This is a genomic window from Streptomyces crystallinus (assembly GCF_039521265.1).
In the GTDB taxonomy this organism is placed as follows: domain Bacteria; phylum Actinomycetota; class Actinomycetes; order Streptomycetales; family Streptomycetaceae; genus Streptomyces; species Streptomyces crystallinus.
On record NZ_BAAACA010000021.1, the window covers coordinates 1 to 185,641 of the forward strand.

Consider the following 185,641-nt stretch of genomic DNA (forward strand, 5'->3'; position numbering starts at 1 on the left):
GTAGGTGTTCATGTAGTACGGGAAGCGGCTGGAGCAGCCGATGCCGGAGACGAAGACGATGTTTTCTTTGGCGAGGCCGAGTTCGGGCATGAAGCCCTGGACGGCGGCGAGGACGGCGTAGTCGCCGCAGCCGGGGCACCAGCGCACTTCCTGGTCCGACTTGAAGTCCTTCATGGACTGGGCGGCCTCGGCCTTCGGGACCAGCTTGAGCGCCTCAGACATGGATGGCCTCCTTGAGGACCGTGGCGAGCTGCTCGGCTTTGAACGGCATGCCGTTGACCTGGGTGAACGACCGGGCGTCCACCAGGTACTTCGCCCGGATCAGGGTGGCGAGCTGGCCGAGGTTCATCTCGGGGACGACGACGGTCTCGTAACTCCGCAGGGCGTCACCGAGGTTGCGCGGGAAGGGGTTGAGGTGGCGCAGATGGGCTTGCGCGATGGGTACGCCCTCGGCGCGCAGCCGGCGCACGGCGGCGGTGATGGGCCCGTACGTGGAGCCCCACCCGATCACCAGTGTGCGGGCGCCGTCGGGGTCGTCCACGTCCAGGTCGGGGACCTCGATGCCGTCGATTTTCGCCTGGCGGGTGCGGACCATGAGGTCGTGGTTGGCGGGGTCGTACGAGATGTTGCCGGTGCCGTCCTGCTTCTCGATGCCGCCGATACGGTGTTCCAGGCCCGGGGTGCCGGGCACGGCCCAGGGCCGGGCGAGGGTCTGTGGGTCGCGCTTGTACGGCCAGAACACCTCGGTGCCGTCGGCGAGGGTGTGGTTGGGCACGGTGGCGAACTGGACGCGCAGGTCGGGCAGTTCGTCGAGGTCGGGGATGCGCCAGGGCTCGGATCCGTTGGCGAGGTAGCCGTCGGAGAGCAGGAACACCGGGGTGCGGTAGGTCAGGGCGATACGGGCCGCGTCGATCGCCGCGTCGAAGCAGTCCGCCGGGGTCTTCGGCGCCACGATCGGCACCGGGGCCTCACCGTTGCGCCCGTACATCGCTTGCAGCAGGTCGGCTTGTTCGGTTTTGGTGGGCAGGCCGGTGGAGGGTCCGCCGCGCTGGATGTCGACGATGAGCAGCGGCAGCTCCAGGGACACCGCGAGCCCGATGGTCTCGGACTTGAGGGCCACGCCCGGGCCCGAGGTCGTCGTCACGGCGAGGGAGCCGCCGAAGGCCGCGCCGAGCGCGGCGCCGATTCCGGCGATCTCGTCCTCGGCCTGGAAGGTGCGCACGCCGAAGTTCTTGTGTTTGGACAGCTCGTGCAGGATGTCCGAGGCCGGGGTGATCGGGTACGAGCCGAGGTAGAGCGGCAGATCCGCCTGCTGGCCTGCCGCGATCAGTCCGTAGGAGAGGGCCAGGTTGCCGGAGATGTTGCGGTAGGTGCCGGTGGGGAAGGCGCGGGTGGCGGGGGCGACCTCGTAGGAGACGGCGAAGTCCTCGGTCGTCTCGCCGAAGTTCCAGCCCGCCCGGAAGGCCGCCACGTTGGCCTCGGCGATCTCCGGCTTCTTGGCGAACTTCTGCCGCAGGAAGGCCTCGGTGGCCTCGGTGGGCCGGTGGTACATCCAGCTCAGCAGCCCCAGCGCGAACATGTTCTTGCTGCGCTCGGCCTCTTTGCGGGGAAGCCCGAACTCCTTGAGCGCTTCGACGGTGAGGGTGGTCAGCGGCACGGGGTGGACGTTGTAGGCCTCCAGCGTCCCGTCTTCGAGCGGCGAGGTCTCGTATCCGACCTTGGCCATGGGCCGTTTGGTGAACTCGTCGGTGTTGACGATGATGTCCGCGCCGCGGGGGACGTCGGCCAGGTTGGCTTTGAGGGCGGCGGGGTTCATGGCGACGAGGACGTTGGGTGCGTCGCCGGGGGTGAGGATGTCGTGGTCGGCGAAGTGGAGCTGGAAGCTGGAGACGCCGGGCAGGGTGCCTGCGGGGGCGCGGATCTCGGCGGGGAAGTTCGGCAGGGTGGACAGATCGTTGCCGAACGAGGCGGTCTCCGAAGTGAACCGGTCACCCGTGAGCTGCATACCGTCACCCGAATCACCCGCGAACCGGATGATCACCCGGTCGAGGCGCCTGACCTCTTTGTGGCCCACGGGTTTGCGCTGCTCGCCGACGACGGCCTCTTCGGCCCCGTCTGCCTGCTCGGCTGACGTACTGACCTGGCTGGTCACTGAACTGGACCTCCCTGGGACGGGCTGCTCGGGCGCGCCCGGAGAACCGGTCGCTCCAAAGTCCACCCTACGTCTGTAAGGGTCGCCTTCCTTGGATGGATCGCATCCCGGACACCCTTTTGAGATGGTCCAATGCCCCGGTTTGTCATATTTCAGTCGCCCCCCGGCTCCTTCTGGTAAGACGCCCCTCGCTCGTTCTTCGGTTCTGGTCCCCTGCCCCCGCCCGACGCACCTGACAGGGTGTCAGGTGTTCAGGAATTGAGATAGGTCAGTACCGCGAGTACCCGTCGGTGGTCCCCGTCACTTGGGGAGAGACCGAGCTTCAGAAAGATGTTGCTCACGTGCTTCTCGACGGCGCCGTCGCTCACGACCAGCTGTTTCGCGATCGCGTTGTTGGTCCGCCCCTCGGCCATCAGACCGAGGACCTCGCGCTCGCGCGGTGTGAGCCCGGCCAGTACGTCCTGCTTGCGGCTGCGGCCGAGCAGCTGGGCGACGACCTCGGGATCCAGGGCGGTACCGCCCTGCGCGACCCTGACGACCGCGTCCACGAACTCCCTGACCTCGGCGACGCGGTCCTTGAGCAGATAGCCCACGCCGCGGCTGGAACCGGCCAGCAGTTCGGTGGCGTACTGCTCCTCCACGTACTGCGACAGCACGAGTACCCCGATTCCGGGGTGGAGCTTGCGCAGCAGCACCGCGGCCCGTACGCCCTCGTCCGTGTGGGTGGGCGGCATCCGTACGTCCGCGACCACCACGTCCGGCAGCGCGTTCTGGTCGGCGAGCTCGCCGACGGTCTTGACCAGCGCGTCTCCGTCGCCGACCCCGGCGACGACGTCGTGCCCCCGGTCGGTCAGCAGGCGGGTCAGTCCCTCCCGAAGCAGCACTGAATCCTCGGCGATGACGACCCGCACCCTGTCCTCCACGATCTGCAGCCCCCCGGCTAGGTAATGCTCGACTGAGCCCCCGCCCGACGACGGTGCCCACACCAAGCATCCCAGCATCCGGACCGCGCTGCGGGAAATCTGGGCCCGGACTTTGTCTGCGGCTGGGGGGGGCGGGCTGCTCGCGCGGTTCCCCGCGCCCCGTGACTACCTGGGGGCGCGGGGAACGGCGCGGGAGGCGGCCACCGGCCCGCGGCCGACGAACTACCTGGGGGCGCGGGGATCGGCGCGAGAGGCGGCCACCGACCCGCGGCCGACGAACCACCTAGGGGCGCGGGGAACTGCGCGACCAGCCCCCCACTCACCCGCAGACAAAGACCGGGCCAAAAAGGGCGCGCGGGGAACGGCGCGACCAGCCGACCACTCACCCGCAGACGAAAGGGGGTGTGGGGGGCCGAAGGCCCCGCTCGACCCCCTCGTTCCGCGGGCTACGCCCGCCACGGCAGCTCCGCCGTAACCGTCGTAGGCCCGCCCGGAGGCGAATCCACCACCAGAATCCCGTCCACCGCGTCCAGCCGCTCCGCCAACCCCGCGAGCCCGGACCCGCCGGCCGCCGAGGCCCCGCCCCGCCCGTTGTCCGTGACCTGCAACATCAGCCGGTCCTGAGCCCGCCACACATCGACCCCGGCCCGGCTCGCCCCGCTGTGCTTGCTCACGTTCTGGAGGAGCTCGGAGACGGTGAAGTACGCGATTCCCTCGATGGCCGGCACCGGCCGCCCCGGCAGATCCACCTCCACCTGCACCGGCACCGTGCAGCGCGAGGCGACCGAGGACAGGGCGGCGTCGAGGCCGCGGTCGGTGAGGACCGCCGGATGGATGCCGCGCGCCAGGTCGCGCAGCTCCTGAAGCGCCACCTTCACCTCGCCGTGCGCCGAGTCCACCATCCGCGCCGCCGCGTGCGGATCCTCGGTCAGCTTCTCCTTCGCCAGCCCCAGATCCATCGCGAGGGCGACCAGCCGCGCCTGCGCCCCGTCGTGCAGATCCCGCTCGATGCGCCGCAGGTCCGCCGCCGAGGTGTCGACGACCACGCCCCGGTCGGACTCCAGCTCCACCACCCGCTCCTCCAGCCGCGACGGCCCGAGCAGCCCGAAGAGCAGCCCCCGGTCGACGTACGTCAGCGCCCGGATGACCCACGGCACGGCGAGCGTGATGACCAGTCCGACCAGCGTGGTCACGGTGAGCTCGAACGGCGAGTCCAAGTAGAAGTTGTGCGTCCCGTCCCCGTACAGCTGCATGCCGTCCTGGCCGGCGTACGTGGGGAAGACCCAGTACCACAGCGGATACGTCAGCAGCCCCCACCCGTTCACCCACAGCGTCAGCGAGACGACGAAGGAGAAGACCGCCCACGGGAAGTGCAGCACCGAGTAGAGCAGGTGGCGCCAGGACACCCCGCTCTTCAGGACCGCCCCGATCCAGGCCATCCCGCTCTTGCCGCGTACGGGCTGCGGCGCCGGCACGTCCACGCCGAGCAGCGCCCGCGCCCGGCCGCGCTCCAGCGCGCCGAGGGCGCGGCAGCCGACGAGCCCGAGCGCGAGCACTGGGATGCCGAGGAAGGTGATCAGCAGTCCGGCGCTGAGCGACACCATGACGATGGCCCAGGTGAAGGCGACGATGCTGATCGGCAGGCTGAGCAGCAGATAGCCGAACTCACGGAACGTCCGGGCCTCCAGCGGCGCGCGCAGCGCCGGCGGAAGGAAGTGCTGCCGCGCCGGCCGCCGCCGCCCGTACTCCGTCTCCATGATCATCGGTCCGTCCGTTCCGTTTCCCCAGATGTACGCGTGGCCGCGTTCTCGTACGTACGAGTCTGCTTGACCCGCTCGCCCCCGACCATGGAGCCGGTCACCGTCTCCAACGGGGGGTTTTCCCTACCCTGGGCCGGGGTCGGCCCTTTGTCTGCGGCTCGGTGGACGGCCGGCCGCGCAGTTTCCCGCGCCCCTTCTTGCGCCTGGCCTTCATCTGCGGGTGCCTGGTGGGCTGGTCGCGCAGTTCCCCGCGCCCCTGGGTAGTCCGGTCCCTCGGGCGGGTCCCCGTGCCCCCTTTTGCGCCCGGCCTTCGTCTGCGGGCCGGTGGCCGGTTGCTCGCGCAGTTCCCCGCGCCCCTAAAAGCCGGTGGCTGAGCAGGTCCCGAAGGCTGAGACCCCCACCGAGCCCCCCATGGCCGAGCTGACATCTCCGGCTAGGCCCGACCCCTCAGGGGCGCGGGGAACGGCGCGAGAAGCGGCCACCGACCCGCGGCCGACGAACTACCCAAGGGCCGCGAGAAGCGGCCACGGACCCGCAGCTGACGAACCACCTAGGGGCGCGGGGAACTGCGCGACCAGCCCACCACACACCCGCAGACAAAGTCCGGGCACATCAGGGGCGCGGGGAACTGCGCGATCAGCCACAGACGGCCCCGCAGGCGAATACCGGGCTACGCCCGCCACGGAAGCTCCGCCGTCACGACCGTCGGCCCCCCGACCGGCGAGTCGAGGACGAACAACCCGTCCACCGCCCCCAGCCGCTCGGCCAGCCCCGCCATCCCCGTACCCCCGTCGAGCCGCGCCCCACCGCGCCCGTCGTCCTCGACCTGGATGAGCAGCCGGTCGCCCGTCCGCCACACCTCCACCGAGGCAGCCCGCGCACCGCTGTGCTTGCTGATGTTCTGGAGGAGCTCGGAGACGGTGAAGTACGCGATGCCCTCGATGGCCGGCACCGGCCGCCCCGGCAGATCCACCTCCACCTTCACCGGCACCGTGCAGCGAGAGGCGACCGACGACAGGGCGGCGTCCAGACCGCGGTCGGTGAGGACCGCCGGATGGATGCCGCGCGCCAGGTCACGCAGCTCCTGGAGCGCCAGCTTGACCTCGCCGTGCGCCTCGTCGACCATCGCCGCCGCCGCGTCCGGGTCCTCCAGGAGCTTCTCCTTGGCGAGGCCGAGGCCCATGGCGAGGGCGACGAGCCGGGCCTGGGCGCCGTCGTGCAGATCGCGTTCGATCCGGCGCAGATCGGCCGCCGCCGTGTCCACGACCACCCCCCGGTCCGACTCCAGCTCGGCGATCCGCCGCTCCAGGTCGTCCGATGGCGAGAGCAGCGCGCGCACCATCATCCGGTCCACGTTGGTGAGCGCCCGCGCGACGAACCCGAGCACCGGCCACGCCACGAACAGGCTGACCGTGGTGACGGCGAAGGTCAGCACGCCCCAGGGCAGCCGGATGAACTCGTACAGCACGTTCCGCCAGCCCACCGGGTCCTTCAGGCTCGTCCAGAGCCAGCGCATGGCCCCACCGCGCGCCCCCGGCCGCAGCGCGCGCGCCGGGATCGGCGTGGGCTCCTCGATCCGTACGCCGAGCAGCGCGCGCGCCCGCGCGCGTTCCAGCTTGCCCAGCTGGCGGGCGCCGACCAGGCCGACCGCCAGCAGCGGCAGACCGATCACCGTGACCGAGAGCCCCACGCCGGTGAAGACCAGCACGGCCACGTAGACGAAGCCGATGAGCCCCATCGGCAGATTGGCGAGGAGATGCGTGATCTCCTTCCAGGTCCGCCGGTCATAGGCGAACCGCGCGGGCGGCGGCCTGTCGACATCGTCGTACGACTGCTCGTACGGCTGTTCGTACGACTGTCCATGCGGTTGGTCGTACGGCTGGTCCGACGGCCCGTCGTACGGCCGCCCGTGCGGCCCGTCGTACGGCCTGCTCTTCGGCCGTCCCGGCCGTCCCGGCCGTCGGCCGGAGCGGCGGCCAGGCTGCGGCTCGTCGCGGAAGGTGCTGGTCATGTAGGCAAGCCTGCCGGGCCGCGCGGCCGGGCGCCATGGGGTAGCTATGCCGGTTCGGGCGGGGGAAAACCCCACCCCCGCCACTCACCACACCCTCCCGGGCCCGCGCACCCCGCTGCGACCAGGTCGCGCCCGGGGTCCAGTTCCGGACACGGCGGCGGTGCCCGCTGGGACGCCGCCGCCCAGGTGTCAGGTGTGCAACCTGCGTGAGACACCTGCTTACGCCGTCCTTAGCAGGGCCTAGACTCCCGTGCGTACAGATCGTCGAACAGACCGCAACGAACGCAACGAGGTCAGGGAGCGAGGGGCGGACGTGCCGGAACCGACCGTACGCCAGCTGTCGGCGGACTACTTCCACAGCTATTCGGTCGTCGGACTGCTCGCCGTCGTCGGCGTGCTCTTCGTCGCGGTGGCCTTCGGGGCCGGACGGCTGCTGCGGCCAGTGGTCCCGACGCCGGAGAAGCTGCTCACGTACGAGTGCGGAGTGGACCCCGTCGGCGAGGGCTGGGCGCACACGCAAGTGCGCTACTACGTCTATGCCTTCCTGTACGTGATCTTCGCCGTCGACTCGATCTTCCTCTTCCCGTGGGCGACGGTCTTCGCCGCTCCCGGATTCGGCGCGGCCACGCTGGTCGAGATGTTCATCTTCCTCGGCTTCCTGGCCGTGGGACTGCTCTACGCATGGAAGAAGGGCGTCCTGGAATGGACGTGACGACTCCGGATCCCCGGTTCCTGCCCACGCCGACCGTGGCCGAAAACGGCGCCCCGGCGCCCGCCGGGGCCTCGGCCGTGCAGGGCCAGCGCCTGGGCGTGCTCTCGCGCCTGGCACCCGAGCCGATGAAGGTGGTCCTCAACTGGGGCCGCCGCTACAGCCTCTGGGTGTTCAACTTCGGACTCGCCTGCTGCGCCATCGAGTTCATCGCGGCCTCGATGGCCCGCCACGACTTCATCCGCCTCGGCGTGATCCCCTTCGCGCCCGGCCCGCGCCAGGCGGACCTCATGATCGTCTCCGGCACGGTGACGGACAAGATGGCCCCGGCGGTGAAGCGGCTGTACGAGCAGATGCCCGAGCCGAAGTACGTCATCTCCTTCGGCGCTTGCTCCAACTGCGGCGGCCCGTACTGGGACTCGTACTCGGTGACCAAGGGCGTCGACCAGATCATCCCCGTCGACGTCTACGTCCCCGGCTGCCCGCCCCGCCCCGAGGCCCTCCTCCAGGGCATCCTCAAACTCCAGGAGAAGATCGCCCGCGAGTCCCTGAGCGAGCGCTACGCGACGCGGGCGACGACGGCCCAGCTCACGAGCGGGTTGGTGACGGCGCCTCCGACGACGGCCGCTCCTGTGAACGGGGCGGCGGAGGGCGCCGGGTCCATCGGGTCCACCGAAACAACCGGCTCCACCGAAACAGCCGGTTCCACCGAGGCAACCGGTTCCACCGGTTCCACCGAGGCAACCGGTTCCACCGGTTCCACCGAGGGCGACACGCCGACCCCGGGGGCCGCGCAGTGACCGCGTACGACCGTCTGCCCGACGCCGTCACGGAGATCTTCGGCGAGGAGGCCACCGCCGAGGAGGCGTACGGCCTCCTCACCGTCGACGTCCCCGCCGGCTCGTGGATTCCTGCCCTGGAGATCGCCCGGGACAAGGTGGGCTGCACGTACTTCGACTGGCTCAGCGCGGTCGACGAGCCGGGCACCGGCTTCCGGGTCTGCGCGCACGTCGTCTCCCTGGAAGGCCGCCGCGTCCGCCGCCTCCTCGTCCGTACCACCGTGCCGCACACCGCTCCCGTCCTGCCCTCGGCCGTGGACGTGTACGCGGGCGCCGCCTGGCACGAGCGCGAGACGCACGAGATGTTCGGCGTCACGTTCGAGGGCCACCCGAACCTGGTCCCGCTCCTCCTTCCCGAGGGCTTCGAGGGCCACCCGCTGCGCAAGGACTTCGTCCTCGCGGCGCGGGTCGCCAAGGCGTGGCCGGGCGCGAAGGAGCCGGGGGAGTCGGAGCACGGCGGCCCGAAGCGTCGCCAGATGCTCCCGCCCGGCGTCCCGGACCCGAACGAGTGGGGCCCTCTGAAGGGCCAGCTTCCGCCCGCCCCGGCCCGCACCCCGCGCGCGGCCGGAGACCGCCCGGCCCGCCGCACCCGTACGGTCACGGAGGGCTCCGCGTCCCAGACGGCGGCCGAGGGCGCAGCCCCGACCCCGCGCCGCGCCCGCAGCGCATCGCAGGGCTCGGCATCCCAGGCGCCGGAAGCCCCCCAGGCGGCAGAGACCATGTCGGCGACCGAGGCCCCGGCCCCGGAGACCCCCACTCCGCGCCCGCGCCGCACCCGCACCGCCTCGGAGGGCTCGGCGTCCCAGACACCGGAGACCACACCGGCTCCGGAGCCCAAACCGGCCCCGGAGGGCACACGCGCCCCGGGCGGCACACCGGCCCCGGAGGGAACACCGGCTCCGGAGACCACACCGGCTCCGGAGGGCACACGAGCCCTGGGCGGCACACCCGCCCCGGAGGCCGCACCCCGAACCGCGCCCACCGCCGGTCCGGCGCCGCGCCGCACCCGCAGCGCCTCCGAGGGCTCGGCCTCCCAGGCCCAGCCTTCGGCCCGCCCCGAGCCCACCGCCCCGCCGCGCACCCGCAGCACGGACGCGCCCTGGAACAACCCGCGCCCGGCGTTCGACGACGCCCCGCCGTCCCCGGCCGCGCCGGCCCGTACGGAACCGCCGACCCCGGCCGCGCCGACGCCGGCCGAACCGACCCCGGCCGCCCCGACCCCGAAGCCCGAGGTCGACCCCGAGGCCCGGAGCGGGGCCGGTGCCAGGCCCGGAACCCCGGCGCCCACCGAAGCCGGGCCCCCCGCACCCGAAGCCGCACCCGAGGCCGAGGCCGAGGGCGAACCCGGTGCCGAGGCCGGAACCCCGGCGCCCGCCGAAGCCCGGCCCTCCGCACCGGAAGCCGCAGCCGACCCGGCCGGGCCCGCCACGCGCGACCGTGACACCGGCACCCACACCGACACCCACACCGACCCCGACACCCCCGCCGGAGGCGAACCCGCGTGAACGACGCACTCGACGTCGCCCTCCGGCTCCTCGTCGTCTTCGCCGTGTTCCTCGTCCTGCCGCTGGTCATCGGGCAGACCGAGCACAAGGTCATGGCCCATATGCAGGGCCGCCTCGGCCCGATGTACGCCGGCGGCTTCCACGGCTGGGCCCAGCTCGTCGCCGACGGTGTGAAGTTCGCGCAGAAGGAGGACGTGGTCCCGGCCGACGCCGACCGTCGCGTCTTCCAGCTCGCCCCCGCCGTCGCCCTGCTCCCGTACCTCCTCGTCCTGGTCGCGATCCCCGTCGGCCCGAGCGAGGGCGCCGTCGGCCAGGTGGTCGACGCGGGCATCTTCTTCGTACTCGCCGTCATGGGCGTCGGCGTACTCGGCTCGCTCATGGCCGGCTGGGCCTCCGCCAACAAGTTCTCCCTCCTCGGCGGACTGCGCACCGCCGCCCAGCTCCTCGCGTACGAGCTGCCGATGCTGCTCGCCGCCGCCTCCGTGGCGATGGCGGCGGGCACCGTCTCCCTCCCCGGCATCCTCAACGCCTTCGAGTGGTGGTGGCTGCCCTGGCAGATCGTCGGCGCCCTGGTCTTCTTCACCGCCGGGCTCGCCGAACTGCAGCGCCCGCCCTTCGACATGCCCGTCGCCGACTCCGAGATCATCTTCGGCGCGTACACCGAGTACACGGGCCTGCGCTTCGCCCTCTTCCTCCTCGCCGAGTACGCCGGGATCGTCGTCCTGTGCGGCCTCACCACCGTCCTGTTCCTGGGCGGCTGGCACGGCCCCTTCGGCGCCGACGGGCTCGGCTGGGTCTGGACGCTCCTCAAGACCGCGCTCCTCGCCTTCGTCGTCATCTGGCTCCGCGTCAGCTATCCCCGGCTGCGCGAGGACCAGCTCCAGAAGCTCGCCTGGACCACACTCATCCCGCTCGCTCTCGCGCAGATCGCGCTCACCGGCATCGTGAAGGTGGCGATCAACTGATGGCTGCGTCGCTCCCGCCCGCCCGGTCCCGCTTCCCCGGGTCCGGCCTGGCCAAGGGACTCGCCGTGACGCTGCGCACGATGACCAAGAAGACGGTCACCGCGCAGTACCCGGACGTCCAGCCCGAACTCCCGCCGCGCAGCCGCGGAGTGATCGGCCTGTTCGAGGAGAACTGCACGGTCTGCATGCTCTGCGCCCGCGAGTGCCCCGACTGGTGCATCTACATCGACTCCCACAAGGAGACGATCCCGGCCGCCGCCCCCGGCGGCCGCGAGCGCAGCCGCAACGTCCTCGACCGCTTCGCCATCGACTTCTCCCTCTGTATGTACTGCGGTATCTGCATCGAGGTGTGTCCTTTCGACGCGCTGTTCTGGTCGCCCGAGTTCGAGTACGCGGAGACGGACATCCACGAGCTCACCCACGAGCGCGACAAGCTCCGCGACTGGATGTGGACCGTCCCGGCCCCGCCCGCACTGGACCCGGGCGCCGAGGAGCCCAAGGAGATCGCCGCGGCCCGCAAGGCAGCCGAGAAGCTCGCCGCGGCCGAGGCCGCGGAGGCTGCCGAGGCGGCGCAGGCCGCGTCGGCCGACCCGGCCGCCGAGTCCGCCCCCGAGGCCGAGGAGGGCCCGGCATGATGCACCTCCTCGCCGCCGGGCACCACCCGGTGCACCACGGCTTCCTCTCCCCGACCGGCGTGGAGATCGCGTTCCTCCTCGTCGGCGCGGTCACCTTCGGCGCGGCCGTCCTCACGGTCACGACCAAGCAGCTGGTGCACGCCGCCCTCTGGCTGGTCGTGGCGCTCGGCGGCATCGCCGTCGAGTACCTCCTGCTCACCGCCGAGTTCATCGCCTGGGTGCAGGTACTGATCTACGTCGGTTCCGTCGTCGTCCTCCTCCTGTTCGGACTGATGCTCACCAAGGCGCCGATCGGCCGCTCCCCGGACGCCGACTCCGGCAACCGGTGGGCCGCCCTCCTCGTCGCCCTGGCCGCCGCCGGCTCCCTCTTCTGGGTCGTGGTGGACGCCTTCCGTACGACCTGGATCAACCTCGACGGCCCCGGCCAGGGCTCGACCAAGGTCTCCGGCTCGATCCTGTTCCGCCACTGGGTGCTGCCGTTCGAAGCGCTCTCCGTCCTCCTTCTCGCCGCCCTCGTCGGCGCGATCGTCATGTCCCGCAAGGGCGGCGACCCGAGCGGCACCCTGGGCGACGCCCCCAGAGACAAGGAGCAGCGCTGATGCACCTGATCTATCCGGCCGGGCTCGCCGTCCTCCTCTTCTGCACCGGTGTGTACGGAGTGCTCGCGCGCCGCAACGCGATCCTCGTCCTGATGTCCGTCGAGCTGATGCTCAACGCCGTCAACCTCAACCTCGTCGCCTTCGACGTCTGGCTGCGCGACACCCTGCACGCCGGACAGGCGCTCACCCTGTTCACCATCGCCATCGCCGCCGCCGAGATCGGCATCGGCTTGGCGATCGTCCTGGCGGTGTACCGCAACCGGGGCACCGCGGACATCGACAAGCTCCGCGACACCGCCGAGGGCTCCGGCCCCGACGACCCCGCCGCCCCGGCACAGAAGGCTGAGGCAGCCGCGTGACCACCACCACCCTCGCCGTCCTCGTCCCCCTCCTTCCGTTCCTGGGCGCGGCCGCCGGACTGCTGCTGGGCCGCACCGCCCCCGGTTATGTGCGTCCGCTGGCCGTGCTGCCGACGCTGGCCGCGTTCGTCCTCGCCGTCGTCGTCGCCGTGGACCAGGGCGGCGGCAAGTCGATCGACGCCTCCCACCGGCTCACCCCGACCGGGTCCGTCCCCATCGACCTCGCCCTGCACCTCGACGGCTTCGCCGCCCTCGTCGCCGTCCTGGTCGGCCTGGTGGCGACCTGTGTGCAGCTGTATTCGACCGGGTACCTGCGCGACGACCCGCGCTACCCCTCGTACGCCGCTCTCGTCTCCCTCTTCACCTCCGCGATGCTGCTCGTCGTCTACTCCGGCGACCTGATGGTGCTGCTGGTCGGCTGGGAGATCATGGGCATCTGCTCGTACTTCCTGGTCGGCCACTACTGGGAGACCCCCGAGGCCCGAGCCGCCTCCCTGAAGGCCTTCCTGGTCACCAAGCTCGGTGACGTCCCCTTCCTGATCGGTCTGTTCGCGCTGGCCACCGACGCCGGTACGTTCCGGATCACCGGGGTCGTCCAGGCCGCCCTCACCGGCGGCATCGACCACCCCACGCTGATCGCCCTGCTGCTGCTGGCCGGCGTGGCGGGCAAGTCCGCGCAGTTCCCGCTGCACACCTGGCTGCCCGACGCGATGGCGGGCCCGACCCCCGTCTCCGCCCTGATCCACGCCGCGACGATGGTCGCGGCCGGCGTCTACTTCGTCGCCCGACTCCTCCCCGTCTTCGCGGCCTCGGCGGCCGCGCTGACCGTGCTCGCCGTGATGGCCGCCGTCACGATGGTCGGCTCGGCGCTGGCCGCCCTCGCCCAGGACGACATCAAGCGCGTCCTCGCCTACTCGACGATCGGTCAGCTCGGCTACATGTCCGGCGCCCTGGCCGTCGGCGACCGCGGCGCGGCCGTCTTCCACCTCCTGTCGCACGGCGCCTTCAAGGCGCTGCTGTTCCTCGCGGCCGGCGTGATCATCCACGCGGCCGGCACCAACTCGCTGTCCGCCATGTCCCGCATGGACGGCCTGGCCCAGCGCATCCCCGACGCGTACTGGACGATGACCGTCGCCCTGCTCGCGCTCTCCGCGATCCCTCCCTTCGCCGGCTTCTTCTCCAAGGAAGCCGTCCTGTCGGCCGCCGAGCACACCGCCCTCGGCGACAGCACCGTCGCCCCGCAGGGCAGCGGCTGGATCGTGCTGATCGCCGGGCTGCTCACGGCCCTGCTCACCGCCGCGTACGCCACCCGCCTGTGGCTGATGGCCTTCCGCGGCAAGGGCACCCCGGCCCCCGACCACGGCCGCCAGCCGATCGCCATGAACACCGTCCTGTGGGTGCTCGCGGTTCCCTCGCTCGCCTTCGGCCTCACCACCGGCTACCTCGACGACTGGTTCGACGGCCACGCGCTCACCCCGGCCCTGACCACCTCGGTGCTCTCCACCGGTGTCGCCCTGGTCGGCGGCCTCGTCACATACGCGACCTGGCGGCACACCAGCGCCCTGGCCGCGCGCACCCCGATCGGCGCGGTCGCCGCCCACCCGGAGGCGGACGGGGGCCTGGTCGAGGAGGAGGCCATCGCCAGCCACGAACCGGCCTACGGCGACATCGCCTCCGCGCACGACCCGGCCGACCCGGGCCGACTGCTGCTCGGCCCGCTGCACCGCCACGCGGCCACCGGCTTCCACCTCGACGCGGTCTACCGGGCCCTGTTCATCCGACCCGTGCTCGCCGCCGCCTCCCTGGTCCGCTTCCTGGACCGCGAGGTCGTCGACACGTACGTCCAAGGCGCGGGAGCCCTGCCGCGCTGGATGGGCTGGGCCGTCCGCAAGGCCCAGACCGGCAATGTGCAGACCTATCTCAGCGCGCTGCTCGCGGGCTCCGCCGTCCTGGCGCTCGTCGCCGTCGTCCTTGCCAACGCCAACGCCGGATCGTGAGCCGTGATTGATATCAGCGCGTCCGTGATGCAGTTCCTCCTCGCGTTCATCGTGGTCGGCCCGCTCGTCGGCGCGGTGGCGGCGCTGCTGCCCGCCCCGCCCGGACTGAAGGGGAAGTCGCCCGGCCAGGCCGTGCTCCGCCACGGCGTGACGGTCACCGGCGTGATCCTGCTCGCGGCGATCGTCCTGGCGCTCGGCTTCGACCGGGACCACCCGTCGAAGATGCAGGCCACGACGGACATCAAGTGGATCCCCACGCTGAACGTGCGCATCCACCTCGGCATCGACGGCATCTCGCTCCCCCTTCTCGTCCTGACCGCGCTGCTGACCTTCCTCTGCGCGCTGTACAGCTATTTCAAGATGCCCGCGGGCCCGTCCCCGCAGGCTTTCGTCGCCCTGCTGCTCGTCCTGGAGTCCGGCACCCTCGCCACCTTCGCCGTCCTCGACCTGCTGCTGTTCTTCCTCGCGTTCGAGATGGTCCTCATCCCGATGTACTTCCTGATCGCCCGCTGGGGCGGCGACCAACGGCAGGCGGCCGCCTGGAAGTTCATCCTCTACACCCTGCTCGGCTCCGTCGTGATGCTGCTCGGCCTGCTGCTGATCGGGCTGAAGACCGGCACCTTCGACATGGTGGCACTCGCCACTGACAACGGCCGGGGGATGACCACATCGGTGCAGGTCATCGCCGTTTTGGCGATCGGGATCGGGCTCGCCGTGAAGACCCCGATGTGGCCGCTGCACAGCTGGCTGCCGGACGCCCACACCGCCGCGCCGACGGTCGGCTCGGTGCTGCTGGCCGGCGTGCTGCTGAAGATGGGTACGTACGGTTTCGTCCGGATCGTGCTCCCCATCGCCCCCGAGGGAATGCACCGGTTCGCCCCGTATCTCGCCGCTTTCGCGGTCGCCGGGATCATCTACGGTTCGCTGGCCTGCCTGGCCCTGGCCAAGCGGGGCAACAAGGGCGATCTGAAGCGCCTCATCGCGTACTCCTCCGTCGGCCACATGGGCTTCGTGCTCCTCGGCATCGCGAGCATGACCCCGACCGGCGTCAACGGCGCGCTCTTCGCCAACATCGCCCACGGCCTCATCACCGGCCTGCTCTTCTTCCTCGTCGGCGCCCTGAAGGACCGGTACGGCACGGCCGACCTGGACACCCTCGCCGGCGCGACCGGGGCCGCGCTCTACGGCCGGGCCCCGCGCCTGGGCGGCCTGCTGGCCTTCGCGGCGGTCGCCTCGCTCGGACTGCCGGGACTGGCCGGGTTCTGGGGCGAGATGCTGGCCATGTTCGGCGCGTTCGACCCGGCCGACGGCCTCAGCCGCCCCGCCTTCCTCACCTTCGTGTCCATCGCGGCCGTCGGCACGCTGCTCACCGCCGCGTATCTGCTGGTCGTCGTGCGCCGCGTCTGCATGGGCGCGCCGGACGACCGGCAGGAGCCGCGGCTCATGGACGTCCAGGGGTACGAAGTCGCCTCGTGGAGCCCGCTCGTCGCCCTCACCGTCCTCGCCGGCCTTTGGCCCGCGGTCCTTCTCGGCCTCACCGATCCGGCCGTCCACAAGCTCCTCGCAGGAGGCAAGTCGTGACCGTGGCCGCCGCAAGTGCCGTGGGTACCGCCAGCGCCGCAGCCGTCCCGGGCGCCGCAAGCTTCGTCCAGTCCGTCGACTGGCTCGCGATCGCCCCACCGGTGATCACCGCGTCCGTCGCACTGATCGTGCTGGTCGCCGACCTCTTCCTGCCGAAGGAGCGCAAGCCGCTGCTCGGCGGGCTCACGGTCGCCGGGCTCGTCGCCGCGCTGCTCTTCCTCATTCCGCTCCACAAGTCGACGCGCTCGACCTTCTGCCTCACCACCAACCCCGAGGCGTGCAGCTACACGGTCGACCGCTTCACGCTGGTGCTCCAGTTCCTGGTGCTCGGCGGCGCCCTGCTCACCGCGCTGCTGTCGATGACGGACACCAAGGAGAAGCTGCCCGCGGGCGAGTTCTGGTTCCTGCTGCTCTCGTCGGCCGCGGGCGCCGCACTGCTGCCCGCCTCCCGTGACCTGGCCACTCTGATCGTCGCCCTGGAGGTCGCCTCGCTGCCGGCCTTCGCGCTCGTCGGCCTCAAGCGCGGCGACCGGCTCTCCTCGGAGTCGGCACTCAAGTTCTTCCTCTCCTCGGTGACCGCCACCGCGGTGATGCTGCTCGGCGTCAGCTTCGTGTACGCGGCGACCGGCACCCTGCACCTCACCGAGATCGCCAACCGCCTGGCCGACGTGCCCTACCAGCTGGACACCGTCGCCCAGACCGGCGTCGCCCTGACCCTGGTGGGCTTCGCCTTCAAGACGGCCGCCGTCCCCTTCCACTTCTGGGTACCCGACACCTACGTGGGCGCGCCCCTGCCGGTCGCCGCCTATCTGTCGGTCGTCGGCAAGGCCGTCGGCTTCTCCGGCCTCATCCTGGTGACCGTCATCGCCTTCCCGGCGTACGCGGACGTGTGGGGCCCGGCGATCGCGGTCGTGGCCGCGCTGACCATGACCATCGGCAACGTGGGCGCACTGCGGCAGTCGGCCACGCGCGCGTACAGCGCGATCCGGCTGCTCGCCTGGTCCTCGGTCGGCCAGGCCGGCTATCTGCTGGTGCCGATCGCGGCGGCGGGCTACTCCAGCGACGCCCAGGTCGGCGCGACCGTCGCGTACGCCCTGATGTACGCCGTGGTGAACCTCGGCGCCTTCGCGGTGGCCGCGCTGGTCGCCCGTACGAGGCCGCTGAACCGTATCGCCGACTACCGCGGCCTGTACGCCGAGCGTCCGCTCGCGGCGCTCGCGCTGGGCTTCTTCCTGCTGTGCCTGGCGGGCCTGCCGCCGGGCATCATCGGCCTGTTCGCCAAGGTGACGGTCTTCTCGGCGGCGGTCGACGCGGGCCTGGGCTGGCTGGCGGTCGTCATGGCGCTCAACGTCGTGATCGCCCTGTACTACTACCTGCGGTGGACGGCCGTACTGTTCCGCGCGCCCGAGGAGGCACAGGCCCCCGTGGAGGCCGTCGCGGCCGGTACGGCGGCGAGCAGTGCGGCGGGCGCCGAACCGGTCGGAGCCATGGGTTCCGGCACGGGAGCAGGTGCCGGTGACGCGGGCGTGACCGTGGTGCGCCCGCGCGTCCCGGCCCCGCTCGCCCTCGCCATCGCGCTCACCGCGCTCGCCGGCATCGGCCTGTCGGGCATGCCCCAGGCGGCCCTGCACTTCGCGTCCATCAGCCTCTTCTGACAGCCTCGTCCGGGCCCGTCGGCTACCGCCCGTTCGGCCATCGGGAGCACCGGTTCGCGCAGCCGGTTTGAATTCCGCTGCCCGGGCAGGGCACTGTCGTACGCGCGTACGCGTACGCACGCATGCCCGTACGGCGAACGGTCGGCCGGGCAGCCGAAGACCACTAGGAGCGAGAGCAGTGCTGAGCGGGTTCAAGGACTTCATCCTTCGCGGGAACATAGTGACGATGGCCGTCGGTCTGGCCGTCGGATCGGCGTTCACCGCTGTCGTCACCGGCTTCAGCACCGCCTTCATCACCCCGCTCATCGGCCTCGCCACCCGCTCGACGGGCGACTTCACGGCGGCGAAGTTCAAGGTCGAGGGCGTCGAGTTCCCCTACGGGAAGTTCATCAGCGCGGCGATCGCCTTCCTGATCACCGCCGCGGTGCTCTACTTCCTGGTCGTCGTCCCGATGATGAAGGTGCAGGCACGGTTCGACCGCGACAAGCCGGTCGACATCAAGGCCGCCCTGCGCGACTGCCCGCGCTGCTACACCCAGGTCCCGGGCATCGCCTCCCGGTGCGCGCACTGCACCAGCGAGCTGGAGCCCGACCCGAAGGCCCTGGAGCTCGCCGGACTGCCCGCCCCGCGCTGACCCACCCGTACGGAGTAGGGCGCCCTCCAGCGCGCACAAGGGAACCAGCGGTCCTCGTCTGGCGTTGACCAGTACGGGAGCGTCCACTGGAAAGTGGAAGGACCATCAGGCAATGGGTTCCCCTGCCGCACCATTTGGAGGGCGTACCGTGCACCGCCGGCACAACGGGTTGAGGACAGCCGTCCTTCTCGGAGGACTGTCCGCGCTCATCATCGTCATCGGCAGCTTCTTCGGGCGCATGGGGCTGATCGTCGCGCTGCTCGTGGCGCTGGGCACCAATGCCTACGCGTACTGGAACAGCGACAAGCTGGCCCTGCGGGCCATGCGCGCCCGCCCGGTCAGCGAGTTCGAGGCCCCGGCGCTTTATCGGATGGTCCGCGAGCTGTCGACGGCCGCGCGCCAGCCCATGCCGCGTCTGTACATCTCACCGACCCAGGCGCCGAACGCCTTCGCGACCGGCCGCAACCCCCGCAACGCGGCGGTGTGCTGCACGGAGGGGATCCTGCAGATCCTCGACGAGCGCGAGCTGCGCGGGGTGATCGGCCATGAGCTCAGCCATGTCTACAACCGGGACATCCTGATCTCGTCGGTCGCCGGAGCCCTCGCCTCCGTGATCATGTTCCTGGTGAACTTCGCCTGGCTGATCCCGGTGGGCCGGTCCAACGACGACGAGGGCCCGGGCATCGTCGGCATGCTGCTGATCATGATCCTCGGGCCGCTCGCGGCGTCCGTCATCCAGCTGGCGATCAGCCGCTCGCGCGAGTACGAGGCGGACGCCTCCGGCGCGCAGCTGACCGGCGACCCACTGGCCCTGGCCAGCGCCCTGCGCAAGCTCGACGCGGGCACCAAACAGCTGCCGCTGCCGCCGGAGCCGCGGATCGAGACCGCGAGCCACATGATGATCGCCAACCCCTTCCGCCCGGGCCAGGGTGTCTCCAAGATGTTCTCGACACATCCGCCGATGGCGGAGCGCATCGCCCGACTCGAACAGATGGCAGGTCGCCGCCCGTGAAGACAATTCTGAACGTCATTTGGCTGGTCCTGTGCGGCTTCTGGATGTTCCTGGGCTATCTGGTCGCGGGTGTCCTGCTCTGTATCACGATCATCGGCATCCCCTTCGGCCTGGCGGCCTTCCGCATCGGCCTGTACGCGCTCTGGCCGTTCGGGTACACGGTCGTGGAACGGCGGGACGCGGGCGCCGCCTCCTGCATCGGCAATGTGCTGTGGCTGATCCTGGCGGGCTGGTGGCTGGCGCTGGGCCACATCGTCACGGGCTTCCTGCTCTGCATCACGATCATCGGGATCCCGCTGGGCATCGCGAACTTCAAGCTGATCCCGGTCTCGCTGCTGCCCCTGGGCAAGCAGATCGTGCCGACGGACCAGCCGTTCTATCGGTAGCCGGTAGCCGGTAGCCGGTAGCCGGTGGCCCACAGCCGGGAGCCCGGAAATTTCCCTGCCGGGAGCCACCCGGCAAAAAGTTATCCACAGGGAAAAGGGCAGGTCAGGGTAGCTGCGGCCCGATTGTCAGCGGTGTGGTCCACCATGGAGCCATGACCGAGAACGAGAAGGTTTCCCAGACTTTCCCGGCGGGGTTCCACGGCCGAATATGAGGCCGGGCGCGGCGGGGCAGTGGCTCAGCGTGCGAGGCACGGGACGGGACGGGTCGCGGGTGTCGGCGCCACTCCCACGACCTCTCGCTTCTGCTCACTCCCGCCGGGCCCGCACGGCGTACGCGACCGCCCCCACGGCCAGCACCGCGCTGCCCGCCAGTACTGACGACGGCGGCAGGGCGAAGGCGAGCAGCAGGCAACCGGCCAGTCCGCAGGCCGCGAGCGGCCGCCCGCCTCGGCCCGGCCCGAGCGTCCACGCCGACGCGTTGGCGATCGCGTAATAGACGAGTACGCCGAACGACGAGAAGCCGATCGCCCCGCGCAGATCGGCCGTGGCCGCCAGCACCGCCACCACGGCACCCACCGCGACCTCGGCCCGGTGCGGCACCTGGAACCGGGGGTGCACGGCGGCCAGCGTGCCCGGCAGATGGCCGTCCCTGGCCATCGCGAGGACCGTGCGCGAGACCCCGAGCACCAGCGCGACCAGTGACCCGAGCGCGGCCACCGTCGCCCCGGCCCGCACCACCGGCACCAGCCCCGGCGCGCCCGCCGCCCGCACCGCGTCGGCGAGCGGGGCCGTAGCCCGCCCCAGACCGTCCGCGCCCAGTACGGAAAGGACAGCCACCGCGACACACACATAGACGACCAGCGCGATGCCCAGCGCCAGGGGAACAGCGCGAGGGATCGTCCGGGCCGGATCACGCACCTCCTCACCGAGGGTGGCGATCCGGGCGTACCCGGCGAACGCGAAGAAGAGCAGCCCCGCCGCCTGGAGCAGCCCCGCCCCGCCCTCGGACAGCCCGACGTCCGGGCGCCCGGCGGCGGACGACCCCAGGCAGGTCGCCACGACGGCCGCGAGGACCGCGAGCACCAGCGCCACGATCGCCCGCGTCAGCCACGCCGACTTCTGCACACCCCCGTAGTTCACGGCGGTCAGCGCCACCACCGCCACGACCGCCACCAAGTGGGCCTGCCCCGGCCAGACATAGGTGCCCACGGTCAGCGCCATCGCCGCACACGAGGAGGTCTTGCCGACGACGAACCCCCAGCCCGCCAGATACCCCCAGAACGGCCCGAGCCGCTCCCGCCCGTACACATAGGTGCCACCGGACGCGGGATAGCGGGCGGCGAGGCGTGCCGAGGCCATGGCGTTGCAGTACGCGACGGCTGCGGCCAGTGCCAGAGCGGCCAGCAGCCCGGTCCCGGCGGCGTTCGCCGCGGGGGCGAGCGCGGCGAAGATCCCGGCGCCGACCATCGAGCCGAGCCCGATGACCACGGCGTCGAAGACGCCGAGGCTGCGGCGCAGTTCCTGTGTCATGCGCCGCACCCTAGCCACCGGCGCAACCACGCCCGGAACGGAGTACGTCTTCCGGAACAACACGACATGAGACGCGACCTCACACGGGTCGCCACCGAACGAAAGGCAGGTTCAGGACATGGGCATCGTCAGCTGGATCATCCTCGGCCTGCTCGCCGGAGCGATAGCCAAGATCCTGCTCCCCGGGCGGGACCCGGGCGGTCTGATCGGCACGACGGTCATCGGGATAGCGGGTGCGTTCGTCGGCGGCTGGATCTCGGCGCGCTGGCTGGACCGCCCGGTCGCCAACCACTTCTACGACGGCGCCACTTGGGCGGCGGCGATAGGCGGCTCGCTGGTGCTGCTGATCGCCTACCGCATAGTCTTCGGCAACTCGCGCGACCGCCGCTGAGACGAGGCCCGGCCTGCCACAGGCCGCCTCCTCCAGGCTGACTTTCCGCCGGCCGACTTCCATCGGCCAGCCCTCTACCGGCCAGCCCTCCACCAGTCCGCCCTCTACCGGTCCGCCGCCCGGCGGTCAGCATTTGAGACCCGTCCTTCTTTGAGGCCCGTCTCGCGGAGGGTCAGGTTGAGGCGGCCGCCGGCCAGGCCGGTGGTGGTCGGGTCGCCGGTGCCGGGCAGGACCTTGGGCACGCCGTGGAAGGCGAAGCGCGAGGCGCCGCCGAAGACGAAGAGGTCGCCCGAGGCCAGCTCGACGTCGGTGTAGGGGCGGCCCCGGTCCTCGGTGTTGCCGAAGCGGAAGAGGCAGCTGTCGCCGATGCTCAGGGAGACCACGGGCGCGCCGGAGCGCTCGTCCTTGTCCTGGTGCATCCCCATGCGCGCGTCGCCGTCGTAGAAGTTGATCAGGGCGGTGTCGGGGGAGTAGCGGCCCCCGGCGGCGGGGTCGCCGTACGCGTCGGCCACCGCGGCGCGCCCGAGCGCGGCGAGCCAGTCGGGGAAGGGAGCGACGGGGCGGCCGTTCACGTCGTCGGCGGTTCGGGTGTACCGGTAGGGCTGCCAGTGCCAGCCGATGCAGACGGTTTGCACGGACATGACACCGCCGCCCGGCAGCACGGTGTGCCGGATGGGAACGGGCCCGCGCGCCCATTCCCGGCAGGCCGCCACCAGTTCCCGCTGCCGTTCGGGCGACAGCCACCCCGGCACGTGCACGGCGCCGGGGGCGACGACGGCGCGTGGCCGGGGGAACAGGGCGTCACTCATCGGGCCGGGCCGGGCTAGTGAGGGCCGACGAGAGCGTCAGCGCTCCCGGAGGCCGCCACCAGCGCCCCTTCCAGCCCCAGCAGGTGCTCCTTGCGCTCCAGGCCGCCCGCGTAGCCCTTCAGGGTGCCGTCGGAGCCGATGACGCGGTGGCAGGGGCGTACGACCAGCGCGGGATTGCGGCCGATGGCGGTGCCGACCGCGCGCACCTTCACCGAGGAGGCGCCGATACGGCGGGCGATCTCCCCGTACGAGAGGGTGGTCCCGTACGGGATGGCGTCCAGTTCGGCCCAGACCTGCCGCTGGAAGGCGGTGCCCGTGCCGGGCGCGTACTCGATCTCGAAGCGGGTCAGCTCGCCGCCGAAGTACGACCGCAGCTGACGGGTGATCTCCTCGAAGGCCTCCGGCGCCCGCCGCCAGCCGTCGCGGACGGCGGCGGCGCCCTTCTGGCCGGGCATGGAGAGCGAGACCAGCGCGGTCCCGCCCTTCGCGGTGGCAGACTCCTCGCCGACCAGAAGCAGTTCGCCCAGCGGGCTGTCGAGGGTCGCGTAGACCGTCATCGCGCGTTCCTTTCCTCGCGTACGAGTGCTGCGTACGAGACCGAGTCTGCGACCCCCGTCCGGCCCGCGCTGGCGGGATTCGGACAGTGCGTCCGAGGGTCAGCGGTAGTTCACGAACTGCAGCGCGAAGTCGAAGTCCTTGCCCTTGAGCAAGGCCTGAACGGCCTGGAGGTCGTCCCGGCTCTTGGAGGAGACCCGCAGCTCTTCGCCCTGGACCTGCGCCTTGACGCCCTTGGGGCCCTCGTCGCGGATGACCTTGGCGACCTTCTTGGCGTTCTCCTGCGAGATGCCCTCCTCGATGGAGGCGAAGATCTTGTACTCCTTGCCGGAGAGCTGCGGCTCGCCGGCGTCCAGCGCCTTGAGCGAGATCCCGCGCTTGACCAGCTTGGTCTGGAAGACGTCGAGGATGGCGTTGACGCGGTCCTCGGAGTTGGCCTCCATCAGGATCTTCTCGCCGGACCAAGAGATCGACGCGCCCACGTTCTTGAAGTCGTAGCGCTGCGAGATCTCCTTCGCCGCCTGGTTGAGGGCGTTGTCGACCTCCTGCCGCTCGACCTTCGAGACGATGTCGAAACTGGAGTCGGCCATGTCCTGTGGCTCCTTGTATCGGGTGCGTGGGGGTACGGCCTGGCTGCCGAACCGCTGCCCCAAAGCCTAGCCACCCGGACCCGGCCGAAGCGCTGATCAACCGGGTGGCGAAGCACCCCCGGTCATCAGGTATCGTTTACGTCGTTGCCAGGGAGCACCGCGGAAAGCGGGTCTTCCACCGGCGACATCCCATGGCGGTGTGCCCGAGTGGCCAATGGGAGCGGACTGTAAATCCGTCGGCTTAGCCTACCCAGGTTCGAATCCTGGCGCCGCCACGCGATGTGAGACCCCCGTTGATCTGCGGAAACGTAGATCGGCGGGGGTCTTCTCGTTGTTCGGGGCTGGGTTCTTCGCCGAGTTCGGCCGGGAGTGACCTGCCTCACTGGGGCTGTGGGTCTCCGGGCGAAGAGAGGTCGCCCCCGTCCGGCTTCGGCTTCGCCGCCCCCACCCCTGGTTACAGGGGAGTAGGGCGGCCCCGATGCGTTGCTCCGCCTCTCCCGGACGACATTTCGATGGGGCTTCTTGCGTCTTGTATTAGGGAAATGTGCCTTATGTGGCCATGGTGAAGGGTGGCGATTGGAGAGGTGAGTCCTGTGGCGGCGGTCCGCGTGATTCCGGGGCGGCAGACTTTCTCCCGACGTCGGGCTGTAACCGCAATCTGACGTTCCGTGCCGCGAGGAGCCCGTATGGACCTGGCCTATGCCATCGATGCGTCGACCCGGCGTGGCGAGTTACTGCTCCGCTCACACCGTGAGGAGGCGAGTGCGCGTCTGTGACGTGCGCTGATTCAGTCATGTTGAGTTCTGTCATCAAGGATGCCGGTGCCCACTACATAGCCGAGGTGATGTTCGCGATCACCGCATTGGCTGTCGGGGTGCTGCGGTCCATGTGGCGTCGACGGCCGCGTATGGTCCCGCACGCGGAAGGCCCGGCGTCCGAAGGGGCAATCGAAGGGCCGTCGGACACCTCGCGACTGTGCGCGACGGAACACGACTCTCTGCCGAATACGTCGTCCAAAAGACGACGGGGGGAGTCGTCATGAAGATGACACGTGCCGCGCGTCGTGCGCAGTATCCGGAAGCGGAATACAACCGGGACCGGGCATGGGGGCGGCTGCTGGAGTCCCCGGGCGGGGTCAGGCGGCATTCCCGGCCCGGGAGTTCGGGATCCGAGCCGACGCTGCTGGAGGTCGCCCGCGCCTACGACCGGATCTGCCAGCGGGCCCGCGGGATCATCCAGCCCGATGTCGAGGAGACCGACGTCCTGGCGACGCTCATGGTCATCCGTATGCTCCGGGACAAACTGGAAAGCGACGAGCTTCAGTTGATCTCCCTGGCGCGTACGAAAAGGATCACCTGGGAACGCATTGCCGACGCACTGGAGCTGAGCGGCCGTCAGTCGGCGGAGCGCCGCCATCTCCAACTCACGCGCGCCCTGCGTGTCGACGGCACTCTTCCTCGTACGCAGAGCGAACGGGTGGAATCCGTACGCGAGCAGCGCAGTCGGCGCGCGGAGCGGGATTGGGCGCTTCGCCATGGGAAGTTGATCCGCGATCTGGCCGCCCGGCTCGCTTCCGTCGAAGGGCTTCAGGCGCGCGTCGACCGGTCGCACGAGGCGCGCATACTCAACGCGCTGGAAGGCTCACGGGAGCGGGGGCCGCAGGACCACGGAAAACCCATGCGGCTCGTATGGCCACAGGCATTGCGGGACTGTCTCGCCGCCGACGAGGGATTTCGCGCCGCTCCGCACAAGGGCGGGAAGTCGGCCGCCGATCCCGCCTGGGAGCGCCAGCAGCAAGAAGCCGACAACCTGCACCGACTGCTTGGCTTGATCAGTTATGCCACCAACCCCAGGAATATCGATCTCTCCGATCTCCCGGAGCTGTTCCAGGAAATCGTCAGGGTCAATGGTGAGTACCAGCAGCAGACCAGGATCCGTCGTTAGCCCGTCCGGCTTGCCTGGCCCGTCCCGCCCGCCCCGCCCGCCCCGCCCGGGCGGGAGCGTGGGAGCCAGGTGAACCCGCCCTCCTCAGTTCCCCGCAACCCCCTTGACCGCCACCATCACCGGCACCGACCCGCTGATCGCCTCCAGCGTCAGGCCCGCCGTCGCGGGGGTGTCGAGTAGTTCGGCCAGCAGCGCAGCCACGTCGTCCCGGGGGATCGGGCCGCGGCCCGTCGACGCGGCCAGGGTGACCAGGCCCGTGCCGGCGTCGTTCGTGAGCATTCCGGGGCGCAGGATCGTCCAGTCCAGGCCCGGGCGGGCCCGTACCGCCTCGTCGGCCGAGCCCTTGGCCCGCAGATACGCGTCGAAGACCTCGTCGCCCTCGTGGCGCGGGTCCGCGCCCATCGAGGAGACGACCAGATAGCGGCGTACGCCCGCCCGCTCCGCCGCGTCGGCGAAGAGCACCGCGGCCGCCCGGTCCACCGTCTCCTTGCGGGACGCGTCGCTGCCCGGGCCCGCGCCCGCCGCGAAGACCGCCGCGTCGGCGCCCTCCAGGACCGCCGCGACCTCCTCGACGGACGCCGACTCCAGGTCGAGTACGACCGGCTCGGCACCCGCCTTCCGCAGGTCGTCCGCCTGCTCCGGCTTGCGGATGACTCCCGCGACCTCGTCCCCGCGCGCCGACAGCAGCCGTTCGAGCCGCAGCGCGATCTGACCATGGCCTCCTGCGATGACAATGCGCATGCTCACGACCGTACGCCGGTGCGCCGCCGGGCGCGTCCCCGCGGGCCCCTTCGGGTGCTCCGGGGAAACCCCGCCCGCCCGACCCCGCCTACGCCCCGTCCATCCGCGACTGCCGAGGCAGATCCAGCGCGACCGCCGCCGCCGAGTCGCAGTACTCCCGTACCGCGCTCGTCCGGGCCACCACCCGGCCCCGGTGGATCGCGATACGGCTGTACGCCAGGGACAGCACGCCCGCGATGCGTTCGCCGCGGACCGCCAGGAGCTCCGCCGGGAAGCCCGCCTCCACCCGGACCTCGGGCAGGCCCATCGCCTCCCGGGCGGCCGTGCTCACCGCGCCGTACGCGTCCTCGGGGCGCAGGCCCGCCTGGGAGGCCAGCAGGTACGCGGCCTCCAACGGGTCGCCCCGGCCCACCGGGTTGGCGAGGTCGCGCAGCGCGCCGCTGCCCGCCGCCACCCGTACCCCGGCGGCCTTCAGCGTCCGTACGGGAGCCATGCCCTGACGGGCCGTTCCCTGACGTTCGGTCATGCCGCAGCCGCCCTGCGGCAGACAGACCACCGCGACGCCCGCCGCCGCGAGCTGGTCCGCCGCCCGCGCCGCCGCCTCCCGGGGCAGCCGGGACAGCCCCGCGCACGGGCCGATCGCCACCCCGGGGCGCAGCCCCGCCGCCATCGCCGCGAGCCGGGCGAGGCGCGCCGGGTCGTCGCCGTCCGTGTGGAGGTCGACCGCGCAGCCGTGCTCGGCGGCGATCTCCAGGACGGCCTCCGTGTAGCCGGCCGGGTCCGGGTCGAGGTCCGGACACCCGCCGACCACCGACGCGCCCATCTTCACCGCGTCCCGCAGCATCGCCAGCCCGTCCGCGCCCGCGACACCGGTCAGCAGCCGGGGCACCGCCACCACGTTCAGCTCGGCGAGTCCGCGCAGCGAGCGGCGGGTCTGGAGGGCGGCCTCCAGCGGCTCCAGCCCCCGTACGTCGTCGATCCGCACATGCGAGCGCAGCGCCGTCGCGCCGTGGCCCAGCTGGAGCAGGGCGGCCTCGGTGGCACGGCGCTGGACGTCCTCGGCCGCGTACGAGACCGGGCCCTCGGGGCCGAACGCGGTGAGCGCCGTGTCGCTGTGGGCGTGCGGCTCGGCGGGCGCCGGGAGCAGCAGGAAGCCGGCCAGGTCGACCTTGGAGAAGTGCGCGGCGAGGCTGCCCGCGGTCCCGACGGCCTCGATGCGGCCGCCGCCGAGCCGGACGTCCACGGTCCGGCCGTCGGCGAGCCGGGCGCCGGACAGCAGGAGCGTGGCGGCGGCCTCGGTGGGGCCGTCCCCGGCGCCGGGTGAGTGGGCCGGCTGCGACTGGCTGTCGGACATCGCGCTCCAGGTGGTCCTCGGGGCCCGCAGGGCCTTCAGGGCAAGATCACGCAGCGTGACCCGAGCCTAGGGCCTGCCCGGCGGATCTCGTCGGCACGCGGGCCCGAGACCGACCAGATCCACCGGACAGACCCTAGGGGCGCACCCGGCGCGCATCGAGGAGGAGCGCAATAGTCGTACCGGTGTGGTCACGAGTGGCGTACGGGACGGGTGGGGCGGGGTGTGCGGGTGCGGTCCGGGATCGCGTCCCACCTGCCCCGGGACCCTCACGCGCCCCCTGGGGAAGCCGCCCCACGACCGGCGCCGGACGGCTCCGGGACGGCCGGGTGGCGGGCCGGCGAAACGGATTTGGGCGATCGGCGGCCGACCGTGTAATGTCTTCATCGCTCGCCCCAATAGCTCAGTCGGTAGAGCGTCTCCATGGTAAGGAGAAGGTCTACGGTTCGATTCCGTATTGGGGCTCTGGTGAGAGGGTCCCCGCCCACAAGCGGGGACCGGATCATCAAAGCGGTGTAGCTCAGTCGGTAGAGCAAGCGGCTCATAATCGCTGTGTCACCGGTTCAAGTCCGGTCACCGCTACTCCAAGTAGCACCAGTAGCCGATTGTGGGGTCGGTCTCCCGATCGGCTACTCTTTTATGCGTTCATCCGTCTATCCGTCCGTCAAGGAGCACTCACGTGGCTGCCACCGACGTCCGCCCGAAGATCACGCTGGCCTGCGTGGAGTGCAAGGAGCGGAACTACATCACCAAGAAGAACCGGCGTAACAACCCGGACCGTCTTGAGATGAAGAAGCACTGCCCGCGCTGCAACTCGCACACCGCGCACCGCGAGACCCGCTAACCACGGGTTTAGCACTCAGGCTCGTACGAGAGGCCGTTCCCTTCCGGGGAGCGGCCTCTCGTCGTACGCCGCCGTACGCGCGCGTGTCGCCGTGTCCCGTTCTTGTTCCGCAGATCAACCAGCAGATCACCAAGCAGGAGGTTGTGAGCCCATGGCGCTCGACCAGTCCTTCGTGGGGCGGACCTACCCGCCCACCGCGCCGTACGAGGTCGGCCGGGAGAAGATCCGCGAATTCGCCGAGGCCGTGGGGGACGAGAACCCCGCGTACACCGACCCGGAGGCCGCCAAGGCGCTCGGGCACCCCGATGTGATCGCGCCGCCGACCTTCGTGTTCGCCATCACCTTCAAGGCGGCGGGCGTGGTGATCCAGGACCCGCAGCTGGGCCTGGACTACAGCCGGGTCGTGCACGGCGACCAGAAGTTCGCGTACCGGCGCCCGGTGCGCGCGGGGGACCGGCTCACCGTGACCTCCACCATCGAGGCGATCAAGTCCCTCGCGGGCAACGACATCCTGGACATCCGCGGTGAGGTCCACGACGAGGCGGGCGAGCACGTCGTGACCGCCTTCACCAAGCTGGTGGCCCGCGCGGCCGAGGGGGAGTGACGATGAGCGCCAAGATCCGTTACGAGGACGTCGAGACCGGCACCGAGCTGCCGGCGCAGTCGTTCCCCGTGAGTCGCGCCACACTCGTGCAGTACGCGGGCGCCTCGGGCGACTTCAACCCGATCCACTGGAACGAGAAGTTCGCCAAGGAGGTCGGGCTGCCCGACGTCATCGCGCACGGCATGTTCACCATGGCCGCGGCGATCCGGGTGGTCACCGACTGGGTGGGCGACCCGGCGGCGGTCGTCGAGTACGGGGTGCGCTTCACCAAGCCGGTCGTGGTGCCGAACGACGAGACGGGCGCGCTCGTCGAGGTCAGCGCCAAGGTCGCGGCCAAGCTGGACGACGAGGCCAGGACGGTCCGGGTCGATCTGACGGCGATGAGCGCGGGCCAGAAGGTGCTGGGGATGTCGCGCGCGGTGGTCGCGCTGGCGTGAGCCCGCCGTGGGACGGCCGCCGGGGCGGAAACCGGCGGCCGTCCCGTAGGGGTTGCGAAGTTAGTTATTGGCCACTAACTTTGTCTCCATGGTCAGGATGAGCGCGGAGGAGAGGCGCGAGAGCGTCGTACGGGCGGCGATGAGTGAGTTCGCTCACCGCGGCTACTACGGGACGTCCACGGAGGCGATCGCCAAGCGTGTGGGCGTGTCGCAGCCGTATCTGTTCCGGCTCTTCCCCAACAAGCCGGCCATCTTCCTCGCGGCGATGCACCGCTGCATGGAGGACACCGTCCGGATGTTCGTCGAGGCCTCGGAAGGGCTGCGCGGCGAGGAGGCGGTGCACGCGATGGCGAACGCGTACACGAAGGTCATAGCGGAGGAGCCGGAGCGGCTGCTCATGCAGATGCAGGTGTACGTGGCGGTCGCCGCGGCCGAGGCGGCGGGCGACCACACCTTCGGCGAGGCCGTGCGGCGGGAGTGGATGGAGCTCTGGGACGCGGTCAGCATCCCGCTGGAGGGCTACAAGGACACCACGACGTTCCTGGCGTACGGGATGCTGATCAACACGCTGGTGGCGATCGGGTTCCCTCCCGAGCATCGCGTGTGGGAGGAGATCTATCCCTCCGCGCGGGTCAAGGGGCGGCTGGAGAAGTAGCCGCCGGGGCCCTGCCGGACGCGGTGCGGCGCATACGTATGGGCTCGAAAGTTAGTAACTGATAACTAACAACCGGAACCGAGCTCCGGGCGAACCGGAGTGGGAAGCGGGAAGCGATGTCCGAGCAGACACCTGAACAGATACCTGAGCAGACGGCGGGGAAGACGGCCGGGAAGACGGCCGGGAAGACGGGGCAGTCGGCCGAGCGGCTGTCGGGGCAGTCGTTCGAGCGGCTGTCGGAGCGGCCGGAGCGCGGGCCCGGCCGGGACGGCGGGGACGAGGGCGGCCGGCGCGGGGGCGCGGTGTGGGCCCTGGTGATCACCAGCATCGCCGGATTCATGGCGGCGCTGGACAACCTCGTCGTCACCACCGCACTGCCGTCGATCCGCGAGGACCTGGGCGGGGCGCTGGACGACCTGGAGTGGACGGTGAGCGCGTACACCCTCACCTTCGCCGTGCTGCTGATGTTCGGGGCGGCGCTGGGGGACCGGTTCGGGCGCCGCAAGCTCTTCCTCACCGGCCTGACGATCTTCACCGGCGCCTCCGCCGCCGCCGCGCTCGCGCCCGGGATCGACGGGCTGGTCGCGGCGCGGGCGGTGCAGGGCGTCGGGGCGGCGATCATGATGCCGCTGACGCTCACGCTGCTCACGGCGGCCGTGCCGGCGGCCAGGCGGGGTCTGGCGTACGGGATCTGGGGCGCGGTCAACGGCCTCGCCGTGGCCAGTGGGCCGCTGATCGGCGGGGCGCTGACCGAGCACTTCTCCTGGCAGTGGATCTTCTGGCTGAACGTTCCGCTCGGGGTGGCCGTGCTGCCGCTGGCGCGGCTGCGGCTGGCGGAGTCGTACGGGAGCGGGGCGCGGCTCGACATCCGTGGCACGGTGCTGGCCAGCCTGGGGCTCTTCGGGATCGTGTACAGCCTGATCCGGGGCAACATCGACGGCTGGAGCAGCCCGGTCGTGCTGACGGGGCTGGTGGCCGGGGCGGCTCTGCTGGGGGCGTTCGTGTGGCACGGGACCGTCAGCTCGGCGCCGGTGCTGCCGATGCGGCTGTTCCGGAGCCGGGCGTTCGCGGCGATCAACTTGGCCAGTCTGCTGATGTTCGTGGGGATGTTCGGCTCGATCTTCCTGCTCAGCCAGTTCCTCCAGGGCGTGCTCGGCTACTCGCCCACCGAGGCGGGGCTGCGGATGCTGCCGTGGACGGCGATGCCGCTGCTGGTCGCGCCGGTCGCGGGCATCCTGTCCGACCGGATCGGGGGCCGGCCGGTGGTGACGGCGGGGCTGGCGCTCCAGGCGATCGGGCTGGCGTGGTTCGCCGTCATCCTGGCGCCGGACGTGTCGTACGCGGCGCAGCTGCCGGCGCTGGCGGTCAGCGGGGTCGGGATGGCGCTGTACTTCGCGCCGGCGGCGAACCTGGTGATGTCGAGCGTGCGGGCGTCGGAGCAGGGGATCGCGTCCGGGGCGAACAACGCGCTGCGGGAGGTCGGCGGGGCGCTGGGGGTCGCCGTGCTGGCGGCGGTGTTCTCCGCGCAGGGCGGGTACGGGTCGGCCGCCGCGTTTGTGGACGGGTTGCGGCCGGCGCTGTGGGTGGGGGCGGGGGTGGTGGCGCTGGCGGCCGTCAGCGCCGTGTGCTTGCCGCGGGTGTCTGTGGCGGCGGCTTCTCCCGAGCCCGTGGCGGCTCGGGAGGATGCGCTGGTCGGGTAGGAGGGTTTCCCGGGGGCTTCGCCCCGGACCCCGCTCGTCCGCGGACCGTGGGTGGCTGGTCGCGCAGTTCCCCGCGCCCCTTCTTGTGCCCGGTCTTCGTCTGCGGGTGGTGGCCTCTTCTCGCGCAGTTCCCCGCGCCCCTTCTTGTGCCCGGTCCTCGTCTGCGGGTCGTGGTGGGTTGCTCGCGCAGTTCCCCGCGCCCCTAGGGGGTACGGCTCCTCCGGGGTACGAGGAGCGGGAGGGACAGGGGCCGCAGGCCCCGTCCCTGTAGGGGCGCGGGGAACTGCGCGAGCAACCCGCCACCGGTCCGCAGACAAGGGCCGGGCGGATCAGGGGCGCGGGGAACTGCGCGAGCAACCCACCACCGGCCCGCGGACAAGGGCCGGGCGGATCAGGGGCGCGGGGAACTGCGCGAGCAACCCACCACCGGCCCGCAGGCAAGGGCCGGGCGGATCAGGGGCGCGGGGAACTGCGCGAGCAACCCACCACATAGCCGCGGACAAAGGCCGGGCATCACTCCGGCCCGGTGGGGACCGTAGGCTGGACCCCGTGTATGTAGAACTCGACGCCCCCCTCGCCCCCCTCACCACCTTCCGGCTCGGTGGGGCCGCCCAGCGGCTCGTTGTCGCGGAGAGTGATGACGAGGTCGTCGACGTCGTGCGGGAGGCCGACGCGGCGCGGACGCCGCTGCTGGTCATCGGGGGCGGGAGCAACCTCGTCATCGGGGACAAGGGGTTCGCCGGAACCGCCCTGCGGATCGCCACCAAGGGGTTCCGGCTCGACGGGACCCGGCTCGACGTCGCCGCCGGGGAGGTCTGGAGCGACGTCGTCGCCCGGACCGTGGAGGCCGGGCTCGCCGGGATCGAGTGTCTGGCCGGGATCCCCGGGTCCGCCGGAGCCACCCCGATCCAGAACGTCGGCGCGTACGGCCAGGAGGTCTCCTCCACCATCCGCGAGGTCGTCGCGTACGACCGGGCCGAGGGCGCCACCGTCGTCCTCACCGCCGACGAGTGCGACTTCTCGTACCGCCACAGCCGGTTCAAGGCCCACCCCGACCGCTATGTCGTCCTGCGGGTCCGCTTCGAGCTGGAGGACGCCGGCGGGCTCTCCGCGCCCATCAAGTACGCCGAGACCGCCCGCGCCCTCGGCGTCGAGCCCGGCGACCGCGTCCCCGCCGCCACCGCCTGCGAGACCGTGCTGCGGCTGCGCGCCGGCAAGGGCATGGTCCTGGACGCCGAGGACCACGACACCTGGTCCGCCGGGTCCTTCTTCACCAACCCGATCCTGGGGGAGCGGGAGTACGAGGCGTTCCTCGGCAAGGTCGCCGCGCGGCTCGGCGCCGACGTCGTCCCGCCCGCCTGGCAGCTCGGTGGCGGGCTCACCAAGACCTCCGCCGCCTGGCTCATCGACAAGGCCGGGTTCACCAAGGGGTACGGGTCCGGGCCCGCCCGGATCTCCACCAAGCACACCCTCGCCCTGACCAACCGCGGCGGCGCCACCACCGAGGACCTGCTCGCGCTCGCCCGCGAGGTCGTCGCCGGAGTGGAGCAGGCCTTCGGGGTGACCCTCGTCAACGAGCCGGTGACCGTCAACGCCGAGATCTGAGCGGGGCGGGCAGGGGTCAGTACGCCACGCAGACCCCCTGTTTCACCGTTGCCTGGTTCGTGATCATTCCCAGCATCGCGTCCGCCACGTCCGCCCGCCCGATCGTGCGCGCCGCGCGCGGGGTCGCCCCCACGGCCGTGCGGTAGACGCCGGTCCTCGGCTTGTTGACCAGGCGGACCGGGCGTACCGCCGTCCAGTCCAGGGCCGAGGCGGCCAGCTCGGCCTCCGTACGGCGCAGGTCCTCGTAGACGTCCTTGAGGACACGCGTGACGATCGTCAGCGTGAGGCGGTCGAAGAACGGGTCGTCGGGCGCCTCCGGGCCCACCGGGCCCGCGCTGACCACCAGCAGACGGCGGGTGCCCTCCGCGTCCATCGCCTTCACGATCGAGCCGGTCAGCCGCTGGGTGATGCCCGCCGCCGCGTCCGCCCGCCGGTTCGCGCCGAGCCCGGAGAGCACCGCGTCCCGGCCCGCCACCGCCGGGCGCAGCGACTCCGGGTCGTGGAGATCACCCCGGACCACGTCCAGGCCCGGGCCCGTCACCGCGAACCGTCCCGGGTCCCGTACCACCGCCGTCACCCGGTGTCCGGCGGCCAGCGCCTGGCGGACCACCTCGGAGCCGATCCGGCCCGTCGCACCGAAAACCGTGAGCTTCATCTGCGTCACCCTCCCCTGGCGGATAGGTCATTGCTCCGCCCAGGGTGCCCGAGGAGTCAGGAGGCCAGCCAGGAATCCACTCCGGTGAGCAACTGCGACTTCACCGGCTCCGGAGCCGCCGAGCCCCTGATCGACTGCCGGGCCAGCTCTGCCAGTTCGGCGTCGGTGAAGCCGTGGTGGCGGCGGGCGATCTCGTACTGCGCGGCCAGCCGGGAGCCGAACAGGAGCGGGTCGTCGGCGCCCAGCGCCAGCGGCACCCCGGCCTCGTACAGGGTGCGCAGCGGCACGTCCTCGGGCTTCTCGTAGACGCCCAGGGCGACGTTGGAGGCGGGGCAGACCTCGCAGGTGATGCCGCGCTCGGCGAGCCGTTTGAGCAGCCGCGGATCCTCGGCGGCGCGCACCCCGTGGCCGATCCGGGTGGCGTGCAGGTCGTCCAGGCAGTCGCGCACCGACGAGGGGCCGGTCAGCTCGCCGCCGTGCGGCGCGGCCAGCAGTCCGCCCTCCCGGGCGATCGCGAAGGCGCGGTCGAAGTCCCGGGCCATGCCCCGGCGCTCGTCGTTGGAGAGGCCGAAGCCGACCACGCCCCGGTCCGCGTACCGCACGGCGAGCCGGGCGAGAGTGCGGGCGTCCAGCGGGTGCTTCATCCGGTTCGCCGCGACCAGCACCCGCATCCCGAGCCCGGTCTCGCGCGCGGCCGACTCCACCGCGTCCAGGATGATCTCCAGGGCCGGGATGAGCCCGCCCAGCATCGGCGCGTACGAGGTGGGGTCGACCTGGATCTCCAGCCAGCCCGAGCCGTCCCGTACGTCCTCCTCGGCGGCCTCGCGCACCAGCCGCTGGATGTCCTCGGGGGCGCGCAGACAGGAGCGCGCGATGTCGTACAGGCGCTGGAAGCGGAACCAGCCGCGCTCGTCGGTGGCCCGCAGCTTCGGCGGCTCACCGCCGGTCAGCGCGTCCGGCAGGTGCACGCCGTACTTGTCGGCGAGCTCCAGCAGGGTCGTGGGGCGCATCGACCCCGTGAAGTGCAGGTGCAGATGGGCCTTCGGCAGGTCGGTTACATCGCGAACGTGCTCCATTGAAGGATCTTGCCGCACGCCCACGGCATCCGACAGCCCCTTTCCCCGATCGGGACCTTGCCCGAACGCAGGAACGGGCCACCGGCTCAGGTGAGCCGGTGGCCCGTCCACAGGGGGAGCGCCTCAGTCGCGCGCTTCCGCCAGCAGCTTCTGGATCCGCGAGACGCCCTCGACCAGGTCCTCGTCGCCCAGGGCGTAGGAAAGGCGCAGATAGCCCGGGGTGCCGAAGGCCTCGCCCGGGACGACCGCGACCTCGGCCTCCTCCAGGATCAGCTCGGCGAGCTCGACCGAGCTCTGCGGGCGCTTGCCGCGGATCTCCTTGCCGAGCAGGCCCTTCACCGACGGGTACGCGTAGAACGCGCCCTCGGGGGTCGGGCAGACGACCCCGTCGATCTCGCTGAGCATCTTCACCATGGTCTGGCGGCGGCGGTCGAAGGCCCTGCGCATCTCGGCGACCGCGTCGAGGTCGCCGGAGACCGCGGCGAGCGCCGCCACCTGGGAGACGTTGGCCACATTGGACGTGGCGTGCGACTGGAGGTTGGTCGCGGCCTTGATGACGTCCTTGGGGCCGACGATCCACCCGACGCGCCAGCCGGTCATCGCGTACGTCTTGGCGACGCCGTTGACCACGATGCACTTCTCGCGCAGCTCGGGCAGGAGCGCCGGCAGCGACACGGAGACCGCGTCCCCGTAGACCAGGTGCTCGTAGATCTCGTCGGTCAGCACCCACAGGCCGTGCTCGACGGCCCAGCGGCCGATCGCCTCGGTCTCGGCCTCGGTGTAGACCGAGCCGGTGGGGTTGGACGGGGAGACGAAGAGGACGACCTTGGTCTTCTCCGTACGAGCGGCCTCCAGCTGCTCGACCGAGACCCGGTAGCCGGTGGTCTCGTCGGCGACGACCTCGACCGGGACACCGCCCGCCAGGCGGATCGACTCCGGGTACGTCGTCCAGTACGGCGCCGGGACGATGACCTCGTCGCCCGGGTCCAGGATCGCCGCGAACGCCTCGTAGATCGCCTGCTTGCCGCCGTTGGTGACCAGGATCTGCGAGGGGTCGACCTCGTAGCCGGAGTCGCGCAGGGTCTTCTCGGCGATGGCCTTCTTCAGCTCGGGCAGGCCGCCGGCCGGCGTGTAGCGGTGGTACTTCGGGTCGCGGCAGGCGGCGGCCGCCGCGTCGACGATGTAGTCCGGGGTCGGGAAGTCGGGCTCACCGGCGCCGAAGCCGATCACCGGGCGCCCGGCGGCCTTGAGGGCCTTGGCCTTGGCGTCGACGGCGAGGGTCGCGGACTCGGAGATCGCGCCGATGCGCGCGGACACCCGGCGCTCGGTCGGAGAAGTTGCAGCGCTCATACGGCCCATCGTCCCAGACCCGCCGCGCCCCGGGCACACCGGTTTCATGGACCGGACGGGGCAGTTGCACAGGCCGTTCGGCGCATCCGGGCGGGGGCGCCGGGAGGTATCTGTTCGACGCCGGGCGTGGAACCACGTACACTCACCTGTCGTTGGCCTCCACCAACCGGACCACTGCGGGCACTCGGTGCACTCGGGCGGATGCGGTAGGTTGGGGGAACCACAAAGGGTCGTAGCTCAATTGGTAGAGCACTGGTCTCCAAAACCAGCGGTTGGGGGTTCAAGTCCCTCCGGCCCTGCTACACACACCTTCGCCAGGGTGTGTGCGCATGTACGTACTTCTATGCACCGCCGTGCGGCTCCACCGGGCGCGGCACGGCCACGACCCGGAATCAGGTGAGAAGCGTGACGGACGCCGTGGGCTCCATCGACATGCCTGATGCCCAGGACGAGGCGGCTGCGTCTTCGGACGACAAGAAGAAGGCCCGCAAGGGCGGCAAGCGCGGCAAGAAGGGCCCCCTGGGCCGTCTCGCGCTCTTCTACCGCCAGGTCGTCGCCGAGCTCCGCAAGGTGGTCTGGCCGACCCGCAACCAGCTGTCGACGTACACCACCGTGGTGATCGTGTTCGTCGTCATCATGATCGGCATCGTGACCGTCATCGACTCCGGATTCCAGCACGTCGTCAAGTACGTCTTCGGCTGATCCGCTGCGTAACAGGGCGCCCACCCGGCGCCTTTTTCGCATTTGTTCCACCCATCTGTAGCCAGGAAGAAGCAGCCACGTGTCTGACCCGAACCTGAACGACGCCATCGAGTCGGCGGAGTCCGTGGAGGACCAGCTCGACATCGTCGAGGCGGCGGACGCCGTGGACCCGGACGAGGTCGAGGCTGCCGACGCCGAGGCGGGCGAGGCGGCCGAGCAGGCGGCGCTCCACGTCGAGACCGACGAGACCGTCGAGGACGACGACGAGCTGGACGCCGAGTCCGAGACCTCCGAGGACGAGGACGCCGAAGCCGACGAGTCCGCTGCGGCGGAAGAGGCCGCGGAGGCTCCCGAGGAGCCCGCCGCGCCCGTCGACCCGATCGAGGCGCTCCGCCAGGAGCTGCGCGGGCTGCCCGGCGAGTGGTACGTGATCCACACCTACGCGGGCTACGAGAAGCGCGTGAAGGCCAACCTGGAGCAGCGCGCCGTCTCGCTGAACGTCGAGGAGTTCATCTACCAGGCCGAGGTGCCCGAGGAAGAGATCGTCCAGATCAAGAACGGCGAGCGCAAGAACGTCCGGCAGAACAAGCTGCCCGGTTACGTTCTGGTCCGCATGGATCTGACGAACGAGTCCTGGGGCGTCGTCCGCAACACCCCGGGCGTCACCGGCTTCGTGGGCAACGCCTACGACCCGTACCCGCTGACCCTGGACGAGATCGTCAAGATGCTCGCCCCGGAGGCCGAGGAGAAGGCCGCCCGCGAGGCCGCCGAGGCCGAGGGCAAGCCGGCTCCGGCCCGCAAGGTCGAGGTCCAGGTGCTGGACTTCGAGGTCGGCGACTCGGTCACCGTCACCGACGGCCCGTTCGCCACGCTCCAGGCCACGATCAACGAGATCAACGCCGACTCGAAGAAGGTCAAGGGCCTCGTCGAGATCTTCGGCCGCGAGACCCCGGTCGAGCTGAGCTTCGACCAGATCCAGAAGAACTAGTTCTTCCGGACCACACGTCTTCCGAACAGGTCAGACGGGCTCTTCAAAGCCTGTCTGACCTGCTCGGTTTTTAGCCGCACAGGGATACCCGTTATCGTTGTGCGGTATGCCTCCATCCGGATGACCGGATGCCAGGCGGTTCACTCTCACTAGGACCCGGAGAGAGCAATGCCTCCCAAGAAGAAGAAGGTCACGGGGCTTATCAAGCTCCAGATCAACGCCGGTGCGGCGAACCCGGCCCCGCCGGTCGGCCCCGCGCTCGGCCAGCACGGCGTCAACATCATGGAGTTCTGCAAGGCCTACAACGCGGCGACCGAGTCGCAGCGTGGCTGGGTGATCCCGGTGGAGATCACGGTCTACGAGGACCGCTCCTTCACCTTCATCACCAAGACTCCGCCGGCCGCGAAGATGATCCTCAAGGCCGCGGGTGTGGAGAAGGGCTCCGGCGAGCCGCACAAGACCAAGGTCGCGAAGATCACCGAGGCCCAGGTCCGCGAGATCGCCACGACGAAGCTCGCCGACCTGAACGCCAACGACCTGGACGCCGCGTCCAAGATCATCGCTGGCACCGCCCGTTCCATGGGCATCACGGTCGAGGGCTGATCAGCCTTCTCCCGTAGTACCCAGTGGTAGGACCAAGCGCTGGTCCGCACCACGACTCCATGCCTGAACCACATACAGGAGCAGAAGTGAAGCGCAGCAAGACTCTCCGCGCTGCGGACGCCAAGGTCGACGCGGACAAGCTCTACGCCCCGCTCGAGGCCGTCCGTCTCGCCAAGGAGACCTCCGCGACCAAGTTCGACGGCACCGTCGAGGTCGCCTTCCGCCTGGGTGTCGACCCGCGCAAGGCCGACCAGATGGTCCGTGGCACCGTGAACCTCCCGCACGGCACCGGTAAGACCGCCCGGGTCCTGGTCTTCGCGACCGGTGACCGTGCCGAGGCCGCGCGTGCCGCGGGAGCCGACATCGTCGGCTCCGACGAGCTCATCGACGAGGTCGCCAAGGGCCGTCTGGACTTCGACGCCGTCGTCTCCACCCCGGACCTCATGGGCAAGGTCGGCCGCCTCGGCCGCGTGCTCGGTCCGCGTGGTCTGATGCCGAACCCGAAGACCGGCACGGTCACCCCCGACGTCGCCAAGGCGGTCGAGGAGATCAAGGGCGGCAAGATCGAGTTCCGCGTCGACAAGCACTCGAACCTGCACTTCATCATCGGCAAGGTGTCCTTCGACGACGCCAAGCTGGTGGAGAACTACGGCGCCGCTCTGGAGGAGATCCTCCGTCTGAAGCCGTCCGCCGCCAAGGGCCGGTACATCAAGAAGGCCACCATCACCACCACGATGGGCCCCGGCATCCCGGTCGACCAGAACCGCACCCGCAACCTCCTCGTCGAGGAGGACCCGGCCGCGGTCTGAGCCTGACGGCTCGCGGCTAGTCCAGAGCCGGGCCCCGCACCTCTTCGGAGGTGCGGGGCCCGGCTTTTTTGTCGCAACCGCGTCCCAACAGCCCTCAACAGCCCCCGGCGGGCCGGGTGTTGTCGTACCCCTGCGCTACCGTCGAGTGGCAAGGGAATGAGCATTCGAGGGGGAACGCATGAGCACCAGCTCCGTCCGGCGTACGGGAATCACACTGGTCGCGGTCGCCGCGGCGCTCGCGGGCCTGGCCGCCTGCGGTGGCTCGGACGGCGACAGCAAGGGCGCGCCCGCCAAGGAGCAGCACAAGGCCGGCTCGGACTTCAGCCCGGTCGCGGCCCTCCAGGCGGTCCAGAAGAAGACCGACGGGGCGGGCTCCGCCAAGGTCGAGATGACGATGTCGATGGGCGCCGTCATGGGCATGTCCGGCAACGGCAGCCTGGCCTGGGGCGACGGCACGACCGGCACCATGCGGATGAAGTACACCCAGGGCAGCCAGGCGCAGATGATGAAGCAGCTGGGCAGCGACAGCATCGACGCCCGCTATCTGCGCGACGCGTACTACGCGGACATGGGCCCCAACTTCGCCAAGACCCTCGGCGGCAAGCACTGGATCCGGTACGGGTACGACGACATGGCCAAGCTGATGGGCCCGGCCGGCGCCGTCATGAAGGACCAGATGCAGAACGCGACGCCCCAGCAGGGCGTGAAGACGCTGCTGGCCTCGGGCGACGTCAAGAAGGTCGGCACCGAGGACGTCCGAGGCGTCCGGACCACGCACTACTCGGGCACGGTCGACGTGGCCAAGATGGTGGACCGCAGCTCGGGCCTGGACGCGAAGACGCTGGACGCCTTCAAGACCCAGATGAACCAGAGCGGCATCACCACCGACACGGTCGACATCTGGGTGGACAAGGACGACCTGCTGGTGAAGAAGACCGAGCGCGCCGCGACGAAGAACGGCGAGATGAACACGACCGTCTTCTACGGGGACTACGGCGTCAAGGTCTCCGTCCAGGCCCCGGCCGCCTCCGACACGGTGGACTTCTCGACCCTGATCAAGTCCAAGTCGAACGCTCAGCCGTCGTAACCCGCACAACAGCAGACATAATCCGTCCCACCTGTCACAGCCTTGGGTTACGGTGCAGATGATCGGCCCTCCCGGCGGGCTTCGGCGGGGTTCAGGGCACAGGGTGGCAAGGGGTGGGGAACATGAGCAGGTCCGGATGGACGCGGGCGGCGCTGTCGATGGCGACGGCCGCCGTGGTGGTGGCCGGCGCCGCGGGCTGCGGCGGTGACGACGACAAGAAGGCCGACGGCGCCGCGGGCGCCAAGAAGGCCGTTGCCGCGCCGCAGTCCCGCGACGCCGCCTCCCAGGTGCTGGCGGCCGCGTACAAGAAGACCGCCGCGGCCAAGTCGGCGAAGGTCCGGATGACCATGACGGCCCCGGCCGCCCTGGGGAAGGACGCGGGCACCACCGAGACCAGCGGCGTCATGGCCTGGAACCCCACCGCCATGGACCTGACGGTGACGTCCTCGGTGACCAAGGGCCTCGGCGGCGCCGCCGAGAAGACCCGCATGCTCTGGGTCAACAACGTCATGTACATGGACATGAGCGCCATGGGCGAGTCCGCCAAGCAGCTCGGCGGCAAGCGCTGGGTCAAGTTCGACCTGACGGCGCTGGCCAAGCAGGCCGGCCAGGGCCAGCTGGTCAAGCAGATGACCGCCGGCATGGAGAACATGAACCAGGACCCGGCCCAGCAGCTCGCCCTGCTGCTCGACTCGCCGAACCTGAAGCACCTGGGCGCCGAGAAGGTCGACGGGGTCGCGTCCGAGCACTACAAGGGCACGCTCACCATCGACGAGATGATGAAGAACAACAAGATGCTCGACACCCTGACCCCCAAGGAGCGCGCGCAGCTCCTGGAGAACATGAAGAAGACCGGGGTCCAGGGCTACGACACCGAGGTCTGGGTGAACGCGGACGGCTACCCGGTCCGGATGGACGTCGGTATGAACAGCCCCCAGGGCAAGGTCACCACCTCCGCGCACTACTCGGACTACGGCACCAAGGCCCAGGTCACCGCGCCGCCCGCGAGCGAGACCACGGACCTGCTGGAGATGCTGAAGGGCCTGGGCGACCTGGCCAAGGAGGGCGGCACGGGCGGCCTCGGCGGCGCCTGAGAGCCGGTCTCCACGCGCCCTGACGGTCCCGTACGACCGGATTTGCTCGATCCGCCACCCGTCACGTACTCTTCCACAGAAGCCAAAGACCGCTGGTCGTTGCCGTGCCTTCGTAAGAAGGGGCGGTGGCCGAAGGTTCCGCTCCATGCGGACGACCCGCGCAGGTGACTGTGGAAAGTTCCCGGATTCCTTCCGGTCGAGCTACGCCCCGTGCACTTGCGCCGGGGCGTTTTTCATGTCGCGGCCCCTTTTGAGCGGTCCTCATCACCCGGAAGGAGGCTGACGCACTATGCCGACGCCCAACAAGGCTGCCGACGTAGCCGAGCTCGAGGACAAGTTCCGCAGCTCGAACGCCGTCGTGCTGACCGAGTACCGGGGTCTCACCGTGGCCCAGCTCAAGACGCTGCGCCGTTCGCTCGGTGAGAACGCCCAGTACGCCGTGGTGAAGAACACGCTGACCAAGATTGCGGCCAACAACGCCGGGATCACCTCGCTCGACGACCAGTTCACTGGTCCGACGGGTGCCGCCTTCATCACCGGTGACCCGGTGGAGTCGGCCAAGGGTCTTCGTGACTTCGCCAAGGAGAACCCCAACCTGATCATCAAGGGCGGTGTCCTTGATGGCAAGGCGCTGTCCGCCGATGAGATCAAGAAGCTTGCGGACCTCGAGTCCCGCGAGGTTCTGCTCAGCAAGCTGGCCGGCGCGTTCAAGGGCAAGCAGTCCCAGACTGCCTCGCTCCTCCAGGCGCTGCCGTCGAAGCTCGTCCGCACCGTGGACGCTCTTCGCGCCAAGCAGGCCGAGCAGGGCGGTGCCGAGTAATTCGGCTCGCGCATTGATCCGCGCCGCCTAGTGCGCGGGTCGTAGCGGGCCGTTACGCCCGCCATTCGATACATCTCGGCATTGCCGAATTAGTGGAAGGATCGCCCATCATGGCGAAGCTCTCTCAGGACGACCTCCTCGCCCAGTTCGAGGAGATGACCCTCATCGAGCTCTCCGAGTTCGTGAAGGCCTTCGAGGAGAAGTTCGACGTCACCGCCGCCGCGGCCGTCGCCGTTGCCGCCCCCGCCGGTGGTGCCGGTGGCGCCGCCGAGGCCGTCGAGGAGAAGGACGAGTTCGACGTCATCCTCACCGGCGCCGGCGACAAGAAGATCCAGGTCATCAAGGTCGTGCGTGAGCTCACCTCCCTGGGCCTCAAGGAGGCCAAGGACCTCGTCGACGGCACCCCGAAGCCGGTCCTCGAGAAGGTCAACAAGGAGGCCGCTGACAAGGCTGCCGAGTCCCTCAAGGCTGCCGGTGCGGCCGTCGAGGTCAAGTGACCTTGTGAGTCTTCTGACTCTTTGCGCGTGACGTCCACGGACGTGTAACGCGCACACACCAAAGGGCGATCACCCATCCGGGTGGTCGCCCTTCGGCGTACCCGGCGTCGCCGTGACGGCTGCCTTGCGCGGAGGGCGACAGGGAGTATGGTGATCATCGCCGTACGCCCCGTGTACGCCCCGTGGCCGTGGCAGCCGTAACGGAGCGATCTCCGCGGAGCTGAGGGGTCTTGACGAACCGCACGCAGCGCGCAATTCTCAGGACGCGTCGTCACAACGATCCGGATCCGAGGCATGGATCGACGGCGAAGAGGGCAGTATCGATGTGCGCCGTCACGGCGCGTGGCTTGCCGAGGTACTGAGAAGAACAATGAGGGTCGCGAAAAATCCGCCCTGGACATCAGTGGGCCGAGTGGCTACACTGTCCCTTTGCGCTGCCTGTTAGCTGCCCCCTGCCCGTCACCAGGGGCATGCCCTCGCTTGAGCATCGTTGATTGAACTGCCCTGACCTGGCCTTTCGGCCTCAATCAGGAAACGTCTCTCTCTGTGCCCTCGTGGGACCGGTACGCGCGTAGTGAGTCCGAGCCCTCGGAAGGACCCCCTCTTGGCCGCCTCGCGCAACGCCTCGACCGCCAATACGAACAACGGCGCCAGCACCGCCCCGCTGCGCATCTCCTTTGCAAAGATCAAGGAGCCCCTCGAGGTTCCGAACCTCCTTGCGCTGCAAACCGAGAGCTTTGACTGGCTGCTCGGCAATGCCGCTTGGAAGGCTCGCGTCGAGGCCGCTCTCGAGAACGGGCAGGACGTCCCCACGAAGTCCGGTCTGGAGGAGATCTTCGAGGAGATCTCCCCGATCGAGGACTTCAGCGGGTCGATGTCGCTGACCTTCCGCGACCACCGTTTCGAGCCCCCGAAGAACTCGATCGACGAGTGCAAGGAGCGCGACTTCACGTTCGCGGCCCCGCTCTTCGTCACCGCCGAGTTCACCAACAACGAGACCGGCGAGATCAAGTCCCAGACGGTCTTCATGGGCGACTTCCCGCTCATGACCAACAAGGGCACCTTCGTCATCAACGGCACCGAGCGTGTCGTGGTGTCGCAGCTGGTGCGCTCGCCGGGTGTCTACTTCGACTCCAACATCGACAAGACGTCCGACAAGGACATCTACACGGCCAAGATCATCCCGTCCCGGGGTGCCTGGCTCGAGATGGAGATCGACAAGCGCGACATGGTCGGTGTCCGCATCGACCGCAAGCGCAAGCAGTCCGTCACCGTCCTCCTGAAGGCTCTCGGCTGGACCACCGAGCAGATCCTCGAGGAGTTCGGCGAGTACGAGTCGATGCGCGCCACCCTGGAGAAGGACCACACCCAGGGCCAGGACGACGCGCTGCTCGACATCTACCGCAAGCTGCGCCCGGGCGAGCCGCCGACCCGCGAGGCCGCTCAGACGCTGCTCGAGAACCTCTACTTCAACCCCAAGCGCTACGACCTCGCGAAGGTCGGCCGCTACAAGGTGAACAAGAAGCTCGGCGCCGACGAGCCGCTGGACGCCGGCGTGCTCACCACCGACGACGTCATCGCGACCATCAAGTACCTGGTCAAGCTGCACGCCGGGGAGACCGAGACGGTCGGCGAGTCGGGTCGGAACATCGTCGTCGAGACCGACGACATCGACCACTTCGGCAACCGTCGTCTGCGCAACGTCGGCGAGCTCATCCAGAACCAGGTCCGTACGGGTCTGGCGCGTATGGAGCGGGTCGTCCGCGAGCGGATGACGACTCAGGACGTCGAGGCGATCACGCCGCAGACCCTGATCAACATCCGGCCGGTCGTCGCCTCCATCAAGGAGTTCTTCGGCACCAGCCAGCTGTCGCAGTTCATGGACCAGAACAACCCGCTGTCGGGTCTCACCCACAAGCGCCGTCTGTCGGCGCTTGGCCCGGGTGGTCTCTCCCGTGAGCGGGCCGGCTTCGAGGTCCGTGACGTGCACCCGTCTCACTACGGCCGTATGTGCCCCATTGAGACCCCCGAAGGCCCGAACATCGGTCTGATCGGTTCGCTCGCCTCGTACGGCCGCGTCAACGCGTTCGGCTTCATCGAGACGCCGTACCGCAAGGTCGTCGACGGCCAGGTCACCGACGAGGTCGACTACATCACGGCCGACGAGGAAGACCGCTTCGTCATCGCGCAGGCCAACGCCGCGCTCAACGACGAGCTCCAGCTCACCGAGGCCCGCGTCCTGGTCCGCCGCCGTGGCGGCGAGGTCGACTACGTGCCGCCGGCCGAGGTGGACTACATCGACGTCTCGCCGCGCCAGATGGTGTCGGTCGCGACCGCGATGATCCCCTTCCTCGAGCACGACGACGCCAACCGTGCCCTCATGGGCGCGAACATGATGCGTCAGGCCGTGCCGCTGATTAAGTCCGAGGCGCCGCTCGTCGGCACCGGCATGGAGTACCGCTGCGCCACCGACGCCGGCGACGTGCTCAAGGCCGAGAAGGACGGTGTGGTCCAGGAGGTCTCCGCGGACTACATCACCATCGCCAACGACGACGGCACGTACACCACGTACCGCCTGCACAAGTTCTCCCGCTCGAACCAGGGCACCTCGGTCAACCAGAAGGTTGTCGTGGACGAGGGCGCCCGCGTGATCGAGGGCCAGGTCCTGGCCGACGGTCCCGCGACCGAGAACGGCGAGATGGCGCTGGGCAAGAACCTGCTCGTGGCGTTCATGCCGTGGGAGGGTCACAACTACGAGGACGCGATCATCCTGTCGCAGCGCCTCGTGCAGGACGACGTCCTCTCCTCGATCCACATCGAGGAGCACGAGGTCGACGCCCGTGACACCAAGCTCGGCCCCGAGGAGATCACCCGGGACATCCCGAACGTTTCCGAGGAGGTCCTCGCCGACCTCGACGAGCGCGGCATCATCCGTATCGGTGCCGAGGTCGTGGCCGGCGACATCCTCGTCGGCAAGGTCACGCCCAAGGGTGAGACCGAGCTGACGCCGGAGGAGCGCCTGCTCCGCGCGATCTTCGGTGAGAAGGCCCGTGAGGTCCGTGACACCTCGCTGAAGGTGCCGCACGGCGAGACCGGCAAGGTCATCGGCGTCCGCGTCTTCGACCGCGAGGAGGGCGACGAGCTTCCCCCCGGTGTGAACCAGCTGGTGCGCGTGTACGTGGCGCAGAAGCGCAAGATCACCGACGGTGACAAGCTCGCCGGCCGTCACGGCAACAAGGGCGTCATCTCGAAGATCCTGCCGATCGAGGACATGCCGTTCCTGGAGGACGGCACCCCGGTCGACATCATCCTCAACCCCCTGGGTGTCCCGTCCCGAATGAACCCGGGACAGGTTCTGGAGATCCACCTCGGCTGGCTCGCCAGCCGCGGCTGGGACGTCTCTGGCCTCGCCGACGAGTGGGCCCAGCGCCTGCAGTCGATCGGCGCGGACCAGGTCGCCCCCGGCACCAACGTCGCCACCCCGGTCTTCGACGGTGCCCGTGAGGACGAGATCGCCGGTCTCTTCGAGGCCACGATCCCCAACCGCGACGGCGACCGTCTGGTCCAGCCGTCCGGCAAGGCGCAGCTCTTCGACGGCCGCTCCGGCGAGCCGTTCCCGGACCCGATCTCGGTCGGGTACATGTACATCCTGAAGCTGCACCACCTGGTCGACGACAAGCTGCACGCCCGCTCGACCGGTCCGTACTCGATGATCACCCAGCAGCCGCTGGGTGGTAAGGCCCAGTTCGGTGGCCAGCGCTTCGGTGAGATGGAGGTGTGGGCGCTGGAGGCTTACGGCGCCGCGTACGCCCTCCAGGAGCTGCTGACCATCAAGTCCGACGACGTCACCGGCCGTGTGAAGGTCTACGAGGCCATCGTCAAGGGCGAGAACATCCCCGAGCCCGGCATTCCCGAGTCCTTCAAGGTGCTCATCAAGGAAATGCAGTCGCTCTGCCTCAACGTGGAGGTGCTGTCCTCGGACGGTATGTCCATCGAGATGCGCGACACGGACGAGGACGTCTTCCGCGCTGCGGAGGAGCTCGGTATCGACCTGTCCCGGCGCGAGCCGAGCAGCGTCGAAGAGGTCTGACGGGTCTGGTGGGGGGCTCTCCCTGAGAGCCCCCCACCGTCCCCGGACCCCCCTCAGACCATCTTGAAGAATCGACCCCGAAAGAGGGATTGACGACAAGTGCTCGACGTCAACTTCTTCGACGAGCTGCGGATCGGCCTCGCCACTGCTGACGACATCCGTCAGTGGTCCCACGGTGAGGTCAAGAAGCCGGAGACCATCAACTACCGCACCCTCAAGCCCGAAAAGGACGGACTCTTCTGCGAGAAGATCTTCGGTCCGACCCGGGACTGGGAGTGCTACTGCGGCAAGTACAAGCGTGTCCGCTTCAAGGGCATCATCTGTGAGCGCTGTGGCGTCGAGGTCACGCGCGCCAAGGTGCGCCGTGAGCGGATGGGCCACATCGAGCTTGCCGCTCCCGTGACCCACATCTGGTACTTCAAGGGCGTCCCGTCGCGCCTTGGCTACCTGCTCGACCTCGCGCCGAAGGACCTCGAGAAGGTCATCTACTTCGCCGCGTACATGATCACGTTCGTGGACGAGGAGCGCCGTACGCGCGACCTGCCGTCGCTGGAGGCGCACGTCTCCGTCGAGCGCCAGCAGATCGAGAACCGCCGCGACGCGGACCTCGAAGCCCGCGCCAAGAAGCTCGAGACGGACCTCGCCGAGCTCGAGGCCGAGGGTGCCAAGGCCGATGTGCGCCGCAAGGTGCGCGAGGGCGCCGAGCGCGAGATGAAGCAGCTGCGCGACCGCGCGCAGCGCGAGATCGACCGTCTGGACGAGGTCTGGTCGCGCTTCAAGAACCTCAAGGTCCAGGACCTCGAGGGCGACGAGCTGCTCTACCGCGAGCTGCGTGACCGCTTCGGCACGTACTTCGACGGCTCGATGGGTGCCGCTGCCCTGCAGAAGCGCCTGGAGACCTTCGACCTCGACGAGGAGGCCGAGCGCCTCCGCGAGATCATCCGCACCGGCAAGGGCCAGAAGAAGACCCGTGCGCTCAAGCGCCTCAAGGTCGTCTCCGCGTTCCTCCAGACCAGCAACAGCCCCAAGGGCATGGTGCTGGACTGCGTGCCGGTCATCCCGCCGGACCTGCGTCCGATGGTGCAGCTGGACGGTGGCCGCTTCGCGACCTCCGACCTGAACGACCTGTACCGCCGTGTGATCAACCGCAACAACCGTCTGAAGCGTCTGCTCGACCTCGGTGCCCCCGAGATCATCGTGAACAACGAGAAGCGGATGCTCCAGGAGGCGGTCGACGCCCTCTTCGACAACGGCCGTCGTGGTCGCCCGGTCACGGGCCCCGGCAACCGTCCGCTGAAGTCCCTCAGCGACATGCTGAAGGGCAAGCAGGGTCGATTCCGTCAGAACCTGCTCGGCAAGCGTGTGGACTACTCCGCGCGTTCCGTGATCGTCGTCGGTCCGCAGCTGAAGCTGCACCAGTGCGGTCTGCCCAAGGCCATGGCGCTGGAGCTCTTCAAGCCGTTCGTGATGAAGCGCCTGGTCGACCTGAACCACGCGCAGAACATCAAGAGCGCCAAGCGGATGGTCGAGCGCGGCCGCACGGTCGTCTACGACGTCCTCGAAGAGGTCATCGCCGAGCACCCGGTTCTGCTGAACCGTGCGCCCACGCTGCACCGCCTCGGCATCCAAGCCTTCGAGCCCCAGCTGGTCGAGGGCAAGGCCATCCAGATCCACCCGCTCGTCTGCACCGCGTTCAACGCGGACTTCGACGGTGACCAGATGGCCGTCCACCTGCCGCTCTCCGCGGAGGCGCAGGCCGAGGCCCGCATCCTGATGCTGTCCTCGAACAACATCCTCAAGCCCGCCGACGGCCGTCCGGTGACGATGCCGACGCAGGACATGGTCCTGGGTCTGTTCTTCCTCACCACCGACGGTGAACTGCGTGACACCAAGGGCGAGGGCCGCGCGTTCGGCTCCACGGCCGAGGCGATCATGGCGTTCGACGCCGGCGAGCTGGCGCTCCAGTCGCCGATCGACATCCGCTTCCCGATCGGCACCGTCCCGCCCCGGGACTGGACCCCGCCGGTCGAGGAGGAGGGCGAGACGACCTGGCAGCAGGGCGACTCGTTCCGTCTGCGCACCTCGCTGGGCCGCGCGCTCTTCAACGAGCTGCTGCCCGAGGACTACCCGTTCGTCGACTACTCGGTGGGCAAGAAGCAGCTCTCCGAGATCGTCAACGACCTGGCCGAGCGCTACCCCAAGGTCATCGTGGCGGCGACGCTCGACAACCTGAAGGCGGCGGGCTTCTACTGGGCGACCCGTTCCGGTGTCACCGTGGCCATCTCCGACGTCGTGGTCCCCGAGGCCAAGAAGGCGATCGTCGCGGGCTACGAGGCGCAGGACGAGAAGGTCCAGAAGCAGTACGAGCGCGGTCTGATCACGAAGGACGAGCGCACGCAGGAGCTCATCGCGATCTGGACCAAGGCGACCAACGAGGTCGCCGAGGCGATGAACGCGAACTTCCCGAAGACGAACCCCATCTTCATGATGGTTGACTCGGGTGCCCGAGGAAACATGATGCAGATGCGTCAGATCGCGGGTATGCGTGGTCTGGTGTCGAACGCGAAGAACGAGACCATCCCGCGTCCGATCAAGGCGTCCTTCCGTGAGGGCCTCACCGTTCTGGAGTACTTCATCTCCACGCACGGTGCCCGTAAGGGTCTGGCGGACACTGCCCTGCGTACCGCCGACTCGGGTTACCTGACCCGTCGTCTGGTGGACGTCTCGCAGGACGTGATCATCCGCGAGGAGGACTGCGGCACCGACCGCGGCCTGAAGCTGAAGATCGCGGTCAAGGGCGAGGACGGTGTGCTCCGCAAGACGGAGGACGTCGAGACCTCGGTCTACGCCCGGATGCTCGCCGAGGACGTCGTCGTCGACGGCAAGGTCATCGCGCCGGCCAACGTCGACCTCGGTGACGTGCTCATCGACGCGCTGGTGGGCGCGGGCGTCGAGGAGGTCAAGACCCGCTCGGTCCTGACCTGTGAGTCGGCCGTCGGCACCTGTGCCTTCTGCTACGGCCGCTCGCTGGCCACCGGCAAGCTGGTCGACATCGGTGAGGCGGTCGGCATCATCGCCGCCCAGTCCATCGGTGAGCCCGGTACCCAGCTGACGATGCGTACCTTCCACACCGGTGGTGTGGCCGGTGACGACATCACCCAGGGTCTGCCCCGTGTCGTCGAGCTCTTCGAGGCCCGTACGCCCAAGGGTGTCGCCCCGATCTCCGAGGCCGCGGGCCGTATCCGCATCGAGGAGACCGAGAAGACCAAGAAGATCGTCGTCACCCCGGACGACGGCAGCGACGAGACGGCCTTCCCGATCTCGAAGCGTGCCCGTCTGCTGGTGGGCGAGGGCGACCACGTCGAGGTGGGCCAGAAGCTCACCGTGGGTGCCACCAACCCGCACGACGTGCTGCGGATCCTCGGTCAGCGCGCGGTCCAGGTCCACCTGGTCGGCGAGGTCCAGAAGGTCTACAACTCGCAGGGCGTGTCGATCCACGACAAGCACATCGAGATCATCATCCGGCAGATGCTCCGCCGGGTGACGATCATCGAGTCCGGCGACGCGGAGCTGCTGCCGGGCGAGCTCGTCGAGCGCTCGAAGTTCGAGACCGAGAACCGTCGTGTGGTCACCGAGGGCGGTCACCCCGCCTCCGGCCGTCCGCAGCTGATGGGTATCACCAAGGCCTCGCTGGCGACGGAGTCCTGGCTGTCGGCCGCCTCCTTCCAGGAGACGACCCGAGTCCTGACGGATGCGGCGATCAACGCCAAGTCCGACAGCCTCATCGGCCTCAAGGAGAACGTCATCATCGGTAAGCTCATCCCGGCCGGTACGGGTCTGTCCCGCTACCGCAACATCCGGGTGGAGCCGACCGAGGAGGCCAAGGCCGCGATGTACTCGGCCGTCGGCTACGACGACATCGACTACTCGCCGTTCGGCACCGGCTCCGGCCAGGCCGTTCCGCTGGAGGACTACGACTACGGTCCGTACAACCAGTAAGGCGTACGTCTAGCACCGAAGGGCGCCCACTCCGTTTCACACGGGGTGGGCGCCCTTCGGCGTATCGTGGGTGGCGCTTGTCGAACGCATATTCGAAAGGCGGTGCGGCCGATGGGGATGAGCGCCCAGGAGCGGCTGGTGGACGTGGTGGTGGCCGCGGTGGAGGTGGCGGCCGAGGCGGGCGAGTCCGGTACGTACACCGCCGATGTCGGACGCACGCTCGGGGCGGTGGTGGCCAAGGTGGGGGCGCGGATCGCCGTCGACGGGGAGGCGCGGGGGTTCTCCAGCGGCTGGCGGGAGGCGATGGCGTTCGTGTCCGGGGGTGGCGGGGAGGGCGGGGGCCGGGTCGTACGGATGCCGGTGCGTGGGGGAGACGGGGAGGTTACTCCGGGGTAAGGTGGCCGGGCCCCTGGAGTTGCGGGGGCGCACCTTGGGATCTTGCGAGCGTGCACGCAAATAGGGATGAGAGCGGCAAGGCCCGGAATCCCGCCACAGAATCCTTACACCGGTGGCCGGGTGTGCCATTAATTCCTTGCGCGCAAGCGCGATAGTCTGGTCCTTGCTTCGGAGGGAGGCGATCACCATGACCACCAGCGAGCTGGACCGGTTCGCTGCCTGGATCGAGGACCTGATCCGCAGGCGCGGCTTCGACATCGACAGCCCGCGCGGTGGCGGCAGGTCGCGCCTCGCCGACGAGGCCGGGGTGCACCGGGCCGCCGTCACCCGTCTGCTCCAGCGCCAGAGCATGCCGGACCTGGAGACGACCCGGCGGCTCGCGCATGTGCTCTCGGTGCCGGTGCGGGAGATGTTGATCCGGTCGGGGCGGCTCACGGAGGAGGACCTCCCGCTGCCGGCCCTGCGGGCGGGGGTGCCCGTCTCTTCGCCTCCGCTGACGCTGGAGGAGGCGGCGGTGGGGCTCGGCGTGCCGCCGGAGCAGCGGGCGATGTTCATCAAGGTGGCGGGGCAGTTCCTGCCGGACGCGGGGGCGCGGGGGTCTGTGGGGTCCCGTTAAGTGGCTCGGGCTGCGCCCGGCCTTCGTCTGCGGCTCGGTGGCCTCTTCCCGCGCAGTTCCCCGCGCCCCTGAAAAACGTCGTTCGTCTGCGGGTTGGTGGCCTCTTCTCGCGCAGTTCCCCGCGCCCCTGTTGTGCCCGGCCTTCGTCTGCGGCTCGGTGGCCTCTTCCCGCGCAGTTCCCCGCGCCCCTGAAAAACGTCGTTCGTCTGCGGGTTGGTGGCCTCTTCTCGCGCAGTTCCCCGCGCCCCTAAAAGCCCGTGGCTGAGCCCAGTCCCCTAGGGGCGCGGGGAACTGCGCGACCAGCCCGCCACACAGCCGCAGACAAAGCCCGGGTACGCACTAAGCTGGCACGGCCTGTCCTACTTCCCATGGACGCGAGAGAGAGCCGTGCATGGCTGAGAGCGACGGGATACCCCGGCCCAGCGATGGCGCAGGCCGCGAGTCCGAGGGCCCCGTGGGCCTGCCCGTGGCGCCGCACGACCTGCCGGGGCTGCTCGCCGCCCTCGGGGCCCAGCTCGAACGCCACACGGCCGAGGAGCTCGTCGTCCTGCTGCGCACCGACGTCGAGGAGCGCGAGCTGCGCGCGTACGCGGCCGGCTGGCGCGACGCGGCGGCCCAGTACCAGCGCGCCCTGGACGAGACCGCCTCGGCCGCCCGGGCCCGCTCCTTACGCAGGGCCGGCCGCCGCCAGGGCCAGGGCGAGGTCATCCCGCTCCGGCGCGACCTGCCGCAGCACCCCGACGACGCCGCGCCCGAACCGGAACCCCCGCGCCCCGGCCTCGTACGCAAGAGTCCGCGCTCCAAGGCGCCCACCATCCCGCCGCTGGCCGCGCCCAGGCGGGAGCGGGGCAAGGGGGGTGCGGAGCCGACGGGGGAGGAGCCGGGGTGAGACGCGTCTCAGCGGGTCCCCGGGGTGTCCCGCGTGTGGGTATTTGTTTTGACCCAAGTCGATGAGGTAGGTACGCTCAGACCTTGTGCCTGGGGTGTGCCTGGGCTCCCCTGCGTGCCTACGTCCGCAGGACGAGCCAGATACGGCCACCGCGATCTGCGCTTTCTCCGTGCCCACGGCGAGAGCCTGCAGCATTCGACACACCCGACCGCGTGGGTCGGCGACGTTCCAGGTTAGTTTCACCAACGGCACACAGAAACCGGAGAAGTAGTGCCTACGATCCAGCAGCTGGTCCGGAAGGGCCGGCAGGACAAGGTCGAGAAGACGAAGACGCCCGCGCTTGAGGCTTCGCCCCAGCGTCGTGGTGTCTGCACGCGTGTGTTCACCACCACCCCGAAGAAGCCGAACTCGGCGCTGCGGAAGGTCGCGCGTGTGCGTCTGACCTCCGGCATCGAGGTCACCGCTTACATTCCGGGTGAGGGACACAACCTGCAGGAGCACTCGATCGTGCTCGTGCGTGGTGGCCGTGTGAAGGACCTGCCGGGTGTTCGTTACAAGATCATCCGCGGTGCGCTTGACACCCAGGCTGTCAAGAACCGCAAGCAGGCCCGCAGCCGCTACGGCGCCAAGAAGGAGAAGTAAGAATGCCTCGTAAGGGCCCCGCCCCGAAGCGCCCGGTCATCATCGACCCGGTCTACCAGTCTCCTCTTGTCACGTCGCTGATCAACAAGATCCTGCTGGACGGCAAGCGCTCCACCGCCGAGCGCATCGTCTACGGCGCCATGGAAGGCCTCCGCGAGAAGACGGGCAACGACCCGGTCATCACGCTGAAGCGCGCGCTGGAGAACGTCAAGCCGTCCCTCGAGGTCAAGTCCCGCCGTGTCGGTGGCGCGACCTACCAGGTTCCCGTCGAGGTCAAGCCGGGTCGCCAGTCGACCCTGGCTCTCCGCTGGCTCGTGGGCTACTCCCGCGCCCGCCGCGAGAAGACCATGACCGAGCGCCTGATGAACGAGCTTCTCGACGCCTCGAACGGCCTCGGTGCGGCCGTCAAGAAGCGCGAGGACACGCACAAGATGGCCGAGTCCAACAAGGCCTTCGCGCACTACCGCTGGTAGTCGCAACCCACATCGAGACCGAGAGAAGACTGAGCCGATATGGCTACCACTTCGCTTGACCTGGCCAAGGTGCGCAACATCGGCATCATGGCCCACATCGACGCGGGCAAGACGACCACCACTGAGCGGATCCTGTTCTACACCGGCGTCTCGTACAAGATCGGTGAAGTCCACGACGGCGCTGCCACGATGGACTGGATGGAGCAGGAGCAGGAGCGCGGCATCACCATCACGTCCGCCGCGACGACCTGCCACTGGCCGCTCGAGGACGTCGACCACACCATCAACATCATCGACACCCCGGGTCACGTGGACTTCACGGTCGAGGTGGAGCGTTCGCTCCGCGTCCTCGACGGTGCCGTCACCGTGTTCGACGGTGTCGCCGGTGTGGAGCCGCAGTCCGAGACGGTCTGGCGCCAGGCCGACCGTTACGGCGTTCCGCGTATCTGCTTCGTGAACAAGCTCGACCGCACCGGCGCCGAGTTCCACCGCTGCGTCGACATGATCGTGGACCGCCTCGGCGCGACCCCGATCGTCATGCAGCTGCCGATCGGTGCCGAGGCCGACTTCAAGGGCGTTGTGGACCTGGTCCGCATGAAGGCCCTGGTCTGGTCCGCGGAAGCGACCAAGGGCGAGATGTACGACGTCGTCGACATCCCGGCCACGCACACCGAGGCCGCTGAAGAGTGGCGCGGCAAGCTGGTCGAGACCGTCGCGGAGAACGACGAAGAGATCATGGAGCTCTTCCTCGAGGGCGTCGAGCCCACCGAGGAGCAGCTGTACGCCGCGGTCCGTCGTATCACCATCGCGTCCGGCAAGGGCGGGGACACCACGGTGACCCCCGTCTTCTGCGGCACCGCGTTCAAGAACAAGGGCGTCCAGCCCCTGCTCGACGCGGTCGTGCGCTACCTGCCTTCGCCCCTGGACGTCGAGGCCATCGAGGGCCACGACGTCAAGGACGCCGAGGTTGTCGTCAAGCGCAAGCCGTCGGACGACGAGCCGCTGTCGGCCCTCGCGTTCAAGATCGCGAGCGACCCGCACCTCGGCAAGCTCACCTTCATCCGGATCTACTCCGGTCGCCTGGAGGCCGGCACCTCGGTGCTGAACTCCGTCAAGGGCAAGAAGGAGCGCATCGGCAAGATCTACCGTATGCACGCGAACAAGCGTGAGGAGATCGACGCGGTGGGCGCCGGCGACATCGTCGCCGTCATGGGCCTGAAGCAGACCACCACCGGTGAGACGCTGTGCGACGAGAAGAACCCGGTGATCCTGGAGTCCATGGACTTCCCGGCGCCGGTCATCCAGGTCGCGATCGAGCCCAAGTCCAAGGGTGACCAGGAGAAGCTGGGTGTCGCCATCCAGCGTCTCGCGGAGGAGGACCCCTCCTTCCAGGTGCACTCGGACGAGGAGACCGGCCAGACCATCATCGGTGGTATGGGCGAGCTCCACCTCGACGTCCTCGTCGACCGTATGCGTCGCGAGTTCAAGGTCGAGGCGAACGTCGGCAAGCCGCAGGTCGCGTACCGCGAGACGATCCGCAAGGCCGTCGAGCGTCACGACTACACCCACAAGAAGCAGACCGGTGGTACCGGTCAGTTCGCGAAGGTGCAGATCGCGATCGAGCCCATCGAGGGCGGCGAGGCGTCGTACGAGTTCGTGAACAAGGTCACCGGTGGCCGCATCCCCCGGGAGTACATCCCGTCGGTGGACGCGGGTGCGCAGGAGGCCATGCAGTTCGGCATCCTGGCCGGCTACGAGATGACTGGCGTCCGCGTCATCCTTCTCGACGGTGGCTACCACGAGGTCGACTCCTCCGAGCTCGCGTTCAAGATCGCCGGCTCGCAGGCCTTCAAGGAGGCCGCGCGCAAGGCTTCCCCGGTGCTCCTTGAGCCGATGATGTCCGTCGAGGTCACCACGCCCGAGGACTACATGGGTGAAGTCATCGGTGACATCAACTCCCGCCGTGGCCAGATCCAGGCCATGGAGGAGCGCAGCGGCGCCCGCGTCGTGAAGGGCCTCGTGCCCCTCTCGGAGATGTTCGGCTACGTCGGAGACCTCCGCAGCAAGACCTCGGGTCGCGCAAGCTACTCGATGCAGTTCGACTCCTACGCCGAGGTTCCGCGGAACGTCGCCGAGGAGATCATCGCGAAGGCCAAGGGCGAGTAACTCTTCGGAGTTCCCCCGCTTTAGGCTTGTCACCGGAGTCCGGTGGGGCATTCGCTGCTATGCGAGAGTATTGCGGCGAATGCCCCCGGACCCGGCATCCCAGCAAAGATCACCTGGCGCCGATGAAGCAAGGCGTACAGAACCACTCCACAGGAGGACCCAGTGGCGAAGGCGAAGTTCGAGCGGACTAAGCCGCACGTCAACATCGGCACCATCGGTCACATCGACCACGGTAAGACGACCCTCACGGCCGCCATTACCAAGGTGCTGCACGACGCGTACCCGGACCTGAACGAGGCCTCGGCCTTCGACCAGATCGACAAGGCTCCTGAGGAGCGCCAGCGCGGTATCACCATCTCGATCGCGCACGTCGAGTACCAGACGGAGTCGCGTCACTACGCGCACGTCGACTGCCCGGGTCACGCTGACTACATCAAGAACATGATCACGGGTGCGGCGCAGATGGACGGCGCCATCCTCGTGGTCGCCGCCACCGACGGCCCGATGCCGCAGACCAAGGAGCACGTGCTCCTGGCCCGCCAGGTCGGCGTTCCGTACATCGTCGTCGCCCTGAACAAGGCCGACATGGTGGACGACGAGGAGATCCTGGAGCTCGTCGAGCTCGAGGTCCGTGAGCTCCTCTCCGAGTACGAGTTCCCGGGCGACGACCTGCCGGTCGTCAAGGTCTCGGCGCTCAAGGCCCTCGAGGGCGACGCCGAGTGGGGCAAGACCGTCCTCGACCTGATGAAGGCCGTCGACGAGTCCATCCCGCAGCCCGAGCGTGACGTCGACAAGCCGTTCCTGATGCCGATCGAGGACGTCTTCACGATCACCGGTCGTGGCACCGTCGTCACCGGTCGTATCGAGCGTGGTGTCCTCAAGGTCAACGAGACCGTCGACATCATCGGCATCAAGACCGAGAAGACCACCACCACGGTCACCGGCATCGAGATGTTCCGCAAGCTGCTCGACGAGGGCCAGGCCGGTGAGAACGTCGGTCTGCTCCTCCGTGGCATCAAGCGCGAGGACGTCGAGCGCGGCCAGGTCATCATCAAGCCGGGTTCGGTTACCCCGCACACCGAGTTCGAGGCGCAGGCGTACATCCTGTCCAAGGACGAGGGTGGCCGTCACACGCCGTTCTTCAACAACTACCGCCCGCAGTTCTACTTCCGTACCACGGACGTGACCGGCGTCGTGACCCTCCCCGAGGGCACCGAGATGGTCATGCCGGGCGACAACACCGCCATGACGGTCGCGCTGATCCAGCCGGTCGCCATGGAGGAGGGCCTCAAGTTCGCCATCCGTGAGGGTGGCCGGACCGTGGGCGCCGGCCAGGTCGTCAAGATCACGAAGTAATTCGTGGTTGACCTGGTAGCTCTCATCTGAGCACCGAGAGAGGGCCCCGCACCGTAAGGTGCGGGGCCCTTTCTGTGTTTTCGGCTGCGGGCCGGTGGCCTCTTCTCGCGCCCACGCGGCGGAGCCGCACAATGTCACAGCCCCGCGCCCCTAGGGGGTACCCGCTCAGCCCGCCGCTCGGACCGGCGGGACCGTGGAGCCCGGGGACCACACCCAAGGCGCCCCGTCCACGCCCAACCCGACCGCGACCGGGCCCCGCGCGGTGAGGTGCAGGGTCGGGGCATCGACCGGGACGACTCCCTGCGTACGGGTGCGGTGCTCGGCGCCGACCAGGGCCTGCACCCGGCCCTTGACGTCCTTGCCGAGCACCACCAGGCCGTCCCTGGGGGAGTGCAGCGCGCCGACCGGGCCGTACCCGTCGAAGGGCTGCGGGGGAGCGGTGCGGCCGGTGCCGTCGGCGCGGGCCGAGACGAGCCGGGGGTCGGCCGGGGCGAGCCCCTTGCCCTTGGTCTTCCTCGGGTCGGTGAGGGTCCGGTAGAGCAGCTGGACGCCGCCGTCGGGCAGGCCCACGGGAGTGGGCGCGTCCACGGCGAGCGGCAGCCTCGGGCCCTTGACGTACGCGAGGGGCTCGCCGGGCGCGCTCTGCGTCCAGTGGTGGACGAAGTCGTACCCCGGCGCGAAGACGTGGACGCGCCCCTGGCCGTCCACGGTCACCCCCAGCCCGTCCTGCACGGTCTCGCCGCCCAGCGCCCGCCAGGGCCCCCAGGACCCGTCCGCCTCCCGCACGCGCGTGCTCACCGCCTTGTCGGCGTTGCGGACGAAGAGGTGGACGCGGCCGTCGGGGGCGGTGACGGCGACGGGGGAGCCGATCCTGCGCCCCCGGTCGTCGCCCAGCTCCGGGTTGCCGAGGCCCCGCCAGGCCCGGAAGGCCCCGCCGGGCGCGGACTGCTCCAGGAGCACGATCTCGCGGGTGTTGGCGCCGGCCCGCCCGGCTATCGCGGCGAAGCGCAGCCCGAACAGCAGCTGGCGTCCGTCCTTGAGCGCGGCCCCGCCGAGCACCGGCGCCAGCGGCCCGCCGCCGAGGTCGTCGGCCGCGCCGAAGCGGCCGCTGCCGGGCGCGGTCTCGCGCCACCGTACGGCGCGCAGCCCCAGCACCCCGTAGGCGGCGAGCCGCCCGTCGGGCTCCTCGCCGACGACGGGCCGGGGCCCGGGGAAGCGGTAGTGGGTGGAGCGCACCCACCCCTTCCAGTTGGTCAGCGGCCGCTTGCCGCCGACGTTGTAGTCCCCGCAGCCGCCGGGGTTGCCGCACTGCCAGTCGGGGGCGCCGCCGTACGGCTTGAGGTGGGCGGCCTTCTCGGCGAGGACGGCGGGCGGCAGGTTCTTGGGCCAGTGCCGGTTGTAGTACGCGCGGTAGGAGGTGACGGCGAAACCCGGCACGCCCTTCCCGGCGCGGGTGGCCTGGGCGACGTACCGCACCATCCCCGCCCAGGCGAAGGAGGCGGCGGCGGTGTGGTCGGCGTGGTCGGCGTACCCCGGCTGCTCGCTGTCGTGCTGCCGCGCCCGCTCGGTGCTGTGCTGGATGTCGGGATCCGGGTCGAGGGTCTGGACGAGCGTGGGCGCGTACGTGTCGAGCAGCCCGGCGATGGCCTCGACGAGTTCGTCGTACGTGTACGGGGCGGCGGCGGTCAGGGGCGACCCCTCGGCGATGACGACGGGCAGCGACAGCGCCCGGTCCTCCCACAGGCTCGGCAGCCCCATCCGCCCGCCGCGCAGGGTGTGCATGGCGGTGTTCACGAACACGAGCTCGACGTGGCGCCCGTTGTGGACCAGCGTGTCGACCTCGGCGCGGTGCCCGCCGCGCAGGTCGCGTACCGACCTCTGCCAGGGGGTGAAGAGGGGCAGCCCGAGGAGCGAGGCGTAGGCCTGCCGCAGGCCCTGGTGGCGGGCGGAGGAATAGGCGGCCTTGTCGTACACGCGGTCGGAGGGGTCGCTGACCACCCGGTTGTCCCCGTTGGCCTCACCTCCGGTGAGATACACGCTGACGACCTCGGCCCCGCCGTCGAGGGCGTGCTGGGTGTCCGGGTTCATGAAGTACAGGTCGTCGTCGGGGTGCGCCACGATCTGCATGAGCACGGCACGGCGGCCGGTGGAGACGGGCTGACCCGGGGCGGCGGTGGGATTGTCACCGCGGTGGCGGGGGCTGTCCGGCACGGAGCACGCCCCCACCACGCCGGCCGCCCCCACGACCCCGGCGGCGCCGAGCACGGCACGTCTGCTGGGCCGCCGATCCCTGAATGCTCCGAACACGTGCGTTCCCCGTTCCCTCCGCCGCGCGCCGCGTGCGCCGTCCCCGCTGTTCCGATCGCTTTCCCGGTCGCCGGACTAGACGGAGGCGGAACGGGCTCGGTTGCTCGGGGGAATTCGATTATCGAGTGAGGCGAATTCAGGGGAGGAATTGTTTGAACGGAGTTTTCCGAGGCGTCGTCCCTCGTTTGCGCCGGGGAGGTCGGAGGAGTCAACAGGTGCGTACGCGACCGCAGTTGAGGCAGGGTGGGGGGCGCGGTGAGGGTTGCTCGGAGGGAAACGGAGGCGCATTTCGGCCGGGTGTGCGCGGGGCGCCGGTGAATGGCTCGTCGAGCGGGTCCGGGCGGCCGGGGTCGGGTATCGCGGTGGGCGGTCGCGGCGCGCCGCACCCCCGGCCCGTGCGTACACCCGTGTGACGTGGGGTACGATCCTCGGCTCGATTGGCCAGGCCATGCCCCCGTATGGCAGACTGTCGGGGTTGCTCGGTTGAGTGCCGATGCTGCGCGCCTCCCGCCGGGAGGACCGGAAGCGAGTCCCACAGTACTCGTCGCCCCATCTGTCGCCTGCGGCAGCGCTGGGGCGGACGTACGGGAATCTTCCGGGAAGTGTCAGCGGGGCTCCAGCCAGGCGCCCGGTGGGTGTTCTGCCCCCCGTTCGCGAGGTCCTCGGCCCGCATCCCCTTGGTTGGGAAATCCCTATGGGATTTCTGCGTAGAGGGAGTGCGACACGCCCGACCGCGTGGGTCGGAGGCAGAGGACATCAGAACCCCCGGGTTCCAGAGCGTTACGAGACAAAGGACTACTAGGTAGCCATGGCGGGACAGAAGATCCGCATCCGGCTCAAGGCCTACGACCACGAGGTCATCGACTCCTCGGCGAAGAAGATCGTCGAGACGGTGACCCGCACTGGTGCGTCGGTCGCGGGCCCGGTGCCGCTGCCCACTGAGAAGAACGTGTACTGCGTCATCAAGTCGCCGCACAAGTACAAGGACTCTCGCGAGCACTTCGAGATGCGCACGCACAAGCGCCTCATCGACATCCTCGACCCCACGCCGAAGACGGTTGACTCGCTGATGCGCCTCGACCTCCCGGCCGGTGTCGACATCGAGATCAAGCTCTGAAGGGACGGGCCGAGATGAGCAAGAACATCAAGGGCGTCCTGGGCGAGAAGCTCGGCATGACGCAGGTGTGGGACGAGAACAACCGCGTTGTTCCGGTCACCGTCGTCAAGGCCGGGCCGTGCGTCGTGACGCAGGTTCGCACCAACGACGTCGACGGCTACGAGTCGGTCCAGATCGCCTTCGGCGAGATCGACCCGCGCAAGGTGAACAAGCCCCTCAAGGGCCACTTCGCCAAGGCCGACGTGACCCCGCGCCGCCACCTGGTGGAGCTCCGCACCCCTGACGCCAGCGAGTACACGCTGGGCCAGGAGATCACTGCCGAGGTGTTCGAGTCCGGCGTCAAGGTCGACGTCACGGGCAAGAGCAAGGGCAAGGGCTTCGCCGGTGTCATGAAGCGTCACAACTTCAAGGGCCTGGGCGCCGGTCACGGTACCCAGCGCAAGCACCGCTCGCCCGGTTCCATCGGTGGCTGCGCCACCCCTGGCCGTGTGTTCAAGGGCCTCCGCATGGCGGGTCGCATGGGCAACGAGCGTGTGACCACCCAGAACCTGACCGTCCACGCCGTTGACGCCGAGAAGGGTCTGCTGCTCATCAAGGGCGCCGTCCCCGGCCCCAACGGTGGCCTCGTCCTGGTCCGCACCGCGGCCAAGGGGGTTTGAGGAACCGATGAGCACCATTGACATCCTTTCGCCGGCCGGCGACAAGGCCGGGACCGTCGAGCTCCCCGCGGAGATCTTCGACGCCAAGACCAGCGTTCCGCTGATCCACCAGGTCGTCGTCGCTCAGCTCGCGGCTGCCCGCCAGGGCACGCACAAGACGAAGACCCGTGGCGAGGTCCGTGGTGGTGGCAAGAAGCCTTACCGCCAGAAGGGCACCGGCCGCGCCCGTCAGGGCTCGACCCGCGCGCCGCAGTTCGCCGGTGGTGGCGTCGTGCACGGTCCCGTGCCGCGCGACTACTCGCAGCGCACCCCGAAGAAGATGAAGGCCGCCGCCCTGCGCGGTGCCCTCTCGGACCGGGCGCGCCACAGCCGTATCCACGTCGTCACCGGCGTGGTCGACGGTGCGGTTTCCACCAAGGCCGCCAAGACGCTGTTCGGCAAGATCTCGGAGCGCAAGAACCTGCTCCTGGTCGTCGAGCGTGCCGACGAGGCCGCGTGGCTGTCCGCCCGCAACCTGCCCCAGGTGCACATCCTGGAGCCGGGCCAGCTGAACACGTACGACGTGATCGTCTCCGACGACGTGGTCTTCACTCAGGCCGCTTTCGAGTCCTTCGTGTCTGGCCCCCAGACCGCTGAGACCGAAGGGAGCGACGCCTGATGTCTGAGGCGACCGTTACCAGCAAGACCTTCACGGACCCGCGCGACCTGCTGATCAAGCCGGTCGTCTCCGAGAAGAGCTACGCGCTGCTGGACGAGAACAAGTACACGTTCATCGTCGCGCCCGGCGCCAACAAGACCCAGATCAAGCAGGCCGTCGAGGCGGTCTTCTCGGTCAAGGTCACCGGGGTCAACACGATCAACCGTCAGGGTAAGCGCAAGCGCACCAAGACCGGTTTCGGCAAGCGCGCCAACACGAAGCGCGCCATCGTGACCCTCGCTGAGGGCGACCGTATCGACATCTTCGGCCAGGCCTCCTAACGGAGCGCCCTGGTCCGAATATCGGACGAGGACTGAGAAATGGGTATCCGCAAGTACAAGCCGACGACTCCGGGCCGTCGTGGCTCCAGCGTCGCCGACTTTGTCGAGATCACGCGGTCCACGCCGGAGAAGTCGCTGGTCCGCCCCCTGCACAGCAAGGGCGGCCGTAACAACACCGGTCGTGTGACCGTCCGCCACCAGGGCGGTGGCCACAAGCGCGCCTACCGAGTGATCGACTTCCGTCGTCACGACAAGGACGGCGTGCCGGCGAAGGTCGCTCACATCGAGTACGACCCCAACCGCACCGCGCGCATCGCGCTCCTGCACTACGCGGACGGCGAGAAGCGCTACATCATCGCCCCCCGTGGCCTGAGCCAGGGCGACCGTGTCGAGAACGGCCCGGCCGCCGACATCAAGCCCGGTAACAACCTGGCCCTTCGCAACATCCCGGTCGGTACCACGATCCACGCGATCGAGCTCCGTCCCGGTGGTGGCGCCAAGTTCGCCCGCTCCGCCGGTGCCTCCGTGCAGCTGCTGGCGAAGGAGGGCACGATGGCCCACCTTCGTATGCCGTCCGGCGAGATCCGTCTGGTCGACGTCCGCTGCCGCGCCACGATCGGCGAGGTCGGCAACGCCGAGCAGTCGAACATCAACTGGGGCAAGGCCGGCCGTATGCGCTGGAAGGGCGTTCGCCCGACCGTCCGCGGTGTCGCGATGAACCCGGTTGACCACCCGCACGGTGGTGGTGAGGGCAAGACCTCCGGTGGTCGCCACCCGGTCTCGCCGTGGGGTCAGAAGGAGGGTCGTACTCGCTCGCCGAAGAAGGCATCGAGCAAGTACATCGTCCGCCGCCGCAAGACGAACAAGAAGCGCTAGGAGCGGGTTTAGATGCCGCGCAGTCTCAAGAAGGGGCCCTTCGTCGACGGACACCTCATCAAGAAGGTGGACGTACAGAACGAGGCAGGCACCAAGAACGTCATCAAGACCTGGTCCCGTCGCTCGATGATCATCCCCAGCATGCTGGGCCACACGATCGCGGTGCACAACGGCAAGACCCACGTCCCGGTGTTCGTCACCGAGTCGATGGTCGGCCACAAGCTCGGCGAGTTCTCGCCGACTCGCACCTTCCGCGGCCACGTCAAGGACGACCGGAAGTCGAAGCGCCGCTAACGCGGGGTGGAACGACTATGACTTACACCGAAGGGACAACCATGGAAGCCAGGGCCCAGGCGCGGTACATCCGCGTCACGCCCATGAAGGCCCGCCGCGTGGTGGACCTCATCCGTGGCATGGATGCCACGGAGGCTCAGGCGGTCCTGCGTTTCGCCCCGCAGGCCGCGAGCGTGCCGGTCGGCAAGGTGCTGGACAGCGCCATTGCCAACGCCGCGCACAACTACGACCACACGGACGCCTCTTCGCTGTTCATCAGCGAGGCGTACGTCGACGAGGGCCCGACCCTGAAGCGGTTCCGTCCGCGTGCTCAGGGCCGTGCCTACCGGATCCGCAAGCGGACCAGCCACATCACCGTGGTCGTCAGCAGCAAGGAAGGAACCCGGTAATGGGCCAGAAGGTAAACCCGCACGGGTTCCGGCTCGGCATCACCACGGACTTCAAGTCCCGGTGGTACGCCGACAAGCTGTACAAGGACTACGTCAAGGAAGACGTCGCCATCCGTCGGATGATGACGTCCGGCATGGAGCGCGCCGGCATCTCGAAGGTGGAGATCGAGCGCACCCGTGACCGCGTGCGTGTGGACATCCACACCGCTCGTCCGGGCATCGTCATCGGCCGCCGTGGCGCCGAGGCCGACCGCATCCGCGGCGACCTCGAGAAGCTCACGGGCAAGCAGGTCCAGCTGAACATCCTCGAGGTCAAGAACCCCGAGATGGACGCCCAGCTGGTCGCCCAGGCCGTTGCCGAGCAGCTCTCCTCCCGCGTCTCCTTCCGCCGTGCCATGCGCAAGAGCATGCAGGGCACCATGAAGGCCGGCGCCAAGGGCATCAAGATCCAGTGCGGTGGCCGTCTCGGCGGCGCCGAGATGTCCCGCTCGGAGTTCTACCGCGAGGGCCGTGTGCCCCTGCACACGCTCCGCGCGAACGTGGACTACGGCTTCTTCGAGGCCAAGACGACCTTCGGCCGCATCGGCGTGAAGGTCTGGATCTACAAGGGCGATGTCAAGAACATCGCCGAGGTCCGCGCCGAGAACGCCGCGGCCCGTGCGGGTAACCGCCCGGCCCGTGGTGGCAACGAGCGTCCGGCCGGCCGTGGTGGCCGCGGTGGCGAGCGTGGCGGTCGCGGCCGCAAGCCGCAGCAGGCTGTTGCTGCCGAGGCCCCCAAGGCCGAGGCCGCTGCCGCCGCTCCGGCTGAGAGCACCGGAACGGAGGCCTGACCGAAATGCTGATCCCCCGTAGGGTCAAGCACCGCAAGCAGCACCACCCCAAGCGCCGCGGTATGGCCAAGGGTGGTACGACGGTTGCGTTCGGCGAGTACGGCATCCAGGCCCTCACGCCGGCGTACGTGACCAACCGCCAGATCGAGGCGGCTCGTATCGCGATGACCCGCCACATCAAGCGTGGCGGCAAGGTCTGGATCAACATCTACCCGGACCGCCCGCTGACGAAGAAGCCCGCCGAGACCCGCATGGGTTCCGGTAAGGGTTCTCCGGAGTGGTGGGTCGCGAACGTTCACCCGGGCCGGGTGATGTTCGAGCTGTCCTACCCGAACGAGAAGATTGCTCGTGAGGCGCTCACCCGCGCTGCTCACAAGCTCCCGATGAAGTGCCGCATCGTTCGGCGCGAGGCAGGTGAGGCGTGATGTCGGCCGGAACCAAGGCGTCCGAGCTGCGCGAGCTGGGCAACGAGGAGCTTGTTGCCAAGCTCAGCGAGGCCAAGGAAGAGCTGTTCAACCTCCGCTTCCAGGCGGCGACCGGCCAGCTCGAGAACCACGGTCGGCTCAAGTCCGTCCGTAAGGACATCGCCCGGATCTACACCCTGATGCGCGAGCGCGAGCTGGGCATCGAGACGGTGGAGAGCGCCTGATGAGCGAGAAGAATGTGACTGAGACGACTGAGCAGCGCGGTTTCCGCAAGACCCGTGAGGGTCTCGTCGTCAGCGACAAGATGGACAAGACCGTCGTCGTCGCTGTCGAGGACCGCGTGAAGCACGCGCTGTACGGCAAGGTCATCCGCCGTACGAACAAGCTCAAGGCGCACGACGAGCAGAACGCTGCCGGCGTCGGCGACCGCGTCCTCATCATGGAGACGCGTCCGCTGTCGGCGACCAAGCGCTGGCGCATCGTCGAGATCCTCGAGAAGGCCAAGTAATTTCCTGAGCTTTTGCTCAGGATCAGTTCCGCCAGGCTCGGTCGGGGCTTGAGAGATCAAGCCCCGGCCGGGAACCGGCAGACGATCAGGAGATAGACGTGATCCAGCAGGAGTCGCGACTGCGTGTCGCCGACAACACTGGTGCCAAGGAGATCCTTTGCATCCGTGTTCTCGGTGGCTCCGGTCGCCGCTACGCGGGCATCGGTGACGTCATCGTCGCCACCGTCAAGGACGCGATCCCCGGTGGCAACGTGAAGAAGGGCGACGTCGTCAAGGCTGTCGTCGTGCGCACCGTCAAGGAGCGTCGTCGTCAGGACGGCTCGTACATCCGCTTCGACGAGAACGCGGCCGTCATCCTCAAGAACGATGGCGACCCCCGCGGCACCCGCATCTTCGGCCCGGTGGGCCGGGAGCTGCGCGAGAAGAAGTTCATGAAGATCATCTCGCTCGCGCCGGAGGTGCTGTAAGCATGAAGATCAAGAAGGGCGACCTGGTCCAGGTCATCACCGGTAAGGACAAGGGCAAGCAGGGCAAGGTCATCGCGGCCTTCCCCCGCGAGGACCGCGTCCTGGTCGAGGGTGTCAACCGGGTCAAGAAGCACACGAAGGCCGGCCAGACCGCTCGCGGTTCGCAGACCGGCGGCATCGTCACGACCGAGGCGCCCATCCACGTCTCCAACGTCCAGCTGGTCGTTGAGAAGGATGGCAACAAGGTCGTCACGCGTGTCGGTTACCGCTTCGACGACGAGGGCAACAAGATCCGCGTTGCCAAGCGGACGGGTGAGGACATCTGATGGCTACCACCACGACTCCGCGTCTCAAGACGAAGTACCGCGAGGAGATCGCGGGCAAGCTGCGTGAGGAGTTCTCGTACGAGAACGTCATGCAGATCCCCGGCCTCGTCAAGGTCGTCGTCAACATGGGTGTGGGCGACGCCGCCCGCGACTCCAAGCTGATCGACGGCGCCATCCGCGACCTGACCACGATCACCGGCCAGAAGCCGGCCGTGACGAAGGCCCGGAAGTCCATCGCGCAGTTCAAGCTGCGCGAGGGTCAGCCGATCGGCTGCCACGTCACCCTCCGTGGTGACCGCATGTGGGAGTTCCTGGACCGTACGCTGTCGCTCGCGCTGCCGCGTATCCGTGACTTCCGTGGTCTGTCGCCGAAGCAGTTCGACGGCCGTGGCAACTACACCTTCGGTCTCACGGAGCAGGTCATGTTCCACGAGATCGACCAGGACAAGATCGACCGTACCCGGGGTATGGACATCACCGTGGTCACCACGGCGACCAACGACGAAGAGGGCCGCGCGCTCCTCCGTCACCTCGGCTTCCCGTTCAAGGAGGCGTAAGCGAGATGGCGAAGAAGGCTCTCATCGCGAAGGCTGCCCGTAAGCCCAAGTTCGCTGTGCGCGCGTACACCCGCTGCCAGCGCTGTGGCCGGCCGCACTCCGTGTACCGCAAGTTCGGCCTGTGCCGCGTCTGCCTTCGTGAGATGGCTCACCGTGGCGAGCTGCCGGGCGTGACCAAGAGCTCCTGGTAAACCCCGTAATTCGGGTTTTTCCGGAGTCTCTCGGTAAGTAAAGGGTGGGCGGAGGCCCCTCCCTCCATGGCTTAGGCTAGGAGGGTTGGGCGTCCGCCGCCCAGACGACTTACTACGCCGTAGGTCCCCGTGCCGCACCCGTCCCGCCCATGAGTGGGGAGAGGGATGGCGCATACAGGAAACCCCGGCGAGAGAGGCCGAAGGCCAATTCATGACCATGACTGACCCCATCGCAGACATGCTCACTCGTCTGCGTAACGCTAACTCGGCGTACCACGACACCGTCGTGATGCCGCACAGCAAGATCAAGTCGCACATCGCGGAGATCCTCCAGCAGGAGGGCTTCATCACCGGCTGGAAGGTCGAGGACGCCGAGGTCGGCAAGAACCTCGTCCTCGAGCTGAAGTTCGGCCCGAACCGCGAGCGCTCGATCGCCGGCATCAAGCGCATCTCGAAGCCGGGTCTGCGTGTGTACGCGAAGTCCACCAACCTGCCGAAGGTCCTCGGTGGCCTGGGCGTGGCGATCATCTCCACGTCCCACGGTCTCCTGACCGGTCAGCAGGCAGGCAAGAAGGGCGTGGGTGGGGAAGTCCTCGCCTACGTCTGGTAGTCGGGAACGGAGGAAAAGCTAATGTCGCGAATCGGCAAGCTCCCCATCCAGGTTCCCGCTGGTGTGGACGTCACCATCGACGGCCGTACGGTCAGCGTGAAGGGCCCCAAGGGCACCCTCACGCACACCGTTGCCGCGCCGATCGAGATTGTTAAGGGCGAGGACGGCGTTCTCAACGTCACCCGTCCCAACGACGAGCGTCAGAACAAGGCCCTGCACGGCCTGTCCCGCACGCTGGTGGCGAACATGATCACCGGCGTGACCCAGGGATACGTCAAGGCGCTCGAGATCAGCGGTGTCGGTTACCGCGTCCAGGCGAAGGGCTCCAACCTGGAGTTCGCGCTCGGATACAGCCACCCGATCACCATCGAGGCCCCCGAAGGCATCACCTTCAAGGTCGAGACGCCCACGAAGTTCTCGGTCGAGGGCATCGACAAGCAGAAGGTCGGCGAGGTCGCGGCGAACATCCGCAAGCTGCGGAAGCCCGACCCGTACAAGGCCAAGGGCGTCAAGTACGCCGGCGAGGTCATCCGCCGCAAGGTCGGAAAGGCTGGTAAGTAAGCCATGGCATACGGTGTGAAGATCGCCAAGGGCGACGCTTACAAGCGTGCGGCCAAGGCGCGCCGCCACATCCGCATCCGCAAGCACGTGTCGGGTACGGCGGAGCGTCCGCGCCTCGTCGTGACGCGTTCCAACCGCGGTATCACCGCCCAGGTCATCGACGACATCAAGGGTCACACCCTGGCGTCGGCGTCGAACCTGGACGCTTCGATCCGCGGCGGCGAGGGTGACAAGTCCGCGCAGGCCAAGCAGGTCGGCGCCCTGGTCGCCGAGCGCGCCAAGGCCGCCGGTGTCGAGGCCGTCGTGTTCGACCGTGGTGGCAACAGGTACGCCGGGCGCATTGCCGCTCTGGCTGACGCCGCCCGCGAAGCCGGGCTGAAGTTCTAAGCCCCGGTTCCGGGACTAACGGACGTAACAGAGAGAGGTAAATCCAATGGCTGGACCCCAGCGCCGCGGAAGCGGTGCCGGTGGCGGCGAGCGGCGGGACCGGAAGGGTCGCGACGGTGGCGCTGCCGCCGAGAAGACCGCCTACGTTGAGCGCGTTGTCGCGATCAACCGCGTTGCCAAGGTTGTCAAGGGTGGTCGCCGCTTCAGCTTCACCGCGCTGGTCGTGGTGGGCGACGGTGACGGCACCGTAGGTGTCGGTTACGGCAAGGCCAAGGAAGTTCCCGCGGCCATCGCCAAGGGTGTCGAGGAAGCCAAGAAGAACTTCTTCAAGGTTCCCCGCATCCAGGGCACCATCCCGCACCCCATCCAGGGTGAGAAGGCCGCGGGCGTCGTCCTGCTGAAGCCTGCTTCCCCCGGTACCGGTGTTATCGCCGGTGGCCCGGTGCGCGCCGTCCTGGAGTGCGCCGGCGTTCACGACATCCTGTCGAAGTCGCTCGGCTCCGACAACGCGATCAACATCGTGCACGCGACCGTGGCGGCCCTCAAGGGCCTGCAGCGTCCCGAGGAGATCGCGGCCCGCCGCGGTCTGCCCCTCGAGGACGTCGCCCCCGCGGCTCTGCTTCGTGCGCGTGCCGGGGCGGGTGCGTAATGGCCCGCCTCAAGATCACGCAGACGAAGTCGTACATCGGCAGCAAGCAGAACCACCGCGACACCCTGCGTTCGCTCGGGCTCAAGCGCCTGAACGACGTGGTTGTCAAGGAGGACCGTCCCGAGTTCCGCGGCATGGTGCACACCGTCCGCCACCTCGTGACGGTTGAGGAGGTCGACTGACATGGCGGAGAACAAGCCGCTCAAGGCCCACGACCTCCGTCCCGCCCCGGGCGCCAAGACCGCCAAGACCCGTGTGGGTCGTGGTGAGGCGTCGAAGGGTAAGACGGCCGGCCGTGGTACCAAGGGTACGAAGGCCCGTTACCAGGTTCCGGAGCGCTTCGAGGGTGGCCAGATGCCCCTCCACATGCGTCTTCCGAAGCTGAAGGGCTTCAAGAACCCGTTCCGCACCGAGTTCCAGGTCGTGAACCTGGACAAGCTCGGCGCCCTCTACCCCGAGGGTGGCGAAGTCACCGTTGCCGACCTGGTCGCCAAGGGTGCCGTGCGCAAGAACAGCCTCGTCAAGGTCCTGGGCCAGGGCGAGATCTCCGTGGCGCTGCAGGTGACGGTCGACGCCGTCTCCGGCTCCGCCAAGGAGAAGATTGCCGCCGCCGGCGGCACCGTCACCGAGCTCGTCTGAGACAGCTCGTTGGCCTGAACATCCGACCGGGGATGCCCTCTCAAATGGGGCATCCCCGGTTGGTCGTTCCTAGGGGGGCAGGGTCGCCGGTAAGGTGGCGTGCACTGTCTAAGTTTCCGTGCGGTATGCCGTCCGGTTCCTCTGACTCATTCGTATTCGTCGATCCTCAAGACCGTCACCTCTTGCGCACCTGGCGCGGGGGTCGCAGGAGGCACCGTGCTCACCGCGTTCGCCCAGGCGTTCAAGACGCCTGACCTGCGCAAGAAGCTGCTCTTCACGCTCGGCATCATCGTGCTCTACCGCATGGGGACGCATGTGCCGATCCCCGGCGTGAGCTACAAGAACGTTCAGATCTGTGTCGACCAGGCCCAGCAGGGCAACAGCCTCTTCGGCCTGGTGAACATGTTCAGCGGCGGCGCGCTGCTGCAGATCACGATCTTCGCGCTGGGCATCATGCCGTACATCACGGCGAGCATCATCCTGCAGCTGCTGACCGTGGTGATCCCGCGCCTGGAGGCCCTCAAGAAGGAGGGCCAGGCCGGCACGGCCAAGATCACGCAGTACACGCGTTACCTGACGGTGGCCCTCGCGGTCCTCCAGGGCACCGGCCTGGTGGCCACCGCCCGCTCGGGTGCGCTGTTCAGCGGCTGCCAGGTCGCCAGCGAGATCGTGCCCAACCACTCGATCTTCACCACCATCACGATGGTCGTCACCATGACCGCCGGCACCGCCGCCGTCATGTGGCTCGGTGAGCTCATCACCGACCGCGGCATCGGCAACGGCATGTCGATCCTGATGTTCATCTCGATCGCCTCCAGCTTCCCCACCTCGCTGTGGGCCATCAAGAAGCAGGGCCACCTGGCACAGGGCTGGATCGAGTTCGGCACCGTCATCCTGGTCGGCCTGGTGATGGTCGCCCTGGTGGTCTTCGTCGAGCAGGCCCAGCGCCGTATCCCGGTCCAGTACGCGAAGCGCATGATCGGCCGCCGTTCCTACGGCGGCACCTCGACCTACATCCCGCTGAAGGTCAACCAGGCGGGTGTGATCCCCGTCATCTTCGCGTCGTCGCTGCTCTACATCCCGGCGCTGATCGTGCAGTTCTCCAACTCCACCGCGGGCTGGGCGACCTGGATCAAGGACAACTTCGTCAAGGGCGACCACCCCTACTACATCATCAGCTACTTCCTGTTGATCGTGTTCTTCGCCTTCTTCTATGTGGCGATCTCGTTCAACCCCGAGGAAGTCGCGGACAACATGAAGAAGTATGGTGGCTTCATCCCGGGTATCCGGGCTGGTCGACCTACTGCTGAGTACCTGAGCTATGTGCTCAACCGGATCACCTGGCCGGGGTCGCTGTATCTGGGACTGATCGCGCTCGTACCGACGATGGCGTTGGTGATCTTCGGGGCCAACCAGAGCTTCCCGCTGGGCGGGACAAGCATCCTCATCATCGTGGGTGTGGGTCTGGAGACCGTGAAGCAGATCGAGAGCCAGCTCCAGCAGCGCAATTACGAAGGGTTCCTCCGCTGATGCGAATCGTCCTCGTCGGGCCGCCGGGTGCCGGCAAGGGAACGCAGGCCGCGTTCCTCGCCAAGAACCTCGGGATCCCGCACATCTCCACGGGCGACCTCTTCCGTGCCAACATCAGCCAGGGCACGGAGCTGGGCAAGCAGGCCAAGGCGTACATGGACGCGGGCAACCTGGTGCCGGACGAGGTCACCATCGGGATGGCCAAGGACCGCATGGCCCAGCAGGACGCGCAGAGCGGCTTCCTGCTCGACGGCTTCCCGCGCAACGTGGTGCAGGCCGAGGCCCTCGACGAGGCGCTGAAGGCCGACGGCGTGAAGCTGGACGCCGTGCTCGACCTCGAAGTGCCCGAGGACGAGGTGGTGAAGCGGATCGCCGGCCGGCGCATCTGCCGCACCGACTCCGCGCACGTCTTCCACGTCGCCTACAACGCGCCGAAGACCCCGGGTGTCTGCGACATCTGCGGCGGCGAGCTGTACCAGCGCGGTGACGACACCGAGGACACCGTCCGCAAGCGCCTCGAGGTCTACCACAGCGAGACCGAGCCGATCATCGACTACTTCCGGGCCCAGGGCCTGGTCGTGACGATCTCGGCGCTCGGCAAGGTCGACGAGGTCACCGAGCGCGCCATGCACGCCCTGAAGGCCGAGAAGACGGTCTGACAGGGACCTGTACGCGGTCAGCGGCCGCGGTGCCCCCTCCCGGGGCGCCGCGGCCGCTGCCGTGTGCGGGCCCGGTGGGCCGTATCGTTGACGTACTCCCGTATCCGTACTCAGAAAGGCGTCAGCCGCCATGGTGGAGATCAAGACCCCCGAGCAGATCGCGAAGATGCGCGAGGCGGGGCTGGTCGTCGCCGCCATCCACGCGGCGACCCGTGAGGCGGCGGTGCCCGGCGCCACCACGAAGGACCTGGACGAGGTCGCCCGCAAGGTGATCGCCGAGCACGGCGCCAAGTCGAACTTCCTGGGGTACGGCGGCTTCCCCGCCACCATCTGCACCTCGGTCAACGAGGTCGTCGTCCACGGCATCCCGGACGAGAAGACCGTCCTCAAGGACGGCGACGTCATCTCGATCGACGCGGGCGCGATCATCGACGGCTGGCACGGCGACGCGGCCTTCACCGCCTTCGTGGGCTCCGGCCACGCTCCGGAGCTGATCGAGCTCTCCCGGGTGACCGAGGAGTCGATGTGGGCCGGTATCGCGGCGGTGAAGAAGGGCAACCGCCTGGTGGACGTGTCCCGGGCGATCGAGAGCTACATCCGCCGCCAGCCGCGTCCGCCGAAGGGCAAGTACGGGATCATCGAGGAGTACGGCGGCCACGGCATCGGCTCCGAGATGCACATGGACCCCCACCTGCTGAACTACGTGGACAAGCGCCGCCTGCTCGGCCGCCACAACCCGAAGCTGGTCCCGGGCTTCTGCCTGGCCATCGAGCCGATGGTGTCGCTGGGCACCCCGCGCACGGAGGTCCTGGAGGACGACTGGACGGTCATCACGACCGACGGCACCTGGTCCTCGCACTGGGAGCACTCGGTGGCCCTGACCGAGGCGGGCCCGATCGTCCTGACCTCCCCGGACTGCGGCAAGGCGAAGCTGGCGGAGTACGGCGTGACGACGGCGCCGGATCCGCTGGGCTGAGGGCGTTCGGTCCGCCGTTCCGGTCCGTCCCGGGGCGGCCGCTTAACGATCTACGCTTGAGGGCAAACTCCCCTGATTCGTCTTTTCGGGTGCCCTGACGTAGACTGATGCGTCGGCTCTCGTGTACCCGTGTGTCCGCACACGATCGCGGGAGTCGATCAAGGTAGCCGATTCGAAAGGCGAAGCGTGGCCAAGAAGCAAGGTGCCATCGAAATCGAGGGCACCGTGATCGAGTCCCTCCCGAACGCCATGTTCAAGGTGGAGCTCCAGAACGGTCACAAAGTCCTCGCGCACATCAGCGGCAAGATGCGGATGCACTACATCCGTATCCTCCCGGATGACCGGGTCGTCGTGGAGCTCTCTCCGTACGACCTGACGCGTGGCCGGATCGTCTACCGGTACAAGTAGATCTCACGACCCGGAGAACCTGAATCCCATGAAGGTCAAGCCGAGCGTCAAGAAGATCTGCGACAAGTGCAAGGTGATCCGCCGTCACGGCCGGGTCATGGTCATCTGCGACAACCTGCGCCACAAGCAGCGCCAGGGCTGACGCACGCCGACCGACCTGCATTTACGCAGTTCTTCGCGCGACGCACGTAAACGTACATACGCAGAGCCCGCCCAGCCCACACAGGGTCGGCGACACCTCCGGCGGGGGCCGGGGACCCGATCCGTACCTAGTACGGCGGTCGGGGTCGGTTCTGCGGAAGACCCCCGAACACACAGGAGCCATTGAATGGCACGCGTTTCCGGTGTTGACATCCCGCGCGAAAAGCGTGTGGAGATCGCACTCACCTACGTCTTCGGTATCGGGCGCACCCGGTCCAAGGAGATCCTCGCCTCCACCGGCGTGAACCCGAACACCCGCGTTCGTGACCTGGCCGAAGAGGACCTGGTCAAGATCCGCGAGTACGTGGACGCCAACCTCCGCACCGAGGGTGACCTCCGCCGCGAGATCCAGGCCGACATCCGCCGCAAGGTCGAGATCGGCTGCTACCAGGGTCTGCGCCACCGTCGTGGCCTTCCGGTCCACGGCCAGCGCACCAGCACGAACGCCCGTACCCGCAAGGGCCCGCGTCGCGCGATCGCCGGCAAGAAGAAGCCGGGCAAGAAGTAGTCCTCAGCGGACGCTTGACCACACGGTCTTCGCTGTAGGACCGACCACCTCCCGTAGGAGTAATAGATGCCCCCCAAGGGTCGTCAGGGCGCTGCCAAGAAGGTGCGCCGCAAGGAAAAGAAGAACGTCGCTCACGGCCACGCGCACATCAAGAGCACGTTCAACAACACGATCGTCTCGATCACGGACCCCTCGGGCAACGTGATCTCCTGGGCGTCCGCCGGCCACGTGGGCTTCAAGGGCTCCCGCAAGTCGACTCCGTTCGCCGCGCAGATGGCCGCCGAGTCGGCCGCCCGCCGCGCGCAGGAGCACGGCATGCGCAAGGTCGACGTCTTCGTCAAGGGTCCCGGCTCCGGCCGTGAGACCGCGATCCGCTCCCTCCAGGCCACCGGCCTCGAGGTCGGCTCGATCCAGGACGTCACCCCCACGCCGCACAACGGCTGCCGTCCGCCCAAGCGCCGCCGCGTCTGACGCACCGCGGTCGCTGGACTGAGGTTTTCGGGCGGCAGAACCCCCTCGTGGGGTGCTGCCGCCCGTACCCTTGCAGTACGCAGTACCACGAGGGCGTCAAATAGTGGGCGCCCACGACTGAAGGAACACACATGCTTATCGCTCAGCGTCCTTCGCTGACCGAAGAGGTCGTCGACGAGTACCGCTCGCGGTTCGTGATCGAGCCGCTGGAGCCGGGCTTCGGCTACACCCTCGGCAACTCGCTCCGCCGCACCCTCCTCTCCTCGATCCCGGGCGCCGCTGTCACCAGCATCCGGATCGACGGCGTTCTGCACGAGTTCACCACCGTGCCGGGCGTCAAGGAGGACGTGACCGACCTCATCCTCAACATCAAGCAGCTGGTCGTCTCCTCGGAGCACGACGAGCCGGTCGTGATGTACCTGCGCAAGCAGGGCCCGGGCCTGGTCACCGCCGCCGACATCGCGCCCCCGGCCGGTGTCGAGGTGCACAACCCCGACCTGGTCCTCGCCACGCTCAACGGCAAGGGCAAGCTGGAGATGGAGCTGACCGTCGAGCGCGGTCGCGGCTATGTCTCCGCCGTCCAGAACAAGCAGGTGGGCCAGGAGATCGGCCGTATCCCGGTCGACTCCATCTACTCGCCGGTGCTCAAGGTCACGTACAAGGTCGAGGCGACCCGTGTCGAGCAGCGCACCGACTTCGACAAGCTGATCGTCGACGTCGAGACCAAGCAGGCCATGCGTCCCCGTGACGCCATGGCGTCGGCCGGTAAGACCCTGGTCGAGCTGTTCGGTCTGGCGCGCGAGCTCAACATCGACGCCGAGGGCATCGACATGGGCCCGTCCCCGACGGACGCCGCCCTGGCCGCCGACCTGGCGCTGCCGATCGAGGAGCTGGAGCTCACCGTTCGGTCGTACAACTGCCTCAAGCGCGAGGGCATCCACTCCGTGGGTGAGCTCGTCGCCCGCTCCGAGGCGGACCTGCTCGACATCCGCAACTTCGGTGCGAAGTCGATCGACGAGGTCAAGGCGAAGCTGGCCGGTATGGGCCTGGCGCTGAAGGACTCGCCTCCCGGCTTCGACCCGACCGCCGCGGCTGACGCCTTCGGCGCCGATGATGACGCGGATGCCGGTTTCGTCGAGACCGAGCAGTATTAAGAGCTCGGGACCGACGGTCCAGATTTGGCTGCGGACCGGCCTCGGCTGGTCGCGCAGTTCCCCGCGCCCCTATGGGGCGCGGGGTCTCCGACGGGTGACCGCCCGCTCGGACACTGACATCGGTACCTCATACGGCCGGTGCAGATCACAAGGAGAAACACCATGCCGCGTCCCGCGAAGGGTGCCCGCCTCGGCGGTTCCGCCGCGCACGAGAAGCTGCTCCTCGCCAACCTGGCGAAGTCGCTCTTCGAGCACGGCCGCATCACCACGACCGAGGCCAAGGCCCGCCGCCTGCGTCCGGTCGCCGAGCGCCTGATCACCAAGGCGAAGAAGGGCGACATCCACAACCGTCGCCTGGTGCTGCAGACGATCACCGACAAGGGCATCGTCCACACCCTCTTCACCGAGATCGCGCCGCGTTACTCGGAGCGTCCGGGTGGTTACACCCGTATCACCAAGATCGGCAACCGCCGTGGTGACAACGCGCCGATGGCCGTGATCGAGCTGGTCGAGGGCGAGATCGCCAAGAAGGCGACCGTCGCCGAGGCCGAGGCCGCCACCAAGCGCGCCGTCAAGGAGGCCGACGAGGCCGCCAAGACCGAGGCCGTCGAGGCCGAGGCCGCCGAGGAGTCGAAGGACGCGTAAGCGTTCCCAGACCTGCGGACGGGTCCGTTCCCTTCGGGGGACGGGCCCGTTCCGTTTCTCTGCCGCTCTGAGAGGATTCTGTTCGTGAGTGATGAGGTGGAGCCCGGCCTGGTCCGGGTACGGCTGGACCTGAGCTACGACGGCAGGGACTTCTCCGGCTGGGCCAAGCAGGCCGGTGGCCGGCGGACGGTCCAGGGCGAGATCGAGGACGCGCTGCGCACGGTGACGCGGTCGGCGCGGACGTACGACCTCACCGTCGCCGGGCGGACCGACGCGGGGGTGCACGCGCGCGGGCAGGTGGCCCATGTCGACCTGCCCGAGGAGGTGTGGGCCGAGCACCGCGAGAAGCTGCTGCGGCGCCTCGCCGGGCGGCTGGCGCACGACGTCCGGATCTGGCGGGTCGCCGAGGCCCCGAGCGGCTTCAACGCGCGCTTCTCCGCGATCTGGCGGCGGTACGCGTACCGGGTGACCGACAACCCCGGCGGGGTGGACCCGCTGCTGCGCGGCCATGTGCTCTGGCACGACTGGGAGTTGGACGTCGAGGCGATGAACGCGGCCTCGGCGGCGCTGCTGGGCGAGCACGACTTCGCGGCGTACTGCAAGAGGCGCGAGGGCGCCACCACGATCCGTACGCTCCAGGAGCTCTCCTGGGCGCGCGGCGAGGACGGCGTCGTCACCGCGACCGTGCGCGCCGACGCGTTCTGCCACAACATGGTGCGCTCGCTGGTGGGCGCGCTGCTGTACGTCGGTGACGGGCACCGGGGGGTGGAGTGGCCGGGCAAGGTGCTGGCGGCGGCCGTACGGGACTCGTCCGTGCACGTGGTCAAGCCGCACGGGCTGACCCTGGAGGAAGTCGGCTACCCGGCGGACGAGTTGCTCGCGGCGCGGAGCCGTGAGGCCCGGAACGTGCGGACGTTGCCGGGCTGCTGTTAGCCCGGCCTTCGCCGGCGGGCCGCGGGCACCGTGCCTACGCCGGCGGGGCCGTCGCCGCTGCCCGGGCCTGGGCTTCGCCTCGGGCCACGATCTGACGGAACGTGAACTCGGCCAGGTCGTCCCCCGCCGCGAACGCGTTCTTGTCGCCCTTGGTGACGCTCTTGCCGGTGGTGTAGCCGCTGATGCTGAAGTAGGCGTACCGGCCGTAGGAGTTGGAGAGGTTGCGGCAGACCGCGTGGCCGCCGTCGCAGAAGGCGGGGACGCCGGAGCCCGCGAGCGGGGCGAGGCCGATGCCCGCCTGCTCCTTGGCGCGCTGCGCCTTCGCCTCGGTCTCGAAGGTGGCCACGCCGATCGTCACGGCGACCCCGTCGCGTACATAGGTGGCGCGGATGACCTGGTCGCAGCCGTTGGACGTGAGGGCCGGGCCCAGCGAGCCGCGGGTGGCGGCGGCGCAGTCGGTGGTCCGGGCGGTGGCGCCCTTGGTGTACGTGCGGTCGCCCATCTTCAGCGTCTTGCCCGGGAAGAGCGTGTCGGCGCTCAGCGGCGCCTTGTCCTTCCTGGCGCTGGATATGTAGTCGTGCGGGTTGGGCGGGGGTGGCGGCGCCACCGACGAGAACGACGGCTGCGGTTCGGCGGTGCCGCTGGGCAGCGTCTGCGGCGAGGGCAGCTCGCTGGCTGACTTGCCGTCGGCGCCGTCCTTGGAGTCACCGGTGCTCACGATGGCGGTGGCGACGATGGCCACCACCGCCGCCGTGGCCAGTGCCCCGCCGCCGATCAGCAGCCAGCGCTTCCTGCGGCTGCGCGCGGCGGCCTCGTCGGCGAGCGCGGCCCAGTCCGGTGTGCCGTTGTCCCCCGGGCCCCATGCGGGTCCCCCTTGCCCAAAGCTCATGGCGCGCATCTTAATTCGGTTGTGGCCGTGCGCACGGAGTGGGCGACAATCCCCTTATGGGACATGTAGAAGCCGCACACCTGGAGTACTACCTGCCGGACGGACGGGTCCTGCTGTCGGACGCGTCGTTCCGGGTGGGGGAGGGTGCGGTGGTGGCCCTGGTCGGGGCGAACGGCGCCGGTAAGACGACCCTGTTGCGGATGATCTCCGGCGAGCTCCAGCCGCACGGCGGGACCGTCACCGTGGGCGGCGGGCTCGGCGTGATGCCGCAGTTCGTGGGTTCGGTGCGGGACGAGACGACCGTCCGGGACCTGCTGGTGTCGGTGGCGCAGCCGAGGCTGCGGGCCGCCGCGAAGGCCGTGGACGAGGCCGAGCACCTGATCATGACGGTGGACGACGAGGCCGCGCAGATGAAGTACGCGCAGGCCCTCTCCGACTGGGCGGATGTGCAGGGGTACGAGGCGGAGACCCTGTGGGACGTCTGTACGACGGCCGCGCTGGGGGTCCCGTACGACAAGGCCCAGTTCCGCGAGGTGCGCACGCTCTCCGGCGGTGAGCAGAAGCGGCTGGTCCTGGAGGCGCTGCTGCGCGGCTCCGATGAGGTGCTGCTGCTCGACGAGCCGGACAACTATCTGGACGTGCCGGGCAAGCGGTGGCTGGAGGACCAGCTGCGGGCCACGCGCAAGACGGTGCTGTTCATCTCGCACGACCGGGAGCTGCTCTCCCGTGCCGCCCAGAAGATCATCGCGGTGGAGCCCGGGGTCGACGGCTCGGACGTGTGGGTGCACGGCGGCGGCTTCGGCACCTTCCACGAGGCCCGCAAGGAGCGGTTCGCCCGCTTCGAGGAGCTCAAGCGGCGCTGGGAGGAGAAGCACGCCCAGCTGAAGAAGCTGGTCGTCTCGCTGCGGCAGGCGGCCGCGGTCAGCCACGAGCTGGCCTCGCGGTACGCGGCGGCCCAGACGCGGCTGAAGAAGTTCGAGGAGGCGGGCCCGCCGCCGGAGCCGCCGCGGGAGCAGGAGATCACCATGCGGTTGCGGGGCGGGCGTACCGGTGTACGTGCCGTGACCTGCGAGAACCTTGAGCTGACCGGGCTGATGAAGCCGTTCTCGCTGGAGATCTTCTACGGCGAGCGGGTGGCGGTCCTGGGGTCGAACGGCTCGGGGAAGTCGCACTTCCTGCGGCTGCTGGCGGGGGACGCGTCGGTGGCGCACTCCGGTCTGTGGAAGCTGGGGGCGCGGGTGGTGCCCGGCCACTTCGCGCAGACCCACGCGCACCCCGAGCTGCTGGGGCGCACGCTCGTCGACATCCTGTGGACGGAGCACGCCAAGGACCGGGGCGGGGCGATGTCGGTGCTGCGGCGGTACGAGCTGGAGCGGCAGGGGGACCAGCCGTTCGACCGGCTCTCCGGCGGCCAGCAGGCGCGCTTCCAGATCCTGCTCCTGGAGCTGGCCGGGACCACGGCGCTGCTCCTGGACGAGCCGACGGACAACCTCGACCTGGAGTCGGCGGAGGCGCTCCAGGAGGGGCTGGAGGCGTACGAGGGGACGGTCCTGGCCGTCACCCACGACCGCTGGTTCGCCCGCTCCTTCGACCGGTATCTGGTGTTCGGGGCGGACGGGGTGGTGCGGGAGGCGTCGGAGCCGGTGTGGGACGAGCGCCGGGTGGCCCGCGTGCGGTAGGCCCACCGGGGCTGCGCCGCGCCCGGGCCCCTGTGCGGAGGCTGTGCCCCCTGCGCCCCTCTCGCGGGGCCTGCGGCCCCCGCACCCCGCTCCGCGGTCGTCTGCGGGCCGTGGCCGGTTGCTCGCGCAGTTCCCCGCGCCCCTAAAAGCGCCCGTGGCTGAGCCCAGGGGCGCGGGGAACTGCGCGACCAGCCCCAGCGCGCCCGCAGACGAAGACGGGCACGACCAGGGTCGCAGGCGGGATCCGTGCCCCGGGGCGGGGACGTTTTGACCCGCACGGGCGAGCGCGGGTATTCTTCTGGTTCGTTATGCGTATTGGCTTGGTCGTTCTCACGCGAGGGGCCTCTACGTAAGTTCTCTGGAGCAGTTACCAGTGGCTCGCATACGGGCAGCGTCCCCGGCAGTGTGAGCCCAAGCTGCATGATCGCTTCAGGGTGCAAAGTTTCTGGACCCCATCCACTGAAGAAGCGAAGGCTACGACCGTGCGTACGTACAGCCCCAAGCCCGGCGACATCACTCGCCAGTGGCACGTCATTGACGCCCAGGACGTCGTCCTGGGCCGTCTGGCGACCACCGCTGCGAACCTCCTCCGTGGCAAGCACAAGCCCGTCTATGCGCCCCACATGGACATGGGTGACTTCGTCATCATCATCAACGCCGACAAGGTTCACCTGTCCGGCAACAAGCGCGAGCAGAAGCTGGCCTACCGCCACTCCGGCTACCCGGGCGGTCTCCGCTCGGTGCGCTACGACGACCTCCTGGCGAACAACCCGGAGAAGGCCGTCGAGAAGGCCATCCGGGGCATGATCCCCAAGAACTCCCTGGGCCGTCAGATGATCTCGAAGCTGAAGGTCTACTCGGGCGACCAGCACCCGCACGCTGCCCAGCAGCCGGTGCCGTTCGAGATCACCCAGGTCGCGCAGTAGTTCCGGCCACACCCCCAAAGACAGAAAAGAATCTGAGGAGCATCGTGGCCGAGACCACTGTCGAGACCCCCGTCGAGGGCGACGAGACCTACGACGCCGTGACCACCTTCGAGTCGGAGGTTCCGGTCGAGGGCGAGTACACCACCGAGTCCCTGGCGTCCCGCTTCGGCGACCCGCAGCCGGCCGCCGGCCTGGGCCGTCGCAAGAACGCCATCGCCCGCGTCCGGATCGTCCCGGGCACCGGCAAGTGGAAGATCAACGGGCGTACGCTCGAGGACTACTTCCCGAACAAGGTCCACCAGCAGGAAGTCAACGAGCCCTTCAAGGTGCTCGAGCTCGACAACCGCTACGACGTCATCGCCCGCATCTCGGGTGGCGGCGTGTCCGGCCAGGCCGGCGCCCTGCGCCTCGGCGTGGCCCGTGCGCTGAACGAGGCGGACGTCGAGAACAACCGCCCGGCGCTGAAGAAGGCCGGCTTCCTCTCCCGCGACGACCGTGCGGTCGAGCGCAAGAAGGCCGGTCTCAAGAAGGCCCGCAAGGCCCCGCAGTACAGCAAGCGCTAAATCGCGCCTGCCGCCTGTACGGCTCTCGTCCGCCCCGGCAGCACTCTTGGTGCTGCCGGGGCGGCGTTGTTTTTGACACCAGTGGCGGGCGCCCGGGTGCGGCGCCTGGTGGATCTCTTTGGAGGACAGCAGTGGGACGACTCTTCGGTACGGACGGTGTACGCGGCGTGGCCAACGCCGATCTGACGGCTGAGCTCGCGCTCGGCCTCTCGGTCGCGGCGGCGCACGTACTGGCCGAGGCGGGTACGTTCGCGGGCCATCGGCCCACCGCGGTGGTCGGTCGTGACCCCCGCGCGTCCGGGGAGTTCCTGGAGGCCGCGGTCGTGGCGGGCCTCGCCAGCGCCGGCGTCGACGTGCTGCGCGTCGGCGTGCTGCCGACCCCGGCCGTGGCGTACCTCACGGGCGTCCTCGGCGCGGACCTCGGCGTGATGCTCTCCGCCAGCCACAACGCCATGCCCGACAACGGCATCAAGTTCTTCGCGCGCGGTGGCCACAAGCTCGCCGACGAGCTGGAGGACCGGATCGAGCGCGTCTACGAGCAGCACAGCACCGGCGAGCCGTGGGAGCGCCCGACCGGCGCCGGCGTCGGCCGCGTCCGCAGCTACGAGGAGGGCTTCGACAAGTACGTCGCCCACCTCATCGGTGTGCTGCCGAACCGTCTCGACGGTCTGAAGGTCGTCCTGGACGAGGCGCACGGCGCCGCCGCCCGGGTCTCGCCCGAGGCGTTCACCCGGGCCGGGGCCGAGATCGTCACGATCGGCGCCGAGCCGGACGGGCTCAACATCAACGACGGCTGCGGCTCGACCCACCTCGACCTGCTGAAGGCCGCCGTCGTCGAGCACGGCGCCGACCTCGGCATCGCGCACGACGGCGACGCGGACCGCTGCCTGGCCGTGGACGCGCAGGGCAACGAGGTCGACGGCGACCAGATCCTCGCGGTGCTCGCGCTGGCCATGCGCGAGGCGGGCACCCTGCGCGGCGAGACCGTGGTCGGCACGGTCATGTCCAACCTCGGCTTCAAGATCGCCATGGAGCGCGAGGGCCTCCAGCTGGTCCAGACGGGCGTCGGCGACCGGTACGTCCTGGAGTCGATGAAGGAGCACGGCTACGCGCTGGGCGGCGAGCAGTCCGGCCACGTGATCATCCTCGACCACGCCACCACCGGCGACGGCACGCTCACCGGTCTGATGCTGGCCGCCCGCGTCGCCGCGACCGGCCGCACCCTGGCCGACCTCGCGGGCGTCATGGAGCGCCTGCCCCAGGTCCTGGTCAACGTGCCGGACGTCGACAAGTCCCGGGTGGCCACCTCGGCCGAGCTGACCTCCGCGGTCACCGAGGCCGAGCGCGAGCTGGGCTCCACCGGCCGGGTGCTGCTGCGCCCCTCGGGCACCGAGCCGCTGGTGCGGGTCATGGTCGAGGCGGCCGACATCGACCAGGCGCGGTCGGTGGCGGCCCGTCTGGCGGACGTGGTGAAGTCCGCGCTGGGCTAGGCCGGTCGCGTACTCCGTACGCCCAACGAGCGGGCCCGCCCGGGGAGTTCCCCCCGGCGGGCCCGTTCTGCTTCGCCGACCGCTGCTCAGAGTTTGCGGAGCGAGAGCTTCTGCACCTTGTGGTCGGGGCCCTTGCGGACGACGAGGGTGGCGCGGCCGCGGGTCGGGGCCACGTTCTCCACCAGGTTGGGCCGGTTGATGGTCCGCCAGGCGGTGCGCGCGTAGTCCAGCGCCTCCTCCTCCGAGACCTGGGTGTACTTGCGGAAGTACGAGGACGGGTCCTGGAACGCCGTCTCGCGCAGCTTGCGGAAGCGGTTCAGGTACCAGGTCTCGATGTCCTCGGTACGGGCGTCCACGTACACGCTGAAGTCGAAGTAGTCGGCGAGGCCGACCCGGGTGCGGCCGTCCTGGCCGGGCAGGGCGGGCTGGAGGACGTTGAGGCCCTCCACGATGAGGATGTCCGGGCGGCGCACGGTCAGCAGCTCGCCGGGCACCCGGTCGTAGATCAGGTGCGAGTAGACGGGCGCGGTGACCTCGTTCTTGCCCGCCTTGATGTCGGCGACGAACCGGGTCAGGGCGCGCCGGTCGTACGACTCGGGGAAGCCCTTGCGCGACATCAGGCCGCGCCGCTGGAGCTCGGCCATCGGATAGAGGAAGCCGTCGGTGGTGACGCGCTCCACGCGCGGGTGCTCGGGCCAGCGGGCGAGCATCGCCTGGAGCAGGCGGGCGACCGTGGACTTGCCGACGGCGACCGATCCGGCCACGCCTATGACGAACGGGGTGCCGCGCTGGGCGCCGTGCCCGTTGCCCGCGTCACCGAGGAAACGGTTCAGCGAGCCGCGCAGCTCGGCCGTGGCCTGGACGTACAGGTTGAGCAGCTGGGACAGCGGCAGATAGACGTCCCGGACCTCGTCCAGGTCGATGACGTCGCCGAGCCCGCGAAGCCGTTCCACCTCCTCGGCGGTCAGCGGCAGCGGCGACTTGTCCCGCAGCGCGCTCCACTCGCTGCGGGTCAGGTCGACATAGGGGGTCGAGTCCGCCCGGTGGGCGCTTCGTGGCGGCGAAGTGATCACAGGCCCATTGTCGGGGGTGGCGGCCGGATGTGGGGGGTGGGGTGGGTCACGCGGTCGGCCGCCCGGGGCGGTGCCCGGGGAGTGGGCCCGATTCGCGGCCGTACGGCCGTAGGCTGCCGCCATGTGCGGAATCGTCGGGTACGTGGGAGCGCAGTCAGCGCTCGATGTTGTCATCGCCGGACTGAAGCGGCTCGAATACCGGGGCTACGACTCGGCCGGGGTCGCGGTCCTCGCCGACGGCGGGCTCGCCGCGGCCAAGAAGGCCGGCAAGCTCGTCAACCTGGAGAAGGCCCTGGTGGACCGGCCGCTGCCGAGCGGCTCCACCGGCATCGGGCACACCCGCTGGGCCACCCACGGCGGCCCCACCGACGCCAACGCCCACCCGCACCTGGACAACGCGGGCCGGGTCGCGGTCGTCCACAACGGGATCATCGAGAACTTCGCGGCGCTGCGTGCGGAGCTCGCCGAGCGCGGCCACGCGCTGGCGTCCGAGACGGACACCGAGGTCGTCGCGCACCTGCTGGCGGAGGCGTACTCCTCGACCGAGGACCTGGCCGAGGCGATGCGGCAGGTCTGCCGGCGCCTCGAAGGGGCGTTCACGCTGGTCGCGGTGCACGCCGACGAGCCGGACGTGGTGGTCGGGGCGCGGCGGAACTCCCCGCTGGTGGTGGGCGTTGGAGAGGGTGAGTCCTTCCTCGCCTCGGACGTGGCCGCGTTCATCGCCCACACGCGGTCCGCGATCGAGCTGGGCCAGGACCAGGTCGTGGAGCTGCGCCGGGACGGTGTGTCGGTCACCGACTTCGACGGGGCTCCCGCACAGGTGCGGTCGTACCACGTGGACTGGGACGCGTCGGCCGCGGAGAAGGGGGGCTATGACTACTTCATGCTCAAGGAGATCGCCGAGCAGCCCAAGGCCGTGGCCGATACGCTGCTCGGCCGGATCGACAACGCGGGTTCGCTGACGCTCGACGAGGTCCGCATCCCGGCCTCGGTGCTGCGCGAGGTCGACAAGGTCGTGATCGTCGCGTGCGGTACGGCGTACCACGCCGGCATGATCGCCAAGCTGGCGATCGAGCACTGGACGCGGATCCCCTGCGAGACCGAGCTCGCCAGCGAGTTCCGCTACCGCGACCCGATCCTCGACCGGCGCACGCTGGTGATCGCGATCTCGCAGTCCGGCGAGACCATGGACACCCTGATGGCGCTGCGGCACGCGCGCGAGCAGGGCGCCAAGGTGCTGGCGATCTGCAACACCAACGGCTCCACGATCCCGCGCGAGTCGGACGCGGTCCTGTACACGCACGCGGGCCCCGAGGTCGCGGTCGCCTCCACCAAGGCGTTCCTGACCCAGCTGGTCGCCTGCTATCTGGTCGCCCTCTATCTGGGCCAGGTGCGCGGGACGAAGTGGGGCGACGAGATCCGGGCGGTGATCCGGGAGCTGGCGTCGATCGCGCAGGACGTCGACCAGGTCCTGGAGACGATGGAGCCGGTCCGGGAGCTGGCGCGGTCGCTGGCGGACAAGGACACGGTGCTGTTCCTGGGCCGCCATGTGGGCTATCCGGTGGCGCTGGAGGGTGCGCTGAAGCTCAAGGAACTGGCGTATATGCACGCGGAGGGGTTCGCGGCGGGGGAGCTGAAACACGGGCCGATCGCGCTGATCGAGCAGGACCTGCCGGTGGTGGTCGTGGTGCCGTCGCCGCGTGGCCGTTCGGTACTGCACGACAAGATCGTCTCCAATATCCAGGAGATCCGGGCGCGGGGGGCGCGGACGATCGTGATCGCGGAGGTGGGGGACGAGACGGTCGTGCCGTACGCGGACCATCTGATCCGCATCCCCGCCACCCCGACGCTGCTTCAGCCGCTGGTCGCCACGGTCCCGCTCCAGGTCTTCGCCTGCGAGCTGGCCACGGCGCGGGGCAACGAGGTGGACCAGCCGCGCAACCTCGCGAAGTCGGTCACGGTCGAATGATCATCGGGGTCGGGATCGACGTGGCCGAGATCGAACGCTTCGGGGAGTCGCTGCGGCGCACGCCCGGGCTGGCCGGACGGCTCTTCGTGGAGCAGGAGTTGCTGCTGCCGAGCGGGGAGCGCCGCGGCACGGCGTCCCTGGCGGCCCGCTTCGCGGCGAAGGAGGCCCTGGCGAAGGCCCTGGGCGCGCCGGCGGGCCTGCGGTGGACGGACGCGGAGGTGTACGTGGAGGAGAGCGGGCAGCCGCGGCTGCGGGTGCGGGGGAGTGTGGCGGCTCGGGCTGAGGCGTTGGGGGTTCGGGGGTGGCATGTGTCGTTGAGCCACGATGCGGGGGTGGCTTCGGCGGTGGTGATCGCGGAGGGGTAGCGCGGCGCTTGGGGTGCCCGGTCTTTGTCTGCGGGTGTGTGGCCGCTTCTCGCGCAGTTCCCCGCGCCCCTAAAGGCGCCTGTGGCTGAGCTGGGTTCTCCGGCTGCGGCCTCCTACCTAAGGGGCGCGGGGAACTGCGCGAGCAACCGGTCACTCAGCCGCAGACGAAGGCCGGGCCCCCAAGCCGTCGCGGTGGCGTCGCTAGCGTGGATTGGGAAGGGTGGGGGCATGCGTATTGCTTATCGTGTGGAGACCGTTCGGGCCGCCGAGCAGGAGCTCATGGCCCGCCTCCCCAGCGGCGCGCTCATGCAGCGCGCCGCCGCCGGCCTGGCCGCCGCCTGCGCCGGAATGCTCGGCCGGGTGTACGGCGCCCGCGTCGTCGTGCTCGCGGGTAGCGGCGACAATGGCGGCGACGCGCTCTACGCGGGCGCCCGCCTCGCCAGGCGCGGCGCCGGCGTCAGCGCCGTCCTGCTCGCCCCCGACCGCGCCCACCAGGGCGGCCTCGCCGCACTCCGGCGCGCCGGCGGCCGCGTCACCGACGACCCGTACGACGTGCTCGCCGCCGCCGACCTCGTCCTCGACGGCATCACCGGCATCGGCGGCCACGGCGGGCTGCGCCCCGACGCCGTGCCCGTGGCCCGCGCCGCCCGGGGCTCGAACGCCCTCGTCGTCGCCGTCGACCTCCCCAGCGGGGTCGAGGCGGACAGCGGCGAGGTGGCGGGGGAGGCGCTGCGCGCCGACGCGACGGTCACCTTCGGGGCGTACAAGCCGGGGCTGCTGATCGACCCGGCGCACGCGTACACCGGCGCCGTCCGCCTCGTGGACATCGGCCTCGAACCCCATCTCCCCTCCGTCCCGGACTGCGAGGCGCTCCAGCACGCCGACGTGGCGCAGCTGCTGCCGGTGCCGTCCGGGGAGAGCGACAAGTACCGGCGCGGGGTGGTCGGGATCGTCGCCGGGTCCGCGCGCTACCCCGGCGCGGCCGTACTGGCGGTGGCGGGGGCGCTGCACGGCGGGGCGGGGGCCGTGCGGTACGTCGGGCACGCCGCCGACGACGTCATCGCCCGCTTCCCCGAGACGCTGGTCTCGGCGGGCCCGGTGGCCAAGGCGGGCCGCGTCCAGGCCTGGGTCGTCGGCCCCGGCCTCGGGGACGGGCCCGGAGCCGAGGAGGTACTGGCCTCCGACGTCCCGGTCCTGGTCGACGCGGACGGGCTGCGCGGGCTTGACGCGGCGGCGGTACGGGCGAGGAGCGCGCCGACGCTGCTCACCCCGCACGCGGGGGAGGCGGCGGCGCTGCTCGGGGTGGGCCGGGCGGAGGTGGAGTCCGCGCGGCTCCGTTGCGTACGGGAGCTGGCGGACCGGTACGGGGCGACCGTCCTCCTCAAGGGCTCGACCACGCTGGTCGCCGACCCGGGCGGGCGCGCCCCGGTCCGGGTCAACCCGACGGGCACGGCGTGGCTCGCGACGGCCGGCAGCGGGGATGTTCTGTCCGGGTTGGCGGGCTCCCTGCTGGCGGCGGGCCTGGCCGCCAGGGACGCGGCGTCGGTGGCGGCCTACCTTCACGGGCTGGCGGCCCGCCACGCGGCGGACGGGGCTCCGCTGTCGGCGTCGGCCGTGGCGGGTTCGCTGGCGGGGGCCTGGAGGGATGTGTACGCCTGAGCCCGGGCGGCGACCGGTCACCCGAGGCGACCGGCCCCCCCAAGGCCCGCCGCCCGACCCCCGCCCCCGGAGAGCCGAGGGAAGGGGCGGGGCGGGGGAATCGAAGGACCGGTGCCCGCGCGGCACCCCCCACCCCGCACCCCCACCCGCTTCCCTGACCCCATGACCCCCAGAGGCACACGCATCCCCCTCGCCCTCGCCGCCGCCTCCCTCGCCCTGTGCGGCGCCGCCCACCCCGTCCCCCCGCACCCGGGCCCCGGCCCCGCCGCCACCCCGGTCGCCCAGGTCCCCGTCCCCGCCCCGGAACCCGCGCCCGTCCCCGAGACCGCCCCCGAAACCGCCCTCGTCCCGGGCGAACCCGCCGCGCCGGGGCAGCCCGTGTACCTCATGGACACGCCCGACCAGGTGCTGCCCCCGCTCGTGTACGAGCCCAGCGCCGCCGAGGACGCCGTCGAGCCCGCCGCGCCCGTCGGCGGGGAGCGGACCGTCGAGTACGTGCCCCGCGACGAGCTCGGTGCCGCCGCGTGCAGCAAGCAGGCCGGGCCGTACCAGCGCCAGGTCGAGCGGTGGCTGAAGCTGCCCGTCGACGGGAAGCAGTCCGCCGCCGACTGCGCCGCGATCCGCCGCTTCCAGAGCGCCCACGGCATCCGCCCGGACAGCGGCTTCGCCGGGCCCGCCACCTGGGGCACCATGCGCCTCCTCGCCGCCCGGGCCGACCCGAACGCCGCCCACCGCTGCCCCGTCCGCAAGGGCCGGACCGCGTGCGTCGACCTGGACCGGCAGATCATGTGGGTGCAGAACAGTGCGAAGGTCACCTTCGGGCCTGTGGCCATTCGCAGTGGACGGCCCGGCTACGCCACTCGTACCGGCACCTACCCCGTCTACTGGCGCCACAAGAACCACTGGTCCACCATCTACAACGCGCCCATGCCGTACGCCCAGTTCTTCAGCGGTGGGCAGGCCTTCCATGCCATCTACGACAACATCTACTCCGCCGTCGGCTCCCGTGGCTGCGTCAATCTGACCTACGCGGACGCCAAGCGGCTGTGGGGCGCGCTGCGCAAGGGTGACCCGGTCCAGATCTGGGGCCGCAGGCCCGGCGCCTGAGGTGGGGGCGCAGCTCTGAGAGACTTGGCGCGATGACCGCGATGACTCAGACCGTGCACACCCGAGCCCGCGCCGAGATCGATCTGGCCGCCCTGCGCGCCAACGTCCGCGCGCTGCGCGCCCGTACCCCCGGCGCGCAGTTCATGGCCGTCGTGAAGGCGGACGCGTACGGGCACGGCGCGCTGCCCTGCGCCCGCGCCGCGATCGAGGCGGGCGCCACCTGGGTGGGCACCGCGACGCCGCAGGAGGCCCTGGCGCTGCGCGCGGCCGGGGTCGGCGGCCGGATGCTGTGCTGGCTGTGGACGCCCGGCGGGCCCTGGCGCGAGGCGATCGAGGCCGACATCGATGTGTCGGTCAGCGGGATGTGGGACCTGCGGGAGGCCGCGGCGGCCGCCCGCGCGGCCGGGCGCGTCGCCCGGATCCAGCTCAAGGCCGACACGGGGCTCGGCCGCAACGGCTGCCAGCCCGCCGACTGGCCCGAGCTCGTCCAGGCCGCCCTCACCACCCCCGAGGTCCGCGTCACCGGCCTCTGGTCGCACTTCGCCTGCGCCGACGAGCCCGGCCACCCCTCCATCGCCCCCCAGCTCGCCCTCTTCCGCGAGATGGTGGCGTACGCGGAGAAGGAGGGCGTCGAGCCCGAGGTGCGGCACCTCGCCAACTCCCCGGCCACCCTCACCCTCCCCGAGTCCCATTTCGACCTGGTACGGCCGGGTATCGCCATGTACGGCGTGAGCCCCGCGCCCGAGCTCGGCGCGCCGGGCGACTTCGGGCTGCGGCCGGTGATGACGCTCACCGCCTCCGTGGCGCTCACCAAGCGGGTTCCGGCCGGGCACGGCGTCAGTTACGGACATCATTACGTCACCCCGGGTGAGACCACTCTTGGGCTCATTCCGCTGGGGTATGCGGACGGCATCCCCCGGCACGCCTCCGGGCGCGGGCCCGTGCTGGTCGGCGGGAAGGTGCGGACGGTCGCGGGCCGGGTCGCCATGGACCAGTTCGTGGTCGACCTCGACGGGGACGCGGTGGCGCCGGGCGCGGAGGCGGTCCTGTTCGGGCCGGGCGACCGGGGCGAGCCGAGCGCCGAGGACTGGGCGCGGGCCGCGGACACCATCGCGTACGAGATCGTCACCCGGATCGGTTCGCGGGTGCCGCGCGTCTATCTGAACGAGGGTGGCGACAGCTGAACCCCGCGGGGCGGCTGGGCGCGGTTGCGGATCACGAGGGACCACGAGGAGCGGCACGGTGAGCGAGACCAGCACGGGGGACGCGGTGCAGGCCGTGGGCAGCTGGCGCCGGGCGGGGCTGGCCGGCGCCGCGATAGGCGTGGTCGCGGCCGGGGCCGCCGCCGGGGTCGCGGTCGAGCGGCTCACCGTGGGACGCGGTATGCGCAGGCGGGCCCGGCTGGCGCTGGACGCGGCGGGGCCGTACGGCGCGCTGCGCGGCACACCGGGGCGCGCCTACGCCGACGACGGCACCGAGCTGTACTACGAGTGCGACGAGGCCGAGCCGTCCGCCAAGGCCAACGGGGCGCGCAAGCGGCGGCTGTTCGGCCGCAAGGCGCCCGCGCCGGTCACCGTGGTCTTCTCGCACGGCTTCTGTCTGAGCCAGGACGCCTGGCACTTCCAGCGGGCCGCGCTGCGCGGGGTGGTGCGCACCGTCCACTGGGACCAGCGCAGCCACGGCCGTTCGGCGCGCGGCGAGGCGCAGGCGCAGGGCAGGCCCCTCACCATCGACCAGCTGGGCCGCGACCTCAAGGCCGTCCTGGACGCGGCCGCGCCCGAGGGGCCGCTGGTGCTCGTGGGGCACTCGATGGGCGGGATGACCGTGATGGCGCTCGCCGACCAGTACCCGGAGCTGATCCGCGACCGGGTCGTCGGGGTCGCCTTCGTCGGCACCTCCTCGGGCCGGCTGGGCGAGGTCAGCTACGGCCTCCCGGTGGCGGGGGTCAACGCGGTGCGTCGCATCCTGCCCGGGGTGCTCCGGGCGCTCGGCTCGCAGGCGGAGCTGGTGGAGCGCGGCCGGCGGGCCACCGCCGACCTCTTCGCCGGGATGATCAAGCGCTACTCGTTCTCCTCCAAGGACGTGGACCCGGCCGTGGTCCGGTTCGCCGAGCGGATGATCGAGGGGACGCCGATCGACGTGGTGGCGGAGTTCTACCCGGCCTTCGACGACCACGACAAGGAGGCGGCGCTCCAGATCTTCGCCGAGGTCCCCGCCCTCGTCCTGGCGGGCGACCGCGACCTGGTCACCCCCAGCTCGCACAGCGAGTCCATCGCGGACCTGCTGCCCGACGCCGAGCTGGTCATCGTCCCCGACGGCGGGCACCTGGTGATGCTGGAGCACCCCGAGACGGTCACCGACCGGCTGGCGGACCTGCTGGCGCGGGTCGGGGCGGTGCCGGAGGCGACTAACGTTGGCACGTATGGAAGCACCGCACAGCCAGGCCACTGAGGCCATGACCCGGCTCACCCTCGACTCGCCCGCCGAGATGCAGGAGTTGGGCCGCAAGATCGCCAAACTGCTCCGCCCGGGCGACCTCGTCCTGCTCACCGGCGAGCTGGGCGCGGGCAAGACGACGCTGGCGCGCGGCCTCGGCGAGGGCCTCGGCGTGCGCGGCGCGGTGACCTCCCCGACCTTCGTGATCGCCCGGGTGCACCCCTCGCTGACCGGCGGCCCGGCGCTGGTGCACGTGGACGCGTACCGGCTCGGCGGCGGTCTGGACGAGATGGAGGACCTGGACCTCGACGTCTCGCTGCCGGAGTCCGTGGTGGTCGTGGAGTGGGGCGACGGCAAGGTCGAGGAGCTCTCCGACGACCGGCTGCACGTGGTCATCGACCGGGTGGTCGGCGAGACGGACGACGACCGCCGGGTGGTGACCGTGACCGGTCTGGGCACCCGGTGGTCGGGAGCCGGGATCGACTCCCTGTAGCCGCCGGGGGCCGGGCGGGGCGCGTGGGAGACGTACGTTCCGACAAGCCGTCGGCAAAATGTTGCGCGGGTCCCGCCGGGCGTGGTCACATGGGAGGAGAGACCTGGTTAGGTCTACCTAACCACGCCTTCTCCAGGAGCCGGGAGGCCGCCATGACCGTGTCGGAGCGCGAAGCGCAGCCGCGGCGTACGCAGGGTGTGTCCATGAGCGAGCTGCTGGCCTCCTGCGCGGCGGCGAACGCCGTCTCGACGCCGCCGAAGCGGACCGAGCCGGACCCCGCCGAGTCGCCCGAGCCGGCCGGGGAGAGCGGCACCCGCCGCGACGCCGCCTGACCCGCATCACTCTTTCGGGTGTTTCTCGCGGTACGTCGAGGGGCTCCGCAGGGCGCGCTACTGCACCACGACGATCTTCGAGCCGATGGTGGCGAAGGCCCACAGCGCGTTGCCGTCCTCGCGCTTCATCCGGATGCCGCCGGTGCGCTTGTTCGGGTCGGGGCTGGCCAGCTTGCCGTTGACCGCCGCGCTGAATCCGATGGTCACCGAGTCCACGGTGGCGAACCGCACCACGTGCTCGATCGGCACGCCGTCCGAGCCGGGCACGGACGCGGCCCGCGAGGTCACCGCGTAGTTGCCGGGCTTGGGGCTGACCGTGGACGGCATGACCTCGAAGGTCCTGGGCGGCAGGCCCTTGAGCGTCTTGGTGCCCACCAGCCATACGCGCTTGGCGCTCAGCGAGTAGACGACGCGCGGGCCGACCCCGGAGTTCTGCGGCAGCGCCGTCACGTTCTTCGACGGCGTCGTGCCCTTGGGCGGCACCGCCGTCGAGGAACTCGGGGCGGGCGAGACCGTGGTGCCGGGAGCCGCCAGATCGGCTTTGGAGGGGGCGTTCGCCGACGCCTGATAGGCGAGGAAGCCGACCACCGCGAGCGCCGCCGCGGTGAGCCCGGCCACAAATCCCGAGCTGCTCCTTGCCACCTGGCTCGCCCCTTTCGTACGTACCGGCCGCAAGGCGTACAAGCCTGCGGTCATATCTGCGGCTGACGGTAGCAGCCGGGGGCGGCCGGGGCGGGACGCCGTGCCCCCGGCGCCGTGGCCGTAGGCTGTTCGCGTGCTCTTGCTCGCCGTTGATACCGCCACTCCCGCCGTGACCGTCGCCCTGCACGACGGCACGGACGTCGTCGCCGAGACCAGCCGGGTGGACGCCCGCCGCCACGGGGAGCTGCTGCTGCCCGCCGTCCACCAGGTGCTCGCGGACGCCGGGCTCACGCTCGACGCCGTCACCGACCTGGTCGTCGGGGTCGGCCCCGGCCCGTACACCGGACTGCGCGTCGGCCTGGTGACGGCCGCGACCTTCGGCTCGGTGCTCGGCGTGCCCGTCCACGGCCTGTGCACGCTCGACGGCCTCGCCTACGCCTCCGGCATCGAGGGGCCGTTCGCGGTGGCCACCGACGCCCGCCGCAAAGAGGTCTACTGGGCCCGCTACGACGACTTCCGCACCCGCGCCGGCGAGCCCTCCGTGGACCGGCCCGCCGAGATCGCCGAGCAGGTCGCCGGGCTGCCGGTGGTCGGCGCGGGCGCGCTGCTCTACCCCGAGTCCTTCCCGGACGCGCGCGGGCCCGAGCACCAGTCGGCGGCGGCGCTGGCCTCGCTGGCGGCCGAGCGGCTCGCGGCGGGCGCCGCGTTCCTGCCGCCCACCCCGCTCTATCTGCGCCGCCCGGACGCGCAGGTCCCCAAGAACTACAAGGTGGTCACCCCGCAGTGAGCGTGGCGCTCCGCGAGATGCGCTGGTGGGACATAGAACCGGTGCTCGCGCTCGAACACGACCTCTTCCCCGAGGACGCCTGGTCGGCGGGGATGTTCTGGTCGGAGCTCGCGCACGCCAGGGGGCCCGGTGCCACCCGCCGCTATGTGGTGGCCGAGGACGCGTCGGGCCGGCTGGTCGGCTACGCGGGCCTCGCGGCCGCCGGCGGCCTCGGCGACGTCCAGACCATCGCCGCGGCCCGCGACCAGTGGGGCACGGGCCTGGGCGCCCGCCTGCTGACCGACCTGCTCAAGCACGCCACCGCCTTCGAGTGCGACGAGGTCCTGCTCGAGGTGCGGGTGGACAACACACGGGCCCAGAAGCTCTACGAGCGCTTCGGCTTCGAGCCCATCGGATTCCGGCGGGGCTACTACCAGCCGGGCAACGTCGACGCGCTCGTGATGCGCCTGATCGTCCAGGAACACGACCGAGAAACAGAAGAGACTGACTGATGGCTGACGAACCGCTGGTACTCGGCATCGAGACCTCCTGCGACGAGACCGGCGTCGGCATCGTGCGCGGCACGACGCTGCTCGCCGACGCCGTCGCGTCCAGCGTGGACACCCACGCCCGGTTCGGCGGCGTGGTGCCCGAGATCGCCTCGCGCGCGCACCTGGAGGCGATGGTCCCGACCATCGAGCGCGCCCTGAAGACGGCCGGGATCTCCGCGCGCGACCTCGACGGCATCGCGGTGACCGCCGGGCCGGGCCTGGCGGGCGCGCTGCTCGTCGGCGTCTCGGCCGCCAAGGCCTACGCGTACGCCCTGAACAAGCCGCTGTACGGGGTGAACCACCTGGCCTCGCACATCTGCGTGGACCAGCTGGAGCACGGGCCGCTGCCCGAGCCCACGATGGCGCTGCTGGTCAGCGGCGGCCACTCCTCGCTGCTGCTCGCGCCGGACATCACCGCGGACGTCCGCCCGATGGGCCAGACGATCGACGACGCGGCGGGCGAGGCCTTCGACAAGATCGCGCGCGTCCTCGACCTCGGCTTCCCCGGCGGCCCGGTGATCGACCGGCTCGCCAAGGAGGGCGACCCGGCGGCGATCGCGTTCCCGCGCGGACTGAGCGGCTCGCGCGACCCGGCGTACGACTTCTCCTTCTCGGGGCTGAAGACCGCCGTGGCCCGCTGGATCGAGGCCAAGCGCAACGCGGGCGAGGAGGTGCCCGTACGCGACGTGGCCGCCTCCTTCCAGGAGGCCGTGGTCGACGTCCTGACCCGCAAGGCCGTCCGGGCCTGCAAGGACGAGGGCGTGGACCACTTGATGATCGGCGGCGGCGTCGCGGCCAACTCGCGGCTGCGCGCGCTCGCCCAGGAGCGCTGCGAGAAGGCGGGCATCCGGCTGCGGGTGCCGCGCCCCGGGCTGTGCACGGACAACGGGGCCATGGTGGCGGCGCTCGGCGCCGAGATGGTGGCGCGCAACCGGCCCGCCTCGGACCTGGACCTGTCGGCGGACTCCTCGCTGCCGGTGACGGACCCTCATGTGCCCGGCACCCAGGGCCACGCGCACGACCACGACCACGTGCACGAGATCAGCAAGGAGAACCTGTACGGATGACCGTCGCCCTGATGTGGGAGGCGCGGGCGGCCGAGGGCCGCGGCGAGGAGCTGCTCGCCTGGGCCCGCGCCCAGGCCCTGCCGTACGCCCCCGTGCGCCGCGAGGACTTCGCGGCGCCCCAGGACCGGGTGCTCGTGATCACCTGGTGGGACGCGGCGTACGACGCGGAGCTGCCCGAACTGCCGGAGCCGGACGGGGAGTTGGTGACCCGGGCGGTGCACCGCTGGCGCTTCGAGTCACGCGGAGTGGAACCTCCGGCCTGAATTCTGCATCGATCTGTACGCAGAGGGCGTATCGGTCGGCAGTTCGGACGGTTGGTTCACAGTGGGTAAGAAGAGCGCGGCAGCGGCGGGACTGGTTCTGACCGGGGTGCTGCTGGCCACGGGCTGCTCGTCGTCGGACGGCGGCTCCGGCGGCGCCGCCAGGAGCAGCGGTACGGCGGCGAAGCCCTCCGCGCCGCCCTCCGCCCCGGCCCAGGGCGCCCAGGACGCGGTGGCGGGCGCCGCCGCGTACCGCAAGTGGGGGCTGAAGCCGCTGCCCGAGGCCCCGGCGCCGCCCGCGACCAAGCCGGTGCGGGGGAAGCCGGGCGAGGTCCCGGTGATCAGCGACATCCCCACCAAGGAGAAGGTCGTCTTCGTGACCTTCGACGACGGGGCCGAGAAGGACCCCAAGTTCGTCGAGATGATGCGCGAGCTGAGGATCCCCTTCACGATGTTCCTCACCGACGCGGCGATCAGCAGCGACAAGGGCTACTTCAAGCCGCTCCAGCAGCTCGGCAACGCCATCCAGAACCACACCCTGACCCACCCCAACATGCGGACCGAGTCCGGCTCCCAGCAGCAGCACCAGATATGCGGCCAGCAGGAGAAGCTGGCCAAGGAGTACGGCAAGGCGCCCCGGCTCTTCCGGCCGCCGTACGGCAACTGGAACGAGGGCACGCGGGCGGCGGCCAAGGCGTGCGGGGTCCAGGCGATCGTCCTGTGGCGCGAGTCGATGCAGATCCAGAACATGCAGTACCAGCGCGGCGACAAGAAGCTGCACCCCGGCGACATCATCCTGGCCCACTTCCGGGGCAGGAGCGAGCTCAAGGGCCACACGATGACCGAGATGACGGCGAACATGCTCCGCCACATCCAGGAGCAGGGCTTCGCGGTGGCGCGCCTGGAGGACTACGTCTAGGACCGCGTTCGAGGCCCTGGCCCCGGGAGGCGACGGGCGGGCTGCGACGCCCCCTCGACCGGCTTCTGGAGGGGGCCGGAAAAAACTTTCGGGAAAAATCCTCGGGTCGTGTCGAAACCGGGTCCGGCCGTTCGACGTAGAGGTGAGAGGCGGGGAACGGCCCCGCAGCCACCCTCCGGACCACCGTCCGGACGTACCGAGGAGAACACCATGCCGCGCTACCTGTCGATGGTCCGCGTGAACGAGGCCGACGCCCCCGCCGAGGGCCCCAGCGCCGAGCTGATGCAGCGGATGGGCGCCCTGATCGAGGAGATGACCAAGGCCGGGGTCCTGCTGGACACCGCCGGGCTCACCCCCACCGCCCAGGGCACCAGGGTCACCTGGTCGGGCGGGAAGCTCTCGACGACCGACGGTCCCTTCACCGAGTCCAAGGAGGTCGTCGGCGGCTACGCGCTGATGCAGTGCAAGGACATGGCCGAGGCGATCGAGTGGGCCAAGCGGTTCCTGACGATCCACGAGGAGCACTGGACGGTCACCTCCGAGATCCGCGAGATCTTCGAGGGCTGAGCGCTCCTGCGGGTGTGCTCGGACGGGCTCGGGGAGGCCGGCGATTGCCGACGGGCCGCGCGGGTGCTCTCATGACTGCCCGTGAGCACAGAAAAGGACGCCGTCGAGGCCGTCTTCCGGATCGAGTCCCCGCGCGTCATCGCCGCCGTCACCCGGATCGTGCGGGACGTCGGCATCGCCGAGGAGCTGGCGCAGGACGCGCTGGTGGCCGCCCTGGAGCGGTGGCCGGAGACAGGGGTCCCGGACAACCCGGGCGCCTGGCTCACGGCCACCGCCAGGCACCGCGCCGTCGACCTGGTGCGCCGCCGCGAGACGTACGCGCGCAAGCTCGCCGAGATCGGCCGGGACCTCGACGAGGCGGTGGCGGAGCCGGAGTTCGCGGCCGCCGAGGAGCCGGACACCATCGACGACGACCTGCTCCGGCTGATCTTCACCGCCTGCCACCCGGTGCTCTCCACCGAGGCGCGGATCGCGCTGACGCTGCGGCTGCTGGGCGGACTGACGACCGACGAGATCGCCCGCGCCTTCCTCGCCCGGGAGTCGGCCGTCGCCCAGCGGATCTCCCGCGCCAAGCGGTCCCTCGCCAAGGCGGGGGTGCCGTTCGAGGTGCCGGTCGGCCCGGAGCGGGCGGCCCGGCTCGCCTCCGTCCTGGAGGTCATCTACCTGGTCTTCAACGAGGGGTACTCGGCGACGGCCGGCGACGACCTGGTCCGCCCGGCGCTGTGCGAGGACGCGCTGCGGCTGGCGCGGGTGCTGGCCGCGCTGATGCCCGAGGAGCCCGAGGCGCACGCGCTGGCCGCGCTCCTGGAGATCCAGGCCTCCCGGACGAACACCCGCACGGACGCGACCGGCGCCCCCGTGCTGCTCCCCGACCAGAACCGCTCGCGCTGGAACCGGCTGCTGATCCGGCGCGGCTTCGCGGCCCTGACCCGCGCGGGCGAACTCGGCGGCGCCCCGGGCCCGTACGCGCTCCAGGCCGCCATCGCCGCCTGCCATGCCCGGGCCGCCTCGTACGAGGAGACCGACTGGGCGGCGATCGCCGCGCTCTACCGGCGGCTCGCGGCACTCGCGCCCTCCCCGGTGGTGGAGCTGAACCGGGCGGTCGCGGTGGCGATGGCCGAGGGCCCCGGGGCGGGCCTGGCGCTCGTGGACGCGCTCGCCGCCGACCCGGCGCTGCGCGGCTACCACCTGCTGCCGAGCGTCCGGGGCGACCTGCTTGAACGCCTCGGGCGTACGGAGGAGGCGCGCGCGGAGTTCGCCCGCGCGGCGGAGCTGACGCGCAACGAGCGCGAGCGGGAGCTGCTGCGGGCACGGGCGGAGGGCTGAGGCCGCAGGGCCGGGGTCACGGGGCCGGGGCCGGGGCCGGGTTTTTCGTGGGTTTTCCCGGGGACGGCCGATGAGTTTCGCGGGGCGCCCCGGTCTACCTTCCTGAGCCGCCGGTACCCGCCGGACGGCCCGGCCGAGAGGGAGGCAGCGCCCATGTCCGCACAGAAGATCACGACGTTCCTGTGGTTCGACGACCAGGCCGAGGAGGCCGCCGGGTTCTATGTCTCCGTCTTCGGCGGGGACTCGCGGATCGTCGAGACCACGCGGTACACGGAGACGTTCCCCGACCAGGCCGGCCGGGTCATGACCGTCGACTTCGTCCTGGCCGGCCAGCACTACACGGCGCTCAACGGCGGCAAGCAGGACTTCTCCTTCAACGAGTCCATCTCGCTCTCCGTGGACTGCGCGTCCCAGGAGGAGGTCGACGACCTCTGGGCCAAGCTGACCGCCGACGGCGGCGAGGAGGGGCCGTGCGGCTGGCTGAAGGACAAGTACGGCCTGTCCTGGCAGATCGTCCCGCGCGCGCTGCGGGAGATCCTGTCGAGCGAGGACCGGGCGGGCGTGGACCGCGCGGTGGGCGCCATGATGAAGATGAAGAAGCTGGACGTGGCGGGGCTGCGGAAGGCGTACGAGGGGAGCTGAGACCGGGGGCCCGGCGAGGGTCAGCCGCGGTGCAGCAGCTCCACCAGACCGGCCAGGCCCTCCTCGCCGTGCCCGTCCTCGACGCGGCGCCGCATCAGCGCGAACAGCGGCGCCAGCAGCTCGGTGCTCACCCCCTGGGCGCGGCCGAGTCCGGCGAGCGTGTCGACGGCGGCGGCCTGCATGGCGAGGTTGGACCCGGCCGCCGGGTACGCGCCCTCGGCGGCCTCGGCCGCCATCTGGGGCAGCCCGCCGGCCATGGCCGCGAGCCACGGCACGAGCAGCGTGGTGGTGAACCCCTCCACGTCCGCGCCCGCCGAGCGCACCAGCGCCGCCGACTGGAGGAAGCCGGCGAACATCCCGTACATGCCGGTCAGCAGCGCCAGGTCGTGCAGCGGCGCCTGCCCCGGGTCGTCGCCGAGGTACACGGCACGGCCGAACACCTGGAGCACCTCGCGGTGGGCCTCGAAGGAGGCGGTGGAGCCGCTGTAGAGCACCAGGGCCTGCGGGCTGCCGATCATCGGCGGGACGGCCATGATGCCGCCGTCGAGGTAGTCGGCGCCCAACGCCCGTACCTTGACGGCGAGTTCACGGGCCTCCTGGGGTGACCCGTTGGTGAGGTTCACGACGACGCGCCCGCTCAGGGCGGCCCCGGCGGTGTCCACGAGGGCGTGCACATCGGCGTACCCGAGGACGCAGAAAACCACCACCTCGCCGGCCGTGGCGGCGTCGGTGACGGTCGCGGCCCGCAGCGCCCCGCGCTCCACGAGCGGCTCGGCCTTGGCGGGAGTGCGGTTCCAGACGGTGGTGGTGTGCCCGGCGGCGAGGAGGGCGTCGGCGAGGGCGCTGCCCATGGCGCCGAGGCCGACGACGGAAACGGAACTCATGGCGGACTGCTCCTTGGAAAAAGGGGGTGAGAGGGCGGATTCGCCGTCGTTCCGAGTCTCGGGCGACGGGCCGGGCGCCGACAAGTACCGACTTTTTAGTGCGTACTTACCGAAGGGTGCGTACGGCTGCGGGCGCGCGCGGGCGTTCGGCAAGCGGACTCCGCCGCGCCGGTAACCTCATGCGCATGCCATCCCGCACGCCCCTGCCGCCGCCCCCGCCCCCGGTCGGGATCCGTACCTGGCCGGACCGGAACGCCCTGCTCGCGGACCGTGCGGCCGTCCTGAACGACCTGGTGGCACGGCAGTTGGGACCGGCGCGGATCGCGGCGCACTGGGGCTGGGCGGTGCTGCTCGCCACGGGGTGGGCGTTCGTGGGGACGGCGCTCATCGCCTTCACCGAGTCGCTGGACGTGCTGTCGCTGCTGTTCGGGATGATCTGCCTGGTGATCGGGCTGGGCGCGGTGGCGCCGACGGCGGTGGCGATCGCGGCGGGTCTGCGCAAGGACGCGCGCACCCGCCAACTCCTCTGCCAATGGGCTGAGTTGGACAGCGACTCGGCCGCCGACATCGGTCTGCGGGCCCCCCGCCTGAGCCTGGCGTGGCTGCTGCCGGGCGGGCTGATGTGCGCGGTCGGCCTGTTCGTGTGCGTGACGGTCCCGGCGGGGGCGCGGCCGGGCGACGACACCTACGGTGTGGTGGCCCTGGGGATGGGCCTCGGCCTGGTGTGCTGGCTGATGGGGCTGATCGCCGTCAACAAGGCGCTGTCCCACCGCCGCTGGGCCCTACGGCTCCGGCCCGCCACGCGCCTATCCTGAACGCGCGTACGCACGTCGCACGGTTTCAGGGGGGAAGGCGGCAGCAATGGAATGGTATTGGTGGGTCCTCATAGTCTTCTGGATGGGAGGCTTCGGCTGGGCGGCCGACACGGGCCGCACGGCCCTGCGCACCCGCCACGAGCGCAGGCTGGAACGGCTGGAGGCGGCCCGGCAGGAGCGCCTCGCCCTGGAGGCGGCCCACCGCCCCCCGGAGCCCGTCTGCGGCTGTACCCACCACCTCGCCAAGCATGACAAGCAGGGCAAGTGTCATGAGCGGGTGGAGGTCCCGGTCGCCTGGGACGAGTCCAAGCACCCGCTCCGCTTCGAGCCCGGCCAGTGCAACTGCCAGCAGTACGTGGGGCCGCAGCCGCTGTCCCAGGTGTTCGCCGAGGAGCTCACGGACCTGGCGTAGCCGGCCGGTCCGGGCGCGGGCGCGGCTGGGGTGAGGACGGCTACGCCGGTGTCACCGGACGGCCGATGAGCATCGTCGGCGCCCCCGCCACCCGGGTCAGGAACACCGTTGCCGAGGCGCGGCCCTGGAGCTTCATCTTGCGGCGGAGTTCTTCCGGTTCGACCGCCGAGCCGCGCTTCTTGACCGTGAGGACGCCGACTTCGCGTTCGCGCAGCAGGGCCTTGAGCTTCTTCATGTTGAAGGGGAGTTCGTCGGTGATCTCGTACGCGGTGGTGAAGGGGGAGTCGAACGGCTCGTCGTTCGTCACGTACGCGATGGTCTCGTCGATCAGGCGGCCGTCGCAGGCCGCGACGATCTCGGCCACCAGATGGGCGCGGATGACGGCGCCGTCCGGCTCGTACAGATAGCGGCCCACCGGGCCCACCGGCGGGGGCGGCAGCGGGGCCGAGGTCCAGAGGGTGGCCCCGGCGGGGAGGAGGGTGGCGCGAACTGTGCCCGGCGTGCGGGGGTGCCGGGGGGCGTGCGCGCCGCCGAACCAGAGCACGGCCTCCTTCACATCGCCCCCGTCCGAGATCCACTCCGCCTCGGCCTCGGGCGGGACCGACTCGTGCGGGATGCCGGGGGCGATCTTCAGCGCGGCGAACGGGGCCTTCCGGGCGGCGCCGACGGCCCAGGACAGCGGAGGGGAGTACGCCTCGGGGTCGAAGACGCGGCCTCGGCCGCCGCGCCGCGCCGGGTCGACGAACACCGCGTCCCACCCCGAGGTGTCCACGTCCGTCACGTCCGCGCACCGCACCTCGATCAGCCCGGCCAGCCCCAGCGCCGCCGCGTTGGCGCGGGCGACCTCCGCCGTCAGCTCGTCGCGGTCCACCGCGAGGACGCGGATGCCCGCCCGGGCCAGCGCCAGCGCGTCCCCGCCGATGCCGCAGCACAGATCGGCCACGCCCCGTACGCCCTGGGCGGTGAAGACGCGGGCGCGGTGGGCGGCCACCGAGGCGCGCGTCGACTGCTCGACGCCGTTGGGCGTGAAGAACATCCGGTACGCGTCGTCCGCGCCGAACTTCGCGACCGCGCGCTGCCGCAGCCGCGCCTGGGCCAGGGCCGCCGAGACCAGCTCGGGGGCGTACGTCCGGCGCAGCCGGGTGGCCACCGCCAGCTCCTGGGACGGGTCGTAGTCGCGGAGCGCGTCCAGCAGGCCCGTGCCCTCGGGGGTGAGCAGGGCGCGGAAGGTGTCGAGGTCGTTCACCCGCCCCATTGTGGGCCAGGTGGGGGACGGCGCGCGTCCGGTGACGGGTGTCGCCACGGGGAGGCCGCTCCGCACTGACAGGATGCGGCGGCATGCAGCTTGTACGACAAAAGGAACAGAATAGACGCGTTCCGGCCAAAGCCCCGCTCGTTCTGCTGACCGGGCTCGTCGTCGCCGCGCTCGCCTGCGGGTGCGCCGCCGAGGACGCCCGCACCGGGGGGCGCGGCAGCAAGGCCGCCGCCGGGCCGCAGGCGTACGACAGCGACGCCGCCCGCGCCCTGGCCGGCTACTCCGCCCAGCTCAAGGAGGCGCAGGCCGCCCGGGTCGCCGCCGCCAAGAAGTGGAGACTGGCCAAGGTGCCGCTGGCCGCGCCCGCCCCGCCCGCCGTCAAGCCGGAGATCACCAACCGGCCCGGCTTCGAGACGGACGGCGGCGACTCCCTGCCGCCGGTCTTCACCACCGTCCCGACCAAGCAGCGGATCGTCTTCCTCACCATCGACGACGGCGCCGAGAAGGACCCCGAGCTGCTGAAGATGATGCGGGAGCTGCGCATCCCCTACAGCGCGTTCCTCAGCGACTACCTCGTCCGCACCGACTACCCGTACTTCAAGCGGATGCAGGGCCTGGGCGTCACGCTCAACAACCACACCCTCAACCACCGCTATATGCCCGCGCTCTCCTACGACGAGCAGCGCCACGAGATCTGCGACCAGCAGGACAAGATCCAGAAGTGGTCGGGCAAGCGGCCCCGGCTCTTCCGCCCGCCGTACGGCAACTACAACGAGGACACCCTGCGCGCGGCCCGGTCCTGCGGGATCAAGGCGGTGCCGCTGTGGGCCGCGGAGGCGTTCCCCGACCACATGGAGTGGCGCGAGTGGGACCGCGATCTGCACCCCGGCGACATCGTGCTGACGCACTTCCGGGGCCGTGAGGACTGGAAGGGCACGATGCCCGACATGATCCGGCAGGTCATGAAGGTCATCACCGACAAGGGGTACGCGGTGGCCAGGCTGGAGGACTACGTATGAGCCGCGCGCACCGGCGGCCGGGCGGCCGGCTGAGCGGTCTGCTGGCGGCCGGTGCGCTGGTGGTGGGGCTGGTGGGGGCGGGGTGCGCGCAGCAGGTGGCTCCGCTGGAGCGGCTGGGGCGGATGGCGGCGACGCGGGTCTCCGGCCCGGGGGCGGTTTCCTCCGCCCCGTCCCCGCGCGGGGCCTGCGGCCCCCGTACCCCCGTCGGGGCTCCGCCCCGGGACCCCTCCTTCGTCTGCGGACCGTGCTGGGTCGCCCGCGCGGTTCCCCGCGCCCCTGAAAGACCTCGGGCGCGACCAGCCCCAGCGCACCCGCGGACAAAAACCGGGCCGCTCAGGGGCGCGGGGAACTGCGCGATCAGCCACAGACGGCCCGCGGAGAAAGGCCGGGCGGCAGCTACCCCGCCCGCCGCCGCCAGGCCCCGTCGCTGATCCGGATCAGCAGTGCCACCATCACCCAGTTCGCCACCAGCGACGATCCCCCCTTGGCCAGGAACGGGAGCGCCTTGCCGGTCAGGGGGATCAGGCCCGTCACCCCGCCCACCACCACGAACACCTGAAGCGCCAGCGCCGCCGCCAGCCCCGTGGCCAGCAGCTTGCCGAACGCGTCATGGGCCGCCAGGGCCGTCCGCAGACCCCGCTGGATCAGCAGCCCGTACAGCAGGAGCACCGCCATCACCCCGGCCATCCCCAGCTCCTCCCCGACCGTGGTCAGGATGAAGTCGCTGCGGCCCGCGAAGCCGACCAGCTCGGGGTGGCCCGCGCCCAGGCCCGTCCCCGTCATCCCGCCGCTGCCGAAGCTGAAGAGCCCCTGCGCCAGCTGGTCGGAGACCAGGCCCGGCGGGCGTTTCTCCGGTGGCAGGAACACGTCGAAGGGGTGCAGCCAGGCCACGATCCGGCCCTTGACGTGCGGCTCGGTCGAGCCGACGACGTACGCCCCGGCCGCCGCCATCAGCACCCCGCACACCACCCAGCTGGTGCGCTCCGTCGCCACGTACAGCATCACCACGAAGAGCCCGAAGAAGATCAGCGAGGTGCCCAGGTCGCGTTCGAGGACGAGCACCAGCAGGCTCAGCACCCAGATCGCCACCAGCGGCGCCATCTGGCGGCCGGGCGGCAGCCGGACGCCCAGGACCTTGCGGCCGGTGAGCGCCAGCGAGTCGCGGTGGACCACCAGATAGCCCGCGAAGAACACCGTGATGATGATCTTCACGAACTCGCCGGGCTGGAGCGAGAAAGGGCCGAGGTAGACCCACCGCTTGGCGCCGTACGTGTCCGCCCCGAAGAAAGTCGGCGCCATCAGCAGGACCAGGGCCACGGCCATCGAGACGTACATGTAGCGCGTGAGGCGCCGGTGGTCGCGCAGCAGCGCCACCGTCACCAGACAGCCCGTCAGTCCGATGACCGTCCACACCAGCTGCCCCGACGCGGTGGGCGCCGACTTGAACGCCTTCGCGTACGCCGGGTCGAGGCGGTGGAGCAGCACCAGGCCGAGCCCGGACAGGAGGACGGCCAGCGGCAGGATCAGCGGATCGGCGTACGCGGCGAACCTGCGTACGGTCAGATGCCCGGCCAGCGAGATCAGCGTCATGCTCACCGCGAACTCGGCGGTGGCGCGCGCGACCTGGCCCGTCAGCGCCGCCGAGACACAGGCGTGGCCGCCCACGGTGACGAGCACCACCAGTGCGAGCAGCAGCGCCTCGGTCCGGCGGCGGGCGGCGGCGAGCGCCCGCCCGGGGCCCGCGTCGTCGCGGCCCCGGCCCTCGTCCTGCGTACCGGCCCGGTCGCCGACACCCGCGCGTATGGTCCTCATCGGCCCGACCTTAGGCACCCTTTCGTCCGGATGGCGAGGTTCCTCCGGAAGAAGCCATGTCGGGAAGTCCACAGGGGCGCGGAAGAACCAGATGGGTGAATTCGGCGTCGGCGCGGGCCCGGCGGCCGCAGCGCGCGGGCCGGGAGGCCGGAGCGCGCGGGCCGGGAGGTCGGAGGGGGGAGCCGGTGCGGCCCCTCGACGGGACCCTCCGGTTTCGGCCGCCACGGCCCTCGGCTTGGCACTCCGCTTGACCGAGTGCTAATCGCCGTCCTAGTCTCGGCTCTGGCACTCCCCACTGGAGAGTGCCAACACAGCGACGGGCAGGTCCGGCACCCGCGACGACGGATCCACCTGGTCGCCACCCAGACAGTTAACCCCGTGAGATCTCCGAAGGGGGAGACCGGATCGTGACGACCGCCAGCTCCAAGGTTGCCATCAAGCCGCTCGAGGACCGCATCGTGGTCCAGCCGCTCGACGCCGAGCAGACCACGGCCTCCGGCCTGGTCATTCCGGACACCGCCAAGGAGAAGCCCCAGGAGGGCGTCGTCCTGGCCGTGGGTCCGGGCCGGATCGAGGACGGCAAGCGCGTCGAGCTCGACGTCTCCGTCGGCGACGTCGTGCTCTACAGCAAGTACGGCGGCACCGAGGTGAAGTACAACGGCGAGGAGTACCTCGTCCTCTCGGCTCGCGACGTGCTCGCGATCATCGAGAAGTAGTTCATCTCGAAGCGAATGCTTCTCAACTGCGCCCCTGGCCACCCCGCTGACAGCCGGGCGGCGAGGGGCGCAGTCTTCGTAATCCCGAGTTTTCCGAGAGGGCTGAACCGCTCCCATGGCGAAGATCCTGAAGTTCGACGAGGACGCCCGTCGCGCCCTTGAGCGCGGCGTCAACAAGCTTGCCGACACGGTGAAGGTGACGATCGGCCCCAAGGGCCGCAACGTCGTCATCGACAAGAAGTTCGGCGCCCCCACCATCACCAACGACGGTGTCACCATCGCCCGCGAGGTCGAGCTCGACGACCCGTACGAGAACCTGGGCGCCCAGCTGGTGAAGGAGGTGGCGACCAAGACCAACGACATCGCGGGTGACGGCACCACCACCGCCACCGTGCTGGCCCAGGCGCTGGTCCGCGAGGGTCTGCGCAACGTCGCCGCCGGCGCCTCCCCGGCCGCCCTGAAGAAGGGCATCGACGCGGCCGTCAAGGCCGTCTCCGAGGAGCTGCTCGCCACCGCGCGTCCGATCGACGACAAGTCGGACATCGCCGCCGTGGCCGCGCTCTCCGCGCAGGACCAGCAGGTCGGCGAGCTCATCGCCGAGGCGATGGACAAGGTCGGCAAGGACGGTGTCATCACCGTCGAGGAGTCCAACACCTTCGGCCTGGAGCTGGAGTTCACCGAGGGCATGGCCTTCGACAAGGGCTACCTCTCGCCGTACATGGTCTCCGACCAGGAGCGTATGGAGGCCGTCCTCGACGACCCGTACATCCTGATCAACCAGGGCAAGATCTCCTCGATCCAGGACCTGCTGCCGCTCCTGGAGAAGGTCATCCAGGCCGGCGCCTCCAAGCCGCTCCTGATCATCGCCGAGGACGTCGAGGGCGAGGCCCTCTCCACCCTCGTCGTCAACAAGATCCGCGGCACGTTCAACGCCGTGGCCGTCAAGGCCCCGGGCTTCGGCGACCGCCGCAAGGCGATGCTCCAGGACATGGCCACCCTCACCGGTGCCACCGTCATCGCCGAGGAGGTCGGCCTCAAGCTCGACCAGGCCGGTCTGGACGTGCTGGGCTCCGCCCGCCGCGTGACCGTCACCAAGGACGACACCACGATCGTCGACGGCGGCGGCAACAGCGAGGACGTGGCCGGCCGCGTCGCGCAGATCAAGGCCGAGATCGAGTCCACGGACTCCGACTGGGACCGCGAGAAGCTCCAGGAGCGCCTCGCCAAGCTCGCCGGCGGCGTCTGCGTGATCAAGGTCGGCGCCGCCACCGAGGTGGAGCTGAAGGAGAAGAAGCACCGTCTGGAGGACGCCATCTCCGCGACCCGCGCCGCGGTCGAGGAGGGCATCGTCTCCGGTGGTGGCTCCGCGCTCGTCCACGCCGTCAAGGTCCTGGAGGGCAACCTCGACAAGACCGGCGACGAGGCCACGGGTGTCGCGGTCGTCAAGCGCGCCGCCGTCGAGCCGCTGCGCTGGATCGCCGAGAACGCCGGCCTCGAGGGCTACGTCATCACCTCGAAGGTGGCGGAGCTGGACAAGGGCAACGGCTTCAACGCCGCCACCGGTGAGTACGGCGACCTGGTCAAGGCCGGCGTCATCGACCCGGTCAAGGTGACGCGCTCCGCCCTGGAGAACGCCGCCTCCATCGCCTCCCTGCTGCTCACGACCGAGACCCTGGTCGTCGAGAAGCCGGCCGAGGAGGAGGCCGAGGCCGGTCACGGCCACGGTCACGGCCACAGCCACTGACGTGGTGACACGCTGACGCCCCGCGTCGGCTGATGCCGTACGACGTGTGAAGGCCCCTGTGCCGCCGCTACCGGCGGAGCAGGGGCCTTCGCCGTGCCCGCCCCGCCCGGGGTCAGTCCAGCGCGCCGAGCTGCTTCATCAGGCCCAGCGCGTCCTCGTGCCACCAGCCTTCCTGGATCCTGCCGTCCTTGCAGCGGAAGATGGTGGTGCCGGTCATCGTGCAGACCTTGCCGGTGGGGGCGAGGCCCATGAAGTCGCCCTTGTGGGTGCCCGTCCAGGTCCACAGCGTGACCACGTCGTCGCCCTCGCAGATCTGCCGGTCCAGCGAGAAGGTGAACTCGAACGCCTCCCGCCAGGAGGACACGTCCTCACGGATGACACCGGCGCCGGAGACGGTCGGCTCGTCCTTGATGATGTCGTGGTCGACGTAGTCGGCAGCGAACACCTCGTCGATGGCGTCGAGGTTGCCGCCCACGGCGATCTCGTGGAAGAACCGGCGGACGATCGCGGCGTTCAGCTGCTCGTCCCGGACCACATCGAGGTCGGTGAAGGTGGGCATGCCGTCGCAGAGAGCCACCATCTCCTCGAAGATACGGTTCGTCTCCGGGAGGTCGGAGTTCGCCATGGCCTCGTCGTAGGAGGCGAATTCGACGACCTCGACGAAGTGCGAGCCGTCGGATCGGTCCTTGCCGATGAGACCGCGGGTGGCGGTCCGCTTGCCCTTGGTCTGTTCGACCCACTGGTCCATGAGCCGGTCCAGGTCGTCGTACCGATCGGTCTTGAAGTCGATAATCTGTGCGAATTTCATGGCGTCTCCCTGGGCTGCGGTCCGCATGGGAACACGTCCATTTTAGGTGGTTTTGTCTTATGCCGAGTGGGGCAGGGAGGCCGCCCGGACCGGGTCCGCGAACGGCTTCCCCGCCGCGAACCGCTCCACCTCGTCCAGCGCCAGGTCCGCCATCCGGTGCAGCTCGTTGCCGAGCGAACCGGCGATGTGCGGCGTCAGCAGGACGTTGGGAAGGTCGTACAACGGGCTGTCGCGGGGCGGGAGTTCGGGCTCCGTCACATCGAGCACGGCGTGCAGCCGCCCGGAGAGCAGCTCGCCGAGCAGCGCGGGCCCGTCCACCAGGGAGCCGCGCGCGGTGTTGATCAAGGTTGCCCCGTCCGGCATCGCGGCCAGCTGCCGGGCGCCGATCATGCGCTCGGTGGCTGGGAGCTGCGGCGCGTGGACGGAGACGACGCTGCTGCGGGCGCACAGCTCGTCCAGCGGGACCGCCTCCACACCCAGCCGGGCCGCCTCGGCCGCATTGACGTACGGGTCGTGCAGCAGCACCCGGAGGTCGAAGGGGCGCAGCAGCTCGATCACCCGGCGGCCGATCCGGGAGGCGCCGACCAGGCCGACCGTACGGTCGTAGTTGCCGGTGCCGTCCGCCTCGCGCAGCCAGTCGTGCGGGGCGCGCAGCTCCGCGTACCGCTGCGCCGAGGCCAGCACGCGCTTGCCCGCGAGGAGGATCGCGGCCAGCGTGTACTCGGCGACCGGCAGCGCGTTGGCCGCCGCCGCCGAGGCCACCGCGAGGCCCCGCTCCCAGCAGGCCTCGGTGATGTGGTGCTTCACCGACCCGGCCGCGTGCACGACGGCCCGCAGCCGGGGGGCGGCGGCCAGCACCTCGGCGGTGAGCGGCGGCGCTCCCCAGCAGGTCAGCAGCACCTCGGCGGAGGCGAGCGCCGCCGCCACGCCCGGTTCGGGGGTGAGCAGCTCATGGGCGACGAGGTACGGGTCGGTCCTGGCCAGCGCGGCGAGGCGGGCGCGGTGCCGCTCGGCCAGCAGCCGCTCGGCGATCCCGGGGCCCATGGCGAGGAGGACGGCGGGGCGGTTGTCAGTGGCGTGGTGCATGGTGGAACTCGGGCTCCTCACGGGGGCGTTGTCCATGGGTAACCGGTCGTCCATGGGTAACCGGCTGTGCGTCCGTCCGGTCACTTGACGCTGCCCGCCGCGAGACCCGCCTTCCAGTGCCGCTGGAGCGCGACGAAGGCGACGACGAGGGGGAGGACGGCGAGCAGGGAGCCGGTGACGACGAGGGGGTAGAACGAGGGCTCGGCGTGGGTGTTGGAGTTCCACGCGTACAGACCGAGGCTCAGCGGGAAGAGCTTCTGGTCCGAGAGCATCACCAGGGGGAGGAAGAAGTTGTTCCAGATCGCGGTGAACTGGAAGAGGAACACGGTGACGAACCCGGGCATGACCATCCGCAGCCCGATCGACCAGAAGGCGCGCAGCTCGCTCGCCCCGTCGATCCGGGCCGCCTCCAGCGCCTCGTCGGGGATATGGGCGGCGCTGAACACCCGGGAGAGATAGACCCCGAAGGGGTTCACCAGGACGGGGAGCAGTACCGACCAGTAGGTGTTGACCAGCCCGGCCCGGCTGGCGAGCAGATACATCGGCAGCGCGAGCGCGGTGGACGGCACCAGCACACCGAGCAGGACCACCGCGAACAGCTTCTCCTTGCCCCGGAAGTCGTACTTGTCGAAGGCGTACCCGGCGGCGACGCTGATCAGCGCACACACCAGCGCGCCCCCGCCCGCGTACAGCAGGGAGTTGAGGTACCAGCGCAGATAGACGCCGTCGTTGTAGGACGCCAGCTCGGAGAGGTTGTGGCCGAGGTCGAAGCCCTTGAAGGAGAGGGCGTCGCCGGTGAGCAGCCCGCCGGTGTCCTTGGTGGCGGCGGTGACCAGCCACAGGAGGGGGAAGAGCGTGTAGAGGGCGGAGAGCAGCAGCACACCGTTGACGGCCGCCTTGGAGAGCCAGCGGCTGGGGGCGGCCTGCGTCGCTTTCGTACGGATGGTGCTCGTACGGGTAGTGCTCGTGCGGCTGGTGCTTCTACGGGTGGCGCTTGTACGGGAGTCGCTCGCCGTACGGGCGGTGGGCTCGGCGCCGGTGGGTGTCGTGGTGGAGCCGGTGGTGGCCGGGGAGGTCATGCCCGCGCCCCCTTCCGGGTGGTGAGGCGGGTGACGGCGAAGGAGAGCAGCGCGGCGGTGAGGGCGAGCAGTACGGCGGCGGCTGCGGCGAGGCCGTAGTCGTTGCGGGCGAAGGCTGCGGTGTAGGCGTACATGTTTGGCGTCCAGGTGGAGGTGACCGCCGAGCCGGATCCCTGGTTGAGGATCAGCGGCTCGGTGAACAGCTGGAGCGAGCCGATGACGGTGAACAGCGCGACCATCCCCAACGAGGCCCGGACCAGCGGGACCTTGATGCTGAACGCGGTGCGCCAGGCGCCGGCGCCGTCCACCGTGGCCGCCTCCAGGACGGACCGGTCGATGGCCTGGAGGGCCGCGTAGAAGATCACCATGTTGTAGCCGAGCCACTCCCACAGCGCGATGTTGACCACGGAGGGGAGGGCGCCGTCGGGCGAGAAGAAGCTGAATCCGATGCCGCCGGAGTCCATGGCCCGCACCACCGGGCTGAGGCCGGGCGTGTAGAGGTACACCCAGATCAGCGCGGCGATGATGCCGGGCACGGCGTGCGGCAGGAAGAGCGCCAGCTGGAAGAAGCGGCGGGCCCGGGCCAGGCCCGAGTCGAGCAGCAGGGCGAGGGCGAGCGCGCCGCCGACCATCAGAGGGATGTAGACGGCGCAGTAGCCGAGCAGGATCCAGAAGCCGTCGCGGAAGGCCCGGTCGCCCAGGGCGGCGGTGTAGTTGTCGAGCCCGCTGAAGACGGACTCGGCGCCGTCGAACCCCAGCCCCGACTGCTTCTCGGTGAACAGGCTCAGCCAGACGGCGTAACCGATCGGCACCACCGTCACCGCAGTGAACAGGACGAAGAAGGGGGTGAGCAGGACGCCCGCGGCGGCGCCCGTGCGGCGGGAGGTCCGGGCCTTCGCTGCCACGGTCAGCCCTCGACCTTCAGCCCGCGCTTCTTCAGCTCGGCCACGGTGGCGTCATGGGCCGCCCGCACCGCGCCCCTGACGGTCACCGAGCCGCCGGAGACCTTGCCGAGCTGGTCCTTCAGCGTGGTGTTGGTGGTGCCGGTGGTCGGGCCCCAGCTCCAGCGCGGGTTGATCGAGGCGCCCGCCTCGTCGAAGAGGCGGTAGATGTCCTGCCCGCCGTAGAACCCGGCGTCGAAGGCCTTCTTGGCGGCCGGGCGCAGGGCGACGTCGGCCGGGAAGGCGCTCGACGTGCCCGGGGCGATCCGCGCCCTGACGCCCTCCTCGGTGGTTGACATCCAGGTGGCGAACTCGACGGCGGCCGCTGCCTTCCTGCTGCCCTTGGTCACCGCCCAGGTGGAGCCGCCGAGCATGCCGCTCGCGGGCCTGCCGTCCCAGGTCGGCACGGGTGCGATGCCCCACTTGCCGCTCTGGTCGGGCAGGGTCGACTTGAGGACGCCCGCGCCCCAGGAGGCGCCGAGGTAGCCGACGGTGGAGCCGTCCTTGAGCGCCGCCGTCCACTCGGGGCTGAAGGACACGGCCGTCTGTACGAGCCTGTCGTCGATCAGCCCCTGCCAGTAGTCGGCGACCTTGGTGGTGGCTGCGTCCGAGGTGTTGACCTTCCAGGTGTCGCCCTCGGCCTTGAACCACTGGGCGCCCGCCTGCCAGGCCATCGCCTCGAAGGTGGTCGGGTCGTCCGGCATGAAGGTGGCGATCCGGGCCTTCGGGTCGGCCTTCTTCGCCTTCTCGGCGGCGGTGCGGAACTCCGCCCAGGTCCTGGGCACCTCGATCCTGTTCTTCTCGAAGAAGTCCTTGCGGTAGAAGTACGTCTGGGGCGCCGCGTCGAACGGGACGGCCCAGCTCTTGCCGCCCAGCGTGGTGAGGTCGACGGCCTGCGGCAGGAACTTCTTCCTGACCTCGTCCGTCAGGTGCGGGCCGATGTCCTGGAGCGCGCCCTGGCTGACGAACTCGGGGAGCATCGGGTACTCGACGGCGACCAGGTCCGGGCCGTTGCCCGCCTTCACGGCGTTGGAGATCTTGGCGTAGCCGCCCGCGTTGCCGGACGGGATCTCCTCGAAGTCGACCCGGATGTTCTTGTGCGAGGCGTTGAAGGCGTCGACGACGTCCTTCGACCCCTTCTGCCAGGCCCAGAAGGTCAGGGTGACGGGCTTGTCGGCGGTGCCCCTGCCCGCGTCGGAGGAACTGTCGTCATCGCCCCCGCAGCCGGTCAGCAGGGCGAGGGCGGTGACGACGGAGACGGCGGCGGTCGTTCTGGTCCAACTGCGGCTCACGGGACGGCTCCTGAACGCGAGGGGACGAGGCGATGGCCGCGATCCTTGAGCCGGTCCTGACCGAAGTCAAGAGCGAAAGTTCGAATGATCGAAAAATGATCGATCGGGGGGCGGGGAGGGCGAGAGGTCTAGACCACCAAACGGACGGTGGGCGCGCCCTCGCTGGGCGCCCCGCACGAGGACCGCACCCGCAACCGGGGAAGCAGGTCCACATGGCGGCGCGGCTGCTCACCGGCTTCCGTGGCGGCGGTGCGCAGCCGCTCGATCAGCAGCTGCGCCGCATACCGCCCCACCTCGTGTTTCGGCGGGGCCACCGCCGTCAGCGGGGTGTCCGCGAGCGCCGCCACCTCGTCGTCGTAGGCCACCAGCGCCAGGTCCTGGGGCACCCGTACGCCCAACTCGCCCGCCCGCTGGGCGATCCGGATCGCGTCCACGTCGTTGTGGACCACGGCCGCCGTCGCCTCTCCGGCGCGTACAGCCGTGAGCAGTGCCCGCACCGAGGCCTCGAACCCCGCCGGATCCGCCTCCGCCGGGACCGAATCGATCACCGGGTGCGGCGCGGTGAGCCCCAGCGCGGCCAGTGCCTGGCGGTACCCGGCGCGCACCGCCAGCGCCGTGGGGCTGTCGGCCCGCGCCACCAGGAGCGGTGCCCGGTGCCCGAGCGCGGTCAGATGGCGTACGGCGAGGAGCACGCCGTGCCCGTGGTCCGAGCAGACCCGGTCGAGGTCGTCCAGGGGCCCGCCGGGTACCCCGCGCCGCTCCAGGAGCACGGTGGGGACGGGCAGTTCGGTGATCCACCGCCCGTGCTCGGCCGGGTCGTGCGGCTCCTTCCAGCCCGGGGCCACCAGCAGGCCCTCCGCCCCGGCGGCCAGCAGCCCTGCCGCCCGGGCCGCGTCCTCCTGCGGGCGGTAGTCCGAGATCCGCAGGATGAGCCGCGCCCCGGCAGCGGCCGCCGCCTCGTGCGCACCCCGGATGACCTCGGCGAAGTAGTACGTGGCGGTGGGCGCGATCATGCCGAGCACCAGCTCGCGGCCGCCGGGGCCGCCGGGGCCGCCGGGGCCACCCGGCGCTGGTGCCCCGGGCGCGCCCTCCTGGTGCGGCCAGGAGACCTTGCCGTGCACCCGGTCGAGCAGGCCCCGAACGGCCAGCGCCTCCACGTCCCGGCGCACGGTCACGGGGGAGACGCCCAACTGGCCCGCCAGGTCGGAGACCCGGGCCGAGCCGCGCCGGCGCACCAGCTCCAGCAGTCGGTCGTGACGTTCGGCAGCACTCTCTCGCACGGCGGCAGTCCCCTCGCGGTGTGGTGACCGGTCTCCCGGGCCCACGACCCTAATGCACCGTGATCGAACGCCGGGAGTTTCGATCAAACGGTCCGATTCCCTTGACGCTCGATCAGCCAGAGCCCTACGTTCCGGACTCCGGATCCGGCACGTGGGGCGTTTCCGCTGGGGCTGGGGCTGGGGCTGGGGCTGGGGCTGGGGCTGGGGCTGGGGCTGGGGCTGTGGCTGTGGCTGGGGGCTGTGCCGAAGCCGGAGGGAGCCCGCGTGCGGCGGCGTGCGACGGCACGGCGGGCCGGGACCGCCCGGCCGACAACTGCCCACTGGCAAACGCCAGTCGGCGCCGACCGCCGCACCGGTACCGGTACCGGCACCGGGCTGGCGCCGACACCGGCCCCGAACTGGCACCACCCCCGACGCGACGGGAGAGCACCATGCCGCCACCGCCCCTGAACCACGAGCTCAGCCCGTACACCGGCTGGACCCGCCACCACTGGGAGCGCACGGCCGACCGCCTCCTGCTCGCCGTACGCCCCTACTCCTCGCCCCGCCACGGTCTGATCAACCTGCCCGGTGCCCGCCCGAGCTGGTCCGGGCCCCGCTCCGACGGCCTCGAAGGGTACGCCCGCACCTGGCTGCTGGCCGCGCTGCGGATCGCGGGCGCGCGCGGCGACGACCCGCACGGCCACCTCGACCGCTACGCCGAAGGCATCGCCGCAGGAACCGAACGCCCGCTGCCCACCGGGGAATGGGACAGCGGCGCCCCCGACTCCTGGCCGCGCATGGCCGAGGTGCGCCAGGCCGTCGTCGAGTCCGCCTCCGTCGCCCTCGGGCTGCGCCTCACCCGTCCCTGGCTCTGGGACGGGCTCGACGACCGCGTGCGCCAGCGGGTCGTGGACTGGCTGCTGCCCGCCCTCGGCCCCTCGCCCGTCGACAACAACTGGTGGTTCTTCGGCCTCACCGTCGCCGGATTCCTCCAGGACGCCGGCATCGAGACCGACCGCGCCTCGGCCACCGTCCGACGCGCGCTGGAACACGTCGACCAGTGGTACCTCGGCGACGGCTGGTACAGCGACGGCCCCCACCGCTCCTTCGACCACTACAACGGCTGGGCGCTCCACTTCTATCCCGTCCTGCACGCTCATCTGGGTGACAACCGGGAACTCCTCGACCGATACGGCCCCCGGCTCCGCGCCCATCTCGACGGCTACACCCGGATGTTCGGCGCCGACGGCGCCCCGCTGCCGTACGGGCGCTCCCTCACCTACCGCTTCGCCGCCGCCGCGGCCCCCTGGCTCGGCGCGCTCACCGGCCACACCCCGCTCACCCCCGGCGCCACCCGCCGGCTGGCGTCCGGCACGCTGCGGTACTTCACGGACCGCGAGCCCGGCCGGGGCGCCGTCGACGAGCGGGGACTGCTCACCCTGGGCTGGCACGGCCCGTACCCGCCGATCGTCCAGAGCTACTCGGGCCCGGCTTCCCCGTACTGGGCGGCGAAAGGATTCCTCGGTCTGCTCCTGCCACCCGAGCACCCGGTGTGGACGGCGGTGGAGGAGCCGCTGCCGGTGGAGCGGGAGGACGCGGCCGTGGTCCTGCGCCCGCCCAACACCCTGATCCAGTCCACCGCTTCGGACGGCCTCGTACGCCTCCACAACCACGGCAGTGACAATCACGTAGCCGCCTCGGGGGCCGAGGAGGACCCCTGCTACGCCCGGTTCGCGTACTCCACCCGCACCGGCCCGACCTCGGCCGGGGCGCGCGACAACCACTTCGGGCTCGTCCTGGACGACGGCACGGTCACGGCCCGGGGCCCCGCCGAGCCCCTGGGCCACGGCTCGGACTGGGTCGCCTCGCTGTCACGCCCGCTGCCCGGCGTACGGATCGTCTCGGCCACCCTCGTCCACGGCCGCGCCGAGCTCCGCGCCCATCTGGTCGACGGCGCCCCGCCCGGCACCCGGGTGCGCCAGACGGGGTGGGCCGTCACCGGGCAGGCGGAGACCGGTCAGTTGCACGCCATCGAGGGGTACGAGCCCCACGCGCGCGTAGTGGCCGCCAGATCCACCCTGTTCGGGCCGCGCGCCCGCCTCGCCGTCCTCGACGGGGCCACCGGGGACGGCCCGACCGTCTTCGTCGCCCTCGCCTCCCTCACGGGAGAGCCGCACCCGGCCCCGCTGACCGACCTGGTCGCAGGCGTCCGGGTGGAGGGTCACACGGTCCTGGTGACCTGGCGGGACGGGAGCACGGCCGGGCTCGTACTCGACCAGGCTCCGCCGGAGCCAGGCCGCGACGGCCTCACGGCGGGCCATCGCGGCGACGGCCTCACTGCGGGCCGTACTTGCGGCCCGTCCGCGAGGTGACCCCGCCCAGCAGACCGCGCGGGGCCAGCTTCACCACGCCCATCAGCGCCTTGTAGCGCGGGTCCGGGATCGACAGCGTCTTCCCGCGCGCGAGGTCGGAGAGCGCCGCCGCGACCAGCTTGTCGGCGTCCAGCCACATCCAGCCGGGGATGTTGTCGGTGCCCATTCCGGCCCGCTGGTGGAACTCGGTGCGGACGAAGCCGGGGCACAGGGCCATCAGCCGCACCCCCGACCCGGCCAGGTCACGCGCCGCGCCCTGGGTGAACTGCACGACCCACGCCTTGGACGCGCCATAGGTACCGCGCGGCACGAACGCGGCGACCGAGGCGACGTTGACGACCCCGCCGCGCCCGCGCTCGCGCATGCCCTCGGTGGCGGCCGACGTCAGCCGCAGCACCGCTTCGATGTGCACCTTCAGCATCGTGAGCTCGTCGCTCATCGACACCTCCAGATAGCGGCCCTTGTTGCCGAACCCCGCGTTGTTCACCAGCAGGTCGATCGGCGTACGGCGCTCCGCGAGCCGGGCCTCGACCGACGCGATGCCGTCCTCCGTGGACAGGTCGGCGACCAGCACCTCCGCCTCCACGCCGTGCCGGTCGTGCAGCTCGGTGGCCTGTTCCCGCAGCCGCTTGCCGTCGCGGGCCACCAGCACCAGGTCGTGCCCGTCCCTCGCCAGCCGCCGCGCGAACGCGGCCCCGATCCCCGCCGTCGCTCCCGTAATCAGTGCAGTCGTCATAGGCGCACGTTAATGCCCCGCTGTGACAGCGGTGTGACGGCCTGTCCGGTCAGGAAGCCCGCCGGGCGGCCTGCCGCTCCAGGTGCTTGCGTACGGTCTCGTGGTCCTCCCGCGGCATCGCCTCGCCCGCCGCCAGGGTGCGCGGCAGCAGCTCCCGCTCGGTGGTGAAGGCGCGGAACCAGAACGCCACGGACACCTCGTGCGCGGGCCGGTGGACGACCTCGATCGCGTCGCCCGCGCGGATCTCGCCCTCCTCGACCACCCGCAGATACGCTCCCGGGGCCCCGGCCCGCGTGAACCGCTTGACCCACCCCTGCTCGTCCAGGGCGCCCGCGAACGTACGGCAGGGAATGCGCGCGCGGGACACCTCCAGGACCACGTCCGGGCCTATCCGCCAGCGCTCGCCGATCCGGGCGTCGCCGACGTCCAGGCCGCTGGTGGTGAGGTTCTCGCCGAAGGCCCCGCCGGGCAGCTCGCGGCCCAGCTCCCGCTCCCAGCTGTCGAGGTCCTCGCGCGCGTAGGCGTAGACGGCCTGGTGGTCGCCGCCGTGATGGCGCTTGTCGCACACGTCGTCGCCCGCGACACCGCTGCCGCCCACGCCCTTGGGGCCCGGCCGGAAGACCCGCACGGGCCCCTCCACCGGACGCTTGCCGATGCCGGTGAGACCGCCCTCGGCATCGGTGTGCTCGGAGAACGTGGCGCGCCCGGTGTTCACAGACAGAAGCTTCATGGCGCGCACGCTAACCCGAACTGTCTACTGTCTCAAAGCAGCCAATCAATATCTCCCGCTACCCCCAAGTACCCCTTATGCTCACAGAGTGATCGAGGCCCGTCATCTCCGCGTCCTGCGCGCCGTCGCCGCCACCGGCTCCTTCTCGGCGGCCGCGCGCGAGCTCGGCTGCACCCAGCCCGCCGTCAGCCAGCAGATGAAGGCCCTCGAAGCGTCCGCGGGCACCCCGCTGCTGATCCGCACCGGCCGCGAGACCCGGCTCACCCAGGCCGGCGAGGTCCTGGTGCGGCACGCCTCCGGCATCCTCGCGGGGCTGACCGCCGCCGAGGAGGAGGTCGCGGCCATCGCGGGCCTGCGCGCCGGCCGGGTGCGGCTGGTCTCCTTCCCCAGCGGCTCCTCCACCCTGGTGCCCAGCGCCCTGGCCGCGCTGCGCGCCGCCCATCCCGGCACCCGGGTCTCCCTGGTCGAGGCCGAGCCGCCGCAGTCGGTGGAGATGCTGCGGGAGGGCGACTGCGACATCGCGCTCGCCTTCCGGTACGGGGCGGCCACCGCGGAGGAGTGGGACGACCTGGTCGTACGGCCGCTGCTGATCGACCGCCTGGTGGGGCTCGTCCCCGAAGGCCACCGGCTGGCCGAGAGCGGCACGGTCGACATTCGCGACCTCGCCGAGGAGTCCTGGATCGCGGGCTGTCCGCGCTGCCGCCGCCAACTCGTCGACGTCTGCGAGAAGTCCGGCTTCACCCCGCGCATCGACTTCGCCACGGACGACTACCCGGCGGTGATCGGCCTGGTCGGGGCGGGGCTCGGAGTCGCGGTGCTGCCGGAGCTGGCGATCGCCTCGGTCCGCCCCAAGGGCTCCCGTACGGTCACGGTGGAGCCCGCCGTCGAGCGGGAGATCGTCGCGCTCACCCTGCCCGACCTGGCCCGGGTCCCGGCCGTCGCCGCCACCCTGGACCAGCTGGCCGGAGCTGCGGCCCGCAACTGAGCGGCGCCGGGCGCGTCCCTGGTCGGCAAGGGCCCGGGGAAGGGCGCCAGCAACTCGGGCGCGGGAAGGGCGCCAGCAGCCCGGGCCCGAGCTGGGCGCGAGCAGCCCGGCACGATCCGCAGCCCTGGGACGCAAGCAGCCCGGCGCGATCCGCAGCCCTGGCGCACGCCACCGGCGCGAGGCGCACGCCACCCGCGCGGAAGTCCGCCCCAAGGGCGGTCCGCCGCGCCGCGCGCTGCCGCTCGGCTCTCTCGGCCACCGCTTGGCTCTCGGCCACCGCTCGGCGCCGCGCCGCGATCGCCGCGCTGTTGTCTCCGGTGCTGCGCCATCCGGCGCAGGAACGTTTCTGCGAATCCGGGGCCCTCTGGCGCTAGCCGTGCCCCCGCTCGCCCCCCGCTCCCGCGCTCGCCGCCGTCACCAGCCGGTTGCGTGCCCTGCCCATCAGCTCCTCGCGTTCGTCCTCGGTGAGTCCGCCCCACACTCCGTAGGGCTCGCGGACCGCCAAAGCGTGCGCGGCGCACTGGGCGCGCACCGGGCAGCGCATACACACCTCTTTCGCCGAGTTCTCGCGCGCACTCCGTGCCGCGCCGCGTTCGCCCTCCGGGTGGAAGAAGAGGGAGCTGTCGACCCCGCGGCATGCGGCGAGGAGCTGCCAGTCCCACAGATCGGCGTTCGGTCCGGGAAGGCGGGAGAAATCTGCCATTGCTCATGTCCCCTTGAAGCCGTGCCTGAGGTGGATGGGCCGGGTACCCCGGATCATCGGGGTGTACCGACGAACGTACATCTACGGTGTTAGTAGATGTAAATATGACTCATTGCGAATCTAGCCACAGACACCAGAAAAAGGGAAGAAAAGCCGCTAAATGGGGCATAGCTCCAAGCGAACGACGGGTGACCCGCGATGCGCGCCCGGCGCACACGCTTCCTCACGTAGAGTGCCGAAGGCGCCCGTCCGACCCGTAACTCTTTCGAGTGACCATCGTTGAGAGTGCGGAGCGGTTGAAAGAACAAGCGCTCGGGCAGGTGTCCGAGAGCGTCAATCGCACAGGTGACGATACGTAACCAGCCTGGAGGCTCAAGGTGACGCGCATCAGCTGCGGAGGGCGGTCATGACATCCGTCCTCGTCTGCGACGACTCCCCGCTTGCCCGAGAGGCGCTCCGGCGCGCGGTAGCGACCGTGCCCGGCGTCGAGCGTGTGACGACGGCGGCCAACGGCGAGGAAGTCCTCCGCCGCTGGGGTGCCGACCGCTCGGACCTCATTCTGATGGACGTGCGCATGCCCGGTCTGGGCGGCGTGGAGACCGTCCGGCGGCTGCTGTCCGCGGACCCCGGCGCCCGCATCATCATGCTGACGGTCGCCGAGGACCTCGACGGGGTGGCGCTCGCCGTAGCCGCCGGCGCCCGCGGCTATCTGCACAAGGACGCCTCGCGCGCGGAGCTGCGGGCGACCGTCACCCAGGCGCTCGCCGACCCGACCTGGCGGCTGGCCCCGCGCAGACTGCGCTCGGCCGAGATGGGCGCGGCGCCCACGCTCACCGCGCGCGAGATCCAGGTGCTCGAAGGCATGAGCCACGGGCGGTCCAACGCCGAGATCGGGCGCGAGCTGTTCCTCTCGGAGGACACCGTGAAGACGCACGCCAGGCGGCTCTTCAAGAAGCTCGGCGCCTCGGACCGGGCGCATGCGGTGGCCCTCGGGTTCCGCTGGGGCCTGGTGCGCTGACCGGCCCGCGGCGTGGCCGGCCGGATCCCCGTCCGCCGTCGGCGGGCGGGTCCGTCCCCCCACTGAGCGGAGCGGTGTGTGACGCTTCGCGCGCGATGCCGCATCCTTGAAGGTGTGGAGTTCCTCGGGGACGAGTCGGTCGAGCGGGAGGGGAGGGCGCAGGGGATGACTTCCGGCGCACCTGCTCATAACGCTTCGGTGCACAACTACGGGCGCGGTGCCACGGATTCTGCGACGCCGGGGCACCATGGACCGATGCGCGACGACGAGCCAACGGCGATCGGTGCACTCGTTCACCGTGCCGTCGACGGCGACGAACAGGCGACGCACGATCTTCTGGCCCATGTTCATCCGCTCGCGCTTCGCTACTGCCGCACCCGGCTGAACCGTCTGCCGGGTGATGCTCGCCACTTCGTGGAGGACCTCGCGCAGGAGGTCTGCGTCGCCGTGCTCATGGCGCTGCCGCGCTACCGGGACACTGGACGGCCCTTCGAGGCCTTCGTGTTCGCCATCGCCTCGCACAAGGTCGCCGACCTCCAGCGGGCCGCGATGCGCCACCCGGGCTCCACGGCGGTGCCCTCCGACGAGATGCCCGAGCGGCCCGACGACTCCCTGGGCCCCGAGGAGCGCGCCCTGCTCAGCAGCGACGCCGAGTGGGCCAAGAAGCTGCTCGCCAACCTGCCGGAGAACCAGCGCGAGCTGCTGGTGCTGCGGGTCGCCGTGGGCCTCACCGCCGAGGAGACCGGCCAGATGCTCGGGATGTCGCCGGGCGCCGTCCGGGTGGCCCAGCACCGGGCGCTCAGCCGGCTGCGCGCGCTGGCCGAGCAGTAGCCCCGGTCACCTTCGACCTCACCTTCACTTCTCACCCGTACGGCCGTACGCACTTCCGTGCGCGCCGGGCCGTACGGCACCCCACGCGCTCGTAGGCGCGCCCCACGCGCGCGTAGCCGCACCCCACGTACGTGTGAACGTCCAAAGAATTCGGTTGATCTTGTTCATGGAATGAGACACCGCGCCAGCCCGTTAGCATGGACATCCGCACCGATCAAGGCCATGGGGAAGGTGTCATGACTGCAAACGTCGACGGAGTGCCCGACAAGTTCGCGATGCTCGGGCTGACATACGACGACGTGCTGCTGCTGCCGGGCGCGTCCGACATGGCGCCCGACCAGATCGACACTTCCTCGTACCTCTCGAAGAACGTGAAGGTGAACGTCCCGCTGCTGTCCGCGGCGATGGACAAGGTCACCGAGGCGCGCATGGCCATCGCGATGGCCCGCCAGGGCGGCGCCGGCGTCCTGCACCGCAACCTCTCGATCGAGGACCAGGCCAACCAGGTCGACCTGGTCAAGCGCTCCGAGTCCGGCATGGTGACCGACCCGATCACGGTCCACCCGGACGCGACGCTGCGCGAGGCCGACGAGCTGTGCGCCAAGTTCCGCATCAGCGGCGTCCCGGTCACCGACCCGGCCGGCAAGCTGCTCGGCATCGTCACCAACCGCGACATGGCCTTCGAGTCGGACCGCTCGCGCCAGGTGCGCGAGGTCATGACCCCGATGCCGCTGGTCACCGGCAAGGTCGGCATCTCCGGTGTGGACGCGATGGAGCTGCTGCGCCGCCACAAGATCGAGAAGCTGCCGCTGGTCGACGACGCCGGCATCCTCAAGGGCCTGATCACGGTCAAGGACTTCGTGAAGGCCGAGAAGTACCCCAACGCGGCCAAGGACAAGGACGGCCGGCTGATCGTCGGCGCCGCCGTAGGCGTGGCGGGCGACGCCTACGAGCGCGCCCAGGCGCTGATCGAGGTCGGCGTCGACTTCATCGTCGTCGACACCGCCCACGGCCACTCCCGGCTGGTCGGCGACATGGTCGCCAAGATCAAGTCGAACGCGGCGGGCGTCGACGTCATCGGCGGCAACATCGCCACCCGCGACGGCGCCCAGGCGCTGATCGACGCGGGCGTCGACGGCATCAAGGTCGGCGTCGGCCCCGGCTCCATCTGCACCACCCGCGTCGTCGCCGGCATCGGCGTCCCGCAGGTCACCGCCATCTACGAGGCCTCGCTCGCCGCCAAGGCCGCGGGCGTCCCGGTCATCGGCGACGGCGGTCTGCAGTACTCGGGCGACATCGCCAAGGCCCTGGTCGCGGGCGCCGACACGGTGATGCTCGGCTCGCTGCTCGCGGGCTGCGAGGAGTCCCCGGGCGAGCTGCTCTTCATCAACGGCAAGCAGTTCAAGTCCTACCGGGGCATGGGCTCGCTCGGCGCGATGCAGTCCCGCGGCGACCGCAAGTCCTTCTCCAAGGACCGCTACTTCCAGGAGGGCGTCGCCTCCGACGAGAAGCTGGTCCCCGAGGGCATCGAGGGCCAGGTGCCCTACCGGGGCCCGCTCTCGGCGGTCGTCCACCAGCTGGTCGGCGGTCTGCGCCAGTCGATGTTCTACGTCGGCGGCCGGACCGTGCCGGAGCTTCAGACGAACGGCCGCTTCGTCCGGATCACCTCGGCGGGCCTCAAGGAGAGCCACCCGCACGACATCCAGATGACGGTCGAGGCGCCGAACTACACCAAGCGCTGACCACGCCCACGCGCGCGTGGACCGAGCGAGGGGCGGCCCCGGGAATCCGGGGCCGCCCCTCGCCCGTATGTCGGTGGCACACATGTCGGGGATACTGGGACCGCAGACGTAGAGGGAAAGGCCCACACAACGTGACTGAGATCGAGATCGGGCGCGGCAAGCGCGGCCGCAGGGCGTACGCGTTCGACGACATCGCCATCGTCCCGAGCCGGCGCACCCGGGACCCGAAGGAGGTCTCGATCGCCTGGCAGATCGACGCCTACCGGTTCGAGCTGCCGTTCCTGGCCGCCCCGATGGACTCCGTCGTGTCGCCGCAGACCGCGATCCGCATCGGCGAGCTCGGCGGTCTGGGCGTGCTGAACCTCGAAGGCCTGTGGACCCGGTACGAGGACCCGCAGCCGCTGCTCGACGAGATCGACCAGCTGGACGAGGCCGCGGCCACCCGCCGCCTCCAGGAGATCTACGCCGCCCCGATCAAGGAAGAGCTGATCGGGCAGCGCATCAAGGAGGTGCGCGACTCCGGTGTGGTCACCGCGGCCGCCCTCTCGCCGCAGCGCACGGCCCAGTTCTCCAAGGCCGTCGTGGACGCGGGCGTCGACATCTTCGTCATCCGCGGCACCACCGTCTCGGCGGAGCACGTCTCGGGCGCGGCCGAGCCGCTCAACCTCAAGCAGTTCATCTACGAGCTGGACGTCCCGGTGATCGTCGGTGGCTGCGCCACGTACACCGCGGCCCTGCACCTGATGCGCACCGGCGCGGCCGGCGTCCTGGTGGGCTTCGGCGGCGGCGCCGCGCACACCACGCGCAACGTGCTCGGCATCCAGGTCCCGATGGCCACCGCCGTCGCCGACGTGGCCGCCGCCCGCCGCGACTACATGGACGAGTCCGGCGGCCGGTACGTGCACGTGATCGCGGACGGCGGCGTCGGCTGGTCCGGCGACCTGCCCAAGGCGATCGCCTGCGGCGCCGACGCGGTGATGATGGGCTCCCCGCTGGCCCGCGCCACGGACGCGCCCGGCAAGGGCCACCACTGGGGCATGGAGGCCGTCCACGAGGACGTGCCGCGCGGCAAGCTGGTCGACCTGGGCATCGTGGGCACCACCGAGGAGATCCTCACCGGCCCCTCGCACATCCCGGACGGCTCGATGAACTTCTTCGGCGCCCTGCGCCGCTCGATGGCCACCACCGGCTACAGCGAGCTCAAGGAGTTCCAGCGCGTCGAGGTGACGGTGGCGGACGCGCAGCACAAGCGCTGACGCTCCCTACGTACTACGTACGTGAAGGGGCCCGGACCGTTGCGACGGTCCGGGCCCCTTCACGTGTGGGCCGCTGCGGTTACGCGGCGGCCTTCTTGGAGCCGGAGAACGCGGCGAACGCGGCGATCGCGAAGAACAGGAAGGTCATCGCGTCGGCGTCGGCCTTCCAGGCCTCGTTCACCAGGCTGAGGTGCTCGAACAGGAGCTCTGAGGTGCTGACGGGCAGCTGCTTGGAGCCGAGGACGGCCTCGCCGACCAGCTGGCCCGCGTACACCGCGCCGAGCGCGAGGACGGCGCTGAGCACCGGCAGGGCGGGGTTGCGGCCGCCGACCTTGCCCGAGGCCCAGCCGATCAGGAAGCCGACACCGATGGCCGCGTAGCCGATCTGGTGCTCGGTGGCGCCGACGAGCGCGCCGTACGCCACCGCGCTGACGACGGCGGCGACGATCGCGACGACCAGGCCGCCGGCGAGGTTGTCGCGGACCGGCGCGGGCGGCGGGGCCGGTGCGAAGCCCGGGAAGCCGGGCGGCTGCGGCGGCTGGTGGGGCTGCTGCGGTGGCGGAAAGGACTGGCTCATCTTCGGATCCCCCCGAGGTACGTGAGTGTGTGAGCCCGTGAATGCGCACGGCTGTGCGATCGGGCGACCCGAAGAGTAGCAAGGCCCCGGGGCACCGCGGACGGACTTTCTGTGCGGGGCCGGTGAGGCGGCTGAGGCCGGTGGCACCGGCGGGAAACGGTTCGGCGGCCGGTGGGGCGTACGCGGCTACAGACGGTGGGCGGCGCCACCGGGGGTGACGCCCCGGGTGTCGAGCAGCAACTGCGCCTTGACCGACAGCCCTTGGAGGTCGTACGTGCGGTGGTGCTGGAGCAGCACCGTGAGGTCGGCGTGGGCGGCGGCCTCGTAGAGCGAGTCCGCGCGCGGTACGGGCTGGTCGCGCACCCGCCAGTCCGGGACGTACGGGTCGTGGTAGCTCACCGCGGCGCCCAGGTCGATGAGGCGCCCGGCGACCTCGGCGGCCGGGGAGCCCTCCAGATCGGCGAGGTCGGGCTTGTACGTGACCCCGAGCAGCAGCACGCGCGCGCCCCGGGCGGACTTGCCGTGCTCGTTCAGGAGCGTGGTGGAGCGCTGGATGACGTACTGCGGCATATGGGCGTTGATCTCCCGGGCGAGCCCCACCATCCGCAGGCCCGTGTACGGCAGCGGGGTCGGGTCGAGCGGGACGCCGTGGCCGCCGACGCCCGGGCCCGGACGGAACGGCTGGAAGCCGAACGGCTTGGTCTCCGCGCACCGGATCACGTCCCACAGGTCCACGCCCATGTCGTGGCAGAGCACGGCCATCTCGTTGACCAGCGCGATGTTGACCTGGCGGTAGTTGGTCTCCAGGAGCTTGGCCATCTCGGCCTCCCGGGTGCCGCGGGCGCGGACGACCTTGTCGGTGAGCCGGCCGTAGAACGCGGCGGCGGACTCGGTGCAGGCCGGGGTGAGACCGCCGATGACCCTGGGCGTGGCGGCGAAGCCGTAGGTGCGGTTGCCGGGGTCGAGGCGGCTGGGGGAGTAGGCGAGGTGGAAGTCGCGCCCGGCCCGCAGCCCCGAGCCCTCCTCCAGCAGCGGGCGCAGGAAGTCCTCGGTGGTGCCGGGGTAGCCGGCGGACTCCAGGATCACGGTGGTGTGCGGGCGCAGCCGGGCCGCGAGGGTGCGGGCCGCGTCCGCGACGGCGCTGAGGTCCAGCGTCCGGTCGGCGCCGAGCGGGGTGGGGGCGCAGATCACGGCGGTACGGACCCGGCCGAGCTCGGCCGGGTCGGTGGCGGCCCGGAAGCCCCCCGAGAGCATCCGGCGCAGCTCGGCCGCCGTCAGCGAGCCGTCGACCGGCGGGCGGCCGGCGCGGAGGTCGGCCAGGACACGCGGGTCGGTGTCGTGGCCGACGGTCTCGATGCCGGCGGCGGTGGCCGCCTGGGCGAGCGGCAGGCCCAGGTGGCCGAGTCCGATGACGGCGAGGTCTGCGGGCATGCGGGTGACCGTCCTTCCCATAACCGGAGGGGACATGGCACGCAAGCCCTGTGGACAGGATGGGCGTTACGCGATGTCAGACTAAGAGTAAATATGACCGTTATGCCGTATTGCCGGGCCGGGGTTGTCCGAGTGTTGTCCACAGGCGGTGGCCGATGTCGGAGGTCGCGTCCAGAATCGAGTGTGTGAGCCAGACCACCCCGATCAACGGGAGGCACCCGTGAGGACAGCGACACTGGGACCGGTGCAGCGCGCCGAGGCGCTCGCCGCCATGGCCGAGCGCGAGCTCGACGTGCTGGTCGTCGGCGGCGGGGTGGTCGGCGCGGGCACCGCGCTGGACGCCGTGACCCGAGGGCTCTCGACCGGCCTCGTCGAGGCGCGGGACTGGGCCTCGGGCACCTCCAGCCGGTCGAGCAAGCTGATCCACGGCGGGCTGCGCTATCTGGAGATGCTGGACTTCGCGCTGGTGCGCGAGGCGCTGAAGGAGCGCGGACTGCTCCTGGAGCGCCTCGCCCCGCACCTGGTGAAACCGGTGCCGTTCCTCTACCCGCTCCAGCACAAGGGCTGGGAGCGGTGGTACGCGGGCTCGGGCGTGGCGTTGTACGACGCGATGTCGGTCTCCTCCGGCCACGGCCGGGGCCTGCCGGTGCACCGCCATCTCTCCCGCCGCAGCGCCCTGCGGGTCGCGCCCTGTCTGAAGCGGGAGGCGCTGGTCGGGGCCCTTCAGTACTACGACGCCCAGATGGACGACGCGCGCTTCGTGGCCACGCTGGTGCGGACGGCCGCGAGTTATGGGGCACAGACCGCCAACCGGGCCCGGGTGACCGGGTTCCTGCGCGAGGGCGAGCGGGTGGTAGGAGCCCGGGTGCGCGACGTGGAGGGCGGCGGGGAGTACGAGGTCCGCGCCAAACAGATCGTCAACGCCACCGGGGTGTGGACGGACGACACCCAGGCGATGGTCGGCGAGCGCGGGCAGTTCCACGTCCGGGCCTCCAAGGGCATCCATCTGGTGGTGCCCAAGGACCGGATCCACTCCACGACCGGGCTCATCCTGCGCACCGAGAAGTCGGTGCTCTTCGTGATCCCCTGGGGGCGCCACTGGATCGTGGGCACCACCGACACGGACTGGGACCTGGACAAGGCCCACCCCGCGGCCTCCAGCGCCGACATCGACTACCTCCTGGAACACGTCAACTCGGTCCTCGCGGTCCCGCTCACCCGGGACGACGTCCAAGGGGTCTACGCGGGCCTGCGCCCACTGCTCGCCGGGGAGTCGGACGCCACCAGCAAGCTCTCCCGCGAGCACACGGTGGCGCACCCGGTGCCCGGCCTGGTGGTCATCGCCGGCGGCAAGTACACGACGTACCGGGTGATGGCGAAGGACGCGGTGGACGAGGCGGTGCACGGCCTGGACCAGCGGGTCGCGGCCTGCGTCACCGAGGACGTGCCGCTGCTGGGCGCGGAGGGCTACCGGGCGCTGTGGAACGCGCGCGCGAGGATCGCCGCCCGCACCGGGCTCCATGTGGTTCGAGTGGAGCACCTGTTGAACCGGTACGGAGCGCTGACCGAGGACCTCATCGAGCTGATCGTGGCCGACCCGTCGCTCGGGGAGCCGCTCCCCGCGGCGGAGGACTATCTGCGCGCCGAGATCGTCTACGCCGCCTCGCACGAGGGGGCCCGGCATCTGGACGATGTGCTCACCCGGCGCACCCGGATCTCCATCGAGACCTTCGACCGGGGCACGCGGTCGGCCCGGGAGTGCGCGGAGCTGATGGCACCGGTCCTCGGCTGGGACACCAAGCAGATCGAGAAGGAGGTGGAGCACTACGAGAAGAGGGTGGAGGCGGAGCGCGAGTCGCAGCGCCAGCCCGACGACCTGACGGCGGACGCGGCGCGGCTGGGCGCGCCGGACATCGTGCCGATCTAGGCGAAACCGGGATCAGCGGTGCCGGGGGAGCGCCGGGCAGAACTCGGCGTCGAGCAGTGAGAGTTCGAGGGAGGGGCTGACAGGGATGTCCGTGTTGATGCGGAAAACGGCGGTGTGGCGGCCGTCGGCGGAGGCCGCCGCGCGGACCACGCTGCCGGATATACGGCCGCTGTGGCCCCAGACGGTGCGGCCGCAGGAGAGCCGGCGCGGATGGACGCCGAGGCCGTAGACACCGTGGGTGGCGGTGGTGTCGAGCAGTTCGCGCTGCTGGGGCGCGGGCAGCAGGGTCCCGCCGAGCAGGGCCGCGTAGAAGCGGCTCAGATCGGCGAGCGTCGATATGAGTTCACCGGCGGCCCCGGCCGGGCGCGGGTCGAGGGCGGTGACGTCCTGGCCGTCGGGGGAGTAGGCGCGGCTGTGCGGCGTGGGGAGCGTGGTGCGGGCGCCCGGGAAGGAGGTGCCGGTGAGGTGGAGGGGAGTGATGATGCGGCGTTCGGCCTCGACGGCGTAGGTATGGCCGGTGACCTGCTGAACGACCATGCCGAGGACGACGTAGTTGGTGTTGGAGTAGGCGTAGGCGCCGAGCGGCCCGGGGGAGTGGGTGAGGGCGGTGTGTACAGCTTGTGAGGGGGTGAGTGGAACCGGGACGGCACTGTCGGCCGTGTAGGGGAACAGACCGCTGGTGTGGCAGAGCAAGGAGCGCAGGGTGAGGTGGCGGCCGTCGTTTCCATGGCCGCGTATCAGGCCCGGCAGATGCTGTTCCACCGTGTCGTCGAGGCGCAGCCTGCCCTCGGCGGCGAGCTGGAGCACCACCGTGGCGACGAAGGACTTGGTGAGGCTGCCCGCCCGGAAACGGTCGTCGCGGCCGAGCCCGGATCCGGCCGTCCCGAAACGGGAGAGGCGGCCGTCGTCGGTGAGGAGGGCGGCTGCCGGGGCACCCGTCTCGGCAACCAGCCGGGCCGGCGCGGTGGCCTGCGGGTCGATCAGGGCGGTGCCCTCCGGCTCCGCGGGCAGGGCCGGTGTGCCCAGGCCGCAGAGCAGCACGGCCAGGGGCACGGCGAGCACGGTCCGCAGTGTCGGCATGGCGGTGGGTCCCCCTTCCGCAGCCATCTTGGCGGACGGCGGACCCGGGACAATCATTGGTCCCGGCGTGAGAGACAATGGACGCTCTGCCAGGGCGGGTGCCGCTCCCCCGGGGGCCAACCCCCGGACCCCCGGCAGCAGAAGCAGGTCGGAGCGGTGAACCGGGCCGCCTCACGAGGCAAGTTGCGGGGAGCCGTCGGCCGGGACGCGGTCGGTGCGGGCGCGGATCAGGGATCGCAGAGGGGACGCATGTCGGAGGCGGAGCAGTCGCGGGAGCCCCAGCGGGACGGGCGCAAGGAGTCCGGCGGGAAAGCCGAGGGCCGACTCCTGGCCGAGCGGTACCGGCTCGGGGATGTGCTCGGCCGTGGCGGCATGGGCACGGTCTGGCGTGCCGTCGACGAGACGCTGGGCCGTACCGTCGCCGTCAAGGAGCTGCGTTTCCCCAGCAGCATCGACGAGGAGGAGAAGCGCCGGCTCATCACGCGCACCCTGCGTGAGGCCAAGGCGATCGCCCGGATCCGCAACACCAGCGCGGTGACGGTCTACGACGTCGTGGACGAGGACGACCGCCCGTGGATCGTCATGGAGCTCGTCGAGGGCAAGTCGCTCGCCGAAGCCGTGCGCGAGGACGGGGTGCTGACGCCGCGCCGGGCCGCCGAGGTCGGGCTCGCCATCCTCGACGTGCTGCGCTCCGCGCACCGCGAGGGCATCCTGCACCGCGATGTGAAGCCCTCCAACGTGCTGATCGCCGACGACGGCCGGGTCGTGCTCACCGACTTCGGCATCGCCCAGGTCGAGGGCGACCCCTCCATCACCTCGACCGGCATGCTCGTCGGCGCGCCCTCGTACATCTCGCCGGAGCGCGCCCGTGGCCACAAGCCCGGCCCGGCCGCCGACCTGTGGTCGCTGGGCGGCCTGCTCTACGCGTGCGTGGAGGGCGTCCCGCCGTACGACAAGGGCTCCGCCATCGCCACGCTGACCGCGGTGATGACCGAGCCGGTGGACCCGCCGACGAACGCGGGGCCGCTCCTGGAGAAGGTCATCTACGGGCTCCTCGCCAAGGACCCCGAGCAGCGGCTCGACAACGAGGCGGCGCGTGCGCTGCTCACCGAGGTGCTGCACGCCCCGGAGCAGCCCGCGCGGGCGCCGGAGCCGGTGTCGTCCGAGGTTACCCGGGTCGTCGCGCTGCCCCCCGTGCCGGGCGAGGCCAAGGGGGAGACGGGCGCCAAGGCCAAGGAGGTGGCCGACGCGGCCGCCGACCGGATGCGCGGCGCCTTCAAGTCCGTACGCAACGCGGCGGTGGCGGCGCAGACCACGGCCAAGGAGAAGGCGAAGGCGAAGGACAAGGCGGCGGGCCGGGCGGCCGCCAAGCCCGCCGTCTCCGCTTCGGCGCCCGTCGCGCCCCCGGCGCCCGCCGGGCCGCCCGCGCATGTGCGGGCCCCGCTCACCGACGTCGTCCCGCGCCGGACGCTGGTGATCATCGCGATCGTGGCGGCGCTGGCCGTGCTCGGGACGGTGCTCGCGGTCGCGCTCAGCGGTGGCGACGACGACAAGGGCAAGGGCGGCAAGGGCGACAACAAGGCGTCCAGCGGCGCCACCGCGTCCAGCGGCGGCAACGGCAAGACCGGCGGCGCCACCCAGGGCAACGGCCGGCAGCAGGGCCAGGGGCAGACCCAGACCCAGGGTCAGACGGCGGGGCAGACGCAGGGCCAGACGCAGGGTCAGAACGGCAAGACGCCCTCGACCCCGCAGACGCCGGGGTCCGGTGGCAACGCGGGTGCCGGGCTGCCCAGCGGCTACACGATGGTCACCGACGCCGACTTCCACTTCTCCATGGCCATGCCCTCCGCGTTCCACCGCGTCGGCATAGCCGGGGAGAACTCCGGCGGGATATACGCGGCGGGCGGCGGCTTCCCGCGCGTCCAGGTCGACTTCAACAAGAAACCGACCGACGACGCCCGCCGGGCCTGGCTGGAGCTGGCCGGCGCGGTCGCCGGGAGCAGCAGCAACTATCACCTGCTCGGCATCCAGAAGGTCGACTACAAGGGATACCCGACGGTCGCCGACTGGCAGTTCGAGCGGGACCAGGGCGGGGAGCGCGTCCGGGTGCTCAACCGCGGTTTCAAGGTCGACGGCTCGCACGGCTACGCCATCATGGTCACCTGCAAGACGGCCGAATGGGACAGTGACGCGTGTGTGACGCTGCGCAAGACGGCGTTCGACACGTTCAGCCCCAAGGACTGAGCAGGCCACGTATCGTGAGAGCTCGCGGACCGTACGCAGTCACAATGGGCCGGTAAACGACCGGAATTGATGGGTTCGGGGGACAGCGCGCTGTGGGGAGGCGTCGTGGACGACTACGCGGGCCGGGTGCTCGCCGACCGCTATCGGCTGCCGCTGCCCTCCTCCGATGAGTACGAGCCCGTCGAGACCCGGGCCTTCGACACCTACAGCGGCCAGGAAGTCCTGGTGCGCCAAGTGCCGCTGCCGGAGGTCGTGGACGCGGAGGTGCAGGGAGCGGACGGGCGGTACGGCGGCGGGTACGGTGCCGGGGCCGCGCGGCGCCCCGCCGACCCCGCGTTGCGGCGGGCGATCGAGGCGGCCCAGGCGGCCGCGCAGATCCCCGACCACCCCCGGCTCGACCAGGTCTTCGACGTCTTCGCCGAGGACGGCTCGCTGTGGATCGTCAGCGAGCTCGTCATGGCCCGGCCACTGGCCGCGCTCCTCGCCGAGCGCCCGATGGCGCCGTACCGGGCGGCGGAGGTCGCCTCGGACGTACTGACCGCGCTGCGGGTGCTGCACGCGCACGGCTGGACGCACCGCAACATCACCGAGCGCACGGTGTTGATATGCGACGACGGCCGAGTGATGCTGACCGGCCTCGCGGCCGGCGCGGCGGAAGAGGCCCTGTGCGGCTATGTGGTGGTGCCACCGCCGCCCGGCGAGGAGGGCGACGACTTCGGCGTACCGGGGGCGGGTGACGGCGCCGGGGCGGTGTGGGGGGAGGCCCCGGCTGCGGAATCCCGGGGTGCCGTGGAGTCGCGGGGCGCGATGGGCTCCCCGGACGCGCAGGACGACCCGTACGGCGGCCCTGACGAGCCGCACGGCGGCTCGGACAACTCGTACGGGGGGTCTGACGACCCGTATGGCAGCTCTGGCAGCTCGTACGGCGGCTCTGACGACTCGTACGGGGGGTCTGACGACCCATATGGCAGCTCTGGCAGCTCGTACGGCGGCTCTGACGACTCGTACGGCAGTTCTGACGACTCCTACGGGGGCGCCGGTGACCCGCACGGCGGGCCCGGTGAGTCGTTCGGGGCCGTGGCCCAGGCCGGCGCCCCCGCGCCGTATCCCGCCCCCCGGCCCTCGACCAGGGCGCCCGCCCTGCCCGCCGGATGGTCCCCGGCCGGGACGAGCGGGGACGAGCACGGTGGTGGCCGGGGCGGGCAGCTCGGGGAGCAGGGCGGGGCGCCCAGTGCGCGGGCCGGGGCCGTCGCGGCGTACCGGGCCGGGGCGCGTGCCGCCTCCGCGCGCGTGGGCGACGAGGGGACCGGGCTGCCGGTGCAGCGGTCCGAGCTGTCCCCCGCGGAGCTGGAGGGCGCCTGGCGCGAGGCCGCCGACCAGGGGATGTACGACCCGGTGAGCGGAACCCGGGTGCCGCGTACGCCCACGGGGTCCTCGGCGGCCAGCCCGTACGCGGTGGAGGAGGGCCCGGACTCGGGGCGCACCCGGCGTGCGTACGACCCGGTGACCGGCCGCTGGGTCCCGCGCCCGGCGCAGCCCGAAGGCTCCGGCCGCCCGGCGCCGCAGCTCGGACCCGGTCCGGCGGACGCTCACCAGGAGGCCTCGGGCCGTCCGGCGCGTCAGCTCGACCCTGTCGACCCGACGGGCCCGCGCCCGGAGACCCCGCACCCCCGGCTCCCCCGCCTCGAAGCCCCGCAGGCGCAGCCCGCGCACCCCGAGGGCTCCCGTGCCGAGGGGCGGTCCCAGGCGTCCGTGCACCCCGAGGGCTCCCGTGCCGGGGCGCGGCCCCCCGTCACCACCGGGCCGCCGCCCTCCGCCGGGCCCCGGCCCGCGCTTCCGCGTGCCGTCGGGGCCGGAGCCGAGGCGTTGCGGGCCGATGTCCAGCGGCAGACGCATGCCAGCGCGCCCGTGCCCGCCCGGGAGGGCGGTGGGTGGGAGCCCGCGGTGCCGCAGCGGCACGGCGGGGGGTACCGGGGGCCCGCCACTCCGCTCGCCGCCGAGCGGGCGCGGCAGACGCGGATCGCCGTCGTCGGGGCCGTCACCGAGCGCTGGGCGCCCGAGCAGGCCGGGCCGATACACGAGAACTGGCGCCTCGCGCCGCCGATCGGGCCCGCCACCGACCTGTGGGCGCTGGGCGCGCTGCTCTTCCGGGCCGTGCAGGGGCACGCGCCGTATCCGGAGGAGAGCGCCGCCGAGCTGGTGCAGATGGTGTGCGGCGAGCCGCCCGCGTTCGCCGAGGAGTGCGGCCCGCTGCGGCCGGTCGTCGAGTCGCTGCTGCGCCAGGACCCCACCGAGCGGCCGGACTTCGAGGAACTGCGCGGCTGGCTGCGCTCGATCGTGCGGTCCGCGCCCGAGCCGGACGCGGGCGCCGACGTCGTCGCGCTGCCCCCGGCCGACGCGACCCGGCTGCCGATCGTGCGCCGCCGCGGCGAGCTGGTGCGGCGCCGCCGAGGGGCCCGAGGGGCCTTCGGCGAGCACGGCCGGCACCGCCAGCAGCGCCGTGCGCAGCCCCGCAGGGCCGAGCGCCGGCTGGCCGCCGACGTGAGCGAGGGGCTGCGCCGGCCCGAGCCGCGCACCCCCAAGTCCGCCAAGTCCGCGAGGTCCGGCCCGCGTACGGCCACGCGTGAGCCGCGCTCGCTGGGCCGCACCCTCGTCCTGCTCGTGCTGTTACTCCTGGCCGCCGCGGTCGCGTACGCGGTGCTGTTCATGCCCAAGTCCGGGACGAAGGACAAGAGCGACAACGGGGGCGTCCGGCCCGCGCCCACGGGTGCGAGCGCGCCGCCGGGCACGCCCGCGCCCAGCGCCTCCCCGCGCAGTGGGACACCCTCGGCGCCGAGGACGCAGACCACCGCGCCCGGCGGGCAGCCGCCCGCCAAGGGGTATGTGCTGCGCGGCGACCCCGAGGGCTTCCGTACCGCCGTCGACCCCTCCTTCCAGCGGCGCCCCATCAACGACGCCGGACAAGTCCGTTATGTCGGCGGCGACTTCACGCTGCTCGTGGTGCCCGGCCGGGACGCCGTCAAGGACGTCGGCGGCGACCCGCTCGCGTACCAGCGCGACAAGGAGCGCGAGCTCCAGCCGTTCCGGGACTCGGCCTGGGCCACCGCCACGGGGCTGCGCCGGGTCGACATCGGCCAGAAGGTCACCGCCGAGGGGCAGTTCACCTGGCGGGACAGTACGGGCCGCACGGTTTACGTCCGCAACCAAGTCATGATCATCAATGGCCGGTACCACCTGGTCCTGGTCATCGGCCCGGAGCCGCAGCGGGACAAGGTGACCGAGATCTACACCCAGGCCACGGCCGCCTACAGCGCGACTCGTTGAGGCTTCACCGGTTGCCTCAGACACATACCTCTCGGTAGGTGCAGCACTGGGCCCCCCGAGGTTCCCTGGCCGGAATCCGCTCCGTAACCTTGCCCCTTAAGAACCGGCCGGGCGGGGGACGTGGAACAGAACCAGAGCAAGAGCGGCAAGGGCGCGGAAGTGGCGGCGACAGGGCTGCTGCTGGCCGGGCGCTACCGGCTCGGCGACACCATCGGCCGGGGCGGCATGGGCAAGGTCTGGCGCGCCCACGACGAGGTCCTGCACCGCACGGTGGCCGTCAAGGAGCTGACGGCCGCGCTGTACGTGGCGGAGGCCGACCGTGTCGTGTTGCACGCGCGTACACAGAAGGAGGCCCGGGCGGCCGCCCGGATCACCCACCCCGGCGTGGTCACCGTCCATGACGTGCTCGACCACGACAACCGCCCCTGGATCGTGATGCAGTACGTCGACGGGCCCTCGCTCGCCGACGCCGTGAAGGCCGCCGAGTCCGGGCGGATCGAGGCCCGCGAGGCCGCCCGCATCGGACTGCACGTCCTGGGCGCCCTGCGTGCCGCGCACGCCGCGGGTGTGCTGCACCGCGACGTGAAGCCCGGCAACGTCCTGCTCGCCCGCGACTCGCGGGTGCTGCTCACCGACTTCGGCATCGCCGCCATCGAGGGCGACTCCACCATCACCCGGACCGGCGAACTCGTCGGCTCCATCGACTATCTGGCGCCCGAGCGGGTCCGGGGAGGACAGCCCGGTCCCGCCTCCGATCTGTGGTCCCTCGGCGCCACGCTGTACACGGCCGTCCAGGGCTCCTCGCCGTTCCGCCGCTCCTCGCCCATCTCCACCATGCAGGCGGTGGTGAACGAGGAGCCGGAGCCCGCCACCCACGCGGGCGCGCTGGCGCCGGTGATCACGGCCCTGCTGCGCAAGGACCCCGACGACCGCCCGTCGGCCGAGGAGGCCGAGCGGATGTTCCTGGAGGCGATGGAGGGGCGCGAGCCCAAGGCGGCGCACGAGTACGTGCCGACCCGTCAGGTCTCCGAGTCCGAGCTGCACGCGGCCACCGCCCCGCCCGGCTCCTCCGGTACGGTCCGCACCCCGGCCCCCGAGGCCGTGACGCCGCTGCCGCCGCCCGCCGCCCCCGCGCGCAGAAAGCGCGGGCGGACGGTCGCCCTGGTGGTCGTGCTCGCGGCCGTCCTCGGCGGCGCGGGCGGGCTCGCCGCCCTGAAGTACCGCGACAAGGGCGACGACTCGGCGACCACCACCACCTCGCAGCCGCCGGGCACGAAGCCGGGGAAGACCGGCAAGGCCGACACCTCCGTGCCCGACGGCTGGAAGCGGGTGAAGGACCCGGCCGGGTTCACGCTCTTCGTGCCCGAGGGCTGGCGGCGCCAGATGGACGGCAAGGAGGTCGACTACACCCCCGACAACGGCCGCCACTACATCCGGGTCAGCGTCGGCAAGCCGGACTTCGAGAACCCGTACATGCACCAGCTGAACCTGGAGAAGGCGCTGGAGAAGCGGCTGCCCAGGTACCAGCGGGTGACCCTGCACTCCAACACCTTCCGGGACCAGGTGAACTCCTCGCTCTGGGAGTTCACGTACGTGGAGAAGAAGGGCTTCCCGGGCAAGCGGCACGCGATCGACCAGATGTACTTCGCCGAGGGCGGCACCACCGAGTACGCCATCTACATGTCGGGTCCGGAGTCGGACTGGGCGACCTCGCGCGAGCAGTTCGACACGGTGCTGCGGGGCTGGCAGCCGCCGCCGGTGAACTGAGCCGTCCCGCGCGCCCTTGTGCGCCGCGTCCGCCCCCGCTTTCCGCGCCCGCCAGGTCGATTCCGTCTCGTGACCTCGCACCCCGTTCCGGCAGGGCCCCGTGCGGCATGATGGCCACAGGAACGATGAGCGAGGGGAAGCGGTGCCCGCACCAGCCAGTGATCCGCGTGGTGGCGCGGCCGACGACCGTCTCATCGCCGGGCGTTACCGACCGACGGCCCGGCTCGGCCGCGGCGGCATGGGCACCGTCTGGCGCGCCACCGACCAGCTCCTGGGCCGTCAGGTCGCCGTCAAGGAGCTGCACCCCGACGGCGGCGCCCCCGCCACCGCCGCGCTGCGCGAGGCCCGTGCGGTGGCGCAGTTCAAGCACCCGCACGTCATCGTCGTCCACGACGTCGTCGAGCAGGACGGCCGCTCGTACATCGTGATGGAACTGGTCGAGGGCGGCTCGCTCGCCGACCGGCTGCGCGGCAGCGGGCCGGTCGACGCCCCCGAGGCGGCCCGGATCGGCATCGCGCTGCTCGGCGCGCTGAGCACCGCGCACCGCCAAGGCGTGCTCCACCGCGACCTCAAGCCCGCCAACGTCCTCCTGGAGGAGGGCACCGGCCGGGTTGTGCTCACCGACTTCGGCATCGCCCAGCTGCCGGGCTCCACCACCATCAGCGAGGACGGGGCGTTCGTCGGCTCGCCCGAGTACACCTCGCCGGAGCGGATGCAGGGCGCCGCCGCGGGCCCCGAGTCCGACCTGTGGTCGCTGGGCGCGCTGCTGTGCGCCGCGCTCAGCGGAGAATCCCCCTTCCACCGCGACTCGTTGGGGGGTGTGCTGCACGCGGTGGTCACCGACGAGATCCGCCCGCCGCAGGCCGCCGCCCCGCTGCTGCCGGTCGTGCGCGGTCTCCTGGAGCGCGACCCCGGCAGACGGCTCGCCGCCGACGAGGCGCAGGAGCTGCTGCGGGCGTATGTGTCGACCGGCTCCACCCCGCTCGCGCCCCGGCACTACACGCCGACCGAGCGCGTCGCCCTGGCGAAGCCCGCGGGCCGGTCCCGCACCAGGACCGCGCTGATCGCGGCGGCCCTGGTCGTCGTCCTCGGTGGCGCGGGCGCCACCGCCGCCGTCCTGCTCGGCGACGACGAGGGCGGCGGCCGGGCCCGGGCGGCGACCGGCGGGACGACGGCGACGGTCACCGCCTCCGGATCCGCCACGGTGAAGCCCGGGCCGCCCGGCCCCACGGTGACGGTCACGCGCGCCGGCGAGCCGGACCCGACGCCGGCCGGCACCGCACCCGCCGGGTACCGCCACGTCCGCGACCCGGACGGCTTCCGCCTCACGGTCCCGGAGGGCTACGTCCGTACCACCGACGACAGACGCGTCTTCTACGTGTCGCCGGACGGGGCCTTCCGGCTGGGCATCCGGCTCCAGCAGTCCGTCCTGGGCGGCCCGCTCGGCGTGATGCGCAACGCCCACGCCAACGGCCCCTCCACCAACCCCGGCTACCGCGACGGCAAGGTCGTCGCCACCACCCACCAGGGCCATGACGCGGCGCTGTGGGAGTTCAGCTGGGACGGCTTCAGCAGGACCGAGGGGGCCCGGCACACCTACGACGAGTGCTGGGACGAGAACGGCACCATGTACGACGTGTGGGTCTCGGCGCCGGTCGGCCGGCGCGACGAGGCCAAGCGGCACTTCGACACCGCGCTCGACTCCTTCACCCCGGCCGCCTAGGACGTGGGGCACGGCACCCGCCGCCGGGCAGGCCGCCAAGGACGGTGAAAAGCCGTTCGAGCAGGTGCGTCACGGGCTGAAGATCTGGGAGCTGTGCGGGGACAACGCGCTGATCAGCGCTTATGCCGCCAGTGGTCGCTGGCGTGGTGGTGAGGGTTCCGAAAAGTGTTACCGGCGGGTACCCAAACCGTCGTGCCCGGCATACGCTCCCCCCATGACGGACTCGCAGGCCACGCCCACCAGCACCCGTACGAACCCGGTCGCCGCCGCCCCGGCGGGCGCCCGCACCGCCGCCGACGTCGTCACCCCGGAGGTGGTCGCCAAGCTCACCCGGGGAGTGGCCGGCTCCGGCCGGACGGCCAACCACACGCCGTTCACCGGCGAGAAGCTGGCGGACCTGCCCGAGTCCACGCCCGACGACGTGGCCGGGGCCTTCGCCCGGGCCCGCGCCGCCCAGCCCGCCTGGGCCGCCCGGCCGGCCCGCGAGCGCGCGGCCGTCCTGCTGCGCTTCCACGACCTGGTGCTCGCCCGCCAGGCCGAGGTCCTGGACCTCATCCAGCTGGAGACCGGCAAGGCCCGCCTGCACGCGCACGAGGAGGTCCAGGCCGTCGCCGTGGCCGCCCGCCACTACGGCCGCAAGGCGCCCGCGTATCTGCGCCCCAAGCGCCACACCGGCGTCGTGCCGACCCTCACCAAGGTGACCGAACTGCGCCAGCCGCGCGGGGTGGTGGGGCAGATAGCGCCCTGGAACTACCCGTTCGAGCTGTCCGTCGGGGACGCGCTGCCCGCCTTCGTCTCCGGCAACGCCGTGGTGATGAAGCCCGACACCGAGACCGCGCTCACCGCGCTGTGGGCCCGTGACCTGCTGATCGAAGCCGGGCTTCCAGCCGAGGTGTTCCAGGTGGTGCTCGGTGAGGGCCCGGTCGTCGGCCCCGAGGTCGTCAAGCACGCCGACTACGTCTCCTTCACCGGCTCCACCCGCACCGGCCGCGAGGTCGCCCAGGGCGCCGCGGCCCGACTGGTCGGCGTCTCGCTCGAGTTGGGCGGCAAGAACGCGATGCTGGTGCTGCACGACGCCGACGTGGAGAAGGCCGCGGCGGGCGCGGTCCGCGCCTGCTTCTCCTCGGCGGGCCAGCTCTGCATCTCCATCGAGCGGCTGTACGTCCACGAGTCGGTCGCCGACGCCTTCGTCGAGCGGTTCGCCGCCCGGACGAAGGCGATGCGGCTCGGCAAGTCCCTCGCGTACGGCGCCGACATGGGCTCGCTGGTCGGCGAGCGCCAGCTGGAGACCGTCACCCGGCACGTCGAGGAGGCCGTCGCCAAGGGCGCCACGCTGGTCGCGGGCGGCGTCGCCCGCCCCGACATCGGCCCGCTCTTCTACGAGCCGACGATCCTCGACGGCGTCGAGGCCCCGATGGCCGTCTGCACCGAGGAGACCTTCGGCCCGGTCGTCTCCCTCTACCGGTTCACCGACGAGGACGAGGTGATCGAGGCCGCCAACGCGACCCCGTACGGCCTCAACTCCTCGGTCTGGACGAAGGACTCCCGCCGCGGCCACCAGGTCGCCGCCCGGCTGCGCACCGGCACGGTGAACATCAACGAGGGGTACGCCCCGGCGTACGGCAGCGTCCAGTCCCCGATGGGCGGCATGAAGGACTCCGGCCTCGGCCGGCGCCACGGCTCCGAGGGCATCCTCAAGTACACCGAGGCCCAGACCGTCGCCCAGCAGCGGATCCTGCCGCTCGCGCCGTCCTTCGGGATGGACGACGAGAAGTACGCGGCGTTCATGAGCCGCAGCCTGAAGGCGATGAAGGCCCTGCGCCTGCGCTGACCTGCCCCCGTTCCCGTTCCCGTTCCCGTTCCCGTTCCCGTTCCGTTCCGCCCCCGCCCTTTCTGTTTCGTACGAGGAGAGCCGATGCCCCAGGAGACGCGCGCCCGGAACCAGGAACTCCAGCCCGAGGACGAAGGGGCGTACGACTACGACGTCCTGGTCGTCGGCTCCGGATTCGGCGGCTCGGTGACGGCCCTGCGGCTGACCGAGAAGGGCTACCGGGTCGGCGTCCTGGAGGCGGGCCGGCGCTTCACGCGCGCCACGCTGCCCAAGAACTCCTGGGACATCAGGAACTACCTGTGGGCGCCCAGGCTGGGGATGTACGGGATTCAGCGCATCCATCTGCTGGGCAACGTGATGGTGCTGGCGGGCGCGGGCGTCGGCGGCGGGTCCCTGAACTATGCCAACACCCTCTACGTACCGCCCAAGCAGTTCTTCGACGACCCGCAGTGGAAGGACATCACCGACTGGCAGGAGGAGCTGACCCCGTACTACGAGCAGGCCAGGCGCATGCTCGGGGTCCGGCTCAACCCGACCATGACCCCCTCCGACGTCCACCTCAAGGCGGCCGCGCAGCGGATGGGTGTGGGCGACACCTTCCACATGGCGCCGGTGGGGGTGTTCTTCGGCGACGGGCAGGACGCGGACGGCACGGTGAGGGCGAAGCCGGGGGAGCGGGTCCCTGACCCGTACTTCGGCGGGGCGGGACCGGACCGCAAGGCCTGCACGGAGTGCGGCGAGTGCATGACGGGCTGCCGCCACGGCGCCAAGAACACCCTCAACGAGAACTACCTCTACCTCGCCGAGAAGGCGGGCGCGGTGGTGCACCCCATGACGACGGTCGTCTCGGTCACCGACGACTCGCAGGGTGGCTACGCGGTCGCCACGCTGCCCACCGACGACCGGAAGAAGGGCGCGGGCCGCCTCTTCACGGCGCGGCGCGTGGTGATCGCGGCGGGCACCTACGGCACCCAGACCCTGCTGCACCGGATGCGCTCCGGCGGCCAGCTGCCGTACCTCTCCAAGCGGCTGGGCGAGCTGACCCGCACCAACTCCGAGGCGCTGGTGGGGGCGCAGACCGACAACCGCCGCTACCGCAGGGCGCACGGCGCCGAGCGGGCCGACTTCACCCGTGGCGTGGCCATCACGTCCTCGATCCACCCCGACGAGAACACCCACATCGAGCCGGTCCGCTACGGCCGGGGCTCCAACGCGATGGGCGGTATGTCCATCCTCCAGGTCCCGTACGCGGAGGGCTCCTCGCTCGCGCTCCGCTGGCTGGCGAACGCGGTGAAGCACCCGACGCTGCTGGCCCGCTCGCTGAGCAACCGCCGCTGGTCGGAGCGGACCATCATCGGCCTGGTCATGCAGTCCCTGGACAACTCGCTCACCACGTATCTGAAGCCGGACGGCATCGGCAAGGGCCTGCTCACCGCCCGCCAGGGCCACGGCGCCCCCAACCCGAGGCAGATCAAGGCGGCCTCCCAGGCGGCGGACGCGATCGCCGCCGAGATCAACGGCTTCGCGGGCTCCAATGTCGGCGAGCTGATGGGCACCCCGCTGACCGCGCACTTCCTGGGCGGCTGCCCGATCGGGGCGTCGGCCGAGGAGGGCGTGATCGACCCGTACCACCGCCTCTACGGACACCCGGGCATCTCGGTGGTGGACGGCGCCGCCGTCTCGGCGAACCTGGGCGTCAACCCGTCGCTGACGATCACGGCGCAGGCCGAGCGGGCGATGGCGCTGTGGCCGAACAAGGGCGAGGCCGATCCGCGCCCGGCCCAGGGCGAGCCGTACGTACGGGTCGCGGCGGTGGCGCCGAAGGCCCCGGCGGTCCCGGCGGACGCGTTCGGCGCGCTGCGGCTGCCGTTCCTGGGGATACCGGCGGTGCCGCCGAAGGCGGACCCGTCCGCCTAGGCGGATCCGGGGCCGGCCCAGGGGCCGACTTCGGCCAGAAGGAAAACGGGGAGCGCTGCACCCCCCTCCGAGTGCAGCGCTCCCCGCTCGTCCGTGGGCCGCTCGCCACACAGGCGGGGCCGTTGGTTCCGCATGATTGACCTGCCAATCCTGTCAATGGTTGTCCCAGGACTCACAGAATTCTTATGTGCTCCCTGTCACACCTGTGGCGCGGCCCCGTTTGAATCACGCCAAAAGCGGTAGACGAGGCAACCCCATGCCCGGATCCGGGCCGGGACAGCGCGAAGGGCCCCGTGCCGGGCCATCCGTCCTGGGGATGGCCCGCGGGGCCCTTGGCCGTCAGCACCGACGTCAGGGCAGCGCCGGTGCTGCGGGAGGCGGCGCCGGGGGGAGCGCCGCTGGTGGACGAGCGCCGGGTGGCCGCCCCGGCGCGCGGGGGGCGCACGGGTGGTGTCGACCACTGGCAGTCGCTCTGCGCAGTGATGGGGGGACTTGTCTCTGCATCGTGAGGGATCGGCTGCGGACCGCGCAACCGTTTGGACCGGATGCGGCCGGCCCCGGGCGTCCCCGGAGCCGACCGCTCTTTAAGGGGTGACCGGGCTGCTGTCCCCTGCCGACCGGTCACGCGCGCTGGGGCGAGGTCCCACGACGTGCCGTCGGCACGTCACACGCCCCAGCGGAGCCACGCGTGGTTTTTTCGGGCCCGCCCCTGGCTGGCACGGACATCCTGACCAACGAAGCGGGGCACCGGGCGGTCACGGCGCCGGACGGGTGAGGCTGCGCCGGACCCGGACAGGAGCCCGGGTGCCCGGCTCGGCCGTGCGACGGCCTCAGATCCGGCCCCGGCACAGCTCCAGCATCGTCATCGCGAGCGCGGTGCCGGGCTTGCCCAGCGCGTCGCGGTAGTGCGCGAGGACCTCCATCTCGCGGTTCAGGTTCACCCGGCGCCCGCCGGAGGCGATCCGGGACTCCTGGATGACGGCCGAGACGGCCATGCGTTCCTGGATCAGGCCGATGATGCGGTCGTCGAGCGCGTCGATGCGCTCCCGGGCGCCGGTGATCACCGTGGCGGCCTCGTCGGTGCGGGCGCCGGTCTTCTCGGTCTGGGTGGCGGTCATACGGGGCTCCTCGGATGTCGGGTGCGGCGGCCCCGGAGCGACACGGCCCGCAAACGACAGAGCGCCCCGGGCCTTGTCGGCCCGGGGCGCCTGGGAAGTCGCTTGTCAGTTGCTCAAGCAGCACGACCATGGCAGCCGGACGGGCCGGTGCCATAGGTAAAGACGAAGGTCTGGTGCTCGCGCATGGCGACAGTATGGACCGACCGGCCCGGGCCGGGCCAATCCCGGTTCGGATGGTGAGACGAAAGGTCCCAGCCGGCTCCCCGGTAGAATCGACAAATACCGACCCCCTCCCTTCGCCGGAAGGCCGCCAGTGTCATCAGCGTCCCCAGCTGCCGCGACCGCCTCCAACCCGGACGTAGTCCTCGTTGTCGACTTCGGCGCGCAGTACGCCCAGCTCATCGCCCGCCGCGTCCGTGAGGCCCGGGTCTACAGCGAGATCGTGCCCAGCACGATGCCCGTGGCCGAGATGCTGGCCAAGAACCCGAAGGCGATCATCCTCTCGGGCGGCCCGTCCTCCGTGTACGCGGAAGGCGCCCCCGTCCTGGAGCGCGAGATCTTCGAGGCCGGGGTCCCGGTCTTCGGCATGTGCTACGGCTTCCAGCTGATGGCGACGACGCTCGGCGGCACGGTCGACGACAACGGCGCGCGCGAGTACGGCCGTACGCCGCTGCACGTCACCAAGGCCGGCTCGACGCTCTTCGAGGGCACGCCCACCGAGCAGTCCGTGTGGATGTCGCACGGCGACGCCTGCTCGGCCGCGCCCGAGGGCTTCACCGTCACCGCCTCCACGGACGTCGTTCCGGTCGCCGCCTTCGAGAACGACGAGAAGAAGCTGTACGGCGTCCAGTACCACCCCGAGGTGCTGCACTCCACGCACGGCCAGCAGATCCTGGAGCACTTCCTCTACCGGGGCGCGGGCATCGAGCCCACCTGGACCACGCACAACGTCGTGGAGGAGCAGGTCGCCCTCATCCGCGAGCAGGTCGGCACCAAGCGCGCGATTTGCGGCCTCTCCGGCGGCGTGGACTCCGCGGTCGCCGCGGCCCTCGTCCAGAAGGCCATCGGCTCCCAGCTGACCTGCGTCTACGTCGACCACGGCCTGATGCGCAAGGGCGAGACCGAGCAGGTCGAGAAGGACTTCGTGGCCGCCACCGGCGTCCAGCTGAAGGTCGTCGACGCGCAGGAGCGATTCCTCACCGCGCTCGCCGGGGTCTCCGACCCGGAGACCAAGCGGAAGATCATCGGCCGCGAGTTCATCCGCGTCTTCGAGCAGGCGCAGCTGGAGATCCTCCAGGAGGACGGCCCCGAGGTCGCCTTCCTGGTGCAGGGCACCCTCTACCCGGACGTCGTCGAGTCCGGCGGCGGCACCGGCACCGCGAACATCAAGTCGCACCACAACGTGGGCGGCCTGCCCGACGACATCGAGTTCGAGCTCGTCGAGCCGCTGCGCAAGCTGTTCAAGGACGAGGTCCGGATGGTCGGCCAGGAGCTCGGCCTGCCGGAGGAGATCGTCCAGCGCCAGCCGTTCCCCGGCCCGGGCCTCGGTATCCGTATCGTCGGCGAGGTCACCAAGGACCGCCTCGACCTGCTGCGCGAGGCCGACGCCATCGCCCGCGAGGAGCTGACGGCGGCCGGACTCGACCGCGAGATCTGGCAGTGCCCGGTGGTGCTGCTCGCGGACGTCCGCAGCGTCGGCGTCCAGGGCGACGGCCGCACCTACGGCCACCCGATCGTGCTGCGCCCGGTCTCCTCCGAGGACGCCATGACGGCGGACTGGACGCGGATGCCGTACGACGTGCTGGCGAAGATCTCGACCCGCATCACCAACGAGGTCGCCGACGTCAACCGAGTGGTCCTCGACGTGACGAGCAAGCCGCCGGGCACGATCGAGTGGGAGTAACCACTCCCTCAGTGGTGGACACGGCGCCGCCGCCCCGGACCCCGGGGCGGCGGCGCCGTCGTATCCGCTCCCGCACGACTCTGTTCACCTGCGAGAACGCGCGGTAACTTCCGGCCATGACCGAGTTCCCGCAGCTCCCGGCCCCCGCCCCGATACCCGTGGACCAACTGGACTTCGCCCTCCCGCCGGCCCACGCCACCGCGGCCGACGCACGCCGGCACCGCAAGGAGCGGCTGGCCGGGGCGCTGCGGCTGTTCGCGCGGGCGGGCTGCGAGGAGGGGGTGTCGGGGCACATCTCGGCGCGGGACCCAGAGTTCGAGGACTGCTACTGGGTGAACCCCTTCGGCGTGCCCTTCGCCCTGGTCACCGCGGGGGAGCTGGTGCTGGTCAACGGGGAGGGCCAGGTCGTCGAGGGGCGCCACCACGTCAACCAGGCGGCCTTCGCGGTCCACGCCCAGGTGCACCGGGCCCGCCCCGATGTGGTCGCCGTGGCGCACACCCACTCGGTGCACGGGCGCGCGCTGGCGGCGCTCGGCGATCTGATCGAGCCGTACACCCAGGAGGCGTGCGCCTTCTTCGAGGACCACGCCCTCTTCGACGCCTATACGGGAGTGATCGTCGACGCCGAGGAGGGGCGCCGGATCGCGGCCGCGCTCGGTGCGTACAAGGCGGTCGTCCTGCGCAACCACGGGCTGCTGACCGTGGGGGACTCGGTGGACGCGGCGGCCTGGTGGTTCCTCTCCATGGAGCGCTGCGCCGAGGTGCAGCTGGCCGCGCGGGCCGCCGGGAAGCCGGTGCCGATCGACCGCCGGGACGCGGTCGCCACCCGCGACCAGCTCGGCAGCGACCTGGTCGCGTGGATCAACTACCAGCCGCTGTGGCGCCAGATCAGTGAGTCGGAACCCGAACTGCTGTCGTAGTGCGTCAATTTGATGGGGCGTCAATCACTCGCGCAGTGCGCCCCCGTCGACCGGGGGATGGTTTTCGTACGGCACAATTCCCTGACAGTCGGCGTGACTTGAGGGAAGGGCGCGATCCTCGTGGCGGTGCAGGAGGCTCGGCAATGCGGTGGGGACTGCGGTCCCGGGGGGCGGAACGGCCACCGGCGCGCGGTGGCGGAGTTCCTGGCCAAGCGCGACGGGCTCGCCGCCGGGGAGGGGCTGCCCGCCGCCGTCGCGCACTCCGCCGGGGCGTCCCGCCAGTGGGTCTCGGACGAGCTCACCCAGTCCGCCCGGGCGCTCGCCGAACGCGGCCGGGAGGCGGGCCAGGCCTGGCCGGGCGCGGTCTGGCGGGCCACCCTGGTGGCCGTGTGGGCGGGCGTCGCCGTACTGGCCCTCGTGGAGGCCTTCACCGCGATCGGCACCGGCTGGACCCATGCCAGGACCGCCGGGCTCGTCGCCGCGCTGGTGGTGGCGGTCGCGCTGACCGGCGCCGGGTGGCTGCACCGGGCGCGCGGCGGACTGCTCGCGCCGGTCGTCGGCGAGGACAACCGGCTCTCCACCTCACGCGCCGTCGCCGCCGCCTGGGTGCTCCTGGTGGCCTTCGCGGTGCTCCTGCTCGCCGTACGGCTGGCCGGGACGTCCGGGGCGAGGGACCGCGACGCGCTGATCGACGGCCTCGAACTCTCCCAGGGCGCAGGCCTGCTGTCGGTGGTCGCGCTGGTCAGCGCGGTGGCCGTCGTGGTGCGCCGGGTGGTGGTCGTACGCATCGCGGGGCAGCGGCTCCAAAAGGTCCGCGCGGAGCGGCCGCGCGCCGCCGACCTGCTCACCGACGACGCCGGACGCGGCAGCTTCGCGGACGTCCAGTACGTGCTGGTCTCCGCGGTCGCCGTGCTCTTCGCCGCCGTACGCCTGGCCCGGCGGCCCGACCGGCTGCCCGACCTGCCGTGGGCGCTGGCCATCCTGGTGGCCGTGTCCGCGCTGACGTACTTCGCGGGGAAGTACGCCGAAGGCGGTCGCCCCGTCGTGCTCTCGGTGGTCCGGGCGCGCGAGGCGGGCGATCTGGACGCGCCGATCCGTACCGGTGACGACATCGAGATCCGCGGCGCCGGGTTCGTGCCGCCCGGAGCGGGCACCCCCGACCGGCTCGCCCGGATGGTCGTGCGGATCGGCGCGGTCCATGTCCATGTGCCGCTGATCCCGGTCACCGGAGGCTTCGCCAACCCGAGCGACACCGTGCTGACCGTGCCGGTTCCGGTCGACGTGGAGCCGGGCCGGGTGGAGGTGCGGGTGGTCACGGCGGCCGGTGTGGAGACGAACCGGGTCGCCATCGACGTCACCGACTGAGACGGCCACCGCGTCGGCGCCCCCCCGGAGAAGTGGAGAGCTGAACCGGTTGAGCCCTGTGCCGCTCCCGTACGTATGGTCTGGTGACAGGGGTTACGGAAGGCGGGAACGGCGATGGCACACGGAAATCTCACCCGGACGCGAGGCGGGGCGGCCACCGGCGGGGGCCTGCGAAGCCTCAAGGAGACGGCGGGCCGGTACGCGCTGCTGCCGCTGCGCGTCTTCCTCGGCGTCACGTTCGTCTACGCCGGGTTCGACAAGATGACCGGCGGCACCACCACGCTCAAGGCGAGCGGCAGCGGCTCGATCGGGGAGCTGATGCACTCGGTGCGCGACAGCTCCGCGATCCCCGCCCTCGTCGACCTCGCCCTCAAGAGCCCGGTGGGCTTCGGGTACGCCATCGCCATCGGCGAGGTCGCCGTGGGCCTGGGCATCCTGGTCGGACTCCTCGGCCGGCTCGCGGCGCTCGGCGGCGCGCTGATCTCGCTCAGCCTGTGGCTGACGGTGAGCTGGGCGACCACCCCCTACTACTACGGCAACGACCTCGCCTACCTGATGGCGTGGCTGCCGCTGGTGCTCGCCGGGACGCCGCTGCTGTCCGCCGACGCCTGGCTGGCGTCGCGGCGCCGTTTGCGCACCCCGTAGGCGGCCCAGCTGGCGAGCCCGGCGAGGCTGAGGCCGCCGCAGGCCGTGGGGATCACCGCGTACCAGGGCGTCTGCCACGCGTCGCCCGCGTCGCCCGCGAACAGCACGGCGACGGCCAGCATCGTCAGACCCGCGATCAGCCGGCCGGGGCGGAACTCATGACGCGGCACGGTCCACCTCCGCCTGGCCGATGGAGACGTGCAGATCCAGCTCCAGGGTCCCGGCCGGCTTCGCCCCCGCGGGCGGCGACAGGGTCACGGTCTTCTTCTGGTTGGGCTCGATGTCGACGTCCTCCGGCTTCTCGGTGGGCAGTTGGACGTCGCCGACGCCCACCACGATGTGCGCCTTCACGGTCGCGCCCATCGGCACGACGACCTTGAGCCGCCCCGCGCCCACCTCCGCGCGCGTCCGCACGCTCTGCCCGACGGGCACCACGACCTTGCTCAGATCGAGGGTGCCCTCGCCCGACCCCAGCGCGTACGACGGCTGTACGTCGGCCGCGGCCGTCGGGGTCCAGTCGACCGTGGACCAGTCGGTGGTGATGGACTTGGGCAGCGCCGAGGCCCCGGCGAGCAGGGCTGCCGTGAGCACCGCCGTGAACAGCGTGCCGAACCCGGTGCGTCCCACGAACGCGCTGATCACCAGGCCGAGGCCGAACACCACGAGGGCCGCGCTGAGACCGATCTGGAGCGCGGTGCCCAGCGGCTGGTGGTGCCAGGCGGCCGCGGCGGCCCCGCCGCACGCCAGCAGCGCCAGCAGGAAGACGATGCCGCCGATGGACCGCGGGCCCCGGGTGGCCCGGTCGGCCGCCTTATCGGCCCGGTCCTTCATGGCGCGCGCCGCGGCCCCGAAGCCGGACACCGCGCCGGCGTCCTCGGCGCCCCACAGATAGCCGGTGCCGACCGGGCCCGTGGTGCCGTCCTTGACGATCGGGTCGCGCCACCAGGAGGGCGAGACGGGGGTGGGCGGCGCCTTGGTCTCGGGCGGGGCCGCGCCGGGGCCGAAGGCCGGGGAGACGGTCCCGGGCGCCGTCTGGGCCGCCGCCGCGTCCGCCGGGGCGTCCGGGGGCGCGAGCGAGCGGCGCTGGGACCAGACGCCGATCCCCGCGACCGCCAGCGTCAGCAGCCAGGCGAAGCTCATCACCGAGCCGTTGCTCAGCATGGACAGGAAGATCCCGCAGCCGGCCAGCGCCATCAGCACGGCGGCCAGCGCCGGGCCCTCGACCCGGCCGGACAGCAGCCGCCGCGCCTCGTTCTCGTCCTCGCCGTCCTGCGCCAGCAGCAGCCAGCCGAACCCGTAGAAGACCAGGCCGAGGCCGCCGATGACGGTGAGCACGCCGAGCGCGATCCGGAAGATCACCGGGTCGATGTCGCAGTACCGCCCGAGCCCGCCGCAGACGCCGCCGATCACCTTGTTGTGACCACTGCGGCGCAGCTGGGGCGCGGCGGGCGCCGGGTCCGGACCGGGGTCCGGCGGCGCGACGGGGGACTCGGTCGGCTGCGTCATGACTCCATGGTGACGGGCCGTCGGCGGGTGCGGCACCCGCCCCGACCCTGGCCTCACCCTGAGATTGCCCCTGATGCGGAGGTGGGGCCTCCCCCGGGCGGGGGAGACCGGCTCCCCCGCCCGGGGATCTGTCCTCCCTCGCGCGGGGACCGCAGATCAGGGGCGTCCTCGGGGCTTACCCTGATGCCCGCGCCCGGCCGGACGTGTGACGATCGGTCCATGCCAGTCGCCGCGACCCGAACCGTGCCCCCCGAGGCCGACGAACCCCCCGTGCGCAAGCTGTACCGCTCGGCCGAGGGGCGGATGCTCGGCGGCGTGGCGCGCGGCCTCGCCGGACACCTCGGGCTGCCGGTCGTGTGGGTGCGGATCGTCTTCCTCGGCCTGTTCATGATCGACGGCCTGGGGGCGCTGCTGTACGCGGTGTTCTGGTTCGTGGTGCCGCTGGGTCTGGGGGGTACGGCGGCGGAGCCGCGCTCGGCGTTCGAGGTCAGCCCGGACGGCCGCCGGCGGCTGCGCAAGCCCGACAAGGGCCAGGTCGTGGCCCTGATCGCGCTCTGCGTCGGCGCGGCGATCTTCGCCACCAATGTGAACGTGGGCGGCTGGGCCAGTCCCTACATCTGGCCGACCCTGCTGGTCGGCGCCGGTGTGATCCTGGTGTGGCGCCAGGCGGACAACGCCCGGCGGGCCCGCTGGACCGAGGGCGCCCGGCGCAGCCGGCTGCTGCCGCTGGCCCGGGGGCTCGCCGGAGTGGCGCTGGTCGGCGCGGGCTTCACCGGGTTCGTGGTGGTGCGCGGCTCGGCCGCCCAGCTCGGCAATGTGCTGACGGCCGCGCTCGCGGTCATCGCGGGCATAGCCCTGCTGGCCGGCCCCTATCTCGTCCGGATGACGCAGGACCTCTCCGAGGAGCGGCTGATGCGCATCCGCGCCCAGGAGCGCGCCGAGGTCGCCGCCCATGTGCACGACTCGGTGCTCCACACCCTCACCCTGATCCAGCGCAACGCGGAGAACGTGGGCGAGGTGCGGCGCCTCGCCCGGGCCCAGGAGCGGGAGCTGCGGGCCTGGTTGTACAAGCCGGAGGGCACCGGCAAGGACGAGTCGGAGGAGCCGGAGACCCTGGCGGAGGCCGTGAAGAAGGCCGCGGCCGAGGTCGAGGACAAGCACGGGGTGCCGCTGGAGGTCGTGGTGGTCGGCGACTGCCCGCTCGACGAGCGCCTCTCGGCACAGATGCAGGCCGCGCGCGAGGCGATGGTCAACGCCGCCAAGTACGGTGGCGAGGGCGGCGCCGTCCAGGTCTTCGCGGAGGTCGAGGGCCGTACGGTCTTCGTGTCCGTACGGGACCGGGGCCCCGGCTTCGATCTGGACGCGGTGCCGGACGACCGCATGGGCGTACGAGAATCGATCATCGGCCGGATGCAGCGCAACGGCGGAACGGCACGGCTGCGGTCGGTGCCCGGCGGGGGCACCGAGGTCGAGCTGGAGATGGAGAGGGCGGACGGATGACGACGGAGCAGGCCCAGGGTTCCCAGGGCGGTGCCGAGCGGCGGGTGCGGGTCGTCCTGGTCGACGACCACCGGATGTTCCGCACGGGCGTCCAGGCGGAGATCGGCCGGACCGAGGAGACGGGCGTCGAGGTCGTCGGCGAGGCGGCCGACGTGGACCAGGCGATCACCGTGATCACGGCGACCCGGCCGGAGGTCGTCCTGCTCGACGTCCATCTGCCGGGCGGCGGCGGTGTGGAAGTGCTGCGCCGTTCGGCCCCGTTGATGGCGGACGCGGAGAACCCGGTGCGCTTCCTCGCGCTGTCCGTCTCGGACGCGGCGGAGGACGTGATCGGAGTGATCCGGGGCGGCGCCCGCGGCTACGTCACCAAGACGATCACGGGGACGGACCTCGTCGACTCGATCTTCCGGGTGCAGGAGGGCGACGCGGTGTTCTCGCCGCGCCTGGCGGGCTTCGTCCTGGACGCCTTCGCCTCCACGGACGCGCCGCCGGTCGACGAGGACCTGGACCGCCTCACCCAGCGCGAGCGGGAGGTGCTGCGGCTGATCGCGCGCGGCTATGCGTACAAGGAGATCGCCAAGCAGCTGTTCATCTCGGTGAAGACGGTCGAGTCGCACGTCTCGGCGGTGCTGCGCAAGCTCCAGCTCTCCAACCGCCACGAGCTGACGCGGTGGGCGACGGCGCGACGGCTGGTCTGAAGGACCCGCCCGACGGGGAGGAGGGCGGGAACCGGGTGGCCGGAGAGCCATCACCCCACGCAGGCAAAAAACCGGCAAAACGGTCAACCGGGGCAGAGGTCTCACCCTCTCCCCCCGTGTGACAAGCCTGACCGGAACCCCTGTCCTCATCGCCGTCTGCGGCGCGGCCGTACTCGCCGTCCTGGTGCCGCTGGCCGTGTGGCGGCGGGTGCCGGGGCCGCGCGCCGTGCGGGCCGGGGTGCGGCTCGCGATGGTGGCGGCCGCGCAGGTGAGCGCCGTACTCGCGGTGTTCGTCGCCGTCAACGACCAGTACGGCCTCTACGACAGCTGGGGCGATCTGCTCGGCACCGAGAGCCATGTCGCCGCCGCGCCCGACCTCGGGGCCGACGGGACCGGGGGCCGGGACATCGCCGCCGCGCCCCGGGTGCGGCAGCCCTTCGCGCCCGTCACCGGGGACCCCGACCTCGGCCGGGGTCTGCTGCTCACCCATCTCAAGGGGGCGGTCTCGGGCGCGGAGGGCGAGGTGTACGTATGGCTGCCGCCGCAGTACGGGCAACCGGCGTACCGGGACAAGGACTTCCCCGTCGTCGAGCTGCTCGCCGGGTATCCCGGCTCCGCCCGGGACTGGTGGGCCAACCTCGACGCGCAGACGCGGCTGCGGCCGCTGATGGAGCGCGGGGAGGTCGCGCCCTTCATCCTCGTCTCGCCGCGCACCACCCTGCTGCCCGGCGAGGACACCGGGTGCGTCAACGTGCCGGGCGTGGTCAACGCCGACTCCTGGCTGAGCGTGGACGTACGGAAGATGGTCACCGACACCTTCCGGGCGCGCCGGGACGCCGGCGGATGGGCGGTCGCCGGGTTCTCCGCCGGGGCGCACTGCGCGGCCCGCCTCGCCGTCGGGCACCCCGACCGGTACCGCGCGGGCGTCGCCTTCTCCGGCTACAACGACCCCGCCGCCGAGCCCGACTCCATCGCCGCCCACGACGCCCGGCTGCGGCGCACCACCAACCCCCTGTGGATGCTCACCCACGCCCGCCGCCCACCACTGACCTCGCTCTACCTCACCGGCGAGCCCAGGGACGGCTACGACGACGGGATGGCGCTGAGGCGGGCCGCCGAGCCGCCCACCCAGGTCACCGTCGTGCCTTCCACCGGCGGCCACCGGGTGACCGTCTGGGGGCCGCTGGTGCCGGACGCCTTCCGCTGGCTCAGCGGTGTCGTGGGGGGACCGGTCGCCCCGGAAGCAAGCACCGGAAGAGTAAAGGCCTCGCAAAGCGGGGCAACTCCCGTCAGCGCATCCGGCTCTACCCGTGCGTGATGAGCCTGACCGGTACTCCCTTCCTGCTGACCGCCGTCCTCGTGGCGGTGGCGGCCCTGCTGCTGCCCCTGTTCCTGTGGAGCAGGATCGGCGGGCCGGCCGTGGTGCGGGGGGCCTCGCGGCTGCTCATGCTGGTGTTCGCCCAGTTCACCGCCGTCCTCGTGGTCTTCGTGATGGTCAACAACGCCAACGGGCTCTACGACAACTGGGACGACCTGCTGGGCACCGGCAACCACGTCAACGCCGCCCCCGACCTCGGCCCCGACGGCACCGGCGGCCAGAAGCCGGCCACCGCCCCCAAGGTCAAGCAGACCTTCAAGGAGTACAAGGGCAAGGTCGGCAACGGCGTCATGAAGACCACGCTCAAGGGCGCGATCTCCGGCGTCGAGGGCGATGTGGCGGTGTGGCTGCCGCCGCAGTACAACGACCCGGCGTACAAGGACAAGACGTTCCCCGTGGTCGAGCTGCTGCCCGGCTACCCGGGCTCCATCGGCGCCTGGTTCGGCTCGCTGCACACCCAGCGCCAGCTCACGCCGATGATGCAGCGCGGCGAGGTGGCGCCGTTCATCCTCGTCTCGCCGCGCACCACGCTCCTCGACGGCCGCGACACCGGCTGCGCCAACGTGCCGGGCACCGTCAACGCCGACACCTGGATCAGCGTGGACGTACGGAAGATGGTCACCGACAATTTCCGGGCCGCCACCGGGCCCGAGGGCTGGGCGATCGCCGGGTACTCGGCGGGCGGTCACTGCGCCGCCAAGCTGGCCGTCTCCCACCCCGACCGCTACCGGGCCGGCGTCGACCTCTCCGGCTACAACGACCCCGCCGCCGAGGGCGCCTCGATCACCGCGCACGACCCCAGGCTGCGCCGCGAGTCCAACCCGCTGTGGATCCTCAAGAACGCCAAGACCCCGCCGCACACCTCGCTGTTCGTCTCCGGCGACGCGGGCGACGGGTACAACGACGGCTTGGCCCTGCGCAAGGCCGCCAAGGCGCCCACCACCGTCCACGTCGTCCGGCTGAACGGCGGCGGGCACCGCAGCAGCGTCTGGGAGCACCAGGTGCCCGACGTCTTCCGCTGGCTCACCAAGGAGCTCGGTCAGGCGGGCCGGGTCGCGCCCGCGAACGGCATCTGATCGATCGGCGCGATCCGTACCGGTGCGCCCGGGTGCGGCGCGTGGATCATCTGGCCGCCGCCGATGTAGAGCCCGACGTGGCTGATGCCGGAGTAGAAGAAGACCAGGTCACCGGGGGCCAGGCTGGAACGGGACACCCGGCGGCCCGAGTTGATCTGGGTGTACGTGGTGCGGGGCAGCGAGACTCCCGCCGCGCCCCAGGCCGCCTGGGTCAGCCCCGAGCAGTCGAAGGCGGACGGCCCGGTCGCGCCCCACACGTACGGCTTGCCCAGCGCGGTGTAGGCGAACGCCACGGCGGCCGCCGCCCGGCCGCTGGGGGCCGGGGGCAGCCCGGCGGGGGCGGCGGACGCGGCGGGCGCGCCGGGGGCCGAGGAGCGGCCGGCGCGGCCGGAGGTGCCCGCGCGGGTGCCGTCCTGGCCCTCGTACGCCGTCCGCTCCTCGGCGGTCAGCTGGGCGAGCAGCGCCTGCGCCGACTCGATCTTCGCCTTGATGGTCTCCTTGTGGCGCTTGAGCTCGGTCTGCTTGGCACGCAGCTCGGCGAGCCTGCTGTCGGCGGTGGTGTGCAGCCGCTTCAGCTCGGCGAGCTGCCCCCGCACCCCGGCGACCGCGGTCGCCGTCCGGTCCCCGGCCCGCTCCTGGAAGGCCGCGTCGTCCAGATAGCGCTGGGGGTCGGAGGAGAGCATCAGCTGGAGCGCGGGGGCGACCCCGCCGGTGCGGTACTGGGCGGCGGCGAGGGAGCCCAGCGCGTTGCGGGCGCTGTTGAGCCGGCCGGTCTTGCGCGCGGCCTCGTCCTGGAGCGCGTCGAGTGCTCGCTGGGCGTCGTCCGCCTTCTCCTTGGTGGCGTTGTACGCCTCGGTGGCGACCTCCGCGTCCTGGTAGAGCCGGTCGACCTTGGCCTTGACCTGGGCCGGGGTCAGTCGGGGCTCGGCGTGGCCGGTGCCCTCGAAGGCGGTGGCGGTGGCGGCTCCGGCCAGTGCGAGGGTCGCCGCGGTGCGGGCGGCAGGGCCGGTGAGCGGGTGCTGCCTGGGCTTTCGGTGTGCAGCCACTGGGGCCTTCACGTCCTTCCGTGCACATCCGGCGACGGACCGCACAGGGGGGACGGCCCGCCGCCGGATCTCTCGGCTGGTGACCGATGGCCGCCCTTGTGGGGGGCGGCGGTGGGGAGTCGGTCACCTGGGGGAGGACGCTAAACCTGGCTGACACGGGGGAGTGACGCAAAGCGGCGAAGTGTTCTGTTCCGGCGCTCGTACGACCGGATGTGACCGGTCCACCGTCGAACAGGTCCGCTTCCCGATGCCCCTGTGACCGAAGGGCCGGACGGGGCCGACCTGCCCGTCGCCGCGTGCTACGGGGTGGTTAGGCTCCCGAACCATGGACGTACTCATCAATGTCTTCGTCGCCCTGCACATCATCGGCATCGCCTCGCTGCTGGGCGGCTTCCTGACCCAGATGAAGGCGATGGGTGCCGGGACCGCGCGCTTCGTGCCCGCGATGCTGCACGGCGCGCTGACCATGCTGGTCACGGGCGTGGCCCTGGTCGGCCTCAACCAGGCCGACGACAACTCCGTGAACACCGCCAAGATCGGCCTGAAGCTGGCCGTCCTGGTGGTGATCCTCGGCCTCGTCTATGTGAAGCGGGACGACGAGAAGGTGGAGAAGGCGCTCTTCGGCGCGGTCGGCGGGCTCACCGTGGCGAACATCTTCATCGCGACGCTCTGGACGTGAGCGCGGACGCGCGCGCGGAGCCGGGCGCGGGCGCGGATGAGGCCGTGAGCGCGGGCGCGGGCCGCGCCCGCCCCTACGCGGGGCGCACGCTCCCGTAGATCGGCATGTAGTAGATCGACTCCTCGCGCACATACGCCCCCGGCTTCGGCGCGTGGATCATCATCCCGTTGCCGATGTACATCCCGACATGGCTGATGTCGTCGTAGAAGAAGACCAGGTCACCGGGGCGCAGATCGTCCGTGGCGACCCGGGTGCCGGTCTTGACCTGGTCCCAGGTGGTGCGCGGCAGGTCGACCCCGGCGGCCTTCCAGGCGGCCTGGGTGAGCCCGGAGCAGTCGTACGAGGACGGCCCGGTCGCGCCCCACACGTACGGCTTGCCGATCTGGTCGCGGGCGAACGCGAGGGCCTTGGCGGCCTTGGTGGAGGCGGACGGGGCGCCGGTGCCGGTTCCCGTACCGGAGCCGGTGCCCGTACCGGTGCCCGTGCCCGGCTTCGCCGGGGGCTTCTTCGCGGCCTCGGCCGCCGCCGCTGCCTCGGCGGCCTTGCGGGCCGCCGCCTGGCGCGCGGCGAGCTCGGCCGCCTTCTTGCGGGCCTCCTCCTGCTTCTTCTCCTCCAGCGCCGCGAGCCGCGCCTTCTCCCGCGCGGTCAGCGTGCCCAGCAGGGCGCGCGCGGCGGCGAGCTTGGACTGCACCTCCTGCTTGCCGGCCCGCAGCGCCTCCTGCGAGGCGGTCAGCTTCTCCAGGCCCCGGGCCGCGTCCGCGCGCTTCTTCGCGATGCCCGCCCGCTGGCTCTCGAAGTCCCGCAGCGCCTGCTCCTCGCGGCCGGTCAGCTGCTTCATCAGGTGGTTGCGGTCGAAGAAGGCCTGCGGGTCGTCGGCCAGCATCAGGGTCGCGGTGGAGGCCATGCCGCCGGTGCGGTACTGCTCGGCGGCGTAGTTGCCCAGCACCCGGCGGGTGTCGTTCAGCCGGGCGGTGCCCCGCGCCACCTGGTCGAGCAGGCCGCCGACCTCGGCGCGGCGCTCGTCGGTGGCCTCCTTGGCCCGGTTGTAGGCCTCGGTGGCCGTGCCCGCCTGCCGGTAGAGGTCGTCGACCTTGCGCTGGACCTCCTCGACCGTCGGCCCCGGCGTGCCGGGCGCCGCGCCCGCGCTCTGGGCCAGCAGGCTCACCGAGGCGAGCGCGGCCGTGGTGATGCCGACGGCGGGCGCGGCCGAACGTATGCGGGTGCGCGGCTTGCGGTGCGTGGGCAAGGCCGACACCTCCTTCCGGATCGTGCCGGACGGGGGCGGTCCCCGGGCGGGGGCGTTCCCCGGTTGAGGCGGCACGCTAGCCAACTCGCGAGGCCGCTGGGAAGGTTGATGTCCGACAGGCCCGATACATTCCCGTGACCTTTACCCTCCGTAGTCGTTGGTTCCTCTCCTGCGAAGGCGGCAGCGGGCTGTCAGAGCGGGGTCCTAGACTCGGGAGACGATGAGCAGCCTCTTTGACGACAGCTTCCTGGCGGACCTCCAGCCCTCCGAGGAGGAGCACCCGCCGCCGCCCGAGGACGGCCCGGCCCGCGAGGAGGTGCCGGACGACCTGTTCCAGGGCCGTTTCGACGCACCCCCGAGCCGCGACGCGTACTACCGGGACGGTGCCCCGCGCCCGGTGGTCGACCCGGCGACCCTCCTGGAGGGGCTCAACGAGAACCAGCGCGCGGCCGTGGTCCACGCGGGCTCCCCGCTGCTCATCGTGGCCGGCGCGGGCTCCGGCAAGACCCGGGTGCTCACCCACCGCATCGCCCACCTGCTGGCGACCCGCGGCGTCCACCCCGGCCAGATCCTCGCGATCACCTTCACCAACAAGGCCGCGGGCGAGATGAAGGAGCGCGTCGAGCAGCTCGTCGGCCCGCGCGCGCACGCGATGTGGGTGATGACCTTCCACAGCGCCTGTGTGCGGATCCTGCGCCGCGAGTCCAAGAAGCTCGGCTTCACCTCGTCCTTCTCGATCTACGACGCGGCCGACTCCAAGCGGCTGATGGCGCTGGTCTGCCGCGACCTGGACCTCGACCCGAAGAAGTTCCCGCCGAAGTCCTTCAGCGCCAAGATCTCGAACCTGAAGAACGAGCTGATCGACGAGGAGACCTTCGCCGGCCAGGCCGTCGACGGCTTCGAGAAGACCCTGGCGCAGGCGTACGCGATGTACCAGGCGCGGCTGCGCGAGGCCAACGCGCTGGACTTCGACGACATCATCATGACGACGGTCCATCTGCTCCAGGCGTTCCCGGACGTCGCCGAGCACTACCGCCGCCGCTTCCGCCATGTGATGGTCGACGAGTACCAGGACACCAACCACGCGCAGTACACGCTGGTGCGCGAGCTGGTCGGCCCGGCCGGACAGGACGACGCGCCCGGCGAGCTGTGCGTGGTCGGTGACGCCGACCAGTCGATCTACGCCTTCCGCGGCGCCACGATCCGCAACATCCTCCAGTTCGAGGAGGACTATCCGGACGCGACGACGATCATGCTGGAGCAGAACTACCGCTCCACCCAGACGATCCTCTCCGCCGCCAACGCGGTCATCGAGCGCAACGAGAGCCGCCGCCCCAAGAACCTGTGGACGGACGCCGGCGCGGGCGCGCGGATCACCGGCTACGTCGCCGACACCGAGCACGACGAGGCGCAGTTCGTCGCCGACGAGATCGACCGGCTCACCGACGCCAAGGAGGCCAAGGCGGGCGACGTCGCGATCTTCTACCGGACCAACGCCCAGTCCCGTGTCTTCGAAGAGATCTTCATCCGCGTCGGCCTGCCGTACAAGGTCGTCGGCGGAGTGCGCTTCTACGAGCGCAAGGAGGTCCGCGACGTCCTCGCCTATCTGCGCGTCCTGGCCAACCCGGAGGACGCGGTCCCGCTGCGCCGCATCCTCAACGTGCCCAAGCGCGGCATCGGCGACCGCGCCGAGGCGATGATCGACGCGCTCTCGCTGCGCGAGAAGATCACCTTCCCGCAGGCGCTGCGCCGCGTCGACGAGGCGTACGGAATGGCCGCCCGCTCGGCCAACGCCGTCAAGCGCTTCAACCAGCTCATGGACGACCTGCGCACGGTCGTCGACTCGGGCGCGGGTCCCGCCGTCGTCCTGGAGGCGGTCCTGGAGCAGACCGGCTATCTGGCCGAGCTCCAGGCGTCCACCGACCCGCAGGACGAGACCCGGATCGAGAACCTCCAGGAACTCGCCGCCGTGGCCCTGGAGTTCGAGCAGGCGCGCGGCGAGACGGACGGCGCCGAGGGCACGCCCACGCTCGCGGAGTTCCTGGAGCAGGTGGCGCTGGTCGCCGACTCCGACCAGATCCCGGACGAGGACGAGGAGGGCTCCGGCGTCATCACGCTGATGACCCTGCACACCGCCAAGGGCCTGGAGTTCCCGGTGGTGTTCCTGACCGGTATGGAGGACGGCGTCTTCCCGCACATGCGCGCGCTCGGCCAGGTCAAGGAGCTGGAGGAGGAGCGCCGGCTGGCGTATGTGGGCATCACCCGCGCCCGCGAGCGGCTGTATCTGACGCGCTCCTCGATGCGCAGCGCCTGGGGCCAGCCCTCGTACAACCCGCCGTCGAGGTTCCTCGAGGAGATCCCGGCCCAGCATCTGGACTGGAAGCGCACCGGCCCGATGGCCGCCCCGGCGGGCCCGGTCTCCGGCAAGGGCTTGGGCGCGGGCCTGTCCTCCTCGCGGGCGCGCTCGGGCCCCTCGGGCTTCGCGACGAGGCGCACCAGCGACAAGCCGGTGATCGCGCTGTCGACCGGCGACCGCGTCACCCACGACCAGTTCGGTCTGGGCACGGTGGTCTCGGTGACCGGCTCGGGTTCGGACGCGCAGGCCACCATCGACTTCGGCGACGAGCGCCCGAAGAAGCTGCTGCTGCGGTACGCGCCGGTGGAGAAGTTGTAGATCGTTCCTGTGCGGAGCCCGCGGGCTCGACTCGGAGCCGGAACAGGCTCTCAGGTCGGGTCGAGCCCGTGGCCGCGCAGCCACGGCAGCGGGTCTATCGGCGACCCGCCGCCCGGGCGCACCTCGAAGTGCAGATGCGGGCCGGTGGAGTTGCCGGAGTTGCCCGAGTACGCGATGACGTCACCGGCCTTGACCGGGCCGGACCGCACCTTGGTGCTGGAGAGGTGGCAGTACCAGGTCTCGGTGCCGTCGGCGCCGGTCACTATGGCCATGTTGCCGTAGGCGCTGTTCCACTGCGTACGGATGGTGCCGTCGATCGCGGACATCACCGGCGTGCCGTACGAGACCGGGAAGTCGATGCCGGTGTGCACCGACATCCAGTTGACGCCCGCCTGGCCGAAGTACGCGCTGAGACCCCGCTGCTTGACCGGCAGCAGGAACTTGGGGCGCGCGGCCTCCTTGCGCGCGGCCGCCTCGGCCTTGCGCTGCTTCTCCGCGTCCTGGCGGGCCTTGAGGTCGATACGTTCCTGCGTCCGGCTGGCCCGGTCGGCGAAGTCGCCCGCCTCCGCGCTGAGGTTGGCGAGCTGGGTGTCCAGCTTGCTGTTGGCGGCGACCGGCTTGACCGCGGACGGGTCGGCGGCGGTGACGGCCGTGCGGCTGTCCTTGCCCTCCCCGCCGAGCCCGCTCACGGATGCGGCCGCGACGCCGGCGACACCCATCACACACACGGACGGCACCGCGACGGTGAGCAGCGCGGACCGCTTGGCCGGGCTGCGCCGACGGCTGCGGCTGCCGGCGGTGCGCCGGGGGGAGACGGGGGCGGCGGCCACGACCAGCGGCTCGCCGGTGCCGTCTTCGCCGTCCGACTCCGTGTCGGGCAGCGGGGTTTGGGGGAACTCGGGGAGCTCGGAGTGCTCGGAGTCGAGGTCGAGCGCGGGGAACTGGGCGGTGCTCTCGGCCGGGGCCTCGGCGTGCTCGTTCTCGTACGCCTGCTCGCGGCCGTGTTCGTAGGCCTGCTCCTGCACGGCGCCGGGCTGGGCAACGGCGTCGTGCCCGCCCGTGCCGTCGATGGCCATGCTCTCGACGCCGACGTTCCAGGCGGCCGTGTTGTACGTGCCGGTCTCGTCGTACGCGCCGGCCGCGTACCCCGCGCCGGGCACGGTCCACTGCCCGGTCGTGTCGTAGGCGGCGTCGTACGCGAACGCGGTGGTCTCGAACTGCCCGGTCTGCTGTGCCTGGTTCCAGGCGTTGGCGTCCCACTGCCCGGTGACGTCGGGCCCGGCCGACTGGGCCGGGATCGTCCACTGGCCGGTGGTGTCGTACGAGGTCTGCTGGTACTGCTGCGCGCCGTAGGCGTTCCACTGACCCGTGTCGTACGTGCCGGTCCGGCCTGTGTCGTAACCGCCGGGGAGAGCACCGAAGAGCGGGTCGGTGTTGAGGGCGCCGGTGGCGTCCGCCGTGGGATAGCCGTCGTATTCGGCGTATCCGGCGTGGGCGTGCTGGTCAGTCACCAACTTCTCTCTCGCCTCGGCAACAGGACCTGGGTCCGGGGGCCCTGGGGAGGGGCTCCCGGTGGGGGAAGCAGTGGCGTGACTGTACCCGGCGGTACGCGACAGCGACAATCTTCCGCAGGTTTTATTGGATGAGGAAACGGGCAATCAGCGTCTTTCGGCGGACCGCGGGCAGAGGCTTGGTCTTGCGTTCGAGGATTGTTCGAGAAAACGGGGGTGTGAGAGCGGGAGCCGTGGGCAGGGGGCTGCGGGGACGGGAGGGGTGGGCGCGGGGCGGGCAGGCAGCCGTGGGCTGTCCGGCTCAGGCGACCGAGAACGCACCCCGAGAAGGCCCGGCTTCCTCGTGCTTCTCGTTCTTCTCGTTGTTCTCCTCGCTCCCGATCTCCTCGTCGCCCAACGCCTGGCGTATGCCGGTCGCGACGGCCGGATGGACCGGCAGGGCGAGATGTCCGATCCCCGACACCCTGACGCTCTGGACGGTCAGATCGGGGTGGTCGAGGCGGGCGGTCTCCACCGGGACCATCAGCGTGTCGAGGTCGCTCCAGAAGCTCACGAACCGGGTGCGGCAGCCGGGCGCGGGACGGCGCAGCTCCGCCATCAAGTCGGAGCCCGGGCGCATCTGGCGGGCGATCGGGTGCGCGCTGACGAGCCGCGCCGAACGGGTGCCCGCGTGCGGGGTGCCGAGCGTGACGAGCGTACGGACGTGGGTGTCGCCGCCGAGGCACTGGACGTAGTAGCGGGCGATCAGGCCGCCCAGGCTGTGGCCGACGATGTCCACCTCGGGGTGCCCGGTGCGGGCGCGGATCTCCTCGACATGGCGGCCGAGCAGCTCGGCGGCGGTGCGGATGTCGCAGGTCAGTGGCGAGTAGTTGAGCGATTCGAGATGGCGCCAGCCGTGCCGGGACAGGGAGCGGCGCAGCAGGACGAAGACCGACCGGTTGTCGATGAAGCCGTGCAGCAGCACGACGGGCCGCCGGGCGCGCCCGGCGGTCGGCAGTCGCGAGGCGTCGTCGGGGACCGGGTCCCGCTGCTCGGCCGCCATCCCGGACGGATAGAGGACGAGGTGCCCGGCGAGGACGGCGAGCTCGAGTGCGGTGGCGCGCAGCATCGCGGCGGAGAGCCAGGCGCGGCGCAGACACAGCGGAAGGAGTGGAAAGAACTGCACGGACGGCCTCCGAACGGCACGCCGGAAGGACGACGCCGTCCCCCCCGTGTGCCCTCATGGGGCGCCATGGGCCGGACCACCGTGCTGTGCGGCTGACGGCACGGTGGTCCGGCGCCTTCAGAGCGGCTCCCCTTGCGCCGACCCGTCCGGCTCGGCCGGCAATCGGGTACGGCGACGCAAAACGAACATGTCCCACCGTGTGATTTCCCCCTCCCCGGCCACCGCGAAACGGCGCGTTGCGCGATGCTGTAGATAACGTTCGTTCACTTCAGTTCGTTCACTTCAGGTTGTTCACCTCGTGTGGAGGCAGTGATGGGTGTTACCGGTCCGATCCGCGTGGTGGTGGCCAAGCCGGGGCTCGACGGGCACGACCGGGGCGCCAAGGTCATCGCACGGGCGCTGCGGGACGCGGGCATGGAGGTCATCTACACCGGTCTGCACCAGACGCCCGAGCAGATCGTCGACACGGCGATCCAGGAGGACGCCGACGCGATCGGCCTGTCGATCCTGTCCGGCGCCCACAACACGCTGTTCGCCAAGGTGATCGAACTCCTGAAGGAGCGCGACGCGGCGGACATCAAGGTCTTCGGCGGCGGGATCATCCCCGAGGCGGACATCCCCCCGCTGAAGACCCTCGGCGTGGCCGAGATCTTCACCCCCGGCGCGACGACGACGTCAATCGTGGACTGGGTCAACGCGAACGTCCGCGCGGCGTAGGTTGCCCGGCCTCTGTCTGCGGGCCGGTGGCGGGTTGCCCGCGCAGTTCCCCGCGCCCCTTGGGCAGTCGGCCCCAGCCGGAGCACTGAGCTCAGCCACCTGGCTTTTAGGGGCGCGGGGAACTGCGCGACCAGCCCGCCACCGGGTCGCAGACGAACGCGCAGCGGGGGGCGCGAGGGCCGCAGGCCCGGCGCAAGGGGGAGCAGCCCCGCCCGGGGCCCGGGGGCCTCAACCCCCACCCACCCCCGGAGGGTTTAGGGAAGGGGCGGGGAGGGGCACCCCTCATCCAGCTCCACCAGCATCGCCCCCCGCAACCGCAACGTCCCCACCAACCGCTGAAACGCCTCGGCCCAATACCCTCCCGCCCCCGGCGAAGCCCCCTCCTCCTCCACCGGCACAGCCGTCAACGCCTCCAACCTCCCCGCCTCCGAAGGCGCCAGGCACCGCTCCGCCAGCCCCATCACCCCGCTGAAGCTCCACGGATAGCTGCCCGCGTCCCGTGCGATCTCCAACGCGTCCACCACGGCCCGCCCCAGCCCCGCCGACCACGGCACCACACACACCCCCAGCAGCTGGAACGCTTCGGACAACCCGTGCGCCGATATGAACGCGGCCACCCACTCCGCCCGTTCCGGCTCCGCCAGCGTCGACAGCAGCTTGGCCCGCTCGGCCAGCGACACCGTCCCGGCGTTGCCGCCGGGCGGCGCGGACGGCGCGCCCAGCAGCGCCCGCGCCCACTCCGCGTCCCCCTGCCGCACCGCCGCCCGGCACCACGCCGCGTGCAGTTCGTCCCCCCAGTCGTCGGCGACCGGCAGCGCCACGATCTCGCGCGCCGAACGCCCCCCGAGCCGCGCCGCCCAGCCCCCGAGCGGCGCCGCCTCCGCCAACTGGCCGAGCCACCACGACCGTTCCCCCCGCCCGGTCGGCGGCTTGGGCGCCACCCCGTCGCGCTGCATCGCGGCATCGCACTCGTGCGGCGCCTCGACCGCGATGCGCGGGCCGTCCCCGTCCCCGGACCGGTCGAGTGCGACGCACGACGCCGCCCGCGCCGCCATCCGCCCGGCCAGCGCGGACGCGGGCAGGGCGGAGAGCAGTTCGGCGGCCGTGGCCCGGACGTTGCGGCTGCGGTCGGCGAGCGCCCGCTCCAGGAACGGCTCGTCCGCCAGGGACAGCCCGGTCCGCAGCGAGTCCAGGAACATCAGCCGGTCCTCGGCCCGTTCGGCCGCCCAGGTCGCGGCCAGCAACTCCCGCGCGGCCCCGGGCTCGTACGCCCGTACCGCCGCGAGCAGTGCCACCCGCTCGGCGAACAGCCCCTCCTCCCAGAGCGTCCGCACCGCCTCGGTGTCGGAGGGCTCGGGCAGCACCAGGCCGCCCGCCCCGCCGCGCAGCGCGAACCGCCACTCCGGGTTCAGCCGGGCCAGCCACATCCCGCGCGGCCCGGCGAACGCCAGCGCCTGCGGCCGCAGATCCGTACGCGCCCGTGCCGCGTCCAGCAGCGCGGGCAGCAGCGCGGGCGGCGCCCGGAAGCCCCGGTCGACGGCCGCGTTCAGCCACTGCGGCAGCAGCTCCGCCAGGTCCGGCGCCGCCCCGCGCCGCCCTCCGGAGTGCGCCGCCGTGGACCGGTCCGCGAGCAGCTGCGCGAGCCGCCGCCGTGCGGCCTCCGGCAACGCGGGCCGCCCGTCCTCGGGCGCCTTCTCGGGCCGTACGGAAGCGGCCGCGGGCAGCAGTCCCGCCCGGCGGCGGACGGTCCGCAGCGCGGCCTCGTCGAGGAGCGCGGCGGGCTCCCCGGCAGCGGGCCGCCGCTCGGTCCCGAGCAACGCCGCACTGACGAGCTCCTCCCAGGAACGCCCGCGCTCCGGGGCAGCGGGCCCTGTGACGCCCTCTCCGGGCCTGCTCTCCGTGGCGGCGGGAACTGTGACGCCCCCTCCGGGCCTGCTCTTCGTGGCAGTCGGCACTATGACGCCCCCTTCGGGCCTGCTCTCCGTGGCGGCGGGAACTGTGGCGCCCCGTTCGGGCCTGCGCTCCGTGACGGCGGGAACCTCGGCGCCGCCTCCGGTCCCGCGCTTCGTGGCAGTCGGCACTATGGCGCCCTCTCCGGGCCTGCCCTCCGTGGCAGCCGGCACCGTGACACCCCCGCCCGGCCTGCCCTCCACGGCAGCGGGAACTATGACGCCCCCTCCGGTCCCGCTCTCCATGGCAGCCGGCACCATGACACCCCCTCCGTACACACGCCCTCCCTCCCCAGTCCGTATGTGCCCCTCACCGGCCCTCACCGCAGCCGCACCGCCTCCGGCTCGCCCGGCGCCCATCCCGCCAGCGGCGCGAACCCCCGGTGCCCGCACTCGCCGAACACCGTCACGGGGCCACCGCCCGACAGCGCGACGAGCTGCCACAGACCCGACCGGTCGGCGGCACCCGGGGTCACCGGGAGCGCCGACTCGCCCTCCGCGTCGGCCAGTTGCCAGCCCTCTGCGCCGCCCTCGCCGGGCGGCACCGGTATCACCCCGCTCAGCGTCACCGGCCACGCGTCCAGCCACGGGTCGTCCCGCAGCGCCCGCCCGTACCGCTCCATCGCCTCGGTCGTGGTGCCGCCGGGCGGCGGGTCCCCGGCCGCGAGCGGCGCCCCGAACCGTTCGCCCAGCGCGGCGCGCAGCTGCCCGCCGCCCGGGTACGGAGTGAGCTCGGCGTCGATCGCGCGGCCTACCGGCAGGGCGAGCTCCGGCGCCCGGCCCGCCGCACCGAAGTCGAGCAGCATCGCCGAGCGGCCCGACTCCCTGCCGTACAGCCATATCCGGCGCGTGGTCAGCTTGGCGTCGGCCGTGTCGTACTGCGCGAGGACCTGCCACAGGTCCCGCACCGGCGGCCCCTGCGGGGGCGCCGGCACCCCGACCCGCGCCCGGACCGTCGCGGCCAGCGGCTCCGGCAGACCTTCGCGGCCCAGCCAGGCCCGGTCGAGCAGATGCAGCAGCGCGCACTCCTCCAGGAGCCGCACTGGCCAGCCAGGGCCGGAGCCCGGTATCGCCCCCAACTCCCGCACTCTGCCCGCCAGTCCCGGCGCCTGCGCGTCGACCATCCGGGCGGCCGTCTCCTCCCACAGTCCGTACCCCGCGCGCTCGGCCGCCGCCAGGCCGCCGCGCAGCAGGTCCGCCAGGCGCTGCTCCAGCTCGCCCGCCCCGGCCGTGACCCGCTCGGCCCGCTTCTCCGCGCGGCGCCGGGCCGCCTCCGGATCGGCGGTCCTGGGCTCGGCGGGGCCCGCCGTCTCGCTCCCCTTCTTCTCCGCCCGCTCCCGCCGGCCCCGCAGCCACTCCTCGGCCCAGCCGGGCACCTCCCCGTCCCCGACGACCGGCACCGCCCGCTCGTCCGCCGCCCAGAGCAGCAGCAGTCCCAGCGCGTGCTTGCACGGGAACTTACGGCTCGGACAACTGCACTTGTATCCGAGCCCGCCCGTGTCGACCACCGTCTGGTACGGCCTGCTGCCGCTGCCCTTGCACAGGCCCCACACGCTCGAGTTGTCGCAGCCGCTCTCCGACCACGGCCCGGCCGTGCCGAGTCTGCTCCCCGCCTTGCGTGACGCGTCGTCAGGAGCCAGGGTCAGCACCTGTTCCGCCGTCCAGCGCACCCCCTGCTGATTCATGGTTCCGAAGGTAATCGCCCCCACTGACAATGGCCCTGACCTGCGCCTTCACCCGCGCCGAGGGCGATTGTCAGTGGCGTGGTGCACGGTGGAGTCACATCGGGTCGACTGATCTGGAGGGGGATCCATGACCATGCCCGCAAACCGTTCCGCAGCCGCTGCGAGCGGTGTCGAGACGGCCGCCGCCGAGGCCCTGCGCCCGCACGCCGAGCAGGCGTTCGCGCACGAACTCAAGGCGCTGGCGGCCGCCGACGACCGGCCCAGGCCCGCCCGCTGGCAGCTCTCGCCGTGGGCCGTCGCCACCTATCTGCTCGGCGGCACCCTGCCCGACGGCACGGTGATCACGCCGAAGTACGTCGGGCCGCGCCGCATCGTCGAGGTCGCCGTCACCACCCTCGCCACCGACCGGGCGCTGCTGCTGCTCGGCGTCCCCGGCACCGCCAAGACCTGGGTGTCCGAGCATCTGGCCGCCGCCGTCAGCGGCGACTCCACGCTGCTGGTGCAGGGCACGGCCGGCACCCCCGAGGAGGCGATCCGGTACGGGTGGAACTACGCGCAACTGCTCGCGCACGGCCCCAGCCGGGACGCGCTGGTGCCCAGCCCGGTCATGCGGGCCATGGCCGAGGGGATGACGGCCCGGGTCGAGGAGCTGACCCGGATCCCCGCCGACGTGCAGGACACGCTGATCACGATCCTGTCGGAGAAGACGCTGCCCATCCCCGAGCTGGGTCAGGAGACACAGGCGGTGCGCGGCTTCAACCTCATCGCCACCGCCAACGACCGCGACCGGGGCGTCAACGAGCTGTCCAGCGCGCTGCGCCGCCGCTTCAACACGGTGGTGCTGCCGCTCCCGGCGACCGCCGAGGAGGAGGTCGACATCGTATCGCGCCGCGTCGACCAGCTCGGCCGCTCGCTCGACCTGCCCGCCGCGCCCGACGGCATGGACGAGATCCGCCGGGTCGTCACCGTCTTCCGCGAGCTGCGCGACGGGGTGACCGGCGACGGCCGCACCAAGCTCAAGTCCCCCTCGGGGACGCTCTCCACGGCCGAGGCCATCTCGGTGGTGACCGGCGGCCTGGCGCTCGCCGCGCACTTCGGCGACGGCGTGCTGCGCTCCGGCGACGTGGCGGCGGGCATCCTCGGCGCGGTCGTCCGCGACCCGGCGGCGGACCGCGTCATCTGGCAGGAGTACCTGGAGACGGTGGTGCGCGAGCGCGACGGCTGGAAGGACTTCTACCGCGCCTGCCGCGAGGTGACGGCATGAGCGACCTGTCCTCGACGGCGCCGGACGGGGCGGCGCCGCCGGATCCGGCCGGGCCGCGCGGCCCCTGGCTGCTCGGGGTGCGCCACCACGGCCCCGGGTCGGCGCGGGCGGTGCGGGCGGCGCTGGACGCGGCCGCGCCCCGGGCCGTGCTGATCGAGGGCCCGCCCGAGGCCGACGACCTGCTGGCGCTGGCCGCCGACCCGGACATGCGGCCGCCGGTCGCGCTGCTCGCCCATGTGGTGGACGACCCGCGCCGGGCCGCGTTCTGGCCGATGGCCGAGTTCTCGCCCGAGTGGGTGGCCCTGCGCTGGGCCCTGGACGCGGGCGCCGAGGTCCGCTTCATCGACCTCCCGGCGGCCCACTCGCTGGCGATGGCGGAGGAGCGGGCGGCGACCGAACCCCCGAGCGGGACGGACGACGAGGCGCCCGGCGAAGGGACGGCAGAACACGGGGCGGCGGAGTCCGCCCTGCGGATCGACCCGCTCGGCGTGCTCGCCGAGACCGCCGGATACGACGACCCGGAGGCCTGGTGGGAGGACGTCGTGGAGCACCGCGACGGCGCCCCGGGATCCGATCCGTATGGCCCGTTCGCCGTCCTGGGCGAGGCGATGACGGCGCTGCGCGAGGAGTACGGGGACGGCGGCCACGCGCGCGACCTGGTCCGCGAGGCGTATATGCGCCTGCAACTGCGCTCCGCCCGGCGCGAGTTCGGGGACGCGGTCGCGGTGGTGTGCGGCGCCTGGCATGTGCCCGCGCTCGCCGCGCGGACCACCGTCGCCGCCGACCGGGCCCTGCTCAAGGGCCTGCCCAAGGCGAAGGCCGAGCTGACCTGGGTGCCCTGGACCCACCGACGCCTGGCCCGGCACAGTGGCTACGGCGCGGGCATCGACTCGCCCGGCTGGTACGGGCACTTGTTCACCTCCCCCGACCGGCCCGTCGAGCGCTGGATGACCAAGGTCGCCGGGCTGCTGCGCGAGGAGGATTGGCAGGTCTCGTCCGCGCATGTCATCGAGGCGGTACGGCTCGCCGGGACCCTCGCCGCGATGCGCGGGCGCCCGCTGCCGGGCCTGACCGAGACGACCGACGCGGTGCGGGCGGTGATGTGCGAGGGCTCCGACGTGCCGCTCGCCCTCGTCCAGGACCGCCTCGTGGTCGGTGACGTGCTCGGCGAGGTGCCGGACGCCGCCCCGGCCGTCCCGCTCCAGCGCGACCTCACCCGCGCCCAGCGCTCCCTGCGGCTCAAGCCGGAGGCGCTGGAGCGGGAGTTGGAGCTCGACCTGCGCAAGGAGACCGACGCCGCCCGCAGCCGGCTGCTGCACCGGCTGAGCCTGCTCGGCATCGGCTGGGGCGAGCAGTCGGTGTCCCGGGGGAGCACCGGCACCTTCCGGGAGAGCTGGCGGCTGCGCTGGGAGCCGGAGCTGGCGGTCCGGGTGGCCGAGGCGGGGGTGTGGGGCACCACGGTCCTGGCCGCCGCCACCGCGCGCGCCGAGGCGGAGGCCGCCGGGGCGACGGTCCTGGGCGAGATCACCGCGCTCGCCGAGCGGTGTCTGCTCGCCGAGCTCTCCGACGCGCTCCCGGTGGTGATGCGCGCGCTCGCCGACCGGGCCGCGCTCGACACGGACGTCGCCCACCTCGCCGAGGCCCTGCCCGCCCTGGCCCGCACGCTGCGGTACGGAGACGTGCGGGGCACCGGGACGGCCGCGCTGGCGGAGGTCGCGACCGGGCTCGCCGAGCGGATCTGCGTCGGCCTGCCGCCCGCCTGCACGGGCCTGGACGCGGACGGCGCCACCGAGATGCGCCGCCGTATCGACGACGTCCACACCGCCATGGCGCTCCTGCCGCAGGCGGACGGGGGCCCGACGAGCCTGCGGGACCGCTGGGCGTCGGTCCTGGCCAAGCTGGCCGGGCGGGACTCGGTGCCGGGGGAGATCCGGGGCCGCGCCGTCCGGCTGCTGCTGGACGAGGGACGGCTCGGCGACGGCGAGGCCGAGCGCCATATGGGGCTCGCGCTCTCGGCGGGGACACCACCCGGTGAGGCGGCCGCCTGGATCGAGGGGTTCGTCGGGGGCGCCTCCGGCGGCGGCATGCTGCTCGTCCACGACGAACGGCTGCTGGCCCTGGTCGACACCTGGCTGACCGGCGTCCCGGCCGACGCCTTCACGGACGTACTGCCGCTGCTGCGCCGCACCTTCTCGGCGTACGAACCGGGGGTGCGCCGCACGCTCGGCGAGCTCGTCCGGCGCGGCCCCGGCACCACCGGCCCGGCCCCGGCCGACGCCACGGCCCCCGGCTTCGGCCCCGGGCTCGACCACGCGCGCGCCGACGCCGTGGAGCCGCTGCTGCGGCTGCTCCTGGGCCTCGGCGCCCCCGCACCCGACCCGGGCCCGCGGCGGCCCGGCCACCTGGCAGGAGCGGCGAAGTGAGCACGCGACACGAAGTGAGCACCGCGGACCTCGACCCGGCCACCGCCGAGCGGCTGCGCCGCTGGCGGATGGTGCTCGGCGGGGAGCCCGGGGCCGAGGGCACGGGCCACGCGCTCACCGGGCGCGACGCCGCGATGGACGGCGCCCTCGCCGCGCTCTACGGAAGCACCGGCGCACGCGGGACCTCCAAGGACCGCGCCGCCGGGCTCGGCGCCTCCGCGCCGGGCGTGGCGCGCTGGCTGGGCGACATCCGTACGTACTTCCCCAGCTCCGTCGTCCAGGTCATGCAGCGCGACGCCATCGACCGGCTCGGGCTCTCCGCGCTGCTGCTGGAGCCGGAGATGCTGGAGGCCGTCGAGGCGGACGTACACCTGGTGGGGACGCTGCTCTCGCTCAACAAGGCGATGCCGGAGACCACCAAGGAGACGGCCCGCGCGGTCGTCCGCAAGGTCGTCGAGGACCTGGAGAAGCGGCTGGCGACCCGGACGAGGGCGACGCTGACGGGCGCCCTGGACCGTTCGGCCCGGATCAGCCGGCCGCGCCACCGCGACATCGACTGGGACCGCACCATCCGGGCGAACCTGAAGAACTACCTGCCGGAGTACGACACGGTCGTCCCGGACCGGCTGATCGGCTACGGACGGGCCGACCGCTCCGTCAAGAAGGACGTGATCCTCTGCATCGACCAGTCCGGCTCGATGGCCGCCTCCGTCGTCTACGCCTCGGTCTTCGGCGCCGTCCTCGCCTCCATGCGCTCGATCGCCACCCGGCTGGTGGTGTTCGACACGGCCGTCGTCGACCTCACCGACCAGCTCGACGACCCGGTGGACGTGCTGTTCGGCACCCAGCTGGGCGGCGGCACCGACATCAACCGCGCGCTGGCCTACTGCCAGGCGCAGATCACCCGTCCTGCCGACACCGTCGTCGTACTCATCAGTGATCTTTACGAGGGAGGGATCCGCGACGAGATGCTCAAGCGGGTGGCGGCCATGAAGGCGTCCGGAGTGCAGTTCGTGGCCCTGCTCGCCCTCTCGGACAAGGGCGCCCCGGCGTACGACCACGAGCACGCGGCGGCCCTGGCGGCCCTCGGCGCGCCCGCCTTCGCCTGCACCCCCGACCTCTTCCCGGACATCATGGCGGCGGCGGTCGAGAAGCGGGCTCTGCCGATACCTGACACGCTGTGAGCAGGTGATCTGTGACAGGTATCACCGCTCAGGTGTGATCTGCGATTTAGGGAGCTCGCTCTGGCGGGGATAACCTGCGAGACGGACATGCCGCGTACCCGGACACCGTGTACGCCTCCCTCAGTGACAGCGCCGTCACGTTGCCCTTCGCGGCACGCCCACGCAGACAACGAACCGCGAGACCACTGAAAAGGGACGGACGCGCGTGGACCTGTTCGAGTACCAGGCGAGGGACCTCTTCGCCAAGCACGGTGTACCGGTGCTGGCCGGTGAAGTGATCGACACGCCTGAGGCAGCCCGCGAGGCGACCGAGCGGCTGGGCGGCAAGTCCGTCGTCAAGGCGCAGGTGAAGGTCGGCGGCCGCGGCAAGGCCGGCGGCGTGAAGCTGGCAGCGAACCCGGACGAGGCCGTCGCCCGTGCGACGGACATCCTCGGTATGGACATCAAGGGCCACACGGTCCACAAGGTGATGATCGCCGAGCTGTCTCCGGAGATCGAGGCGGAGTACTACGTCTCGTACCTCCTCGACCGCACCAACCGCACCTTCCTCGCCATGGCGTCGGTGCAGGGCGGCATGGACATCGAGGAGGTCGCGGAGAAGACCCCCGAGGCCCTCGCGAAGGTCCCGGTCAACGCCGTCGAAGGCGTGGACATCGAGAAGGCCCGCGAGATCGTGGCCCAGGCGAAGTTCCCGGCCGAGGTGGCCGAGGGCGTCGCCGAGGCGCTGGTGACCCTGTGGAAGACCTTCGTCGCCGAGGACGCGCTCCTCGTCGAGGTCAACCCGCTGGTGAAGACCAAGGACGGCCGCATCCTGGCGCTGGACGGCAAGGTCTCGCTCGACGAGAACGCCGACTTCCGCCAGCCGGAGCACGAGGCTCTGGAGGACAAGGCCGCGGCCAACCCCCTCGAGGCCGCCGCCAAGGCCAAGGGCCTCAACTACGTCAAGCTCGACGGCGAGGTCGGCATCATCGGCAACGGCGCGGGTCTCGTCATGAGCACCCTGGACGTCGTCGCGTACGCCGGTGAGAACCACGGCGGCGTGAAGCCGGCCAACTTCCTCGACATCGGTGGCGGCGCGTCCGCCCAGGTGATGGCGAACGGCCTGGAGATCATCCTCGGCGACGCGGACGTCAAGTCCGTGTTCGTCAACGTCTTCGGTGGCATCACCGCCTGCGACGAGGTCGCCAACGGCATCGTCCAGGCGCTGCAGCTCCTCGCCGACAAGGGCGAAGAGGTCACCAAGCCGCTGGTCGTGCGTCTCGACGGCAACAACGCGGAGCTGGGTCGCAAGATCCTGTCGGACGCGAACCACCCGCTGGTCCAGCGCGTGGACACCATGGACGGCGCGGCCGACAAGGCCGCCGAGCTCGCGGCTGCGAAGTAAGGGACGAGGGAAACCAGAGCCATGGCTATCTTCCTCAACAAGGACAGCAAGGTCATCGTCCAGGGCATGACCGGTGCCACGGGCATGAAGCACACCAAGCTCATGCTGGGTGACGGCACCAACATCGTCGGTGGCGTGAACCCGCGCAAGGCCGGCCAGTCCGTCGACATCGACGGCACCGAGATCCCGGTCTTCGGGACGGTCGCCGAGGCGATGGAGAAGACCGGCGCGAACGTGTCCGTCCTCTTCGTGCCGCCGGCCTTCGCCAAGGCCGCCGTGGTCGAGGCGATCGACGCCGAGATCCCGCTGGCCGTCGTCATCACCGAGGGCATCGCGGTGCACGACTCCGCCGCCTTCTGGGCGTACGCGACGGCCAAGGGCAACAAGACCCGCATCATCGGCCCGAACTGCCCCGGTCTGATCACGCCGGGCCAGTCCAACGCCGGCATCATCCCGGGCGACATCACCAAGCCGGGCCGTATCGGCTTGGTCTCGAAGTCCGGCACGCTGACGTACCAGATGATGTACGAGCTCCGTGACATCGGCTTCTCGTCGGCCGTCGGCATCGGTGGCGACCCGGTCATCGGCACGACGCACATCGACGCGCTCGCCGCGTTCGAGGCCGACCCCGACACCGACCTGATCGTCATGATCGGTGAGATCGGCGGCGACGCCGAGGAGCGCGCGGCCGACTTCATCAAGGCCAACGTGACCAAGCCGGTCGTCGGCTACGTCGCGGGCTTCACCGCGCCCGAGGGCAAGACCATGGGCCACGCCGGCGCCATCGTCTCCGGCTCCTCCGGCACGGCCCAGGCCAAGAAGGAGGCACTGGAGGCCGCGGGCGTCAAGGTCGGCAAGACGCCGACCGAGACGGCCAAGCTGGCGCGCGAGATCCTCGCGGGCTGACTCCCCGGCTGACCTCCGGGTCACCGTACGGCTGGTCCGTACGTCTGTACGCGCGTGGGCCCGCACCCCTGGACAAGGGGTGCGGGCCCACGCGCGTTCTTTGGAGATGGAGGGTCAGCGGAACTCCGGGACCAGCCTCTCCGGCCCGTGCGCGGGCTCGTTGAGCAGCTTGCGGTGGAGCTCCACGTCCTCCTCGTTCTGCCGCTGCGGACCGCTGTTGAGCGGGACGCCGCCGATGCGCTGGCCGACGGGGACCGGCGGGATGTAGCGGGTGGGGGCGGTGGAGAGCGTGAAGGCCGTCGCGCCGACGATGACGGTGGTCAGCGAGACGGCGGCGCGCGTCCAGACCCGGTTGCGGCGCTCGCCGCCGGTGCGCACGCGCCGGGGGCCCGGCAGCTTGACGACGCCCTGCGGCTGGGCGAGGGCGAGTTCGCCGAGGCGCCGCCGCAGCAGCGCGGAGAGCGCCTCGGGACCGGCGGCCGCGGCGAGTTCGGGCACGCGGTGGGCGACGGCCTCGCGGGCGTGCAGCAGCCGGTTCGCGGCGGCCGGGGTGCTGGCCTCGGTCTCGGCGGCGGTCTCGGGGAGGTCGAGGCCCAGGCCGTCGTAGAGCAGGAGCGTACGGCGGTAGGCGGGCGGCAGGTCGAGCAGCGCGCGCAGCAGCGTACGGAGCCCGGGGTCGGCGGGGGCGCGGTCGCGGTGGCGGTGGGTGGGGCGGAAGCGGTGCCAGGGGGAGAGGGCGTGGTCGTGCGCGGCGGCCCGTACCCACCCGGCCGGGTCGGGGTCGGTGGCGACCTCGGGCCAGTGCCGCCAGGCGAGGTGGAAGGCGCGCTCGACGGCCTCCTTGGCCAGCCGCCGCCGCCCGGTGAGCAGATAGGTCTGCTGGGCGAGGGGGGCGGAGAGGGCGGCGTAGAGGGCGTCGAAGGCGTCGCCGGGGGTCTCGAAGAGAGGGTGGGCGCCGGGCTCGGGGGCGTCGGCGGTCGGCTCGAGGGCCTCGGCGGTCGGCTCGGGGACCTCCGAGGTTGGCTCGGGGACCTCGGCGGTGGGCTCGGGGGACGGCTCGTCCGAGGCGGCGGGCGCGTCGGCGGGCGCGGGGGCCGGCGCCGGGGCGTGGCCGTGGCTGTGGGCCTCGCCGTGGCCGTGGGCCTGGCCGTGGTCGTGGCGGACCGGGCCGGTGGCCGGGGGCCGGGCCGCGCGCTTGGCGGCGGAGCGGGGGCGGCGGGTGCTCAGGGGCTTGGTGTGGGCGCCGGGTTTCACCCGGGCGGTGGGGGCGGCGGGGCCCGCGTCCCCGGCGGGGGTGTCGTCCGGCGGGGCGTCGCCGGGGCCCGTGGCGGGCCGCCCCTCGGGCGTGGGCAGGGGCGGCGGCGACATGGCGGCGCCGGTGTCGGACGTGCGCTCTGTCATGAAGGGCTCCCTGGACTCCCCGTGAAGGCCGAGACGGCCGTACCGCCCGGAGCCTTACCCCGAGCAGAAAAGTACATAAACGTATATTGAGCGACACGGCGGGCATTTTCCTCTTACGTGGAGAAAGCGCGTGTCGTTGGCAGCATGGCGGCGTGACACAAGTGACCGATCGCGGCCTGATGTTGCCGGCGGCCCAGGGCCGCTCGTCCGTACTGGCCACCTGCGCGCTGCGCGGGGCGGTGGCGGCCGGGCTGGGGCTCGGGGCGCTCGCCGTGCTGGTGACGGTGGTGTGGATCAGCTCGCCCTACCCCGACAGCGGACCCGGCGGCGCGCTGCGCGCGGCGGCCTCGCTGTGGCTGCTCGCCCATGGAACGCAGCTGGTCAGACCCGAGACCCTGAGCGGGGTGGCGGCCCCGGTGGGGATCGTGCCGCTGCTGCTCGTCGGGCTGCCGGTGTGGCTGGCGCACCGGGCGGCGCGGGACGCGCTGACGTACGGCGAGGAGCTGGCGGAGGACGACCAGGGGGAGAGCGACGAGGGCAAGGGCAACGAGGGCAAGGTCAACGAGGGGGAGAGTGACGAGCATCCGCCGCTGCCCCCCGCCTGGACCGCGTTCGCGGCGGTGACGGGCGGATACCTGTTGGTGGGCGGGGCGGCGGTGCTGTACGCGGCGGACGGGCCGCTGCCCGCGGCGCCGCTCAGCGCCGTGCTGCATCTGCCTCTGGTGGCGTCGGTCGCGGTGGCGGTCGGGCTGTGGAGCGCGTACGGCCGCCCGTCCGCGCCGCTGCCGCGCTGGGTGCCTGGGCCGGTACGCCGGGTGCTGGTCCATCGTCAGACGAAAACGGCTGTACGAGCCGGGTCGGCCGGGGTGGCAACGCTGCTGGCGGGTGGGGCGCTGCTCGCGGGGACGGCGCTGGTGTGGCACATCGGCGCGGCCGAGGACACGTTCCTGCGGCTGGCGGAGGACTGGCCCGGGCGGCTCGCGGTGCTGTTCCTGGGGCTGGCGCTGGTGCCGAACGCGATGGTGTGGGGGGCGGCGTACGGGCTGGGGCCGGGATTCGTGCTCGGCACGGGCGCGGTGGCGACGCCGCTCGGGGTGACGGGGACGCCGGCGGTGCCGCACTTCCCGTTGCTGAGCGCGCTGCCACAGGAGCCGCGCGGGAGCTGGCTGACGTGGTCGGTGGGGGCGCTGCCGGTGCTGGCGGCCGGGGCGGTCGCGTGGTGGACGGCGCGACGGGCGGCGGACGAGTCGTGGGGGCGCCGGGAGACGGCGCTGGGGGCGTTGTACGGGGCAGCGGTGTGCGGGGTGGCGCTCGCGCTCCTGTCCGCGCTCTCGGGCGGCCCCTTGGGCACGGGGCGCCTGGCGGCGCTGGGTCCGGTGTGGTGGCGCACGGGCGGGGCGGCGCTGCTGTGGACGGCGGGGGTGGGGGTGCCGCTGTCGCTGGTGCTCCGGTGGTGGCGGGGGCGGGCGCCGCGGCGGGCGGCGGGGCGCGCGGCGCGGCGAGCGGCGGGGGGTCGATGGTGGTCGCGGCTGCCGGAGGTGTTCCGGTGGCGGTGGTGGTCGCGGCTGCCGCAGGTGCTTCGGCGGCGGTGGTGGTCGCGGGGCGGGGTGGGGGCGCGTCAGTTCTGGGTGCGGTGGCTTTCGCGGGGTGAGGTGGGGGCGCGCCCGTTCTCGGCGCGGGGCGAGCTGGGTCGGCGCCGGTTCCGGTGGCGGCGGCGGTCGCGGGGCGCGGCGGTGGACTCGGGGAACGTGGAGCCGTACGACTTCCTGCCGGTGGGGGCGTGGCACGAGAGCGGGGCACGGGAGGTTCGGTGGGCCGCGCTTCGGGAGGCGTCCGGGGGGTTGATGGCGGACATTGAGACGGGGCCGCCGGCGCCGCCGGGGGCGGCGGGTTTGGGTGTGGTGGGGGTTGGTGTGCCTGAGCCGGGTGTGGGTGCGGCGGGGGCGGGCGCGCCTGAGCCGGACGTGGGTGCGTCCGGGGACGGGGTGGTGGCTGAGCCGGGGCCGAACGGTTCGGGGGACTCGGGTGAGCCCGGGGCGGAGGGCTCACCCACGCCCGAACCGGGGGGCGGGCCCCCAGCCCCCTAGCCCACCCGCCCACCCGTTCGGCGGGGTTGGGGAGGCCCGGGCCTCTCGTGGTGGGTTGCTCGCCGTTGGCGTCTGCGGCCTGCTGGTTGTGGCGCCCGCCTGGCGGCGGGCAGGCCCTGTCCCACCCGCCCGCCCGTTCGGCGGGGTTCAGGACAGGCCCGGCCCAACAGACCGCCTCCCCCTACTCCTTGACCCCGAACAACGGCCGCAACGGCTTCGGCAGCTCGTCGTTGCACGCCAGGGAGCCCGTCTTCGTCAGGGCGTCGTCCACGCACGTGTAGTAGTCGCGGTACACGAGCTGCATCGTGAACGTCGCCGCCACGATCGACAGGGAGAGGACCGCCGTCACCAGGCCCGTCACCGCCGCCGTCGTCTGCGGCTTGGCGGGAGGCGCGGGCGGGGTCGAGTCGGCGGCGGCCTCGGGGGGCTTCGGCTTGGCTCGGAGTGAGCTGATCGCCCAGTACAGCGCCAGGGAGCCGAGCAGCAGCGCGATCTCCGTCATGTCGAACAGGGCGAAGAAGAACGCCCACATGCCGGAGAGCAGCGCGTAGCGTGCGCGGCGCTGGGCCGGGTCCGTGGGGTCCCAGCGCAGGGCCGGGCCCTGCGGGGAGTTCTGGCCGGGGCCGGAGCCGGGCGCGGAGCCGCGCTCCGGGTCCTCGGGGCGGTTGCCGAAGCCGCCCTGGCCACGGCCGGGCTGGCGGCTGCTCCACTGGCTGCCCCAGGGCGACCCGCCGTCGGCCGGACGGCGCGGCCGCCACGGCTGGTCGGGCCGGCCCTCCGGCGGCGCCGCGAACGGGTTGTCGTCAGCGGGCGTCCCCTGGCCGGAGCCTCCCTCGGAGCCGTCGCCCGAGCCCCGCCCCGGGCCATCGTCCGGGCCTCGCTCAGGCCCACCGGCCGAGCCACCGGCCGAGCCACCGCTCTGGATCCCGCCCTGGTTCCCGCCCCGGCTCCCCCCAGGGGCGCCGTCCTCCGGCCCCTTCCCCGGGCCATCCTCCGCGCCCCGCTCAGGGCCGCCGGCCGAGCCCCGCCCCGGGCTGATCGAATCCGTGGAGCCCGTCGAGCCCGTCGAGCCCGCGGAACCCCTGGAGCCCGTGGAGTCCGAGGAGGCCGTCAAATTCGCCGAGCCCGTCGGACCCGTCGAGTCCGTCAAACTCGCCGAGCCCGTCGAATCCGGCAAATCCCTTGAGCCCATCGATTCCGTCGAATCCGTCGAACCCGTCGATTCCGTCGAATCCGTCGTCGCGGGGGACTGGCGTTCTGCGAACGGCTGGTCGCGTCGGTCCGGCATCTGGTGAACGTCTTCCCCTCGGACCCCTGGCCAAGGGGGTCGCATTCGTCGAGCATTCAGGTCGAGTGCCGAGTGTCGCGCGGACGCGCCCCCGCGGGCGGTCCGAGCGGACGCTCGGCGTGCTCAGGTCCGTGCTCTTGTCCGTGCTCATGTCGTCGTCGCGGCGCCGTCCTCGGACCGCGCCTCCCCAGACGCTACCTGCCGGGCCTGCCCCCGTCCCGTGGGGGCGGTTCGGTGTGCCGGTATCGTTGCTGACGGTCGGCGCATTCGTAGGGTTCCCCGTATCGAGGGGGGCGACTCGTTCGTACGACCGTACAAAGGTGCGTCGCGGGCGGTGTCCGCCCAGGCGCCAGGCCCCGCCCGGCGGGGCGTACCGCGCGCACCGGCACAGACCCACCCGGCACAGACCCACCCGGCACAGATCCACCACGCCTCACCCCGTACGCGAGAAAGGGCCCAGCCGTGGCCTCCCCGTCCCCCTCCGCCGCTCCGGCGCGCCTCGTCGTGCTGGTCTCCGGATCCGGTACGAACCTCCAAGCGCTGCTCGACGCCATCGCCGCCGACCCGGACGGATACGGGGCGCGGATCGTGGCCGTCGGGGCCGACCGGGACGGCATCGTCGGCCTGGAGCGGGCCGAAAAGGCCGGTCTGCCCACCTTTGTCTGCCGGGTGAAGGATCACCCCACCCGTGACGCCTGGGACCTCGCACTCGCCGAGGCGACCGCAGCGTACGACCCGGACCTCGTCGTGTCCGCGGGTTTCATGAAGATCGTGGGGAAGCACTTCCTCGCCCGGTTCGGCGGGAAGGTCGTCAACACGCACCCCGCCCTGCTGCCCAGTTTTCCCGGCGCCCACGGCGTCCGTGACGCCCTCGCGTACGGCGCCAAGGTCACCGGTTGCACCGTCCACTTCGTCGACGACGGCGTCGACACCGGCCCGATCATCGCCCAGGGCGTGGTCGAGGTCCGGGCGGACGACACGGAGGACGCGCTCCACGAGCGCATCAAGGAAGTCGAGCGAAGGCTGCTCGTCGACGTCGTGGGGCGGCTGGCCCGCGACGGCTATCGCATTGAGGGACGAAAGGTTCTGTTGCCGTGAGTAGCAAGCGGGAGATCCGTCGCGCGCTGGTCAGCGTCTATGACAAGAGTGGGCTGGAGGAGCTGGCGCGCGGGCTGCACGCGGCCGGGGTCGAGCTCGTCTCCACCGGGTCGACGGCCGGGCGCATCGCGGCCGCCGGGGTGCCCGTCACCAAGGTCGAGGAGCTGACCGGCTTCCCCGAGTGTCTGGACGGCCGGGTCAAGACGCTGCACCCGCGCGTGCACGCCGGGATCCTCGCCGACCTCCGGCTCGACTCGCACCGCGAGCAGCTGGCGGAGCTCGGCGTCGAGCCGTTCGACCTGGTCGTGGTCAACCTGTACCCGTTCAAGGAGACCGTCGCCTCGGGCGCCTCCCCGGACGAGTGCGTCGAGCAGATCGACATCGGCGGGCCCTCGATGGTCCGGGCCGCCGCCAAGAACCACCCGTCGGTGGCGGTCGTCACCAGCCCCGAGCGGTACGCGGACGTGCTCGCGGCCGTCGAGGGCGGCGGCTTCGACCTGGAGGCCCGCAAGCACCTGGCCGCCGAGGCGTTCCAGCACACCGCCGCGTACGACGTGGCCGTGGCCTCCTGGATGACCAACGTGTACGCGCCGGAGGACGGCGCCGCACTGCCCGCCTTCCTCGGCGGGACCTGGGAGCGCAAGTCCACCCTGCGCTACGGTGAGAACCCGCACCAGGCCGCCGCGCTCTACACGGACGGCCAGCCGGGCGGCATCGCCAACGCCGAGCAGCTGCACGGCAAGGAGATGTCCTTCAACAACTACGTGGACACCGAGGCCGCCCGGCGCGCCGCCTACGACCACGACGAGCCCTGCGTCGCGATCATCAAGCACGCCAACCCGTGCGGCATCGCGGTCGACGCCGACCTCGCCGCCGCCCACCGCAAGGCCCACGAGTGCGACCCGCTGTCCGCCTTCGGCGGTGTCATCGCGGTCAACCGCCCGGTGACGGTCGCCATGGCCGAGCAGGTCGCGGAGATCTTCACCGAGGTCATCGCGGCGCCCGCGTACGAGGACGGGGCGGTCGAGGTCCTGGCGCGCAAGAAGAACATCCGCGTCCTCAAGGTCGACGGCACCCCGCACCAGCCCGGCGACCTCAAGCCGGTCTCGGGCGGCGCCGTGCTCCAACAGACGGACGTCTTCCAGGCCGAGGGCGACGACCCGGCGAACTGGACGCTGGCGACCGGTGAGGCGCTCTCGGCGGACGAGCTCAAGGAGCTGGTGTTCGCCTGGAAGGCGTGCCGGGCCGTCAAGTCCAACGCGATCCTGCTCGCCAAGGACGGCGCCTCGGTCGGCGTCGGCATGGGCCAGGTCAACCGGGTCGACTCGGCGAAGCTCGCGGTGGAGCGGGCGGGGGAGGAGCGGGCGCGCGGCTCCTACGCCGCGTCCGACGCGTTCTTCCCGTTCCCGGACGGGCTGGAGATCCTCACGGCCGCGGGTGTGCGCGCCGTGGTGCAGCCGGGCGGGTCCGTACGGGACGAGCTCGTCGTCGAGGCCGCGAAGAAGGCGGGCGTGACGATGTACTTCACCGGCACGCGGCACTTCTTCCACTGAGTGGCTCAGGGGCTGAGTGGCTCAGGGGCGCGTGGCGGGGCCGCGGATGTCGCCGCCCCGCGCCCCTGAAGACGAAAGGGCCGCACCCCGTGTGCGGAGTGCGGCCCTTTGCGCAAGTGCGTCAGTAACGCGGGCGGTTGAACCACGCCGCGCCGTCGCGGGTCATCATGGCCGCCGCCATGATGCCGCCGAAGACCAGCCACAGCAGGGCGATGACCACCGCGCTGGAGCTGCCCGCGTCGGCCGCGGAGGCCAGAATGAGGACGCCGACCAGGGCGCCCAGGATGCCGTAGACCATCGTCGTGATGCGGACACCCTGACGCCCGCGCGACAGCCGTGCGCCGAGCGTGATCGACAGCGCGGCCAGGCCGAGGGCGAGCAGCGCGATGACGACCATGATCCCGGCGGCGGCGTGGCCGAAGTCCGAGGCGAAGTTGTCGCCGAAGGTGTCGTTCGTCTTGTCCGAAGCGTCGTCCGCGACCGCGGCGACGAACAGCCAGCCGAGGCCGGCCAGCACCTGGACCGCTCCCACGATGAACAGGAACACCCGCGCGGTCTGCATCAGGCCCGGCATCTGCGGGGCCATCATCATGCCGCCGGGGTAGCCCGGGTAGCCCGGCTGCTGCGGGTAGCCGTACGCCTGCTGCTGCGGGACCGGCGGCGCGGCCGGGTAGCCGTAGCCGGGCGGGGTCTGCGGCGGCGGGGGTGCCTGGCCGTAGGGGTTCTGGGGGTCGCCGAAGCTCATGGCGCGATTCCTCCGTTTGTTCCGTGCGGGGACGACGCGGCCCGAGCGGAGGAAAGGTGGTCTGTGAGCGGTTCGCCCCCCGGCACTGCCCGCGGTACTGCGCAGATCATCGTTCTAAACGAGACATAAGTTTGTCCAGCCGAACGCTGGATGTGTTGTGCAAGTGCAACTTGGGCGATCATGTGTCGCCCTGGAAGAATGGGAAACATGACCGCCCAGATTCTCGATGGCAAGGCCACCGCCGCAGCGATCAAGTCCGATCTGGCCGTCCGCGTGGCGGCCCTGAAGGAGAAGGGGATCCACCCCGGTCTCGGCACCGTACTGGTCGGTGAGGACCCCGCCAGCCAGAAGTACGTGGCGGGCAAGCACCGCGACTGCGCCGAGGTGGGCATCGCCTCCATCCAGCGCCAACTGCCCGCCACCGCCACGCAGGAGGAGATCGAGGCGGTCGTCCGGGAGCTGAACGAGGACCCGGAGTGCACCGGCTACATCGTCCAACTCCCGCTCCCCAAGGGCATCGACGAGAACCGCATCCTCACGCTGATGGACCCGGCCAAGGACGCGGACGGGCTGCACCCGACCAACCTCGGCCGCCTGGTGCTCAACGAGCCCGGTCCGCTGCCCTGCACGCCGTACGGGATCATCCAGCTGCTGCGCGAGCACGGTGTGGAGATCAACGGCGCCGAGGTCGTGGTCGTCGGCCGCGGGGTCACCATCGGGCGTCCGATGCCGCTGCTGCTGACCCGCCGCTCGGAGAACGCGACGGTGACGCAGTGCCACACCGGCACCCGTGACCTCGCCGCCCATCTGCGCCGGGCCGACATCATCGTGGCCGCCGCCGGGGTGCCGCACCTGGTCAAGCCCGAGGACGTCAAGCCGGGCGCGGCCGTCCTCGACGTCGGCGTCAGCCGGGACGAGAACGGCAAGATCGTCGGAGATGTGCACCCCGGGGTCACCGAGGTGGCGGGCTGGGTCTCCCCCAACCCGGGTGGCGTCGGCCCGATGACCCGCGCCCAGCTGCTGGTCAACGTCGTCGAAGCGGCGGAGCGCGGCGCGGCCGCGAGCTGACCGGAAGGGACAAGGGACCGAGCATGGACGCCGACACGAGTACGGGGGACGGCGGCAGCGGCGGGGACGAGCCCGCCGAGCCGTCGGCGAGCGGCGCCCTGCCGTCCCCGGGAGCCACGCCGGGCGGGCCGTCGCCCGCCCTGAACGGGGCCCGGCCCTCCGCCAACGGCCACGGGGCCCCGGGCGGGGCCGCCGCGCTGTCCTCCGAGGGGGCCGTGGCCGCCGCCACCCCCGCGCCCCGCAAGCCGTCCCGGCGCTTCCCCTCGGTCACGCGCGACACCGCGCGGCCCGAGGGCGGCGGCCGGGCGGCCTCCGGGGCCTCACCGGCGCCCGCGCGCCAGTGGCCGCTGCTGACCGTGCTCGGCTCGACCGGGTTCGGGCTGCTGCTGGTCTCGGTGGACCTCTTCCGGGTGGGGCTGATCGTCATCGGCCTGGCCCTGCTGGCGGGCGCGGCGCTGCGCTGGACGCTGCCGTCGGTGGGCATGCTGGCGGTGCGCTCGCGCTTCACCGACATCACCACGTACGGCTCGCTCGGCGTCCTGATCGTGCTGCTCGCCCTGGTGGCGCAGCCCCGGCCCTGGCTGGACATCCCGTTCCTGGAGGACGCGGTCCGGTTCACCGTGCGCTGAGGGGTCGCTCCGCGCTGAGTGTTCACCGTGGGCTGATCGAGGTGTGGGTGCGTTGAGGGGGCGTACGTGAACGCGTACGCCCCCTCGCGCGTAATCCCCTGCGTACATCCGTGGGTACACCCCTGAAAAAACAGAACGGCGCCCGTCCTCTCCCCCGTCGGACGACGGGCGCCGTCTGTCCCCCGTGGACGTAAGAGTCATGCACGCGCCAACGCGGCTCAAGAGAAACCCGAGGCCTGTGGCGCGGAGGTGACCGTTCCGCAACTCTGTGTGCGTCGGGCAACAGCTGTCCACAGGCGCGGGGGCCTTGGTGACGGCGCTTCCCGCCGACGGGAGGATGGGGGGCGAACAGGGGCCAGGGGTGTGCCGGGGGGCGACACCGGCCCTCGGGGACACATCGGGCACGTATGGGGGGACAAGGGGGAAGCACATGCCTCGCTGGAAGGCGCTGCCGGAGGAACTCGACCCGCAGGTCAAGGAGTTCGCGAGCCAGCTGCGCCGGCTGGTCGACCGCAGTGGACTGAGCCTCGCGGCGGTCGCCGACCGCACCGGGTACAGCAAGACCTCGTGGGAGCGCTATCTGGGCGGACGGCTGCTCGCGCCCAAGGGCGCCATCGTGGCGCTCGCCGAGGTCACCGGGACCAATCCCATCCATCTGACCACCATGTGGGAGCTCGCGGAGCGCGCCTGGAGCCGTGCCGAGATGCGCCACGACCTGACCATGGAGCAGATCCGGATATCCCAGGCGC

General features: G+C 71.3%; 174 protein-coding genes, 4 tRNA genes and 1 pseudogene. 134 read left to right on the forward strand and 45 right to left on the reverse strand.

Going from position 1 to position 185,641, the window contains the following annotated elements; translation table 11 throughout:
• The 5 genes and pseudogenes from ABD236_RS18700 to ABD236_RS18720 all read right to left on the reverse strand — a co-directional run.
• Positions 1 to 222: pseudogene (locus ABD236_RS18700) on the reverse strand (2-oxoacid:ferredoxin oxidoreductase subunit beta); the annotation flags it as partial.
• A complete protein-coding gene (locus ABD236_RS18705; RefSeq protein ID WP_344074916.1) occupies positions 215 to 2,152 on the reverse strand; it encodes a 2-oxoacid:acceptor oxidoreductase subunit alpha in 1,938 nt (645 codons plus the stop codon). The gene ABD236_RS18705 and the pseudogene ABD236_RS18700, both read right to left, overlap by 8 nt.
• A gap of 251 nt (positions 2,153 to 2,403) precedes the next feature.
• On the reverse strand, positions 2,404 to 3,063 hold the full coding sequence (locus ABD236_RS18710) for a response regulator transcription factor (protein ID WP_344075060.1): 660 nt from the start codon (positions 3,061 to 3,063) through the stop codon (positions 2,404 to 2,406).
• Positions 3,064 to 3,521: 458 nt separating this feature from the next.
• On the reverse strand, positions 3,522 to 4,832 hold the full coding sequence (locus ABD236_RS18715) for a sensor histidine kinase (protein ID WP_425543906.1): 1,311 nt from the start codon (positions 4,830 to 4,832) through the stop codon (positions 3,522 to 3,524).
• 673 nt (positions 4,833 to 5,505) lie between these two features.
• Positions 5,506 to 6,846 carry a sensor domain-containing protein gene (locus tag ABD236_RS18720; RefSeq protein ID WP_344074918.1) on the reverse strand — a complete coding sequence of 447 codons (1,341 nt, stop codon included), beginning with the start codon at positions 6,844 to 6,846 and terminating at the stop codon, positions 5,506 to 5,508.
• A gap of 313 nt (positions 6,847 to 7,159) precedes the next feature.
• On the opposite strand from ABD236_RS18720, the gene ABD236_RS18725 reads away from it, so the two are divergent.
• The 13 genes from ABD236_RS18725 (at position 7,160) to ABD236_RS18785 (ending at position 19,722) form a co-directional block, all read left to right on the forward strand.
• Complete coding sequence (locus tag ABD236_RS18725) at positions 7,160 to 7,558, forward strand: NADH-quinone oxidoreductase subunit A (RefSeq protein WP_190092168.1); 399 nt, start codon at positions 7,160 to 7,162, stop codon at positions 7,556 to 7,558.
• On the forward strand, positions 7,549 to 8,355 hold the full coding sequence (locus ABD236_RS18730) for an NADH-quinone oxidoreductase subunit B (protein WP_344074919.1): 807 nt from the start codon (positions 7,549 to 7,551) through the stop codon (positions 8,353 to 8,355). Before ABD236_RS18725 ends, ABD236_RS18730 begins: the two co-directional genes overlap by 10 nt.
• Positions 8,352 to 9,899: an NADH-quinone oxidoreductase subunit C gene (locus ABD236_RS18735; protein WP_344074921.1), complete on the forward strand. Its 1,548-nt coding sequence runs from the start codon at positions 8,352 to 8,354 to the stop codon at positions 9,897 to 9,899. The genes ABD236_RS18730 and ABD236_RS18735 overlap by 4 nt, the downstream gene beginning before the upstream one ends.
• Positions 9,896 to 10,864, forward strand: a complete 969-nt coding sequence (locus tag ABD236_RS18740) for a complex I subunit 1/NuoH family protein (RefSeq protein WP_344074923.1) — start codon at positions 9,896 to 9,898, stop codon at positions 10,862 to 10,864. Before ABD236_RS18735 ends, ABD236_RS18740 begins: the two co-directional genes overlap by 4 nt.
• The gene (locus ABD236_RS18745; RefSeq protein WP_344074924.1) at positions 10,864 to 11,499 is read left to right on the forward strand and encodes a NuoI/complex I 23 kDa subunit family protein; all 636 of its coding nucleotides are present in this window, start codon (positions 10,864 to 10,866) and stop codon (positions 11,497 to 11,499) included. Before ABD236_RS18740 ends, ABD236_RS18745 begins: the two co-directional genes overlap by 1 nt.
• On the forward strand, positions 11,496 to 12,098 hold the full coding sequence (locus ABD236_RS18750) for an NADH-quinone oxidoreductase subunit J family protein (RefSeq protein WP_344074925.1): 603 nt from the start codon (positions 11,496 to 11,498) through the stop codon (positions 12,096 to 12,098). Before ABD236_RS18745 ends, ABD236_RS18750 begins: the two co-directional genes overlap by 4 nt.
• Positions 12,098 to 12,457 (forward strand): NADH-quinone oxidoreductase subunit NuoK, encoded by a 360-nt coding sequence (gene nuoK / locus ABD236_RS18755; RefSeq protein WP_344074926.1) that lies wholly within the window; start codon positions 12,098 to 12,100, stop codon positions 12,455 to 12,457. Before ABD236_RS18750 ends, nuoK begins: the two co-directional genes overlap by 1 nt.
• Positions 12,454 to 14,454, forward strand: coding sequence for an NADH-quinone oxidoreductase subunit 5 family protein (locus tag ABD236_RS18760; RefSeq protein ID WP_344074927.1), 2,001 nt, complete (start codon positions 12,454 to 12,456; stop codon positions 14,452 to 14,454). The genes nuoK and ABD236_RS18760 overlap by 4 nt, the downstream gene beginning before the upstream one ends.
• Positions 14,455 to 14,481: 27 nt before the next feature.
• Complete coding sequence (locus ABD236_RS18765) at positions 14,482 to 16,035, forward strand: NADH-quinone oxidoreductase subunit M (protein ID WP_344075061.1); 1,554 nt, start codon at positions 14,482 to 14,484, stop codon at positions 16,033 to 16,035.
• A complete protein-coding gene (locus tag ABD236_RS18770) occupies positions 16,032 to 17,690 on the forward strand; it encodes an NADH-quinone oxidoreductase subunit N (RefSeq protein ID WP_425543902.1) in 1,659 nt (552 codons plus the stop codon). Before ABD236_RS18765 ends, ABD236_RS18770 begins: the two co-directional genes overlap by 4 nt.
• Positions 17,691 to 17,868: 178 nt before the next feature.
• Entirely contained in the window at positions 17,869 to 18,324 is a 456-nt protein-coding gene (locus ABD236_RS18775) for a large conductance mechanosensitive channel protein MscL (protein WP_344074928.1), read from the forward strand.
• A gap of 148 nt (positions 18,325 to 18,472) precedes the next feature.
• The gene (gene htpX / locus ABD236_RS18780) at positions 18,473 to 19,336 is read left to right on the forward strand and encodes a zinc metalloprotease HtpX (protein WP_344074929.1); all 864 of its coding nucleotides are present in this window, start codon (positions 18,473 to 18,475) and stop codon (positions 19,334 to 19,336) included.
• A complete protein-coding gene (locus ABD236_RS18785) occupies positions 19,333 to 19,722 on the forward strand; it encodes a YccF domain-containing protein (protein ID WP_329401256.1) in 390 nt (129 codons plus the stop codon). The genes htpX and ABD236_RS18785 overlap by 4 nt, the downstream gene beginning before the upstream one ends.
• 306 nt (positions 19,723 to 20,028) lie before the next feature.
• Here the strand turns inward: ABD236_RS18785 and ABD236_RS18790 are convergent, their stop codons facing one another.
• Positions 20,029 to 21,252: an APC family permease gene (locus tag ABD236_RS18790; protein WP_344074931.1), complete on the reverse strand. Its 1,224-nt coding sequence runs from the start codon at positions 21,250 to 21,252 to the stop codon at positions 20,029 to 20,031.
• A 118-nt stretch (positions 21,253 to 21,370) separates the two neighbouring features.
• Between ABD236_RS18790 and ABD236_RS18795 the strand changes: the two genes are divergently transcribed.
• Positions 21,371 to 21,643, forward strand: a complete 273-nt coding sequence (locus ABD236_RS18795) for a GlsB/YeaQ/YmgE family stress response membrane protein (RefSeq protein ID WP_344074932.1) — start codon at positions 21,371 to 21,373, stop codon at positions 21,641 to 21,643.
• A gap of 104 nt (positions 21,644 to 21,747) precedes the next feature.
• Here ABD236_RS18795 and ABD236_RS18800 read toward each other — a convergent pair whose 3' ends face one another.
• From ABD236_RS18800 to ABD236_RS18810, 3 genes are all read right to left on the reverse strand, one after another.
• On the reverse strand, positions 21,748 to 22,452 hold the full coding sequence (locus ABD236_RS18800; protein ID WP_344074934.1) for an alpha-ketoglutarate-dependent dioxygenase AlkB family protein: 705 nt from the start codon (positions 22,450 to 22,452) through the stop codon (positions 21,748 to 21,750).
• 14 nt (positions 22,453 to 22,466) lie between these two features.
• On the reverse strand, positions 22,467 to 23,009 hold the full coding sequence (locus tag ABD236_RS18805) for a methylated-DNA--[protein]-cysteine S-methyltransferase (protein ID WP_344074935.1): 543 nt from the start codon (positions 23,007 to 23,009) through the stop codon (positions 22,467 to 22,469).
• A 99-nt stretch (positions 23,010 to 23,108) separates the two neighbouring features.
• Positions 23,109 to 23,597: a YajQ family cyclic di-GMP-binding protein gene (locus tag ABD236_RS18810; protein WP_101389577.1), complete on the reverse strand. Its 489-nt coding sequence runs from the start codon at positions 23,595 to 23,597 to the stop codon at positions 23,109 to 23,111.
• Between the two features lie 193 nt (positions 23,598 to 23,790).
• Here ABD236_RS18810 and ABD236_RS18815 point away from each other — a divergent pair.
• A tRNA-Tyr gene (locus ABD236_RS18815) sits at positions 23,791 to 23,872 on the forward strand.
• A 763-nt stretch (positions 23,873 to 24,635) separates the two neighbouring features.
• On the forward strand, positions 24,636 to 25,541 hold the full coding sequence (locus ABD236_RS18820; protein WP_344074937.1) for a hypothetical protein: 906 nt from the start codon (positions 24,636 to 24,638) through the stop codon (positions 25,539 to 25,541).
• Positions 25,542 to 25,625: 84 nt separating this feature from the next.
• Here the strand turns inward: ABD236_RS18820 and ABD236_RS18825 are convergent, their stop codons facing one another.
• Together ABD236_RS18825 and ABD236_RS18830 are read right to left on the reverse strand one after the other, a co-directional pair.
• Entirely contained in the window at positions 25,626 to 26,282 is a 657-nt protein-coding gene (locus tag ABD236_RS18825; RefSeq protein WP_344074938.1) for an SDR family oxidoreductase, read from the reverse strand.
• Positions 26,283 to 26,370: 88 nt separating this feature from the next.
• Positions 26,371 to 27,636 (reverse strand): amidohydrolase family protein, encoded by a 1,266-nt coding sequence (locus ABD236_RS18830; protein WP_344074939.1) that lies wholly within the window; start codon positions 27,634 to 27,636, stop codon positions 26,371 to 26,373.
• 389 nt (positions 27,637 to 28,025) lie between these two features.
• On the opposite strand from ABD236_RS18830, the gene ABD236_RS18835 reads away from it, so the two are divergent.
• From ABD236_RS18835 to ABD236_RS18870, 8 genes are all read left to right on the forward strand, one after another.
• A tRNA-Thr gene (locus ABD236_RS18835) sits at positions 28,026 to 28,098 on the forward strand.
• A 44-nt stretch (positions 28,099 to 28,142) separates the two neighbouring features.
• A tRNA-Met gene (locus tag ABD236_RS18840) sits at positions 28,143 to 28,215 on the forward strand.
• Between the two features lie 97 nt (positions 28,216 to 28,312).
• Positions 28,313 to 28,477 (forward strand): 50S ribosomal protein L33, encoded by a 165-nt coding sequence (rpmG, locus tag ABD236_RS18845; protein WP_003956487.1) that lies wholly within the window; start codon positions 28,313 to 28,315, stop codon positions 28,475 to 28,477.
• A gap of 151 nt (positions 28,478 to 28,628) precedes the next feature.
• Positions 28,629 to 29,081: an FAS1-like dehydratase domain-containing protein gene (locus ABD236_RS18850; protein WP_344074940.1), complete on the forward strand. Its 453-nt coding sequence runs from the start codon at positions 28,629 to 28,631 to the stop codon at positions 29,079 to 29,081.
• A gap of 2 nt (positions 29,082 to 29,083) precedes the next feature.
• Positions 29,084 to 29,518: a MaoC family dehydratase gene (locus ABD236_RS18855; protein ID WP_329401264.1), complete on the forward strand. Its 435-nt coding sequence runs from the start codon at positions 29,084 to 29,086 to the stop codon at positions 29,516 to 29,518.
• A gap of 88 nt (positions 29,519 to 29,606) precedes the next feature.
• Positions 29,607 to 30,173 carry a TetR/AcrR family transcriptional regulator gene (locus tag ABD236_RS18860; RefSeq protein ID WP_344074941.1) on the forward strand — a complete coding sequence of 189 codons (567 nt, stop codon included), beginning with the start codon at positions 29,607 to 29,609 and terminating at the stop codon, positions 30,171 to 30,173.
• A gap of 116 nt (positions 30,174 to 30,289) precedes the next feature.
• Positions 30,290 to 31,873 (forward strand): DHA2 family efflux MFS transporter permease subunit, encoded by a 1,584-nt coding sequence (locus tag ABD236_RS18865; RefSeq protein WP_344074942.1) that lies wholly within the window; start codon positions 30,290 to 30,292, stop codon positions 31,871 to 31,873.
• Positions 31,874 to 32,422: 549 nt separating this feature from the next.
• Entirely contained in the window at positions 32,423 to 33,478 is a 1,056-nt protein-coding gene (locus ABD236_RS18870; protein WP_344074943.1) for a UDP-N-acetylmuramate dehydrogenase, read from the forward strand.
• 16 nt (positions 33,479 to 33,494) lie between these two features.
• Here the strand turns inward: ABD236_RS18870 and ABD236_RS18875 are convergent, their stop codons facing one another.
• The 3 genes from ABD236_RS18875 to ABD236_RS18885 form a co-directional block, all read right to left on the reverse strand.
• Positions 33,495 to 34,133: an NAD(P)-dependent oxidoreductase gene (locus ABD236_RS18875; protein ID WP_344074944.1), complete on the reverse strand. Its 639-nt coding sequence runs from the start codon at positions 34,131 to 34,133 to the stop codon at positions 33,495 to 33,497.
• 56 nt (positions 34,134 to 34,189) lie between these two features.
• A complete protein-coding gene (locus ABD236_RS18880; RefSeq protein ID WP_344074945.1) occupies positions 34,190 to 35,209 on the reverse strand; it encodes an adenosine deaminase in 1,020 nt (339 codons plus the stop codon).
• A 123-nt stretch (positions 35,210 to 35,332) separates the two neighbouring features.
• A complete protein-coding gene (locus ABD236_RS18885; protein WP_344074946.1) occupies positions 35,333 to 36,559 on the reverse strand; it encodes a pyridoxal phosphate-dependent aminotransferase in 1,227 nt (408 codons plus the stop codon).
• 226 nt (positions 36,560 to 36,785) lie between these two features.
• Here ABD236_RS18885 and ABD236_RS18890 point away from each other — a divergent pair.
• From ABD236_RS18890 to tuf, 18 genes are all read left to right on the forward strand, one after another.
• Positions 36,786 to 36,858: transfer RNA gene (locus tag ABD236_RS18890), tRNA-Trp, on the forward strand.
• A 106-nt stretch (positions 36,859 to 36,964) separates the two neighbouring features.
• Positions 36,965 to 37,261 carry a preprotein translocase subunit SecE gene (secE, locus tag ABD236_RS18895; protein ID WP_344074947.1) on the forward strand — a complete coding sequence of 99 codons (297 nt, stop codon included), beginning with the start codon at positions 36,965 to 36,967 and terminating at the stop codon, positions 37,259 to 37,261.
• A gap of 79 nt (positions 37,262 to 37,340) precedes the next feature.
• Entirely contained in the window at positions 37,341 to 38,249 is a 909-nt protein-coding gene (gene nusG, locus ABD236_RS18900) for a transcription termination/antitermination protein NusG (protein WP_344074948.1), read from the forward strand.
• Between the two features lie 168 nt (positions 38,250 to 38,417).
• Complete coding sequence (gene rplK, locus ABD236_RS18905) at positions 38,418 to 38,852, forward strand: 50S ribosomal protein L11 (RefSeq protein ID WP_053731185.1); 435 nt, start codon at positions 38,418 to 38,420, stop codon at positions 38,850 to 38,852.
• Between the two features lie 86 nt (positions 38,853 to 38,938).
• Positions 38,939 to 39,661 carry a 50S ribosomal protein L1 gene (gene rplA / locus ABD236_RS18910; protein ID WP_344074949.1) on the forward strand — a complete coding sequence of 241 codons (723 nt, stop codon included), beginning with the start codon at positions 38,939 to 38,941 and terminating at the stop codon, positions 39,659 to 39,661.
• A 178-nt stretch (positions 39,662 to 39,839) separates the two neighbouring features.
• The gene (locus tag ABD236_RS18915) at positions 39,840 to 40,748 is read left to right on the forward strand and encodes an SCO4651 family lipoprotein (RefSeq protein WP_344074950.1); all 909 of its coding nucleotides are present in this window, start codon (positions 39,840 to 39,842) and stop codon (positions 40,746 to 40,748) included.
• Positions 40,749 to 40,870: 122 nt separating this feature from the next.
• Positions 40,871 to 41,842 (forward strand): SCO4651 family lipoprotein, encoded by a 972-nt coding sequence (locus ABD236_RS18920; protein WP_344074951.1) that lies wholly within the window; start codon positions 40,871 to 40,873, stop codon positions 41,840 to 41,842.
• Positions 41,843 to 42,131: 289 nt separating this feature from the next.
• Positions 42,132 to 42,662 (forward strand): 50S ribosomal protein L10, encoded by a 531-nt coding sequence (rplJ, locus tag ABD236_RS18925; RefSeq protein ID WP_344074952.1) that lies wholly within the window; start codon positions 42,132 to 42,134, stop codon positions 42,660 to 42,662.
• A 110-nt stretch (positions 42,663 to 42,772) separates the two neighbouring features.
• The gene (gene rplL, locus ABD236_RS18930; protein WP_344074953.1) at positions 42,773 to 43,159 is read left to right on the forward strand and encodes a 50S ribosomal protein L7/L12; all 387 of its coding nucleotides are present in this window, start codon (positions 42,773 to 42,775) and stop codon (positions 43,157 to 43,159) included.
• Positions 43,160 to 43,763: 604 nt separating this feature from the next.
• Positions 43,764 to 47,249 carry a DNA-directed RNA polymerase subunit beta gene (rpoB, locus tag ABD236_RS18935; RefSeq protein WP_344074955.1) on the forward strand — a complete coding sequence of 1,162 codons (3,486 nt, stop codon included), beginning with the start codon at positions 43,764 to 43,766 and terminating at the stop codon, positions 47,247 to 47,249.
• Between the two features lie 99 nt (positions 47,250 to 47,348).
• Positions 47,349 to 51,248, forward strand: coding sequence for a DNA-directed RNA polymerase subunit beta' (locus ABD236_RS18940; RefSeq protein ID WP_344074956.1), 3,900 nt, complete (start codon positions 47,349 to 47,351; stop codon positions 51,246 to 51,248).
• Positions 51,249 to 51,359: 111 nt separating this feature from the next.
• A complete protein-coding gene (locus ABD236_RS18945) occupies positions 51,360 to 51,644 on the forward strand; it encodes a hypothetical protein (RefSeq protein ID WP_344074958.1) in 285 nt (94 codons plus the stop codon).
• A gap of 187 nt (positions 51,645 to 51,831) precedes the next feature.
• Positions 51,832 to 52,260, forward strand: a complete 429-nt coding sequence (locus ABD236_RS18950; protein ID WP_344074959.1) for a helix-turn-helix domain-containing protein — start codon at positions 51,832 to 51,834, stop codon at positions 52,258 to 52,260.
• A gap of 391 nt (positions 52,261 to 52,651) precedes the next feature.
• Complete coding sequence (locus ABD236_RS18955; RefSeq protein WP_344074960.1) at positions 52,652 to 53,149, forward strand: hypothetical protein; 498 nt, start codon at positions 52,652 to 52,654, stop codon at positions 53,147 to 53,149.
• Between the two features lie 270 nt (positions 53,150 to 53,419).
• Positions 53,420 to 53,791: a 30S ribosomal protein S12 gene (rpsL, locus tag ABD236_RS18960; RefSeq protein ID WP_007265893.1), complete on the forward strand. Its 372-nt coding sequence runs from the start codon at positions 53,420 to 53,422 to the stop codon at positions 53,789 to 53,791.
• Positions 53,792 to 53,793: 2 nt separating this feature from the next.
• Positions 53,794 to 54,264 (forward strand): 30S ribosomal protein S7, encoded by a 471-nt coding sequence (gene rpsG / locus ABD236_RS18965; protein WP_101389595.1) that lies wholly within the window; start codon positions 53,794 to 53,796, stop codon positions 54,262 to 54,264.
• Between the two features lie 39 nt (positions 54,265 to 54,303).
• Positions 54,304 to 56,430: an elongation factor G gene (gene fusA, locus ABD236_RS18970; RefSeq protein ID WP_283142061.1), complete on the forward strand. Its 2,127-nt coding sequence runs from the start codon at positions 54,304 to 54,306 to the stop codon at positions 56,428 to 56,430.
• 162 nt (positions 56,431 to 56,592) lie between these two features.
• Complete coding sequence (tuf, locus tag ABD236_RS18975) at positions 56,593 to 57,786, forward strand: elongation factor Tu (RefSeq protein WP_344074962.1); 1,194 nt, start codon at positions 56,593 to 56,595, stop codon at positions 57,784 to 57,786.
• A gap of 165 nt (positions 57,787 to 57,951) precedes the next feature.
• Here tuf and ABD236_RS18980 read toward each other — a convergent pair whose 3' ends face one another.
• Complete coding sequence (locus ABD236_RS18980; RefSeq protein ID WP_425543903.1) at positions 57,952 to 60,093, reverse strand: PIG-L family deacetylase; 2,142 nt, start codon at positions 60,091 to 60,093, stop codon at positions 57,952 to 57,954.
• Positions 60,094 to 60,901: 808 nt separating this feature from the next.
• Here ABD236_RS18980 and rpsJ point away from each other — a divergent pair.
• The 31 genes from rpsJ to truA all read left to right on the forward strand — a co-directional run bounded on the left by rpsJ (position 60,902) and on the right by truA (position 78,041).
• On the forward strand, positions 60,902 to 61,210 hold the full coding sequence (gene rpsJ / locus ABD236_RS18985) for a 30S ribosomal protein S10 (RefSeq protein WP_003948644.1): 309 nt from the start codon (positions 60,902 to 60,904) through the stop codon (positions 61,208 to 61,210).
• 14 nt (positions 61,211 to 61,224) lie between these two features.
• Positions 61,225 to 61,869, forward strand: coding sequence for a 50S ribosomal protein L3 (rplC, locus tag ABD236_RS18990; protein WP_067163147.1), 645 nt, complete (start codon positions 61,225 to 61,227; stop codon positions 61,867 to 61,869).
• A gap of 7 nt (positions 61,870 to 61,876) precedes the next feature.
• Entirely contained in the window at positions 61,877 to 62,527 is a 651-nt protein-coding gene (rplD, locus tag ABD236_RS18995) for a 50S ribosomal protein L4 (RefSeq protein WP_344074963.1), read from the forward strand.
• A complete protein-coding gene (gene rplW, locus ABD236_RS19000) occupies positions 62,527 to 62,847 on the forward strand; it encodes a 50S ribosomal protein L23 (protein WP_344074964.1) in 321 nt (106 codons plus the stop codon). The genes rplD and rplW overlap by 1 nt, the downstream gene beginning before the upstream one ends.
• Before the next feature lie 39 nt (positions 62,848 to 62,886).
• Positions 62,887 to 63,723: a 50S ribosomal protein L2 gene (rplB, locus tag ABD236_RS19005; protein WP_344074965.1), complete on the forward strand. Its 837-nt coding sequence runs from the start codon at positions 62,887 to 62,889 to the stop codon at positions 63,721 to 63,723.
• Between the two features lie 12 nt (positions 63,724 to 63,735).
• On the forward strand, positions 63,736 to 64,017 hold the full coding sequence (gene rpsS, locus ABD236_RS19010; RefSeq protein WP_067163154.1) for a 30S ribosomal protein S19: 282 nt from the start codon (positions 63,736 to 63,738) through the stop codon (positions 64,015 to 64,017).
• A 41-nt stretch (positions 64,018 to 64,058) separates the two neighbouring features.
• Positions 64,059 to 64,406: a 50S ribosomal protein L22 gene (rplV, locus tag ABD236_RS19015; RefSeq protein WP_009327087.1), complete on the forward strand. Its 348-nt coding sequence runs from the start codon at positions 64,059 to 64,061 to the stop codon at positions 64,404 to 64,406.
• A complete protein-coding gene (gene rpsC, locus ABD236_RS19020; protein WP_101389601.1) occupies positions 64,406 to 65,236 on the forward strand; it encodes a 30S ribosomal protein S3 in 831 nt (276 codons plus the stop codon). Before rplV ends, rpsC begins: the two co-directional genes overlap by 1 nt.
• A gap of 5 nt (positions 65,237 to 65,241) precedes the next feature.
• Positions 65,242 to 65,661 (forward strand): 50S ribosomal protein L16, encoded by a 420-nt coding sequence (gene rplP, locus ABD236_RS19025; protein WP_053727610.1) that lies wholly within the window; start codon positions 65,242 to 65,244, stop codon positions 65,659 to 65,661.
• Positions 65,661 to 65,885, forward strand: coding sequence for a 50S ribosomal protein L29 (gene rpmC / locus ABD236_RS19030; protein ID WP_067163159.1), 225 nt, complete (start codon positions 65,661 to 65,663; stop codon positions 65,883 to 65,885). Before rplP ends, rpmC begins: the two co-directional genes overlap by 1 nt.
• Entirely contained in the window at positions 65,885 to 66,169 is a 285-nt protein-coding gene (gene rpsQ, locus ABD236_RS19035; protein WP_283142059.1) for a 30S ribosomal protein S17, read from the forward strand. Before rpmC ends, rpsQ begins: the two co-directional genes overlap by 1 nt.
• A 98-nt stretch (positions 66,170 to 66,267) precedes the next feature.
• Positions 66,268 to 66,636: a 50S ribosomal protein L14 gene (rplN, locus tag ABD236_RS19040; RefSeq protein WP_053727611.1), complete on the forward strand. Its 369-nt coding sequence runs from the start codon at positions 66,268 to 66,270 to the stop codon at positions 66,634 to 66,636.
• 2 nt (positions 66,637 to 66,638) lie between these two features.
• Positions 66,639 to 66,962 (forward strand): 50S ribosomal protein L24, encoded by a 324-nt coding sequence (gene rplX / locus ABD236_RS19045; protein ID WP_019888758.1) that lies wholly within the window; start codon positions 66,639 to 66,641, stop codon positions 66,960 to 66,962.
• Positions 66,962 to 67,519: a 50S ribosomal protein L5 gene (rplE, locus tag ABD236_RS19050; protein ID WP_101389604.1), complete on the forward strand. Its 558-nt coding sequence runs from the start codon at positions 66,962 to 66,964 to the stop codon at positions 67,517 to 67,519. The genes rplX and rplE overlap by 1 nt, the downstream gene beginning before the upstream one ends.
• A gap of 5 nt (positions 67,520 to 67,524) precedes the next feature.
• Positions 67,525 to 67,710: a type Z 30S ribosomal protein S14 gene (locus ABD236_RS19055; protein ID WP_004571834.1), complete on the forward strand. Its 186-nt coding sequence runs from the start codon at positions 67,525 to 67,527 to the stop codon at positions 67,708 to 67,710.
• A 211-nt stretch (positions 67,711 to 67,921) separates the two neighbouring features.
• Entirely contained in the window at positions 67,922 to 68,320 is a 399-nt protein-coding gene (gene rpsH / locus ABD236_RS19060) for a 30S ribosomal protein S8 (protein ID WP_067163170.1), read from the forward strand.
• Between the two features lie 21 nt (positions 68,321 to 68,341).
• The gene (gene rplF / locus ABD236_RS19065; protein ID WP_344074966.1) at positions 68,342 to 68,881 is read left to right on the forward strand and encodes a 50S ribosomal protein L6; all 540 of its coding nucleotides are present in this window, start codon (positions 68,342 to 68,344) and stop codon (positions 68,879 to 68,881) included.
• Positions 68,882 to 68,884: 3 nt separating this feature from the next.
• A complete protein-coding gene (gene rplR / locus ABD236_RS19070) occupies positions 68,885 to 69,268 on the forward strand; it encodes a 50S ribosomal protein L18 (RefSeq protein WP_101389607.1) in 384 nt (127 codons plus the stop codon).
• A 46-nt stretch (positions 69,269 to 69,314) separates the two neighbouring features.
• Entirely contained in the window at positions 69,315 to 69,917 is a 603-nt protein-coding gene (rpsE, locus tag ABD236_RS19075) for a 30S ribosomal protein S5 (protein WP_017239585.1), read from the forward strand.
• Entirely contained in the window at positions 69,917 to 70,099 is a 183-nt protein-coding gene (gene rpmD / locus ABD236_RS19080; protein WP_005313525.1) for a 50S ribosomal protein L30, read from the forward strand. The genes rpsE and rpmD overlap by 1 nt, the downstream gene beginning before the upstream one ends.
• A 1-nt stretch (position 70,100) precedes the next feature.
• Positions 70,101 to 70,556 (forward strand): 50S ribosomal protein L15, encoded by a 456-nt coding sequence (gene rplO / locus ABD236_RS19085; protein ID WP_067163177.1) that lies wholly within the window; start codon positions 70,101 to 70,103, stop codon positions 70,554 to 70,556.
• Between the two features lie 216 nt (positions 70,557 to 70,772).
• Positions 70,773 to 72,086: a preprotein translocase subunit SecY gene (gene secY, locus ABD236_RS19090; RefSeq protein WP_344074968.1), complete on the forward strand. Its 1,314-nt coding sequence runs from the start codon at positions 70,773 to 70,775 to the stop codon at positions 72,084 to 72,086.
• Complete coding sequence (locus ABD236_RS19095) at positions 72,086 to 72,745, forward strand: adenylate kinase (protein ID WP_344074970.1); 660 nt, start codon at positions 72,086 to 72,088, stop codon at positions 72,743 to 72,745. The genes secY and ABD236_RS19095 overlap by 1 nt, the downstream gene beginning before the upstream one ends.
• 130 nt (positions 72,746 to 72,875) lie before the next feature.
• Entirely contained in the window at positions 72,876 to 73,721 is an 846-nt protein-coding gene (gene map, locus ABD236_RS19100) for a type I methionyl aminopeptidase (RefSeq protein ID WP_101389610.1), read from the forward strand.
• A gap of 186 nt (positions 73,722 to 73,907) precedes the next feature.
• On the forward strand, positions 73,908 to 74,129 hold the full coding sequence (gene infA, locus ABD236_RS19105; protein WP_003956442.1) for a translation initiation factor IF-1: 222 nt from the start codon (positions 73,908 to 73,910) through the stop codon (positions 74,127 to 74,129).
• Between the two features lie 28 nt (positions 74,130 to 74,157).
• The gene (gene rpmJ / locus ABD236_RS19110) at positions 74,158 to 74,271 is read left to right on the forward strand and encodes a 50S ribosomal protein L36 (RefSeq protein ID WP_003956441.1); all 114 of its coding nucleotides are present in this window, start codon (positions 74,158 to 74,160) and stop codon (positions 74,269 to 74,271) included.
• Between the two features lie 186 nt (positions 74,272 to 74,457).
• Entirely contained in the window at positions 74,458 to 74,838 is a 381-nt protein-coding gene (gene rpsM / locus ABD236_RS19115; RefSeq protein WP_146481856.1) for a 30S ribosomal protein S13, read from the forward strand.
• Positions 74,839 to 74,904: 66 nt separating this feature from the next.
• Complete coding sequence (gene rpsK, locus ABD236_RS19120) at positions 74,905 to 75,309, forward strand: 30S ribosomal protein S11 (protein WP_003956432.1); 405 nt, start codon at positions 74,905 to 74,907, stop codon at positions 75,307 to 75,309.
• A 131-nt stretch (positions 75,310 to 75,440) separates the two neighbouring features.
• Positions 75,441 to 76,463, forward strand: a complete 1,023-nt coding sequence (locus ABD236_RS19125; RefSeq protein ID WP_003956430.1) for a DNA-directed RNA polymerase subunit alpha — start codon at positions 75,441 to 75,443, stop codon at positions 76,461 to 76,463.
• 162 nt (positions 76,464 to 76,625) lie between these two features.
• Positions 76,626 to 77,108, forward strand: a complete 483-nt coding sequence (gene rplQ, locus ABD236_RS19130) for a 50S ribosomal protein L17 (RefSeq protein WP_344074972.1) — start codon at positions 76,626 to 76,628, stop codon at positions 77,106 to 77,108.
• An 84-nt stretch (positions 77,109 to 77,192) separates the two neighbouring features.
• A complete protein-coding gene (gene truA, locus ABD236_RS19135; protein ID WP_344074973.1) occupies positions 77,193 to 78,041 on the forward strand; it encodes a tRNA pseudouridine(38-40) synthase TruA in 849 nt (282 codons plus the stop codon).
• A 34-nt stretch (positions 78,042 to 78,075) separates the two neighbouring features.
• Here truA and ABD236_RS19140 read toward each other — a convergent pair whose 3' ends face one another.
• Positions 78,076 to 78,930, reverse strand: coding sequence for a hypothetical protein (locus tag ABD236_RS19140; protein ID WP_344074974.1), 855 nt, complete (start codon positions 78,928 to 78,930; stop codon positions 78,076 to 78,078).
• Between the two features lie 56 nt (positions 78,931 to 78,986).
• Here ABD236_RS19140 and ABD236_RS19145 point away from each other — a divergent pair, with 56 nt between their 5' ends.
• From ABD236_RS19145 to glmM, 4 genes are all read left to right on the forward strand, one after another.
• A complete protein-coding gene (locus ABD236_RS19145; protein ID WP_344074975.1) occupies positions 78,987 to 80,609 on the forward strand; it encodes an ATP-binding cassette domain-containing protein in 1,623 nt (540 codons plus the stop codon).
• A gap of 482 nt (positions 80,610 to 81,091) precedes the next feature.
• Positions 81,092 to 81,535, forward strand: a complete 444-nt coding sequence (gene rplM / locus ABD236_RS19150; RefSeq protein ID WP_067164642.1) for a 50S ribosomal protein L13 — start codon at positions 81,092 to 81,094, stop codon at positions 81,533 to 81,535.
• 44 nt (positions 81,536 to 81,579) lie between these two features.
• Positions 81,580 to 82,098 (forward strand): 30S ribosomal protein S9, encoded by a 519-nt coding sequence (gene rpsI / locus ABD236_RS19155; RefSeq protein WP_190092219.1) that lies wholly within the window; start codon positions 81,580 to 81,582, stop codon positions 82,096 to 82,098.
• Between the two features lie 131 nt (positions 82,099 to 82,229).
• Entirely contained in the window at positions 82,230 to 83,588 is a 1,359-nt protein-coding gene (gene glmM, locus ABD236_RS19160; protein ID WP_344074976.1) for a phosphoglucosamine mutase, read from the forward strand.
• An 86-nt stretch (positions 83,589 to 83,674) separates the two neighbouring features.
• On the opposite strand, the gene coaA is transcribed toward glmM, so the two are convergent.
• Entirely contained in the window at positions 83,675 to 84,661 is a 987-nt protein-coding gene (gene coaA, locus ABD236_RS19165) for a type I pantothenate kinase (protein ID WP_344074977.1), read from the reverse strand.
• 121 nt (positions 84,662 to 84,782) lie between these two features.
• Between coaA and glmS the strand changes: the two genes are divergently transcribed.
• From glmS to ABD236_RS19205, 8 genes are all read left to right on the forward strand, one after another.
• Entirely contained in the window at positions 84,783 to 86,630 is a 1,848-nt protein-coding gene (gene glmS / locus ABD236_RS19170; RefSeq protein WP_344074979.1) for a glutamine--fructose-6-phosphate transaminase (isomerizing), read from the forward strand.
• Positions 86,627 to 86,995 carry a holo-ACP synthase gene (locus tag ABD236_RS19175; protein WP_344074980.1) on the forward strand — a complete coding sequence of 123 codons (369 nt, stop codon included), beginning with the start codon at positions 86,627 to 86,629 and terminating at the stop codon, positions 86,993 to 86,995. The genes glmS and ABD236_RS19175 overlap by 4 nt, the downstream gene beginning before the upstream one ends.
• Positions 86,996 to 87,223: 228 nt before the next feature.
• Positions 87,224 to 88,654, forward strand: a complete 1,431-nt coding sequence (locus tag ABD236_RS19180; RefSeq protein WP_344074981.1) for an NAD(P)H-hydrate dehydratase — start codon at positions 87,224 to 87,226, stop codon at positions 88,652 to 88,654.
• A 162-nt stretch (positions 88,655 to 88,816) separates the two neighbouring features.
• On the forward strand, positions 88,817 to 89,761 hold the full coding sequence (locus ABD236_RS19185; RefSeq protein ID WP_344074982.1) for a L,D-transpeptidase family protein: 945 nt from the start codon (positions 88,817 to 88,819) through the stop codon (positions 89,759 to 89,761).
• 41 nt (positions 89,762 to 89,802) lie between these two features.
• On the forward strand, positions 89,803 to 90,945 hold the full coding sequence (alr, locus tag ABD236_RS19190; protein ID WP_344075065.1) for an alanine racemase: 1,143 nt from the start codon (positions 89,803 to 89,805) through the stop codon (positions 90,943 to 90,945).
• 58 nt (positions 90,946 to 91,003) lie between these two features.
• Positions 91,004 to 92,212, forward strand: a complete 1,209-nt coding sequence (locus ABD236_RS19195) for an alpha/beta fold hydrolase (RefSeq protein ID WP_344074983.1) — start codon at positions 91,004 to 91,006, stop codon at positions 92,210 to 92,212.
• Entirely contained in the window at positions 92,184 to 92,690 is a 507-nt protein-coding gene (tsaE, locus tag ABD236_RS19200) for a tRNA (adenosine(37)-N6)-threonylcarbamoyltransferase complex ATPase subunit type 1 TsaE (RefSeq protein WP_344074984.1), read from the forward strand. Before ABD236_RS19195 ends, tsaE begins: the two co-directional genes overlap by 29 nt.
• Positions 92,691 to 92,893: 203 nt before the next feature.
• Entirely contained in the window at positions 92,894 to 93,022 is a 129-nt protein-coding gene (locus tag ABD236_RS19205; RefSeq protein WP_344074985.1) for a hypothetical protein, read from the forward strand.
• Positions 93,023 to 93,079: 57 nt separating this feature from the next.
• Here ABD236_RS19205 and ABD236_RS19210 read toward each other — a convergent pair whose 3' ends face one another.
• Positions 93,080 to 93,664, reverse strand: a complete 585-nt coding sequence (locus ABD236_RS19210; RefSeq protein ID WP_344074986.1) for a hypothetical protein — start codon at positions 93,662 to 93,664, stop codon at positions 93,080 to 93,082.
• Between the two features lie 133 nt (positions 93,665 to 93,797).
• Between ABD236_RS19210 and tsaB the strand changes: the two genes are divergently transcribed.
• From tsaB to ABD236_RS19250, 8 genes are all read left to right on the forward strand, one after another.
• Positions 93,798 to 94,451: a tRNA (adenosine(37)-N6)-threonylcarbamoyltransferase complex dimerization subunit type 1 TsaB gene (tsaB, locus tag ABD236_RS19215; protein ID WP_344074988.1), complete on the forward strand. Its 654-nt coding sequence runs from the start codon at positions 93,798 to 93,800 to the stop codon at positions 94,449 to 94,451.
• Positions 94,452 to 94,468: 17 nt separating this feature from the next.
• Positions 94,469 to 94,942, forward strand: coding sequence for a ribosomal protein S18-alanine N-acetyltransferase (gene rimI / locus ABD236_RS19220; RefSeq protein WP_344075066.1), 474 nt, complete (start codon positions 94,469 to 94,471; stop codon positions 94,940 to 94,942).
• Positions 94,942 to 96,048: a tRNA (adenosine(37)-N6)-threonylcarbamoyltransferase complex transferase subunit TsaD gene (tsaD, locus tag ABD236_RS19225; protein ID WP_344074989.1), complete on the forward strand. Its 1,107-nt coding sequence runs from the start codon at positions 94,942 to 94,944 to the stop codon at positions 96,046 to 96,048. Before rimI ends, tsaD begins: the two co-directional genes overlap by 1 nt.
• Entirely contained in the window at positions 96,045 to 96,311 is a 267-nt protein-coding gene (locus ABD236_RS19230) for a hypothetical protein (RefSeq protein WP_344074990.1), read from the forward strand. The genes tsaD and ABD236_RS19230 overlap by 4 nt, the downstream gene beginning before the upstream one ends.
• 61 nt (positions 96,312 to 96,372) lie before the next feature.
• On the forward strand, positions 96,373 to 97,227 hold the full coding sequence (locus ABD236_RS19235; protein WP_344074991.1) for a polysaccharide deacetylase family protein: 855 nt from the start codon (positions 96,373 to 96,375) through the stop codon (positions 97,225 to 97,227).
• A gap of 210 nt (positions 97,228 to 97,437) precedes the next feature.
• Positions 97,438 to 97,794: a YciI family protein gene (locus ABD236_RS19240; protein ID WP_344074992.1), complete on the forward strand. Its 357-nt coding sequence runs from the start codon at positions 97,438 to 97,440 to the stop codon at positions 97,792 to 97,794.
• 81 nt (positions 97,795 to 97,875) lie between these two features.
• Entirely contained in the window at positions 97,876 to 99,120 is a 1,245-nt protein-coding gene (locus ABD236_RS19245) for an RNA polymerase sigma factor (protein WP_425543904.1), read from the forward strand.
• A gap of 153 nt (positions 99,121 to 99,273) precedes the next feature.
• Positions 99,274 to 99,762 carry a VOC family protein gene (locus ABD236_RS19250; RefSeq protein WP_344074994.1) on the forward strand — a complete coding sequence of 163 codons (489 nt, stop codon included), beginning with the start codon at positions 99,274 to 99,276 and terminating at the stop codon, positions 99,760 to 99,762.
• Positions 99,763 to 99,782: 20 nt separating this feature from the next.
• On the opposite strand, the gene ABD236_RS19255 is transcribed toward ABD236_RS19250, so the two are convergent.
• Entirely contained in the window at positions 99,783 to 100,646 is an 864-nt protein-coding gene (locus ABD236_RS19255; RefSeq protein WP_344074995.1) for an NAD(P)-dependent oxidoreductase, read from the reverse strand.
• 185 nt (positions 100,647 to 100,831) lie between these two features.
• On the opposite strand from ABD236_RS19255, the gene ABD236_RS19260 reads away from it, so the two are divergent.
• Together ABD236_RS19260 and ABD236_RS19265 are read left to right on the forward strand one after the other, a co-directional pair.
• Complete coding sequence (locus tag ABD236_RS19260; protein ID WP_344074996.1) at positions 100,832 to 101,461, forward strand: hypothetical protein; 630 nt, start codon at positions 100,832 to 100,834, stop codon at positions 101,459 to 101,461.
• Positions 101,462 to 101,507: 46 nt separating this feature from the next.
• Positions 101,508 to 101,873, forward strand: a complete 366-nt coding sequence (locus ABD236_RS19265; RefSeq protein WP_344074997.1) for a hypothetical protein — start codon at positions 101,508 to 101,510, stop codon at positions 101,871 to 101,873.
• A 40-nt stretch (positions 101,874 to 101,913) separates the two neighbouring features.
• On the opposite strand, the gene ABD236_RS19270 is transcribed toward ABD236_RS19265, so the two are convergent.
• Positions 101,914 to 103,119 (reverse strand): class I SAM-dependent methyltransferase, encoded by a 1,206-nt coding sequence (locus ABD236_RS19270; protein WP_344074998.1) that lies wholly within the window; start codon positions 103,117 to 103,119, stop codon positions 101,914 to 101,916.
• A gap of 92 nt (positions 103,120 to 103,211) precedes the next feature.
• Between ABD236_RS19270 and ABD236_RS19275 the strand changes: the two genes are divergently transcribed.
• A complete protein-coding gene (locus tag ABD236_RS19275; protein WP_344074999.1) occupies positions 103,212 to 104,147 on the forward strand; it encodes a polysaccharide deacetylase family protein in 936 nt (311 codons plus the stop codon).
• A gap of 396 nt (positions 104,148 to 104,543) precedes the next feature.
• On the opposite strand, the gene ABD236_RS19280 is transcribed toward ABD236_RS19275, so the two are convergent.
• Complete coding sequence (locus ABD236_RS19280) at positions 104,544 to 105,959, reverse strand: FtsW/RodA/SpoVE family cell cycle protein (protein ID WP_344075000.1); 1,416 nt, start codon at positions 105,957 to 105,959, stop codon at positions 104,544 to 104,546.
• 407 nt (positions 105,960 to 106,366) lie between these two features.
• Here ABD236_RS19280 and groES point away from each other — a divergent pair, with 407 nt between their 5' ends.
• Complete coding sequence (gene groES, locus ABD236_RS19285; RefSeq protein WP_344075001.1) at positions 106,367 to 106,675, forward strand: co-chaperone GroES; 309 nt, start codon at positions 106,367 to 106,369, stop codon at positions 106,673 to 106,675.
• 115 nt (positions 106,676 to 106,790) lie between these two features.
• Entirely contained in the window at positions 106,791 to 108,419 is a 1,629-nt protein-coding gene (groL, locus tag ABD236_RS19290; protein ID WP_344075002.1) for a chaperonin GroEL, read from the forward strand.
• A 112-nt stretch (positions 108,420 to 108,531) separates the two neighbouring features.
• On the opposite strand, the gene ABD236_RS19295 is transcribed toward groL, so the two are convergent.
• From ABD236_RS19295 to ABD236_RS19320, 6 genes are all read right to left on the reverse strand, one after another.
• Positions 108,532 to 109,227, reverse strand: a complete 696-nt coding sequence (locus ABD236_RS19295) for an ester cyclase (RefSeq protein WP_344075004.1) — start codon at positions 109,225 to 109,227, stop codon at positions 108,532 to 108,534.
• Positions 109,228 to 109,284: 57 nt separating this feature from the next.
• On the reverse strand, positions 109,285 to 110,313 hold the full coding sequence (locus ABD236_RS19300; protein WP_344075005.1) for a hydroxyacid dehydrogenase: 1,029 nt from the start codon (positions 110,311 to 110,313) through the stop codon (positions 109,285 to 109,287).
• 80 nt (positions 110,314 to 110,393) lie between these two features.
• On the reverse strand, positions 110,394 to 111,392 hold the full coding sequence (locus tag ABD236_RS19305; protein WP_344075006.1) for a carbohydrate ABC transporter permease: 999 nt from the start codon (positions 111,390 to 111,392) through the stop codon (positions 110,394 to 110,396).
• Complete coding sequence (locus ABD236_RS19310) at positions 111,389 to 112,297, reverse strand: carbohydrate ABC transporter permease (RefSeq protein ID WP_344075007.1); 909 nt, start codon at positions 112,295 to 112,297, stop codon at positions 111,389 to 111,391. The genes ABD236_RS19305 and ABD236_RS19310 overlap by 4 nt, the downstream gene beginning before the upstream one ends.
• A 2-nt stretch (positions 112,298 to 112,299) precedes the next feature.
• Complete coding sequence (locus ABD236_RS19315) at positions 112,300 to 113,625, reverse strand: ABC transporter substrate-binding protein (protein ID WP_344075008.1); 1,326 nt, start codon at positions 113,623 to 113,625, stop codon at positions 112,300 to 112,302.
• 128 nt (positions 113,626 to 113,753) lie between these two features.
• Complete coding sequence (locus tag ABD236_RS19320) at positions 113,754 to 114,905, reverse strand: substrate-binding domain-containing protein (protein WP_344075009.1); 1,152 nt, start codon at positions 114,903 to 114,905, stop codon at positions 113,754 to 113,756.
• 431 nt (positions 114,906 to 115,336) lie between these two features.
• On the opposite strand from ABD236_RS19320, the gene ABD236_RS19325 reads away from it, so the two are divergent.
• Entirely contained in the window at positions 115,337 to 117,259 is a 1,923-nt protein-coding gene (locus tag ABD236_RS19325; protein ID WP_344075011.1) for a DUF2264 domain-containing protein, read from the forward strand.
• Here the strand turns inward: ABD236_RS19325 and ABD236_RS19330 are convergent.
• Complete coding sequence (locus ABD236_RS19330; RefSeq protein WP_344075012.1) at positions 117,222 to 117,995, reverse strand: SDR family NAD(P)-dependent oxidoreductase; 774 nt, start codon at positions 117,993 to 117,995, stop codon at positions 117,222 to 117,224. The two genes, ABD236_RS19325 and ABD236_RS19330, sit on opposite strands and share 38 nt — an antisense overlap.
• Before the next feature lie 49 nt (positions 117,996 to 118,044).
• Positions 118,045 to 118,725 carry an MOSC domain-containing protein gene (locus ABD236_RS19335; RefSeq protein ID WP_344075013.1) on the reverse strand — a complete coding sequence of 227 codons (681 nt, stop codon included), beginning with the start codon at positions 118,723 to 118,725 and terminating at the stop codon, positions 118,045 to 118,047.
• 88 nt (positions 118,726 to 118,813) lie between these two features.
• Between ABD236_RS19335 and ABD236_RS19340 the strand changes: the two genes are divergently transcribed.
• Positions 118,814 to 119,710 (forward strand): LysR family transcriptional regulator, encoded by an 897-nt coding sequence (locus tag ABD236_RS19340; protein ID WP_344075014.1) that lies wholly within the window; start codon positions 118,814 to 118,816, stop codon positions 119,708 to 119,710.
• A gap of 370 nt (positions 119,711 to 120,080) precedes the next feature.
• Here the strand turns inward: ABD236_RS19340 and ABD236_RS19345 are convergent, their stop codons facing one another.
• The gene (locus ABD236_RS19345; RefSeq protein ID WP_344075015.1) at positions 120,081 to 120,413 is read right to left on the reverse strand and encodes a WhiB family transcriptional regulator; all 333 of its coding nucleotides are present in this window, start codon (positions 120,411 to 120,413) and stop codon (positions 120,081 to 120,083) included.
• A 406-nt stretch (positions 120,414 to 120,819) separates the two neighbouring features.
• Between ABD236_RS19345 and ABD236_RS19350 the strand changes: the two genes are divergently transcribed.
• From ABD236_RS19350 to ABD236_RS19365, 4 genes are all read left to right on the forward strand, one after another.
• The gene (locus tag ABD236_RS19350; RefSeq protein ID WP_003948568.1) at positions 120,820 to 121,431 is read left to right on the forward strand and encodes a response regulator transcription factor; all 612 of its coding nucleotides are present in this window, start codon (positions 120,820 to 120,822) and stop codon (positions 121,429 to 121,431) included.
• A 255-nt stretch (positions 121,432 to 121,686) separates the two neighbouring features.
• Positions 121,687 to 122,262: a sigma-70 family RNA polymerase sigma factor gene (locus tag ABD236_RS19355; protein ID WP_344075016.1), complete on the forward strand. Its 576-nt coding sequence runs from the start codon at positions 121,687 to 121,689 to the stop codon at positions 122,260 to 122,262.
• Between the two features lie 236 nt (positions 122,263 to 122,498).
• The gene (guaB, locus tag ABD236_RS19360; RefSeq protein ID WP_344075017.1) at positions 122,499 to 124,004 is read left to right on the forward strand and encodes an IMP dehydrogenase; all 1,506 of its coding nucleotides are present in this window, start codon (positions 122,499 to 122,501) and stop codon (positions 124,002 to 124,004) included.
• A gap of 131 nt (positions 124,005 to 124,135) precedes the next feature.
• Complete coding sequence (locus tag ABD236_RS19365) at positions 124,136 to 125,260, forward strand: GuaB3 family IMP dehydrogenase-related protein (RefSeq protein WP_067163242.1); 1,125 nt, start codon at positions 124,136 to 124,138, stop codon at positions 125,258 to 125,260.
• A 79-nt stretch (positions 125,261 to 125,339) separates the two neighbouring features.
• Here the strand turns inward: ABD236_RS19365 and ABD236_RS19370 are convergent, their stop codons facing one another.
• Complete coding sequence (locus ABD236_RS19370) at positions 125,340 to 125,837, reverse strand: hypothetical protein (protein WP_344075018.1); 498 nt, start codon at positions 125,835 to 125,837, stop codon at positions 125,340 to 125,342.
• Between the two features lie 186 nt (positions 125,838 to 126,023).
• Entirely contained in the window at positions 126,024 to 127,268 is a 1,245-nt protein-coding gene (locus tag ABD236_RS19375) for a nucleotide sugar dehydrogenase (protein WP_344075019.1), read from the reverse strand.
• A gap of 220 nt (positions 127,269 to 127,488) precedes the next feature.
• Between ABD236_RS19375 and ABD236_RS19380 the strand changes: the two genes are divergently transcribed.
• A complete protein-coding gene (locus ABD236_RS19380; protein WP_344075020.1) occupies positions 127,489 to 129,195 on the forward strand; it encodes a glycerol-3-phosphate dehydrogenase/oxidase in 1,707 nt (568 codons plus the stop codon).
• 12 nt (positions 129,196 to 129,207) lie between these two features.
• On the opposite strand, the gene ABD236_RS19385 is transcribed toward ABD236_RS19380, so the two are convergent.
• Complete coding sequence (locus tag ABD236_RS19385) at positions 129,208 to 130,275, reverse strand: serine hydrolase domain-containing protein (RefSeq protein WP_344075021.1); 1,068 nt, start codon at positions 130,273 to 130,275, stop codon at positions 129,208 to 129,210.
• A 249-nt stretch (positions 130,276 to 130,524) separates the two neighbouring features.
• On the opposite strand from ABD236_RS19385, the gene ABD236_RS19390 reads away from it, so the two are divergent.
• The 6 genes from ABD236_RS19390 (at position 130,525) to ABD236_RS19415 (ending at position 143,081) form a co-directional block, all read left to right on the forward strand.
• On the forward strand, positions 130,525 to 132,519 hold the full coding sequence (locus ABD236_RS19390) for a serine/threonine-protein kinase (protein WP_344075022.1): 1,995 nt from the start codon (positions 130,525 to 130,527) through the stop codon (positions 132,517 to 132,519).
• Between the two features lie 105 nt (positions 132,520 to 132,624).
• On the forward strand, positions 132,625 to 135,843 hold the full coding sequence (locus ABD236_RS19395; protein ID WP_344075023.1) for a protein kinase: 3,219 nt from the start codon (positions 132,625 to 132,627) through the stop codon (positions 135,841 to 135,843).
• Between the two features lie 177 nt (positions 135,844 to 136,020).
• Complete coding sequence (locus ABD236_RS19400) at positions 136,021 to 137,610, forward strand: serine/threonine-protein kinase (protein WP_344075068.1); 1,590 nt, start codon at positions 136,021 to 136,023, stop codon at positions 137,608 to 137,610.
• Positions 137,611 to 137,848: 238 nt separating this feature from the next.
• On the forward strand, positions 137,849 to 139,333 hold the full coding sequence (locus ABD236_RS19405) for a serine/threonine-protein kinase (protein WP_344075069.1): 1,485 nt from the start codon (positions 137,849 to 137,851) through the stop codon (positions 139,331 to 139,333).
• A 214-nt stretch (positions 139,334 to 139,547) separates the two neighbouring features.
• A complete protein-coding gene (locus tag ABD236_RS19410) occupies positions 139,548 to 141,164 on the forward strand; it encodes a succinic semialdehyde dehydrogenase (RefSeq protein WP_344075024.1) in 1,617 nt (538 codons plus the stop codon).
• An 84-nt stretch (positions 141,165 to 141,248) separates the two neighbouring features.
• Positions 141,249 to 143,081 (forward strand): GMC oxidoreductase, encoded by a 1,833-nt coding sequence (locus ABD236_RS19415; RefSeq protein ID WP_344075025.1) that lies wholly within the window; start codon positions 141,249 to 141,251, stop codon positions 143,079 to 143,081.
• A gap of 830 nt (positions 143,082 to 143,911) precedes the next feature.
• Here the strand turns inward: ABD236_RS19415 and ABD236_RS19420 are convergent.
• Complete coding sequence (locus ABD236_RS19420; protein WP_344075026.1) at positions 143,912 to 144,199, reverse strand: chorismate mutase; 288 nt, start codon at positions 144,197 to 144,199, stop codon at positions 143,912 to 143,914.
• Between the two features lie 313 nt (positions 144,200 to 144,512).
• Between ABD236_RS19420 and guaA the strand changes: the two genes are divergently transcribed.
• The 4 genes from guaA (at position 144,513) to ABD236_RS19440 (ending at position 149,032) form a co-directional block, all read left to right on the forward strand.
• Positions 144,513 to 146,102 (forward strand): glutamine-hydrolyzing GMP synthase, encoded by a 1,590-nt coding sequence (gene guaA / locus ABD236_RS19425; protein ID WP_344075027.1) that lies wholly within the window; start codon positions 144,513 to 144,515, stop codon positions 146,100 to 146,102.
• 116 nt (positions 146,103 to 146,218) lie between these two features.
• On the forward strand, positions 146,219 to 147,022 hold the full coding sequence (locus ABD236_RS19430; protein WP_344075028.1) for a class II aldolase/adducin family protein: 804 nt from the start codon (positions 146,219 to 146,221) through the stop codon (positions 147,020 to 147,022).
• 120 nt (positions 147,023 to 147,142) lie between these two features.
• Positions 147,143 to 148,387: a hypothetical protein gene (locus ABD236_RS19435; protein ID WP_344075029.1), complete on the forward strand. Its 1,245-nt coding sequence runs from the start codon at positions 147,143 to 147,145 to the stop codon at positions 148,385 to 148,387.
• A 114-nt stretch (positions 148,388 to 148,501) separates the two neighbouring features.
• A complete protein-coding gene (locus ABD236_RS19440; RefSeq protein ID WP_344075030.1) occupies positions 148,502 to 149,032 on the forward strand; it encodes a DoxX family membrane protein in 531 nt (176 codons plus the stop codon).
• Here the strand turns inward: ABD236_RS19440 and ABD236_RS19445 are convergent.
• Positions 148,936 to 149,202: a hypothetical protein gene (locus tag ABD236_RS19445; RefSeq protein ID WP_344075031.1), complete on the reverse strand. Its 267-nt coding sequence runs from the start codon at positions 149,200 to 149,202 to the stop codon at positions 148,936 to 148,938. The genes ABD236_RS19440 and ABD236_RS19445 overlap by 97 nt on opposite strands.
• Positions 149,189 to 150,538, reverse strand: a complete 1,350-nt coding sequence (locus ABD236_RS19450; RefSeq protein WP_344075032.1) for a PspC domain-containing protein — start codon at positions 150,536 to 150,538, stop codon at positions 149,189 to 149,191. Before ABD236_RS19450 ends, ABD236_RS19445 begins: the two co-directional genes overlap by 14 nt.
• Before the next feature lie 219 nt (positions 150,539 to 150,757).
• On the opposite strand from ABD236_RS19450, the gene ABD236_RS19455 reads away from it, so the two are divergent.
• From ABD236_RS19455 to ABD236_RS19470, 4 genes are all read left to right on the forward strand, one after another.
• Positions 150,758 to 152,038 (forward strand): PspC domain-containing protein, encoded by a 1,281-nt coding sequence (locus ABD236_RS19455; protein WP_344075033.1) that lies wholly within the window; start codon positions 150,758 to 150,760, stop codon positions 152,036 to 152,038.
• Positions 152,035 to 152,736 carry a LuxR C-terminal-related transcriptional regulator gene (locus ABD236_RS19460; protein ID WP_344075034.1) on the forward strand — a complete coding sequence of 234 codons (702 nt, stop codon included), beginning with the start codon at positions 152,035 to 152,037 and terminating at the stop codon, positions 152,734 to 152,736. Before ABD236_RS19455 ends, ABD236_RS19460 begins: the two co-directional genes overlap by 4 nt.
• Positions 152,737 to 152,854: 118 nt before the next feature.
• A complete protein-coding gene (locus tag ABD236_RS19465; protein ID WP_344075035.1) occupies positions 152,855 to 154,054 on the forward strand; it encodes an alpha/beta hydrolase in 1,200 nt (399 codons plus the stop codon).
• Positions 154,054 to 155,190 carry an alpha/beta hydrolase gene (locus tag ABD236_RS19470; protein ID WP_344075036.1) on the forward strand — a complete coding sequence of 379 codons (1,137 nt, stop codon included), beginning with the start codon at positions 154,054 to 154,056 and terminating at the stop codon, positions 155,188 to 155,190. The genes ABD236_RS19465 and ABD236_RS19470 overlap by 1 nt, the downstream gene beginning before the upstream one ends.
• Here ABD236_RS19470 and ABD236_RS19475 read toward each other — a convergent pair.
• A complete protein-coding gene (locus tag ABD236_RS19475; RefSeq protein ID WP_344075037.1) occupies positions 155,154 to 156,236 on the reverse strand; it encodes a C40 family peptidase in 1,083 nt (360 codons plus the stop codon). The genes ABD236_RS19470 and ABD236_RS19475 overlap by 37 nt on opposite strands.
• 325 nt (positions 156,237 to 156,561) lie before the next feature.
• Between ABD236_RS19475 and ABD236_RS19480 the strand changes: the two genes are divergently transcribed.
• A complete protein-coding gene (locus ABD236_RS19480) occupies positions 156,562 to 156,915 on the forward strand; it encodes a hypothetical protein (protein WP_067163281.1) in 354 nt (117 codons plus the stop codon).
• Between the two features lie 73 nt (positions 156,916 to 156,988).
• Here the strand turns inward: ABD236_RS19480 and ABD236_RS19485 are convergent, their stop codons facing one another.
• The gene (locus ABD236_RS19485) at positions 156,989 to 158,161 is read right to left on the reverse strand and encodes a C40 family peptidase (RefSeq protein WP_344075038.1); all 1,173 of its coding nucleotides are present in this window, start codon (positions 158,159 to 158,161) and stop codon (positions 156,989 to 156,991) included.
• A 220-nt stretch (positions 158,162 to 158,381) separates the two neighbouring features.
• Between ABD236_RS19485 and pcrA the strand changes: the two genes are divergently transcribed.
• Positions 158,382 to 160,835: a DNA helicase PcrA gene (gene pcrA / locus ABD236_RS19490; RefSeq protein ID WP_344075039.1), complete on the forward strand. Its 2,454-nt coding sequence runs from the start codon at positions 158,382 to 158,384 to the stop codon at positions 160,833 to 160,835.
• Positions 160,836 to 160,885: 50 nt separating this feature from the next.
• On the opposite strand, the gene ABD236_RS19495 is transcribed toward pcrA, so the two are convergent.
• Together ABD236_RS19495 and ABD236_RS19500 are read right to left on the reverse strand one after the other, a co-directional pair.
• Complete coding sequence (locus tag ABD236_RS19495; protein ID WP_344075040.1) at positions 160,886 to 162,346, reverse strand: M23 family metallopeptidase; 1,461 nt, start codon at positions 162,344 to 162,346, stop codon at positions 160,886 to 160,888.
• 301 nt (positions 162,347 to 162,647) lie between these two features.
• Complete coding sequence (locus ABD236_RS19500) at positions 162,648 to 163,454, reverse strand: esterase/lipase family protein (protein ID WP_344075070.1); 807 nt, start codon at positions 163,452 to 163,454, stop codon at positions 162,648 to 162,650.
• A gap of 369 nt (positions 163,455 to 163,823) precedes the next feature.
• On the opposite strand from ABD236_RS19500, the gene icmB reads away from it, so the two are divergent.
• Positions 163,824 to 164,228: a coenzyme B12-dependent isobutyryl CoA mutase small subunit gene (gene icmB / locus ABD236_RS19505; RefSeq protein ID WP_344075041.1), complete on the forward strand. Its 405-nt coding sequence runs from the start codon at positions 163,824 to 163,826 to the stop codon at positions 164,226 to 164,228.
• A gap of 254 nt (positions 164,229 to 164,482) precedes the next feature.
• Here the strand turns inward: icmB and ABD236_RS19510 are convergent, their stop codons facing one another.
• Both ABD236_RS19510 and ABD236_RS19515 read right to left on the reverse strand, forming a co-directional pair.
• Positions 164,483 to 166,045 (reverse strand): DUF5691 domain-containing protein, encoded by a 1,563-nt coding sequence (locus ABD236_RS19510; RefSeq protein WP_344075043.1) that lies wholly within the window; start codon positions 166,043 to 166,045, stop codon positions 164,483 to 164,485.
• A gap of 452 nt (positions 166,046 to 166,497) precedes the next feature.
• Entirely contained in the window at positions 166,498 to 167,862 is a 1,365-nt protein-coding gene (locus tag ABD236_RS19515) for an SWIM zinc finger family protein (protein ID WP_344075044.1), read from the reverse strand.
• Positions 167,863 to 167,989: 127 nt separating this feature from the next.
• On the opposite strand from ABD236_RS19515, the gene ABD236_RS19520 reads away from it, so the two are divergent.
• The 5 genes from ABD236_RS19520 to sucD all read left to right on the forward strand — a co-directional run bounded on the left by ABD236_RS19520 (position 167,990) and on the right by sucD (position 175,023).
• Positions 167,990 to 169,126 (forward strand): ATP-binding protein, encoded by a 1,137-nt coding sequence (locus ABD236_RS19520; RefSeq protein WP_425543905.1) that lies wholly within the window; start codon positions 167,990 to 167,992, stop codon positions 169,124 to 169,126.
• Entirely contained in the window at positions 169,123 to 171,549 is a 2,427-nt protein-coding gene (locus ABD236_RS19525; protein WP_344075045.1) for a DUF5682 family protein, read from the forward strand. Before ABD236_RS19520 ends, ABD236_RS19525 begins: the two co-directional genes overlap by 4 nt.
• A gap of 68 nt (positions 171,550 to 171,617) precedes the next feature.
• A complete protein-coding gene (locus tag ABD236_RS19530; protein ID WP_344075072.1) occupies positions 171,618 to 172,733 on the forward strand; it encodes a VWA domain-containing protein in 1,116 nt (371 codons plus the stop codon).
• Between the two features lie 205 nt (positions 172,734 to 172,938).
• A complete protein-coding gene (sucC, locus tag ABD236_RS19535; RefSeq protein ID WP_344075046.1) occupies positions 172,939 to 174,117 on the forward strand; it encodes an ADP-forming succinate--CoA ligase subunit beta in 1,179 nt (392 codons plus the stop codon).
• A gap of 21 nt (positions 174,118 to 174,138) precedes the next feature.
• Positions 174,139 to 175,023 carry a succinate--CoA ligase subunit alpha gene (gene sucD, locus ABD236_RS19540; RefSeq protein WP_344075047.1) on the forward strand — a complete coding sequence of 295 codons (885 nt, stop codon included), beginning with the start codon at positions 174,139 to 174,141 and terminating at the stop codon, positions 175,021 to 175,023.
• Positions 175,024 to 175,137: 114 nt separating this feature from the next.
• On the opposite strand, the gene ABD236_RS19545 is transcribed toward sucD, so the two are convergent.
• On the reverse strand, positions 175,138 to 176,424 hold the full coding sequence (locus ABD236_RS19545; RefSeq protein WP_344075048.1) for a sigma factor-like helix-turn-helix DNA-binding protein: 1,287 nt from the start codon (positions 176,422 to 176,424) through the stop codon (positions 175,138 to 175,140).
• 152 nt (positions 176,425 to 176,576) lie between these two features.
• Here ABD236_RS19545 and ABD236_RS19550 point away from each other — a divergent pair, with 152 nt between their 5' ends.
• Complete coding sequence (locus tag ABD236_RS19550) at positions 176,577 to 178,511, forward strand: cell division protein PerM (RefSeq protein WP_344075049.1); 1,935 nt, start codon at positions 176,577 to 176,579, stop codon at positions 178,509 to 178,511.
• A 181-nt stretch (positions 178,512 to 178,692) separates the two neighbouring features.
• On the opposite strand, the gene ABD236_RS19555 is transcribed toward ABD236_RS19550, so the two are convergent.
• On the reverse strand, positions 178,693 to 179,436 hold the full coding sequence (locus ABD236_RS19555) for a hypothetical protein (protein ID WP_425543907.1): 744 nt from the start codon (positions 179,434 to 179,436) through the stop codon (positions 178,693 to 178,695).
• Positions 179,437 to 179,602: 166 nt separating this feature from the next.
• On the opposite strand from ABD236_RS19555, the gene ABD236_RS19560 reads away from it, so the two are divergent.
• From ABD236_RS19560 to purH, 3 genes are all read left to right on the forward strand, one after another.
• The gene (locus tag ABD236_RS19560; RefSeq protein ID WP_344075052.1) at positions 179,603 to 179,806 is read left to right on the forward strand and encodes a hypothetical protein; all 204 of its coding nucleotides are present in this window, start codon (positions 179,603 to 179,605) and stop codon (positions 179,804 to 179,806) included.
• 455 nt (positions 179,807 to 180,261) lie between these two features.
• Complete coding sequence (gene purN, locus ABD236_RS19565; protein ID WP_344075053.1) at positions 180,262 to 180,897, forward strand: phosphoribosylglycinamide formyltransferase; 636 nt, start codon at positions 180,262 to 180,264, stop codon at positions 180,895 to 180,897.
• On the forward strand, positions 180,894 to 182,450 hold the full coding sequence (gene purH / locus ABD236_RS19570; protein WP_344075054.1) for a bifunctional phosphoribosylaminoimidazolecarboxamide formyltransferase/IMP cyclohydrolase: 1,557 nt from the start codon (positions 180,894 to 180,896) through the stop codon (positions 182,448 to 182,450). The genes purN and purH overlap by 4 nt, the downstream gene beginning before the upstream one ends.
• 121 nt (positions 182,451 to 182,571) lie before the next feature.
• Here the strand turns inward: purH and ABD236_RS19575 are convergent, their stop codons facing one another.
• Positions 182,572 to 183,195, reverse strand: a complete 624-nt coding sequence (locus ABD236_RS19575) for a hypothetical protein (protein ID WP_344075056.1) — start codon at positions 183,193 to 183,195, stop codon at positions 182,572 to 182,574.
• Positions 183,196 to 183,402: 207 nt separating this feature from the next.
• On the opposite strand from ABD236_RS19575, the gene ABD236_RS19580 reads away from it, so the two are divergent.
• The 3 genes from ABD236_RS19580 to ABD236_RS19590 form a co-directional block, all read left to right on the forward strand.
• A complete protein-coding gene (locus tag ABD236_RS19580; protein WP_344075057.1) occupies positions 183,403 to 184,263 on the forward strand; it encodes a bifunctional methylenetetrahydrofolate dehydrogenase/methenyltetrahydrofolate cyclohydrolase in 861 nt (286 codons plus the stop codon).
• Positions 184,264 to 184,286: 23 nt separating this feature from the next.
• Entirely contained in the window at positions 184,287 to 184,892 is a 606-nt protein-coding gene (locus ABD236_RS19585) for a DUF3017 domain-containing protein (RefSeq protein ID WP_344075058.1), read from the forward strand.
• 430 nt (positions 184,893 to 185,322) lie between these two features.
• The coding region (locus ABD236_RS19590) for a helix-turn-helix domain-containing protein (RefSeq protein WP_344075059.1) at positions 185,323 to 185,641 on the forward strand (319 nt) is incomplete at its 3' end.

Bases quoted from the DNA above. Each gene is read 5' to 3' on its own strand.
- ABD236_RS19335 (WP_344075013.1), bottom strand. From the start codon at position 118,725: ATGAAGCTTCTGTCTGTGAACACCGGGCGCGCCACGTTCTCCGAGCAC.
- ABD236_RS19370 (WP_344075018.1), bottom strand. From the start codon at position 125,837: ATGAGCCAGTCCTTTCCGCCACCGCAGCAGCCCCACCAGCCGCCGCAG.
- ABD236_RS18825 (WP_344074938.1), bottom strand. From the start codon at position 26,282: ATGCGCATTGTCATCGCAGGAGGCCATGGTCAGATCGCGCTGCGGCTC.
- rplJ (WP_344074952.1), top strand. From the start codon at position 42,132: ATGCCGACGCCCAACAAGGCTGCCGACGTAGCCGAGCTCGAGGACAAG.
- ABD236_RS18875 (WP_344074944.1), bottom strand. From the start codon at position 34,133: ATGAAGCTCACGGTTTTCGGTGCGACGGGCCGGATCGGCTCCGAGGTG.
- ABD236_RS19415 (WP_344075025.1), top strand. From the start codon at position 141,249: ATGCCCCAGGAGACGCGCGCCCGGAACCAGGAACTCCAGCCCGAGGAC.
- ABD236_RS18830 (WP_344074939.1), bottom strand. From the start codon at position 27,636: ATGTCCGACAGCCAGTCGCAGCCGGCCCACTCACCCGGCGCCGGGGAC.
- ABD236_RS19390 (WP_344075022.1), top strand. From the start codon at position 130,525: ATGTCGGAGGCGGAGCAGTCGCGGGAGCCCCAGCGGGACGGGCGCAAG.
- ABD236_RS19240 (WP_344074992.1), top strand. From the start codon at position 97,438: ATGCCGCGCTACCTGTCGATGGTCCGCGTGAACGAGGCCGACGCCCCC.
- ABD236_RS19545 (WP_344075048.1), bottom strand. From the start codon at position 176,424: ATGACAGAGCGCACGTCCGACACCGGCGCCGCCATGTCGCCGCCGCCC.
- ABD236_RS19280 (WP_344075000.1), bottom strand. From the start codon at position 105,959: ATGAGGACCATACGCGCGGGTGTCGGCGACCGGGCCGGTACGCAGGAC.
- ABD236_RS19460 (WP_344075034.1), top strand. From the start codon at position 152,035: ATGACGACGGAGCAGGCCCAGGGTTCCCAGGGCGGTGCCGAGCGGCGG.
- ABD236_RS19330 (WP_344075012.1), bottom strand. From the start codon at position 117,995: ATGACGACTGCACTGATTACGGGAGCGACGGCGGGGATCGGGGCCGCG.
- guaB (WP_344075017.1), top strand. From the start codon at position 122,499: ATGACTGCAAACGTCGACGGAGTGCCCGACAAGTTCGCGATGCTCGGG.
- ABD236_RS18730 (WP_344074919.1), top strand. From the start codon at position 7,549: ATGGACGTGACGACTCCGGATCCCCGGTTCCTGCCCACGCCGACCGTG.
- rplP (WP_053727610.1), top strand. From the start codon at position 65,242: ATGCTGATCCCCCGTAGGGTCAAGCACCGCAAGCAGCACCACCCCAAG.
- ABD236_RS19125 (WP_003956430.1), top strand. From the start codon at position 75,441: ATGCTTATCGCTCAGCGTCCTTCGCTGACCGAAGAGGTCGTCGACGAG.
- ABD236_RS18745 (WP_344074924.1), top strand. From the start codon at position 10,864: ATGGCTGCGTCGCTCCCGCCCGCCCGGTCCCGCTTCCCCGGGTCCGGC.
- rplB (WP_344074965.1), top strand. From the start codon at position 62,887: ATGGGTATCCGCAAGTACAAGCCGACGACTCCGGGCCGTCGTGGCTCC.
- ABD236_RS19145 (WP_344074975.1), top strand. From the start codon at position 78,987: ATGGGACATGTAGAAGCCGCACACCTGGAGTACTACCTGCCGGACGGA.
- ABD236_RS19430 (WP_344075028.1), top strand. From the start codon at position 146,219: ATGACCGAGTTCCCGCAGCTCCCGGCCCCCGCCCCGATACCCGTGGAC.
- ABD236_RS19250 (WP_344074994.1), top strand. From the start codon at position 99,274: ATGTCCGCACAGAAGATCACGACGTTCCTGTGGTTCGACGACCAGGCC.
- ABD236_RS19575 (WP_344075056.1), bottom strand. From the start codon at position 183,195: ATGAGCTTCGGCGACCCCCAGAACCCCTACGGCCAGGCACCCCCGCCG.
- glmS (WP_344074979.1), top strand. From the start codon at position 84,783: ATGTGCGGAATCGTCGGGTACGTGGGAGCGCAGTCAGCGCTCGATGTT.
- rpsE (WP_017239585.1), top strand. From the start codon at position 69,315: ATGGCTGGACCCCAGCGCCGCGGAAGCGGTGCCGGTGGCGGCGAGCGG.
- ABD236_RS19055 (WP_004571834.1), top strand. From the start codon at position 67,525: ATGGCGAAGAAGGCTCTCATCGCGAAGGCTGCCCGTAAGCCCAAGTTC.
- ABD236_RS19530 (WP_344075072.1), top strand. From the start codon at position 171,618: ATGGTGCTCGGCGGGGAGCCCGGGGCCGAGGGCACGGGCCACGCGCTC.
- ABD236_RS19515 (WP_344075044.1), bottom strand. From the start codon at position 167,862: ATGAATCAGCAGGGGGTGCGCTGGACGGCGGAACAGGTGCTGACCCTG.
- ABD236_RS18715 (WP_425543906.1), bottom strand. From the start codon at position 4,832: ATGGAGACGGAGTACGGGCGGCGGCGGCCGGCGCGGCAGCACTTCCTT.
- rpsH (WP_067163170.1), top strand. From the start codon at position 67,922: ATGACCATGACTGACCCCATCGCAGACATGCTCACTCGTCTGCGTAAC.
- fusA (WP_283142061.1), top strand. From the start codon at position 54,304: ATGGCTACCACTTCGCTTGACCTGGCCAAGGTGCGCAACATCGGCATC.
- rimI (WP_344075066.1), top strand. From the start codon at position 94,469: ATGCGCTGGTGGGACATAGAACCGGTGCTCGCGCTCGAACACGACCTC.
- ABD236_RS19230 (WP_344074990.1), top strand. From the start codon at position 96,045: ATGACCGTCGCCCTGATGTGGGAGGCGCGGGCGGCCGAGGGCCGCGGC.
- rpsG (WP_101389595.1), top strand. From the start codon at position 53,794: ATGCCTCGTAAGGGCCCCGCCCCGAAGCGCCCGGTCATCATCGACCCG.
- ABD236_RS19405 (WP_344075069.1), top strand. From the start codon at position 137,849: ATGGGCACCGTCTGGCGCGCCACCGACCAGCTCCTGGGCCGTCAGGTC.
- rplX (WP_019888758.1), top strand. From the start codon at position 66,639: ATGAAGATCAAGAAGGGCGACCTGGTCCAGGTCATCACCGGTAAGGAC.
- rplQ (WP_344074972.1), top strand. From the start codon at position 76,626: ATGCCGCGTCCCGCGAAGGGTGCCCGCCTCGGCGGTTCCGCCGCGCAC.
- ABD236_RS18750 (WP_344074925.1), top strand. From the start codon at position 11,496: ATGATGCACCTCCTCGCCGCCGGGCACCACCCGGTGCACCACGGCTTC.
- ABD236_RS19300 (WP_344075005.1), bottom strand. From the start codon at position 110,313: ATGCACCACGCCACTGACAACCGCCCCGCCGTCCTCCTCGCCATGGGC.
- ABD236_RS19260 (WP_344074996.1), top strand. From the start codon at position 100,832: ATGCCATCCCGCACGCCCCTGCCGCCGCCCCCGCCCCCGGTCGGGATC.
- rpmD (WP_005313525.1), top strand. From the start codon at position 69,917: ATGGCCCGCCTCAAGATCACGCAGACGAAGTCGTACATCGGCAGCAAG.
- ABD236_RS18790 (WP_344074931.1), bottom strand. From the start codon at position 21,252: ATGACACAGGAACTGCGCCGCAGCCTCGGCGTCTTCGACGCCGTGGTC.
- groL (WP_344075002.1), top strand. From the start codon at position 106,791: ATGGCGAAGATCCTGAAGTTCGACGAGGACGCCCGTCGCGCCCTTGAG.
- ABD236_RS19585 (WP_344075058.1), top strand. From the start codon at position 184,287: ATGGACGCCGACACGAGTACGGGGGACGGCGGCAGCGGCGGGGACGAG.
- rplE (WP_101389604.1), top strand. From the start codon at position 66,962: ATGGCTACCACCACGACTCCGCGTCTCAAGACGAAGTACCGCGAGGAG.
- ABD236_RS19440 (WP_344075030.1), top strand. From the start codon at position 148,502: ATGGCACACGGAAATCTCACCCGGACGCGAGGCGGGGCGGCCACCGGC.
- ABD236_RS18955 (WP_344074960.1), top strand. From the start codon at position 52,652: ATGGCTGAGAGCGACGGGATACCCCGGCCCAGCGATGGCGCAGGCCGC.
- rpsJ (WP_003948644.1), top strand. From the start codon at position 60,902: ATGGCGGGACAGAAGATCCGCATCCGGCTCAAGGCCTACGACCACGAG.
- rpsS (WP_067163154.1), top strand. From the start codon at position 63,736: ATGCCGCGCAGTCTCAAGAAGGGGCCCTTCGTCGACGGACACCTCATC.
- ABD236_RS18915 (WP_344074950.1), top strand. From the start codon at position 39,840: ATGAGCACCAGCTCCGTCCGGCGTACGGGAATCACACTGGTCGCGGTC.
- sucD (WP_344075047.1), top strand. From the start codon at position 174,139: ATGGCTATCTTCCTCAACAAGGACAGCAAGGTCATCGTCCAGGGCATG.
- ABD236_RS19345 (WP_344075015.1), bottom strand. From the start codon at position 120,413: ATGGCAGATTTCTCCCGCCTTCCCGGACCGAACGCCGATCTGTGGGAC.
- rplW (WP_344074964.1), top strand. From the start codon at position 62,527: ATGTCTGAGGCGACCGTTACCAGCAAGACCTTCACGGACCCGCGCGAC.
- ABD236_RS19140 (WP_344074974.1), bottom strand. From the start codon at position 78,930: ATGAGCTTTGGGCAAGGGGGACCCGCATGGGGCCCGGGGGACAACGGC.
- rpmC (WP_067163159.1), top strand. From the start codon at position 65,661: ATGTCGGCCGGAACCAAGGCGTCCGAGCTGCGCGAGCTGGGCAACGAG.
- ABD236_RS19325 (WP_344075011.1), top strand. From the start codon at position 115,337: ATGCCGCCACCGCCCCTGAACCACGAGCTCAGCCCGTACACCGGCTGG.
- ABD236_RS19255 (WP_344074995.1), bottom strand. From the start codon at position 100,646: ATGAGTTCCGTTTCCGTCGTCGGCCTCGGCGCCATGGGCAGCGCCCTC.
- ABD236_RS18855 (WP_329401264.1), top strand. From the start codon at position 29,084: ATGAGCGCCAAGATCCGTTACGAGGACGTCGAGACCGGCACCGAGCTG.
- rpsQ (WP_283142059.1), top strand. From the start codon at position 65,885: ATGAGCGAGAAGAATGTGACTGAGACGACTGAGCAGCGCGGTTTCCGC.
- ABD236_RS18765 (WP_344075061.1), top strand. From the start codon at position 14,482: ATGCAGTTCCTCCTCGCGTTCATCGTGGTCGGCCCGCTCGTCGGCGCG.
- ABD236_RS19375 (WP_344075019.1), bottom strand. From the start codon at position 127,268: ATGCCCGCAGACCTCGCCGTCATCGGACTCGGCCACCTGGGCCTGCCG.
- ABD236_RS19410 (WP_344075024.1), top strand. From the start codon at position 139,548: ATGACGGACTCGCAGGCCACGCCCACCAGCACCCGTACGAACCCGGTC.
- ABD236_RS19450 (WP_344075032.1), bottom strand. From the start codon at position 150,538: ATGACGCAGCCGACCGAGTCCCCCGTCGCGCCGCCGGACCCCGGTCCG.
- rplO (WP_067163177.1), top strand. From the start codon at position 70,101: ATGGCGGAGAACAAGCCGCTCAAGGCCCACGACCTCCGTCCCGCCCCG.
- rpsK (WP_003956432.1), top strand. From the start codon at position 74,905: ATGCCCCCCAAGGGTCGTCAGGGCGCTGCCAAGAAGGTGCGCCGCAAG.
- ABD236_RS18880 (WP_344074945.1), bottom strand. From the start codon at position 35,209: ATGGAGCACGTTCGCGATGTAACCGACCTGCCGAAGGCCCATCTGCAC.
- ABD236_RS19525 (WP_344075045.1), top strand. From the start codon at position 169,123: ATGAGCGACCTGTCCTCGACGGCGCCGGACGGGGCGGCGCCGCCGGAT.
- rpmJ (WP_003956441.1), top strand. From the start codon at position 74,158: ATGAAGGTCAAGCCGAGCGTCAAGAAGATCTGCGACAAGTGCAAGGTG.
- map (WP_101389610.1), top strand. From the start codon at position 72,876: ATGGTGGAGATCAAGACCCCCGAGCAGATCGCGAAGATGCGCGAGGCG.
- rpsM (WP_146481856.1), top strand. From the start codon at position 74,458: ATGGCACGCGTTTCCGGTGTTGACATCCCGCGCGAAAAGCGTGTGGAG.
- tsaE (WP_344074984.1), top strand. From the start codon at position 92,184: ATGGAAGCACCGCACAGCCAGGCCACTGAGGCCATGACCCGGCTCACC.
- ABD236_RS18810 (WP_101389577.1), bottom strand. From the start codon at position 23,597: ATGGCCGACTCCAGTTTCGACATCGTCTCGAAGGTCGAGCGGCAGGAG.
- ABD236_RS19350 (WP_003948568.1), top strand. From the start codon at position 120,820: ATGACATCCGTCCTCGTCTGCGACGACTCCCCGCTTGCCCGAGAGGCG.
- ABD236_RS19420 (WP_344075026.1), bottom strand. From the start codon at position 144,199: ATGACCGCCACCCAGACCGAGAAGACCGGCGCCCGCACCGACGAGGCC.
- ABD236_RS19265 (WP_344074997.1), top strand. From the start codon at position 101,508: ATGGAATGGTATTGGTGGGTCCTCATAGTCTTCTGGATGGGAGGCTTC.
- pcrA (WP_344075039.1), top strand. From the start codon at position 158,382: ATGAGCAGCCTCTTTGACGACAGCTTCCTGGCGGACCTCCAGCCCTCC.
- ABD236_RS18950 (WP_344074959.1), top strand. From the start codon at position 51,832: ATGACCACCAGCGAGCTGGACCGGTTCGCTGCCTGGATCGAGGACCTG.
- ABD236_RS19175 (WP_344074980.1), top strand. From the start codon at position 86,627: ATGATCATCGGGGTCGGGATCGACGTGGCCGAGATCGAACGCTTCGGG.
- ABD236_RS18800 (WP_344074934.1), bottom strand. From the start codon at position 22,452: ATGAGTGACGCCCTGTTCCCCCGGCCACGCGCCGTCGTCGCCCCCGGC.
- ABD236_RS19355 (WP_344075016.1), top strand. From the start codon at position 121,687: ATGCGCGACGACGAGCCAACGGCGATCGGTGCACTCGTTCACCGTGCC.
- ABD236_RS19480 (WP_067163281.1), top strand. From the start codon at position 156,562: ATGGACGTACTCATCAATGTCTTCGTCGCCCTGCACATCATCGGCATC.
- nuoK (WP_344074926.1), top strand. From the start codon at position 12,098: ATGCACCTGATCTATCCGGCCGGGCTCGCCGTCCTCCTCTTCTGCACC.
- ABD236_RS18795 (WP_344074932.1), top strand. From the start codon at position 21,371: ATGGGCATCGTCAGCTGGATCATCCTCGGCCTGCTCGCCGGAGCGATA.
- tsaD (WP_344074989.1), top strand. From the start codon at position 94,942: ATGGCTGACGAACCGCTGGTACTCGGCATCGAGACCTCCTGCGACGAG.
- rplD (WP_344074963.1), top strand. From the start codon at position 61,877: ATGAGCACCATTGACATCCTTTCGCCGGCCGGCGACAAGGCCGGGACC.
- rplR (WP_101389607.1), top strand. From the start codon at position 68,885: ATGGCATACGGTGTGAAGATCGCCAAGGGCGACGCTTACAAGCGTGCG.
- ABD236_RS19295 (WP_344075004.1), bottom strand. From the start codon at position 109,227: ATGAAATTCGCACAGATTATCGACTTCAAGACCGATCGGTACGACGAC.
- ABD236_RS19470 (WP_344075036.1), top strand. From the start codon at position 154,054: ATGAGCCTGACCGGTACTCCCTTCCTGCTGACCGCCGTCCTCGTGGCG.
- rplL (WP_344074953.1), top strand. From the start codon at position 42,773: ATGGCGAAGCTCTCTCAGGACGACCTCCTCGCCCAGTTCGAGGAGATG.
- ABD236_RS19305 (WP_344075006.1), bottom strand. From the start codon at position 111,392: ATGACCTCCCCGGCCACCACCGGCTCCACCACGACACCCACCGGCGCC.
- rplV (WP_009327087.1), top strand. From the start codon at position 64,059: ATGGAAGCCAGGGCCCAGGCGCGGTACATCCGCGTCACGCCCATGAAG.
- ABD236_RS19455 (WP_344075033.1), top strand. From the start codon at position 150,758: ATGCCAGTCGCCGCGACCCGAACCGTGCCCCCCGAGGCCGACGAACCC.
- ABD236_RS19580 (WP_344075057.1), top strand. From the start codon at position 183,403: ATGACCGCCCAGATTCTCGATGGCAAGGCCACCGCCGCAGCGATCAAG.
- alr (WP_344075065.1), top strand. From the start codon at position 89,803: ATGACTCAGACCGTGCACACCCGAGCCCGCGCCGAGATCGATCTGGCC.
- ABD236_RS19205 (WP_344074985.1), top strand. From the start codon at position 92,894: ATGAGCGAGCTGCTGGCCTCCTGCGCGGCGGCGAACGCCGTCTCGACG.
- ABD236_RS19275 (WP_344074999.1), top strand. From the start codon at position 103,212: ATGCAGCTTGTACGACAAAAGGAACAGAATAGACGCGTTCCGGCCAAA.
- ABD236_RS18820 (WP_344074937.1), top strand. From the start codon at position 24,636: ATGAAGATGACACGTGCCGCGCGTCGTGCGCAGTATCCGGAAGCGGAA.
- ABD236_RS18885 (WP_344074946.1), bottom strand. From the start codon at position 36,559: ATGAGCGCTGCAACTTCTCCGACCGAGCGCCGGGTGTCCGCGCGCATC.
- rplF (WP_344074966.1), top strand. From the start codon at position 68,342: ATGTCGCGAATCGGCAAGCTCCCCATCCAGGTTCCCGCTGGTGTGGAC.
- rpsC (WP_101389601.1), top strand. From the start codon at position 64,406: ATGGGCCAGAAGGTAAACCCGCACGGGTTCCGGCTCGGCATCACCACG.
- ABD236_RS18850 (WP_344074940.1), top strand. From the start codon at position 28,629: ATGGCGCTCGACCAGTCCTTCGTGGGGCGGACCTACCCGCCCACCGCG.
- ABD236_RS19185 (WP_344074982.1), top strand. From the start codon at position 88,817: ATGACCCCCAGAGGCACACGCATCCCCCTCGCCCTCGCCGCCGCCTCC.
- rplC (WP_067163147.1), top strand. From the start codon at position 61,225: ATGAGCAAGAACATCAAGGGCGTCCTGGGCGAGAAGCTCGGCATGACG.
- ABD236_RS18920 (WP_344074951.1), top strand. From the start codon at position 40,871: ATGAGCAGGTCCGGATGGACGCGGGCGGCGCTGTCGATGGCGACGGCC.
- rplK (WP_053731185.1), top strand. From the start codon at position 38,418: ATGCCTCCCAAGAAGAAGAAGGTCACGGGGCTTATCAAGCTCCAGATC.
- ABD236_RS18945 (WP_344074958.1), top strand. From the start codon at position 51,360: ATGGGGATGAGCGCCCAGGAGCGGCTGGTGGACGTGGTGGTGGCCGCG.
- ABD236_RS19095 (WP_344074970.1), top strand. From the start codon at position 72,086: ATGCGAATCGTCCTCGTCGGGCCGCCGGGTGCCGGCAAGGGAACGCAG.
- ABD236_RS18720 (WP_344074918.1), bottom strand. From the start codon at position 6,846: ATGACCAGCACCTTCCGCGACGAGCCGCAGCCTGGCCGCCGCTCCGGC.
- ABD236_RS18860 (WP_344074941.1), top strand. From the start codon at position 29,607: ATGGTCAGGATGAGCGCGGAGGAGAGGCGCGAGAGCGTCGTACGGGCG.
- ABD236_RS19520 (WP_425543905.1), top strand. From the start codon at position 167,990: ATGACCATGCCCGCAAACCGTTCCGCAGCCGCTGCGAGCGGTGTCGAG.
- ABD236_RS18805 (WP_344074935.1), bottom strand. From the start codon at position 23,009: ATGACGGTCTACGCGACCCTCGACAGCCCGCTGGGCGAACTGCTTCTG.
- ABD236_RS18865 (WP_344074942.1), top strand. From the start codon at position 30,290: ATGTCCGAGCAGACACCTGAACAGATACCTGAGCAGACGGCGGGGAAG.
- ABD236_RS19180 (WP_344074981.1), top strand. From the start codon at position 87,224: ATGCGTATTGCTTATCGTGTGGAGACCGTTCGGGCCGCCGAGCAGGAG.
- ABD236_RS19385 (WP_344075021.1), bottom strand. From the start codon at position 130,275: ATGCCGACACTGCGGACCGTGCTCGCCGTGCCCCTGGCCGTGCTGCTC.
- icmB (WP_344075041.1), top strand. From the start codon at position 163,824: ATGGGTGTTACCGGTCCGATCCGCGTGGTGGTGGCCAAGCCGGGGCTC.
- ABD236_RS19500 (WP_344075070.1), bottom strand. From the start codon at position 163,454: ATGCTGCGCGCCACCGCACTCGAGCTCGCCGTCCTCGCCGGGCACCTC.